The sequence below is a fragment of the Pseudomonas sp. MS646 genome, assembly GCF_036693845.1.
GTDB lineage: Bacteria > Pseudomonadota > Gammaproteobacteria > Pseudomonadales > Pseudomonadaceae > Aquipseudomonas > Aquipseudomonas chlororaphis_E.
Window position 1 is genome coordinate 1071211 of the sequence record NZ_CP144763.1, and the last position, 227634, is coordinate 1298844.

At 61.8% G+C, this 227634-nt stretch carries 208 protein-coding genes, 1 other RNA gene and 1 pseudogene (2 of these 210 cut by a window edge); 126 read left to right on the top strand and 84 right to left on the bottom strand.

The features are described from left to right. Nucleotides 1–997, top strand: partial view of a methyl-accepting chemotaxis protein gene (locus V3H56_RS04550; protein WP_042728240.1) — the 3' portion only. It extends 635 nt beyond the left edge of the window; only the last 997 of its 1632 coding nucleotides appear in the window; the start codon falls outside the window, past its left edge; it ends in the stop codon at nt 995–997. 351 nt (nt 998–1348) lie between these two features. Here V3H56_RS04550 and V3H56_RS04555 read toward each other — a convergent pair whose 3' ends face one another. Continuing rightward, entirely contained in the window at nt 1349–1615 is a 267-nt protein-coding gene (locus tag V3H56_RS04555) for a YebG family protein (protein ID WP_042728242.1), read from the bottom strand. 451 nt (nt 1616–2066) lie between these two features. Between V3H56_RS04555 and V3H56_RS04560 the strand changes: the two genes are divergently transcribed. After that, nucleotides 2067–2567, top strand: a complete 501-nt coding sequence (locus V3H56_RS04560; RefSeq protein WP_042728243.1) for a phosphate-starvation-inducible PsiE family protein — start codon at nt 2067–2069, stop codon at nt 2565–2567. On the opposite strand, the gene V3H56_RS04565 is transcribed toward V3H56_RS04560, so the two are convergent. Beyond that, nucleotides 2564–2881 carry a DUF3509 domain-containing protein gene (locus V3H56_RS04565; RefSeq protein ID WP_042728244.1) on the bottom strand — a complete coding sequence of 106 codons (318 nt, stop codon included), beginning with the start codon at nt 2879–2881 and terminating at the stop codon, nt 2564–2566. The two genes, V3H56_RS04560 and V3H56_RS04565, sit on opposite strands and share 4 nt — an antisense overlap. 495 nt (nt 2882–3376) lie before the next feature. On the opposite strand from V3H56_RS04565, the gene V3H56_RS04570 reads away from it, so the two are divergent. Next, nucleotides 3377–3787 carry an HPF/RaiA family ribosome-associated protein gene (locus V3H56_RS04570; protein ID WP_338474259.1) on the top strand — a complete coding sequence of 137 codons (411 nt, stop codon included), beginning with the start codon at nt 3377–3379 and terminating at the stop codon, nt 3785–3787. Nucleotides 3788–3864: 77 nt separating this feature from the next. Here the strand turns inward: V3H56_RS04570 and V3H56_RS04575 are convergent, their stop codons facing one another. Continuing rightward, on the bottom strand, nt 3865–4743 hold the full coding sequence (locus V3H56_RS04575; protein ID WP_338474260.1) for an AraC family transcriptional regulator: 879 nt from the start codon (nt 4741–4743) through the stop codon (nt 3865–3867). 139 nt (nt 4744–4882) lie between these two features. Between V3H56_RS04575 and V3H56_RS04580 the strand changes: the two genes are divergently transcribed. Beyond that, nucleotides 4883–5785, top strand: coding sequence for a DMT family transporter (locus V3H56_RS04580; RefSeq protein ID WP_338474261.1), 903 nt, complete (start codon nt 4883–4885; stop codon nt 5783–5785). Between the two features lie 88 nt (nt 5786–5873). On the opposite strand, the gene V3H56_RS04585 is transcribed toward V3H56_RS04580, so the two are convergent. The 5 genes from V3H56_RS04585 to norR form a co-directional block, all read right to left on the bottom strand. Then, nucleotides 5874–6845, bottom strand: a complete 972-nt coding sequence (locus tag V3H56_RS04585) for a D-glycerate dehydrogenase (protein ID WP_042728248.1) — start codon at nt 6843–6845, stop codon at nt 5874–5876. Nucleotides 6846–7040: 195 nt separating this feature from the next. Further along, entirely contained in the window at nt 7041–7790 is a 750-nt protein-coding gene (locus V3H56_RS04590) for a YkgJ family cysteine cluster protein (protein ID WP_042728249.1), read from the bottom strand. Between the two features lie 80 nt (nt 7791–7870). Further along, nucleotides 7871–8197, bottom strand: coding sequence for a hypothetical protein (locus V3H56_RS04595; protein WP_047738248.1), 327 nt, complete (start codon nt 8195–8197; stop codon nt 7871–7873). Nucleotides 8198–8302: 105 nt separating this feature from the next. Continuing rightward, the gene (locus V3H56_RS04600; protein WP_042728251.1) at nt 8303–9205 is read right to left on the bottom strand and encodes a chemotaxis protein; all 903 of its coding nucleotides are present in this window, start codon (nt 9203–9205) and stop codon (nt 8303–8305) included. Between the two features lie 147 nt (nt 9206–9352). After that, complete coding sequence (gene norR / locus V3H56_RS04605; protein WP_212803426.1) at nt 9353–10909, bottom strand: nitric oxide reductase transcriptional regulator NorR; 1557 nt, start codon at nt 10907–10909, stop codon at nt 9353–9355. 144 nt (nt 10910–11053) lie between these two features. Between norR and hmpA the strand changes: the two genes are divergently transcribed. From hmpA to V3H56_RS04650, 9 genes are all read left to right on the top strand, one after another. After that, complete coding sequence (hmpA, locus tag V3H56_RS04610) at nt 11054–12235, top strand: NO-inducible flavohemoprotein (RefSeq protein WP_047738245.1); 1182 nt, start codon at nt 11054–11056, stop codon at nt 12233–12235. A gap of 296 nt (nt 12236–12531) precedes the next feature. Continuing rightward, nucleotides 12532–13041: a disulfide bond formation protein B gene (locus V3H56_RS04615; protein ID WP_042728254.1), complete on the top strand. Its 510-nt coding sequence runs from the start codon at nt 12532–12534 to the stop codon at nt 13039–13041. Between the two features lie 777 nt (nt 13042–13818). Next, nucleotides 13819–14766, top strand: coding sequence for a ubiquinol oxidase subunit II (gene cyoA, locus V3H56_RS04620; RefSeq protein ID WP_042728255.1), 948 nt, complete (start codon nt 13819–13821; stop codon nt 14764–14766). Nucleotides 14767–14769: 3 nt separating this feature from the next. Further along, entirely contained in the window at nt 14770–16800 is a 2031-nt protein-coding gene (gene cyoB / locus V3H56_RS04625) for a cytochrome o ubiquinol oxidase subunit I (RefSeq protein WP_042728256.1), read from the top strand. A gap of 3 nt (nt 16801–16803) precedes the next feature. After that, a complete protein-coding gene (locus V3H56_RS04630; protein ID WP_042728257.1) occupies nt 16804–17430 on the top strand; it encodes a cytochrome o ubiquinol oxidase subunit III in 627 nt (208 codons plus the stop codon). Further along, nucleotides 17431–17766 (top strand): cytochrome o ubiquinol oxidase subunit IV, encoded by a 336-nt coding sequence (gene cyoD / locus V3H56_RS04635; protein ID WP_025211927.1) that lies wholly within the window; start codon nt 17431–17433, stop codon nt 17764–17766. A gap of 11 nt (nt 17767–17777) precedes the next feature. Continuing rightward, on the top strand, nt 17778–18665 hold the full coding sequence (gene cyoE / locus V3H56_RS04640) for a heme o synthase (protein WP_025211928.1): 888 nt from the start codon (nt 17778–17780) through the stop codon (nt 18663–18665). 138 nt (nt 18666–18803) lie between these two features. Then, nucleotides 18804–19148 (top strand): hypothetical protein, encoded by a 345-nt coding sequence (locus V3H56_RS04645; protein WP_042728258.1) that lies wholly within the window; start codon nt 18804–18806, stop codon nt 19146–19148. Further along, nucleotides 19145–19459 (top strand): helix-turn-helix domain-containing protein, encoded by a 315-nt coding sequence (locus V3H56_RS04650; protein WP_042728259.1) that lies wholly within the window; start codon nt 19145–19147, stop codon nt 19457–19459. Before V3H56_RS04645 ends, V3H56_RS04650 begins: the two co-directional genes overlap by 4 nt. 210 nt (nt 19460–19669) lie before the next feature. Here the strand turns inward: V3H56_RS04650 and V3H56_RS04655 are convergent, their stop codons facing one another. The 4 genes from V3H56_RS04655 to V3H56_RS04670 form a co-directional block, all read right to left on the bottom strand. Then, nucleotides 19670–20374 carry a hypothetical protein gene (locus V3H56_RS04655; RefSeq protein ID WP_042728260.1) on the bottom strand — a complete coding sequence of 235 codons (705 nt, stop codon included), beginning with the start codon at nt 20372–20374 and terminating at the stop codon, nt 19670–19672. Nucleotides 20375–20512: 138 nt separating this feature from the next. Continuing rightward, entirely contained in the window at nt 20513–21256 is a 744-nt protein-coding gene (locus V3H56_RS04660; protein WP_047738242.1) for a DUF72 domain-containing protein, read from the bottom strand. A gap of 66 nt (nt 21257–21322) precedes the next feature. Next, nucleotides 21323–22336 (bottom strand): sensor domain-containing diguanylate cyclase, encoded by a 1014-nt coding sequence (locus tag V3H56_RS04665; RefSeq protein ID WP_042728271.1) that lies wholly within the window; start codon nt 22334–22336, stop codon nt 21323–21325. A 114-nt stretch (nt 22337–22450) separates the two neighbouring features. After that, on the bottom strand, nt 22451–23368 hold the full coding sequence (locus V3H56_RS04670) for a LysR family transcriptional regulator (protein ID WP_042728262.1): 918 nt from the start codon (nt 23366–23368) through the stop codon (nt 22451–22453). 98 nt (nt 23369–23466) lie between these two features. Between V3H56_RS04670 and V3H56_RS04675 the strand changes: the two genes are divergently transcribed. Together V3H56_RS04675 and V3H56_RS04680 are read left to right on the top strand one after the other, a co-directional pair. Continuing rightward, complete coding sequence (locus V3H56_RS04675; RefSeq protein ID WP_042728263.1) at nt 23467–24642, top strand: aspartate aminotransferase family protein; 1176 nt, start codon at nt 23467–23469, stop codon at nt 24640–24642. A gap of 240 nt (nt 24643–24882) precedes the next feature. Beyond that, nucleotides 24883–25617 (top strand): OmpA family lipoprotein, encoded by a 735-nt coding sequence (locus V3H56_RS04680; protein ID WP_018604257.1) that lies wholly within the window; start codon nt 24883–24885, stop codon nt 25615–25617. A 228-nt stretch (nt 25618–25845) separates the two neighbouring features. Here V3H56_RS04680 and V3H56_RS04685 read toward each other — a convergent pair whose 3' ends face one another. Then, nucleotides 25846–26283 (bottom strand): DUF1043 family protein, encoded by a 438-nt coding sequence (locus V3H56_RS04685; protein WP_042728264.1) that lies wholly within the window; start codon nt 26281–26283, stop codon nt 25846–25848. A gap of 147 nt (nt 26284–26430) precedes the next feature. Here V3H56_RS04685 and V3H56_RS04690 point away from each other — a divergent pair, with 147 nt between their 5' ends. From V3H56_RS04690 to zapE, 3 genes are all read left to right on the top strand, one after another. Then, on the top strand, nt 26431–27060 hold the full coding sequence (locus tag V3H56_RS04690; RefSeq protein WP_042728265.1) for an alpha/beta fold hydrolase: 630 nt from the start codon (nt 26431–26433) through the stop codon (nt 27058–27060). 24 nt (nt 27061–27084) lie between these two features. Next, nucleotides 27085–28440 (top strand): tryptophan--tRNA ligase, encoded by a 1356-nt coding sequence (locus V3H56_RS04695; protein ID WP_042728266.1) that lies wholly within the window; start codon nt 27085–27087, stop codon nt 28438–28440. Between the two features lie 101 nt (nt 28441–28541). Further along, entirely contained in the window at nt 28542–29636 is a 1095-nt protein-coding gene (zapE, locus tag V3H56_RS04700; protein ID WP_042728267.1) for a cell division protein ZapE, read from the top strand. A gap of 190 nt (nt 29637–29826) precedes the next feature. Here the strand turns inward: zapE and V3H56_RS04705 are convergent, their stop codons facing one another. Beyond that, nucleotides 29827–30723 (bottom strand): GlxA family transcriptional regulator, encoded by an 897-nt coding sequence (locus tag V3H56_RS04705; RefSeq protein ID WP_172679749.1) that lies wholly within the window; start codon nt 30721–30723, stop codon nt 29827–29829. Nucleotides 30724–30967: 244 nt separating this feature from the next. Between V3H56_RS04705 and V3H56_RS04710 the strand changes: the two genes are divergently transcribed. Next, nucleotides 30968–32104, top strand: a complete 1137-nt coding sequence (locus V3H56_RS04710; RefSeq protein ID WP_042728269.1) for an acyl-CoA dehydrogenase family protein — start codon at nt 30968–30970, stop codon at nt 32102–32104. Between the two features lie 131 nt (nt 32105–32235). Here V3H56_RS04710 and V3H56_RS04715 read toward each other — a convergent pair whose 3' ends face one another. Further along, nucleotides 32236–33276: an NADP(H)-dependent aldo-keto reductase gene (locus V3H56_RS04715; RefSeq protein WP_047738232.1), complete on the bottom strand. Its 1041-nt coding sequence runs from the start codon at nt 33274–33276 to the stop codon at nt 32236–32238. A 245-nt stretch (nt 33277–33521) separates the two neighbouring features. Between V3H56_RS04715 and rplM the strand changes: the two genes are divergently transcribed. The 8 genes from rplM (at nt 33522) to V3H56_RS04755 (ending at nt 39432) form a co-directional block, all read left to right on the top strand. Further along, nucleotides 33522–33950 (top strand): 50S ribosomal protein L13, encoded by a 429-nt coding sequence (gene rplM / locus V3H56_RS04720; RefSeq protein WP_003205365.1) that lies wholly within the window; start codon nt 33522–33524, stop codon nt 33948–33950. Between the two features lie 14 nt (nt 33951–33964). Next, nucleotides 33965–34357: a 30S ribosomal protein S9 gene (gene rpsI / locus V3H56_RS04725; protein ID WP_003228056.1), complete on the top strand. Its 393-nt coding sequence runs from the start codon at nt 33965–33967 to the stop codon at nt 34355–34357. A gap of 256 nt (nt 34358–34613) precedes the next feature. Then, entirely contained in the window at nt 34614–35207 is a 594-nt protein-coding gene (petA, locus tag V3H56_RS04730; RefSeq protein WP_003205363.1) for a ubiquinol-cytochrome c reductase iron-sulfur subunit, read from the top strand. Beyond that, nucleotides 35207–36418, top strand: coding sequence for a cytochrome bc complex cytochrome b subunit (locus V3H56_RS04735; RefSeq protein ID WP_042732149.1), 1212 nt, complete (start codon nt 35207–35209; stop codon nt 36416–36418). Before petA ends, V3H56_RS04735 begins: the two co-directional genes overlap by 1 nt. After that, nucleotides 36418–37200 carry a cytochrome c1 gene (locus V3H56_RS04740; RefSeq protein WP_042732148.1) on the top strand — a complete coding sequence of 261 codons (783 nt, stop codon included), beginning with the start codon at nt 36418–36420 and terminating at the stop codon, nt 37198–37200. Before V3H56_RS04735 ends, V3H56_RS04740 begins: the two co-directional genes overlap by 1 nt. Nucleotides 37201–37358: 158 nt before the next feature. Then, nucleotides 37359–37976 carry a glutathione S-transferase N-terminal domain-containing protein gene (locus V3H56_RS04745; protein WP_042732147.1) on the top strand — a complete coding sequence of 206 codons (618 nt, stop codon included), beginning with the start codon at nt 37359–37361 and terminating at the stop codon, nt 37974–37976. A 16-nt stretch (nt 37977–37992) separates the two neighbouring features. Continuing rightward, entirely contained in the window at nt 37993–38403 is a 411-nt protein-coding gene (locus V3H56_RS04750) for a ClpXP protease specificity-enhancing factor (protein WP_042732146.1), read from the top strand. Between the two features lie 729 nt (nt 38404–39132). After that, nucleotides 39133–39432 (top strand): hypothetical protein, encoded by a 300-nt coding sequence (locus tag V3H56_RS04755; protein ID WP_080964410.1) that lies wholly within the window; start codon nt 39133–39135, stop codon nt 39430–39432. Between the two features lie 528 nt (nt 39433–39960). On the opposite strand, the gene V3H56_RS04760 is transcribed toward V3H56_RS04755, so the two are convergent. The 4 genes from V3H56_RS04760 to V3H56_RS04775 form a co-directional block, all read right to left on the bottom strand. Beyond that, complete coding sequence (locus V3H56_RS04760; RefSeq protein ID WP_042729546.1) at nt 39961–40539, bottom strand: BON domain-containing protein; 579 nt, start codon at nt 40537–40539, stop codon at nt 39961–39963. Continuing rightward, nucleotides 40536–41129 carry a phosphoheptose isomerase gene (locus tag V3H56_RS04765; protein WP_042729547.1) on the bottom strand — a complete coding sequence of 198 codons (594 nt, stop codon included), beginning with the start codon at nt 41127–41129 and terminating at the stop codon, nt 40536–40538. Before V3H56_RS04765 ends, V3H56_RS04760 begins: the two co-directional genes overlap by 4 nt. A gap of 113 nt (nt 41130–41242) precedes the next feature. Beyond that, entirely contained in the window at nt 41243–41605 is a 363-nt protein-coding gene (locus tag V3H56_RS04770) for a YraN family protein (RefSeq protein WP_338474262.1), read from the bottom strand. Continuing rightward, nucleotides 41605–43416 carry a penicillin-binding protein activator gene (locus tag V3H56_RS04775; RefSeq protein WP_338474263.1) on the bottom strand — a complete coding sequence of 604 codons (1812 nt, stop codon included), beginning with the start codon at nt 43414–43416 and terminating at the stop codon, nt 41605–41607. The genes V3H56_RS04770 and V3H56_RS04775 overlap by 1 nt, the downstream gene beginning before the upstream one ends. A gap of 208 nt (nt 43417–43624) precedes the next feature. Here V3H56_RS04775 and rsmI point away from each other — a divergent pair, with 208 nt between their 5' ends. The 18 genes from rsmI (at nt 43625) to lpxC (ending at nt 63104) form a co-directional block, all read left to right on the top strand. Then, entirely contained in the window at nt 43625–44530 is a 906-nt protein-coding gene (gene rsmI, locus V3H56_RS04780) for a 16S rRNA (cytidine(1402)-2'-O)-methyltransferase (RefSeq protein ID WP_042729550.1), read from the top strand. 74 nt (nt 44531–44604) lie between these two features. Continuing rightward, nucleotides 44605–44958, top strand: an RNA gene (gene rnpB / locus V3H56_RS04785) — RNase P RNA component class A. 308 nt (nt 44959–45266) lie between these two features. Next, nucleotides 45267–45722: a division/cell wall cluster transcriptional repressor MraZ gene (mraZ, locus tag V3H56_RS04790; protein ID WP_003205355.1), complete on the top strand. Its 456-nt coding sequence runs from the start codon at nt 45267–45269 to the stop codon at nt 45720–45722. Continuing rightward, nucleotides 45719–46666 (top strand): 16S rRNA (cytosine(1402)-N(4))-methyltransferase RsmH, encoded by a 948-nt coding sequence (gene rsmH / locus V3H56_RS04795; RefSeq protein ID WP_047738223.1) that lies wholly within the window; start codon nt 45719–45721, stop codon nt 46664–46666. Before mraZ ends, rsmH begins: the two co-directional genes overlap by 4 nt. Further along, the gene (gene ftsL, locus V3H56_RS04800) at nt 46663–46956 is read left to right on the top strand and encodes a cell division protein FtsL (protein WP_018930128.1); all 294 of its coding nucleotides are present in this window, start codon (nt 46663–46665) and stop codon (nt 46954–46956) included. The genes rsmH and ftsL overlap by 4 nt, the downstream gene beginning before the upstream one ends. Continuing rightward, entirely contained in the window at nt 46956–48695 is a 1740-nt protein-coding gene (locus V3H56_RS04805) for a penicillin-binding protein 2 (RefSeq protein ID WP_172679750.1), read from the top strand. Before ftsL ends, V3H56_RS04805 begins: the two co-directional genes overlap by 1 nt. Then, nucleotides 48695–50158 carry a UDP-N-acetylmuramoyl-L-alanyl-D-glutamate--2,6-diaminopimelate ligase gene (locus V3H56_RS04810; RefSeq protein WP_047738220.1) on the top strand — a complete coding sequence of 488 codons (1464 nt, stop codon included), beginning with the start codon at nt 48695–48697 and terminating at the stop codon, nt 50156–50158. Before V3H56_RS04805 ends, V3H56_RS04810 begins: the two co-directional genes overlap by 1 nt. Then, nucleotides 50151–51518 (top strand): UDP-N-acetylmuramoyl-tripeptide--D-alanyl-D-alanine ligase, encoded by a 1368-nt coding sequence (gene murF / locus V3H56_RS04815; RefSeq protein ID WP_042729554.1) that lies wholly within the window; start codon nt 50151–50153, stop codon nt 51516–51518. The genes V3H56_RS04810 and murF overlap by 8 nt, the downstream gene beginning before the upstream one ends. After that, a complete protein-coding gene (mraY, locus tag V3H56_RS04820) occupies nt 51518–52600 on the top strand; it encodes a phospho-N-acetylmuramoyl-pentapeptide-transferase (protein WP_042729555.1) in 1083 nt (360 codons plus the stop codon). Before murF ends, mraY begins: the two co-directional genes overlap by 1 nt. Nucleotides 52601–52605: 5 nt before the next feature. Beyond that, a complete protein-coding gene (murD, locus tag V3H56_RS04825) occupies nt 52606–53952 on the top strand; it encodes a UDP-N-acetylmuramoyl-L-alanine--D-glutamate ligase (protein WP_212803429.1) in 1347 nt (448 codons plus the stop codon). A 2-nt stretch (nt 53953–53954) separates the two neighbouring features. After that, nucleotides 53955–55166 carry a putative lipid II flippase FtsW gene (ftsW, locus tag V3H56_RS04830; protein ID WP_172679751.1) on the top strand — a complete coding sequence of 404 codons (1212 nt, stop codon included), beginning with the start codon at nt 53955–53957 and terminating at the stop codon, nt 55164–55166. Continuing rightward, nucleotides 55156–56226 (top strand): undecaprenyldiphospho-muramoylpentapeptide beta-N-acetylglucosaminyltransferase, encoded by a 1071-nt coding sequence (murG, locus tag V3H56_RS04835; RefSeq protein WP_042729558.1) that lies wholly within the window; start codon nt 55156–55158, stop codon nt 56224–56226. The genes ftsW and murG overlap by 11 nt, the downstream gene beginning before the upstream one ends. Then, nucleotides 56219–57679 (top strand): UDP-N-acetylmuramate--L-alanine ligase, encoded by a 1461-nt coding sequence (gene murC, locus V3H56_RS04840; RefSeq protein WP_042729559.1) that lies wholly within the window; start codon nt 56219–56221, stop codon nt 57677–57679. Before murG ends, murC begins: the two co-directional genes overlap by 8 nt. Then, a complete protein-coding gene (locus V3H56_RS04845) occupies nt 57676–58641 on the top strand; it encodes a D-alanine--D-alanine ligase (RefSeq protein WP_042729560.1) in 966 nt (321 codons plus the stop codon). Before murC ends, V3H56_RS04845 begins: the two co-directional genes overlap by 4 nt. Nucleotides 58642–58644: 3 nt before the next feature. Further along, nucleotides 58645–59511, top strand: coding sequence for a cell division protein FtsQ/DivIB (locus V3H56_RS04850; protein ID WP_042729561.1), 867 nt, complete (start codon nt 58645–58647; stop codon nt 59509–59511). A gap of 15 nt (nt 59512–59526) precedes the next feature. Continuing rightward, nucleotides 59527–60786, top strand: a complete 1260-nt coding sequence (gene ftsA / locus V3H56_RS04855; RefSeq protein ID WP_042729562.1) for a cell division protein FtsA — start codon at nt 59527–59529, stop codon at nt 60784–60786. A 100-nt stretch (nt 60787–60886) separates the two neighbouring features. After that, nucleotides 60887–62080, top strand: a complete 1194-nt coding sequence (gene ftsZ, locus V3H56_RS04860) for a cell division protein FtsZ (protein WP_042729563.1) — start codon at nt 60887–60889, stop codon at nt 62078–62080. Nucleotides 62081–62192: 112 nt separating this feature from the next. Continuing rightward, nucleotides 62193–63104 carry a UDP-3-O-acyl-N-acetylglucosamine deacetylase gene (gene lpxC / locus V3H56_RS04865; protein ID WP_338474264.1) on the top strand — a complete coding sequence of 304 codons (912 nt, stop codon included), beginning with the start codon at nt 62193–62195 and terminating at the stop codon, nt 63102–63104. Nucleotides 63105–64405: 1301 nt separating this feature from the next. On the opposite strand, the gene V3H56_RS04870 is transcribed toward lpxC, so the two are convergent. The 5 genes from V3H56_RS04870 to V3H56_RS04890 all read right to left on the bottom strand — a co-directional run bounded on the left by V3H56_RS04870 (nt 64406) and on the right by V3H56_RS04890 (nt 72429). After that, a complete protein-coding gene (locus tag V3H56_RS04870; RefSeq protein WP_338474265.1) occupies nt 64406–65902 on the bottom strand; it encodes a sensor domain-containing diguanylate cyclase in 1497 nt (498 codons plus the stop codon). 236 nt (nt 65903–66138) lie between these two features. Then, on the bottom strand, nt 66139–67518 hold the full coding sequence (locus V3H56_RS04875; RefSeq protein WP_123578191.1) for a heavy metal sensor histidine kinase: 1380 nt from the start codon (nt 67516–67518) through the stop codon (nt 66139–66141). After that, a complete protein-coding gene (locus tag V3H56_RS04880) occupies nt 67493–68167 on the bottom strand; it encodes a heavy metal response regulator transcription factor (RefSeq protein WP_047739496.1) in 675 nt (224 codons plus the stop codon). The genes V3H56_RS04875 and V3H56_RS04880 overlap by 26 nt, the downstream gene beginning before the upstream one ends. A gap of 9 nt (nt 68168–68176) precedes the next feature. After that, nucleotides 68177–71275 carry a multidrug efflux RND transporter permease subunit gene (locus V3H56_RS04885; RefSeq protein WP_338474266.1) on the bottom strand — a complete coding sequence of 1033 codons (3099 nt, stop codon included), beginning with the start codon at nt 71273–71275 and terminating at the stop codon, nt 68177–68179. After that, complete coding sequence (locus tag V3H56_RS04890; protein WP_338474267.1) at nt 71272–72429, bottom strand: efflux RND transporter periplasmic adaptor subunit; 1158 nt, start codon at nt 72427–72429, stop codon at nt 71272–71274. The genes V3H56_RS04885 and V3H56_RS04890 overlap by 4 nt, the downstream gene beginning before the upstream one ends. A 301-nt stretch (nt 72430–72730) precedes the next feature. Between V3H56_RS04890 and V3H56_RS04895 the strand changes: the two genes are divergently transcribed. Next, on the top strand, nt 72731–72973 hold the full coding sequence (locus tag V3H56_RS04895) for a hypothetical protein (protein WP_042731882.1): 243 nt from the start codon (nt 72731–72733) through the stop codon (nt 72971–72973). Nucleotides 72974–72999: 26 nt separating this feature from the next. On the opposite strand, the gene V3H56_RS04900 is transcribed toward V3H56_RS04895, so the two are convergent. Beyond that, the gene (locus tag V3H56_RS04900; RefSeq protein ID WP_042731881.1) at nt 73000–73968 is read right to left on the bottom strand and encodes a LysR family transcriptional regulator; all 969 of its coding nucleotides are present in this window, start codon (nt 73966–73968) and stop codon (nt 73000–73002) included. Between the two features lie 341 nt (nt 73969–74309). Between V3H56_RS04900 and V3H56_RS04905 the strand changes: the two genes are divergently transcribed. The 4 genes from V3H56_RS04905 (at nt 74310) to V3H56_RS04920 (ending at nt 79094) form a co-directional block, all read left to right on the top strand. Beyond that, on the top strand, nt 74310–75770 hold the full coding sequence (locus tag V3H56_RS04905; protein ID WP_338474268.1) for an efflux transporter outer membrane subunit: 1461 nt from the start codon (nt 74310–74312) through the stop codon (nt 75768–75770). A 67-nt stretch (nt 75771–75837) separates the two neighbouring features. Then, on the top strand, nt 75838–78030 hold the full coding sequence (locus V3H56_RS04910) for an FUSC family protein (protein ID WP_123578189.1): 2193 nt from the start codon (nt 75838–75840) through the stop codon (nt 78028–78030). Beyond that, nucleotides 78020–78220 (top strand): DUF1656 domain-containing protein, encoded by a 201-nt coding sequence (locus tag V3H56_RS04915; RefSeq protein ID WP_024617598.1) that lies wholly within the window; start codon nt 78020–78022, stop codon nt 78218–78220. The genes V3H56_RS04910 and V3H56_RS04915 overlap by 11 nt, the downstream gene beginning before the upstream one ends. Nucleotides 78221–78230: 10 nt before the next feature. After that, nucleotides 78231–79094: an HlyD family secretion protein gene (locus tag V3H56_RS04920; protein WP_042732899.1), complete on the top strand. Its 864-nt coding sequence runs from the start codon at nt 78231–78233 to the stop codon at nt 79092–79094. 656 nt (nt 79095–79750) lie between these two features. Here the strand turns inward: V3H56_RS04920 and V3H56_RS04925 are convergent. The 15 genes from V3H56_RS04925 to yaaA all read right to left on the bottom strand — a co-directional run bounded on the left by V3H56_RS04925 (nt 79751) and on the right by yaaA (nt 99452). Beyond that, entirely contained in the window at nt 79751–80575 is an 825-nt protein-coding gene (locus tag V3H56_RS04925; RefSeq protein ID WP_212803433.1) for an SDR family oxidoreductase, read from the bottom strand. A 36-nt stretch (nt 80576–80611) separates the two neighbouring features. After that, nucleotides 80612–81076 (bottom strand): hypothetical protein, encoded by a 465-nt coding sequence (locus tag V3H56_RS04930; protein WP_042729905.1) that lies wholly within the window; start codon nt 81074–81076, stop codon nt 80612–80614. 160 nt (nt 81077–81236) lie between these two features. After that, nucleotides 81237–82688 (bottom strand): mannose-1-phosphate guanylyltransferase/mannose-6-phosphate isomerase, encoded by a 1452-nt coding sequence (locus V3H56_RS04935; protein ID WP_042729904.1) that lies wholly within the window; start codon nt 82686–82688, stop codon nt 81237–81239. A gap of 215 nt (nt 82689–82903) precedes the next feature. Next, nucleotides 82904–83569 carry an alginate O-acetyltransferase AlgF gene (locus V3H56_RS04940; protein ID WP_042729903.1) on the bottom strand — a complete coding sequence of 222 codons (666 nt, stop codon included), beginning with the start codon at nt 83567–83569 and terminating at the stop codon, nt 82904–82906. Nucleotides 83570–83583: 14 nt separating this feature from the next. Continuing rightward, nucleotides 83584–84759, bottom strand: coding sequence for an alginate O-acetyltransferase (locus V3H56_RS04945; protein ID WP_042729902.1), 1176 nt, complete (start codon nt 84757–84759; stop codon nt 83584–83586). An 11-nt stretch (nt 84760–84770) separates the two neighbouring features. After that, on the bottom strand, nt 84771–86336 hold the full coding sequence (locus V3H56_RS04950) for an MBOAT family protein (protein WP_042729901.1): 1566 nt from the start codon (nt 86334–86336) through the stop codon (nt 84771–84773). A gap of 186 nt (nt 86337–86522) precedes the next feature. Further along, a complete protein-coding gene (locus V3H56_RS04955; RefSeq protein ID WP_338474269.1) occupies nt 86523–87659 on the bottom strand; it encodes a mannuronate-specific alginate lyase in 1137 nt (378 codons plus the stop codon). A gap of 11 nt (nt 87660–87670) precedes the next feature. Continuing rightward, on the bottom strand, nt 87671–89119 hold the full coding sequence (locus V3H56_RS04960; RefSeq protein WP_042729899.1) for an alginate O-acetyltransferase: 1449 nt from the start codon (nt 89117–89119) through the stop codon (nt 87671–87673). 11 nt (nt 89120–89130) lie between these two features. Then, nucleotides 89131–90720 carry a mannuronan 5-epimerase AlgG gene (algG, locus tag V3H56_RS04965; RefSeq protein ID WP_042729908.1) on the bottom strand — a complete coding sequence of 530 codons (1590 nt, stop codon included), beginning with the start codon at nt 90718–90720 and terminating at the stop codon, nt 89131–89133. 26 nt (nt 90721–90746) lie between these two features. Continuing rightward, the gene (locus V3H56_RS04970) at nt 90747–92231 is read right to left on the bottom strand and encodes an alginate export family protein (RefSeq protein WP_042729907.1); all 1485 of its coding nucleotides are present in this window, start codon (nt 92229–92231) and stop codon (nt 90747–90749) included. A gap of 5 nt (nt 92232–92236) precedes the next feature. Next, entirely contained in the window at nt 92237–93748 is a 1512-nt protein-coding gene (algK, locus tag V3H56_RS04975; protein ID WP_123578181.1) for an alginate biosynthesis TPR repeat lipoprotein AlgK, read from the bottom strand. Nucleotides 93749–93757: 9 nt separating this feature from the next. Next, nucleotides 93758–94927 carry an alginate biosynthesis protein Alg44 gene (locus V3H56_RS04980; RefSeq protein WP_042729897.1) on the bottom strand — a complete coding sequence of 390 codons (1170 nt, stop codon included), beginning with the start codon at nt 94925–94927 and terminating at the stop codon, nt 93758–93760. A gap of 35 nt (nt 94928–94962) precedes the next feature. Next, nucleotides 94963–96447 (bottom strand): mannuronan synthase, encoded by a 1485-nt coding sequence (gene alg8, locus V3H56_RS04985; RefSeq protein WP_185057635.1) that lies wholly within the window; start codon nt 96445–96447, stop codon nt 94963–94965. A gap of 97 nt (nt 96448–96544) precedes the next feature. Next, nucleotides 96545–97861, bottom strand: a complete 1317-nt coding sequence (locus V3H56_RS04990; RefSeq protein ID WP_042729895.1) for a nucleotide sugar dehydrogenase — start codon at nt 97859–97861, stop codon at nt 96545–96547. Nucleotides 97862–98672: 811 nt separating this feature from the next. Then, nucleotides 98673–99452: a peroxide stress protein YaaA gene (gene yaaA / locus V3H56_RS04995; protein WP_338474270.1), complete on the bottom strand. Its 780-nt coding sequence runs from the start codon at nt 99450–99452 to the stop codon at nt 98673–98675. Between the two features lie 311 nt (nt 99453–99763). Between yaaA and V3H56_RS05000 the strand changes: the two genes are divergently transcribed. The 5 genes from V3H56_RS05000 to moaE all read left to right on the top strand — a co-directional run bounded on the left by V3H56_RS05000 (nt 99764) and on the right by moaE (nt 104047). Further along, nucleotides 99764–100888 (top strand): polysaccharide deacetylase family protein, encoded by a 1125-nt coding sequence (locus V3H56_RS05000; RefSeq protein ID WP_042730166.1) that lies wholly within the window; start codon nt 99764–99766, stop codon nt 100886–100888. Between the two features lie 337 nt (nt 100889–101225). Further along, the gene (locus tag V3H56_RS05005) at nt 101226–102620 is read left to right on the top strand and encodes a PhoH family protein (protein ID WP_042730167.1); all 1395 of its coding nucleotides are present in this window, start codon (nt 101226–101228) and stop codon (nt 102618–102620) included. A gap of 258 nt (nt 102621–102878) precedes the next feature. Beyond that, nucleotides 102879–103352, top strand: coding sequence for a cyclic pyranopterin monophosphate synthase MoaC (moaC, locus tag V3H56_RS05010; RefSeq protein ID WP_042730168.1), 474 nt, complete (start codon nt 102879–102881; stop codon nt 103350–103352). Next, on the top strand, nt 103349–103591 hold the full coding sequence (gene moaD, locus V3H56_RS05015; protein ID WP_042730169.1) for a molybdopterin converting factor subunit 1: 243 nt from the start codon (nt 103349–103351) through the stop codon (nt 103589–103591). Before moaC ends, moaD begins: the two co-directional genes overlap by 4 nt. Nucleotides 103592–103594: 3 nt before the next feature. Further along, entirely contained in the window at nt 103595–104047 is a 453-nt protein-coding gene (gene moaE, locus V3H56_RS05020) for a molybdopterin synthase catalytic subunit MoaE (RefSeq protein WP_042730170.1), read from the top strand. Nucleotides 104048–104183: 136 nt separating this feature from the next. Here the strand turns inward: moaE and rhlB are convergent, their stop codons facing one another. Both rhlB and V3H56_RS05030 read right to left on the bottom strand, forming a co-directional pair. Further along, nucleotides 104184–105656, bottom strand: a complete 1473-nt coding sequence (gene rhlB, locus V3H56_RS05025; protein WP_338474271.1) for an ATP-dependent RNA helicase RhlB — start codon at nt 105654–105656, stop codon at nt 104184–104186. A gap of 98 nt (nt 105657–105754) precedes the next feature. Further along, nucleotides 105755–106411 (bottom strand): alpha/beta fold hydrolase, encoded by a 657-nt coding sequence (locus V3H56_RS05030; RefSeq protein WP_053149352.1) that lies wholly within the window; start codon nt 106409–106411, stop codon nt 105755–105757. Nucleotides 106412–106883: 472 nt separating this feature from the next. Here V3H56_RS05030 and V3H56_RS05035 point away from each other — a divergent pair, with 472 nt between their 5' ends. From V3H56_RS05035 to V3H56_RS05075, 9 genes and pseudogenes are all read left to right on the top strand, one after another. Next, complete coding sequence (locus tag V3H56_RS05035; protein WP_042730173.1) at nt 106884–107915, top strand: amino acid ABC transporter substrate-binding protein; 1032 nt, start codon at nt 106884–106886, stop codon at nt 107913–107915. Between the two features lie 65 nt (nt 107916–107980). Beyond that, nucleotides 107981–109162, top strand: coding sequence for an amino acid ABC transporter permease (locus tag V3H56_RS05040; RefSeq protein WP_042730174.1), 1182 nt, complete (start codon nt 107981–107983; stop codon nt 109160–109162). A gap of 10 nt (nt 109163–109172) precedes the next feature. Beyond that, nucleotides 109173–110270, top strand: a complete 1098-nt coding sequence (locus tag V3H56_RS05045) for an amino acid ABC transporter permease (RefSeq protein WP_042730175.1) — start codon at nt 109173–109175, stop codon at nt 110268–110270. Between the two features lie 10 nt (nt 110271–110280). Continuing rightward, entirely contained in the window at nt 110281–111045 is a 765-nt protein-coding gene (locus V3H56_RS05050; protein ID WP_042730176.1) for an amino acid ABC transporter ATP-binding protein, read from the top strand. A gap of 191 nt (nt 111046–111236) precedes the next feature. Beyond that, nucleotides 111237–111329 (top strand): annotated as a pseudogene (locus tag V3H56_RS05055) (GntR family transcriptional regulator); the annotation flags it as partial. Nucleotides 111330–111390: 61 nt separating this feature from the next. Further along, nucleotides 111391–112695, top strand: a complete 1305-nt coding sequence (locus V3H56_RS05060) for a CynX/NimT family MFS transporter (RefSeq protein WP_234407995.1) — start codon at nt 111391–111393, stop codon at nt 112693–112695. Nucleotides 112696–112782: 87 nt separating this feature from the next. After that, a complete protein-coding gene (locus V3H56_RS05065; protein ID WP_042730178.1) occupies nt 112783–113253 on the top strand; it encodes a nuclear transport factor 2 family protein in 471 nt (156 codons plus the stop codon). A 40-nt stretch (nt 113254–113293) separates the two neighbouring features. Then, nucleotides 113294–113626, top strand: a complete 333-nt coding sequence (locus V3H56_RS05070) for a GIY-YIG nuclease family protein (RefSeq protein WP_042730179.1) — start codon at nt 113294–113296, stop codon at nt 113624–113626. A gap of 57 nt (nt 113627–113683) precedes the next feature. Next, nucleotides 113684–114619 (top strand): glutathione S-transferase family protein, encoded by a 936-nt coding sequence (locus V3H56_RS05075; protein WP_042730180.1) that lies wholly within the window; start codon nt 113684–113686, stop codon nt 114617–114619. Between the two features lie 29 nt (nt 114620–114648). On the opposite strand, the gene V3H56_RS05080 is transcribed toward V3H56_RS05075, so the two are convergent. Continuing rightward, nucleotides 114649–114927 carry a hypothetical protein gene (locus tag V3H56_RS05080; RefSeq protein ID WP_047737121.1) on the bottom strand — a complete coding sequence of 93 codons (279 nt, stop codon included), beginning with the start codon at nt 114925–114927 and terminating at the stop codon, nt 114649–114651. A 175-nt stretch (nt 114928–115102) separates the two neighbouring features. Then, entirely contained in the window at nt 115103–116107 is a 1005-nt protein-coding gene (gene yejK / locus V3H56_RS05085) for a nucleoid-associated protein YejK (protein WP_042730182.1), read from the bottom strand. Between the two features lie 396 nt (nt 116108–116503). Here yejK and V3H56_RS05090 point away from each other — a divergent pair, with 396 nt between their 5' ends. Further along, nucleotides 116504–116785: an HU family DNA-binding protein gene (locus V3H56_RS05090; RefSeq protein WP_003178349.1), complete on the top strand. Its 282-nt coding sequence runs from the start codon at nt 116504–116506 to the stop codon at nt 116783–116785. Nucleotides 116786–116881: 96 nt separating this feature from the next. Here V3H56_RS05090 and rlmF read toward each other — a convergent pair whose 3' ends face one another. The 5 genes from rlmF to V3H56_RS05115 form a co-directional block, all read right to left on the bottom strand. Next, nucleotides 116882–117907: a 23S rRNA (adenine(1618)-N(6))-methyltransferase RlmF gene (gene rlmF / locus V3H56_RS05095; RefSeq protein ID WP_338474272.1), complete on the bottom strand. Its 1026-nt coding sequence runs from the start codon at nt 117905–117907 to the stop codon at nt 116882–116884. A gap of 255 nt (nt 117908–118162) precedes the next feature. Further along, nucleotides 118163–121015, bottom strand: coding sequence for a valine--tRNA ligase (locus V3H56_RS05100; RefSeq protein WP_042731873.1), 2853 nt, complete (start codon nt 121013–121015; stop codon nt 118163–118165). A 128-nt stretch (nt 121016–121143) separates the two neighbouring features. Continuing rightward, nucleotides 121144–121521, bottom strand: coding sequence for a hypothetical protein (locus V3H56_RS05105; RefSeq protein ID WP_042731874.1), 378 nt, complete (start codon nt 121519–121521; stop codon nt 121144–121146). 7 nt (nt 121522–121528) lie between these two features. Continuing rightward, the gene (locus V3H56_RS05110; RefSeq protein WP_042731875.1) at nt 121529–121957 is read right to left on the bottom strand and encodes a DNA polymerase III subunit chi; all 429 of its coding nucleotides are present in this window, start codon (nt 121955–121957) and stop codon (nt 121529–121531) included. A 60-nt stretch (nt 121958–122017) separates the two neighbouring features. Further along, nucleotides 122018–123508 (bottom strand): leucyl aminopeptidase, encoded by a 1491-nt coding sequence (locus V3H56_RS05115; protein ID WP_047737117.1) that lies wholly within the window; start codon nt 123506–123508, stop codon nt 122018–122020. 365 nt (nt 123509–123873) lie between these two features. Between V3H56_RS05115 and lptF the strand changes: the two genes are divergently transcribed. From lptF to pdxJ, 8 genes are all read left to right on the top strand, one after another. Then, nucleotides 123874–124995, top strand: a complete 1122-nt coding sequence (gene lptF, locus V3H56_RS05120; protein ID WP_042731877.1) for an LPS export ABC transporter permease LptF — start codon at nt 123874–123876, stop codon at nt 124993–124995. Beyond that, complete coding sequence (gene lptG / locus V3H56_RS05125; protein ID WP_042731878.1) at nt 124988–126049, top strand: LPS export ABC transporter permease LptG; 1062 nt, start codon at nt 124988–124990, stop codon at nt 126047–126049. The genes lptF and lptG overlap by 8 nt, the downstream gene beginning before the upstream one ends. A gap of 158 nt (nt 126050–126207) precedes the next feature. Beyond that, nucleotides 126208–128004 (top strand): translation elongation factor 4, encoded by a 1797-nt coding sequence (gene lepA / locus V3H56_RS05130; RefSeq protein WP_338474273.1) that lies wholly within the window; start codon nt 126208–126210, stop codon nt 128002–128004. Between the two features lie 9 nt (nt 128005–128013). After that, a complete protein-coding gene (gene lepB / locus V3H56_RS05135) occupies nt 128014–128868 on the top strand; it encodes a signal peptidase I (RefSeq protein ID WP_042732746.1) in 855 nt (284 codons plus the stop codon). A 184-nt stretch (nt 128869–129052) separates the two neighbouring features. After that, on the top strand, nt 129053–129742 hold the full coding sequence (gene rnc / locus V3H56_RS05140) for a ribonuclease III (protein WP_042732747.1): 690 nt from the start codon (nt 129053–129055) through the stop codon (nt 129740–129742). Continuing rightward, complete coding sequence (gene era, locus V3H56_RS05145) at nt 129735–130637, top strand: GTPase Era (RefSeq protein WP_047737114.1); 903 nt, start codon at nt 129735–129737, stop codon at nt 130635–130637. Before rnc ends, era begins: the two co-directional genes overlap by 8 nt. A 167-nt stretch (nt 130638–130804) precedes the next feature. Next, nucleotides 130805–131494 carry a DNA repair protein RecO gene (gene recO / locus V3H56_RS05150; RefSeq protein WP_047737112.1) on the top strand — a complete coding sequence of 230 codons (690 nt, stop codon included), beginning with the start codon at nt 130805–130807 and terminating at the stop codon, nt 131492–131494. Nucleotides 131495–131545: 51 nt separating this feature from the next. Next, entirely contained in the window at nt 131546–132289 is a 744-nt protein-coding gene (gene pdxJ, locus V3H56_RS05155; RefSeq protein WP_042731857.1) for a pyridoxine 5'-phosphate synthase, read from the top strand. A 217-nt stretch (nt 132290–132506) separates the two neighbouring features. Here pdxJ and mltF read toward each other — a convergent pair whose 3' ends face one another. After that, a complete protein-coding gene (mltF, locus tag V3H56_RS05160; protein ID WP_080922146.1) occupies nt 132507–133967 on the bottom strand; it encodes a membrane-bound lytic murein transglycosylase MltF in 1461 nt (486 codons plus the stop codon). Nucleotides 133968–134255: 288 nt separating this feature from the next. Here mltF and purL point away from each other — a divergent pair, with 288 nt between their 5' ends. The 5 genes from purL (at nt 134256) to V3H56_RS05185 (ending at nt 140673) form a co-directional block, all read left to right on the top strand. Next, entirely contained in the window at nt 134256–138152 is a 3897-nt protein-coding gene (gene purL, locus V3H56_RS05165; protein WP_047737109.1) for a phosphoribosylformylglycinamidine synthase, read from the top strand. A 4-nt stretch (nt 138153–138156) separates the two neighbouring features. Then, nucleotides 138157–138468, top strand: coding sequence for a YqfO family protein (locus V3H56_RS05170; RefSeq protein WP_123578175.1), 312 nt, complete (start codon nt 138157–138159; stop codon nt 138466–138468). A 533-nt stretch (nt 138469–139001) separates the two neighbouring features. Next, a complete protein-coding gene (locus V3H56_RS05175; RefSeq protein ID WP_123578174.1) occupies nt 139002–139640 on the top strand; it encodes a DUF6036 family nucleotidyltransferase in 639 nt (212 codons plus the stop codon). Further along, nucleotides 139624–140076 carry a hypothetical protein gene (locus tag V3H56_RS05180; protein ID WP_042730930.1) on the top strand — a complete coding sequence of 151 codons (453 nt, stop codon included), beginning with the start codon at nt 139624–139626 and terminating at the stop codon, nt 140074–140076. The genes V3H56_RS05175 and V3H56_RS05180 overlap by 17 nt, the downstream gene beginning before the upstream one ends. Before the next feature lie 240 nt (nt 140077–140316). Continuing rightward, nucleotides 140317–140673 (top strand): DUF6124 family protein, encoded by a 357-nt coding sequence (locus V3H56_RS05185; protein ID WP_052497387.1) that lies wholly within the window; start codon nt 140317–140319, stop codon nt 140671–140673. A gap of 131 nt (nt 140674–140804) precedes the next feature. Here the strand turns inward: V3H56_RS05185 and V3H56_RS05190 are convergent, their stop codons facing one another. The 3 genes from V3H56_RS05190 to V3H56_RS05200 form a co-directional block, all read right to left on the bottom strand. Continuing rightward, entirely contained in the window at nt 140805–141887 is a 1083-nt protein-coding gene (locus V3H56_RS05190; RefSeq protein ID WP_338474274.1) for a hypothetical protein, read from the bottom strand. Between the two features lie 514 nt (nt 141888–142401). Then, the gene (locus tag V3H56_RS05195) at nt 142402–142908 is read right to left on the bottom strand and encodes a L,D-transpeptidase family protein (RefSeq protein ID WP_042730932.1); all 507 of its coding nucleotides are present in this window, start codon (nt 142906–142908) and stop codon (nt 142402–142404) included. A 23-nt stretch (nt 142909–142931) separates the two neighbouring features. Then, on the bottom strand, nt 142932–143483 hold the full coding sequence (locus V3H56_RS05200) for an NUDIX hydrolase (RefSeq protein WP_042730933.1): 552 nt from the start codon (nt 143481–143483) through the stop codon (nt 142932–142934). Between the two features lie 146 nt (nt 143484–143629). Here V3H56_RS05200 and V3H56_RS05205 point away from each other — a divergent pair, with 146 nt between their 5' ends. From V3H56_RS05205 to V3H56_RS05215, 3 genes are read left to right on the top strand one after another with little or no spacing between them, the layout of a single operon-like run. After that, nucleotides 143630–144229: a CoA pyrophosphatase gene (locus V3H56_RS05205; protein WP_042730934.1), complete on the top strand. Its 600-nt coding sequence runs from the start codon at nt 143630–143632 to the stop codon at nt 144227–144229. Nucleotides 144230–144245: 16 nt separating this feature from the next. Further along, a complete protein-coding gene (locus V3H56_RS05210; protein ID WP_042730935.1) occupies nt 144246–144770 on the top strand; it encodes a gamma carbonic anhydrase family protein in 525 nt (174 codons plus the stop codon). Next, nucleotides 144767–144976 carry a DUF1289 domain-containing protein gene (locus tag V3H56_RS05215; RefSeq protein ID WP_042730936.1) on the top strand — a complete coding sequence of 70 codons (210 nt, stop codon included), beginning with the start codon at nt 144767–144769 and terminating at the stop codon, nt 144974–144976. The genes V3H56_RS05210 and V3H56_RS05215 overlap by 4 nt, the downstream gene beginning before the upstream one ends. Before the next feature lie 170 nt (nt 144977–145146). Here V3H56_RS05215 and V3H56_RS05220 read toward each other — a convergent pair whose 3' ends face one another. Continuing rightward, the gene (locus tag V3H56_RS05220; protein ID WP_338474275.1) at nt 145147–145791 is read right to left on the bottom strand and encodes a Pr6Pr family membrane protein; all 645 of its coding nucleotides are present in this window, start codon (nt 145789–145791) and stop codon (nt 145147–145149) included. A gap of 3 nt (nt 145792–145794) precedes the next feature. Next, the gene (locus V3H56_RS05225) at nt 145795–146025 is read right to left on the bottom strand and encodes a VF530 family protein (RefSeq protein WP_042730938.1); all 231 of its coding nucleotides are present in this window, start codon (nt 146023–146025) and stop codon (nt 145795–145797) included. A gap of 498 nt (nt 146026–146523) precedes the next feature. On the opposite strand from V3H56_RS05225, the gene V3H56_RS05230 reads away from it, so the two are divergent. Beyond that, on the top strand, nt 146524–148938 hold the full coding sequence (locus V3H56_RS05230) for a glucose/quinate/shikimate family membrane-bound PQQ-dependent dehydrogenase (RefSeq protein ID WP_042730939.1): 2415 nt from the start codon (nt 146524–146526) through the stop codon (nt 148936–148938). A gap of 274 nt (nt 148939–149212) precedes the next feature. Here V3H56_RS05230 and purT read toward each other — a convergent pair whose 3' ends face one another. From purT to V3H56_RS05250, 4 genes are all read right to left on the bottom strand, one after another. Then, a complete protein-coding gene (gene purT / locus V3H56_RS05235; RefSeq protein ID WP_042730940.1) occupies nt 149213–150394 on the bottom strand; it encodes a formate-dependent phosphoribosylglycinamide formyltransferase in 1182 nt (393 codons plus the stop codon). Nucleotides 150395–150495: 101 nt separating this feature from the next. Further along, the gene (locus tag V3H56_RS05240; RefSeq protein ID WP_042730941.1) at nt 150496–150963 is read right to left on the bottom strand and encodes a VUT family protein; all 468 of its coding nucleotides are present in this window, start codon (nt 150961–150963) and stop codon (nt 150496–150498) included. Nucleotides 150964–151209: 246 nt separating this feature from the next. After that, nucleotides 151210–151995 carry a siderophore-interacting protein gene (locus tag V3H56_RS05245; protein WP_338474276.1) on the bottom strand — a complete coding sequence of 262 codons (786 nt, stop codon included), beginning with the start codon at nt 151993–151995 and terminating at the stop codon, nt 151210–151212. Continuing rightward, nucleotides 151988–152569: a PadR family transcriptional regulator gene (locus V3H56_RS05250; protein WP_042731172.1), complete on the bottom strand. Its 582-nt coding sequence runs from the start codon at nt 152567–152569 to the stop codon at nt 151988–151990. Before V3H56_RS05250 ends, V3H56_RS05245 begins: the two co-directional genes overlap by 8 nt. A gap of 420 nt (nt 152570–152989) precedes the next feature. On the opposite strand from V3H56_RS05250, the gene V3H56_RS05255 reads away from it, so the two are divergent. The 8 genes from V3H56_RS05255 (at nt 152990) to V3H56_RS05290 (ending at nt 161414) form a co-directional block, all read left to right on the top strand. Further along, nucleotides 152990–153475 carry a CS1 type fimbrial major subunit gene (locus V3H56_RS05255; protein ID WP_042731173.1) on the top strand — a complete coding sequence of 162 codons (486 nt, stop codon included), beginning with the start codon at nt 152990–152992 and terminating at the stop codon, nt 153473–153475. Between the two features lie 121 nt (nt 153476–153596). Next, nucleotides 153597–156131, top strand: a complete 2535-nt coding sequence (locus V3H56_RS05260; protein WP_042731174.1) for a CS1-pili formation C-terminal domain-containing protein — start codon at nt 153597–153599, stop codon at nt 156129–156131. An 825-nt stretch (nt 156132–156956) separates the two neighbouring features. Further along, entirely contained in the window at nt 156957–157472 is a 516-nt protein-coding gene (locus V3H56_RS05265; RefSeq protein WP_234407994.1) for a hypothetical protein, read from the top strand. A 42-nt stretch (nt 157473–157514) separates the two neighbouring features. Further along, entirely contained in the window at nt 157515–158759 is a 1245-nt protein-coding gene (locus V3H56_RS05270) for a hypothetical protein (protein WP_042731176.1), read from the top strand. A gap of 58 nt (nt 158760–158817) precedes the next feature. Then, entirely contained in the window at nt 158818–159561 is a 744-nt protein-coding gene (locus tag V3H56_RS05275; RefSeq protein WP_042731180.1) for a pilus assembly protein, read from the top strand. An 87-nt stretch (nt 159562–159648) separates the two neighbouring features. Then, the gene (locus tag V3H56_RS05280) at nt 159649–160086 is read left to right on the top strand and encodes a CS1 type fimbrial major subunit (protein ID WP_237614172.1); all 438 of its coding nucleotides are present in this window, start codon (nt 159649–159651) and stop codon (nt 160084–160086) included. Between the two features lie 302 nt (nt 160087–160388). Further along, nucleotides 160389–160883, top strand: coding sequence for a CS1 type fimbrial major subunit (locus tag V3H56_RS05285; RefSeq protein WP_053149426.1), 495 nt, complete (start codon nt 160389–160391; stop codon nt 160881–160883). A 60-nt stretch (nt 160884–160943) separates the two neighbouring features. Next, the gene (locus V3H56_RS05290) at nt 160944–161414 is read left to right on the top strand and encodes a CS1 type fimbrial major subunit (RefSeq protein ID WP_234408010.1); all 471 of its coding nucleotides are present in this window, start codon (nt 160944–160946) and stop codon (nt 161412–161414) included. Between the two features lie 12 nt (nt 161415–161426). Here V3H56_RS05290 and V3H56_RS05295 read toward each other — a convergent pair whose 3' ends face one another. Continuing rightward, complete coding sequence (locus V3H56_RS05295; protein WP_047737080.1) at nt 161427–164534, bottom strand: transglycosylase domain-containing protein; 3108 nt, start codon at nt 164532–164534, stop codon at nt 161427–161429. A 361-nt stretch (nt 164535–164895) separates the two neighbouring features. On the opposite strand from V3H56_RS05295, the gene V3H56_RS05300 reads away from it, so the two are divergent. The 3 genes from V3H56_RS05300 (at nt 164896) to V3H56_RS05310 (ending at nt 168909) form a co-directional block, all read left to right on the top strand. Beyond that, complete coding sequence (locus V3H56_RS05300; protein ID WP_047737073.1) at nt 164896–165357, top strand: transposase; 462 nt, start codon at nt 164896–164898, stop codon at nt 165355–165357. 510 nt (nt 165358–165867) lie between these two features. Beyond that, a complete protein-coding gene (locus V3H56_RS05305) occupies nt 165868–167289 on the top strand; it encodes an amino acid permease (RefSeq protein WP_042732530.1) in 1422 nt (473 codons plus the stop codon). A gap of 114 nt (nt 167290–167403) precedes the next feature. Continuing rightward, nucleotides 167404–168909, top strand: coding sequence for a glucosyltransferase domain-containing protein (locus V3H56_RS05310; RefSeq protein ID WP_338474277.1), 1506 nt, complete (start codon nt 167404–167406; stop codon nt 168907–168909). 53 nt (nt 168910–168962) lie between these two features. On the opposite strand, the gene V3H56_RS05315 is transcribed toward V3H56_RS05310, so the two are convergent. The 6 genes from V3H56_RS05315 to V3H56_RS05340 form a co-directional block, all read right to left on the bottom strand. Beyond that, a complete protein-coding gene (locus V3H56_RS05315; RefSeq protein WP_042732532.1) occupies nt 168963–170582 on the bottom strand; it encodes an FMN-binding glutamate synthase family protein in 1620 nt (539 codons plus the stop codon). 258 nt (nt 170583–170840) lie between these two features. Beyond that, entirely contained in the window at nt 170841–172247 is a 1407-nt protein-coding gene (locus V3H56_RS05320) for an ATP-binding protein (protein ID WP_047737066.1), read from the bottom strand. After that, nucleotides 172244–174046, bottom strand: a complete 1803-nt coding sequence (locus tag V3H56_RS05325; protein WP_047737064.1) for a DAHL domain-containing protein — start codon at nt 174044–174046, stop codon at nt 172244–172246. The genes V3H56_RS05320 and V3H56_RS05325 overlap by 4 nt, the downstream gene beginning before the upstream one ends. Then, the gene (locus V3H56_RS05330) at nt 174043–175002 is read right to left on the bottom strand and encodes a cytochrome c peroxidase (RefSeq protein ID WP_338474278.1); all 960 of its coding nucleotides are present in this window, start codon (nt 175000–175002) and stop codon (nt 174043–174045) included. The genes V3H56_RS05325 and V3H56_RS05330 overlap by 4 nt, the downstream gene beginning before the upstream one ends. Before the next feature lie 41 nt (nt 175003–175043). Beyond that, the gene (locus V3H56_RS05335; protein ID WP_338474279.1) at nt 175044–176918 is read right to left on the bottom strand and encodes an EAL domain-containing protein; all 1875 of its coding nucleotides are present in this window, start codon (nt 176916–176918) and stop codon (nt 175044–175046) included. Continuing rightward, on the bottom strand, nt 176915–179206 hold the full coding sequence (locus tag V3H56_RS05340; protein WP_338474280.1) for an EAL domain-containing protein: 2292 nt from the start codon (nt 179204–179206) through the stop codon (nt 176915–176917). The genes V3H56_RS05335 and V3H56_RS05340 overlap by 4 nt, the downstream gene beginning before the upstream one ends. A 226-nt stretch (nt 179207–179432) precedes the next feature. On the opposite strand from V3H56_RS05340, the gene V3H56_RS05345 reads away from it, so the two are divergent. The 5 genes from V3H56_RS05345 to V3H56_RS05365 all read left to right on the top strand — a co-directional run bounded on the left by V3H56_RS05345 (nt 179433) and on the right by V3H56_RS05365 (nt 183695). After that, nucleotides 179433–180791, top strand: a complete 1359-nt coding sequence (locus tag V3H56_RS05345; protein ID WP_042731624.1) for an HD domain-containing phosphohydrolase — start codon at nt 179433–179435, stop codon at nt 180789–180791. A gap of 304 nt (nt 180792–181095) precedes the next feature. Continuing rightward, complete coding sequence (locus tag V3H56_RS05350) at nt 181096–182013, top strand: IS110 family transposase (protein WP_047737935.1); 918 nt, start codon at nt 181096–181098, stop codon at nt 182011–182013. Between the two features lie 115 nt (nt 182014–182128). After that, entirely contained in the window at nt 182129–182545 is a 417-nt protein-coding gene (locus V3H56_RS05355) for an NUDIX domain-containing protein (protein WP_338474281.1), read from the top strand. Between the two features lie 17 nt (nt 182546–182562). Then, nucleotides 182563–183201 carry a LysE family translocator gene (locus V3H56_RS05360; protein WP_042731626.1) on the top strand — a complete coding sequence of 213 codons (639 nt, stop codon included), beginning with the start codon at nt 182563–182565 and terminating at the stop codon, nt 183199–183201. Then, nucleotides 183198–183695, top strand: coding sequence for a GNAT family N-acetyltransferase (locus tag V3H56_RS05365; protein WP_042731627.1), 498 nt, complete (start codon nt 183198–183200; stop codon nt 183693–183695). The genes V3H56_RS05360 and V3H56_RS05365 overlap by 4 nt, the downstream gene beginning before the upstream one ends. A 209-nt stretch (nt 183696–183904) precedes the next feature. Here V3H56_RS05365 and metR read toward each other — a convergent pair whose 3' ends face one another. Further along, complete coding sequence (gene metR, locus V3H56_RS05370; RefSeq protein WP_042731628.1) at nt 183905–184822, bottom strand: transcriptional regulator MetR; 918 nt, start codon at nt 184820–184822, stop codon at nt 183905–183907. Between the two features lie 107 nt (nt 184823–184929). Here metR and metE point away from each other — a divergent pair, with 107 nt between their 5' ends. Together metE and V3H56_RS05380 are read left to right on the top strand one after the other, a co-directional pair. Continuing rightward, the gene (metE, locus tag V3H56_RS05375) at nt 184930–187239 is read left to right on the top strand and encodes a 5-methyltetrahydropteroyltriglutamate--homocysteine S-methyltransferase (protein ID WP_338474282.1); all 2310 of its coding nucleotides are present in this window, start codon (nt 184930–184932) and stop codon (nt 187237–187239) included. 277 nt (nt 187240–187516) lie between these two features. After that, complete coding sequence (locus tag V3H56_RS05380; RefSeq protein ID WP_047737052.1) at nt 187517–188536, top strand: alpha/beta hydrolase; 1020 nt, start codon at nt 187517–187519, stop codon at nt 188534–188536. Nucleotides 188537–188718: 182 nt separating this feature from the next. Here V3H56_RS05380 and V3H56_RS05385 read toward each other — a convergent pair whose 3' ends face one another. Continuing rightward, entirely contained in the window at nt 188719–189600 is an 882-nt protein-coding gene (locus tag V3H56_RS05385) for a LysR substrate-binding domain-containing protein (RefSeq protein WP_338474283.1), read from the bottom strand. 109 nt (nt 189601–189709) lie between these two features. Here V3H56_RS05385 and V3H56_RS05390 point away from each other — a divergent pair, with 109 nt between their 5' ends. After that, the gene (locus V3H56_RS05390) at nt 189710–191335 is read left to right on the top strand and encodes a 5-guanidino-2-oxopentanoate decarboxylase (RefSeq protein ID WP_338474771.1); all 1626 of its coding nucleotides are present in this window, start codon (nt 189710–189712) and stop codon (nt 191333–191335) included. Nucleotides 191336–191475: 140 nt separating this feature from the next. Here the strand turns inward: V3H56_RS05390 and V3H56_RS05395 are convergent, their stop codons facing one another. Then, complete coding sequence (locus V3H56_RS05395; protein ID WP_042732268.1) at nt 191476–192405, bottom strand: AraC family transcriptional regulator; 930 nt, start codon at nt 192403–192405, stop codon at nt 191476–191478. Between the two features lie 328 nt (nt 192406–192733). Between V3H56_RS05395 and V3H56_RS05400 the strand changes: the two genes are divergently transcribed. Together V3H56_RS05400 and V3H56_RS05405 are read left to right on the top strand one after the other, a co-directional pair. Further along, complete coding sequence (locus tag V3H56_RS05400) at nt 192734–193084, top strand: putative quinol monooxygenase (RefSeq protein WP_338474284.1); 351 nt, start codon at nt 192734–192736, stop codon at nt 193082–193084. 42 nt (nt 193085–193126) lie between these two features. Further along, the gene (locus V3H56_RS05405; protein ID WP_042732269.1) at nt 193127–193369 is read left to right on the top strand and encodes a hypothetical protein; all 243 of its coding nucleotides are present in this window, start codon (nt 193127–193129) and stop codon (nt 193367–193369) included. Between the two features lie 45 nt (nt 193370–193414). Here the strand turns inward: V3H56_RS05405 and V3H56_RS05410 are convergent, their stop codons facing one another. Both V3H56_RS05410 and V3H56_RS05415 read right to left on the bottom strand, forming a co-directional pair. Continuing rightward, on the bottom strand, nt 193415–194035 hold the full coding sequence (locus V3H56_RS05410) for a flavin reductase family protein (RefSeq protein WP_047737046.1): 621 nt from the start codon (nt 194033–194035) through the stop codon (nt 193415–193417). Between the two features lie 132 nt (nt 194036–194167). Further along, on the bottom strand, nt 194168–194485 hold the full coding sequence (locus V3H56_RS05415) for a hypothetical protein (protein WP_338474285.1): 318 nt from the start codon (nt 194483–194485) through the stop codon (nt 194168–194170). A gap of 342 nt (nt 194486–194827) precedes the next feature. On the opposite strand from V3H56_RS05415, the gene V3H56_RS05420 reads away from it, so the two are divergent. Beyond that, nucleotides 194828–195586 (top strand): hypothetical protein, encoded by a 759-nt coding sequence (locus V3H56_RS05420; protein ID WP_338474286.1) that lies wholly within the window; start codon nt 194828–194830, stop codon nt 195584–195586. Between the two features lie 121 nt (nt 195587–195707). On the opposite strand, the gene V3H56_RS05425 is transcribed toward V3H56_RS05420, so the two are convergent. Then, complete coding sequence (locus V3H56_RS05425; RefSeq protein WP_042729831.1) at nt 195708–197027, bottom strand: MFS transporter; 1320 nt, start codon at nt 197025–197027, stop codon at nt 195708–195710. A 290-nt stretch (nt 197028–197317) separates the two neighbouring features. Beyond that, nucleotides 197318–198214 (bottom strand): LysR substrate-binding domain-containing protein, encoded by an 897-nt coding sequence (locus V3H56_RS05430; RefSeq protein ID WP_042729832.1) that lies wholly within the window; start codon nt 198212–198214, stop codon nt 197318–197320. A 107-nt stretch (nt 198215–198321) separates the two neighbouring features. Here V3H56_RS05430 and V3H56_RS05435 point away from each other — a divergent pair, with 107 nt between their 5' ends. From V3H56_RS05435 to rpoS, 8 genes are all read left to right on the top strand, one after another. Further along, complete coding sequence (locus V3H56_RS05435; protein WP_047737042.1) at nt 198322–199434, top strand: S-(hydroxymethyl)glutathione dehydrogenase/class III alcohol dehydrogenase; 1113 nt, start codon at nt 198322–198324, stop codon at nt 199432–199434. A 93-nt stretch (nt 199435–199527) separates the two neighbouring features. After that, nucleotides 199528–200373, top strand: a complete 846-nt coding sequence (gene fghA, locus V3H56_RS05440) for an S-formylglutathione hydrolase (protein ID WP_338474287.1) — start codon at nt 199528–199530, stop codon at nt 200371–200373. A 43-nt stretch (nt 200374–200416) separates the two neighbouring features. After that, on the top strand, nt 200417–200890 hold the full coding sequence (gene ispF, locus V3H56_RS05445) for a 2-C-methyl-D-erythritol 2,4-cyclodiphosphate synthase (protein ID WP_042729835.1): 474 nt from the start codon (nt 200417–200419) through the stop codon (nt 200888–200890). Next, a complete protein-coding gene (gene truD / locus V3H56_RS05450; protein WP_338474288.1) occupies nt 200887–201945 on the top strand; it encodes a tRNA pseudouridine(13) synthase TruD in 1059 nt (352 codons plus the stop codon). Before ispF ends, truD begins: the two co-directional genes overlap by 4 nt. Further along, the gene (gene surE / locus V3H56_RS05455) at nt 201933–202682 is read left to right on the top strand and encodes a 5'/3'-nucleotidase SurE (protein WP_042729837.1); all 750 of its coding nucleotides are present in this window, start codon (nt 201933–201935) and stop codon (nt 202680–202682) included. Before truD ends, surE begins: the two co-directional genes overlap by 13 nt. 38 nt (nt 202683–202720) lie before the next feature. Next, a complete protein-coding gene (locus V3H56_RS05460; RefSeq protein ID WP_161796107.1) occupies nt 202721–203356 on the top strand; it encodes a protein-L-isoaspartate(D-aspartate) O-methyltransferase in 636 nt (211 codons plus the stop codon). Nucleotides 203357–203567: 211 nt separating this feature from the next. Next, nucleotides 203568–204413 carry a peptidoglycan DD-metalloendopeptidase family protein gene (locus tag V3H56_RS05465; protein ID WP_042729838.1) on the top strand — a complete coding sequence of 282 codons (846 nt, stop codon included), beginning with the start codon at nt 203568–203570 and terminating at the stop codon, nt 204411–204413. Nucleotides 204414–204519: 106 nt separating this feature from the next. Then, on the top strand, nt 204520–205527 hold the full coding sequence (gene rpoS / locus V3H56_RS05470; protein ID WP_003198289.1) for an RNA polymerase sigma factor RpoS: 1008 nt from the start codon (nt 204520–204522) through the stop codon (nt 205525–205527). 544 nt (nt 205528–206071) lie between these two features. On the opposite strand, the gene fdxA is transcribed toward rpoS, so the two are convergent. Further along, nucleotides 206072–206395 (bottom strand): ferredoxin FdxA, encoded by a 324-nt coding sequence (gene fdxA, locus V3H56_RS05475; RefSeq protein ID WP_042729839.1) that lies wholly within the window; start codon nt 206393–206395, stop codon nt 206072–206074. A 143-nt stretch (nt 206396–206538) separates the two neighbouring features. Next, on the bottom strand, nt 206539–209106 hold the full coding sequence (gene mutS, locus V3H56_RS05480) for a DNA mismatch repair protein MutS (protein WP_338474772.1): 2568 nt from the start codon (nt 209104–209106) through the stop codon (nt 206539–206541). A 225-nt stretch (nt 209107–209331) separates the two neighbouring features. Between mutS and V3H56_RS05485 the strand changes: the two genes are divergently transcribed. After that, nucleotides 209332–210555, top strand: a complete 1224-nt coding sequence (locus tag V3H56_RS05485; RefSeq protein WP_338474289.1) for a PIN-like domain-containing protein — start codon at nt 209332–209334, stop codon at nt 210553–210555. 16 nt (nt 210556–210571) lie between these two features. Here V3H56_RS05485 and V3H56_RS05490 read toward each other — a convergent pair whose 3' ends face one another. From V3H56_RS05490 to V3H56_RS05530, 9 genes are all read right to left on the bottom strand, one after another. Next, nucleotides 210572–211831, bottom strand: coding sequence for a site-specific integrase (locus tag V3H56_RS05490; protein WP_338474290.1), 1260 nt, complete (start codon nt 211829–211831; stop codon nt 210572–210574). Between the two features lie 160 nt (nt 211832–211991). After that, entirely contained in the window at nt 211992–212921 is a 930-nt protein-coding gene (locus V3H56_RS05495) for a hypothetical protein (RefSeq protein WP_338474291.1), read from the bottom strand. Beyond that, nucleotides 212918–213460 carry a phosphohydrolase gene (locus V3H56_RS05500; RefSeq protein ID WP_338474292.1) on the bottom strand — a complete coding sequence of 181 codons (543 nt, stop codon included), beginning with the start codon at nt 213458–213460 and terminating at the stop codon, nt 212918–212920. Before V3H56_RS05500 ends, V3H56_RS05495 begins: the two co-directional genes overlap by 4 nt. After that, nucleotides 213457–213678 (bottom strand): hypothetical protein, encoded by a 222-nt coding sequence (locus V3H56_RS05505; RefSeq protein WP_338474293.1) that lies wholly within the window; start codon nt 213676–213678, stop codon nt 213457–213459. The genes V3H56_RS05500 and V3H56_RS05505 overlap by 4 nt, the downstream gene beginning before the upstream one ends. After that, nucleotides 213675–214091, bottom strand: coding sequence for a hypothetical protein (locus tag V3H56_RS05510; protein WP_338474294.1), 417 nt, complete (start codon nt 214089–214091; stop codon nt 213675–213677). The genes V3H56_RS05505 and V3H56_RS05510 overlap by 4 nt, the downstream gene beginning before the upstream one ends. Before the next feature lie 49 nt (nt 214092–214140). Next, a complete protein-coding gene (locus tag V3H56_RS05515) occupies nt 214141–214464 on the bottom strand; it encodes a pyocin activator PrtN family protein (protein ID WP_310365498.1) in 324 nt (107 codons plus the stop codon). Between the two features lie 158 nt (nt 214465–214622). Then, nucleotides 214623–214907, bottom strand: coding sequence for a phage antirepressor KilAC domain-containing protein (locus V3H56_RS05520; protein WP_072348346.1), 285 nt, complete (start codon nt 214905–214907; stop codon nt 214623–214625). 10 nt (nt 214908–214917) lie between these two features. Continuing rightward, a complete protein-coding gene (locus tag V3H56_RS05525; protein WP_338474295.1) occupies nt 214918–215502 on the bottom strand; it encodes a hypothetical protein in 585 nt (194 codons plus the stop codon). Between the two features lie 249 nt (nt 215503–215751). Beyond that, nucleotides 215752–216462, bottom strand: coding sequence for a S24 family peptidase (locus V3H56_RS05530; RefSeq protein WP_338474296.1), 711 nt, complete (start codon nt 216460–216462; stop codon nt 215752–215754). A gap of 102 nt (nt 216463–216564) precedes the next feature. Between V3H56_RS05530 and V3H56_RS05535 the strand changes: the two genes are divergently transcribed. The 13 genes from V3H56_RS05535 to V3H56_RS05595 all read left to right on the top strand — a co-directional run. Then, a complete protein-coding gene (locus tag V3H56_RS05535) occupies nt 216565–216789 on the top strand; it encodes a helix-turn-helix transcriptional regulator (protein ID WP_135846614.1) in 225 nt (74 codons plus the stop codon). Nucleotides 216790–217117: 328 nt separating this feature from the next. Next, complete coding sequence (locus V3H56_RS05540) at nt 217118–217636, top strand: phage regulatory CII family protein (protein ID WP_338474297.1); 519 nt, start codon at nt 217118–217120, stop codon at nt 217634–217636. Further along, on the top strand, nt 217629–217856 hold the full coding sequence (locus V3H56_RS05545; protein WP_072394137.1) for a TraR/DksA family transcriptional regulator: 228 nt from the start codon (nt 217629–217631) through the stop codon (nt 217854–217856). Before V3H56_RS05540 ends, V3H56_RS05545 begins: the two co-directional genes overlap by 8 nt. Next, nucleotides 217846–220065: a VapE domain-containing protein gene (locus V3H56_RS05550; protein ID WP_338474298.1), complete on the top strand. Its 2220-nt coding sequence runs from the start codon at nt 217846–217848 to the stop codon at nt 220063–220065. Before V3H56_RS05545 ends, V3H56_RS05550 begins: the two co-directional genes overlap by 11 nt. Continuing rightward, a complete protein-coding gene (locus V3H56_RS05555; protein WP_338474299.1) occupies nt 220058–220417 on the top strand; it encodes a hypothetical protein in 360 nt (119 codons plus the stop codon). The genes V3H56_RS05550 and V3H56_RS05555 overlap by 8 nt, the downstream gene beginning before the upstream one ends. Nucleotides 220418–220929: 512 nt before the next feature. Then, nucleotides 220930–221265, top strand: a complete 336-nt coding sequence (locus tag V3H56_RS05560; protein ID WP_338474300.1) for a phage holin family protein — start codon at nt 220930–220932, stop codon at nt 221263–221265. 122 nt (nt 221266–221387) lie between these two features. Next, the gene (locus V3H56_RS05565) at nt 221388–221912 is read left to right on the top strand and encodes a terminase small subunit (protein WP_338474302.1); all 525 of its coding nucleotides are present in this window, start codon (nt 221388–221390) and stop codon (nt 221910–221912) included. Further along, nucleotides 221857–223845, top strand: coding sequence for a terminase gpA endonuclease subunit (locus tag V3H56_RS05570; RefSeq protein ID WP_338474304.1), 1989 nt, complete (start codon nt 221857–221859; stop codon nt 223843–223845). Before V3H56_RS05565 ends, V3H56_RS05570 begins: the two co-directional genes overlap by 56 nt. Nucleotides 223846–223856: 11 nt before the next feature. Continuing rightward, complete coding sequence (locus tag V3H56_RS05575) at nt 223857–224072, top strand: hypothetical protein (protein ID WP_072393786.1); 216 nt, start codon at nt 223857–223859, stop codon at nt 224070–224072. Between the two features lie 2 nt (nt 224073–224074). Further along, nucleotides 224075–225682, top strand: a complete 1608-nt coding sequence (locus V3H56_RS05580) for a phage portal protein (protein ID WP_338474306.1) — start codon at nt 224075–224077, stop codon at nt 225680–225682. A 2-nt stretch (nt 225683–225684) separates the two neighbouring features. Next, entirely contained in the window at nt 225685–226905 is a 1221-nt protein-coding gene (locus V3H56_RS05585; RefSeq protein WP_338474307.1) for a S49 family peptidase, read from the top strand. A 13-nt stretch (nt 226906–226918) separates the two neighbouring features. Beyond that, a complete protein-coding gene (locus tag V3H56_RS05590; protein ID WP_338474308.1) occupies nt 226919–227269 on the top strand; it encodes a head decoration protein in 351 nt (116 codons plus the stop codon). 12 nt (nt 227270–227281) lie between these two features. Then, nucleotides 227282–227634 carry the beginning of a major capsid protein gene (locus tag V3H56_RS05595; protein WP_338474309.1) on the top strand. 679 nt of this gene lie beyond the right edge of the window, so the window shows 353 of its 1032 coding nt (coding positions 1–353); it begins with the start codon at nt 227282–227284; its stop codon lies beyond the right edge, outside the window.

The window sequence follows — 227634 nt, forward strand, 5'->3', positions numbered from 1 at the left end:
TAGCATTTCCAGGCCTATTGCACAGGCGTTGGAATGTGCCAACGCCATTGCCCGAGGCGATCTGCGTGAACCCGCGCAGGACGCCAGTGGGAACGACGAAGCGGCGCTGTTGCTGCGGGCCGTTATGATCATGCGGAAAAACTTGAGCGATACCTTGATCGACGTTTATCAAGCGGCAGGCCAGCTTTCCAACGCGGCAGAAGAGTTAAGCGTCTTGGTCGGTAGCAGCAACAACGACCTCCAGGCGCAAAACAGCGAGCTGGAACAAGCCGCCACTGCAATTACTGAAATGAGTCAGGCCGTTGATGAAGTCGCGCACAATGCCATTAGTACTTCCGATGAGTCGCGCGCTTCCTTGCACTTGGCTCGCGATGGTCAACGGGAGCTTGATTCGACGCTCAACGCGATCGCGCGCTTGGACGGCAGCGTTAACGATGCCTCACAGCGTGCAGATATTTTGGCGTCCAATACCGTAGAGATCAGCAAGGTACTTGAAGTGATCCGATCGGTTGCCGAACAGACTAATTTGCTGGCGCTCAATGCGGCGATCGAGGCAGCGCGGGCGGGCGAGGCCGGTCGGGGATTTGCCGTGGTTGCCGATGAGGTTCGTTCCCTGGCGCACCGTACGAGCACTTCAACCATGGATATTGAACGTATGATCAGTCATATCCAAAACGGCACTCAGGAAACGGTAAGCGCCCTGAATGACAGCGCTGTACAGGCCGCACAGACTCGCGAACAAGCGGCTTCAGCGAACAAGGCGCTGCAAGGCATTACCACCACCGTCAGCAGCATCGATGAGCGTAATACCATGATCGCAACCGCTTGTGAGGAGCAGGCGCTGGTGGCCAAGGACGTGGACCGCAGCATCATTCGTATTCGTGATCTTTCAAATCTGTCGGCAGTGCGTTCCGATCAGACGATGGCCGCGAGTGAAGAGCTCGCGCACATTGCGACGAAGCTCAAGGAGCGGCTTGATGGCTTTAATTTTGGATAAGCACGTGAAAATGGACGTGAAGTCACTTGTTAAGAGTGTGCCTGGAGGCAGAGATGGATCCAGTCAATGAACTGTGCAACGACCTTATGGATCTGCTCGAAGAAATTGCCAGCAGTAGAAACAAGCTGGATGTCCAGGGACAAAAAATTTTGCTCGACGCCTTGAGAAGCCTTCTTCTCTCTACGGAACGTCTCAGTGAGCAAATGCGAACCTTGGTGAGTTTACAGGTTCGCTCAGGGCATCAGCGACCCAGGCTATACATTGTGGAGTAGCTGCGCGAGAGTCGCATCGCGCTCCTGCTCGCTTTTCGAGCAGGAGCACACAGGATGATCTGCCCTAGGCTGGCGGAACCTAGTCTTCAGAACCTGCTGGGGCAGAGAGTTCAGTCAGCGCCGTTGCATTATTTTTGAAGGCCGCTGCAAAGATAGCGCGATTTTTCGCCATGTAGATGCTTGCATCTTCGGCGTGCTTCTCTGAGAGACCGGGAACGTTCTTCATCAGCACGTCCGTGAGGAGCTCTGCCAGCTCAAGCATCTGGTCGTGTGCATCGGCGAGTTTTCGGTCCACGAAGGTAGTCTCCAAATCGCGCGTACTGCGGTAAAGGGTTTCAACAGCCATTTTTTGGCCTCGTCATAGTGTGCGGTGCGAATTGAGTGAACATGCGCTCAGCGCTGCATGCGGGTCAGTCAGTGATACAAAATTCATTCCCTGATCGTTCCTCAGGGCCAGCTGGGCGATGCTGGAGAAGAAGCCCAGGCACAGCCTTGCGAAAGTGTTGGCCAACCCGAGCCGCTTCTTCGGCCCATCTAGACGAATTGAAAAGTGCGACTACTGTATTTATGTACAGGTCGAAGAATAAGCGAATCCCTTCACTTTGGGTAGTGGCTTTTTAATGTAGACCGATTTCGGTGTTTGTCGTCCAAGGCCATCAAAGCTGATTTGCGCGTCAGACGTGCCGGGTGCCGGCTTATCGCCATCTCATCCCCAGCCGCTGGCCTTCTTTCTGCATGCAGAAACCGTCACATCCAACCCGCATCATCCGGTCGAGTCGACCTAAGGAACCTACATCGTGAAAATCAACTGGGCCGAGAACCTGCGCCAGAACGTGCACCAACTGGCCGAATCGTTGGGAAACCTGTTCGTCGAGACCTTCCATTACCTGGCGTTGTTCGCCATCGGTGCGGTGACCGCGTGGGCGGCGGTGATGGAGTTCCTGCAGATGATCGAGGCGGGGCACATCAAGATCGATGACATCCTGCTGTTGTTCATCTACCTGGAGTTGGGGGCGATGGTCGGGATTTATTTCAAGACCAACCACATGCCGGTGCGTTTCCTGATCTACGTGGCCATCACGGCGCTGACGCGCCTGCTGATCTCCAACGTGTCCCACCACAGCCCGCCGGACCTGGGCATCATCTACCTGTGCGGCGGCATCCTGCTGCTGGCGTTCGCGATCCTGGTGGTGCGCTACGCCTCGTCGCAGTTTCCTTCAGTGAAGATCGAAAACCCGCACCGCAAGGTGGGTGCAGGTTCCAGTGAGCATGCCGAGGTGGAAAAAGGCGAGATCTAGAGACCGGCCGCAGAGGATGTCGCGCCTTGCGCGTGCGGTGGGGGCAGCTTGATGTTGTCCCCGCCGGTCATGGCTTCAAGGATGGCCACGGCGCTGTGGCCCTGTTCGATGGCAATGCCGAACTGAATGCTCTGTACCAGGCGCCGCAGGCGTTCCGGGTCGTTGCGCTGCTGGGCGCTGATCATGCGCTTGGCGACGATCCGCCCGCTTTTGGACAGGGTCAGCATGATGCTGCCGTCCAGGCCCTGGATGCTCAGGTTGATTTGATAGTGCGGCGCAAAAGCGTCGGTAATGATCTGAAAAGGGTTGTCCATGATGCGTCACCGCCTGATTGAACGTGCAGTTGTTGACCGGCCTTGATCGGGATTAGTTCGCAACACCGGACCATCGGCCATTCCATGATCGTGTTCATCGGGTGTTTCCAGGGGCCGCACGGCTGACAACCCGAAAAGGGGCTCGACCGGTGGCGGCTCTCTCATGGGGTAGCAAGGGGCATGCCGGAAAAATCGTCGGACAATGTTCGCGGGGCATCGGGCTGCAATGGACGGAAATGAGGCGACAACGCTTGCCCGTTTCAGGGCGCCATGTGCGTCGACGGTGCAGCGAGGATGGTTTTCTGAAGGATGGCGTAGCGAGGAAACTCCCGACATTAACAGCGCTTTCGCCCGTTGTCCGGCTTTATTTGCAAATGGATATTTTTCTTTTTTCAGGGGTTGAATTGTTCCTCCGCCAGCCCGACTCTGTACTCAAGGGGCCGTTGCACCCACGTCGATGGCCCCCGGCGAGCTAGCTGAAATAAGGGATGAACTATGCAAATCCAAGTCAACAGCGATAACCATATTCAAAGCAGCATCCGACTGGAGGAGTGGGTACGTACTACCATCGAAAGCACGCTCGAACGTTATGAAGAAGATCTGACACGGGTTGAAGTTCATTTGCGGGACGAGAACGGCGACAAGCCGGGTCCCCATGACCTGCGTTGCCAGCTTGAGGCACGGCCAAAAGGCCATCAGCCGGTTTCCGTGACGCACAAGGCCGATTCGCTGGAGCTGGCGATCGAAGGCGCGGCGGCCAAGCTTGAGCATGCCCTGGAGCACCTGTTCGGCAAATTGCGCGGCAAGCGCGCAGCCAGTGCGGCGCCGAGCGAATCGGTCGCATTGGCCGATGCGCTGCTGGAAGAAGAATTCCTGGAGAACGAACGGGCTGCGCTTCACGGCTGATACCCGGTTCAATTCAAACCCATCGGAAACGGAAAAAAGGGCCTGCATTGCAGGCCCTTTTCATTTCAGCGTCACTATTACCTGGCCAGGAACGCCTGCCGATACTCTCCCGGCGTTGCGCCCAGCGCCTGGCGGAAACGGTTGGTGAAGTGGCTGGCGCTGGCAAATCCACAGGCCAATGCCACGTCGCCCAGCGGTTGCGAGGTACTGCGCAACAGCTGCCGTGCCCGTGCCAGGCGCCTTGCCAGCAGGTATTGGTGAGGGGGGAGCTCGAAGCTTTCGCGAAACATCCGCGCGAAGTGGTAGTGCGACAGTGCACACAGCGCCGCCAACTGACCGAGGCTAATGGCGTCGGCCAGGTGGCTGTCGATGTACTCCACCAGCAAGCGCCGCTGGTGCGCGGCCAGGCCACCCTTGAGACGCAGCCCCTGGCGCTGGCCGACCTGGCTGAGCAGCAGGTGGTCGAGCAGGTCGTGGGCCAGGCTGGAGGTCAACAGCCGTTCGCCGGGCTCGTCCCAGTTCAAGGCGATCAACTGGCGAAAACGCCTGGCCTGCTGCGGGTCGTCGAGAAATGTCGCCTCGTGCAGTTGCACCTGGCGGGGCTCGCGGTCCAGCAGCGTGACGCACCCGAGGGCGAATTGTTCCGGGCTGAAGTACAAGTGGGCAAGGCGAATATCGCCGTTGATGACCCAGGCCGACTCATGCCCGGCCGGCAGGATGCAGAGTTTATCGGGGCCGCCGGTGGTGGCAGGCCGCTCGCGGCGAAACGTGCCGGTGCCACCCGCGATGTAGCACGACAGCGTGTGGTGGGTCGGAGCCTCATAGTCCCGGGCGTCATGATGATTGCTCCACAGGGCGGCTGCCATGCCGTCGCCAAGCTCGGCACTGTGCTCCAGGCGAGCATTGGGCGAACTGGCGAGGGCTTGGAAAACTTGCAGGGTTTGCAGTGTGGGCATGATCGGTTCTCTCCAACGCCTTGCATCCTACTCTGTCGGCTGGCGCCTGCCAGCCTGGTCGCCGACAAAACCGCAAGTTTATGCAAGTGCCGGTTGGATGGCGTCGTGATACTGGAGGTCATTGCCAGGAGTTGTCGCCATGAACCTCTCGTTGTACCTGCTCACCGTGCTCATCTGGGGCACGACCTGGATCGCGCTGAAACTGCAACTGGGCGTCGTTGCTATCCCGGTGTCGATTGTCTACCGCTTCGGTCTCGCCGCGTTGATCCTGTTCGCGCTGCTGCTGCTCAGCCGGCGGCTGCAAGTGATGAACCGGCGCGGTCACCTGATTTGCGTGGCTCAGGGCCTGTGCCTGTTTTGCATCAACTTCATGTGCTTTCTCACCGCCAGCCAGTGGATCCCCAGTGGCTTGGTCGCCGTGGTGTTTTCCACCGCCACGCTCTGGAACGCCCTCAATGCCCGGGTGTTCTTCGGTCAGCGGATTGCCCGAAACGTGCTGTTGGGGGGCGCGCTAGGGTTGTCGGGGTTGGCGTTGCTGTTCTGGCCGGAGTTGGCCGGCCACCACGCCAGCCCGCAAACGCTGCTCGGGTTGGCATTGGCGCTGCTGGGCACCTTGTGTTTCTCGGCGGGCAACATGCTCTCGAGCCTGCAACAGAAGGCCGGTCTCAAGCCCTTGACCACCAACGCCTGGGGCATGGCCTATGGCGCGATGATGCTGGCGGCCTGGTGTGCCTTCAAGGGCATTGCCTTCGACATGGAGTGGAACTCGCGCTACATCGGTTCGCTGTTGTACCTGGTGATTCCGGGCTCGGTGATCGGCTTTACTGCCTACCTGACTTTGGTCGGACGCATGGGGCCGGAGCGGGCGGCGTATTGCACGGTGCTGTTCCCGGTGGTGGCGTTGAATGTCTCGGCAGTTGCCGAAGGCTACCAGTGGACGGCGCCGGCGTTGGTTGGGCTGGTATTGGTGATGCTGGGGAACGTGCTGGTGTTTCGCAAGCCTCGGCCAGTGGCGACGAATGTCGCCTTGGGCGCACGCTGACCTATAACGTCCAGAGATAAACCTGTGGCGAGGGAGCAAGCTCCCTCGCCACGGTTTGCGTCCCTTGGCCGCCGATCTGCCGGGTGGCTTATTTCCAGACTTGTGGGTTGACCAGGTTTTGCGGTCGCTCGCCCATCAAGGCACTGCGCAAGTTATCCACAGCCAGGTCGGCCATGGCGGCACGGGTCTCGAAGGTGGCCGAGCCGATGTGGGGCAGGGTGACGGCATTCTTCAACTGGAACAACGGCGATTCAGCCAGCGGTTCTTTTTCGTACACGTCCAGGCCGGCGCCGCGGATGCGGTTGCTCTGCAAGGCCTCGATCAGCGCCGGCTCATCCACCACGGGGCCGCGGGAAATGTTGACCAGGATGGCACTGGACTTCATCAGGCCCAGCTCGCGCTGCCCGATCAGGTGGCGGGTCTTCTCGCTCAATGGCACGACCAGGCACACGAAGTCCGCTTCGGCCAACAACTGATCCAGCTCGCGAAATTGTGCGCCCAACTGGCTTTCCAGCTCGGGCTTGCGGCTGTTGCCACTGTAGAGAATCGGCATGTTGAACCCGAACCGGCCACGGCGGGCGATGGCGGCGCCGATGTTGCCCATGCCGACGATGCCCAGGGTCTTGCCGTGCACGTCGGTGCCAAACAATTGTGGCCCCACCGTGGCTTGCCACTGCCCGGCCTTGGTCCAGGCATCCAGCTCCGCCACTCGGCGAGCGCTGCTCATCAGCAAGGCGAAGGCCAGGTCGGCGGTGCTTTCGGTGAGCACGTCGGGGGTGTTGGTCAGCAGGATCCCGCGCTCATTGAAGTAGGCCAGGTCGTAGTTGTCGAAGCCCACCGAGATGCTGGACACCACTTGCAGGTTCGCAGCGTTTTGCAGTTGCTCGCGTCCCAACTTGCGCCCGACCCCGATCAGGCCGTGGGCGTGGGGCAGGGCTTCGTTGAACTGGGCATTGATGTCGCCGTTCGACGGGTTGGGCACGATCACGTCGAAGTCCTGTTGCAGGCGCTCGACCACTTGGGGCGTGATACGGCTGAAGGCAAGTACGGTTTTTTTCATCGTGCGAGGCTCGTCTTGGAGGCAATACCAAGCACGCTAACATTCTCGGCGAGGGTTAGGCGAGAGGGGGCTTGATGGAGCGCCCATAAATTTCCCTTGTGGAAGCGGGCTTGCTCGCGAAGACGTCGGGTCAGCTTGCATCAATGCTCAATGCAAGCCCGCTCCCACAGGGGATGACGTTGCCGTCCCGCAGGTCTAGGCGGCCCGCAGCGAAATAAACGCATAATCCGAGGCCGCCTCGGTGACGACCCGCGCCCCACAGGCCATGACATCGCGGGCTACGTCATCCCCGGACAGATGGAACAGCCATTCACCGGTTGCCTGCTCCGTTGGCTGCAATTGCACCTGGTCGAGCACGCTGGCGAATGCGGCCATGTCTGGCAGGTACGCGGTGAAGCCGTCGCCTTTCAGCGCGGTGGTGCGAATACCCAGGGCGGCGCAGATGCGGTCCTTGGTCGTGATGTCTTCGCGATCGGCCTGGCGCGAGCGTTCGATCAGCGTGGCCAGTTCCTCATCGACCAACGTGCCGCCGACGATCAGTTGCGGACCGGTTTCCCAGGATTGTGGCGGGCAGTCCTTGGCCGCTGGATTGAGAGGGATGTGCGGGTTGATTTCCATCGGATAGATGCGGCACACCAAGGGGCGGCGTTCGTAAATGCCGCACCGATTGTCTGCGTCAAGATTGCGGCAGGGGCCGGCGTTGTAGGCGGCGAACGTGATCGCCACGCGGGCCTCGGCAGTGCCGCTGCGGACCACCGCCGAGCGCCGCTCGGCATGCTCGCGTTGCGTCGTTGGCAGGCCGAGCCCGTTGGACAGGAAGGCTTCCACCAGGACAATGACCTGGCCGCCGTCCTCGGCCCACATCCGAGCCTCCGAAAGGGTCAGGGGGACGTGGTGGTCGGAGCAGCATTTGCCGCACCCTACGCAGGAAAACCTTGTGCTCATTGAACGCCCGTTCGCAAATGGCTGGAAAGCGGCGACAGAAAAACGCCGTGATGCGCCGGGCGAAGCAAGTTATGCGCCACTCACCGATCGGCGGAGGCGGGGCGGATCGAGTCCCACTCGGTCACATGGGCGGTCTTGGTCTTCTTGCGGTAGAGGCACAACTCGGTACCGGTCGCCCCTTTCATGTGTTTCTGTGGGTACTGGCCTTGCAGCAACAGTGCGGTGTAGCCGACCCGATCGTCGAATTGCGCGGCGCTGCCCACCGGTTCGACGTTCTTCAGGCCACTGGCCTTGACGCAGCTGGCCAGCACGGCTTTATCGTAGGCAGCCCAGGCGTCCGGGCTGGAGGCATGGGCCTGGGCGGCCAGGGCGGTGAAACCAAGGAAAATCAATGTGCGGGTTTTCATCGAAGGGCCTCGTTCCGGGATGGCAGGGCACGAGTATGCCTGAGGTTGCCGGACGGCGATGGCCCCCGCGTTGGAACGCAGGCGCCACAGCCGGGCCGATAGGTTTCAGTGACCTTGTTCGGCCACGGCCTTGGCGGCGGTGATCAGGCACTTGGTCAGTTCCGGCGAGGAGAACTTGGTCAGCACGCCATTGGCGCCGGCCAGGCGGGCCTTTTCGGCGTTCATGGCGCTGTCCAGGGAGGTGTGCAGCAACACGTAGAGGTGGGCGAAGTCCGGTGTTTCGCGCAGGGTCCGGGTGAGGGCGTAGCCGTCCATCTCGGACATCTCGATGTCAGAGACGATCAGGTTGATCTGCCCTGCGGTGCCTTGCAGGTCCAACAGGCATTCGATGGCTTCCTTGGCGCTGCGGGCGGTGTGGCATTGCAGGCCCAGGTTGCGCAACGTGTGCACCGATTGTTGCAGCGCGACCTGGCTGTCATCGACCACCAGGATCCGGGCGTTGCCCAGCACCTCGGCGTCTTCCATGCTCAGCTCGGTGGGCGCGGTTTCGATTTGTGCCGGCGCGATGCCGTGGATGACCTTCTCGATATCCAGCACTTGCACCAGGGTGCCATCCACCGAGGTCACGCCGGTGATGAACGCCCGCACGCCGCCAGAACCGTAGGGCGGCGGTTTGATGTCAGTGGTCAGGCAGTGGACGATCTTGCTCACGGCCTGCACATGCAGGCCCTGCTTGGAACGGCTGACATCGGTGACGATCAGGCAGCCGCCGTCCGGATCTTCCAAGGGGCGCTCGCCGATGGCGCGGCTCAGGTCAATCACCGACAGCGAGGTCCCGCGCAGGGTGGCGATGCCTTTGACGTGCGGGTGCGACTCCGGCAGCTTGGTCAGCGGCGGGCAGGGAATGATTTCGCTGACCTTGAGCAGGTTGATCGCCATCAGCTTGCCGCTGCGCAAGGTAAACAGCAGAAGCGAAAGTGAATCTGCGCGGGCTTTGTTGGAAGACATAAAAACCTTCTGTGGAAAAAGGTGGGGCGAGCGTGAAGAACGCCAAAACAGCTTGTGATAACGGGTTATCGACCCGTTGGGGGCAGGCTTTAGGGGGAAACCTGTCGACAGCGGGATCGTCTTGAGCAGACGCCCTCGTCACAAAAACTATTTAAGCCCTAACCGCCGCGCCATCCGCCCCAGGTTCGCCCGGTCCAGGCCCAGCTCACGGGCGGCGCTGGCCCAATTGTGCTGGTGGCGTTCCAGGGCCGTGCCGATGAGGCTGCGTTGGAACTGATCGACGGCTTCGCGCAGATCCCCGGTGAACCCGGTCATGTTGGGCTGCGGATTGACGGCCGAGGGCGCGGCGTTATCCACAGCGACTTGCGGCAGGTCCAGGTCCTGGGCGCCGAGGCTGAGGATTTTCGGTCGCACCGGGCAACGGCCCAGGGCCTTCAGGGCGCTGCGGCCGATCAGGTGCTCCAGCTCGCGCACATTGCCCGGCCAGTCGTAGGCCAACAGAGCCGCCTGGGCATCGCTGCTCAGGCGCAAGCTGCCCAGGCCCATGCGCGAACGGTTCTGCTCCAGGAAGAAGCCGCTGAGCAACAGCACGTCCCGGCCGCGATCGCGAAGCGCCGGAACCTGCAGCGGATACACACTCAAGCGATGATAGAAGTCGGCCCGGTAACGGCCGTTGCGCACTTCTTCGGCGAGGTCGCGATTGGTGGCCGCGATCAGCCGTACATCGACCCGGTGCTCCTTGTCCGAGCCCAGCCGTTGCAACTGGCCGCTTTGCAGCACGCGCAACAGCTTGGCCTGGACGGTCAGCGACAGCTCGCCCACTTCGTCGAGGAACAACGTCCCGCCGTCGGCCAGTTCGAATTTGCCGCGCCGGTCACTGGTGGCGCCGGTGAAGGCCCCTCGTACATGGCCGAAGAGCTCGCTTTCCACCAGCGTGTCCGGCAGCGCGGCGCAGTTGAGGCTGATCAGCGGCTGTTCGGCGCGTTTCGAGGCGCCATGGATGGCCTGGGCCACCAGTTCCTTGCCGACCCCGGTTTCGCCTGTGATCAGCACGGTCAGGTCGCTGCCGCCCACCAGGTTGATTTCTTCCACCAGGCGCTTGTGGGCCTTGCTCTGGCCGACCATGTCGCGGTGCTGTTGGCCGCTGGCCTGGCGATAGACCTCGGCGCGACGGTGTTCGTCTTCGGCCTTCAAGGCCAGGCGCTCAATGCGTTCGGCAGCGCTGACCGTTGCGGCGGCGAGGCTGGCGAAGGCTTGCAGGGCACCGAGATCGATCGGTTCGAAGCGCCCCGGGTCCAGCGCGTCGAGGGTCAACAGGCCCCAGGGGCGCTCATCGACGAACAGCGGGCAGCCCATGCAGTCATGGACTTCAAGGTGTTCGTCCAGGCCTTCGACCAAGCCGTCGTAGGGGTCGGGCAGGGCGCTGTCGGCGGCGAAGCGGGTAGGCTCCGGGTTGGCCAGCAGGGCCTCGAAGCGCGGGTGTTCGCTCACCCGGAAGCGCCGACCCAGTGTGTCGGCGCTCAACCCATCCACCGCCAGGGGCACCAGGCAGTCTCCGTCAAGGCGCAACAAGGCGGCCGCATCGCAGGGCAACAACGCGCGCAAGGCGCCGAGCAGGCGGCGATAGCGTTCGCCTTCAGGCAATTCGCGAGACAGGTCGGCCACCAGCGGCAGCAGGGAGGTGAGTAGGGAGGTTGCGGTCATAATGACTCCATGTAGTCACAAGGACTATAAAGCGGTCTGTGTCTTTATGACTACTTTATTTATAACTAATTGATAAATAAGGATAAAAATATTGGCATGGAAACTGATAAGAGAGGGTATTCGTACACATCAGGAGTCACCTTAATGCTCAGTCAAGAACAACGCGCCATTATTCGTGCCACCGTTCCATTGCTGGAAAGCGGCGGCGAGGCACTGATCACCCATTTCTACCGCATGATGCTGTCCGAATACCCTCAGGTACGCCCGCTGTTCAACCAGGCGCACCAGGCCAGTGGCGATCAGCCCCGGGCATTGGCCAATGGCGTGTTGATGTATGCCCGCCACATCGACCAGCTCGACCAGTTGGGAGACCTGGTGGCGAAGATCGTCAACAAGCACGTCGCCTTGCAGATCCTGCCGGAGCATTATCCGATTGTCGGTTCCTGCCTGCTGCGGGCGATTGCCGAGGTGCTGGGCGAAGAGATCGCTACCCCCGAAGTGATTTCCGCATGGGCGGCGGCCTACAACCAATTGGCCGATATCCTGATCGGTGCCGAGTCTGGCCTGTATGAGCAGAAAGCCGCGGCGCCGGGTGGCTGGCGTGGCGAGCGGACGTTCGTGCTGACGGCCAAGGTGCAGGAGAGCTCGGAGATCACGTCGTTCTACTTCGAGCCAGCGGACAAGGGGCCGGTCCTGCTCGCCGAGCCCGGCCAGTACATCGGTATGAAGCTGATCCTGGACGGCGAGGAAGTGCGTCGCAACTATTCGCTGTCGGCCCTGGCGGACAACGGCCAATACCGGATCAGCGTCAAGCGCGAGCCAGGCGGGCGGGTGTCCAACCACCTGCATCATCATGTCCAGATCGGCGACAGCATCCAGCTGTTCCCGCCGTCCGGGGATTTCTACCTGACGGCCAGCGACAAGCCGCTGGTGCTGATCAGTGGCGGCGTTGGCATCACCCCGACCCTGGCGATGTTGCAAGCGGCCTTGCAAACCGAGCGCCCGGTGCATTTCATCCACTGCGCCCGCAACGGCCGGGCCCATGCGTTCCGTGACTGGATCGACGACCTGGCCAAACGGCACCCGCAACTCAAGCGTTTCTACTGCTACGACGAAGACGACGGCGTGAGCCCGCCGGCCGACAAGGTCGGGTTGTTGAGCGAGGCGCAACTGGCGCACTGGCTGCCGGAACAGCGTGACCTGGACGCTTACTTCCTCGGGCCGAAGGGCTTCATGGGCGCCGTCAAGCGCCACCTCAAGGCCCTGGGCGTGCCGGATGGGCAGAGCCGCTACGAATTCTTCGGGCCGGCGGCGGCGCTGGAGTAAACAGCCTGGCAGGCCCGCTCCCACAACGTTTTGGCGTGAACACAGCCCGTGAACACCCCGAAAAAACCAGTGGGAGCGAGCTTGCTCGCGAAGGGGCCAGCATGCCCAACCCCATTCCCAAAGCCTTTGCACCCACGCAAATTAATCCGCCCTTAACGCTTTTCCTGTCTATTGCCTGCAAAGTTGCCGGCGGCCGCTCGTTCACTGTCATGGTCAGCGTGTAGACTTCGGCCATCCGATGGCGCGCCGAGTGTTGCAAGGCCGCGCGTTGATCCATGTAGACAAAGGGAAACGCAATGAATGAGGAAATGACGCGGTTAGGTCGTGAGCGGCGCTATCTGGTGTTGCTGGGGCTGATCTGCCTGGCGTTGATCGGCGGCGCGCTGTACATGCAGGTGGCCCTCGGCGAGGCGCCGTGCCCGCTGTGCATCCTGCAGCGCTATGCGCTATTGCTGATCGCAATCTTCGCCTTTATTGGTGCGGCCATGCGCACCCGTCGCAGCGTGACGATTTTCGAGGGGCTGGTGGTGCTCAGTGCCCTGGCCGGCGCAGGGGTGGCGGGGCATCACGTGTACACCCAGTTCTTCCCGGCCGTCAGCTGCGGCGTTGATGTGTTGCAGCCGATTGTCGACGGCCTGCCACTGGCGAAGATCTTCCCGCTGGGGTTCCAGGTCGATGGCTTCTGCTCCACCCCCTACCCGCCGATCCTCGGCCTGTCCCTGGCGCAATGGGCCCTGGTGGCCTTCGTCCTGACGGTGGTGCTGGTGCCCTTGCTGGTGTCGCGCAACCGCAAGCAATTGCGCTGAATCCCCCTTGCTGAACGCCCCGGTTTCTCTCCAGCAGAGCCGGGGCGTTTTTCGTTTCAGCCTTGTGGCGGGTCGTCCTTGATCCGAGGCAAGAATGGCCTGCGACAATGTGCGACATGTTGTCACATATTTGGAGTCCTACCGCCTTTGCGGGGGTGAATAAACACCCACTCCTGTAACAAAAGTTCGGCGGATTTCGTAAAACCCTCTTCCCGGCCAGCAGGCATTTTTAACAGCGAAGCGACGGGCGGCCCAACCCCCGTAAAACAGGCGCTTTGCGCGAAAAAATCTTCACCGTGAATACGCCAGGCTGTCTAAATCGGGCGTAGTAGCCTTACCTTTTTTGGGGTTCTTGTTGAGAATCAATTTCGATAACATGCTGGCCTGTTGCAATTTCGGTGAAGGATTATTGCCGGATCGGAGAAAAATTATTTCGGGATGAAACATGGTCTACAGCGCCTCAGCTCACTACAATCGCCCGCACCGATTTTCCGACCCGGCTCAGGCTTTGAGCACGAGGGTGGTCGAAGGGCGCCAGCGCCCCATGCGACCCCAGGTGTCGGAGCCTCCAATACCCGCACCAAATGGAATTGGGCTTGAACTAGGCCTTTTGACCAACGAATAAGAACTCACTGCTGGCCCAGGATGTGTCGAACAGCGTCTGACGTTCGACGGGCAGCCCTTATTCAATCCAAGAAAAATGCCAACCCTTGGCAGGGTGAAGTGTTGGCGATCAAAACCCAACTGCATTGCGCAAGCTGCTTTAGAGGTCGTGAGATGAGTAAAAACAGGTACCCCCGATTACTAGGCTTGTTGCCGTTGCTCGGCACGTTGCTGCTGGGAGGCTGCAACATGACCTTGCTCGATCCCAAGGGCCAGGTCGGCCTGGATGAGCGCAACCTGATCATCACCGCCACGCTGCTGATGCTGCTGGTGGTCGTGCCGGTTATCGTCATGACCTTCCTGTTCGCCTGGAAATACCGCGCGTCCAACACCAAGGCCGTGTACACGCCGAAGTGGTCGCACTCGACCAAGATCGAAGTCGCGGTGTGGACGATTCCAGTCCTGATCATCATTGCCCTGGGTTATGTCACCTACAAGTCGACCCACGCCCTGGACCCTTACCGTCCGCTGGATTCGGACGTCAAGCCGGTCACCATCGAAGTCGTCTCGATGGACTGGAAGTGGCTGTTCATCTACCCGGAACAAGGCATCGCCACCGTCAACAAGATCGTGTTCCCGGCCCACACGCCGATCAACTTCAAGGTCACCTCCGACACCGTGATGAACTCGTTCTTCATCCCGGGCCTGGGCGGCCAGATCTACGCGATGGCGGGCATGCAGACCAAGCTGCACCTGATTGCCAACCAGAACGCTGAACTCGACGGTATCTCCGCCAACTACAGCGGTGCAGGTTTCACCGGCATGAAGTTCAAGGCAATCGCCACGACCCAGGAAGATTTCGACGCCTGGGTCAACGAAGTGAAAAAGGCACCTAAACAGCTTGAAAAAGCTGAATACGAAGCCCTTTCCAAGCCGAGCCAGAACAACCCAGTCGAACTCTACTCCTCGGTCACGCCGAACCTGTTCCAGACCATCATCGACAAGTATGAAGGGATGAACCCGGGCAAGCCGATGCACCACGAGAAGAAAGAGAAGGAAGTGGCTCACAACATGGAAGGGATGGACATGAGTTCGCATTCAGCTGCCGGGGCAGAGGAGTAAACGATGTTTGGTAAATTAAGTTGGGAAGCGATCCCGTTCCACGAGCCGATTGTCATGGTGACCCTCGCCATCATCGCGCTCGGTGGCCTGGCGCTGTTTGCGGGTATCACTTACTTCAAGAAGTGGACCTACCTGTGGACCGAGTGGCTGACCTCGGTCGACCACAAGAAAATCGGCGTGATGTACATCATCGTCGCCATGGTCATGCTGCTGCGTGGTTTTGCCGACGCCATCATGATGCGTACCCAGTTGGCCATGGCCACCGAGGGTTCGCCTGGCTACCTGCCGCCTGAACACTATGACCAGATCTTCACCGCCCACGGTGTGATCATGATCATCTTCATGGCGATGCCTTTCTTCACCGGCCTGATGAACCTTGCAGTGCCGCTGCAGATCGGCGCGCGTGACGTTGCCTTCCCGTTCCTGAACTCCCTGAGCTTCTGGCTGCTGGTTTCCGGCGTGGTGCTGATCAACCTGTCCCTGGGCGTTGGCGAATTCGCCAAGACCGGTTGGGTGGCCTATCCGCCGCTGTCGGGCTTGCAATACAGTCCGGGCGTGGGGATGGATTACTACATCTGGGCGCTACAGCTATCCGGGTTGGGTACGACGCTGACGGGGGTCAACTTCCTCGCCACCGTGCTGAAAATGCGTACCCCTGGCATGAAGTTGATGGACATGCCGATCTTCACCTGGACCTGCACCTGGGCCAACGTGCTGATCGTCGCTTCGTTCCCGATCCTGACCGCTACCCTGGCTCTGCTGACGCTTGACCGCTACATGGATTTCCACATTTTCACCAATGAACTGGGTGGGAATCCGATGATGTACGTGAACCTGTTCTGGGCCTGGGGTCACCCCGAGGTGTACATCCTGATCCTGCCGGCCTTCGGGATTTTCTCCGAAGTCATCTCGACGTTCTCCGGCAAGAAACTGTTCGGCCACCACTCGATGATCTACGCCAGCGGCGCGATCTCGGTGCTGGGCTTCATGGTCTGGCTGCACCACTTCTTCACCATGGGTTCGGGTGCGAGCGTCAACGCCTTCTTCGGCCTGGCGACGATGCTGATTTCGATCCCGACCGGGGTGAAGCTGTTCAACTGGCTGTTCACGATCTATCAGGGCCGTCTGCGCTTCACCAGCCACGTGATGTGGACCCTGGGCTTCATGGTGACCTTCGCCATTGGCGGCATGACCGGTGTATTGCTGGCCATCCCGGGTGCTGACTTCGTGCTGCACAACAGCTTGTTCGTGATCGCGCACTTCCACAACGTGATCATCGGCGGTGCGGTGTTCGGCTATATCGCCGGCTTCGCCTTCTACTTCCCGAAAGCGTTCGGCTTCAAGCTGCACGAAGGCTGGGGCAAGGCAGCGTTCTGGTTCTGGATCACCGGCTTCTTCGTCGCGTTCATGCCGCTCTATGTACTGGGCTTCATGGGCATGACCCGTCGCCTGAACACCACCACCAACCCTGAGTGGGTGCCGTACCTGTACGTCGCCATGTTCGGTGCGGTGATGATCGCTGTGGGTATCGCCTGCCAGCTGATCCAGCTGTATGTCAGCGTGCGCGACCGCAACAAGCCAGAGAACATGTGCGAACACGGCGACCCGTGGAATGCCCATACCCTGGAATGGTCGACCTCGTCGCCACCGCCGTTCTACAACTTCGCCGTGCTGCCAAAGGCAGACGTCATCGACCCGTTCACCGAAGCCAAGGAAAACGGTACCGCGTACCAGGTTCCGGCCAAGTACGAGCCGATCCACATGCCAAACAACACCGCCACCGGTGTGGTCATGGGCGGCCTGTTGACGGTGTTCGGTTTCGCGATGATCTGGCACATCTGGTGGCTGGCCATCGCAAGCCTGGTCGGCACCGTGGCGTATTTCGTGATTCATGCTGCCCGTGACGATCAGGGCTACATGGTGCCGGTGGATGTCATCGAGCGCACCGAAGCCGAGCAGCACAAACGTCTGGTCGCGGCCGGGAAGATCCCAGCCTCCGCCACCCGTGTTGAAACCTCGTTGGAACAGGCTTAAACCATGTCGAACTTAGTGACCAATGTTGGACACGCCCATGGTCATGACCATGGGCACGATGACCATCACCACGACTCGGGCGAGATGACCGTATTCGGTTTCTGGCTCTACCTGATGACCGACTGCATTCTGTTTGCGTCGATCTTCGCGGCGTACGCGGTGCTGGTAAACAACGTCGCCGGTGGCCCGTCGGGCCACGACATCTTCGAGCTGCCGTACGTACTGGGCGAAACCGCCTTGCTGCTGTTCAGCTCGATCACCTACGGCTTCGCCATGCTGGCGTTGTTCAAGGGCAAGAAGAACCAGGTCCTGGGCTGGCTGGCCATGACCTTCCTGTTCGGTGCCGGCTTCATCGGCATGGAGATCAACGAGTTCCACATGCTGATCTCCGAAGGCTACGGTCCGAACCGCAGCGGCTTCCTGTCGGGCTTCTTCACCCTGGTCGGCACCCACGGCCTGCACGTGACCAGCGGCCTGATCTGGATGGCGATCATGATGTACCAGGTCCAGAAAAACGGCCTGACCGCTACCAACAAGACGCGCCTGAGCTGCCTGAGCCTGTTCTGGCACTTCCTGGACGTGGTGTGGATCTGCGTATTCACCGTTGTTTATCTGATGGGGACCCTGTAAATGGCTAACGCACATTCCCACGATGGCCACGACGCCGGCCACGGCAGCGTCAAGTCCTACGCCATCGGTTTCATCCTGTCGGTGATCCTGACCGTCATTCCGTTCGGCCTGGTGATGTACCCGACGCTGCCCAAGAGCCTGACCCTGTGGATCATCCTGATCTTCGCCGTGGTCCAGGTACTGGTGCACCTGGTGTATTTCCTGCACCTGGACCGCTCCGCCGCCCAACGCAACAACGTGGTCGCGTTTGTCTTTGCCGCGATCGTGATTGTCCTGCTGGTCGGTCTGTCGTTGTGGATCATGTTCAGCATCCACACCAACATGATGGCGCACTGAGGAAAGTCCGGATGTCCTTAAAGCACTTTATCCAAATCACCAAGCCGGGGATCATTTTCGGTAACGTGCTTTCTGTGGCAGGCGGGTTTTTCCTGGCCTCGAAAGGGCATGTCGATCTGGCCATCTTCCTGGCGGCGATGATCGGCACTTCCTTGGTGGTCGCGTCGGGTTGCGTGTTCAACAACTGCATCGACCGCGACATCGACATCAAGATGGAGCGCACCAAGAACCGAGCCCTGGTCCAGGGCCTGATCCCGGTGCAACTGGCCCTGGCGTTCGCCACGGTGCTGGGCGTGGCCGGGGTGGCGCTGCTGTATCGGGTGGCCAACCCGTTGGCGGCGTTGTTCGCGGTGATCGGCTTTGTGATCTACGTCGGCCTCTATAGCCTGTACCTCAAGCGCAAGTCGGTCCACGGCACGCTGGTGGGCAGCCTGTCGGGGGCGATGCCGCCGGTGATCGGCTACGTCGCGGTGAGCAACAGCTTCGACATGGCCGCGCTGACGCTGCTGGTGATGTTCAGCCTGTGGCAGATGCCGCATTCCTATGCCATCGCGATCTTCCGCTTCAACGACTACCTGGCGGCTTCGATTCCGGTGTTGCCGGTCAAGCGCGGTATCCGGGTGGCCAAGAAGCACATCCTGCTCTATATCCTGGCCTTCCTCGTGGCGACCTTGATGCTGACCTTCAGCGGCTACGCCGGCATGAGCTACCTCGCCGTCGCCGCCGCCATGGGCATGTACTGGCTGTACATGGCCTGGACCGGCTACAAGGCCGTGGATGACACGGTCTGGGCACGCAAGCTGTTCGTGTTCTCGATCTTCACCATCACCGCCCTGAGCGTCATGATGTCCCTGGACTTCAAGGTGCCCAGTGAGCTGCTGCTGACGTACGCACCCTAAGCTTCAGACGCTGTACAAAAAGCCCCGCCTTCGAGAGAAGCGCGGGGTTTTTTGTGTAGACAGGCCTGGATTGACTGTCATTCGTCGCAATAGATTATGGCGTGTTGAACTGTGGGCAATTTGCTTATAGTTTCTGCCATGCATACCTTATTTTTTGAAACGACTGCGTTCACCGCCACGGTGGGACATTACCTGACTGACGATGAATATCGTTTGCTCCAGTCCTATCTGCTGCAGCACCCAACGGCCGGTGACGTCATGCCACGTACCGGCGGCTTTCGTAAGCTGCGCTGGTTCGATGAGCGTCGTGGCAAGGGGAAGCGAGGTGGTTTGCGAGTCATTTACTATTGGCTCATGAATGATCTTCAGTTCTGGATGTTCGCGATTTATGACAAGGACGAGTTGGAAAACCTGACCCGCGAGCAAGAGAAGTCGCTCAAGCGCGCCATTGAGGCTGAGTTGAAAGTGCGAGGTACCTTATGAAAAAACGTGATCTGTTTGCCGAGATGATGCAGGGCATCGAGGAAATGGCCGCTCACCGGGAGGGCAAGCTGACCCTTCGCCAGGTATCGATCGAAGATAAACCAGCGCCCGAGGTATCGGCCCAGGAAATTGTGGCGTTGCGTGACAAGCTCCACATGTCCCAAGCCGTTTTCGCCAAGAGCATCAGGACCAGTCCTGGCACGCTCAGGAACTGGGAGCAGGAAAAGTCCAGGCCCAATGCCCAGGCGGCTCTGTTGATCAGGTTGGTCGAGAAGTTTCCAGACATGGTCGAGCGACTCGCAGCTGTTTGAGGAACGCCTGCATCGCTGCCATGAAAAAGCCCCGCCTTCGAGAGAAGCGCGGGGCTTTTTTGCGACGGTGTCTGGGGCAGTGAACGCCGTTGAACCCTTGTGGGAGCGGGCTTGCTCGCGAATGCGGTGGCGCAGTTGACGGTGATGTTGGCTGACACGACGTCTTCGCGAGCAAGCCCGCTCCCACAAAAAATGGCTTCGGGTGACAGGTTATTGCTGGGCGATGCTGTAGCCGTCGAATGCCTTTTGCTGTTGCAGGGCGGTGACGATGCTTTTGCGGGTGACCGGTTGTTCGGTGCCGTCATTGTCCAGGAAGGTTTCGCTTTCCAACTCGGCGTCATCGCCTTCGCCGACAAAGTTGAAGCCCAGGAACTCGAAGGCTTCGCGGTCGACGTTCGGCTTGGAGCGCGGGGTGCGCAAGGGCAGGGTGACGCTGATGCCGTCCTTGCTGATGACAAAGACTTCGGCGTCCTTCTTGGCGCGCGAGGCCTTGCCTTTGCCGCCGCTCGGGTTGCTGATGGCCTGGTGGGTCTGGTTCAGGACCTTCAAGGCCAGGCCATAGACCAGTTCCTGAAACGCCGGGTCATCCTTGTAGCTCGACAGGATGCGGCTGATGGGGAAGCGGCTGCTCAAGTCTTCCAGTGCCGCGAAGTCGGCGGCTTCGGCGTCCTTGAGTTGCTTGAGCTGGCCCATCAGTTCGTAGGCCTTGTCATCGTCGAACGCATCGTGGGCCTGGCGGATGGCGGTGCGCAGTTCGCGGATCTGATCGCTTTCGCGGTTCGACTGGAAGGCATCCAGGACCATCTCGCTGATGCTCTTGGCCTGGGGCAGATGCTGTGAAAGATTGATGGAGTTTTCGTATTCCGCTTTGGACGAGAGGGTGACTACGGATTCAGCGGTGTTGGAATCGGACATTGAAATTTCACTACTTCTGTTAGCGGGATGAGGCGAGAAAGGCGTTGAGCTTTTTCCGGCCGACTAATCTATTGGACGCGGGCAACGTTGTCACGGTCGGACCGTTGGCCGGTGCGCATTTGTTGGCGGGCTCGGTGTTCAGTCGCGCAACAGCTTCATCAGCCGCAAGGCGTCGGCTGTCGCGGCGCCGCTGGCGGTGTTGTCGAAGATGCACCAGGTCGGCGTGTGCGGATCGGCCTTCAATTGTTCGGCCAGGTGCGCCAGCCAGGCGTCTTCGTAGGGCGAGTAGTAGATCCGTGGCGAACCGTGCAGGCGGTAGTAACGAATGCCCGGCCAGCCGGCGGGCTGGTCGCCGTCGGGCAAGGGCGATGGGTCGGCTGCGACACGGCCGATGCGCTCGGCCTGCAACAGCGCCATGGCCTGCGGCGCAAGCCAGCTCGGGTGTCGCGGCTCCAGCACGGTCGGGCCTTGGTATCGGTCACGCAGGGCCGTGAAGAACGCCCGGGCGACGGCGTCATCGAAAGCCAGCGATGGCGGCAATTGAACCAACAGGCACCCGAGTTTTTCGCCCAACTGCGAACACTGCCCCAGGAACTCGTCCACCCATCCTTCGCAATCGATCAGGCGCCGTTCATGGGTGATCTGCCTGGGTACCTTGACCGAGAACCGGAAACCGGGGGCAACGCTGTCAGCCCACTTGGCGTAGGTGGCGGGGCGATGCGCACGGTAGAACGAGCTGTTGATCTCGACGGCGCTGAATCGAGCACTGTAGCGCTGCAGATGAGTCCCTTCGACGGGAAACGCAGGCCACTGCTCCCGGGGCAGCGACCAGCCGGCGCAGCCCAGGTAAACGCGAGACGGTGAAGTGGATTGAGTCGGCAAGGTCGAAAACCGGGTGACAGGGGATTCCCTTGTGACCGTTTCACGAGCCTCGAAGCTGCATTCTTTTTACTCGCAGATCACGTTTTTGCCCGCCATCTTGGAGCGATACAGCGCCTGGTCCGCCCGGTCCAGCAGCGCCGCCTGCTGTTCATCGTCGAGGCGCTGCACCACGCCGAAGCTCATGGTGATCTGGAAGTCGCCCACCGGCAGCAGGTCGGACAGGCCACGGCGAATGGTTTCGGCCACCAGCCGGGCGTCAGCCAGGGTGGTGTTGGGCAAGATCAGAATGAATTCATCGCCGCCCCAGCGCGCCAGCAAGTCGCCGTCACGCTCGCTGCGCTGGACACTCTGCACCACTTGCACCAGGGCCGCGTCGCCGAACGCGTGGCCGTAGCGATCGTTGATGTCCTTGAAGTCATCGACATCCATGGCGATCAGGCACAACGGCTCGCGAAAGCGCTGGGCGCGCTCGCACGCCAGCGGCAGGGCCTGCTCCAGGCGATAGCGATTGGCAACCCGCGTCAACGCGTCGGTTTCGGCCAGCCTGCGGTTTTCATCGAGCTGGACCTGCAACTGCTGGTTGACCCGGGACAGCTCGCGGGTGCGTTCTTCGATGGCCGCTTCCAATGACGAATTGCGCCGCTCCAGTTGTTCGAACAGGCGCTTCTTGTCGTCGATGCTGCGGTGGGCGCCGAGCATGCGCGCCACCGTGCCGTCGGCGTTACGGGCAATGATGTAGCCGCGGTCTTCGATCCAGAGCCAGCCGCCGTCGCGCATGCGGCAGCGGTACTCGGCCTGGTAGCCGGTGGAGCGCTGCTCCAGGTAATCGTCGAACAACGCCATCACCCGCGGGTAGTCCTCGGGATGGATCACGTTTTCCCAGGTCAGCACGGTGTTGTTGAGGGAATGCGGCGGGTAACCCAGCATCGTGTACCAGCCGGGGTTGCGGTAGACGAAACCGGTATTGGCGTTCCAGTCCCAGATGCCGTCGCTGACCAGCTCCAGGATGGTGTGCAGCACGCCTTCGTCCAGGTCCGACAAGTCGAACCGCAACGCATCCATGTTCGAGGCATTTCCCATCATGCGTCCCTCAATCAACCTTGATATCAAAATGCTCGTTCGCGGTTGCAGAGTAGCCGATGGGGCGGTGCGCCACTAGCGCCGCAAGGCGTCCGGGCGAGCTCCGTCATGCGCTCATTCGGTCGCTGTTCGAGGTTTACCCCAACGCTGCAGGGCGAACTCGACAAAACTGCGCAGCTTCGGCAAACGGTAGCGATCCTGCGCGTACATCAGGCTCATGGGCCGATGGGGCAATTGGTAATCCTGCAGCAGCGCCACCAGATGTCCTTCCTTCAGGTCCTGGGCCACCAACGCGTCGGGCAGCATCACCACGCCCATGCCGGCCAGCGCGGCACGGTGCAGGCCGGAAGAGCTGTTGATCAGCATGGGGCCGTTCACCGGCACCTTGATTGCGCCCTCTGGCCCGTTGATCGGCCAGTGGTCCTGGGCGAAGCGCCACTCGTCTCCCGCCGAGTAGGCGAACGACAGGCAGTCATGCTGTTGCAGGTCGGCGGGTTGCCTTGGTGTGCCTCGTCGAGCCAGGTAAGCCTTGGATGCACAGACGGTGAGGGTGTAGTCCATCAACGGCCGGGCGATCATCTTCGGATCGGGATGACCCAGGCGGATGGCGACATCGAACCCGTGGTCGAGCAGGTCCAGGCGCTGGTTGGTCAGCACCACGTCGAGCTTGACCTGGGGAAAGCGCTGGTTGAAATCCGCCAGTGCCGGGGCCAGGCGTTCGGTGCCGAAGGTCAGCGGTGCGGTGATGCGCAGGGTGCCGGTGGGTTCGCCTTGCGTCTGTTCGGCCAGGCGTTCGGAGTCGGCCACCAGCCCCAGCACTTCCAGGCAGCGCTGATAGTAGGTCGAGCCGAATTCGGTCAGGCGCTGGCGTCGGGTCGTCCGGTTGATCAGGCGCACACCCAGGCGCTGTTCCAGCGCGCGAAGATGATTGCCCACCATGGTGGTGGACATTTCGCACGCCTGGGCCGCAGCGGTCAGGCTGCCGGTTTCCACCACTTTCACGTAGACGGTCATTGCCTGGAACAGGTCCATTATCAAGCTCGGCTTTTAAATGATTGAAGTAAAGCGGCGTTTATCCAGCAAGGGTGGCTAACCATACTGGAAAAAACCACCCGATGGAGCTTGATGTCATGACCGCAGCCTGCCTGATGTCCACTTACCAACCCCTGGCGCTGAGCTTCACTCGCGGCTTGGGCACGCGCCTGTGGGACCAGGACGGTCGCGAATACCTTGATGCGGTGGCGGGCGTGGCGGTGACCAACGTTGGTCATTCCCACCCCAGGTTGGTGGCGGCGATCAGTGAACAGGCCGGCCTGTTGCTGCACACGTCCAACCTGTACAGCATCGACTGGCAGCAACGCCTGGCGCACAAGCTCACCGAACTGTCCGGGCTTACGCGGGTGTTCTTCAACAATTCGGGGGCCGAGGCCAACGAGACCGCGCTGAAACTGGCGCGGCTCTATGGTTGGCACAGGGGCGTGGAGCAGCCGCTGGTGGTGGTCATGGACAACGCGTTCCACGGTCGTACCCTGGGCACGATGTCTGCCAGCGATGGCCCGTCGGTGCGCCTGGGTTTCAACCGCCTGCCGGGGGATTTCATCAAGGTGCCGTTTGGCGACCTCGCCGCGCTGGAGGACGTCCAGCGGGCTCATGCCGATCGCATCGTCGCGGTACTGGTCGAGCCGATCCAGGGCGAAAGCGGAGTGCAACTCGCGCCGCCCGGTTACCTCAAGGCCTTGCGTCAACTGTGCAGCCGCCGGGCCTGGCTGCTGATGCTCGACGAGATCCAGACGGGCATCGGTCGCACGGGCCAGTGGTTCGCGTTCCAGCACGAGGGCATCGTGCCGGACGTCATGACCCTCGCCAAGGGTCTGGGCAACGGTGTGCCCATCGGCGCATGCCTGGCCCGGGGCAAGGCCGCCGAGCTGTTCACGCCCGGCAGCCACGGCAGCACCTTTGGCGGTAACCCCTTGGCTTGTCGGGCCGGTTGCACGGTACTGGCGATTATCGAGGAGCAAGGGCTGGTGGATAACGCCCGGCGTCAGGGTGAGCAATTGCTCAGCCGGCTGCGGGCCGAGTTGGCGGACAACCCGAATGTGCTGGCGATCCGTGGCCAGGGCCTGATGATCGGCATCGAACTCAAGCAACCGGTGCGCGACCTGGCCCTGCGCGCGGCCCGGGATCACGGTCTGCTGATCAACGTCACCCGCGGCAAGATCATCCGCGTGCTGCCGCCACTGACCCTGGACGGGCGGGAAGTGGAGATGATCGTCAGGGGCGTGGCCCGCAGCCTCGTCGAGGGCTGAGCTCGCCAATAGACCAGGGGGGGGGCGCTGATCAGGGCCCCCACCCATCGGCTTTGCACATCGGGCCGCACGACGGCCATCGGCACCGGGTGACCAAGCCCTGAGCCGCGGCCCTTGCACAAGGCAGCGCAGCCAGGCGAAACGCAGCGGGACGGAATTTTTGCCGATTGGCGCGTTCAAACGCCAGCCAGAGTCGGTTGCCTACGCCCTGGCACTCCAGACTCAAACCAGGAGCATTCCATGTTCACCTCGCGTCGCTTGATCGTCGTCGCAACCGCTGTGGCCTTGTTGTCCGGTTGCGCATCGCCTAACCCTTATGACAACCAGGGCCAGGCCTCCACGGAATCTTCCGGCATGAGCAAGACCGCCAAGTACGGCGGCCTCGGCGCCCTGGCCGGGGCATTGGCCGGCGCGGCCATCGGCCACGATAACCGTGGCAAAGGCGCGTTGATCGGTGCTGCGGTGGTCGGGGCGTCCGCGGCTGGCTATGGCTACTACGCCGACCAGCAGGAAAAGAAACTACGCGCGAGCATGGCCAATACCGGCGTTGAAGTGCAGCGCCAGGGTGACCAGATCAAGTTGATCATGCCAGGCAACATCACCTTCGCCACCGACTCGGCGAACATCGCGTCCAGCTTCTACCAGCCGCTGAACAACCTGGCGAATTCCCTCAAGGAGTTCAACCAGAACCAGATCGAGATCGTCGGTTACACCGACAGCACCGGCAGTCGCCAGCACAACATGGACCTGTCCCAGCGTCGTGCACAAAGCGTGGCGACCTACCTGACGTCCCAGGGCGTGAGCGGCGCCAACCTGAGCGCCCGTGGCGCCGGCCCGGACAACCCCGTGGCCAGCAACGCCGACGTCAATGGTCGCGCCCAGAACCGCCGCGTCGAAGTCAACCTCAAGGCCATCCCCGGCCAGCAGTACCAGGCGCCACAGCAGCAGGGGCAGACTTACCAGCAGTACCCATAACGGCTGTGCGGTAAATGAAACGGGGGCCATGCAGACATGGCCCCCGTTTTTTGTGGCTGGCGCCACCCCCTGTGGGAGCGAGCTTGCTCGCGATAGCGGTCTGCCTGAACCGGTGATGTGGGATGTGCCGCCGTCATCGCGAGCAAGCTCGCTCCCACAGGAATTTTCTTGGGCTAAAAAAGCCCGCCCGATCAAGTGATCGGGCGGGCTTTTTATTGGCGGCAGGCGTTACTTCTTCAAGCCGTAATGCTCATCGAGCATGCCCGGCGAATTGGGGGCTTTGGGCGCGTAGTCCCGGGGCGGTTCCTGGACCTCTCTTGGCGGGGTCAGGCGTTCCCGTGGCGCCTGGCCTGCGTCGGCGTGCAGGGCCGCGAGCAAGCGTTGGCGAGTCTGTTCGTCCAGGGCCAGGCGGTTGGCGCCTTCGGACAGATGATCCTGTACGTCCTGGTAGCTCTGGGTGAGTTTTTTCACCAGCGAAGCGGTGCTGTTGAAGTGGGTGACCACTTCATTCTGATAACTGTCGAAACGTTCCTGAATGTCGTCCAGCTGACGTTGGGTGCTGTTGGGCACCGCGTTGGGCAGCAGTCGGGCAAGCAGGAATCCAATGGCGACACCCGCGACCAGGGCAAGAGTCGGCAACAACCAAACTAAGAGCGAGTGTTCCACGAGTCCTTCCTCTATAAACGGCTTTGCTTTACGTTAACGGCTCGGACCTGCGCTGTATACCGCGACGAACATCGCAATCATGCCAGGCACAGACTTTTAGCTAGACGAGTTGACCCTATTCGAGGTCACGGAGTTCTTTCCTTGCTTATGCGCGAAACCCCTGTATTCATCGACGGCCCGGTGGGCCAACTGGAAGCCCTGTACCTGGACAGCGAGACCCCGCGTGGCCTGGCGCTGATCTGTCACCCGAACCCGGTGCAGGGCGGGACCATGCTCAACAAAGTGGTTTCGACCCTGCAGCGCACTGCCCGGGATGCCGGCCTGGTGACTTTGCGTTTCAATTATCGTGGCGTCGGTGCCAGCGCTGGCAGCCATGACATGGGCACCGGTGAGGTGGACGACGCCCAGGCCGCGGCGGCGTGGCTGCGGGAAAAATACCCGCAACTGCCACTGACGCTCTTCGGTTTCTCGTTCGGCGGATTCGTGGCGGCCAGCCTTGGCGGGCGCCTGGAAGCCCTCGGGCAACCGCTCAAGCACTTGTTCATGGTGGCCCCGGCGGTGATGCGTTTGGACGCGCAATCGCCCTTGCCTGTGGGCGGCGAACTGACCGTGATCCAGCCGGAAACCGACGAAGTCGTCGACCCCCAACTCGTCTACGAATGGTCCGACGCGCTCCAACGCCCCCATGAGCTGCTGAAAGTGGCAGAATGCGGACACTTTTTTCATGGCAAGCTGACCGATCTCAAGGATCTGATCCTGCCGCGCCTCTCGAATTGACAGCAGTCTGACAAGCGATAACCCATGACGACTCGTACCCGTATCCTGACCGGCATCACCACCACCGGCACCCCGCACCTGGGCAACTACGCCGGCGCCATCCGTCCGGCGATCGTCGCCAGCCGCGACAGCAATGCCGACTCGTTCTACTTCCTGGCCGACTACCACGCCCTGATCAAGTGCGATGACCCGCTGCGCATCCAGCGCTCGCGCCTGGAAATCGCCGCGACCTGGCTGGCCGGTGGCCTGGATGTGGACCGCGTGACGTTCTATCGCCAGTCCGACATTCCCGAGATCCCCGAGCTGACCTGGCTGTTGACCTGCGTCGCCGCCAAGGGCCTGCTCAACCGTGCGCACGCCTACAAGGCCTCGGTGGACAAGAACGTCGAGACCGGCGAAGACCCGGATGCCGGCATCACCATGGGCCTGTACAGCTACCCGGTGTTGATGGCCGCCGACATCCTGATGTTCAACGCCCACAAGGTGCCGGTCGGTCGCGACCAGATCCAGCACGTGGAAATGGCCCGCGACATCGGCCAGCGCTTCAATCACCTGTTCGGCCAGGGCAAGGAGTTCTTCACCATGCCTGAGGCGCTGATCGAAGAAAGCGTCGCCACGCTGCCGGGGCTCGACGGGCGCAAGATGTCCAAGAGCTATGACAACACCATTCCGTTGTTCAGCAGCGCCAAGGACATGAAGGATGCGATCTCGCGGATCGTCACCGACTCCCGCGCACCGGGCGAAGCCAAGGACCCGGACAACGCGCACCTGTTCACCCTGTTCCAGGCCTTCGCCACGCCCGACCAGGCGGCTGGGTTCCGCAGTGAACTGCTGCAGGGCCTGGGTTGGGGCGAGGCGAAGAATCGCCTGTTCCAGTTGCTCGACAGCGAGCTGGGCGAGGCCCGCGAGCGTTATCACCAACTCATCGAGCGTCCGTCGGACCTCGAGGACATCCTGCAACTGGGCGCGAAGAAAGCCCGCGCCGTGGCGACGCCGTTCCTCAATGAGCTGCGTGAGGCCGTTGGCCTGCGTTCGTTCGTCAGCCAGGTCCAGGTGGCAGCCGGCACGAAGAAAAAGGCTGCCAAGGCGGCACGCTTCGTCAGTTTCCGCGAAGACGACGGCAGCTTCCGTTTCCGTCTGTTGGCGGCCGACGGTGAACAACTGTTGCTGTCCCGTCATTTTGCCGATGGCAAGGCGGCCGGCCAGGCCACCAAGCAGTTGCAGGCCGGCCAGCCGCTGGATGTGCGCAACACCGAGCTGGGCTTCAGTGTGTGGCTGGACGACGACTGTGTGGCGCACAGCCCGGAGTTTTCCGACAGCACCGCCCGGGATGCCGCCATCGATGCATTGCGCGTCGCCCTGACGCCCGCTCAAGACTGATCCAGCGGACCACCCGACCATCGGCCCGAATACGGGCCGATTGCCATTCCCTTGGGCCATCGCTACAGTGACGGCCCGTTTTTGTTGCCTTGCTAACGAATATGACGCCCCTAGAACGATACCAAGCTGATCTGAAACGCCCGGAGTTCTTCCACGACGCAGCCCAGGAAACGGCGGTGCGCCATTTGCAGCGCCTGTACGATGACCTGATCGCCGCGTCGAACAACAAGCCAGGCTTGTTGGGCAAACTGTTCGGCAAAAAAGACCAGGCACCGGTCAAGGGCCTGTATTTCTGGGGCGGCGTGGGCCGTGGCAAGACCTATCTGGTGGACACCTTCTTTGAAGCGCTGCCCTTCAAGGAAAAGACTCGCACGCACTTTCACCGTTTCATGAAGCGCGTGCACGAGGAAATGAAGACCCTGGGTGGCGAGAAGAACCCGCTGACCATCATCGCCAAGCGCTTTGCCCAGGAAACCCGGGTGATCTGCTTCGATGAGTTCTTCGTGTCCGACATCACCGACGCGATGATCCTCGGCACCCTGATGGAAGAGCTGTTCAAGAACGGCGTGACCCTGGTCGCCACCTCGAACATCGTCCCGGACGGCCTGTACAAGGACGGCCTGCAACGCGCACGCTTCCTGCCGGCCATTGCGCTGATCAAGGAACACACCGAGATCGTCAACGTCGACAGCGGCGTCGACTACCGCCTGCGTCACCTTGAGCAAGCCGAGCTGTTCCACTTCCCGCTGGATGCCGCCGCCGAAGAAAGCCTGCGCAAGAGCTTCCGCGCCCTGACGCCGGAATGCACCCAGGCCATCGAAAATGACGTGCTGATCATCGAGAACCGTGAGATTCGCGCCATCCGCACCTGCGACGACGTCGCCTGGTTCGACTTCCGCGAACTGTGCGACGGCCCGCGCAGCCAGAACGACTACATCGAACTGGGCAAGATCTTCCACGCCGTGCTGCTCAGTGGTGTTGAACAGATGAGCGTCACCACCGACGACATCGCCCGTCGCTTCATCAACATGGTCGACGAGTTCTACGACCGTAACGTGAAGCTGATCATCTCGGCGGAAGTCGAACTCAAGGACCTCTACACCGGCGGTCGCCTGACCTTCGAATTCCAGCGCACCCTCAGTCGCCTGCTGGAAATGCAATCCCACGAATTCCTGTCGCGGGCGCACAAGCCGTAGGGCGTTCGCCTAAAAAAGGGCCTGCGATTGCAGGCCTTTTTTGTGCGCGGGAGATTTAGCCGTTCACTGCATAACCCTGTGGGACCGAGCTTGCTCGCGATGGCGTCGTGTCAGTCAGTATCAGTGCTGCTGAACCGCCGCCTTCGCGAGCAAGCCCGCTCCCACAGTGGATCGTTGCCAAGCCTCCGGGCTACGCCGCTTGCTGGAACTGCTGCCGATACTGGTTCGGTGACAGGTCGGTGTGTTGACGGAACAGGCGGGCGAAAAAGCTCGCGTCGTCGTAGCCCACTTCGTAGCTGATGGTCTTGATGCTCTTGCGGCTGCCGGAGAGCAGGCCCTTGGCCGTTTCGATGCGCAGCCGTTGCAGGTAATGCAGTGGCTTGTCTCCGGTGGCGGTCTGGAAGCGGCGCATGAAGTTGCGGATGCTCATGCCATGCTCGCGGGCAACGTCCTCGAAGCGGAACTTGTCGGCGAAGTGTTCTTCGAGCCAGTGCTGGATCTGCAGGATGATCACGTCCTGGTGCAGCTTCTGCCCGCCGAAGCCGATCCGCCCGGGTGAGTAGCTGCGCTGCACTTCATACAGAATATCCCGCGCCACCGCCTGGGCCACGTTGGCGCCGCAGAAGCGTTCGATGAGATAGATGTACAGGTCGCACGCCGATGTCGTGCCGCCGGCGCAGAACAGGTTGTCGGCGTCGGTCAGGTGCTTGTCCTGGTTGAGGTGGACCTGGGGAAAACGCTCCTTGAACGCGTTGAAGAAGCGCCAGTAGGTGGTCGCCTCCTTGCCATCGAGCAGCCCGGCTTCGGCCAGCCAGAACACCCCGGTGGCTTCGCCGCAGAGCACCGCGCCGCGAGCGTGCTGCTCGCGCAGCCAGGGCAGGATCTGCGGATAGCGCTGGCACAGCGCCTGGAAGTCATCCCAGAACGCCGGAAGGATGATGACGTCAGTGTCTTCCAGGCCGCCGTCCACCGGCATGATCACGTCGCTGAAACTGTTGACCGGTTTGCCGTCCGGGCTGACCAGGCGGATTTCGAACGCCGGTGTCAGGCCCAGGCCCAGCTGTTTGCCGTAGCGCAGGCTGGCCAGGTAGAAGAAGTCCTTGGCTTGCATGAGGGTGAAGGCGAAGACCCGGTCGATGGCCAGGATACTGACGCGCCGCAAGGGCGTGGAGACGTGCATGGACATAATTCATCTTTATTTTTATAGGGGAAAGTGGTCACCAAACGGCTGGATCGTCTTATTTTTTGTCGGATGTGTCCAGTGTCCTGTCATTCTTCGCCGGCTTAGGCTCTGTTGGATAACCACGTCGAACAATAACGAAAGGTGCCCCATGATCCCGAGAACCCTGTTCAGCCCCGAGCACGAATTGTTTCGTGACAGCGTACGAACCTTCCTTGAAAAAGAAGCCGTGCCGTACCACAGCCAGTGGGAAAAGCAGGGGCATGTGGACCGCCAGCTCTGGAACAAGGCAGGGGAGGCGGGCATGCTGTGCTCCCACCTGCCCGAGGCATACGGCGGGCTTGAGGCCGATTTTCTCTACAGCACGGTGGTGATCGAGGAAATCGGCCGCCTGGGCCTGACCGGGATCGGCTTCTCATTGCACTCCGACATCGTCGCGCCCTACATCCTGCATTACGGCAGCGAAGCGCTGAAGCACAAGTACCTGCCGAAGCTGGTGTCTGGCGAGATGGTCACGGCCATTGCCATGACCGAGCCTGGCGCCGGCTCCGACCTGCAGGGCGTGAAGACCACCGCGGTGCTGGAGGGCGACGAATACGTCATCAACGGCTCCAAGACCTTCATCACCAATGGCTTCCTGGCGGACCTGGTGATTGTCGTCGCCAAGACCGATCCGAAGGCCGGTGCGAAGGGCACCAGCCTGTTCCTGGTGGAGGCGGGGACGCCGGGCTTCGAGAAGGGCAAGCGCCTGGAAAAAGTCGGCATGAAGGCCCAGGACACTTCGGAACTGTTCTTCCAGGATGTCCGCATCCCAAAGGAAAACCTGCTCGGGCAAGCCGGGATGGGTTTTGCCTACTTGATGCAGGAACTGCCCCGGGAGCGCCTGACCGTCGCCATCGGCGGCCTGGCCTCGGCCGAAGCGGCCCTGCAATGGACCCTTGACTACACCCGTGACCGCAAGGCGTTTGGCAAATCCATCGCGGACTTCCAGAACACCCGCTTCAAGTTGGCGGAAATGGCCACCGAGATTCAGATTGGCCGGGTCTTCGTCGATCGCTGCCTGGAGTTGCACCTGCAGGGCAAGCTCGATGTGCCGACGGCGGCGATGGCCAAGTACTGGGGCACTGACCTGCAATGCAAGGTGCTCGACGAATGCGTGCAGTTGCACGGCGGTTACGGCTTCATGTGGGAGTACCCGATTGCCCGGGCGTGGGCCGATGCGCGGGTGCAGCGGATCTATGCCGGGACGAACGAGATCATGAAGGAGATCATTGCGCGGTCGCTTTGATTTTCGGTGAGTTCGGGATCGCTTTCGCGAGCAAGCCCGCTCCCACAGGAGTCCTGCGTCGATCACGAAAGAGTGTTCAGACACAAAACCCTGTGGGAGCGGGCTTGCTCGCGAAGGCTTTTACCGGGTGATCAAGGCGCCGGGTTCGGATGATCCTTGTGGATCGCCTCGATCCCTGCCAGGACTTCCTTCGAGAGCTTCAGGTCGGCGCTGGCGATGTTGCTGTCCAGTTGTTCCAGCGTGGTGGCGCCAATGATGTTGCTGGTTACGAACGGCTGCTGGGTGACGAACGCCAGCGCCATCTGCGCCGGGTCCAGGCCGTGCTCCCGGGCCAGCGCCACATAACGGCTGCACGCCGCTTCCGATTGCGGGTTGAAGTAGCGCGTGAAGCGGCTGTACAAGCTCAGGCGGCCCTTGGCGGGTCGTGCGCCTCCTTCGTACTTGCCCGACAGGAAGCCGAACGCCAAGGGCGAGTAGGCCAGCAGCCCGCACTGTTCGCGGATGGCGATTTCCGCCAGGCCGACCTCGAAGCTGCGGTTGAGCAGGTTGTAGGGGTTCTGGATCGACACGGCGCGCGGCCAGCCCCGGGCTTCGGCCAGGGCGAGGAACTTCATCGTGCCCCAGGGCGTTTCGTTGGACAGGCCGATGTGGCGGATCTTGCCCGCGCGCACCTGTTCGTCCAGGGCTTCGAGGGTTTCCTCCAGCGGGGTGAAGTCCTCGTCGGCCTTGTGCTGGTAGCCCAGTTGGCCGAAGAAATTGGTGCTGCGTTCCGGCCAGTGCAGTTGGTAGAGGTCGATCCAGTCGGTTTGCAGGCGCTTGAGGCTGGCGTCCACGGCCTCGACGATGTGCCGGCGGTTATGCTTGAGCTGCTTGTCGCGGATGTAGTCGATGGTGTTGCCCGGGCCGGCGATCTTGCTCGCCAGGATCCAGTCGGCGCGGTCGCCGCGGCTCTTGAAATAATTGCCGATGTAGCGCTCGGTGGTGGCATAGGTCTCGGCCTTCGGCGGGACCGGGTACATCTCGGCGGTGTCCATGAAATTGATGCCGGCGCCCTTGGCGCGCTCGATCTGGGCGAAGGCCTCGGCCTCGCTGTTCTGCTCACCCCAGGTCATGGTGCCGAGGCACAGGGCGCTCACGTTCAGATCGGTACGGCCTAGCTGGCGATAGTCCATCGGGACCTCCTTGGGCAAAACAATCATAAAAGCAGGTTGAAAAAGTTTTCGCAATCTGCATAATTGCGCACCTCTTTCTGCAGTGGAAGTGATGCCCCGCCGCCGAAGAATCTTGCCGTTGAACGGACGCGCCGACCCGAGCCCCCGAAAGCGTCTGTATCCGGCTGCCTTTGACTTGTCAAAGTACGCACTATTCAGTAAGATCCGCCGTCTAATTTACAGGGCGGCCCCTGAGGCTATAAAGAATGAAAACTTTTACTGCTAAACCGGAAACAGTAAAGCGCGACTGGTTCGTCGTCGACGCTGCTGGTCAGACCCTGGGTCGTCTGGCCACCGAAATCGCGAGCCGTCTGCGTGGCAAGCACAAGCCTGAGTACACCCCTCACGTTGACACCGGCGACTACATCGTCGTGATCAACGCTGAGCAAGTACGTGTTACTGGCGCTAAAACCACTGACAAAATGTACTACTCCCACTCCGGTTTTCCTGGCGGCATCAAGTCGATCAACTTTGAAAAGCTGATCGCCAAGGCCCCTGAGCGCGTGATCGAGACCGCGGTTAAAGGCATGCTGCCTAAGAACCCGCTGGGTCGCGACATGTATCGTAAGCTGAAGGTTTATGCGGGCGCTGCTCACCCTCATACTGCTCAGCAGCCCCAAGAACTGAAGTTTTAACGGAATAGTTCATTATGTCGGCGACTCAAAATTACGGCACTGGCCGTCGCAAGACTGCAACCGCACGCGTTTTCCTGCGTCCGGGCACTGGTAATATCTCCATCAACAACCGCTCCCTGGATAATTTCTTCGGCCGCGAAACTGCCCGCATGGTAGTTCGTCAGCCGCTGGAACTGACCGAGACCGTCGAAAAATTCGACATCTACGTCACCGTTATCGGTGGTGGTGTAAGTGGCCAGGCTGGCGCAATCCGCCACGGCATCACTCGCGCCCTGATGGACTACGACGAAACCCTGCGTAGCGCCCTGCGCAAAGCCGGCTTCGTGACTCGCGATGCTCGTGAAGTTGAACGTAAGAAAGTCGGTCTGCGTAAAGCGCGTAAGCGTCCGCAGTACTCGAAGCGTTAATTTCGCTTCCGCTTTCAAAAGGCGCCCAGTTCCTCACGGAGCTGGGCGTTTTTTTATGCGTGAAAGAATTGCTCTGTGACAACTTGCCACATTCGTAGAACCCCTATACTACAAGGCTTAGCGGTTTGGCCGCTTGGTAATTACCTTGTCAGAATTGGGGCTTTTCATTACCATTCGGCAAAATTTTTATAAGTTCAGATTTTTACTTAGTAGACGCCTGATCTAACAGGCCACAAAGCTGATGGGAGAGGACTGAATGAGCAATGACGGCGTGAATGCAGGCCGGCGTCGCTTCCTGGTAGCAGCCACATCCGTGGTGGGTGCTGCAGGAGCGGTGGGGGCTGCGGTCCCGTTCGTGGGGTCATGGTTTCCCAGTGCCAAGGCGAAAGCTGCAGGTGCACCGGTGAAAGTGAATGTCAGCAAGATCGAGCCAGGCCAGCAGATGATTGCTGAGTGGCGCGGCCAGCCGGTGTTCATCGTCCGCCGTACAGAGGAAATCCTGGGGAATCTGAAAAAGATCGAGGGTCAGCTGTCCGACCCATCCTCCAAGAACTCGGTCCAACCGGAATACGTCAATCCTGAAACGCGTTCGATCAAGCCGGAAGTCCTGCTACTGATCGGGATCTGCACGCACCTGGGTTGCTCGCCAACGTTCCGTCCCGAAGTGGCCCCGGCCGACCTGGGCAAGGATTGGGTCGGTGGCTATTTCTGCCCTTGCCACGGCTCCCACTATGACCTGGCCGGTCGCGTCTACAAGTCGCAGCCTGCACCGTTGAACCTGCCAGTTCCCCCGCATTCCTATGAGACCGACGACATCATTGTCATCGGCGTCGATACGGAGAAAGCGTGATGAGCAAGCTAATGGATTGGGTTGATGCGCGCTTTCCCGCGACCAAGATGTGGGAAGACCATCTCAGCAAGTACTACGCTCCAAAAAACTTCAACTTCTTCTACTTCTTTGGCTCCCTGGCGCTGCTCGTTCTGGTCAACCAGATCGTCACCGGTGTCTGGCTGACCATGAGCTACACCCCGTCGGCGGAAGAAGCATTCGCTTCTGTCGAATACATCATGCGCGACGTCGAGTACGGTTCGATCCTGCGTCTGCTGCACTCCACCGGCGCCTCGGCGTTCTTCATCGTGGTCTATCTGCACATGTTCCGTGGCCTGCTCTACGGTTCGTACCAGAAACCGCGTGAGCTGGTGTGGGTCTTCGGCATGCTGATCTACCTGGCGCTGATGGCCGAGGCCTTCATGGGCTACCTGCTACCGTGGGGCCAGATGTCCTACTGGGGCGCCCAGGTGATCATCTCGCTGTTCGGTGCGATCCCGGTCATCGGCAACGACCTGACCCAGTGGATTCGTGGTGACTACCTGATCTCCGGCATTACCCTGAACCGCTTCTTCGCCCTGCACGTGGTCGCCCTGCCGATCGTGATCCTTGGCCTGGTGGTGCTGCACATCCTGGCGCTGCACGAAGTCGGCTCGAACAACCCGGACGGCGTGGACATCAAGAAACACAAGGACGAAAACGGCGTACCGCTGGACGGCATCGCCTTCCACCCGTACTACACCGTGAAGGACATCGTTGGTGTGGTGGTCTTCCTGTTCATCTTCTGCTCCATCGTGTTCTTCTTCCCGGAGATGGGTGGGTATTTCCTCGAGAAGCCGAACTTCGAACAGGCGAACGCCTTCAAGACCCCTGAGCACATTGCCCCGGTCTGGTACTTCACGCCGTTCTACGCGATCTTGCGGGCGATTCCGGACAAGCTGCTGGGTGTTATCGCCATGGGCGCGGCCATCGCCGTGCTGTTCGTCCTGCCGTGGCTGGACCGCAGTCCGGTCAAGTCGATGCGCTACAAAGGCTGGCTGAGCAAAATCTGGCTGGTGGTGTTCTGCATCTCGTTCGTGATCCTGGGTGTGCTGGGCGTACTGGCACCGACACCGGAACGTACGCTGCTTTCGCAGGTGTGCACCTTCCTGTACTTCGCCTACTTCATTCTGATGCCGTTCTATACCAGGCTCGAGAAGACCAAACCGGTTCCGGAAAGGGTGACTGGCTGATGAAAAAGCTATTTGCTGTACTGATTCTTGCTGCCATGCCTGTACTGTCCTTCGCGGCTGAACACGGTGGTCCTGAGCTGGAAAAAGTCGACATCGACGTTTCCGACAAAGCCGCCATGCAGGACGGCGCGCGTACGTTCGCCAACTACTGCATGGGCTGCCACAGCGCCAAGTTCCAACGTTACGAGCGTGTGGCCGATGACTTGGGCATTCCCCACGAAGTGATGCTGGAGAAGCTGGTGTTCACCGGTGCCAAGCTGGGCGATCACATGACCGTCGGCATGCAGCCTTCGGATGCCAAGACCTGGTTCGGCGCGGCGCCGCCCGACCTGACCCTGGTGGCGCGAGTGCGTGGCACCGACTGGCTCTACGGCTACCTGCGGTCGTTCTACGAAGATCCTGCGCGTCCATGGGGCGTGAACAACAAGGTCTTCCCGAACGTCGGCATGCCTAACGTCCTGGTCGGCCTGCAGGGTCGCCAAGTGGTAGGCTGCAAACAGGTGCAGATCGTCGAGAACGGCAAGAAGCAATTCGACCCGTTGACCGGCACCGCCTTGACTCACGAAGCCTGCGATCAGTTGACCATCGTGCCGAACAGCGGCACCTTGACCCCTGAGCAGTTCGACGAGAAGGTCAAGAACCTGGTGACCTTCCTGGCCTACTCGGCCAACCCGGTGAAGCTGGAGCATCAGCGCATCGGTACGTATGTATTGCTGTACCTGGCGTTCTTCTTCGTATTCGCTTACCTGCTCAAGCGTGAATACTGGAAAGACGTGCATTGATAAAGCTGTAAGCTGTAAGCCGTTGCTGTTAATCGTGCGCGCCCAAGGGCGTCTCTGAAAGTGTAACGAGCCTGGTCGGCCAGGCGTTACGGGAGGCGCCCTCTGGGCGCGCTCGTTTTTCCGTTTTTCGAAAATTTCTACAAGCGAGGAGGATCGCCATGGGCGTGACCAATCGGTTGGCCTGCTACTCCGACCCCGCCGACCACTATTCCCACCGGGTACGCATCGTACTGGCCGAGAAGGGTGTCAGCGCCGAGATCATCTACGTCGAAGCGGGCCGTCAGCCGCCAAAACTGATCGAGGTGAACCCTTACGGCAGCCTGCCTACGCTGGTCGATCGCGACCTGGCGTTGTGGGAGTCGACCGTGGTGATGGAATACCTGGATGAGCGTTATCCGCATCCGCCTTTGCTGCCGGTGTACCCTGTCGCGCGTGCCAACAGTCGTTTGCTGATGCATCGCATCCAGCGAGACTGGTGCGGGTTGGTGGACCAGATCCTGGACCCACGGACCAAGGAGCCTGCGCGGGTCGTGGCTCGTAAAGAGTTGCGTGAAAGCCTGACGGGCGTATCGCCGCTGTTCATCGACAAGCCGTTCTTTCTCAGTGAGGAACAAAGTCTGGTGGATTGCTGCCTATTACCCATACTCTGGCGATTGCCTGTCCTGGGTATCGAACTGCCGCGGCCTGCCAAGCCGCTGCTTGATTATATGGAGCGCCAATTCGCGCGTGAGGCTTTCCAGGCGAGTCTGTCTGGCGTCGAACGCGACATGCGCTAAGGCTTAAGGAGCCGCTATGAACTCCAGTCGACCTTATCTGGTCCGCGCGCTCTACGAGTGGATTGTGGACAATGACTGTACCCCGCACATGCTGGTCAACGCCGAGTATCCATCGGTGCAGGTGCCACAGGGGTTTGCCAATGACGGGCAGATTGTCCTGAACGTTTCGCCGGCTGCCGTGCGCCATCTGCACATGGACAACGACGCCGTGAGTTTCGAAGGGCGCTTTGGGGGCGTGCCGCACACGCTGTTCGTGCCTATCGCCGCGATCCTGGGGATTTATGCTCGGGAGAACGGCCAGGGCATGGTGTTCGAGCTCGAAACGCCGCTGGACGGCGAGGAGGCCTTCGAGGCCGACGAGGACTTGCCGCCGGATGATGAGCCGCCACGGCCTAGTGGGCGGCCTAGTCTTAAGGTGGTGAAGTAGCGGGGCGCCGGTTTTTGATTGGTTGGTGTGTAGATCCGTTTCTGCGGTAACGGCTGCTTAGGGTTCCGCCCTTACGGCGGGTCACTTTCGAAAAGCGCGAAAGTAACCAAAGCGCTCTTGCCCCACCACTGGGCACCTCGCCAAGGCTCGGTGTTCCCTCACTCCGGCATTGCTCCGTGGGCCCGCCGCGAAGGGTCATCCATGACCCAGCGCGGCTATCCCGGCATCCATGCCGGGATGCCCATTACGCAATGCCTGCGTTCGGCCCTTGTGGTTAATGGGGCGTCTAAGATCAAAAGCCAGAGCCAGAGCCAGAGCCAGAGCCAAAGCCAAAGCCAAAGCCAAAGCCAAAGCCAAAGCCAAAGCCAAAGCCAAAGCCAAAGCCAAAGCCAAAGCCAAAGCCAAGCCAAAGCCAAGCCAAAGCGAGGCGGCCTAACGGTCGGTCTGACTTTTCCGGCCGTAGCTGAATCCTGTGGGAGCGAGCTTGCTCGCGAAGACGGTCTGACAGCCACCAATCTCTCAGGGTGTATTTCCAGTAAATCGAATGCCGTGGTCGAACGCAGCCTAGGATTGCGACACCCACCCCCTGTGGCGAGGGAGCTTGCTCCCGCTGGGCGGCAAAGCCGTCCCAAAACCAAGGACGCCTTCTTTCAGGAAAACCACCTGAACCCGCCCCACGACGGCTACGCCGCCGAGCGGGAGCAAGCTCCCTCGCCACAGGGGAGGGCTGTGCCTTCCTCGCCGTCCGCAAAATCCAAAGCCAAGCAGCAAGACGAAACCACCCAACGCGTGCTTGATCACTACTTGCTGCCGAAGTTGGATAAGTCCCAAGACGAACCAAAACCGGGCCAGGTATTCACCGTCGTGAAAGGCCTCGATAACGAATGCTTGCTCGCCAATCTGAGCGAAACCCTGTCCTCGGCGGACGCCATGGCCAACGAACTCGCATTCGACCTGGAAGGCTCGCGGCATCATTTGGCGCTTGGTATTCAGCCTAGCCCTCTGTGGGAGCGAGCTTGCTCGCGATAGCGTCAGGTCAGCAGTATTGATGTTGGCTGACACACTGCAATCGCGAGCAAGCTCGCTCCCACAGTTGGATTGAGGTGCAGCCGGAAAGTCAGGTCAGCCATTAGGCCGCCTCGCTCCTGCTCTGGCTTTTGCTTTTGCTTTTGCTTTTGATCTTAGGCGCCCCATAAACACAAGGGCCGAACGCAGGCATTGCGCAGTGGGCATCCCGGCATGGATGCCGGGATAGCCGCGCTGGGTCATGGATGGCCCTTCGCGGCGGGCCCACGGAGCAATGCCGGAGTGAGGGAACACCGAGCCTAGGCGAGGTGCCCAGTGGTGGGGCAAAGCGCTTTTGGTTACTTTTGGCTGGCCGGCACTCCGGGCTCTTCCAAAAGTGACCCGCCGTAAGGGCGGAACCCCAAGCAGCCGTTACCGAAGAAACGGATATTCACACAAACCACTCCCTCAAAAAAAAACGGCGCCCCCCCATATAAAGAAGCACCGTTTTTCCAGTCAAACCAAGGGCAGCATCAAGAACCGCCACTCCCCTCAGTCAATATACTCAAACAACTTCACGATCTTCTGCACCCCAGACACCCCCTGCACCAGATTGGTCGCCTGGGCGGCCTCCTGCTTGGTCAGCAACCCCAGCAGATAAACGATGCCATTCTCAGTCACAACCTTGATCCGCGAGCCAGGAATGCTGGCGTCGGTGAGCATCTGGGTCTTGATCTTGGTGGTCAGCCAGGCATCGTTCTGGCGGGCCAGCAGCGAGGACGGTTGCAGGACCTGCAGTTCGTTGTGCACGGTCTTGACCCGCTGCACCGAGCTGGCGGCCTGTTCGGCCTTGGCCTTGAGGTCGGCGCGCGGGGTCTGGCCGGCCAGCAGCACAACGCCGTTGAAGCTGGTCACGACGATGTGCGAGTTGTTGTCCAGGTCCGGGTCGGCCTTGGCGATGTTCACGCCGGCCTTGGTTTCGATCAGCGAGTCGTCGATCTTGCTGCCGAAGGTACGGGTGCCGCGGTCGTCCTCGATCGGCTTCTCCCGGCTGGCATTAACCACCGAGGTGCAGCCGCTGATGCCGAGGCACAGGGTCAGGGCCAGAAGGCCCAGGCGATTAGGGGTCATTCTTCACTCCCGAATATTTGGCTGTCGATCAGGTCGCAGAGACAGTGGATCGCCAGCAGATGGACTTCCTGGATACGTGCGGTGACTTTGGCCGGTACGCGGATCTCGACATCTTCAGGCAGCAGCAGTGAAGCCATGCCGCCGCCGTCGCGACCAGTCAATGCTACGACAATCATTTCGCGATCATGTGCGGCCTGGATCGCTTGAATAATGTTGGCGGAGTTGCCGCTGGTGGAAATCGCCAGCAGCACATCGCCAGGTTGGCCCAGGGCGCGGATCTGTTTGGAGAAGACTTCGTTGTAGCTGTAGTCGTTGGCGATCGAGGTGATCGTCGAGCTGTCGGTCGTCAGCGCGATGGCTGGCAGGCTCGGCCGCTCGCGTTCGAAGCGGTTGAGCAGTTCGGACGAGAAGTGCTGGGCGTCGCCGGCCGAGCCGCCGTTGCCGCACGACAGCATCTTGCCCTCGTTGAGCAGGGCGTTGACCATCACCTGGCTGGCTTGCTCGATGTGTGGTGCAAGTACGTCCATCGCCTGTTGTTTGGTGTCGATACTGGCCTGAAAAAGCTGGCGAATTCGCGATTGCATGTCCATCTGTGTGACCTTAAGTAGCGCGGCTTATCGGCACAAGCATGTGCGGCCCGCAAAGCAAAGAGCAATAAGTTGAGTGAAGGTTTCCGGCTCGGCTGGTCATGGGCGTCGACCGTTCAACTGTCGAAAGCGTTCTGCAGCCAGTTCAGCTGATCGGCGTTGCTGTCGATGGCAACCACGTCGAAGCGGCAGGGTTGATCGGCCCAGCGAGATTCGCGTTGCAGGAAATACTGTGCAGCGAAGACCAGCTTCTGGCGCTTGCGCGCGTCGATGCTGTCGAGCGCGCCACCCCATTGGGTATTTTTTCTGTAGCGAACTTCAACGAATACTACTGTATCGCCGTCAAGCATGACCAGATCAAGCTCGCCGCGTTTGCACAACCAGTTCTGCGCGACCAGCCGCAGGCCCTGTTGCTGGAGATGCGCGAGGGCCTGGCCCTCGGCATCCCGTCCGCTTTGCTGGCGTGATCGGTCGGGCATCAGCGCTGGGTGTCCGGCAAGCGCTGTACCTGGCCGTTGACGAACTGGGCCCACGGCAACTGGCGTTGAATGCGTTGGGACGGGGACACGGCCAGGCTGCCCGACAGGCCTTCGATGCGGCTGTCCGGCAGTGCCTTGAGCTGGCCCAGGCGAGGTGCCAGGCGGTAGGCGTCCACACCCATCGCGTACAGGCGGCCCAGGCTGCCACCGGCCTGCGGCCACTGGGCGGTGACCTGCTTGCGCAGCGGATCGTTGGCGTCGAGCAACCATGGCGTCTCGCAGAAGCGAATGCCGTTCATGTCGTTGTACTGGTTCTGGTCGCCGCTGGCGCTGAACACCTGGGACGTCGCGTAGACCGGTACGTCACCGGCGTATTGGAAGTTCAGGGTCGGCTTGATCTGCTGGGCCTGCTGCGGCGTCGACGCCAGGAAGATGAACTCGATGTCCTGGCGGCGGGACGGCTGGGCGGCAACGTTGGTGCCCACGGTGTTCTGCAGGCTCTTGGCGCGACCTTCGCTCTGGCGCAGTTGGAACATGTCGGCGATCTGCTGGGCCAGTTGCACCGGTTGGTCAACGCGTTCAGTGGCGATGATGGTGCCGCCGTTGCCCTGCCAGTCCTGGCTGAAGGCTTTCAGGACGCGGTCGCCCCATTCACCCTTCGGCACCATGACAGCGGCGCGGTGCAGACCGTCGGCGCGAGCGCGACGGGCCACTTCGCGGGCTTCATCCTCAGGCGCCAGGCCGAACTGGAACAGTTGGGCGGGACCTTGCTCGCCTTCGCTGTAGTTCAGCGCCAGGGTAGTGATCGGCAATTGCGCGCGGGCGCTGATCTGCTTGACCAGGGGTTTCTCCAGCGGGCCGACCACCAATTGCACGCCGTCGGCCTGGGCCTTGCGGTAGAACTCGTCCATGGAGGTCAGGCTGGAGCTGTCATACAGCTGGATGGCCGGCGGGTTCTGCCCGGCTTGTTGGGCCTGATAATGGGCGGCCAGGAAACCCTCGCGCAGCGCCTTGGCGACCGAGGCCAGCGGGCCGTTCTGCGGCAGCAGCAGGGCGATCTTGCTCAGCGGCTGGCTCGCCAGCGCCTTGAGCTTGACCAGTGGCGTCGGCAGCTGAAGGGCGGCGGGGTGCTTTGGATTCTGTTCGCGCCAGTGATCGATGGCCGCCTGCTGCTGTTCCAGGGTGCCGGCAGTCTTCACCGCCTGGGCCAGGCTCAGCCAGCCACCCAGGTCATCGTTGGAGGCCGGTTGCAGTTGGTCGGTGGGCAGCGAGGCGATCAGCGACCAGATGGCTTCGTGGTTCTTTGCCGCCGCGTCGTTCTCCAGCAGGGGCGCGATGAAGATGCGTTCCTTGGCGGCGGCCAGAGTCTGGCCATCGGCCTCCAGGGCGCGGGCACGTACGGTGCCGGTGCGGACCTGTTGCTCCACCGGCATTTCGCTCAGGTGTTGCAGGCTAGGATGGCTCAGTGCCGTCAGGGCGGCCTTGGGCTGGTTGCGGGTCATCGCCAGTTCGGCCGACAGCGTGCTGGCGAAAATCTGCTGGCCGGGCTTGAGTTGTTCCATCGGTACTTGTTGCAGGATCTGCGCGGACTGGCCGGCATTGCCCTGGCGGTAGGCCAGGTCGGCGGCGCTCAGGCGCAGCAGCGCGGCTTTTTCCGGCGTTTTGCTTTGGGCGGCCTGTTCGAGCAACTGCTCGATACTGGCATCCGGGGTCCGTGGAAGTTCGCCAAGGCTGGAGGAGGGCGAGCTGGCGCAGGCCGCCAGGAGGGCAGCGAGGCAGAGGGCGGAGAACAGCCGCAGGCAAGCGATCATGTAAGTGTTCCTGATACGAGATCAAATTAGCGTCGAATTGTACCCAAGCACTGGCCGGGGCGCGATGTTAGTGGCGTGAATCGGTCAATTTAGGTATTTCAAAGAGTGCGGTGCAGCACAAAAGACAGGTATTGCCCTGTGGTGCGGGAACAAGCTCCCTCGCCACAACGCCTAATGTGAGCAACTGAGACGTCCTGCACACGCTACAATGGCGGCTTTTACCGATCATGAGGTGTGCGTTTTGACTGCTCCAGGTGCTTTGAATTCCGCTGCCGGCTCGCTTTATGTGGTGGCGACGCCCATCGGCAACCTGGACGATATCAGCGCCCGGGCGCTGAAAATCCTGCAGGACGTGGCCCTCATCGCCGCCGAAGACACGCGCCATTCCCAGCGCCTGCTGCAGCATTTCGGCATCTCCACGCCGTTGGCGGCCTGCCATGAGCACAACGAGCGAGACGAAGGCAGCCGTTTCATTACCCGGCTGTTGGCCGGTGACAACGTCGCGCTGATCTCCGACGCGGGCACACCGCTGATTTCCGACCCAGGCTATCACCTGGTGCGCCAGGCGCGCGCCGCCGGCATCAACGTGGTGCCGGTGCCGGGGGCGTGCGCCTTGATCGCGGCATTGTCGGCGGCGGGCCTGCCGTCGGATCGTTTCATCTTCGAAGGCTTTCTGCCGGCCAAGGCGGTGGGGCGTCGGGCGCGCCTGGAGGCTATAAAGGAAGAGCCGCGCACACTGATCTTCTATGAAGCGCCGCACCGCATCCTCGAATGCCTGCAGGACATGGAGCTGGTATTCGGTGCCGAGCGGCCGGCGTTGCTGGCCCGCGAATTGACCAAGACCTTCGAGACACTCAAAGGCTTACCCCTGGCGCAGTTGCGCGCCTTCGTCGAAAGCGACAGCAACCAGCAGCGCGGTGAGTGCGTCGTGCTGGTGGCGGGCTGGACGCCGCCGGACAGTGAAGATGCGGTCAGCAGCGAAGCGATGCGCATCCTCGACCTGCTGCTGGAGGAAATGCCGCTCAAGCGCGCCGCTGCCCTCGCGGCGCAGATTACCGGCGAGCGCAAGAACGTGTTGTACCAGGTCGCGCTGGATAAACAGAAGGGGCAATGAAACCGGGGCGCCGGGCTGGCCAAAGGCTTTTAGCGCTTGTTCTTCGGGCGCTCTACCGTTAACCTTCGCGGCGGAGAGTCGATCGGACAGTCGCTGCCCTCTATGAGAATTAGAGGGGGGAGGAAAGTCCGGGCTCCATAGGGCGAAGTGCCAGGTAATGCCTGGGAGGCGTGAGCCTACGGAAAGTGCCACAGAAAATAACCGCCTAAGCGTTTCGGCGCCGGTAAGGGTGAAAAGGTGCGGTAAGAGCGCACCGCACGGCTGGCAACAGTTCGTGGCTAGGTAAACCCCACTTGGAGCAAGACCAAATAGGGTCCCAAGGCGTGGCCCGCGCTGGGACCGGGTAGGTTGCTAAAGATGTCCAGTGATGGCCATCGTAGACGAATGACTGTTCAAGACAGAACCCGGCTTACAGATCGACTCTCCACCTTTTCCCTTCCTGCCTGAATCACTGGCAGACGCAATTCCTAAGACCAAAAAAATCTTACTCTTAATAAATCACTTTAACTTGTGCGCGCAGCTTCCTGTGCCTGCTCGGGTTGGGGTGAAAATTCCTACGTCAGATTCCCGTTAACCCTTCTGAAACGCTCCTAAATCTCCGATCTATAAGGCTTTTCCTGCAATCCGTGCCTTGACGGTGCGGTGGGCGCATTCCTATAGTGTGCGCAAGTGGCGGAAAGTGGCATGAAGTGGGTTTTTTTGAAGGTAAAACGCCAAAAAGTGGAGAAACGCTGACGTGTTTCGCGGAGCCAACGCTATCAGTCTCGATGCAAAAGGCCGTCTCGCCATGCCGAGTCGGTATCGTGACGAGCTCGTTTCGCGAAGTTCGGGACAATTAATCGTCACGATCGACGCCGTTGACCCATGTCTGTGCGTTTACCCTCTGGATGAGTGGGAAATCATCGAAACCAAACTGCGCGCACTGCCTTCGCTGCGTGAAGAAAACCGCCGGCTGCAGCGTTTGCTGATCGGTAATGCCGTCGATCTCGAGCTCGACGGCAGCGGTCGTTTCCTGGTTCCACCGCGTCTGCGCGAATACGCCAAGTTGGACAAGCGCGCGATGCTGGTCGGCCAGCTGAACAAGTTCCAACTATGGGACGAAGATGCCTGGAATGCGGTTTCTGCCGCTGACCTTGCTGCTATTCAACAACCGGGCGCCATGCCTGATGAACTGCGTGATTTGATCCTGTGACTACTGATAGCGGCTTTAACCACATCACCGTACTGCTTGACGAGGCCGTCGAGGCGCTCGCGGTACGTCCTGATGGCTGCTATCTGGACGGCACGTTCGGTCGCGGCGGGCACAGCCGGTTGATCCTCAGCCAGCTGGGGCCGGGTGGTCGCCTGCTGGGATTCGACAAAGATCCTCAAGCGATTGCCACCGGGCAAGCGCTGGCGGCCGAAGACGGCCGCTTTGTCGTTGTGCAGCGCAGCTTTGCCGAGCTGGGCGCGGAGGTCGCTGGGCGCGGCCTGGCCGGCAAGGTCAGTGGCGTGTTGCTCGACCTGGGCGTGTCTTCGCCGCAGTTGGACGACCCGGAGCGCGGTTTCAGTTTCCTCAACGACGGCCCGCTGGACATGCGCATGGACCCGTCCCGGGGCATCAGCGCCGCCGAATTCGTCAACACCGCCTCGGTAGAAGAAATCGCCCGCGTCTTCAAGGAATACGGTGAAGAGCGTTTCTCCGGGCGCATGGCTCGTGCCGTGGTCGAGCGCCGCGACATCAAGCCTTTCGAACGCACTGGCGATCTGGCCGAGGTGCTCAAGGTTGCCAACCCAGCCTGGGAGAAGGGCAAGAACCCGGCGACCCGGGCTTTCCAGGGTTTGCGCATTCACGTCAATAATGAACTGGGCGACCTCGAGGCCGGCCTCGAAGCGGCGCTCGACGCCCTGGAAGTCGGCGGCCGGCTGGTGGTGATCAGCTTCCACTCCCTGGAAGATCGCATCGTCAAGCTGTTCATGCGCAAGCTCACCAAGGGCGAGGCCGATAATCTGCCACGCAACCTGCCGGTGCGTTTCGAAGCCTTTGTGCCGAAAATCAAGATCCACGGCAAGGCGCAGTTCGCCTCCGAAGCCGAACTCAAGGCCAACCCGCGTGCCCGCAGTGCGGTCATGCGTGTCGCGGAGAAGTTGCGGTGAGCAAGCTCTTCGCCAAGCCCCTGCCAGGCGGCAGCTTTTTCATGCTGCTGCTGTTCATCGGCGTGCTCGTGTCGGCCATCGGCGTGTCCTATAGCGCGCACTGGAACCGGCAGTTGCTCAATACCCTCTACAACGAACTCAGCGTGCGCGACAAGGCGCAGGCCGAGTGGGGGCGATTGATCCTGGAGCAGAGCACCTGGACCGCCCATAGCCGCATCGAAGTACTGGCCACCGAACAACTGAAAATGCGCATTCCCGGCGCTGCCGAAGTGCAGATGGTGGCGCCATGATGAAGCTCGAAGGGGCATTGTTCCCGTGGCGGTTCCGCCTGGTCCTGGGGTTGCTCGGGATCATGGTGGCGGCGATTTCCTGGCGCATCATCGACCTGCAGGTCGTCGACCGTGACTTCCTCAAGGGGCAAGGCGACGCGCGCAGCGTGCGGCACATTCCGATCCCGGCCCACCGTGGCCTGATCACCGACCGCAATGGCGAGCCGTTGGCGGTGAGTACCCCTGTGACCACATTGTGGGCCAACGCCAAGGAAATGCAGTTGGCCAAGGAGAAGTGGCCAGCGCTGGCAGCCGCCCTCGGGCAGGACCCCAAGGCCCTGGCCGAACGTCTTGAAGCCCAGGCCAACAAAGAATTCATCTACCTGGTGCGCGGGCTGACGCCTGAGCAAGGCCAGAGTGTGCTCGACCTGAAAGTGCCGGGCGTCTATGGCATTGAAGAGTTCCGGCGGTTCTACCCGGCCGGTGAAGTCACGGCCCACATGGTCGGCTTTACCGACATCGATGACCGCGGCCGTGAAGGGGTCGAGCTGGCCTATGACGAATGGCTCGCTGGCGTCGCCGGCAAGCGCCAGGTCATCAAGGATCGGCGCGGCAGGCTGATCAAGGATGTCCAGGTCACCAAGAACGCCAAGGCCGGCAAGCCCTTGGCGTTGTCCATTGACCTGCGCCTGCAATACCTGGCCAACCGCGAACTGCGCAATGCCATCGTCGAGAACGGTGCCAAGGCCGGCAGCCTGGTGATCATGGACGTGAAGACCGGCGAGATCCTGGCCATGGTCAACCAGCCGACCTACAACCCGAACAACCGTCGCAACCTGCAGCCGGCGATGATGCGCAACCGCGCGATGATCGACGTATTCGAGCCGGGTTCGACCATGAAGGCCGTGTCGATGGCCGCCGCCCTGGAAACCGGTCGCTGGAAGCCGAGCGATACCGTCGAGGTGTACCCAGGCACTTTGCAGATCGGCAAATACACCATTCGTGACGTGTCCAAGACCGAAGGCCCGGTGCTCGACCTGACCGGCATCCTGATCAACTCCAGTAACGTGGGCATGAGCAAGATCGCCTTCGACATTGGCGGCGAGACCATCTACCGCCTGGCGCAGAAGATCGGCCTCGGCCAGGACACCGGCCTGGGCTTCCCGGGCGAACGGGTCGGCAACCTGCCCAACTACCGCGACTGGCGCAAGGCCGAGACGGCCACGCTGTCCTACGGCTACGGCGTTTCGGTGACGGCGATCCAGTTGGTCCACGCGTTTTCCGCGCTGGCGAACAACGGGCGCATCGCGCCGCTGACCCTGATCAAGACCGACAAGGCCCCGCAGACCACCCAGGTGATCCCGGAGAACGTCGCGAAGACCATGCAGGGCATGCTGCAACAGGTGATCGAGGCGCCCCGGGGCGTCTTCCGTGCCCAGGTGCCGGCGTACCATGTCGCCGGTAAGTCCGGTACGGCCCGCAAGACTTCCGTGGGCACCAAGGGCTATGCCGAGAACTCCTACCGTTCGTTGTTTGCCGGCTTCGGTCCGATGAGCGATCCGCGCTACGCCATCGTCGTGGTCATCGACGAACCGAGCAAGGCTGGTTACTTCGGTGGCCTGGTCTCGGCGCCGGTGTTCAGCAAAGTGATGTCCGGCACCCTGCGCCTGATGAACATCACCCCGGATAACCTGCCGCCGACGCAGCAAGCCAGTACCGCACCGGTCGTTCCCTTGAAAGCCGAAGGAGGGCGCGGCTGATGTCCCTGAGCCTGAACAAGATTTTTGCCCATGCCGGGCACGACCTGCTGATTCGCGAGCTGGCCCTGGACAGTCGTAATGTGCGTGCCGGCGATCTGTTCCTGGCGGTGCCGGGCGCCCGTTTCGATGGCCGTGCCCATATCGCCGACGCCCTCCAGCGTGGCGCGGCGGCCGTGGCCTATGAAGTGCAGGGCGCGACGGTGTTGCCGATCACCGACGTCCCGCTGATTCCGGTCAAGGGCCTGGCGGCCCAACTGTCGGACATCGCCGGGCGCTTCTATGGCGACCCGAGCCGCCACCTGAACCTGATTGGCGTGACCGGCACCAACGGCAAGACCAGCGTGACCCAGCTGGTGGCCCAGGCCCTGGACCTGCTCGGCCAGCACTGCGGCATTGTCGGAACCCTGGGCAGCGGGTTCCATGGCGCCTTGGCCAGCGGCCTGCACACCACGCCGAACCCGATCGCCGTGCAAGCGACCCTGGCCGACCTGAAGAAGGCCGGTGCCAAGGCCGTCGCTATGGAAGTGTCCTCCCATGGCCTGGACCAGGGGCGCGTGACCGCGCTGGCGTTCGACGTCGCCGTGCTGACTAACCTGTCCCGCGATCACCTGGACTACCACGGCACCATGCAGGCCTACGGCGAAGCCAAGGCCAAGCTGTTCGCCTGGAATGACCTGAAATGCCGGGTCATCAACATCGACGACGCGTTCGGCCGGCAACTGGCCGCCGACTCGCACGAGTCCCGGCTGATCACCTACAGCCTGGAAGACGCGGGTGCCTACCTCTATGTACGCCAGGCCCAGTTCGATGACGAGGGCGTGCGCGCCACGTTGGTCACGCCCCAGGGCGAACACCATTTGCGCAGCACCTTGCTCGGTCGCTTCAACCTGAGCAACGTACTGGCCGCCATCGGCGCCTTGCTGGGCCTGGACTACGCGCTGGACGAAATCCTCAAGGTCCTGCCCAAGCTCGAAGGCCCGGCCGGGCGCATGCAGCGCCTGGGTGGCGGCACGCAACCGCTGGTGGTGGTCGACTACGCCCATACGCCCGATGCGCTGGAAAAAGTTTTGATGGCCCTGCGGCCCCATGCCAAGGGCAAGTTGCTGTGCCTGTTCGGCTGCGGCGGCGATCGCGATCGCGGCAAGCGCCCGCTGATGGCCGAAGTGGTCGAGCGGCTGGCCGACGGCGTGCTGGTCACCGATGACAACCCACGGACCGAAAACCCGTTGCAGATTTTCGACGACATCCGTGCCGGATTCTCGGTGGCGGATAACGTCACCTTCGTGGCCGGTCGCGGCCAGGCCATCGCCCAGTTGATCGCCGGCGCTTCGGCGGACGACGTGATCGTGCTGGCCGGCAAGGGCCACGAGGACTACCAGGAAATCAACGGCGTGCGCCATGCCTTCTCCGACCTGGTGGAAGCGGATCACGCCCTGACCGCGTGGGAGGTGGCCCATGCTTAAGGCCCTGACGCTCAGCGAATTGACCAGCGCCCTGAATGCGCGCCTCATCGCCGCGGACGCCACCTTCAACGGCGTCAGCATCGACAGCCGGGCCATTGCGCCGGGCCAGTTGTTCGTCGCCCTGACCGGCCCGCGCTTCGACGGCCACGATTACCTGAACGACGTAGCGACCAAAGGTGCAGTCGCGGCGCTGGTCGAGCGCGAAGTGACCAACAGCGCGCTGCCACAGTTGCTGGTCGACGACACGCGCCAGGCCCTGGGCCAACTCGGTGCGCTGAATCGCGCGGCGTATGGCAACCCGGTCGCGGCCATCACCGGCTCCAGCGGCAAGACCACGGTCAAGGAAATGCTGGCCAGCATCCTGCGCACCCGTGGGCCGGTGCTGGCGACCCGGGGCAACCTGAACAACGACCTCGGCGTGCCACTGACCCTGCTGGAGCTGGCACCGGAGCACACGGCCGCGGTCATCGAGCTGGGCGCTTCGCGGCTCGGCGAAATCGCCTACACAGTGGGCCTGACCCAGCCGCACGTGGCGGTGCTGAACAATGCCGGGACCGCCCACGTCGGCGAGTTCGGCGGGCCGGACAAGATCGTCGAGGCCAAGGGTGAGATCATCGAAGGGCTGCAAGCCGATGGCATCGCCGTGCTGAACCTGGACGACAAGGCCTTCGAAATCTGGAAGACCCGGGCGGGCGAACGCAAGGTGCTGACCTTTGCCTTGAGTAACCTCGCCGCCAATTTCTACGCCAGCGACCTGGACCGTGACGCACGCGGTTGCCCGGCCTTCAACCTGCACAGCCCCGACGGGGCCGAGCGAGTGCAGTTGAACCTGCTCGGCACCCATAACATTGCCAACGCCCTGGCCGCAGCGGCGGCGGCCCATGCCCTGGGCGTGTCGCTGCCAGGCATCGTCGCCGGGCTGAACGCGGTGCAACCGGTCAAGGGCCGTTGCGTCGCGCAGTTGGCCAGCAACGGCATGCGGGTCATCGACGACACCTACAACGCCAACCCGACGTCCATGTGCGCGGCGGTGGATATCCTCGCCGGTTTTACCGGTCGCACCGTGCTGGTACTGGGAGATATCGGCGAGTTGGGCGATTGGGCCCAGCAGGGCCACCACGATGTGGGGGCCTATGCCCGCGGCAAGGTCGACGCGTTGTACGCCGTCGGCCCGATGATGGCCCACGCGGTCGCCGCCTTTGGCGAGAACGCCCGGCACTTCACCACCCAGGCCGAGCTGATCCAGGCGCTGGGCGCCGAGCAGGATCCGAACACCACCTTATTGATCAAGGGCTCGCGTAGCGCTGCGATGGAAAACATCGTCGCGGCGCTGTGCGGCACCCGTATGGAGAAACATTAATGCTGCTGCTGCTAGCGGAGTACCTGCAACAGTTCTACAAAGGCTTCGCGGTCTTCCAGTACCTGACCCTGCGCGGGATCCTGGGTGTGCTGACCGCGCTGTCGTTGTCGCTGTTCCTGGGCCCGTGGATGATCCGCACCTTGCAGAACCTGCAGATCGGCCAGTCGGTGCGTAACGACGGCCCGCAATCGCACCTGTCCAAATCCGGCACCCCGACCATGGGCGGCGCGCTGATCCTGTCGTCCATCGGCATCAGTACCCTGCTCTGGGCCGACCTAGCGAACCGCTATGTCTGGGTCGTGCTGCTGGTGACTCTGTTTTTCGGTGCCATCGGCTGGGTCGATGACTACCGCAAGGTCATCGAGAAGAACTCCCGTGGGCTGCCCAGTCGCTGGAAGTATTTCTGGCAATCGGTGTTTGGCCTCGGCGCGGCGATCTTCCTTTATATGACCGCCGCTTCGCCGGTGGAAACCACCCTGATCCTGCCGATGCTCAAGGACTACAGCATTCCACTGGGCGCCGGCTTCATCGTGCTGACCTACCTGGTCATCGTCGGTTCGAGCAACGCGGTCAACCTCACCGATGGCCTCGACGGCCTAGCGATCATGCCGACGGTGATGGTCGGCGGCGCGCTGGGGATCTTCTGCTATCTGTCGGGTAACGTGAAATTCGCCGAATACCTGTTGATCCCTTACGTACCGGGGGCGGGTGAGCTGATCGTGTTCTGCGGCGCACTGATCGGTGCCGGCCTGGGCTTCCTGTGGTTCAACACCTACCCGGCACAAGTCTTCATGGGCGACGTCGGCGCGCTGGCGCTGGGCGCGGCCCTGGGCACCATCGCCGTCATCGTCCGCCAGGAAATCGTCCTGTTCATCATGGGCGGCGTGTTCGTGATGGAAACCCTGTCAGTCGTCATTCAGGTTGCGTCGTTTAAATTGACCGGCCGCCGCGTATTCCGCATGGCGCCGATCCACCACCACTTTGAACTCAAGGGCTGGCCCGAGCCGCGCGTGATCGTCCGTTTCTGGATCATCACCGTGATTCTGGTGCTGATCGGCCTTGCCACCCTGAAACTGAGGTAGAACGCGTGTCCCTGATCGCTTCCGACCATTTCCGCATCGTTGTCGGCCTCGGCAAGAGCGGCATGTCCCTGGTTCGCTTCCTGGCGAACCGGGGCGTGTCGTTTGCCGTCGCCGACACGCGGGAAAATCCGCCTGAGCTGGCCACGCTGCGGCGTGACTATCCGCAGGTGGACGTGCGTTGTGGCGACCTGGACGTCGAGTTTCTGTGCCGCGCCGACGAGCTCTACGTGAGCCCCGGCCTGGCCCTGGCGACCCCGGCCCTGCAAGCGGCTGCGGCCCGTGGGGTGAAGCTGTCCGGCGACATCGAACTATTCGCGCGCAACGCCAAGGCGCCCATCATCGCCATCAGCGGTTCCAATGCGAAAAGCACCGTCACCACCCTGGTGGGCGAGATGGCGGCCGCGGCCGGCAAGCGGGTCGCCGTGGGCGGCAACCTCGGTACACCGGCGCTGGATCTGCTCAGTGACGACGTCGAGCTGTACGTGATGGAGCTGTCCAGCTTCCAGCTCGAAACCACCGACCACCTGGGCGCTGAAGTGGCCACCGTGCTGAACATCAGCGAAGACCACATGGACCGCTACAGCGGCCTGCCGGCTTACCACCTGGCCAAGCACCGGATCTTCCGCGGCGCCCGGCAGGTGGTGTTCAACCGCCAGGATGCCCTGACCCGTCCGCTGCTGGGCGAAGGCCTGCCGTGCTGGTCGTTCGGCCTGGGCGTGCCGGATTTCAAGGGTTTCGGGTTGCGGGAAGAGAACGGCGAGAAATACCTGGCCTTCGAATTCCAGAACCTGATGCCTATACGCGAACTGAAGATCCGTGGCGCCCACAACCAGGCCAACGCATTGGCCGCCCTGGCCCTCGGGTACGCCGTCGGCCTGCCGTTCGACGCCATGCTCTCGGCGCTGCGCACTTTCGCCGGCCTCGAGCACCGCTGCCAGTGGGTGCGCGACCTCGATGGCGTGGCCTGGTACAACGACTCCAAGGCCACCAACGTCGGCGCCGCCCTGGCGGCGATCGAAGGGCTGGGTGCGGACATCGAAGGCAAGCTCGTGCTGATCGCCGGTGGCGACGGCAAGGGTGCCGACTTCAAGGACCTGCGTGACCCGGTGGCGGCCAACTGCCGCGCCGTGGTGCTGATGGGCCGTGACCGCGAATTGATCGCCCAGGCGCTCGGCGACGCCGTGCCGCTGGTTCGCGTCGCCTCCCTCGACGAAGCGGTGCAGCAATGCCGCGCCCTGGCTCAACCCGGCGATGCCGTCCTGTTGTCGCCGGCCTGCGCCAGTTTCGACATGTTCAAGAATTACGAAGAACGCGGACAGCTGTTCGCCCGGGCCGCGGAGGACTTGGCATGAGCCTGATGAATGTCATCAAGCCATACCCGTCGCCGCTGATCACCGGGCGTGGCATCGACCTGGATTTCCCGATGCTCGCCGGTTGCCTGGCCCTGCTGGGCCTGGGCCTGGTGATGATCACCTCGGCGTCCTCGGAAGTGGCCGCGGTGCAATCGGGCAACACGCTCTATCACATGATCCGCCACCTGATTTACCTGGTGATCGGCCTCGGTGCCTGCGTGGTCACCATGATGGTGCCGATCGCCACGTGGCAGCGCCTGGGCTGGATGATGCTGCTCGGCGCCTTCGGCCTGTTGGTGATGGTGCTGGTGCCGGGCATCGGCCGTGAGGTCAACGGTTCGATGCGCTGGATCGGCTTCAGCTTCTTCAACGTACAGCCCTCGGAAATCGCCAAGGTCTTCGTGGTGATCTTCCTGGCCGGTTACCTGGTGCGGCGCCAGAAAGAAGTGCGCGAAAGCTGGATGGGTTTCTTCAAGCCGTTCATCGTGTTGTTGCCGATGGCTGGCCTGCTGCTGATGGAGCCGGACTTCGGCGCCACGGTGGTGATGATGGGCGCGGCCGCGGCGATGCTGTTCCTCGGTGGCGTCGGGCTGTTCCGCTTCATCCTGATGGTGGCGCTGGCGGTGGCGGCCGTGACCGTGCTGGTGCAGGCGCAGCCCTATCGGATGGCGCGACTGATTACCTTCACCGATCCGTGGGCCGACCAGTTCGGTTCCGGCTACCAGTTGACCCAGGCACTGATTGCCTTCGGGCGTGGCGAATGGCTGGGCGTGGGCCTGGGCAACAGCGTGCAGAAGCAGTTCTACCTGCCGGAAGCCCACACCGACTTCGTGTTCTCGGTGCTGGCCGAAGAGCTGGGTGTGGTGGGTTCGCTGTGCACCGTGGCGCTGTTCGTGTTCGTTTGCGTGCGCGGCATGTACATCGGCTTGTGGGCCGAGAAAGCCAAGCAGTTTTTTGCCGCCTACGTGGCGTATGGGCTGTCTTTCCTGTGGATCGGCCAGTTCCTGATCAACATCGGCGTGAACGTCGGCCTGCTGCCGACCAAGGGTCTGACGCTGCCGTTCCTCAGTTATGGCGGCAGCTCCCTGGTGATCTGCTGTGCCTGCCTCGGCTTGTTGCTGCGCATCGAATGGGAAAGTCGAACCCACCTGGGCAGCGAAGAGATGGAATTCCACGAGAGCGACTTCGCCGAGGAGCCGACTCATGGGCGCTAACGTGCTGATCATGGCCGGCGGAACCGGCGGGCATGTCTTCCCGGCGCTGGCCTGTGCCCGGGAGTTCCAAGCGCGCGGCTACACCGTGCACTGGCTGGGTACGCCGCGGGGTATCGAAAACGAGCTGGTGCCTGGCGCCGGCCTGGAGCTGCACCGGATCAACGCCAGCGGTCTGCGGGGCAAGGGCAAGCTGTCGCTGCTCAAGGCACCGCTGATGCTGCTCAAGTCGGTCTGGCAGGCGCGGGCGATCATCCGTCGGTTGCGGCCGGTCTGCGTGGTCGGGTTTGGCGGTTATGTGACCGGCCCGGGTGGCCTCGCGGCCAAACTGGCCGGCGTGCCGGTGATCGTTCACGAGCAGAACGCCGTGGCCGGTACCGCCAATCGGTTACTGGTGCCGTTGGCCGCCCGGGTCTGTGAAGCGTTTCCCGACACCTTTACCCTGTCGGGCAGCCGCCGCACCACCGGTAATCCGGTGCGTACCGAGCTGTTTCTCGATACACCGCGCCCAGCCCTGGCTGGACGCAAGGCGCGCTTGCTGGTCCTGGGCGGAAGCCTGGGGGCAGAGCCGTTGAACAAACTGCTGCCCGAAGCCCTCTCGCAGGTCGCCCCCGACCTGCGCCCGGAAGTGTTTCACCAGGCCGGCAAAAACCACGATGAAGTGACTGCCGAGCGCTATCGCGCCGCTGGCGTCGAGGCGCAGGTGCAGCCGTTCATCAAAGACATGGCCCAAGCCTATGGCTGGGCCGACCTGGTGATCTGCCGCGCAGGCGCGTTGACCATCAGCGAACTGGCTGCCGCCGGTCTGCCCTCGATGCTGGTGCCTTTGCCCCACGCCATCGACGACCACCAGACCCGCAATGCCGATTATTTGGCCCGTGAAGGCGCAGCCTTCCTGATGCCGCAAAGAACGACTGGCGCCGCGGATCTTGCCGCCCGCCTGACAGAGGTTTTGATGCAGCCGCAACGACTTGAAGACATGGCCCGCGCCGCGCGCCGCCTGGCCAAACCCGATGCTACGGCCCAAGTGGTCGACACCTGCCTGGAGGTGGCCCATGGTTGAGAATCGCAAAGCCATGCCGCAGCCGGAAATGCGCCGCATCCGCCGTATCCACTTCGTCGGTATCGGCGGCGTGGGCATGTGCGGAATTGCCGAGGTGTTGCTGAACCTGGGCTACCAGGTCTCGGGTTCCGACCTGAAGGCGTCCCCGGTCACCGAGCGCCTGGAAACCTTCGGCGCCCAGATTTTCATCGGCCACCGCGCCGAGAACGCCGCCAATGCCGACGTGCTGGTGGTGTCCAGCGCCGTGAACACGTCTAACCCGGAAGTCGCCACCGCCCTGGAACGACGCATCCCTGTGGTGCCGCGTGCCGAGATGCTGGCCGAGCTGATGCGCTACCGCCACGGCATCGCCGTCGCCGGGACCCACGGCAAGACCACCACCACCAGCCTGATCGCCTCGGTGTTCGCCGCCGGTGGCCTGGACCCGACCTTCGTGATCGGTGGTCGCCTCAATGCCGCGGGCACCAATGCCCAGCTGGGCACCAGCCGCTACCTGATCGCCGAAGCCGACGAAAGCGATGCCAGCTTCCTGCATCTGCAACCGCTGGTAGCCGTGGTCACCAACATCGACGCCGACCACATGGCGACCTACGACGGCGACTTCAACAAGTTGAAGAAAACCTTCGTCGAATTCCTGCACAACCTGCCGTTCTATGGGTTGGCGGTGGTGTGCCTGGACGATCCGGTGGTGCGCGAGATCCTGCCGTTGATCAAGCGTCCGACCGTCACCTACGGATTCAGCGAAGAAGCCGACGTACGTGCCATCAACGTGCGCCAGCAAGGCATGCAGACCTTCTTCACCGTGCTGCGCCCCGACCGTGAGCCGCTGGACGTGTCGGTGAACATGCCGGGCAACCACAACGTGCTCAACTCGCTGGCCACCATTTGCATTGCCACCGATGAAGGCGTCAGCGATGAAGCCATCGTCCAGGGCCTGTCCGGGTTCCAGGGCGTGGGCCGGCGCTTCCAGGTCTACGGCGAGCTGCCGGTGGACGGCGGCAACGTGATGCTGGTGGACGACTACGGCCATCACCCAACCGAAGTCGCGGCGGTGATCAAGGCCGTGCGCGGTGGTTGGCCGGAGCGGCGCCTGGTGATGGTCTATCAGCCGCACCGCTACAGCCGTACGCGGGACCTGTACGACGATTTCGTCCAGGTGCTGACCGACGCCAACGTGCTGCTGTTGATGGAAGTCTATCCGGCCGGCGAAGAGCCGATCCCCGGTGCCGACAGCCGCCAGCTGTGCCACAGCATCCGCCAGCGCGGCCAACTGGACCCGATCTACATCGAGCGTGGCGTGGACCTCGCGCCGCTGGTCAAGCCGCTGCTGCGTGCCGGCGACATCCTGCTGTGCCAGGGCGCCGGTGACATCGGCGGGCTGGCCCCGAAACTGTTGAAAAGTCCGTTATTCGCCGGTGCCATCGTGGCCTCCAGCGAGGGGAAACTGAAATGACTGCTGCCTACGCCAACCTGGTCTCGACCCTCGACCCGAAAGCCTTCGGCCGCGTTGCCGTGCTGTTCGGTGGCAAGAGCGCCGAGCGCGAGGTATCCCTCAAATCTGGCAACGCCGTGCTGCAAGCCCTGCAAAGCGGCGGTGTCGACGCGTTCGGCATCGACGTGGGCGATGACTTTCTGCAACGCCTGCTGAGCGAAAAGATCGACCGCGCGTTCATCATTCTCCACGGTCGCGGCGGTGAAGACGGCAGCATGCAAGGCCTGCTCGAGTGCCTGGGCATCCCCTACACCGGCAGCGGCATCCTGGCTTCGGCCCTGGCGATGGACAAACTGCGCACCAAGCAGGTCTGGCACAGCCTCGGCATTCCGACGCCACGTCACGCGGTGCTGGCGAGCGAGGCCGATTGTATTTCTGCGGCCACGGAACTGGGCTTCCCGCTGATCGTCAAACCGGCTCATGAAGGTTCAAGTATCGGCATGGCGAAAGTGAATTCGCTGCCTGAGTTGACCACGGCATGGAAAGACGCCAGCGCCTACGATTCGCAAGTGTTGGTCGAGCAGTGGATCGCCGGTCCCGAGTTCACCATCGCCACCCTGCGTGACCAGGTGTTGCCGCCGATTGCGCTGGGCACGCCGCACACGTTCTACGACTACGACGCCAAGTACGTCGCCAACGATACCCAGTACCGCATTCCCTGCGGACTGGACAGCGCCAAGGAAAAAGAACTGATGGACCTCACGGCCAAGGCCTGTGAGGCGCTGGGTATCGCCGGTTGGGGCCGGGCGGACGTGATGCAGGACGCCAATGGGCAATTCTGGTTCCTGGAAGTCAACACCGCCCCCGGCATGACCGATCACAGCCTGGTGCCGATGGCGGCGCGTGCCGCCGGCCTGGATTTCCAGCAACTGGTGCTGTCGATCCTGGCGGCCAGTGTCGGCCCGCAAGAGCCAAGAGGTTAAGCCATGCAAGGCGCATCGCTTCGTCATCAGCCATCCGCACCCGGTCGCAAACCGGTGCCGCGGGGTGCCAGCCGAATGGTGGCCAAGGAGCCGATGTCGGCGCGCTTGCCGAAAGCCAACTTTGGTTTTCTCAAGAGCCTGTTCTGGCCGGTACTGCTGGTGGCGTTGGGGTTCGGTACGTACGAAGGGGCCCAGCGGCTGCTGCCTTATGCCGACCGGCCGATCGCCCGGATCAACGTGCAGGGCGACCTGAGTTACATCAGCCAGCAGGCGGTGCAGCAGCGGATCGCGCCATTCGTGGCGTCGAGCTTCTTCACCATCGACCTGGCGGGCATGCGCACGGAACTGGAGCAGATGCCCTGGATCGCCCATGCCGAGGTCCGGCGCGTGTGGCCCGACCAGGTGTCGATCCGCCTGGAAGAGCAGCTTCCGGTGGCCCGTTGGGGCGACGAGTCGCTGTTGAACAACCAGGGCCAGGCGTTCACGCCTCGGGAACTGGCCAATTATGAACATTTGCCACAACTGTTCGGTCCACAGCGGGCCCAACAGCAAGTGATGCAGCAGTACCAGGTGTTGAGCCAGATGTTGCGGCCCTTGGGCTTCTCCATCGCGCGCCTGGAGTTGCGTGAGCGCGGCAGTTGGTTCCTGACCACTGGCGCGGGCAGCTCGGGGCCGGGCATCGAGCTGCTGCTCGGTCGCGGCAACCTGGTGGAAAAGATGCGCCGCTTCATTGCCATCTATGACAAGACGCTCAAAGAACAGATTACGAACATTGCGCGCATCGATCTGCGCTACGCCAACGGCCTGGCTGTTGGCTGGCGGGAACCTGTAGCGCCGACGACGGCCGAACCCGCCGTCGCGAAGAATTAAGAAGAGGCAGGACCCATGGCAAACGTGCAAAGCGGAAAAATGATCGTCGGTCTGGATATCGGCACTTCCAAGGTGGTAGCGCTGGTAGGCGAGGTCGCGGACGACGGCACGCTGGTCATCGTCGGGATCGGTACCCATCCGTCCCGTGGTTTGAAGAAAGGCGTGGTGGTGAACATCGAGTCCACCGTGCAATCGATCCAGCGCGCCATCGAAGAAGCGCAGCTGATGGCCGGTTGCCGGATCCACTCGGCGTTCGTCGGCGTGGCGGGCAATCACATCCGCAGCCTGAACTCCCACGGCATCGTCGCGATTCGTGATCGCGAAGTCAGCTCCGCGGACCTTGAGCGCGTGCTCGATGCGGCCCAGGCCGTGGCGATCCCGGCCGACCAGCGGGTGCTGCACACCCTGCCGCAGGACTACGTGATCGACAACCAGGAAGGCGTCCGCGAGCCCCTGGGCATGTCCGGCGTGCGCCTGGAAGCCAAGGTCCACGTGGTCACCTGCGCCGTGAACGCCGCGCAGAACATCGAGAAGTGCGTGCGCCGCTGCGGCCTGGAAATCGACGACATCATCCTCGAGCAACTGGCCTCGGCCTACTCGGTGCTGACCGACGACGAGAAAGAGCTGGGCGTGTGCCTGGTGGACATCGGCGGCGGCACTACCGACATCGCGATCTTCACCGAAGGCGCCATCCGCCACACCGCCGTGATCCCGATTGCCGGCGACCAGGTGACCAACGACATCGCCATGGCGTTGCGCACTCCGACCCAGTACGCCGAGGAAATCAAGATTCGCTACGCCTGTGCCCTGGCGAAACTGGCCGGCGCCGGTGAAACCATCAAGGTGCCAAGCGTCGGCGACCGTCCGCCGCGCGAGCTGTCCCGCCAGGCCCTGGCCGAAGTGGTCGAGCCGCGTTACGACGAACTGTTCACCCTGATCCAGGCCGAACTGCGTCGCAGCGGCTACGAGGACCTGATCCCGGCCGGCATCGTGCTGACCGGCGGCACCTCGAAGATGGAAGGCGCGGTCGAGCTGGCCGAGGAAATTTTCCACATGCCGGTGCGCCTGGGCGTGCCCCATGGCGTCAAGGGCCTGGATGACGTGGTGCGCAACCCGATCTATTCCACCGGCGTGGGTCTGTTGATGTACGGCCTGCAGAAGCAGTCCGACGGCATCTCGTTCTCCGGCATCGGCAGCCGCGACAGCTACAACAGCGAAGAGGCCAAGGCGCCGCTGCTGGAGCGGTTGCAGGCTTGGGTCAAAGGCAATTTCTGATACAGGTTTCAAGCTTCAGGCGACGAGTTTCAGGCTTGGCGCCGGAAGACGGCAGCAAACGCAGTAGGCGAAAAAACTAGAGAATGAAAGGAGAGGGAAAATGTTCGAACTCGTAGACAACATCCCCGCTAGCCCGGTTATCAAGGTAATCGGTGTCGGCGGTGGCGGCGGCAACGCTGTCAACCACATGGTCAAGAGCAACATCGAGGGCGTCGAGTTCATCTGCGCCAACACCGATGCTCAAGCGCTGAAAAACATCGGCGCGCGGACCATCCTGCAACTGGGTACCGGCGTGACCAAGGGCCTGGGTGCTGGCGCGAATCCCGAGGTTGGCCGTCAGGCTGCCCTGGAAGACCGCGAGCGCATCGCTGAAGTCCTGGCTGGCACCAATATGGTGTTCATCACCACGGGCATGGGCGGCGGTACCGGTACCGGTGCAGCGCCGATCATTGCCGAAGTGGCCAAGGAGATGGGTATCCTCACCGTTGCCGTGGTGACCCGTCCGTTCCCGTTCGAAGGCCGCAAGCGCATGCAGATCGCCGATGAAGGCATCCGCGCGCTGAGCGAAAGCGTCGACTCGTTGATCACCATCCCCAACGAGAAGCTGCTGACCATCCTGGGTAAGGACGCCAGCCTGCTGTCGGCTTTCGCCAAGGCCGATGACGTACTGGCCGGTGCCGTTCGCGGTATCTCCGACATCATCAAGCGTCCGGGCATGATCAACGTCGACTTCGCCGACGTGCGCACCGTGATGTCCGAAATGGGCATGGCGATGATGGGCACTGGCTGCGCCAGCGGTCCGAACCGTGCGCGCGAAGCGACCGAAGCGGCCATCCGCAACCCGTTGCTCGAAGACGTCAACCTGCAGGGCGCTCGCGGCATCCTGGTGAACATCACTGCAGGTCCCGACCTGTCCCTGGGCGAGTACTCCGACGTGGGTAGCATCATCGAAGCCTTCGCCTCCGACCACGCCATGGTCAAGGTCGGCACCGTGATCGACCCCGACATGCGCGACGAGCTGCACGTGACCGTGGTTGCCACCGGCCTGGGCGCGAAAATCGAGAAGCCGATGAAGGTGATCGACAACACCGTACAGACCGCCATGGCCTCCCAGCCACAGCAACAGGCCCCCGTTCGTCAGGAACAGCCTGCGGTGAACTACCGTGACCTGGACCGTCCGACCGTCATGCGCAACCAGGCCCAGGCCGGTGCTGCGACTGCCGCGAAGATGAATCCGCAAGACGATCTGGATTACCTGGACATCCCGGCATTCCTGCGTCGTCAGGCCGATTGATGAAATGTATCAGGGGGATACGGGTGATTGGTGTTCAGCAAAGGTCTGGTCTGCTATCATCGCCAGCCTTTGTTGATACCAGTTCGCAATTTGCGCTGAAGCGGCCCATGCCATGATTAAACAACGCACCCTGAAGAATATTATCCGTGCCACAGGTGTCGGTCTGCACTCGGGCGAGAAGGTCTACCTGACCCTCAAGCCCGCGCCTGTCGATACCGGCATCGTGTTTTGTCGTGCCGACCTCGACCCTGTGGTGCAGATTCCTGCTCGCGCGGAAAACGTTGGTGAAACCACCATGTCGACCACATTGGTCAACGGTGCCACCAAAGTGGATACGGTGGAGCATTTGCTCTCGGCCATGGCTGGCCTGGGCATCGATAACGCCTACGTCGAGCTCTCCGCGTCCGAAGTCCCGATCATGGATGGCAGTGCCGGACCCTTCGTATTCCTGATTCAATCGGCTGGCCTGGAAGAACAGGACGCGGCCAAGAAGTTCATCCGCATCCTGCGGGAAGTGACCGTGGAAGATGGCGACAAGCGCGCCACTTTCGTCCCTTTCGAAGGTTTCAAGGTGAGCTTCGAGATCGATTTCGATCACCCGGTTTTCCGGGACCGCACCCAGAGTGCAAGCGTGGACTTTTCCAGCACTTCGTTCGTAAAAGAAGTCAGCCGCGCCCGTACCTTTGGCTTCATGAGTGACATCGAGTACCTGCGCAAGCACAACCTCGCACTCGGCGGCAGCGTGGAAAACGCGATCGTGGTCGATTCCGATGGCGTGTTGAACGAAGACGGCCTTCGTTATGAAGACGAGTTCGTCAAACACAAGATCCTCGATGCAATCGGCGACCTCTACCTGCTGGGCAATAGCCTGATTGGTGAGTTCAAGGGCTTCAAGTCCGGCCACGCACTGAACAACCAGCTGCTGCGCAAGTTGATTGAGCAGAAAGATGCTTGGGAAGTCGTGACGTTCGAAGACGCCAGCACCGCACCAATCTCTTACATGCGCCCTGTCGCGGCCGTGTAAGCAAAAAACCTCTCTAGTTTTTAAAGGCTGCCTTAGGGTGGCCTTTTTTTATGCCGGTTGTTTATCAAGGGACCGTTTCGGATAAACCCCATCGCACAGAGGTTCAGTGTGAGCCACTTTCCGTGGCGAGGGAGCTTGCTCCCGCTGGGCTGCGAAGCGGCCCCCCCTGGAGCAGGCGCCTGGGTGTATCAGGCGCACCGCATTGATCTTTTTGGGCCTGCTGCGCAGTCCAACGGGGATAAATCCCCTCGCCACAGGGGGGCGGTGTGAGCTTGTTTTTGTGGCGAGGGAGCTTGCTCCCGCTGGGCTGCGAAGCGGCCCCCCTGGAACTGGCACCTGGGTGTATCAGGCTCACCGCATTGATCTTTTTGGGCCTGCTGCGCAGTCCAACGGGAGCAAGCTCCCTCGCCACGGTTGTGTGGTTGCCCATTATGCAAGTGAGGGACTGTGGCGAGCGCTTTTGTGGCGAGGGGATTTATCCCCGCTGGGCTGCGAAGCGGCCCCCCTGGAGCAGGCGCCCGGGTGCATCAGGCATATCGCATTGATCCTTTATGGGCCTGCTGCGCAGTCCAACGGGGATAAATCCCCTCGCCACAGAGGTTTGGTGTGAGCGGGTTTTCGTGGCGAGGGAGCTTGCTCCCGCTGGGCTGCGAAGCGGCCCCCCTGGAACTGGCACCTGGGTGTATCAGGCTCACCGCATTGATCTTTTTGGGCCTGATGCGCAGTCCAACGGGAGCAAGCTCCCTCGCCACGGTTGTGTGGTTGCCCATTATGCAAGTGAGGGACTGTGGCGAGCGCTTTTGTGGCGAGGGGATTTATCCCCGCTGGGCTGCGAAGCGGCCCCCCTGGAGCAGGCGCCCGGGTGCATCAGGCATATCGCATTGATCCTTTATGGGCCTGCTGCGCAGTCCAACGGGGATAAATCCCCTCGCCACAGAGGTTTGGTGTGAGCGGGTTTTCGTGGCGAGGGAGCTTGCTCCCGCTGGGCTGCGAAGCGGCCCCCCTGGAACTGGCACCTGGGTGTATCAGGCTCACCGCATTGATCTTTTTGGGCCTGATGCGCAGTCCAACGGGAGCAAGCTCCCTCGCCACGGTTGTGTGGTTGCCCATTATGCAAGTGAGGGACTGTGGCGAGCGCTTTTGTGGCGAGGGGATTTATCCCCGCTGGGCTGCGAAGCGGCCCCTGGAGCAGGCGCCTGGGTGTATCAGGTATATCGCATTGATCCTTTATGGGCCTGCTGCGCAGTCCAGCGGGAGCAAGCTCCCTGGCCACGCTTGTCCAGATGTAGAGAGGGCGGGGATTACATGGCGCACACGACGCGGTTGCGGCCGCTGGCCTTGGCTTGGTACAGCGCCTTGTCGGCGGCGACCAGGAGTTGTTCGAGGTCGCTGTACGGTCCTTTGGCCCAGGTGGCGATGCCGATGCTGACGGTCATCGGGGCTTCTCCCGGGACGGGAGGCGGCAGTTGTTCAACGGCCTGGCGGATATTCTGGGCCATGGTGAAGGCGCCGGCGGTGGTGGTTTCCGGAACCACCACCGCGAACTCTTCACCCCCATAGCGCGCGGCGAGGTCGGCGGGGCGACGGACGTGTTCGTCGATGAGCTGGGCGAGGCTTCGCAGGGCTTCGTCCCCGCCTTGGTGGCCGTGGCGATCGTTGTAGGCCTTGAAGTGGTCGGCATCGATCATCATGACCGACAGCGGTTGCCCCGAGCGCTGGGAACGCAGCCACTCCTGATGCAGTTTCACATCCAGGGTCCGGCGGTTGGCCAGGCCGGTCAGGGCGTCGATCGACGCCAGTTGTGCCAGGTTCCGCTCGGCCCGATGGCGGCGGCGCAATTCGCGACGTAGCAGCCAGGTGAGCCAGAGCAAGGCGATGCACAGCGCGCCGGTCGCGCCGCTGACCATCAACGCCGTGCGTTTCCACGAGGCGAACACTTCCTGGGACGACAACGCCACCACGACAATCAACGGCAGGTTGCCCACCTGGGAAAAGGTGTACAGGCGCGTGCTCTGGTCGACGCTGGACACGCTGGTAAAACTGCCATTGCCTTCCTTCAGGATGCGCACGAAGTTCGGTCGGTTGCTGAAGTCCTTGCCGATCAAGTCGTCGGCCAGGGGCGGCTCCTGTGCCAGCAGGATCCCGTCGCGGCTGATCAGGTTCACCGTGCCGCCGTGGCCAATGTTCAGGCTCTTGAACAACTGGCTGAAGTAGTTCAAGCGCATCCCGGCCTCGGCCACGCCCATGAACTCACCCTGTTCATCGTTCAATCGATAGCTGAAGCTGATGCGCCAGTCCTGGGCGACACTCCTGGAGCGAAACGGACGGCTGATCATCATGCCCAGGCTCGGGTCGTCGAGGTGCACGCGAAAATATTCCCGGTCGGCGTAATTGCCCTGGCGCGGGATGACCGACGCGGAGTCGGCGATCACGTCACCGCGCTTGTCGAGCAGCAGGATGTCGCCCTTGTAGGGCGCGGCGGTGGCGCGGTCGAACAGGGCCAGGTGACGAATCGCCGGCGACACCCCGTTGAGGTCACTGCGCTTGGCCGTGCTGATCAGGCCTTGCAGCGACAGGTCATAGAGCTCGACGTTGCGCAGCACGTCGGCGTCGATCAGTTGCACGATGTTGGTGGCCGCGCGGGTAGCGGCCAGTTGTGCGCTGGTATGTTCGCGAATCAGCAGGAACGTCACGATGCTCAGGATGGCCGTGACCACCAGCGAGCTGGCGAAAACGAGTGCCCGTTCCGAGCGTATCGAAAACAGGGTATTGCCGGGTGTCGCACTGCTCGTGCTCATGGTTACAGTGTCTGCATTGTCTGTGGCGGGGATCCATCCCAAAGGGCACACGGCTGGCAATGAGCTGCATGCTGGCCTTTTGCTGATTGTGCTTGGATCGGTGAAGGCGGGCAATCCATCTCTGCGCAATCGCCCGTTCGCCGATGTCGCAGGCCGTGATCGCCTGATTCTGATTCAATTGCCTTTCGCCCAGCATTCAATGGGCAAAAGGCCGTTGGGATGCGACGTGTGGAACGTCAGGCGGGCAAGCGGATCCCGAAGGTGTTGGCCCCCCGCTCGCTGTGCACGAACACGTCGCCGCCATGCATCAGGGCGATGGCCTTGACGATCGCCAGCCCCAATCCGTGGTTGGCGCCGCTGTTGCTGCGCGAGGCATCGACCCGGTAGAAGCGTTCGAACAGGCGCGGCAGGTGTTCACCGGCAATCGGCTCGCCGGGGTTGGTGACGGCCAGGGTGATCTGGTCGGCCTGGACCTCGATGCGCACGTCGATGACCTGTCCGGCAGCGGTGTGCTGCACGGCATTGCTCAGCAGGTTGATCAGCGCCCGGCGCAGGTGGGCGATCTCGATGTTGGCCTGGGCGTCGCCGCTGACCCGAACCTGGACCTGGGCGTCTTCCAGGATGAAGTCCAGGTAGTCGAGGGTGGTCGCCACTTCGCTGGCCAGGGAGGTGCTGGTCAGCTTGGTGGCCTTGCTGCCCTGGTCGGCGCTGGCGAGGAACAGCATGTCGTTGATGATCGAGCGCAGCCGTTCCAGCTCTTCGAGGTTTGACTGCAGTACTTCGAAGTAATGTTCGGCCGAGCGCCCGCGGGTCAACGCCACCTGGGTCTGGCCGATCAGGTTGGTCAGCGGGGAACGCAGTTCGTGGGCGACATCGGCGTTGAACGATTCGAGCCGCGAGTAGGCCAGTTCGACCCGGTCGAGGGTGGCGTTGAAGGAGCTGACGAACTGGCTCAGTTCCGGCGGCAATGGCGTCAGTTGCAAGCGCCCGGACAGCCGTGGCGGCGTCAGGCGCTGGGCTTCGTCGGATAACTTGATCAAGGGCTTGAGGCCGATCCGCGCCACCCAATACCCCAGCAGGGATGCCAGCAGCACGCCGACGATGGCCAGGCTCACCAGCGCCACCAGCAGACGGTGCTGGGTCTGGTAGAACGTCTCGGTGTCGATGCCGATCATGAAGCGCAACGGTGGGCGTTGGTCCTTGGCCGGGAACTGACTGACCAGCACTTTCATCGGATAGGGCCGGTGAGGCAGCTTCAAGTCGCGCTTGCCCAGCGGCCCCTCGGCGAAGGCGCGGATCTGCGCATCCGGGTTGCCGTACTCGAAGCGTGGGTCGCCGCTGACGATCCAGAAATGGATGCGTTTGTCTTCTTCGCCCAGCAACCGCAGCTTGTTATTGATCTTCACCCAGTGTTCGGGGGTGCCGTAGCGGCCCACCGTGGATTCGAGCACGCTGTAGCGCGCATCGAGTTCGGCTTCCGGCAACAGGCCCAGGCCCTTGGCAACCTGCTGGTACAGCGCACCGCCGATCAACAGGAACACCAACGCCGCCACCAGCGTGAACATTCCGCTCAGGCGCAGGGCGAGGCTGTTACTCACTGCGGCTCTCCAGCACATAGCCCATGCCGCGGATCGTGTGCAGCAGCTTCTGCTCGAACGGCCCGTCGAGCTTGGCCCGCAGGCGCTTGATCGCCACTTCGACCACGTTGGCGTCGCTGTCGAAATTGATGTCCCAGACCATTTCGGCAATGGCGGTTTTCGACAGGATCTCGCCCTGGCGACGGGCCAGGACGCTGAGCAGGGAAAACTCCTTGGCGGTCAGGTCCAGGCGTTGCCCGGCCCGTGTCGCCTTGCGGCTGATCAGGTCGATCCACAGGTCGGCGATGGTCACCTGCACCGGTTCGTGGCCACCGCTGCGGCGGGTCAGGGCTTGCAGGCGAGCCACCAGTTCGAGGAAGGAGAACGGTTTGCCCAGGTAGTCATCGGCGCCGTCGCGCAGCCCCTTGATGCGGTCCTCGACCCGTTCCCGGGCGGTCAGCATGATCACCGGGGTCTGCTTGCGGGCGCGCAAGGCCCGCAACACGCCGAAGCCGTCCAGGCCCGGCAGCATCACGTCGAGCACGATCACCGCGTAATCGGTTTCCAGGGCCAGGTGCAGGCCCTCTATGCCGTCCGGTGCGACGTCCACGGTATAGCCCTGTTCGCTCAAGCCGCGGTGCAGGTAGTCGGCGGTTTTTTCTTCGTCTTCGATGATCAGGACACGCATGGGCCGGCCTCAGTGTGTGGTCGCCAGGGCCGTCGGCGCTGGCTTGGGCCGATGGAACAGTCGCTCGAGCCACAAGTATATGACCGGCGTGGTGAACAGCGTCAGCGCCTGGCTCACCAGCAGGCCCCCCACCACGGCGATGCCCAATGGCTGGCGCAGTTCCGCGCCAGTGCCGTAGCCGAGCATCAGCGGCAGGGCGCCGAGCAGGGCGGCCAGGGTCGTCATCATGATCGGCCGGAAGCGGGTCACGCAGGCCTGGAAGATCGCTTCCTGAGGGGGCAGCCCGCCGTTGCGCTGGGCGTCGAGGGCGAAGTCGATCATCAGGATGCCGTTTTTCTTGACGATGCCGATCAGCAGGACCAGGCCGATCAGGGCCATGATCGAAAAGTCCTGGCCCAGCAGCCAGAGCATGATCAGCGCACCGAGGCCCGCCGAGGGCAGGGTGGAGATGATGGTCAACGGATGCACGAAGCTCTCGTAAAGCACGCCGAGGATGATGTACACCGCCACCAGCGCGGCGAGGATCAGCCACGGCTGGCTGGCCAGCGAGCTCTGGAACGCCTGGGCCGCGCCCTGGAAGTTGCCGGTGATGGCGGCCGGCATGCCGATCTCGTTCTTGGCCTGGTCGAGCATCCACACCGCATCCCCTAACGCCACGCCCGGTGCGAGGTTGAACGAAAGGTTGGCGGCCGGGAACATGCCGTCGTGGGCAATCGACAACGGGCCGCTGCTCGGTGCGTCGAAGCGGGCCAGGGCCGAGAGCGGCACCATCTCGCCGCTCAGGGGCGAGCGCAGGTAGAAGTACGCCAGGCTCTCGGCCTTGCCGCGTTGTGCGGTGTCGAGTTCCAGGATGACGTTGTACTGGTTGGTCTCGGTCTGGAACTCGTTGATCTGCCGCTGGCCGAAGGCGTCGTACAAGGCCTGGTCGACGTCGCTGGCGGTGAGGCCGAAGCGCGCGGCGGCACTGCGGTCGATGTTGATGTGGGTGATGCTGCCACCTGGTTGCAAGTCATTGGAGATGTCGCGGAACGCCGGGTTGCCACGCAATTTGTCGGTGAGCTTCTGGGTCCAGGCCGTGAGGCTCGGCCCGTCGTTGCTCTTGAGCACGTATTGATACTGGGCACGGCTGGGGCCGGAGCTTAAGTTGATGTCTTGCCCGGCTCGCAGGTACAGGACCACGCCGGGGATCTTCAGCAGCTTGGGGCGAATCCGGTCGATGAAGCCGCTGGCCGAGACATCCCGCTGGTCCCGAGGCTTGAGGGCGATCCAGAAGCGGCCGTTGGCGATGGTCTGGTTGTTGCCCGAAACGCCGACGGAGTGGGAAAAGGTTGCCACGGCCGGGTCGGCGGCGACGATGTCGGCCAGGGCCTTGTGCTTGGCGACCATGTCCGGGAACGACACGTCGGCGGCGGCCTCGCTGGTGCCCAGCACCAGGCCGGTGTCCTGGACCGGGAAGAAGCCCTTGGGAATGAACACGTAGCCGCCCACGGCCAGCGCCAGGGTCAGGCCGAACACGCCGATCATCAGCTTCTGGTAAGCCAGGGCCCGCCGCAATCCGCGTTCGTACCGGGCTAGCAGGCGTTCGCCGAAACCCGGCTTGCCGTGGGCATGATGCACCGGGGCGCGCATGAAAAGCGCGGCGAGGGTCGGCGCCAGGGTCAACGACACCACCACCGAGATCAGGATGGTGGAGGTGGCCGTCAGGGCAAATTCCTTGAACAGCCGCCCGACCACGCCGCCCATGAACAGCAGCGGGATGAACGCGGCGATCAGCGAGAAGCTGATGGACACCACCGTGAAGCCGATCTCGCCGGCGCCCTTGATCGCCGCCTCGCGCATGCCTTCGCCGGCCTCAAGATGACGGTGGATGTTCTCCACCACCACGATCGCATCGTCGACCACGAAACCCACCGAAATGACGATCGCCACCAGGGTCAGGTTGTTCAGGCTGAAGCCCATGATGTACATCAGGGCGAAACTGGCGGTCAGCGAAACCCCCAGCACCGCCGAGACAATCAGGGTTGCCGAGAGCTGGCGCAGGAACAGGGCCATGACCGCCACCACCAGCAACACGGTGATCAGCAGGGTGATTTCCACTTCATGCAGCGAGGCGCGGATGGTCTGGGTACGGTCGATCAGCACCTTGACCTGCATCGCGGCGGGCAACATGGCTTGCAGGGTCGGCAGGGCCGCCTGGATACGGTCGACGGTCTCGACGATGTTCGCCCCCGGCTGCCGGAAGATCACCAGGTTGAGCCCCGGTTCGTTGTCGGACCAGGCCTGGACGTAGGCGTTTTCCGAGCCGCTGATGACCTTGGCGACGTCCTTGAGGTGCACCGGTGCGCCATTTTTGTAGGACACGATCAGCTCACGGTATTCCTCGGGCTGGAACAGCTGGTCGTTGGTGGACAGGGTGGAAATGCTCGATTCACCGTACAGGGCGCCCTTGGCCAGGTTGAGGCTGGCCTGTTGCAGCGACAGGCGGATGTCGGCCAGGGTCAGACCGATGGCGGCGAGCCGGTCGGCCGAGGCCTGGACCCGGATCGCCGGGCGTTGCTGGCCGGTGATGTTGACTTGTCCTACGCCATCGATCTGGCTGATCTGACGGGCAAGAAGCGTTTCAACGTAGTCGCTCAGCTCGGTACCGGGCATCAGGGTGGAGCTGATGCTGAGGATCAGCACGGGGCTGTCGGCCGGGTTGACCTTGCGCCAGGTCGGCAGGTTCGGCATGTCGTTGGGCAGTTTGCCGGCGGCGGTGTTGATGGCCGCCTGCACTTCCTGGGCGGCGGTGTCGATGCTTTTGCCGAGGCTGAATTGCAGGATCAGGTTGGTCGAGCCCAAGGCGCTGCTGGAGGTCATCTGGGTGATGCCGGGGATGGCGCTGAATTGCACCTCCAGCGGTGTCGCCACCGACGACGCCATGGTTTCCGGGCTGGCGCCGGGTAGCTGGGCGTTGACCTGGATGGTCGGGAATTCGGCTTCCGGCAACGGCGCGACGGGCAAGCGGGGAAACGCGATCAGCCCCAGCAGGACCAGGGCGAACGTCAGCAGCACTGTGGCGATCGGGTGGTTGATGCACCACGTCGAAATCGAGCCGCGGCCCTTCATGGTTGCGGCTCCGCGGACTTGGCCAGGGCCGGTGGGTCACTGAGCACCTGGATGTGGCTGCCGGGCTTGAGCCGTGATTGGCCATCGCTGACCAGTTGGTCGCCGGGGCTCACGCCTTTGATGATGTTCAGGTCGCTGTCCTGATGGACCATCACCACCGGCACGCTCTCCACCGTATCGCCCTTGACCCGGTACACGAAGTGTTGCTCCAGCCCGCGCTGGACCACGGTCGGTGGCACCACCAGGGCGTCCTTGTCGACCGTGGTCTGGATCTTCAGGGTCACCAGTTGCCCCGGCCACAGCCGTTGCGCGGCGTTGCTGAACTCAGCCTTGGCCCGCAGCGTTCCAGTGTTGGCGTTGATCTGGTTGTCGATCAGGCTCAGTCGACCCTCGCCGAGCAGTTCCCCGGTCGTGGCATCGGCGCCGATGAACGCCTGGACCAGGGCCTGGTCGGGCGCGGCGATCAAGCGTTGCAGGGTGGGCAGCATTTGCTGGGGCAGGGAGAACTCCACCGCGATCGGGTCGATCTGTGTCACCGTGAACAGGCCTTCGGTGTCGCTGGTGCGCAGGAAGTTGCCTTCGTCGACGTTGCGGATGCCGACGCGCCCGGTCACCGGGGAACGGATCTGGGTGTAGGACAACTGCACCGTGGCCGCGTCGATGGCCGCCTGGTTGCCCTGGGCCGTGGCCTTGAGCTGATTGACCAAAGCCTGTTGCTGGTCGTAGGTCTGCTTCGACACGCCGTCGTCGACGCTCAGCAGCTTGTAGCGCTTGAGATTGACCTGGGCCACCGCCAGTTGGGCCTGGCTCTCGCCGAGCTGGGCCCTGGCCTGGTCGAGGCTGGCGCGGATCGAGCGGTCGTCGATGGTCGCCAGCAGGTCGCCTTTTTGCACCCGTTGCCCTTCCTTGACCAGCAGGCGGGTCAGGATGCCGTCGATCTGCGGACGAATAACCACGCTGTGCAGCGACAGCACCGTGCCGATGCCGCTGGCAAAGCGCGGCACATCCTTTTGCACCACGCTGACCACCCGCACCGGAATGGCGGCGGGCGCGGCAGGCTTGGCAGTGACGGGCTTCATGAGCAACCAGAAGGCCAGGGCCGCCAGGGCGACCAGGAACGCAACGAGCAGGACGGTTTTTTTCTGGATGTGCATGGATGCGAAGAGCCGGTTCAGGACGGTGGGATTTCTACCGCTCTTATATAGCGTTGCGAGGCGGTCAGGAAGGTGACGCCTAACTGACAGGCGCGTCAGTTTCGTCCCAAGGGGCTGTCGGACGAGTGGTGACGCTGATCGAATCTGCCCGATGCATTGCCGTGGCGGGCGGGTATACTGCGCGCTTTCGTGGCTCGCTCAACCGCCCCGACACGCACCTATTGTGGGGCTGCTGCGCAGCCCAGCGGGAGCAAGCTCCCTCGCCACGGATTGATGTCCCACCTCAAGTGAACACATTGACATGACTTCCCCGACACCGTCGCTCGCCGACGACCAGGCCGAGCGGCCTGACAGCGATGTTCCCAGCGCCGAGCGCGACAAGGCGGTGATCCCGGCCTTCAAGTTTCCGTTCAAGCCCGGCGAGTTGGCCGCGGCCAAAGGGGCCGCGCAACAGCCGTGGTACAAGAACGGCGCGAAGAACGGCCACACCAAGACCCCGGGCGCCGCGCCTCCCGGCACGCGTCGCTCGATGGGCAAGCGCTGAGCCGCCTCTGTTGAGCACGAGCGGTTTCAGTTCACCGCCCGTGCGCCCGCCAGGCTGCCACTCAATTCATAGGCCGTGAGCTCGGCCTGGTGCGCCGCCAGGATTTCCGGCAACGAGCCGCGCAGGTATTCGACCCAGGTCTTGATCTTCGCGTCCAGGTATTGGCGTGAAGGGTAGATGGCGTAGAGGTTCAGTTCCTGGGAGCGGTAGTTGGGCATGACCCGCACCAGCGTGCCGTTACGCAGGCCTTCGATGGCGGCGTACACCGGCAACACCCCGATCCCCATGCCGCTGATGATCGCGGTTTTCATCGCGTCGGCAGAATTCACCAGGAACGGTGAGCTGTTGATGGTGACCATTTCCTGGCCTTCCGGGCCGTCGAACACCCATTTTTCCAGCGGAATGACCGGGCTGACCAGCCTCAGGCAGGCGTGGTTGAGCAGGTCGCTGGGCTTTTGTGGGCAGCCGCTGGCCTTCACGTAGGCCGGGGACGCGCAGACGATGCTGTAGGTGATCCCCAGGCGCTGGGAGACAAAACCCGAATCCGGCAGCTCGCTGGCGAGCACGATGGACACGTCGTAGCCCTCGTCGAGGATGTCCGGCACCCGGTTGGCCAGGGTCAGGTCGAACGTGACGTCCGGATGGGTCTTGCGGTAGCGGGCAATGGCGTCGATCACGAAATGCTGGCCGATACCGGTCATGGTGTGGACCTTCAACTGCCCGGCGGGGCGCGCGTGGGCATCGCTGGCCTCGGCTTCGGCTTCTTCCACATACGCCAGGATCTGCTCGCAACGCAGCAAGTAGCGCTTACCCGCCTCGGTCAGGGCAATCCGTCGGGTGGTGCGGTTGAGCAAGCGGGTTTGCAGGTGGGCTTCGAGGTTGGAAACCGCGCGCGAAACGTTGGCCGTGGTGGTGTCCAGTTGCGCGGCGGCAGCGGTGAAACTGCCAGCTTCGGCAACACAGCTGAACGCGCGCATGTTTTGCAAGGTGTCCATGGAGGGCTCTCTTGGGAGGTAGCAAATTGTGACATGAAGTTACAGCGCTACGGGACCCCGACGATGGGATTATCGCGTTAACGGTAACAAAGATTCGCAGAAAGGTCGGCTTATCGCCGATGAGCCTCGTACCTAGAATTGCCTCCACTGTTGCAGCGCCTTACACCGAGGTCTTGAGCCCGGGCTTGCTGTGGGAGCGAGCTTGCTCGCGATAGCGGAGTGTCAGCTTGTAAAGAAGCTGACTGTGACGCCGTCATCGCGAGCAAGCTCGCTCCCACAGGTTTGGCGGTAACAGGCAACTACCTTCCTTCTGTCATGCCCATCTCAGGATATTTTCGCAAGTGCCGCGTTGCATCAGCAGAGAGCTGAAGACTCTCAGTGTTTGGGTTCTGGCGTTCACCATCAGCGGTTGCATCGGTACGGGAGGGATTGCGCCGCGGGGCGAGGCCATGCCGGCCGATCAACTGGCCACCGATGCCGCCATTCGCGAAGCCGCCCGCGATGCCCACTGGCCCGAACGCCAGTGGTGGCAGGCTTATGGCGATCGGCAGTTGGATCGCTGGATCGACCTGGCCCTGCAAGGCAACCCGAGCCTGGCGATGGCCGCGGCCCGGGTTCGACAGGCCAAGGCCATGGCCGGTGTGGTCGAGGCCGCCGAGTCGCTGCAGGTCAACGGCGAAGCGACCCTCAAGCGTCACAACTGGCCCACCGATCAGTTCTACGGCCCTGGCGAGCTGGCCAATACCACCACCTGGGACAACAATGCCGCCCTGGGCTTGAGCTATGCCCTGGACCTGTGGGGCCGGGAGCGCAACGCCAGCGAGCGGGCGGTGGACCTGGCCCACGCGAGCGTGGCCGAGGCGCGGCAGGCGCAACTGGAACTGCAGAACAACATCGTGCACGCCTACATCCAGTTGTCCCTGCACTACGCCCAGCGGGATATCGTCGTCGCGACGCTGCACCAACAGGAGCAGATTCTCGACTTGGCGCAAAAACGCCTGAAGGGCGGCATCGGCACCCATTTCGAGGTGAGCCAGGCTCAGGCGCCGTTGCCCGAGACTCACCGTCAACTCGACGCCATCGACGAAGCCATCGCCTTGAGTCGCAATCAATTGGCCGCGCTGGCGGGCAAGGGGCCGGGTGCGGGCGCGCAGTTGCAGCGTCCGACGCTGGCCCTTGGCGCGCCTTTGAAACTGCCCTCGGCCCTGCCCGCCGACCTACTCGGCCAGCGTCCGGATGTGGTGGCGGGGCGTTGGCAAGTGGCGGCCCAGGCCCGGGGCATCGACGTGGCCCACGCGGGGTTCTACCCCAATGTCGACCTGGTGGGCAGCCTGGGCTACATGGCCACCGGCGGTGGCATGCTGGAGTTTCTCACCGGCAAGAAGCTCACCTACAACGTCGGGCCGGCGATCTCGCTGCCGATTTTCGAGGGTGGGCGCCTGCGCGCGCAGTTGGGCGAGGCGGCCGCCGGCTATGACCTGGCCGTGGCGCATTACAACCAGACGCTGGTCGATGCGCTCAAGGGCATCTCCGACCAGCTGATCCGTCGCCAGTCCATGGACAAGCAACACGCCTTCGCCGCCGAGTCCGTGGCGGCCGCGCAACGCACCTACGACATCGCCCTGGTGGCGTTCCAGCGCGGGCTGACCGACTACCTCAACGTGCTCAACGCCCAGAGCCTGTTGTTCAAGCAGCAACAGGTGCAGCAACAGGTGGAGGCCGCGCGCCTGAGTGCCCACGCCGACCTGGTGACGGCGCTGGGCGGCGGGCTCGACGCCGGTAGTGATGTGCCCGCGAAATGAACTGGAACCGTACCGTGGCGAGGGCGCTTGCCACAGGGGCAGTGTTTTCCTTGGTTGAGTGCTGCCTATGACACCGCTATTTGCCTCCCTGCGCTGGCTCTACCGCCTCGAATGGCGCCGCGGCTTCTACGACTGGGCCCGCAGCGACGGGGTGACCTGGGTCTACATGTTCAAGGTCCTGCTGGCCGCCTTCCTCACGCTGTGGTTGGCGATGCGCCTGGAACTGCCACAGCCGCGCACGGCCATGATCACCGTGTTCATCGTCATGCAGCCGCAGAGTGGCCAGGTGTTCGCCAAGAGTTTCTACCGCTTTCTCGGCACCCTGGCCGGCTCGGCGGTGATGGTGGCGTTGATTGCCCTGTTCGCCCAGAACACCGAATTGTTTCTCGGCAGCCTGACGCTCTGGGTCGGTCTCTGCACGGCGGGCGCGGCGCGTTATCGCAACTTTCGTGCATACGGTTTCGTGTTGGCCGGCTACACCGCCGCGATGATCGGCCTGCCCGCCCTGGCGCACCCGGAAGGGGCGTTCATGGCGGCGGTGTGGCGGGTGCTGGAGATTTCCCTGGGCATTCTCTGCGCCACCCTGGTCAGCGCCGCGATCCTGCCGCAGACCGCCAGCGCCGCCATGCGCAATGCCTTGTACCAGCGCTTCGGCGTGTTTGCCCTGTTCGTCACCGATGGCTTGCGCGGACGCAGCCGGCGGGAGGCATTCGAAGCCGGCAATGTGCGCTTCATCGCCGAAGCTGTCGGCCTGGAAAGCCTGCGCAGTGTGACCGTGTTCGAAGACCCGCACATGCGCCGCCGCAATGGCCGGCTCAGTCGCCTGAACAGCGAATTCATGGGTATCACCACCCGCTTCAACGCCTTGCACCAGTTGCTCGAACGCCTGCGTGGCAGCGCCGCCGATCACGTGGTGAATGCCATCAAGCCGGGCTTGCAGACGCTGGCGGAACGGCTGGACGGTTTCAGTGGCCGGCCGCTGACCGACACCGATGCGGCGCGGCTGGCGGTGGCGCTGGCCGAGTACAAGGCCGACCTGCCGGCGCAGGTGCGGCGGCTGCGGGCGCTGTTCCAGGAAACGGCGCCGAGTGACGCCCAGCAGTTGGATTTCCATACGGCTTATGAACTGCTCTACCGCTTTGTCGATGACCTGCACGGTTATGCCCTGACCCACGCCTCCCTGGCCGACCACCGTCACGAACGTGAGCGCTGGGACGAGCCGTTCGTGCCCCAGACCAATGGCCTGGCGGCGGCCGCCTCGGGGTTTCGCGCCGCCTTCATCCTGTTGGTGCTGGGCAGCTATTGGGTGGCCACGGCCTGGCCGAGCGGCGCGACGATGACGATGATCGCCGCGGCTACCGTGGGTTTGTCGGCGGCGACGCCGAACCCCAAGCGCATGGCGTTCCAGATGGCTTGCGGCACTTTGCTTGGCGCGTTGATCGGCTTCGTCGAGATGTTCTTCGTGTTTCCTTTGATCGACGGTTTCCCGCTGCTCTGCGTGATGCTCGCGCCGGTCATCATGCTGGGGTCGTTTCTCAGTTCCCGACCGCAGTACGCCGGCGTCGGGCTGGGGTTGCTGATCTTCTTCTGCACCGGCTCGGTGCCGGACAACCTGACCGTCTACAACCCCTACGCGTTCATCAACGATTACCTGGCGATGATCCTCGGCATGCTGGTGTGTGCGGCCGCCGGCGCGATCATCCTGCCGCCCAACAGCCGTTGGCTGTGGCGTCGGCTCGAACAGGATTTGCGCGAGCAAGTGGTGTTCGCCATCAGCGGCAAGCTCAAGGGCCTGGCCTCGGGGTTCGAAAGCCGTAGTCGGGACCTGCTGCACCAAGCCTATGGCTTGGCGGCGGGCCAGCCTGGGGTGCAGCGTGATCTGCTGCGCTGGATGTTCGTGGTGCTGGAAGTCGGCCACGCGATCATCGAGTTGCGCAAGGAGCAGGCGATCCTGCCGGTGCACCCGGCGTATGCCGAAAGCCAGCCGTGGCGCCAGGCGATCCGCGGGATGGGCAGGGCGCTGGTGCGGCTGTTCCGCCAGCCGGGCCACAGCAACCTGGAGCGGGCCCTGGCGGCGGTCGATCACGCCATCGGGCGCGTGCAGGCCACTGACGAACCCTTCGCGCCGCACTTCGACACGTCCGCCCTGCGGCGGGTGAAAAGCTACCTGCATTTCATCCGCACCTCGCTGCTCGACCCGCAATCACCATTGGCGGCCTACGCACCGCCGCTGCGCCAGGAACCTGAACATGCCCCGTGAGATCGCCTTCCATGGCGTGTACATGCCGACCATGACCCTGATGTTTTTCATCGCCGCGGCCTTGGCCTGGGCCCTGGACCGTTTCCTGTCCGGGCTGGATCTGTACCGCTTCTTCTGGCACCCGGCGCTGCTGCGCCTGAGTCTGTTTACCTGTCTGTTCGGCGCGTTGGCGCTGACGGTCTACCGTTGAGATCGATGCGATGAAAAAGTTTTTCAGCCTGCTTGCGACGCTGCTGGTGCTGGCCCTGGCGCTGTGGATCGGCCGTGCGTTGTGGGAGCACTACATGAACACGCCCTGGACCCGAGATGGCCGAGTGCGGGCCGACATCATCAACGTGGCCGCCGATGTCAGTGGCGAAGTGGTCGAGGTGGCGGTGCGCGATAACCAGCGGGTGAGCAAGGGCGACCTGCTGATGCGCATCGACCCCGAGCACTATCGCATCGCGGTCAAGCAAGCCCGTTCTCTGGTGGCCTCACGCAAGGCCACTTGGGAAATGCGCAAGGTCAACGCCCATCGCCGTGCCGACCTCGACAGCCTGGTGATCTCCCGGGAAAACCGCGACGACGCGAGCAACATCGCCGACTCGGCCCTGGCCGATTACCAGCACGCCCAGGCGCAACTGGAGGCCGCCGAGTTGAACCTGACGCGCACCGAAGTTCGTGCGGCGGTGGACGGCTACGTGACCAACCTCAACGTCCACCGTGGCGACTATGCGCGCATCGGCGAAGCGAAAATGGCCGTGGTGGACATGAACTCGTTCTGGGTCTACGGCTTCTTCGAGGAGACCAAGCTGCCCAAGGTGCGGATCGGCGATCCGGCGCAGCTGCAACTGATGAGCGGTGAGGTGCTCAAGGGGCACGTGGAAAGCATCTCCCGCGGCATCTACGACCGCGACAACCCGCAAAGCCGCGAGCTGATCGCCGACGTCAACCCGACCTTCAACTGGGTGCGCCTGGCCCAGCGGGTGCCGGTGCGCATCCACCTCGATGAAGTGCCCGAGGGCGTGTTGCTGGCAGCGGGGATGACCTGCACCGTAGTGGTCGAAAACCAGGCCGAGCGGTGACTGTGGGAGCAGGGATTTTGTGGTGTATGTGGATTTGTGGCGTGCCACGAAATCTGTGGGAGCGAGCTTGCTCGCGAAAGCGGTGGTTCAGTGGGCATTGACGGTGGCTGTGCTGGCGCTTTCGCGGGCAAGCCCGCTCCCACAAGAGAGCCGGGGCTGAGGCCAAATCTGCGCCCAAACCACAATCCTCCTGTGGGAGCGAGCTTGCTCGCGAAGGCGGTGGTTCAGTGGGCATTGACGGTGGCTGTGCTGGCGCTTTCGCGGGCAAGCCCGCTCCCACAAGAGAGCCGGGGCTGAGGCCAAATCTGCGCCCAAACCACAATCCTCCTGTGGGAGCGAGCTTGCTCGCGAAGGCGGTGGTTCAGTTGGCATTGACGGTGGCTGTGCTGGCGCTTTCGCGGGCAAGCCCGCTCCCACAATAGAGCCGGGGCTGAGGCCAAATCTGCGCCCGAACCACAATCCTTCTGTGGGAGCGAGCTTGCTCGCGAAGGCGGTGGGTCAGTTGGCATTGATGGTGGCTGTGCAGGCGCTTTCGCGGGCAAGCCCGCTCCCACAGTTGTTCGTGAGTGGCCGGGAGGTTTGTGGCCGTCGCGGTCCCCGTGGCGAGGGAGCTTGCTCCCGCTGGGTGGCGCAGCCGCCCCAAAAAATGCCCGGCGTTAAAGCGAGCCCCCCAGGCCAAACCGCTTCCTCAAGCCCTTCTCCAGCAACCCCTTGGGCAGCAAGCCCACCATCAAGGGCAAGGCCCGGCTGCCGTTGCCCAGGCGCAGCAGGCGGGGTGGTTTGGGTTGTTGGGCGGCCTTGAGCAGTCCGGCGGCGAATTCGTCGGCTGGGGTCGGGTTGTCCTGGGAGGCCCTGGCCCTGGCGCGGATGCCGTCGCGCAGGGGCCACCAGGGTGATCGTTCGGTGAGCAGCTGTTCGGCTTCATGGCCGGCGTTCTTGGCGAAGCTGGAGGCGATGGCGCCGGGCTGGACCTCCATGACCCGGATGCCGAACGGCGCCAGCTCCATGCGCAAGGCATCGCTCAACGCATGCACGGCGGCCTTGGAGGCGCAGTAGGCGCCTGCGAACGGCGTGACCAGCACCCCGGAAACGCTGCCGATGTTCACCACCAACCCCCTGGCCCGACGCAGTACCGGAAACAGCGCGCGCGTCACGCCGACGATGGCGAACACATTGGTCTCGAACTGGCGCTGCATGGCCGGCACACCACCGTCGAGCAACGGGCCCATGGCGCCATAGCCGGCGTTGTTGATCAGCACATCGAGGCCGCCGTGCTGCTGGTTGATCCGCTCGCTCAACTGCTCCAGCGCCGCGCCATCATTCACGTCCAACTGAACAGCGGTAAACCCGGCGGCGCTCAGCGCCGCCACATCCTCAGCTTTACGTGCACTGGCCCAGACCTGATACCCGGCGGTCTTGAAGGCATCCGCCAGGGCGCGGCCGATGCCGCTGGAACATCCGGTGATCAACGCGACAGGCATGGCGCATTCCTTGTGCAAGAAAGTGGAGGCGTGGAATCAGTTGGAGAAACTACCGTGCAATCGCTCGGCGCGAAACTCCAGGCTCTGCGCACGATAGCCCGGACGCAGTGGCGGCAGCGGCAGGCAGTCCTGCCAGCTGGCGCCCGGTTGCAGTTCGCCGGGGCCACGATAGCGCGGTGCATCGTAGGGATTGTCGGCCAGGTTGAGGGTATCACCGGGGGCGTAGGCTGCGACCTGCCAGTACAGCTCGGTCAACGGCACGTCATTACCGTTGTTCAGGTTCAGCGACAGTGGACGGTCGGCGGGGCAGCGCTCGGGCGCATAGGTGATGCGCAGCTCCAGGCGATCGAGCTGGCGGTTCTCGCGGTTTTCCTGCCAGAGCACCCACGCCGCCACCAGGCCCAGCCCGACGAACGCGGCCAGGGACACCGGCAACGCCTTGGCCGGGTAGCGCAGCAACAGGATGAGCCAGGTGATGACCAGCAAGACGCCGATAAGCATGGTGGAAGCCTCCGATACCGTCGTCACATCCTACCGAACGCAACGGCGGTGGCGAAGCGCTGATGCGTGCCAGGACCGCAATGAAAAAAAAGCCCCCACCCAGGCCACTGCGGATAGGGGACGCAGTGGCCTGGATGGGGACTTTTTGTCTTGCCCGGTGTTATTGCGCGATGGTTTTCACCGACACGCCACGTTCGACGGGAGTGGAACGCCCGTAGATGTCCTCGAAGCGCTCGATGTCGTCTTCGCCCAGGTAGCTACCGGACTGCACTTCGATGATTTCCAGCGGGATCTTGCCCGGGTTGCGCAGGCGGTGGACCGACGCGATCGGGATGTAGGTCGACTGGTTCTCGCAGAGCAGGAACACGTTCTCGTCGCAGGTCACTTCGGCGGTGCCGCTGACCACGATCCAGTGTTCGGCACGGTGGTGGTGCATCTGCAGCGACAGGCACGCGCCCGGCTTGACCGAGATGTGCTTGACCTGGAAGCGACCACCCATGTCCACCGAGTCATACGAGCCCCACGGACGATACACTTCGCAGTGGTTCTGAGTTTCGGTACGACCCTGGGCGTTGAGGGTGTTGACCATCTTCTTGACGTCCTGGACCTTGTCCTTGTGGGCAATCATCATGGCGTCCTTGGTCTCGACCACCACGATGTTCTCCAGGCCGATCACCGACACCAGCTTGCCGTTGCCGTGGATCATGCAGTTGCGGCTGTCCTGGACCACCACGTCGCCCTTGGTGACGTTGCCGTCGGCATCCTTGGGATTGACTTCCCACAGCGACGCCCAGCAGCCGACATCGCTCCAGCCCGCCGACAGCGGCACCACGCAGGCACGCTGGGTTTTTTCCATTACCGCGTAGTCGATGGAATTGTCCGGGCAGCAGGCGAAGGTGGCTTCGTCGAAGGTGATGGTGTCCGCGGTCTGCTCGCTGCGCTCAAGGGTCAGCAGGCAGGTGTCGTAGATGTCCGGATCGTGCTTTTTCAGCTCTTCCAGGAAACGGCTGGCGCGGAACAGGAACATGCCGCTGTTCCAGAAGTAGCCGCCGGCCTCGACGAACTCGGTGGCGCGCTTGACGTCGGGTTTTTCGACGAAGTGCGACACGCGGCTCACGCCTTCAGGCAGCAGCGCGTCGTTGGTCGACTTGATGTAGCCATAACCGGTTTCCGGTTTGGTGGCGGGTACGCCGAACAGCACCATTTCGCCTCGCTCGGCGGCCACGGTGGCCAGGGCCAGGGCGCGTTGCAGGGCCTTCTGGTCATCGATCACGTGGTCGGCCGGCAGCACCAGCATCAGCTCGTCGCGGCCTTCGTTGACCAGCATCATCGCGGTCAGCGCCACGGCCGGGGCGGTGTTGCGCCCGAACGGCTCCATCAGGATGCGCTGGGCTTCCAGGTTGCGGCCTGCCAGCTGCTCGTTGACGATGAAACGGTGGTCTTTGTTGCAGACCACGATCGGCGTGTCCATCCCTTCGAACACCAGGCGCTCGAGGGTTTGCTGGAACAGGGTGTGTTCGCCGGTCAGGGCCAGGAACTGTTTAGGGAATTGCTTGCGCGAAAGCGGCCAAAGACGTGAGCCGCTACCACCTGACAAGATCACCGGAATCATGTGTGTTACTCCTTTGAAGCGTAATGGTTATAGAGCTACTGCGTTCTGTCGTTTCACTCTTGTTTTTATTCCGTGCCCGACTGACACCCCAATTCAGGGTGGGAGCGGGCTTGCTCGCGAAAGTGGTGTTTCAGCCAACATCAATGTTGAATGTGAGACCGTATTCGCGAGCAAGCCCGCTCCCACAGGGGCACAACGTCAATCAGGTGAATTCATCAGCGGGTCGACACTGGGCGTTTCACCCATACCGGCGACAGGCTGCTGCCGGAACCGGTGACGTAGAGCACGGCGGCTTCGCCACGCTCCAGGGCCACAGGCTTGAGGTCGCCGACTTTCTTGTCGCCTTCAAACAGCGCCAGGCTTACTTTCACCGGGTTGATTTCACGCTCGCCACGGCCTTTGGCCGCCACGTTCGGGACCACTTCGGTCTTGCCGTCGGCGGTCTTGAGGGTCAGAGCCTTGTCGCTGAGGTTCTGCACGCGCACCAGGGACTTCTGCTTGTTCTTGAACGGTGGTTCTTCGATCAGCTGAGGCTGGCCGCTGGCGTTGTTGACCAGGGTGTAATAGTGATCGGGAGCCAGTTTGACCGGGACGGTCTGGCTGCCGACCTTGGCGCTGTAGTCGCCGCCAGGCATGAAGCTGAAGTCGCTGCTGGCCAGTGGGGCCACGTCGTTGAGGTTGGTGCTGCCGACGGTGGCGCTGACTTCGGCGTTGCTGGCGTTGTAGATGCGCACGAAGCTCGAGCCTTTTGGCGCGACTGGGCCGTACAGGGCCGAGTCACCGGCAAAGGCGGAGAGCGAGAGGGCGCTCATGCTGGCGACGAGGGCGACAGCCTTGAAGGAGCGAGCGGCGAGACGGCGAGGAGTAGTGTTGAAAGTCATGGTGGACCTCTCTTTCAGTTTTGCGCCCGGTCGGGCGTCTCGGATGGGGTGTTGGCGGCTACGTTCTGTTGACGCGCGCCGGCTTGCTTGAGCTCTGCGACCCACTGCGGGTCGGCGTCGCCGATTTCGTTGTTCACAGGCAGGTAACGTTCAGGAAACTCCCAGATCAGCACCTGTGGCGGGCTGTTCTTGAAGGCGTCGCTCTTGAGGTAGCTGAGCATCGGCAGAATCGGGCCGTGGCCGTCTTCGGCGTAGTTCACGACGTCGCTGTGCAGGGCTTGCTTGAGGGCACCGACGAAGTTCCAGTTGGGGTTGGCGCTGTAGCTGGTGCCGATCAGGGCCACGGGCACCTGGGCATCGGCGAACAGCGCGTCGCCTTCGGCCGGCTGGTCGTCGGCTTCGCGGGTGTTGCGTTTGACCAGCGGCTCCTGGGCTGGCATCAGGTTCTCGAACAATGGATCGAGTGGCAGGAACTGGCGCAGGTCGCCCTTGTGGGTGATTTTCTCCGCGGGCTCGGTCACGAAACGCTGTGGCTGGCCTTCCAGCGGCGTGCGTTCGGCAATCGCCTTGGCGATGTGCTCGGCCGCGACCTGGGCACCTTCCGGAGTCCAGTGGGTGTCGGTGCGCAGGAACACTTGCTGGCCGCTTTGCTTGGCCTGTTGCAGGGGGCCAAGCAGGTCGGGGGCGAGGATCTTGTCAGCCGCCACGCGGCTGTGGAAATCCTGGTAGAGGTTGGCGTGAATGCTCGAAGGCTTCACTTCACCCAGGTGCTCGGGGTACAGCCGCGCCTTGGCCGGCACGATCGCCATGACCAGGGTCACGCCTTGTTCCTTGAGCTTCTGGCGCACGCCTTCGACCAGCGCGTAGTTGCCTTGCAGGTTCAGCTCTTCGTTGACGATCGGGTTGAACTCTTCGTCGCTGTACAGCCACTGGTCGCGGCCCAGGACCACGCCCTTGCGGCCTTCGTTGAACAGCTTGTAGTCCAGCGCGGCCCAGATGTTGGTGCCCAGGCGCTTGATCGGGAACTCGTCGTCGTAGTGCGTTTCCACGGCTTTGGCCCAGCGACCGTTGAGCACGGTCGCGTCCGGGTTGGTGTTGAAGCCGAAGAAGCTGCGCATCGACCAGAGACCCAGGGCCGTCAGGATCACCATGAACAGCGTGACATAGAAGATGCGTAATGAGCGGGTCATGTTCAGATCCCTCAGAACTGGAAGTAAAGGAACGGCGAGAAGCTTTGCGCCGAGAGTTTGAGAATCGAGGCAATGAACAGCAGCAGTACCAGGGCGCGCATCACGTAGCGCGACCAGTCCACGGTCCAGTAGGCCGGTTGCACCTGGGCTTCGACACCGACGGTGTAGCCGGGTTCGTGGATAGCCGACGGGTTGTCGCCTGGTACGGCCTTGATCAGGCCCGGTTGGGCTGTGGCCGGGCCGTTGGCCTCGGTGTTCACTTCAGGCTTGGCCTTGACCGGCGGACGGTTGGTGTAGAAGTCGCGCAGGCCGAAGAAGGCGAGGGTGACGTAGGCCACCACCAGCGTGGCGATCTGCAGGCCGGTGAGGTTGGCGCGGGTCAGTTCCGACAGCGACCAGTCGCCGAAGCTGAACATGGCGCCGTACATGCGACCGGCCACGTGCAGGTTCTCGGCACGGAAAATCACCCAGCCCATGACCACCAGCAGGAAGGTCAATGCCCAGCGGATCGGGTTGATGGTGCGTGGGGTGGTGTTGATGCCCACGGCCTTCTCGATGGCCAGCCAGATGCCGTGCCAGGCGCCCCAGATCACGTAGGTGATGTTCGCACCGTGCCACAGGCCACCGAGCAGCATGGTCAGGAACAGGTTGCGGTAGGTCATCAACGTGCCTTTGCGGTTACCGCCCAGGGTGATGTAGAGGTAGTCGCGCAGCCAGGTGGAGAGGCTGATGTGCCAGCGACGCCAGAACTCGGTGATCGATTGGCTGATGTAGGGCTGCTTGAAGTTTTCCATGAAGCGGAAACCCATCATCAGGCCCAGGCCGATGGCCATGTCGCTGTAGCCGGAGAAGTCGAAGTACAGCTGCGCGGTGTAGGCCAGCGCACCGAGCCAGGCGTCACCGGTGGTCGGGTTCTGCAGGGCGAAGCAATGGTCGGCCACCACCGCCAGGGTGTCGGCGATGAACACTTTCTTGATGAAGCCCTGCATGAAGCGCGTGCAGCCTTCGGAGAACTTGTCCAGGGTGTGGGTGCGGTTGTTGAACTGGTCGGCCAGGTCGCGAAAGCGCAACACGGGGCCGGCGATCAGGTGCGGGAAAATCGCCACGAACGCCGCGAAGTCGATCAGGTTGCGGGTGGCCGGGGTGTCACCGCGATAGACGTCGATGATGTAGCTGATGGACTCGAAGATGTAGAACGAGATCCCGATCGGCAACAGCACGTGGGTCAGGATGAACGGCTCCAGGCCGAAGCTGGTCATGATCGCATTGAGGCTGTCCACGCCGAAGTTGGCGTACTTGAAGTAGCCCAGGATGCACAAGTCCACTGCCACGCCGAGCAACAGCCAGCGCTGGGCCGGTTTGGTCCGCACGCCGGCGGCGCCGACCTTCAGGCCGATCCAGTAGTTCCACAGGGTGACGGCGGCGAACAAGGCCAGGAAGTCCACCCGCCACCAGGCATAGAACACATAGCTGGCAATCAGCAGCAGCAGGTTGCGATAGCGTTGCCCGCTCAAGTAATACAGGCCGAGAAAGATCGGCAAGAACAGGAACAGGAACACATTGGATGAAAATACCATCCCGATCTCTCCATGTTGAATCAACAGTCAAGGGCCAGAGCCCCCCCAAACCCCCCCATGAAAACCGGGGAGTGATGACCCTGTGGGAGCGGGCTTGCTCGCGAAGGCGGTGTGTCAGTCGACATCGATGCTGGATGTCAGAGCGCTTTCGCGAGCAAGCCCGCTCCCACAGGGATCCGTGTGTATCTAAGAACCTTTGCTGCCTTTTTCGTTGGCCGGGTCATACACCTTGGTCAAGTCCCCGCCGAGGCGGAAGGTCTTGAACGGTTGCATTTCATGCTTGCGTTCCAGCACATCCTCGGGGCAGCTGTAGAGGCTGCAGAACGGTTCGAGCCAGGCGAATTTCGAATCGACCCTCAAATCTTTCATGTCCTGCTCTTCGCCGTTCTTCTCTTCGAAGATCTCCGGGTCCTTCACCCCGGCCAGCACCCGGTCACCCAACCGCTTGAGGGCACCGTTGTTTTCCTGGCGCAGGTCGACACCGTTGACCTGGGCGAAACTGGCGATCATCGCCAGCGGCGGCAGGGCATAGTTGTGATACGACAAGGCCCGTTGCTTGCGCTTGAGTTCGTTGGGCAGGTAGCCGTCGGCGTCGACCTGGTTGACCCCGACCTTGTATTCCTTGACGGCCCAGTCGAACAGGTCGCGGCGGTTGGTTGCCACGGAGGTGGCCATCACCGACCAGGCGGCCCAGTACGAGTGGTTGTTGGTCTTGTCCAACGGCAGGTTGTCCCAGTCGCTGACCACCTGGTCGGCCATCTTGCTGAACCAGCTTTCGATCAGTTGCGCTTGTTCCTGATGGTTTTCCAGCGGCCGCGACTCGGAGAACTTCAAGCGCACATAGGCCGAGGCCATGCTGCCCAGGGCCCATTTGCGCATGGACTTGCCGGTGTGGTTGAAGTCCTTGGACATCAGCGCATCGGCCTTGGCCCAGGTGGTCAGCCAGTTCAGGGTGCATTCCAATTGTTCCGGGCGACCGTCACGCATGAATTGCATCACCTGCTTGCTGACGCCGCGCTCGATCTTGGTGATGTCGGCGGTGCTGTCGCGAAAGGCTTTTTCCGATTGCACGTTCAGGGTCGCGCGGGCCTTGTCGGAGCCCTCGTACTTGCTGCGAAATTGCAGGGAACCGGTGTAGGGCGTCGGGGTGGCATCGCAGCCTTGGGAGGCTTCGCCCACCTTGACCTTCTCGATCGGTGCGAAGTAGCCCTGTGGCGGGCGCAGCGGGGCCGCCGCCTGCGTGGCCCCGGCGAACATCGCCAGGGTCAGCAGGGACGGTGCCAGCAGTGTTTTCAACGTTCGGGTATGCGTGGTTCTGGTCATGAGACGAGACCTCATTGTCCGATCTGAGCCGTTTGTTCGGCTTGCACAGATGCGTTGCGTTTGCAGACTTTCGCTTCCACCTGCAGAGGGGCTGCACCGGCTTCAGGCCCCTGGACTTCCAGGGCCAGCAGGTTCTGGGAAGCCCAGTCTTCGTCGGTGCGCAGTTGGAAGGCGAAACGCCCGTCGGTTTCGGAGGTATCCGGTTTTTCGATCTTGATATCCTCGTGGCGCCCATTCATGTACCAGAGGGTGGCTTGCAAGGTTTTCACCGAGGTATCGGCGAAGCGGATGTCGATCTGGTGACTGCTGTTACGCAGGTCCATATTCTTGCTATTGACCATCAATTCGTTCTTGCCCGGCTTGAGGGCGGTCTTGCTGCTCATCAGCGCCGGCTTGCCTTCACAGCCGTTGTTGTCGAGCAACGCCATCATCTGGCGGTAGATGGTTTCCTGGTCCAGGCGATACAGCGGCGAGAACTCCCAGATGAGGATCTTCGGCGGGTTCTTCTGGAACTCTTCGCTGCCCAGGTACTGGATCATGGCGCCCTCGAAACCGCCGCCGGGGAAGGCCACGTTGAGGATGTCGGCGCCGATGGCTTCTTCCAGGAAACCGGCGAAGTTGTAGTTCTTGCCACTGTGGCTGGTGCCCACGAGGGTGATCTGCGGGTTGCCGGAATCGCCGAACAGGTCGCCGTCACCGGCCTCGCCCTTCGGCTCGGTGGTGAACTGGTCCATGTACTGGATGGCATAGCTGGTGCCGCACAGTTGGCCGGCCATGTTGTGCAGGGTGCCGGTCTTGCCCATGCGGCCGGACTTCTTGGTCTCGAATTCACGCTTGGGAATGTCGGCGAAGGCCGGGAGCTGCTTGACCTTCTCGGCAACGATCTTGGCCGTGCGTTGGGCACCGTAAGGCGTCCAGTGTTGGTCGCCACGGAAGTAGAAGTCGTGGGCCGGGAGGGTTTCAGGCAGGTTTTCGTTGGTCAGCGGCGACAGGTCCGGCACCACGTAACCCATCTGGGCGAAGCGGCCCAGCATGGTCTTGTAGTTGGTCAGGGCCTTGTCGAAATCGAAGCTGGCCTTCTCCTGGGGGTTGAGCTTGTTGCGGTTCACCAGGCCACGGGTCGGCTGGTAGACCAGCACCAGTTCGACACCCTTGGCCTTGAACGCGTCATGCAATTGTTGCAGGCGCTTGTAGCCGGCCGGGGTGGTGTTGAACTCGGTACGCAGGTCTTCCTGGGTCCGGAACAGCCAGTCACCCTGGGCCTGGACCAGCGTGGTGAAGTTCTGCTGGTAGCGCGTGGTGTAGTTCTTCGCATCGTGGGCCGCAGGGCACAGGTTGCAGCAAGGCTCGGCCGTGAAGGTCGGTGCCTGGATTTCATCGGCGCGCGCGCCCGAGGTGGCGGCGAGAATGCCGGCAGTCAGGGCGGACAGGCCCAGAAGCTTGATCATCTGTGGGTTCATAAAGGTCATCCTCAGTCCCGCAATTCGGTCTGGCTTTCGACAGGGTCGATCAGCACGGCTTTCTGCTGGCGCACCAGCAGGTCGAGAATTTCATCCTGGCGTTCACCCAGGATTCCCGTGAAGCTGATGCCGCTGGATTTGGTCGGCGCGAGCATGGACACGCGGTACAGCTCCACGCTCAAGGGCGAGTCGATGGACAGTGGGCCGCTGCCGTTGGCAGCCAGTTCACCACCCACCACGATCAGCGAGACCTCGGCGTCGAACGGGTCGAGCTTGATGTCGCGGTCGGTGTCGGACAGGTCCTTGATGTGGCCGTAGATCCCGGTCAGGCCGTTGGCCATGGATACGTTTTCGTAGAGGCGGATGTTCACGCTGTTACGAATCCGGATGCCGTGACGCTGGTTGCTGATCACCTTGTTGTCCCACAACAGGTTGTCGGCACTCTCGTAGAGGGTGATGCCGTCGGTGTGGTTCTTGTAGATCTCGTTGTAGGCAATGATGTTGTTGACGCTGTTACGGTCGATCACCAGGCCCGAGAGCTTGTTGTCGTAGCTGCGGTTGTTGAAGATGAAGCTGTCGTTGACCTCACGGGAAATGATGATCCCGTGCTTCTTCTTCGTCCCGTAGACCGTGTTGTCGGCGATGATCAGCCGATGGGAACGGTCGTGGGGGTCGATGCCGTAGACGATGTTGTCTTTGTAGGTGTTGCTCTTGACCACGAAGTCGCGGGTCTCGTAGCAGTAGAAGCCGTACCACATGTCCGAGAACTCGGAACCGATGATCCAGCCGGTCGGTTCCGGACGCTTGAGGACCTTGGCCATGTTCGGCGTGTACTGGGAAATACTCACCCCGTACGACTTACTGTTGGAGTAACCGAAGCTGGCCATCTTGGTGTTGACGATGTAGGTCTCGGTGCCGCCCCAGGACAGCAGGAACGGACGGAATTCCTTGGGCGAGCGGAACGTGGCGGGGCCGTTGTCCTTTTCACGCCAGCCGGTGACCTTGGTGTCGCGGATAAACATCTGGCCATCGTTGACCAGGAACGAGCCGCCCTCCTGGGACAGGCGCAGTTCCTGGGTCTGTTTGTCGATTTCCAGGATGCCTTTCTGGCCGACCACGATCGGGATCTTCGCCAGGTAGACACCGGGCGAGGTCTCGATGATGTACTTGGGCACCTTCTTGGCCACGTCCTTGAGATTCATGTAGCCGTCGTCGAGGAAGATGGCCTGGGGGATGCCGTGCTGGCGCACCACCCACTCGGCCATCTTGTTGTCGCCGCCGATGAAGTCCTTCAAGGCGTTTTCCTGCATCATCCGGCGCACGCTGACCTTGCCGGTCTTGGTCCGCACGATCTTGGCCGCGGCCGCTTCGGCGGTGAAGCCCTTGAGGTCGGGCAAGGTCGGCTTGGCCAGTTCCAGCGGCGCGGTCGGCGCGCTGTTGACGGTGTAGGTCTTGGCGCGTTGCAGTTCCTTGACCACGTTGCCTGGCTTGACCGCCGGTTCAACGTTGGCGAACGCCGGCGAGCCGGCCAGCAGCATCGCTGCGACCAACAGGCTGATCGAACCTTTCATCGCCTGGCTGTTCCTGAGGTAGCGGTTCATTTCGGGCACTCCCATGGCCATTTGCATCAGAAGCGCCAGATCACGTCGACAAAGGCGCGATGCATGTACGAATCGACCTCTTTGCCGTAGGCATCGCCTGGCTTGAACACACCGCCACGAAAGCGCACCAGCGCCGATGGCTCATCGATGGACTGGCTCAACGCGGCAGGCAGCAGACCTTGCTTGAAGTACTTGGTGACGACGAGGTCGACTTCCTGGCCCAGGTCCTTGTCGCCGTCACGCAGCGGCAGGGTCGAGGTGGACAGGATGGCGCCGGTGACGTCGTCGGTGTTGTTCTGCACGGCGTTGATGCCGTTGCTGCCCACCGGCTTGTTGCCGTCTACGCGCCAGAACTTGTGGTACACCAGGCTGGCGTCGTATTCGTCGCGCAACTGCCAGGAACCGAACAGGCTGGCGCTCTGGGTGTTGGCCATTTCGCCGCGGAAGGCTTCGCCGAAACGGTGGACCCGCGAGCGCGTGCCGGTGAAGTTCGAGCGGTTGCTCTGCAGGCCGTTTTGTTCGTAGTCCTCGCTGGCGCGGGCATAGGCCGCACCGACTTGCCATTGCGGGTCGAGGCGCAGGCGGATACCCAGGTCGGTGGCCCAGCCGTCGACGTCATCGCTGCGCTTGGCTTGCGCCGGGCGCGTGCCGTCGGCATTGAGCGCATTGACGGTGTCGCGGTCGCCGGTCATGCCGGTGATGCTGGCCCAGTAGTTGACGGTGTTGGTGTTGCGCCAGTTGTAGGCGTCGCTGTTGGCTTCCAGGCCCAGCCAGGTCAAGTCGCCGTTCTGGGTCTTGTCCAGGGTGTCGGTAGGCTCGCCCGGTGTCGGGTAGTCGAGGCTGCCGTTGTCATGGGTGTGGTGGGCACGGATTCCGGCCCACTGGCCTGGCATCCACTGGTAGCCGACGTCGCCATAGACGTGCAGGCGATCCTTGTCCTTGGGCGACAGTTCCTTGAGGTCGGTGCGGTACTCGCTGAAGCGTTCGGCAACGCCGAGGTTGGCCCGCAGCAACGTGGTGTCGAAGGTCCAGTTCAGGGCCTCGATATTGGTGTCGCGCCATTGGCCGTCGTCGTTGCGCAGGCGCTGGCGGCCGAACTTCAATTGCTCGCCCGGGTACGGGGTCAGGCCGCTGTAGCCAATCCAGAATTCACGCATTGCCAGGTAGCTTTTCTTGGCTTCGCGGTCGCCGCTGTCGGTCTGTTCGGTGGCGCCGTCGGATTGTTGCAGGGTGTCCGTCTCGATGATGTCGGTGGAGGTCACGGCCTGAGCCATGGCGTAGGCGCTCCAGTTACCGCTTTCACCGTAGACCCAAGGGCGCAGGTCCAGGCCGATACCGTTGACGTCGCCACCGCTCTGGGTGCCGAGGTCGCGGTCGTCTTCGGACTGGCCGGTGATCTTCACTTCCAGGCCGAAGTTCTTGGTTTCAGTCAGGGCGGCCAGCGTCGGGCAGGACCAGAGCAGGGCGCATGTCAGGCCAATACCGGCCTGCACAAAAGGATTGAGCTTCAAAGGCTTCATAGTTGTTCCTCGCCGTCATCTTCTTTTAGGGCTTGCAGTTCCAGCGTATCGGGGCTCATGGCGCCCCGAATGGCCTGCTCCTGTTTTAGCAGGCGCTGGGCTTGTGCAAGTTGCTGCGGCGGTAATTGGGCTTCGAGGGTCTGGGCAAGTTCGATGGCTTGCGGGGTGTTCTGTACCTTGGCCAACTGGCTGAATACATAGGCGTTGACCGGGTTGGGCTTGGTGCCCTTGCCCTGGGAGAACAACTGGGCAATGGCGAAGTCGGCGCTGTTCTGGCCGTTGCGGGCGGCCTTGAGCAGATGGTCCAGGGCTTTTTGCGAGTACACCTGGCCCAGGTAGCCACGGCGATAGATCTGGCCGAGGTAGTAATCGGCGGCCACTTCGCGGCCCACGGCTTTCTGGAAATGTGCCTCGGCGGCCTTGGCATCGGCCGGGACCCACTTGCCTTCGTAGTACAGCTTGCCCAGCAACAGCTCGGCACGCGGCTGGTCGGCGGCGCGGCCGTTTTCCAGGTACTGCATCATCTTGTCGACGTCGCCCAGTTCAGGGAAATCGTAGAGCAGCTGCGCCAGGCTGACCCAGGCAGCGGGGTAGCCGGGGGCGATGCCTTCGAGCAGCGACTGGGCGGTTTTTTCGTCGGTCTTACCCAGGCTGGCATCGGCCAGGACCCGGGCAACACTGTCCACGCGCTGGGCGGATACGACGCCGCGGGCGTGGCCGGCCTGCATCTGCTTGATCAACTCGGCCTGCTGTTCCGGCTGGCCGCGTTTCTGATAGACCGTGGCCAGTTCGACGTAGCAGATGTCGGTGGTGGCCAACGCGGCCTTGCAGACTTTCTCGACTTCGTCCAGGTGCTGGTCGTAGGTGCCCTGGGTGCGGTAGAGCAGGATCTGCGCCAGGCCCGCTTCCGGGTAGCCGGCGCTGCGCCATTGGCTGATCTGCTGCTGGGCGTTGACGTTCGGGAAACTGTGCGGGTATTGCAGGTACAGCATCGCCAGCGGGATCAGGGTGTTGCCTTCACCGTTGGCGAAGGCTTTTTTCAACAGGCCTTCGGCTTCGTGCTTTTCGGCTTCGGTGGAGCCGGGTTTGGCCACCAGCAGGCGACCCAGGCGCGCCTGGGCCCGTGGCGAGATGTCGGCGGCGGCGCGGTAGGTCGCCTCGGCTTTTCTCATCTGCTCCGGATCACGGCTGTCCACCTGAATATCGGCCAGGCCGACCTGGGCTTCGCTGTAGCCCAGGTCTGCCAACTGCTGGTAGTTCTGCTGCGCCAGCGCCGTGTCGCCGCGCTTGAGCGCTTCGTTGGCCAGGCGCTGGTCGGGCAGGCCGGCGCAGCCGGCCAGGCTGATTGCCAAGGCCAGTGCGCAGTACCCCGATCGAATGTGGGAGCGAGCTTGCTCGCGATGCAGGCCGCTCGATACATCAGACACACTGCGCTGATCCCATCGCGAGCAAGCTCGCTCCCACAGGGAATGCGGTGCGTTGTTGTTTTGTGGAGTGGTCACGGGCATATCCTCGACTTAGATACCGACAGCCATGGCTTTGTCGATCAGCCAGTTCAGGTTCGGGCCACGGTCGCTGTGGACTTCCACAGGACGGCCGGCCAGCGAGCTGTCCAGCGGCTCGTCAGGCTTGATCAGCACGCGGATGTCGGAGGAGAGGTCTTCACTTTTCAGGCTGGTGCTGCTGACGATCTTGCCGGTGCGGGTGGTGTCTTCGCCGGCCACCTGGAAGTTGACCGAGGTGCCTGGGCGCACGTCGCCGAATTGGCGATACGAGAAGCGTGCCTCGACGTTGGCTTCGGTGCCGCGTGGCACCAGTTGGAAGATCACGTCGCCCTTGCTGGCGTACTGACCGTTGGCGACCAGTTGCTGGGCCACGATGCAGTCGCATGGCGAGGTCAGGGTGCCGGTCATTTGCTTGCCGAACAGTTCCTCGACCTTGGCCGGTTGCAGCTGGTTGTCGTCTAGGTGGCCCTTGAGCACGTCGAGCATGCTGGTGCTGAAGGTCGCCAGCGGAGCGCCCTTGGCGGCCACGCCGTCAGCCTTGACCAGGCTCTGCACGGTGCCGTCGCGCGGCATGGTGATGGCCATGCCGGGTACGTTCACCAGGCCCGCCTGGGCGTGGCTGACGAAGTACATGCCGTACACCGACTTGAAGATGAAGCCGAACGCGGCCAGGCCGACGACGAAGATCCCGAGGCTGAAGGTCACTGCGCGCAGGCGACCGAAAGCGCTCATGCCGCCGCTTTCGTCTTTCTGCTTGCGTGCCTTGGTGAAGTTGTCGCGCTGCAAGGTCGCCAGCACGTCGCCGACACCGACGATGTCGCCGGCCAGGTGCGAGGTGATGATGTGACGCAGCGTGGCGATGTCCCGTGGCTCCAGGTTCTGGAACTGGCAACCGGTGCGGCCGGTCTGGCGGTCGAAGGAGCGGATCTGCAATTCCACGTCCATGGCCAGGCCAAGGTTGTCGATCACGAACTGCAGGCGGGCCTTGTAGGTTTCACCCACCTTGAGCGGCATCTGGCCGGCGTTGAAGCAAAGGCCGCCAGCGGACAGGTCCAGGACCTTGACTTCCATTGGCGTGCGGTCGGGGCCGAAGAAACGCAGCTTGGCCGGGATTTTCACTCGGGCGTGCTGGCGCTGGGCTTCGGATTCATGCACTACGTTGACGTTCACGGCGGTGTTCATAGGGGCGATTTCCTAGTTAATTCATTCAAGTCCGGTCAGACCATCGTCAGCAGCACAGCGACAAAAATGCTGCCGGCGGAGAAGGTCATGGTCCGAGACGACCAAGTGTTGAACCAACGTTGAAAGCTGGCGAGATCACGGGTCAGTGAGGTGGGCTGGCGGGTCCAGGACTGCTGGTCAAGGCGGAAGAACACATAGATCTTCACCAACGCGCCGACGATCTGGTTGTAATAGAGAATCGCCGGGTAGGCAGGGCCGATCCGGTGACCGGAGCACGACAACAGCAGCGTCAGGATCAGGCGGGTGATGCCGATCCACAGCAGGTACACCAGGATGAACGCGGTGCCGTACTTGAAGCTGGCGATCAGCGCCACGGTCAGGCCCAGCAGCGAGGTCCACATCGACACGCGCTGGTCGAACAGCACCACCGAGGTGAACATGCCCAGGCGGCGCATGCCCAAGCCCAGGGCCCGGGAGTTTTGCCGCAGGTTGTTGCCGTACCAGCGGAACATCAGCTTGCGACTGGCCTTGATGAAGCTTTTTTCCGGCGGGTGTTCAACGGTGTTGATCGCCGCATCAGGCACGTAGAAGGTGTCGTAGCCCAGGCGCATCAGGCTGAACCAGCTCGACTTGTCGTCGCCGGTCAGGAACTTGAAGCGGCCCAGGCGCCAGTGTTGTAGCGAGTCGCTCTCGACGTCGGCGATGAAGTCGGGGTTGGTCACTACCGTGGCGCGGAACACCGACATACGACCGGTCATGGTCAGCACGCGCTTGGACAGGGCCATGGAGCACATGTTGATGTGACGCTGGGCGAAACGCAGCTTGTGCCACTCGGCCATGATGTAGCCGCCGCGCACTTCGCAGAACTCGTTGGTGGTCAGGCCGCCGACGTTGCCGAACAGCTGGAACCAAGGGACGGTCTTGCGCACGACGCCTTCGGCGAGGACGGTGTCGCCATCGATCACGGCGACCACCGCGCGGTCGTCCGGCAGGTGGCGGGAGATGGCGCGGAAGCCGTAGGCCAGGCCGTCGCGCTTACCGGTGCCGGGGATGCGCACGAAGTCCAGCTTGACCCGCTCTGGCGGGTTCATGCGGGCCCAGAGGCTCTTGACCAGCAGCTCGTCGGACATTTCCACGATGGAGCAGACCACGGTGGTAGGCAGCCCACAGTCGATGGCTTCGCGAATCACCGAGCCATACACCTGGGCGGTGGTCAGCGCATCGATCCGGAAGCTGGTGACCATCAGGTACACGTGGGATGGATCGGCGGCCTTGCCCAGTTTGCGAACCTTGCGGCGCAGATGCGGGTAGACGATGTACAGGAAGATCATGCCGCGCACGAAATGCGTTGCGCCCATGGAGTAACGCCAGATGCCCACGGCGCCGATCAGGAAGATGAAGTCCTTGGATTCGGAGTCGAACGTGGACGTGGGCAACGCCAAGGCGATGCCCATCAATAAACTCAAGTAAAACAGCCAACCGGCGGCCTGAAGCAGGCCGTGCTTTAGCCTGTGCATAATCTGCATCCGTCTCTATCTCGGGCGGGCCTCGTGGGCGGCCCGATGGGTTAAGGCAGGCGAAAGGCCGGCCGGGATGTGCCCCGGCCGGCAAACAGACTTACCAGCAGATGCCTTCGGTCCGGCCACTCGGCGTGGTGGCCTTGGACATGAAGCCGACCAGGTCGATGACCTGCTTGCCTTCCGGTACGTTCTCGGTCAGCGCGCGGAACTTCTCGTCACGGTTGCCCAGGATGATGATGTCGGAGCTGTCGATGACCGAGTCGAAGTCGGAGTTGAGCAAGGACGAGACGTGAGGGATCTTCGACTCGATGTAGTCCTTGTTCGCGCCGTGGACGCGGGCGTATTCGACGTTGCTGTCGTAGATGCGCAGGTCGTAGCCCTTGCCGATCAGCATTTCCGCCAGCTCGACCAGCGGGCTTTCGCGCAGGTCGTCGGTGCCGGCCTTGAAGCTCAGGCCCAGCAGGGCGACTTTGCGTTTCTCGTGGCTGGAAACGATGTCGAAGGCGTTCTGCACCTGGGACTCGTTACTGCGCATCAGCGAGTTGAGCAATGGCGCTTCCACGTCCAGGGAGCTGGCGCGGTAGGTCAGGGCGCGAACGTCCTTGGGCAGGCAGGAGCCGCCGAAGGCGAAGCCTGGGCGCATGTAGTACTGGGACAGGTTCAGGGTCTTGTCCTGGCAGACCACATCCATCACTTCACGGCCATCGACGCCGACTGCCTTGGCGATGTTGCCGATCTCGTTGGCGAAGGTCACCTTGGTGGCGTGCCAGACGTTGCAGGTGTACTTGATCATCTCGGCGACGGCGATGTCCTTGCGGATGATCGGCGCATCGAGTTCTTCGTACAGCGATTGCAGGACGTCGCCAGAAGCTTTGTCGAACTCACCGATCACGGTCATCGGTGGCAGGTCGTAGTCCTTGATCGCGGTGCTTTCGCGCAGGAATTCAGGGTTGACCGCGACGCCGAAGTCGACGCCGGCTTTCTTGCCGGAGCAGTCTTCCAGGATCGGGATGACAACGTTTGCGACGGTGCCCGGCAATACGGTGCTGCGGACCACGACAGTGTGGCGGGTGGTCTTGTCACGCAGTACGAAACCGATCTCGCGGCACACGGCCTCAATGTAGTTCAGTTCCAGGTCGCCGTTCTTTTTGCTCGGAGTACCGACGCAAATCATCGACAGGTCAGTATCGCGAATCGCTTCGGCGAAGTTGGTAGTACCGCGCAGTCGACCTGTTTCAATACCTTGGGCCAACAGCTCGCCAAGACCAGGTTCAACAATCGGCGATTTGCCCGCGTTGATCATGTCGATCTTGTCTTTGGCGACATCTACGCCAACTACGTCATGGCCCCGTGCAGACAGGCAACCGGCACATACTGCACCGACGTAACCCAAACCAAATATGCTAATGCGCATCGCATTTACCTCTGTTTTTCACGCCAATAAATGGCCGGAGTTAATAGTGTTCAGCGGTCATCGTGCACTCGGAAGTGTGGAGTGCAGGCGCCACAATGCCGTTGTGCAGGCATACTAAGTTCCGAGTGTCTAAATAATTGCACTCAAGTTGTGCGCAAAGCGGCCTTGTTGTTATGACCTGCCCTGTTATGCAGCCAGTCCTCGTTGTCGGGAACACTCGTGCAAAGGTGTTTCACTTCTGATCTCTGGCGAAAAGCCCACAAAATCAAAAACTTCCGTGCTCGGGTGAGCACAATGTAGGGGCGCAGCCTTGGCCTTTTTGGGGATAGTAATGTTGCGTTATCTCCCATCCTTTAAGGGTGGATCCAATTAGGCGACCGTTTCGCTAAGTTGCCGTGACAACTTGGTTACTCCGTCCGACGTCGTCTGTAAGTTATCTCCTACACGTTCGGCGATAATCGTTACCGGTGGTATGAGCCGTGCGATTTCACATAGTTCCGATCCGCTCATCGCGATTTTCGAAATTTTTCGAAATATTATCCAAGATGGCACTGCTTTCATTTTGATATCACGCGCCGTTTCGCCCTTTATAAATGGGGAGTTAGCGGGGGTGGATAGTTTTGTGCCACTACGGTAGAAAAAAATGTGTGCCACTACGCAAAAAACTGACGAGTGTCGAGTGAAACAAAAGTTAGCCTGCGGGGTGGACGATTTGTTGGCGTCATGAAGCTGACGAAGTGGGAGGGGAAGCAAGATGACAAGTACGGGGTTGATCGAGGCCCCCGATCAGGGGGCCTTATAAAGTTATGCTTTATTCCGGAGCATGGTCGCGCAGGAAAACCAGTTTGTCCGGGCTCGATTGTTGGGCGTTGAAGCGATAGCCCTGTACATCGAATTGCTTGAGGGCGGCAGGGTCGTTGATGCGTTCCTGGATCACGAAGCGACTCATCAGGCCGCGGGCTTTCTTGGCGTAGAAACTGATGATCTTGTACTGGCCGTTCTTCAAATCCTTGAACTCGGTGTCGATGACGCGCGCTTTCAGGGCGTTGCGCTTGACCGCCGAGAAGTACTCGTTGGACGCCAGGTTCAACAGGACATCGTCACCTTGTTCGGCCAGGGCTTCGTTCAGCCACTCGCTGATACGCGTGCCCCAGAACGCATAAAGGTCCTTGCCCCGGGCGTTGGCCAGCTTCGTGCCCATCTCCAGCCGGTAGGGCTGCATCAGGTCCAGCGGGCGCAGCAGGCCATACAGGCCGGAGAGCATGCGCAGGTGCTGCTGGGCGTAGTCGAAGTCGGCCTCGCCGAAACTCTGGGCGTCGAGGCCGGTGTACACGTCGCCCTTGAAGGCCAGCAATGCCTGCTTGGCGTTGGCCGGGGTGAAGGCCGGCGTCCAGCTGCCGAACCGTGCGGCGTTGAGGCCACCGATCTTGTCGGAGACGTGCATCAGTTCGCTGATCTGTGCCGGCGAGAGCTCGCGCAGTTGCTCGATCAGTTCCTGGGAGTGGTCCAGGTACTGCGGCTGGGTAAAACGCTCGGTGGCCGGTGGCGTTTCATAGTCGAGGGTCTTGGCGGGGGAAATCACCATCAGCATCTAGTCGTCTCCTTCAAAGGTGCGGCGATTCTAGGGGGTTGTCCGGGTGGACTCCAGCTATAGGGGCAATAGGGGATGGGTGGTGTGAGGCGAGTTGTGGTCTGGAACCCGCATGTTCTTGTGGCGAGGGAGCTTGCTCGCGCTCGGGCGCGAAGCGGTTGCCGGCACTCCTGGGGCTGCTTCACAGCCCTGTGCGAGCAAGCTCCCTCGCCACAAAAGCGGGTATGTCCAGATAAGTGGTTGGAGCCGACAAGTCGTCGCTCCAGGATCAGCTATGATGCGGCGCGGGTTTCGTTATGGAGACATCCCTTTTGCGTATCGCCTTTGTGTTATCGGCCTGGCTGTTGAGTTGCAGCGTCATCGCCGCGCCCAACGACATTGCGACCCTCGACCGCAGCACCTGGCCGGAACAGCTCACCAGCCCGACCTTGTTCGACGTGGCCTCGCGGGCCGAGATCCTGATGTTCGCCCGGGTGTTGCTGGACGTCGACGCCATGGATGAAATCGCCCTCAAGCAATACCTGGGGCTGCGTACGGTCAACATGGCCGCGGTGGACGCGCTTCGTACCCGGTTGTGGCAGCGGCTGCTGGACAACTACAACTTTGCCCAACGCAGTTGCGACCAGGATGCCTCCTTCTGTTATCTGGTCGAGAACATGGCGACGCTGCGCGAAGAGGCGCGCAGGTTCCACCTCGATGAGAGTTCGTTCTATTACAAATGGGCCGGGCCGAGCCAGGTCTTCCACACCCAGTACCGCGACGAGCTGCTGCGAAAGGCCGCGCTTTTCCCGCAAACCAGCAGCGAAATTGCGCGGTTCGGTGATTACGAGCGCAACGGCGAAGCCATGCATGACCGGCTCTTCCTGCTGACCTTCGACAGCGGCGCCAACGTGACGCCGGACAATACCCCATGGGTGACGGATTACCTGCGCAAGTCGAACATGAACGGCACCTTCTTCGTGTTGGGCAAGGATATCGAGGCGCGGCTGGCGGAGCACGCCGTCAACGGCCTCCAGAGCTTGTATTCCGGGCAGTGCGTGGGGGTTCAGGGCTGGGAGTTCCGTTCCCATAGCTATTGGCAGGACTGGCAGGATTCGGTGCGGCGCAGCGTCGACCTGGTCAAGAGCAAGTTGCCGGAGAACTACGTGCCGCTGTTCCGTCCGCCCCAGGGCCAGCGCCGTGGCGACGCCGAAGGGTTCTTCCGGCAACAGGGCCTGCAAGTGGCGCTGTGGGACATCGATCCCCAGGACAGCACCTTGCGGCTCAAACCCGAGCAAAGCGCCCAGCGTGCGCTGACGCTGATGCTGTTATGGCGCCATGGGGTGATCAACTTCAATGCCAAGCAGGAGGGGGTGAAGACGGCGCTGCCGTGGCTGGTGACGCAGACGGCGCAAAGCGGGATCGGTTGGGAAGACTGTCAGGAAGCGTTTCGCTGAAACCTGGAAAAGGCCCGGAAACATTGGGCGGGGCGCAAATTGCGGCGGACATTCAGGGCAACCGGACTTCCGACTTTAACGGTGCCGGGGCGGTACGCCAAGGGTTATTCGTCACTCTGAAAAATAAACTTCAAAAAAGCGTCAAAGTGCTTTTTCCTGTCATGGTTTTTGGAGTATCAAGAAGTCAGACCGCCGAAACCTGCAACACAGGTGGCGTCTTCCAAGACCCAGATTGTGTGCAGTTCACCTGAACCCTCGCGGGTGAATTCGGTGGCTACCTCGAGGCGCAGCACTGTCACGGTATTGCGTCGAATGGCCCCCACAAAGGTGACCGAGTATGGATGACCACGGACGTAGCCCTTCCTCCAACCAGCCAATCCTGTATGTACTCGATACCAACGTATTGATTCACGATCCAAACGCGCTCCTGAACTTCGAAGAACACCACGTCGCCATCCCGATGACCGTGCTGGAGGAGCTGGACAAGCTCAAGAGCGGGCATCACAGCGTGGCCGCCGAATGCCGCCAGGCGATCCGCCTGATCGACAAGACCCTGGGCGATGCCTCCCCCGAGGACGTCGAGCTCGGCGTGCCGATCCAGCGTGGCAAGAGCGGTCCCAAGGGCCTGCTCTCGATCCTGATGAGCAAGCGCACCGAACCGAACCTGGTGCTGCCTGAACACCTGAACGACAACATCATCATCAACCAGTTGATCGACCTGCACGCGCGCAACAAGGACCAGGCCGTGGTGTTGGTCACCAAAGACATCAACATGCGCCTCAAGGCCCGCGCCTGCGGGATCGCGGCGGAGGACTACAGCACCGACCAACTGGTCGACGACGTCTCGTTGTTGCCCAATGGCTACCACACCATGACCGGCTCCTTCTGGGACCGGGTGAGCAAGGTCGAGACCCGCCAGGATCACGGTCGCACCTGGCACCAGGTGCAACTGATCGACAACCTGCCGGCGGTGCACATCAACGAATTCATCATCGACGAACAAGGATTTGTCGGCTGGATCAAGGAAATCCAGGACGACAAGCTGCTGATCCTCGACCTGCACCAGGAGCCCCTGTTGCACCAGGAGGCCTGGGGCCTCAAGCCTCGCGACATCTACCAGAGCCTGGCGCTGTTCGCCTTGCTCGACCCGGACATTCACCTGGTCAACCTGTCCGGCGCCGCCGGTTCGGGCAAGACCATCCTGGCCCTGGCCGCCGCCATCGAGCAGACCATGGTCAGCAAGCGTTACCGGCGCATCATCGCCACCCGCAGCGTGCAGGGCCTGGACCAGGAAATCGGCTTCTTGCCCGGCACCGAGGCGGAAAAAATGGAGCCTTGGCTGGGGGCCATCACCGACAACCTCGAAGCCTTGCACATGGATGATGAAAGCACCCATGGCAGCGTCGACTACATCCTCAGCAAAGTGCCGTTGCAGTTCAAATCCCTCAACTACATCCGGGGCCGCAGCTTCCAGCAAAGCCTGATCCTGATCGACGAATGCCAGAACCTCACCCCGCACCAGATGAAAACCATCATCACCCGTGCCGGTGCCGGTTCCAAAGTGGTGTGCCTGGGTAACCTGGCGCAGATCGACACCCCTTACCTGTCCGCCACCAGCTCGGGGCTGACGTACCTGACCGAACGCTTCAAGGACTTCCCCAACGGCGTCCACATCACCCTGCAAGGCGTACCGCGCTCGATCCTGGCCGAATACGCCGAATCCCACCTGTAACCCAACCAGACCGGACGGCCTCCAGGCCGCCCGGTTTTTTACGGCTGTACAAAAACCTGTGTGAGCGGGATTGCCCGCGAAAGCGCGGTGTCAGACGCCTATTGAGCAACTGACCCACAGCATTCGCGAGCAATCCCGCTCACAAAAAGGGGATGTGCGGTGTCTGGGGCATTACAGCGCACCCCAGGTGCGACAATCAGGCGTGCCTGAATCTGACCCACGGGTTTACAATCGACACTCCCGATCAGGAGTAACCCTGTGCTGACTCATCTCGATTCCCAAGGTCGCGCCAACATGGTCGACGTCACCGACAAAGCCGTGACGTTCCGTGAGGCCACCGCCGAAGCCTTTGTGCGCATGCTGCCCGAGACACTGCAGATGATCGTCAGTGGCGGTCATCCCAAGGGCGACGTGTTTGCCGTGGCGCGCATTGCCGGTATCCAGGCGGCGAAAAAGACCAGCGACCTGATCCCGCTCTGCCATCCCCTGATGCTGACCAGCGTCAAGGTCGAGCTCAGTGCCGAAGGGCACGAGCGGGTGCGCATCGTCGCCCGGTGCAAGTTGTCGGGCCAGACCGGGGTGGAGATGGAAGCCCTCACCGCCGCCAGCGTGGCGGCACTGACCATTTATGACATGTGTAAGGCCGTTGACCGCGGCATGACCATCGAAGGCGTGCGCGTGCTGGAGAAACTCGGCGGCAAGAGCGGTCATTTCCAGGCGGACGCCTCATGAAAATCAACGTGAAATTCTTTGCCCGTTATCGGGAAGCGCTGGGCGTGGAAGCGGTTACCGTCGACGGTGAGTTCGCCACGGTCGAGGATGTGCGCGCGTTGCTCGCCCGCCGTGACGGTGCCGACGTGCTGCGCGAACAGAACCTGATGTGCGCGCGCAACGAAGACCTGTGCCAGCTCGACGAACCCCTGGCGGACGGTGACGAAGTGGCCTTTTTCCCCACCGTGACCGGAGGCTGAACCATGGCGATTCGGGTACAGGCCGAGCCGTTCGACCCGGGGGCCGAGGTCAATGCGATGCACGCGGCCAACGTCGGCGTGGGCGCGGTGGTCAGTTTTGTCGGCTACGTGCGCGATTTCAACGACGGCCTCGATGTGTCCGGGATGTTCCTGGAGCACTACCCGGGCATGACCGAGAAGGCCCTGGGCAAGATCGCCACCGAGGCCGAGCAACGCTGGCCGCTGCTCAAGCTGGAGGTGCTGCACCGCATCGGCGCGCTGGAGCCGGGCGAACCGATCGTGTTCGTCGCGGCCGCCAGCGCCCATCGCCAGGCGGCGTTCGACGCCTGCGCCTTTGTCATGGACTACCTCAAGACCCGGGCGCCATTCTGGAAAAAGGAAAACACCGCCGACGGCCCGCGCTGGGTCGAGGGCCGGGACAGCGATCATGCGGCGGCGGATCGCTGGAAGTCGTGAGCAGGCCCGTTTCCTTGCAGTGACTTTCAAGCGCGTGGCGAGCAGGCGTCCTCAGCTTTGCCCCTGTCCAATTGCGAAGACCTGAAGCCAAAAAAAACGCAGCCTTGGTGGGCTGCGTTTTTTTGTTGCGGCAGGCTCAGGAGCGCTTGCGCTCGACCGGGCGCAGCAGATGCGTCGGTGGCATTTCGCAACTGATCTTGCGGCCCAGCAGCGCCTCGATGGACGGCAACTGGTAGGAGTCGTCTTCCCCGGCGAAGCTGATGGACACGCCTTCGGCGCCCGCGCGGCCGGTGCGGCCGATCCGGTGCACGTAGTCGTCCGGTACTTCCGGCAGGGTGAAGTTGATCACGTGGCTGATGCCGTCGATGTGGATGCCGCGACCTGCGACATCGGTGGCCACCAGGACGCGGATCTTGCCTTCGCGAAAGCCTTCCAGCGTCTTGATGCGCTTGTGTTGCGGCACGTCACCTGACAACTGCGCGGCGTTGACGCCATCGCGCACCAGGCGTTCCTCGATGCGGCGCACTTCGTCCTTGCGATTGGCGAAGACCATCACCCGTTCCCAGCCGTTGTCGTTGACCAGGTTGTAGAGCAGCTTGTACTTGTCGGCACCGGCCACCGCATAGATGTGTTGCTCGACGTTTTCGCTGGCCACGTTCTCGGCTTCGATCTCGACGATGGCCGGGTCGGTGGTCCACTGCTTGGCCAGGTTCATCACGTCATCGGTGAAGGTGGCGGAAAACAGCAGGGTCTGGCGCTCGCTTTTCGGCGGGGTCTGGCGAATGATCTGGCGGACCTGGGGGATGAAGCCCATGTCGAGCATGCGGTCGGCTTCGTCCAGGACCATCACTTCGACCATGTCCAGGTGCACGTCGCCGCGCTGGTTGAAGTCCAGCAGGCGGCCCGGGGTGGCCACCAGGATGTCGCAGTGGCGGGCTTCGAGGTGCTTGAGCTGCTTGTCGAAGTCCATGCCACCGACGAACGTCATGACGTTCAGGCCGGTGTACTTGGTCAGGTCGGCGGCGTCCTTGGCGATCTGTACCACCAGCTCGCGGGTCGGGGCGATGATCAGCGCCCGCGGTTCACCCATGTAGCGTTCCTTGGGCGGCGGGGTCTGGAGCAGTTGGGTGATGATCGAGATCAGGAACGCGGCGGTCTTGCCGGTGCCAGTCTGGGCGCGACCGATGGCGTCCTTGCCGGCGAGGGTGTAGCCCAGCACCTGCGCCTGGATGGGCGTGCAATACGGGAACCCCAGGTCCTGGATGGCATGCATCAGTTCAGGGGCCAGCTTGAAGTCATGGAAGCGGGTCTTGCCTTCCTGGGGGGCGACGACGAAATCTTCCAGCTTCCAGGCGACGACCGGCGGCTTTGGCGCCCGTTCACGGCGTGGCCGGGGGGATTCGTTGCGTGGTTTCTCCGGCGCCGGGGCGACGGGTTTGGCGGCGGATGGCGCCGCCGGCTGTTTTTTCTCCTGCGCCACAGGGGCGGTCCGGCGCGGCTGCTGCGCATCGGGACGGCTCGGGGCGGGGACAGGCGCGCTGGCGGCAGGCGCGAGCTGTTCGGCCTCGCTTTTACCGAACATCTTCTTGAGTGCTTTGAGCACGGTCATCTCATCGATTGGTTAAGGAATGTACGCCGGCCAGTGTAATGCAAGAAACGGGCGCGGCGTAGTGGGTTCGTCAACGGCCTGGCGTGACGATGTGCCTCTTAGCGCAAGCGCTCGGCCAGCCAATGGCCAATGTCACGAATCTCTTCGGGTAACACTTCGTGGCCCATTGGGTATTCCTGCCATGTCACGGTGACACCATGCTGCTTCAAATACTCCTTGGCGGTGCGCCCCATCGGGTTGAGCACCACTTCGTCGTACTGCCCGTGCAGCGCCAGCACGGGAATGCGTTGCTGGCTGGCCGACAATTGCAGTTCGTCGCCGAACGTCGGGGCATATGTGGAGAGGGCGATCACGCCGCCCAACGGGCCCTGCCATTTCACGAACGCCGTGTGGTAGACCACCGCGCCGCCCTGGGAGAACCCCGCCAGGAAAATCCGCGAGGCGTCTATTCCGCCGGCTCGCTGGGTTTCGACGAGGTCGATGACCCGTTGTGCCGAGACTTCCAGTTGCTGTTCGTCGATGGCCCGCGCCGGGCTCAGCGCGCGGATGTCGTACCAACTGGGCATCGCGTAGCCCCCGTTGATCGTTACTGGCTGGGTCGGCGCCTGGGGTAGAACGAAACGCGTGGTGAGCAGGCTTTGTTGCAGCATTTCGGCCACTGGCAGGAAATCAAAGCGATCGGCGCCCAGGCCGTGGAGCCAGATAACGCACGCGTCTGCGGTGCCGCTGGGCTCGAGAATCAAGGGGTCGGTCATGGCGGTGCTCCAAATCTGTGCGGGTGCGCCCTATCAGTGCATTGTTACGGTGCGCGTCCGGTGTCTCAGTTAATTAGATGTCGCAAACTTACAACTTTTTGTCTTGACGTGTTTTACAAGGACCAAGCGCAGCGGTCTGGTACGGGCTTTGCTATGAGGATGCCTGAGTGATGATTCTTACGCTGCGCGGTAACACTATCAGCTTGACGCGACGCATGGGATATCAGAAATCCGGTGATGGATGTTCGCCAATAGCCGCTACGGGCTTCGCGAACGTGAAGGGCTACAGCCCGTTCGGCCGATTGGTGAGAAGTGGCATGACCACTGCTGGTGGACGTTCTCATTAATAGACTCATAGCGAAGGTCCAGACGTCGGTTGACCCTAAAAAAAGCCAACAAGGGTCGGCAATGCCTCAAAAGGGTGCGACAGGACTCAAGCTCCGACACAACAAGAGCAAAACTGGAGGTTTGAATGAAGTTACTGAAATCCACCCTGGCTGTCGTGACTGCAGCAGCTGTGCTCGGTGTCAGCGGTTTCGCGCAGGCGGGTGCGACCCTGGACGCGGTACAGAAGAAGGGTTTCGTGCAATGCGGTGTGAGTGATGGCCTGCCGGGTTTCTCGGTGCCTGATTCGACCGGCAAGATCGTCGGTATCGACGCCGACTTCTGCCGTGCCGTGGCCGCTGCCGTATTCGGCGATGCAAGCAAGGTCAAGTTCAGCCAGTTGAACGCCAAGGAGCGCTTCACCGCGCTGCAATCGGGCGAAATCGACGTGCTCTCGCGCAACTCCACCATGACCAGCTCCCGTGACGCGGGCATGGGCCTGAAATTCTCAGGCTTCATCACCTACTACGATGGCATCGGCTTCCTGGCCAACAACAAGCTGGGTGTGAAGAGCGCCAAGGAACTGGACGGTGCAACCATCTGCATCCAGGCCGGTACCACCACCGAGCTGAACGTGTCCGACTACTTCCGCGCCAACGGCCTGAAGTACACCCCGATCACCTTCGACACCTCCGACGAAAGCGCCAAGTCGCTGGAATCCGGTCGTTGCGACGTGCTGACTTCCGACAAATCCCAGCTGTTCGCCCAGCGCAGCAAGCTGGCCTCGCCGAAGGACTACGTCGTTCTGCCGGAAACCATTTCCAAGGAACCCCTGGGCCCGGTCGTACGTAACGGCGACGACGAGTGGCTGGCCATCGTGCGTTGGACAGGCTATGCACTGCTCAACGCTGAAGAAGCCGGCGTGACCTCGAAGAACGTCGAGGCCGAAGCCAAGTCCACCAAGAACCCGGACGTCGCTCGTATGCTGGGCGCTGACGGTGAGTACGGTAAGGACCTGAAATTGCCGAAGGACTGGGTCGTCCAGATCGTCAAGCAAGTTGGCAACTACGGTGAAATGTTCGAGCGCAACCTGGGCAAGAGCACTCCGCTTGAAATCGACCGCGGCCTGAACGCGCTGTGGAACGCTGGCGGCATTCAATACGCACCACCAGTGCGCTGATGGTTCTATCACCCGGTGGGCCAACCACCGGGTGATGTTCTGTTCCATTCTTTGCGGGGCACTTCATGCAAAATTCAATCGGCGCACCAAAGCAGAGGCTCAGCCTCAGCGATCCAAAAGTGCGTGCGTGGGTATTTCAGATCGTCACGGTCGTGGCGGTCATCGCGCTGGGCTGGTACCTGTTCGATAACACGCAGACCAACTTGGCACACCGGGGCATCACCTCCGGTTTCGGCTTCCTGGAACGCAGTGCCGGCTTCGGCATTGCCCAACACCTGATCGACTACACCGAAGCGGACAGCTATGCCCGCGTCTTCGTGATCGGTTTGCTCAACACGCTGCTGGTGACCTTCATCGGCGTGATCCTGGCGACCATCCTCGGCTTCATCATCGGTGTCGCACGCTTGTCGCAGAACTGGATCATCTCCAAGCTGGCGACCGTCTACGTGGAGGTTTTCCGCAACATTCCGCCGCTGCTGCAAATCCTGTTCTGGTACTTCGCGGTATTCCTGAGCATGCCGGGGCCGCGGGCTGCCCATAACTTCGGCGACACTTTCTTTGTCAGCAGCCGGGGCTTGAACATGCCGGCCGCGTTGGTGGCGGACGGGTTCTGGCCGTTCGTGGTCAGCGTGGTGCTGGCGATCGTCGCTATCGTGCTGATGGCCCGCTGGGCCAACAAGCGTTTCGACGCGACCGGCGAGCCGTTCCACAAGTTCTGGGCCGGCCTGGCGCTGTTCCTGGTAATCCCGGCCTTGAGCGCGCTGCTGTTCGGTGCGCCGGTGCATTGGGAAATGCCGCAGCTCAAGGGCTTCAACTTCGTCGGCGGCTGGGTGCTGATCCCGGAACTGCTGGCCTTGACCCTGGCCTTGACGGTATACACCGCGGCGTTCATCGCCGAGATCGTGCGCTCGGGCATCAAGTCGGTCAGCCACGGACAGACCGAAGCGGCGCGCTCGCTGGGCCTGCGCAACGGTCCGACCCTGCGCAAGGTGATCATCCCGCAAGCCTTGCGCGTGATCATTCCGCCGTTGACCAGCCAATACCTGAACCTGGCGAAGAACTCCTCCCTGGCGGCCGGTATCGGTTACCCGGAAATGGTGTCGCTGTTCGCCGGCACGGTGTTGAACCAGACCGGCCAGGCCATCGAGGTGATTGCGATCACCATGAGTGTGTACCTGGCGATCAGTATCAGCATTTCCCTGCTGATGAACTGGTACAACAAGCGCATTGCGCTGATCGAGCGGTGAGGAAACGCGCATGACATCCCATACTTTCAAGCCTGACATGCCGCCACCGAGCAACAGCATCGGTGTGGTGGCATGGGTGCGCGCCAACATGTTCTCCAGCTGGATCAATACGCTGCTGACCCTGTTCGCGTTCTACCTGATCTACCTGATTATCCCACCGCTGCTGCACTGGGCCATCCTGGATGCGAACTGGGTGGGTACTACCCGCGCCGACTGCACCAAGGAAGGCGCCTGCTGGGTGTTCATCCAGCAGCGTTTCGGCCAGTTCATGTATGGCTATTACCCGACGGAACTGCGCTGGCGCGTAGACCTGACGGTGTGGCTGGCAGTGATCGGCGCGGCGCCGTTGTTCATCTCGCGCTTCCCGCGCAAGGCGATCTATGGCCTGAGCTTCCTGGTGGTGTACCCGATCGTTGCCTGGTGCCTGCTGCACGGTGGCGTGTTCGGCCTGGACGCGGTGGCGACCAGCCAATGGGGCGGCCTGATGCTGACCCTGGTGATCGCCACGGTCGGCATCGCCGGCGCACTGCCGCTGGGTATCGTCCTGGCCCTGGGCCGGCGTTCGAACATGCCGGCGATCCGCGTGGTCTGCGTCACCTTCATCGAGTTCTGGCGTGGTGTGCCGTTGATCACGGTGCTGTTCATGTCGTCGGTGATGCTGCCGCTGTTCCTGCCCGAGGGCATGAACTTCGACAAGCTGCTGCGGGCGCTCATCGGGGTGATCCTGTTCCAGTCGGCCTACGTGGCCGAAGTGGTGCGCGGCGGCCTGCAGGCCATTCCCAAGGGGCAGTACGAAGCGGCCGCGGCGATGGGCCTCGGTTACTGGCGCAGCATGGGCCTGGTGATCCTGCCGCAAGCCCTCAAGCTGGTGATCCCGGGCATCGTCAACACCTTCATCGCATTGTTCAAGGACACGAGCCTGGTGATCATCATCGGCCTGTTCGACCTGCTCAACAGTGTGAAACAAGCCGCCGCCGACCCGAAATGGCTGGGCATGGCCACTGAAGGCTACGTGTTCGCCGCCCTGGTGTTCTGGATTTTCTGTTTTGGTATGTCGCGCTATTCCATGCATCTGGAACGCAAGCTCGACACAGGCCACAAGCGTTAGGAGTTGACTCATGAGTGAAGCAATCAAAAAGCCTGTGAGCCCTGAAGGCATTATTCAGATGCAGGGCGTCAACAAGTGGTACGGCCAGTTCCACGTGTTGAAAGACATCAACCTGAACGTCAAGCAGGGCGAGCGTATCGTGCTGTGCGGCCCGTCGGGCTCCGGCAAGTCCACCACCATCCGCTGCCTCAACCGCCTGGAAGAGCACCAGCAGGGCCGCATCGTGGTCGATGGCGTGGAACTGACCAACGACCTCAAGCAGATCGAAGCGATCCGCCGTGAAGTCGGCATGGTGTTCCAGCACTTCAACCTGTTCCCGCACCTGACCATCCTGCAGAACTGCACCCTGGCGCCGATGTGGGTACGCAAGATGCCCAAGCGCAAGGCCGAGGAAATCGCCATGCATTACCTGGAGCGCGTACGCATTCCAGAGCAGGCGCACAAGTACCCGGGCCAGCTCTCCGGCGGCCAGCAACAGCGTGTGGCCATCGCCCGTGCCCTGTGCATGAAGCCCAAGATCATGCTGTTCGACGAGCCTACCTCGGCCCTCGACCCGGAAATGGTGAAGGAAGTACTCGACACCATGATCGGCCTGGCCGAAGACGGCATGACCATGTTGTGCGTGACCCACGAAATGGGCTTCGCCCGCACCGTGGCCAACCGCGTGATCTTCATGGACAAGGGTGAGATCGTCGAGCAGGCCGCGCCGAACGACTTCTTCGACAACCCGCAGAACGACCGCACCAAGCTGTTCCTGAGCCAGATCCTGCATTGATCGGTCCCAGGCGCTGAAATGAACCCGGACACTGCTCCGGGTTTGTTTTTTGTACCGCGTGCGGGTCGCGGTCGAGCAAGCGCATACTTAATTTCCCTCCCCCATCGCCATAGGCGGTTGCCGTACTACATAAAGCTGACTAACATGTCAGAAAATTCAGTTTGTGATTTCACCGCCGCCATACGGCGCCCAGCGGGTTGTACCGCTATTTTTGTAGCGTGATCGGTGCGCAATCGCGCCGGCGCCCCCACATCGTTCCTCGTCATCAATCTGTGTTCGACTTGATCCGCAATGGGCCAAGTCCCTGCCGGCAATTGATCCATGAACCCTGAAACCGAGCTTTCCATGTCCCGTCATCCGCTTGACCACCGCCCCTCGACGACGCCCCGGCACGCCGCTGAACTCGAAGAAATGCTGATCGACGCCGAAGCCGACGACGAGCAGACCCAACGGAGCCATCCGTTGGTGCGCCGCCCTTGGCTGTTGCTGCTCGGCCTGATCCTGGTGGCGCTGAACCTGCGTCCGGCGCTGTCGAGCATGGCGCCGCTGCTTAGCGAGGTGTCCGCAAGCCTTGGCCTGTCGGCGGCCCAGGCCGGTCTGCTGACGACGCTGCCGGTGTTGTGCCTGGGCCTGTTCGCGCCGCTGGCGCCGGTGCTGGCGCGACGGTTCGGGGCGGAGCGCGTGGTGTTGGGGATCCTGCTGACGCTGGCCGGGGGAATCGTCTTGCGCAGTTCGTTCGGTCAGGTCGGATTGTTCGTCGGCAGCCTCTTGGCGGGTGCCAGCATCGGTGTGATCGGCGTGCTGCTGCCGGGTATCGTCAAGCGTGACTTCGCCAGGCAGGCCGGCACCATGACCGGTGTCTACACCATGGCGCTGTGCCTGGGAGCGGCGATGGCCGCCGGGGCCACCGTGCCGTTGAGTGAACACCTGGACCACCGCTGGGCCCTGGGCCTTGGCTTCTGGGCAGTGCCAGCCCTGCTGGCCGCGGTCTTCTGGCTGCCGCAAGTGGGTCAGAAGCACGGCGCCCATCAGGTGGCGTATCGGGTCCGCGGTCTGTTGCGCGATCCGCTGGCCTGGCAAGTGACCTTGTACATGGGCCTGCAATCGTCCCTGGCCTACATCGTGTTCGGCTGGTTGCCGTCGATCCTCATCGGGCGCGGTCTGAGCCCGACCCAGGCCGGCCTGGTGCTGTCCGGCTCGGTCATCGTCCAGTTGGTCAGCTCCCTGGCCGCTCCGTGGCTGGCCACGCGCGGCCAGGACCAGCGGCTGGCCATCGTGATCGTCATGGCCATGACCCTCGGCGGGCTGTTCGGCTGCCTTTATGCGCCCATTGAAGGCTTGTGGGGCTGGGCTATCCTGCTGGGGCTGGGGCAGGGCGCGACGTTCAGCCTGGCACTGACGCTGATCGTCCTGCGTTCGCGGGACGCCCACGTGGCGGCGAACCTTTCCAGCATGGCCCAAGGCTTCGGTTACACGCTGGCATCGCTGGGGCCGTTCGCGGTGGGCGTGGTCCATGACCTGACCGGCGGCTGGAACGCCCTGGGCTGGATCTTCGGCCTGGTGGGCCTGGGCGCGATGATCGCCGGTATCGGCGCAGGCCGGGCGCGGTACGTCGGCGTCAGCAGCGAACGGGTCACCGGGCTTCGTTGATGTCATTTTCATGGCGAATGACGATAGTCTTCGTCGCCGAGGCAGATTATCGTGCACCTCTATTCAAACGAATGCCGGAGTCTGTCCATGAGTGATGCCCACAACGCCCTGATCACCCGTTTTTATCAGGCCTTCCAGCGACTGGACGCCGAAGCCATGAGCGCCTGCTACACCGACGACGTGGTGTTCAGTGACCCGGCGTTCGGTGAGCTGCGTGGTCGTGACGCGGGCGACATGTGGCGCATGCTCACCACGCGGGCCAAGGACTTTTCCCTGACCTTCGACAGCGTGCGCAGCGATGACCGCACCGGCGGCGCCCACTGGGTGGCCACCTACCTGTTCAGCCAGACCGGCAACATCGTGATCAACGACATCCAGGCGCGTTTCGTTTTCCGCGATGGCAAGATCTGCGAGCATCACGACAGTTTCGACCTGTGGCGTTGGTCCCGCCAGGCGCTGGGCGCCAAGGGCCTGTTGCTGGGCTGGACGCCACTGGTGCGCAATGCGGTCCGGGCCCAGGCCCTCAAAGGGTTGCGAGCCTTCCAGGCCAGTCGCTGATAAGATCGCGGTTTGTTTTTGCGCACCTGTTGAACATCCCTTGACGACCGCCAACGAACTTTCCGAGTTGCCTGCACAAGGCCCCACCGAACCGGGCAAGCCCTGGTTCGTCTACCTGGTGCGGGCGGCCAATGGTGCGTTGTACTGCGGCATCAGCGATGACCCGGTACGGCGTTTCGCCAAGCATCAAAGCGGTAAGGGCGCGCGCTTCTTCCTGTCCAGCCCGGCCGTGGCGCTGGTGTACACCGAAGCCTGCCGCGACAAGGGCGAGGCCCTGCGCCAGGAGCGGCTGATCAAGAAGCTCAGGAAAAGCGCCAAGGAATGCCTGGTCGCCAGCATCAACCGCGCTGATACACCTTCATCAGGCCAGTAGGCTGCTTCTGCGTGGCGCGCTAAGCTGCAAGCCCTCATTCCTGCAGTGGCCAATTCCATGTCAGAGCTGATCCTTCATCATTACCCGACGTCTCCTTTCGCGGAGAAAGCCCGGCTGTTGCTGGGGTTCAAGGGCTTGTCCTGGCGCTCGGTGCACATCCCGCCGATGATGCCCAAGCCTGACCTCACGGCATTGACAGGGGGCTACCGCAAGACGCCTGTGTTGCAGGTCGGCGCCGATGTCTATTGCGACACGTCCCTGATCGCTCGCCGGCTGGAGCAGGAAAAGGCTTCGCCGGCGTTGTTCCCCGAGGGCCGCGAAATGATCGCGGCATCTTTCGCCGCGTGGGCCGACTCGGTGGTGTTCCAGCATGCGGTGAGCCTGGTGTTCCAGCCCGAGTCGATTGCCATGCGCTTCGCCAAGTTGTCGCCCGAGGCGATCAAGGCGTTCATCGCCGATCGTGCCGGACTGTTCAGTGGCGGCAGTGCCACGCGTCTGGCGGCCGAGCAGGCCAAGCATCAGTGGCCAACGATCATGGCGCGCCTCGAGCAGCAGTTGCAGCGCGAGGAAGGCGACTTCCTGTTGGGGGAGCCCTCGATCGCCGACTTCGCCATGGCCCATCCGCTGTGGTTCCTCAAGGGCACCCCGGTGACCTCGCCGTTGGTGGACGCGTATCCGGCGGTGTCGGCGTGGCTGGCACGGGTGCTGGGCTTCGGCCATGGGGCAGCGAGCGAAATGAGTGCCGAACAGGCCCTCGACGTCGCCCGGAATGCAACGCCGGCAGCCTTGCCGGAGGAGTCGTTCGAGGAGCCGAACGGATTTGCCCTGGGGCAACGGGTGGCGATTGCCGCGACCGACTACGGTGTTGATCCGGTGGCGGGGGAGCTGGTGTTCGCCGGGCGGGAAACGCTGATCCTGCGTCGGGAGGACGAGCGCGCCGGGGTGGTGCATGTGCACTTTCCGCGGCTGGGGTTCAAGCTGTCAGCTCAGTAGCCCGGCGCCCCAGGCAGTTCAGCGCTGGATCATGGGCTGACAGGAATTTCGCACGTGATCCAGTTGTAGTCGGCATAGAAGCTTTCTTGTTTGAAGGTCGCCCTGGCCAGTGTCAGTGCGTCCTGGGTGCTGGATGCGCTCACGAAGAGGTTTTTTACGAAGACGAATCCCGGCATCGAATGGTACTTGCACAGATAGGACGCGGCTGAAGCGGAACCGGCATAGGTCCCGATGAGCAGGAACAACAGGCTCGGGCCGACGATTTGGATCAGCCGACGTTGAACAGGGCTGCGGCGTAGTGGGTTCATTTCCATAGGCTCCATCTGTTGAAGCAATCTGGCAGAGGACGGCCTCGGCGGTGTTTCTGCCGAGGCGCTGTCGTCTATGAAAATGGATTTGCCAGGGAGGGCGATACTGTAGACCTTGACAGTCCTGACCGGTGGTCAGGAGCGGGCTTGATGGGATATCAGGCCGCCCGACTCGTCAATTTCGCCGTTTCAGCTGGTCCGTCAGGGACGTTGGCAACCCTTTGATGATCAATGTGCCGGCTTCTTCGTCGTATTCGATCTTGGAGCCCAGCAAGTGCGCTTCGAAGCTGATGGACAGCCCTTCGGCGCGGCCGGTGAATCGGCGGAACTGGTTGAGGGTGCGCTTGTCCGCCGGGATCTCCGGTGACAGGCCGTAGTCCTTGTTGCGGATGTGATCGTAGAAGGCCTTGGGGCGTTCTTCGTCGATCAGCTCGGACAGTTCCTCCAGGCCCATCGGTTCGCCGAGCTTGGCCTGGCTGCTGGCGTAGTCCACCAGGGTCTTGGTCTTTTCCCGGGCATCGTCTTCGGGCAGGTCTTCGCTTTCGACGAAATCACTGAAGGCCTTGAGCAAGGTGCGGGTCTCGCCGGGGCCGTCGACGCCTTCCTGGCAGCCGATGAAGTCGCGGAAGTACTCCGAGACTTTCTTGCCGTTCTTGCCCTTGATGAAGGAAATGTACTGCTTGGACTGCTTGTTGTTCTGCCATTCCGACACGTTGATCCGCGCCGCCAGGTGCAGTTGGCCGAGGTCCAGGTGGCGGGAGGGCGTCACGTCCAGCTCCTCGGTCACGGCCACGCCTTCGCTGTGGTGCAGCAACGCGATCGCCAGGTAATCGGTCATGCCCTGCTGGTAATGGGCGAACAACACATGGCCGCCCACCGAGAGGTTGGATTCTTCCATCAGCTTTTGCAGGTGCTCCACCGCCACGCGACTGAAGGCGGTGAAATCCTTGCCGCCGTCCAGGTACTCCTTCAGCCAGCCGCTGAAGGGGTGCGCCCCGGACTCGGCGTGGAAAAAGCCCCAGGCCTTGCCTTGCTTGGCGTTGTAGCTCTCGTTGAGGTCGGCGAGCATGTTCTCGATGGCCGTGGACTCGTTCAGCTCGGAGTCGCGGGCATGGAGCACGGCAGGGGTGCCATCGGGTTTCTTGTCGATCAGGTGGACGATGCAGTGACGGATCGGCATGGATTTCTCGGCTGATGAAAGAGAGGAGGGCGCGCTCCCCGAAAAAGGGCTCAGTGTACCGCAATCACTGGTTTTGGAACCCGGCAAAGGCTCTTTCAGAGCCGTCCGACAGCCCATATGCATTTTTTTACCGTTTTAGCGCAAGAAAGCTGACCAAATGGGTAGCTAGAGGCGGATATTTCACAGGCGTTGTGCTAGTTTTGCCCGGTCTTACGCGAAGTCACTGCGTTAAGCGTGCATTCAGCATTTGTCAGGTCGAACCAAACCCGGTTTTTGGCATCTATTACCCCGATCCGTCGCGGTGATTGCCGAGGGTGCCTGATCAAGATGGATCGGGCTCGATGGCTGACACTGCACTCTGCAATCCATATGAATTTGATAGGGAAGGAACACTACATGGCTCTTACTAAAGACCAACTGATCGCTGATCTGGCTGAAGCCGTAGACGCGCCGAAAACCACCGTGCGTGCACTGCTGGACCAACTGGGCCAAATCGTTGCCGATCAGCTGGAAAACGGCGGCGAACTCACTCTGCCAGGCGTTGGCAAGCTGAAAGTCACCGAGCGTCCTGCCCGTACCGGCCGCAACCCTTCGACTGGCGCTGCCATCGAAATCGCTGCCAAGAAAGTGATCAAGCTGGTTGTGGCCAAAGGCCTGACCGACGCGGTCAACAAGTAAGACCGCTGCAAGTAGAACCGTGCCAAGGAGCGATCCGGGCACGGTTTTTTATTGCCTTGAAAAAGCCAATCAGCCTGGCATCGCGACCCTGATGTCTTATTGCTTGCGCAGCCAGCGCGCCTGGCGCCAGGCCTGTTGTTGCGCCTCGTCCTGAAACGTCCAGGCCACGAAGCGGCTCTGTTTCTGCCCTTGGGACATTTCCACCACCTGGCTGTGCCGCGCGCCGGCCTTTTTCAGCGCGGCCTGGATCGCCGGCAGGTTCGACGCCTTCGACACCAGGGTGCTGAACCACAGCACCTGCCTGGCCACCTGGGCGCTTTCGCTGATCAGTTGCGTGACGAAACGCGCTTCCCCACCTTCGCACCACAATTCGGCCGCCTGGCCGCCGAAGTTCAGCACCGGTAGCTTGCGCTTGGGATCCGCCTTGCCCAGTGCCCGCCACTTGCGTTGGCTGCCGCGGGTGGCTTCCTCCAGGGAGGCGTGGAAGGGCGGGTTGCACATCGTCAGGTCAAAGCGCTCGGCGTCGTCGAGCAGGCCGAGCAAAATCTGCTTGCGCTGGGTTTGCTGGCGCAGTTGGATGACTTTGTTCAACCCGTTGGCTTGCACGATGGCCTTGGCCGAGGCGATGGCCGTGGGGTCTATCTCCGAGCCGAGGAAATGCCAGCGGTAATCGCTGTAGCCGACCAGCGGGTAAATGCAGTTGGCACCGGTGCCGATGTCCAGCACCTTCACCGCCGCTCCACGGGGGATTTCACCGTCGTTATGGCTGGCCAGCAGGTCGGCCAGGAAATGCACATAGTCCGCCCGCCCGGGCACCGGCGGGCACAGGTAGTCGGCGGGGATATCCCAATGGGCGATGCCATAGAAGGACTTGAGCAGCGCCCGGTTGAACACCCGCACGGCTTCGGGGCTGGCGAAGTCGATGCTCTCTTTGCCGTAGGGGTTGAGGATCACGAACCTGGCCAACTCGGGCGTGGACTTGATCAGCGCCGCAAAGTCATAACGGCCCTGGTGGCGGTTGCGCGGGTGCAGGCTGGCCTTCTCCCGTGGCGCCACGGTCTTGGCCTCGGTGGCGGGCTTGGGCTTTTGGCGGGCAGGTTTGGGCGTGCGAGGGGCGGTCATGGGCGAGTCGATTCGGGGGTGGCTCAAAAAGTGGCGGGCATTGTCCCACATCCAGCCTGGTCTTGAGGCTTGCGCCGATTAAATGTGAGAGCGGGCTTGCTCGCGAAGGCGGTGTGTCAGTTAACCAATGGGCTGTCTGATCCGGCGCTTTCGCGGGCAAGCCCGCTCCCACAATGAATCTTCATCGTCTGATAGAAAGTGCCGGGCATAAAAAAAGAGGTCCGATAGGACCTCCCTTTTCATAGCGAACCGCCGTTACAGGCTGGCAATCCGCGCGTGCTGTTCGGCCAGCTTGCCCAAGGCCTGTTCGGCCTCGGCCAGTTTGGCCCGCTCCTTCTCGATGACGTCGGCCGGGGCCTTGTCGACGAAGCCGGCGTTGGACAGCTTGCCGCCGACGCGCTGCACTTCGCCCTTGAGACGGCCGATTTCCTTGTCCAGGCGCGCCAGTTCGGCAGCCTTGTCGATCAGGCCGGCCATTGGCACCAGCACTTCCATCTCGCCGACCAGGGCGGTGGCCGACAGGGGCGCTTCTTCGCCGGCGGCCAGAACGGTCACCGATTCGAGCTTCGCCAGTTTCTTGAGCAGCGCTTCGTTCTCATTGAGGCGGCGCAGGTCTTCGGCGTTGGCGTTGTTCAGGAACAGGGTCAGCGGCTTGCCCGGACCGATGTTCATTTCGGCGCGGATGTTGCGCAGGCCCAGCATGAAGGTCTTGAGCCACTCGATGTCATCTTCGGCCGCTGGATCGATGCGGGTTTCATTGGCCACCGGCCAAGGTTGCAGCATGATCGTCTTGCCTTCGGCGCCGGCCAGCGGTGCGACGCGCTGCCAGATTTCCTCGGTGATGAACGGCATGAACGGATGCGCCAGGCGCAACGCCACTTCCAGCACGCGCACCAGGGTGCGACGGGTGCCGCGCTGGCGCTCGATCGGGGCGTTCTCGTCCCACAGCACTGGCTTGGACAGTTCCAGGTACCAGTCGCAGTACTGGTTCCAGATGAACTCGTACAGGGCCTGCGCGGCCAGGTCGAAGCGGAACTGTTCCAACTGGCGGGTCACTTCGGCTTCGGTGCGTTGCAGCTGCGAAATGATCCAGCGATCGGCCAGGGTCAGCTCATAGGCTTCGCCGTTCTGGCCGCAGTCTTCGCCTTTGTCCAGCACGTAGCGCGCGGCGTTCCAGATCTTGTTGCAGAAGTTGCGATAGCCTTCGACGCGGCCCATGTCGAACTTGATGTCGCGACCGGTGGACGCCAGGGAGCAGAAGGTGAAGCGCATCGCGTCGGTGCCGAAGCTGGCGATGCCGTCCGGGAATTCTTCGCGGGTCTGCTTCTCGATTTTCTTCAGCAGTTTTGGAGTCGGCTGCATCAGGCCGGTGGTGCGTTTCTCCACCAGCGCTTCCAGGTCGATGCCGTCGATGATGTCCAATGGGTCCAGGACGTTGCCCTTGGACTTGGACATCTTCTGACCCTGGCCATCGCGCACCAGGCCGTGGACGTAGACCGTCTTGAACGGCACCTGCGGCGTGCCGTCCTCGTTCTTCACCAGGTGCATGGTCAGCATGATCATCCGGGCAACCCAGAAGAAAATGATGTCGAAGCCGGTGACCAGCACATCGGTGGAGTGGAATTTCTTCAGGAACTCGGTCTGCTGCGGCCAGCCCAGGGTCGAGAACGTCCACAGGCCCGAGCTGAACCAGGTGTCGAGGACGTCGTTGTCCTGTTGCAGGGCCACGTCCGGCCCGAGGTTGTGCTTGGCGCGCACCTCGGCTTCGTCGCGGCCGACATAGACCTTGCCCGACTCGTCATACCAGGCCGGAATACGGTGGCCCCACCACAGCTGGCGGCTGATGCACCAGTCCTGGATGTCACGCATCCACGAGAAGTACATGTTTTCGTATTGCTTGGGCACGAACTGGATACGACCGTCTTCGACCGCGGCAATCGCCGGCTCAGCCAAAGGCTTGGTGGACACGTACCACTGGTCGGTCAGCCACGGCTCGATGACGGTGCCGGAGCGGTCGCCTTTGGGCACCTTCAGGGCGTGATCGTCGACGCTGACCAGCAGGCCGGCGGCTTCGAAGGCCGCGACGATCTGCTTGCGCGCTTCGAAGCGGTCGAGGCCGGCGTATTCGGCCGGGATCTGGCCGTTGATGCTTTCGTTTAACGTGCCGTCGAGGTTGAACACCTGGGCAGCCGGCAGGACGTTGGCGTTCTTGTCGAAGATATTGAGCAGCGGCAGGTTGTGGCGCTTGCCGACTTCGTAGTCGTTGAAGTCGTGGGCCGGGGTGATCTTCACGCAGCCGGTGCCGAACTCGGGGTCGCAGTAATCGTCACCGATGATCGGGATGCGACGGCCGACCAGAGGCAGTTCCACGAACTGGCCGATCAGGGCCTTGTAGCGCTCGTCGTTCGGGTTCACCGCCACGGCCGAGTCGCCCAGCATGGTTTCCGGACGGGTGGTGGCGACGATCAGGTAATCCTTGCCTTCGGCGGTCTTCGCGCCGTCGGCCAATGGGTACTTCAGGTTCCACAGGAAACCTTTCTCGTCATGGTTCTCCACTTCGAGGTCGGAAATGGCGGTGTGCAGCTTGGTGTCCCAGTTGACCAGGCGCTTGCCGCGATAGATCAGCCCGTCCTCGTGCAAGCGCACGAAGGCTTCCTTCACCGCTTCCGAGAGGCCGTCGTCCATGGTGAAGCGCTCGCGGCTCCAGTCCACGGACGAGCCGAGGCGGCGGATCTGGCGGCTGATGTTGCCACCGGACTCATCCTTCCATTCCCAGACCTTCTCGAGGAATTTTTCGCGGCCCAGGTCATGGCGATTCTGGCCCTGGGCTTCGAGGCGGCGCTCCACCAGCATCTGCGTGGCGATACCGGCGTGGTCGGTGCCCGGCTGCCACAGGGTGTTGCGCCCCTGCATGCGACGGAAACGGATCAGGGCGTCCATGATCGCGTTGTTGAAACCGTGGCCCATGTGCAGGCTGCCGGTGACGTTCGGCGGCGGGATCATGATGGTGTAGGAATCGCCCGCGCCTTGCGGAGCGAAATAATTCTCGGACTCCCAGGTGTTGTACCAGGAAGTTTCAATGGCGTGCGGCTGGTAGGTCTTATCCATGCGCGGCGGGACCCTATTGGCATTTATTCAGGAAAAGCCGGCAAGTATAGCCCTGCGGGCAGAGGCAAGCTATAAGCTGCAAGCTGCAAGAGGAGAAGCTGGCTTTTGCTTTTGCTTTTACTTGCGGCTTAAAGCTTGGCGCTTGTAGCTGCGGCGAGCAGCCGCTCCATCCTGGCATCCAGGCGACGTTTGAGCTCGGTCTCGATGTGCGGGGCGAAGTCGTCGATGACGTCTTGCAGGATCAGTTGCGCGGCGGCGCGCAGTTCGCTGTCCAGGTGCAGCAAGGCATCAGGCCCCTTGGGCTCGGCCTTGGCAGCGGGCTGGGGTTCGGGTTGGCCGTTGATCGGGTCGAACAGCAGCGGGATCTGTTCTTCGTGCGCAGGCTCATGCACGACGGTGTCGGTCAACAGCGGCGGCTGCAGGTTGTCGTCGCCGAGCAACTGGCGGATCGACTCGAGGTCATCCAGCAGGTGCGCGGGCTTTTGCGGTGGTTTTGGAGTGTCCATCGTAGGCTCAGAGTCGCTGTAAACGGTGGTCTTGCAGAGGATAGCCCTGTTCGCGGTAGAAACGGAAACTCTCCCGCGCGGCTTGCCGGATGGCCGGGTCTTCCACCACCACTTCCGCCACCCGGGCGAAGCGCGAGGCGAAGGCCGGTACTTTCAGGTCGAGGTTGACCAGCAGGTCCTGATGCTGGCCGCAATCGGTCCCCAACCCCAGGACGATCAGCCCTTCGGGCTCGCTCTCGGCCGGGCCGTGGGGCACGAAACTTTCGCCCTTGAAGGCCCACAGGCGCGCATCGAGGTCGTCGCGCTGGGCGGCATCGCTGCAATGCAGGTAGATGCGGTGGCCCATGCGCCAGGCCTTTTCCGTGAGCTTGCAGGCAAAATCCAGCCGTGCCGATGGATCGGCACTGGGCAGGATATAGAAATCGACTTTGGTCATTGCGGTTCCTGAGCCGCTGCCGGCGTCACCCGTGGGCAACGCCGGCGACGGTCATTGGTGTCAGGCCTTGGCGCGGTCCAGCAGGTATTGGGTCAGCAGGGGCACTGGACGACCGGTGGCGCCCTTGTCCTTGCCGCCGCTGGTCCAGGCCGTGCCGGCGATGTCCAGGTGCGCCCAGTTCAGGTTCTTGGTGAAGCGCGACAGGAAGCACGCTGCGGTGATGGTCCCGGCTTTCGGGCCACCGATGTTGGCGATGTCGGCGAACGGGCTGTCCAGTTGTTCCTGGTACTCATCGAACAGCGGCAGTTGCCAGGCGCGGTCATCGGCCAGTTGGCCGGCGTTGAGCAGTTGGCCAATCAGCTCGTCGTTGTTGCCCAGAAGCCCGGAAGTATGGGCGCCGAGGGCGACGACGCAGGCGCCGGTCAGGGTCGCGATGTCGATCACCGCCTGCGGCTTGAAGCGCTCGGAGTAGGTGAGGGCGTCGCACAGCACCAGGCGGCCTTCGGCGTCGGTGTTGAGGATCTCGACGGTCTGGCCGCTCATCGTCGTGACGATGTCGCCTGGGCGCGAAGCGGTGCCGCTCGGCATGTTCTCGGCACAGGCCAGGATGCACACCAGGTTGATCGGCAGTTGCAGTTCGAGCACGGCGCGCAGGGTGCCGAACACACTGGCGGCGCCGCCCATGTCGTACTTCATCTCATCCATGCCGGCGCCCGGCTTGAGGCTGATGCCGCCGGTGTCGAAAGTGATGCCCTTGCCGACCAGCGCATACGGCTTCTCGGATTTCTTGCCGCCGTTGTATTGCATGACGATCAGGCGCGGCGGCTGGGCGCTGCCCTGGCCGACGGCGTAGAACGAACCCATGCCCAGGTCCTTGATCTTCTTCTCGTCGAAGACTTCGACCTTCAGGGCCTTGTATTCCTTGCCCAGGGCCTTGGCCTGTTCGCCGAGGAACGTCGGGTGGCAGATGTTCGGCGGCAGGTTGCCCAGATCGCGGGTGAAGGCCATGCCGTTGGCGATCGCGGTGGCGTGGGTCACGGCGCGCTGGACCTCGGCCTGGGCAGCCTTGATGGTCAGCAGGGTGATTTTCTTCAGGGCGCGCGGTTCGGCCTTCTGGCTCTTGAAACGCTCGAACTGATAGTCGCCGTCCACCAGGGTCTCGGCCAACAGGCGGTTCTTGCCGTAGCTGTCGCGGCCCTTGACCACCAGTTCGTCCAGCGCCAGGGTGGCTTCGCCGCCGCCCAGGCCCTTGAGAGTGCCCAGCGCTGCGGCGATGATCTTGCGGAAGGGACGGTCGCCCAGCTCGGTGTCCTTGCCCACGCCCACCAGCAGCACGCGCTCGGCCTTGAGGTTGGGCAGGCTGTGCAGCAACAGGCTCTGGCCGACCTTGCCGGCCAGGTCGCCGCGCTTGAGCACCGCCGAGATGGCGCCGCCACTCAGGGCGTCGAGCTGGATGGCGACGACGCCGAGCTTGCGGTTTTCGCCGACGGCAACCACCAGTGTGGCGGTTTTCAACGTTTCTGGGCTGACGCTTTTTACAACCAGTTCCATGTCCGGATCCCTGAGTGATTGGTCAAGATGCCAGGCGCTGACTGTGGCGAGGGAGCAAGCTCGCTCGCCACAGTCCTGAGTGAAGCAGTCACGGTCGCGCCGGCGACAAAGGCCGCAGTTTGAACCCCGGCGCCCGAGCCTGACAACCCTCGGCGACGCTAACTTCACGGCTTTAAGCAGCGGCTTAAAGCGTGCGAAGTGACAGGCGCCTCCAATCACAGGATAATGCGGCTCTTTTTTCGGCGGCGCGCTGTGGTGGGCCGGCTCGATCTGTTCGCTTGTTTGGCCACCTTAGGTTTTTGTCTGAAAAGTCGCGCAGGCACTTTTCGTGCAAACCCTAGCCTGACAATCCTGGAGTGTCTGGTGTGATCGTCTTTCGTTATCTATCCCGCGAAGTCCTGCTGACCCTGAGCGCGGTCAGCGCCGTGCTGCTGGTCATCATCATGAGCGGGCGCTTCATCAAATACCTTGCGCAGGCGGCTTCCGGTGCCCTGGACCCGGGCTCCCTGTTCCTGATCATGGGGTTCCGCCTGCCGGGCTTCCTGCAACTGATCCTGCCGCTGGGCTTGTTCCTCGGTATCCTGCTGGCCTACGGCCGCCTGTACCTGGACAGCGAGATGACCGTGCTCTCGGCCACCGGCATGAGCCAGCAACGCCTGTTTCGCATGACGCTTTTCCCGGCCACGGTGGTCGCGCTGTTGGTGGCGTGGCTGAGCCTGAGCCTGTCGCCCCAGGGCGCCAACCAGTTCCAGTTGCTGATCAACCAGCAGGACGCGATGACCGAATTCGACACCCTGGTGCCGGGGCGCTTCCAGGCGCTGCGCGACGGGACGCGGGTCACCTATACCGAACAGCTGTCGGACGACCGGATCAACCTGGCCGGCGTCTTCATCACGCAAAAGAACCTGTCTTCCGACGGTAGCAAGGACCGCGGCATTTCCGTGCTGGTGGCCGAGAAGGGCAAGCAGCAGATAAGCCCCGAGGGCAATCGCTACCTGATCCTGGAAAACGGCTACCGCTACGACGGCAAACCGGGGCAGGCCGACTACCGAGCCGTGAAGTACGACACCTATGGCGTGTTGCTGCCCAAGCCCGAAGTCAGCGAAGAAGTCACCGACCGCGACGCCATGCCCACCGCCAGCCTGCTGGGCAGCGATGACATTCGCGCCCGTACCGAGCTGCAATGGCGCCTGTCGCTGCCGCTGCTGGTGTTTATCGTGACCCTCATGGCGGTCCCGTTGGCGCGGGTCAACCCACGCCAGGGTCGTTTCCTCAAGTTGCTGCCGGCGATTCTCCTGTATATGGCTTACCTGACCATCCTGATTTCCGCCCGCAGTGCCCTGGAGAAAGGCAAGATCCCGCCCACGCTGGGTCTGTGGTGGGTGCATGGGATATTCCTGGCCATTGGCCTGGGGCTGCTCTATTGGGAGCCTTTGCGCCTGAAGCTGGCCAGTCGTCGCAGCGCGCTGGAGGTGGCCCGTGGTTAAACTCGACCGCTACATCGGCAGCAGCGTGTTCATGGCGATCCTCGCGGTACTGGGGATCATCCTTGGCCTGGCGACCCTGTTTGCGTTCATCGACGAGATGAGCGACGTCAGTGACACCTACACCCTGGTAGACGTGGCCAGCTACGTGCTGCTGACCGCGCCACGCCGGCTCTACGACATGCTGCCGATGGCCGCGCTGATCGGTTGCCTGATCGGCCTGGGCAGCCTGGCCAGCAACAGCGAACTGACCATCATGCGCGCCGCGGGCGTGTCCATCGGTCGGATCGTCTGGGCGGTGATGAAGCCGATGCTGGTGCTGATGCTGGTGGGGGTGCTGATCGGTGAGTACATCGCCCCGGCCACCGAGAACACGGCCCAGGCCAATCGCTCCCTGGCCCAGGGCGGCGGCGATGCGCAAAGCGCCAAGCATGGCCTGTGGCACCGCCAGGGTGACGAGTTCATCCATATCAACTCGGTGCAACCCAACGGCATCCTCTATGGCGTGACCCGCTACCGGTTCGACGACCAGCGGCACATGCTTTCGTCGAGCTTTGCCAAGAAGGCCAACTTTGCCGAGGACCACTGGCAACTGAGCGACGTCACCACCACCCTGTTCCACGACAAGCGCACCGAAGTGGTTGCCGCGGCGCAAGAGCGCTGGGACGTGTCCATCAGCCCGCAATTGCTCAGTACCGTGGTGATGGCGCCCGAATCCCTGTCGATCACCGGTTTGTGGGGCTATATCCACTACCTGGCCGACCAGGGCCTTAACAACGGCCGCTACTGGCTGGCTTTTTGGGTCAAGGTGTTGCAGCCGCTGGTGACCGCCGCGCTGGTGTTGATGGCGATTTCCTTCATCTTCGGCCCGTTGCGCTCGGTGACCCTTGGTCAGCGGGTGTTTACCGGTGTGCTGGTGGGCTTCACCTTCCGCATCGCCCAGGACCTGCTCGGCCCGTCGAGCCTGGTGTTCGGCTTCTCGCCGCTGTTCGCGGTGCTGGTACCGGCAGGCGTGTGCGCCCTGGCCGGGCTCTGGCTGCTGCGCCGGGCGGGTTGATTCAAACTCAAGGCGAGCGGGCTTCTGTGGCGAGGGAGCAAGCTCCCTCACAACAAACGCTCATCGACAGGCGAACGTGACGCTCGCGCGGTCTATCAGGTACAATCGCCGGCTATTTTTCGGCGGGCTATGCCTGCAGCCTTTTTGAGTGTTGACCCGTGAGTGATTTGAGTCATATCCGCAATTTCTCCATCATCGCCCACATTGACCATGGCAAGTCGACGCTGGCCGATCGCTTTATCCAGATCTGCGGCGGCCTGGCCGAGCGTGAAATGGAAGCCCAGGTGCTCGACTCCATGGACCTCGAGCGTGAGCGCGGGATCACCATCAAGGCCCACAGCGTTACCCTTTACTACAAGGCTCGCGACGGCATCACCTATCAGCTGAACTTCATCGATACCCCCGGCCACGTTGACTTCACCTATGAAGTCAGCCGGTCGCTGGCGGCCTGTGAAGGTGCGCTGCTGGTGGTCGATGCCGGCCAGGGCGTCGAGGCACAGTCGGTCGCCAACTGCTACACGGCCATCGAGCAGGGCCTGGAAGTCATGCCGGTGCTGAACAAGATCGACTTGCCCCAGGCCGATCCGGACCGTGTGAAGGAAGAAATCGAGAAAGTCATCGGCATCGATGCCACCGACGCCGTGACGTGCAGTGCCAAGACCGGCCTGGGCGTGGACGAAGTGCTCGAGCGCCTGGTAGCCACCATTCCCGCGCCGACCGGCAACATCGAAGATCCGCTGCAAGCGCTGATCATCGACTCCTGGTTCGACAACTACCTGGGCGTGGTCTCCCTGGTTCGCGTGCGCCAAGGCCGCGTGAAGAAGGGCTACAAGATCCTGGTCAAGTCCACCGGCAAGATCCACCTGGTGGACAGCGTCGGCGTATTCAACCCGAAACACACCGCTACCACCGACCTCAAGGCCGGTGAAGTGGGCTTCATCATCGCCGGCATCAAGGACATCCACGGGGCGCCGGTCGGCGATACCCTGACCTTGAGTTCCACCCCCGACGTCGATGTGCTGCCCGGCTTCAAGCGTATCCAGCCTCAGGTCTATGCCGGTCTGTTCCCGGTCAGCTCCGACGACTTCGAGGATTTCCGCGAAGCCCTGCAAAAGCTGACCCTGAACGACTCGTCCCTGCAATACACCCCGGAAAGCTCCGACGCCCTGGGCTTCGGCTTCCGTTGCGGGTTCCTGGGCATGCTGCACATGGAGATCATCCAGGAGCGCCTGGAGCGCGAATACGACCTGGACCTGATCACCACGGCCCCGACGGTGATTTTCGAGCTGTTGCTCAAGAACGGTGAAACCATCTACGTCGACAACCCGTCCAAGCTTCCGGACCTGTCGGCGATCGAGGACATGCGTGAGCCGATCGTGCGGGCCAACATCCTTGTGCCTCAGGAGCACCTGGGTAACGTCATTACCCTGTGCATTGAAAAGCGTGGCGTGCAGCACGACATGCTGTTCCTCGGTTCGCAGGTCCAGGTGACCTACGACCTGCCGATGAACGAAGTGGTGCTGGACTTCTTCGATCGCCTGAAATCCACCAGTCGCGGCTATGCTTCGCTGGACTATCATTTCGATCGTTACCAATCGGCTAATCTGGTGAAGCTGGATGTGCTGATCAACGGTGAGAAAGTCGATGCCCTGGCATTGATCGTGCACCGTGACAACGCGCACTACAAAGGTCGTGCATTGACCGAGAAGATGAAGGAACTGATTCCGCGGCAGATGTTCGACGTGGCAATCCAGGCCGCCATTGGCGGGCAGATTGTGGCGCGTACAACCGTCAAGGCGCTCAGAAAGAACGTATTGGCCAAGTGCTACGGTGGCGACGTCAGCCGTAAGCGCAAGCTGTTGGAAAAGCAAAAGGCCGGTAAAAAACGCATGAAGCAGGTCGGTAACGTGGAAATTCCACAGGAAGCCTTCCTTGCAGTGCTCAGGTTGGAATAGTTAGGTCCTATGTCGCTAAATTTCCCGCTGTTGCTGGTTATCGCCGTGTTTGTCTGCGGCTTGTTGGCGTTGCTTGATCTGTTGTTCCTGGCGCCCCGGCGCCGGGCGGCCATTGCCTCTTATCAGGGCAGCGTCAGCCAGCCTGACGGTGTGGTGGTCGAGAAACTCAACAAGGAACCGCTGCTGGTCGAATACGGCAAGTCGTTCTTCCCGGTGCTGTTCATTGTGCTGGTGCTGCGTTCGTTCCTGGTGGAACCGTTCCAGATCCCGTCTGGCTCGATGAAGCCGACCCTGGACGTGGGCGACTTCATCCTGGTGAACAAGTTTTCCTACGGGATCCGCCTGCCGGTGATCGACAAGAAGGTCATCGAGGTGGGTGACCCGCAACGCGGCGATGTGATGGTGTTCCGCTTCCCGAGCGACCCGAACGTCAACTACATCAAGCGGGTGGTAGGCCTGCCAGGCGACACGATCCGCTACACCGCCGACAAGCGCCTGTTCGTCAACGGCGAATCGGTGGCCGAACAGTTGCTCGGCTCCGAGCCGGGCACCTTGGGCAGCGCCGAGCTGTACAAGGAAAAACTCGGCGCGGTCGAGCACCTGATCCGCAAGGAGATGAGCCGCTATCGCGCGACGCCGGACCATTCGTGGACCGTGCCGGCGGGGCACTATTTCATGATGGGTGACAACCGCGACAACTCCAACGACAGCCGGTACTGGGATGATCCGAACATTCCCAAGGACCTGCTGGGCATGGTCCCCGACCGCAATATCGTCGGCAAGGCCTTTGCAGTCTGGATGAGCTGGCCGGAACCCAAACTCAGCCACCTGCCGAATTTCTCGCGGGTTGGCCTGATCAAGTAATCCCACACGGCGCTGTTGAACACAGCGCCGAATGCATTTCTGGAGCCTGCATAAGGCTGCCCGAAAGCTTGAAGCCAACGATAGTCAGGACGTTATTTTTGAACACAGCGTTAATTGTCCCAAGCCAACGGCGCGTTGCCGGCCTGGCAGTGGAATCCAGCCACGAACTCTACGTGGGTAAACCGTGAGCGTTTCTCTAAGCCGTCTCGAGCGCCAGCTCGGCTATACCTTCAAGGATCCGGAGTTGATGCTCCTGGCCCTCACTCACCGCAGTTTTGCCGGTCGCAACAATGAGCGCCTGGAATTCCTCGGTGATGCGATCCTCAATTTCGTCGCCGGCGAGGCGCTGTTCGAGCGCTTCCCGCTGGCCCGTGAAGGCCAGTTGTCGCGTTTGCGCGCGCGCCTGGTAAAAGGTGAGACCCTGGCCGTGCTGGCCCGTGGTTTCGACTTGGGTGACTACCTGCGCCTGGGTTCCGGTGAGTTGAAAAGTGGTGGTTTTCGCCGCGAGTCGATCCTCGCCGATGCCTTGGAGGCGTTGATCGGCGCGATCTACCTGGACGCCGGCATGGAAAAGGCTCGCGAGCGCGTGCTGGCCTGGCTGACCTCCGAGATCGACAGCCTGACGCTGGTGGACACCAACAAGGACCCGAAGACGCGCCTGCAGGAGTTTTTGCAGTCGCGCAGTTGCGAGCTGCCGCGCTACGAAGTCGTGGATATCCAGGGCGAGCCGCATTGCCGAACCTTCTTCGTCGAATGCGAAGTTGTCTTACTGAATGAAAAAAGCCGAGGCCAGGGTGTGAGTCGTCGTATTGCCGAACAGGTAGCGGCCGCCGCAGCACTGATTGCCCTGGGCGTGGAGAATGGCAATGACTGATACAACCCTGACCCGTTGCGGCTATGTCGCCATTGTTGGCCGGCCGAACGTGGGCAAGTCCACATTGCTGAACCACATCCTCGGGCAGAAGCTGGCGATCACCTCGCGCAAGCCCCAGACCACCCGCCACAACATGCTGGGCATCAAGACCGAAGGCGCCGTGCAGGCGATCTACGTCGACACCCCTGGCATGCACAAGGGCGGCGAGAAGGCGTTGAACCGCTACATGAACAAAACGGCGTCGGCGGCGTTGAAAGACGTCGACGTGGTGATCTTCGTGGTTGACCGCACCAAGTGGACCGAGGAAGACCAGATGGTCCTCGAACGCGTCCAGTACGTGACCGGTCCCTTGATCGTGGCGCTGAACAAGACCGATCGCATCGAGGACAAGGCCGAGCTGATGCCGCACCTGACCTGGTTGCAGGAACAACTGCCCAACGCCCAGATCATCCCGATCTCGGCCCAGCACGGCCATAACCTCGACGCGCTGGAGCGGGTGATCGCCGAACACCTGCCAGAAAACGATCACTTCTTCCCGGAAGACCAGATCACCGACCGCAGCAGCCGTTTCCTGGCCGCCGAGCTGGTGCGCGAGAAAATCATGCGCCAGATGGGCGCCGAGCTGCCGTACCAGATCACCGTCGAGATCGAAGAATTCAAGCAGCAAGGCAAGACCCTGCACATCCACGCCTTGATCCTCGTCGAACGTGACGGCCAGAAGAAAATCATCATTGGCGACAAGGGCGAGCGCATCAAGCGCATCGGCACCGAGGCGCGCAAGGACATGGAGCTGCTGTTCGACTCCAAGATCATGCTCAACCTGTGGGTCAAGGTGAAGGGTGGTTGGTCGGACGACGAGCGGGCGTTGCGCTCGCTGGGTTACGGCGACCTGTAATCCGTCCGGCCGTACGCCACGGACCTTGTGGGAGCGGGCTTGCTCGCGAATGCGTCCTGTCAGTCGACATCATTGTTAACTGATACACCGCCTTCGCGAGCAAGCCCGCTCCCACATTGGTTTGGGTTGTTATACAAACGTGCTCCGTCAGCGAGACTTCAACTTCCATGTCCTCCAGCCCACCCATCGCCCAATCCGCCTACGTCCTGCATTCGCGCGCCTACCGCGAAAGCAGCGCCCTGGTGGACTTCCTCACGCCGCAAGGGCGGCTGCGGGCGGTGTTGCGTGGGGCTCGGGGCAAGGCCGGGACCCTGGCGCGGCCGTTCGTGCCGCTGGAAGTCGAATTGCGCGGTCGGGGCGAGTTGAAGAATGTCGGGCGCATGGAAAGCCAGGGCGTTGCCGCCTGGCTCAATGGCGAGGCGTTGTTCAGCGGCCTGTACCTCAATGAATTGCTGATCCGCCTGCTGCCCGCCGAAGATCCCCATCCCGCGGTCTTCGACCACTACGCCGCGACCCTGCTGGCCCTCGCCGAAGGCCGCCCGCTGGAGCCGCTGTTGCGCTCGTTCGAATGGCGGCTGCTGGATGACCTTGGCTATGGTTTTGCCCTGGACACCGACCTGCATGGCGCGCCCATCGCGGCCGACGGCCTGTACCGCTTGCAAGTGGATGCCGGCCTCGAGCAGGTCTACCTGTTGCAACCGGGCTTGTTCAACGGCGCCGAACTGTTGGCCATGGCCGAAGCCGATTGGACCGCGCCAGGCGCCTTGTCGGCGGCCAAGCGTCTGATGCGCCAGGCCCTGGCGGTTCACCTGGGTGGCAAACCGCTGGTCAGTCGCGAGTTGTTTCGCAAGCCTTGATCAACCCGTATGCTGTGGGCCGTCCATTAGCCCATTCAGGAGCGCTTTTTCGTGAGCACCAGCCAACGCATTCTTCTCGGCGTGAACATCGACCATGTCGCCACCCTCCGCCAGGCCCGGGGTACGCGCTACCCGGATCCGGTCAAGGCCGCACTGGACGCCGAAGAGGCGGGCGCCGACGGCATCACCGTGCACCTGCGGGAGGATCGCCGGCATATCCAGGAGCGCGACGTACTGCTGCTCAAGGATGTGCTGCAAACCCGCATGAATTTCGAGATGGGCGTGACCGAGGAAATGATGGCGTTCGCCGAGCGCATCCGCCCGGCGCACATCTGCCTGGTGCCTGAGACGCGCCAGGAACTGACCACCGAAGGCGGCCTGGACGTGGCGGGGCAGGAAGCGCGGATCAAGGCGGCGGTGGAGCGGCTGGCGAAGACCGGTGCCGAGGTGTCGTTGTTTATCGACGCCGACGAGCGGCAGATCGAAGCCTCCCGACGTGTCGGCGCCCCGGCCATCGAACTGCACACTGGCCGCTATGCCGACGCCGAAACCCCGTCCGCCGTGGCCGATGAGCTGCGGCGGGTAGCCGATGGCGTCACCTTCGGCCTGGCCCAGGGCCTGATCGTCAACGCCGGCCACGGCCTGCACTACCACAACGTTGAGGCCGTGGCGGCCATCAAGGGCATCAACGAGCTGAACATCGGCCACGCGCTGGTGGCCCACGCGCTGTTCGTCGGGTTCAAGTCGGCGGTCTCGGAAATGAAAGCGCTGATCCTGGCGGCTGCTAAGGCCTGATGCCACCACATAACTCAATATGCCTGCTTATTTAAGGCCTGCTTGATTCATTGTGGCGAGGGGATTTATCCCCGTTGGGCTGCGAAGCAGCCCTAAAATCTGGCGCCTCGGTGTGTCAGGCAGATTGAGTTGACAGCTTTGGGGCTGCTTCGCAGCCCAACGGGGATAAATCCCCTCGCCACAGATTCATCACAGCATCAGGGATTGTGTGGGGCTTTCAGAGCGGCGGGGTTTCCTGGTTCGGCTTGCTCTTGTCGACGCCCGGTACGTGCAGGTTGCCCTCGGCCACCTGGTTGCCTTCGAGCTGCGGCTGCGTGACCCAGGTCAGGATGTCGTAGTAGCGCCGGATGTTCGCCACGAAATGCACGGGTTCGCCGCCTCGGGCGTAGCCGTAGCGGGTCTTGCTGTACCACTGCTTCTGCGACAGGCGCGGCAGGATTTTCTTCACGTCCAGCCACTTGTTCGGGTTCAGCCCTTCCTTGGCCGCCAGCTTGCGGGCGTCGTCCAGGTGACCGCTGCCGACGTTGTAGGCGGCGAGGGCGAACCAGGTGCGGTCCGGTTCTTCGATGCTCTCGTCCAGTTGGTCCTTCATGTAGGCCAGGTACTTGGCGCCCCCCATGATGCTTTGCTTGGGGTCCAGGCGGTTGGACACGCCCATGGCCTGGGCCGTGTTCTGGGTCAGCATCATCAGGCCGCGCACGCCGGTCTTGGACGTGACCGCCGGTTGCCACAGCGATTCCTGGTAGCCGATTGCCGCCAGCAGGCGCCAGTCGACCTTTTCCTGCTTGGCGTAGGTCTTGAAGTGTTGCTCGTACTTGGGCAGCCGCTGCTGCAGATGCTGGGCGAAAGTGGTGGCGCCCATGTAGCCGAGAACATCGACGTGCCCGTAGTAACGATCCTTGAGGCGCTGCAGGGTGCCGTTCTTCTGCACCTTGTCGAGGTAGCTGTTGATCTCGTTGAGCAGGCTGTTGTCTTCACCGGGGGCCACCGCCCAGCTCTGGCTGCGAGCGTCGCCCAGGTCGAAGGCCACGCGCACGTTGGGGAAGTACACCTGGTTCATCGCCACTTCGTTGGAGTCCACCAGGGTCAGGTCGATCTGGCCCTCGTCGACCATGCGCAGCAGGTCGACCACCTCAACGGCGTCGGACTCTTCGTATTCGATGCCGGGGTATTGCTGTTTCAATTGCGCCAGCTGCTCGGCGTGGGTGCTGCCCTTGAGCACCATGATCTTCTTGCCCGCCAGGGCCGCCGCGTCGGTGGGGCGCGACTGGCCGTTGCGGTAGATGACCTGGGGCGTGACCTCCAGGTAGGCGTGGGAAAACCGCACCTGCTTCTTGCGCGGCTCGCTGCTGACCAGGCCTGCGGCGGCCAGCACCGGGCCGTTGGGCTTGCCGATCTGGCTGAACAGGTCGTCGAGGTTGTCGGCGGTCTCGATCTTCAGCTCCACCCCCAAATCGTCGGCGAAGCGCTTCACCAGCTCGTATTCGAAGCCGGTTTCACCGTTGCGATCCTCAAAGTAGGTGGCGGGGCTGTTCCGGGTGATCACCCGCAGCACGCCATCCTCCTTTACGCGCTCCAGTGTGTTGGGTTTCTCAACACAACCACTGAGCACCAGGAAGAGTCCGGTTGCGATCAGCCACTTGGCATATCGCGGACGCAAAGCCGTTGGGGAAAACATCTGCGCAGTATACGCAAACGGCCCTTACCGCCATATCTCGACAGCAAATGGCCAGTCTGCTAGCGATTGCAAAACATGTCCGCAACTCAGGCCGGCCGGCGCGCGGCGGGTTTTATGGCACTGAAAAAAATCTCTGCGCGAACATTGGAACGTGCGTCCAATCCGGTTTTTCGGGCAAAGACCGACATTCGGGGCGCATCCGGGGTGCCGTTTCGGGTGCCGTTGCCGGCGGTTTAGGCTAGAATGCACGGCCTCAAAGCACACCCCCTTCCCGAGGCTGTCCCGAAGATGTTGATCCTGCGCGGCGCTCCTGCCCTTTCTGCCTTTCGCCACAGCAAACTTCTTGAGCAACTGGGCCGATGCGTCCCGGCTGTCAGCGGCTTGTATGCTGAATTCGCTCACTTCGCCGAAGTCACCGGCGCTTTGACCGGCGACGAACAGCAGGTGCTCGCGCGCCTTCTGAAGTACGGTCCCAGTGTTCCCGTCCAGGAGCCCACCGGCCGCCTGTTCCTGGTACTGCCACGGTTCGGCACCATTTCGCCGTGGTCGAGCAAGGCCAGTGACATCGCCCGCAACTGTGGCCTGGCGAAAGTCCAGCGCCTGGAGCGCGGCATTGCCTTCTATGTCACCGGTGAGTTCAGCGAGGCCGACGCCCGGCTGATCGCCGAGAACCTGCATGACCGCATGACCCAGATCGTACTGGGCAACCTGGAGGAGGCCGCCGGCCTGTTCAGCCACGCCGAGCCCAAGCCACTGACCGCCATCGACGTGCTGGGCGGCGGGCGCGCCGCGTTGGAAAAAGCCAACGCCGAACTGGGCCTGGCCCTGGCCGAAGACGAGATCGATTACCTGGTCAACGCCTTCCAGGGTTTGCAGCGCAACCCCCACGACATCGAACTGATGATGTTCGCCCAGGCCAACTCCGAGCACTGCCGCCACAAGATCTTCAACGCCAGTTGGGACATCGACGGCCAGAGCCAGGAAAAAAGCCTGTTCGGCATGATCAAGAACACCTACCAGATGCACAGCGAAGGCGTGCTGTCTGCTTATAAGGACAACGCCTCGGTCATCGTCGGCAGTGTGGCCGGCCGCTTCTTCCCGGACCCCGAGACTCGCCAGTACGGCGCGGTCCAGGAGCCGGTGCACATCCTGATGAAGGTCGAGACCCACAACCACCCGACCGCGATTGCCCCGTTCCCGGGCGCGTCCACCGGTTCCGGTGGCGAGATCCGCGACGAAGGCGCCACGGGTCGCGGTGCCAAGCCCAAGGCTGGCCTGACCGGTTTCACCGTGTCGAACCTGCAGATCCCGGGCTTCGAACAACCGTGGGAAAAGCCCTATGGCAAGCCTGAGCGCATCGTCAACGCCCTCGACATCATGATCGAAGGCCCCCTGGGGGGCGCTGCGTTCAACAACGAATTCGGCCGTCCGGCGCTCACCGGTTATTTCCGCACCTTCGAACAATCCATCGCCACCCCGCGCGGTGAAGAAGTGCGCGGCTACCACAAGCCGATCATGCTCGCCGGCGGCATGGGCAACATCCGCGCCGAACACGTGCAGAAAGGCGAGATCGTGGTCGGCTCCAAGCTGATCGTCCTCGGTGGCCCGGCCATGCTCATCGGCCTGGGCGGCGGCGCTGCGTCCTCGATGGCCACCGGCACCAGTTCGGCGGACCTGGACTTCGCCTCGGTCCAACGGGAAAACCCGGAAATGGAACGCCGTTGCCAGGAAGTCATCGACCGTTGCTGGCAGCTGGGCGACAAGAACCCCATCAGCTTCATCCACGACGTCGGCGCGGGCGGCCTGTCCAACGCCTTCCCGGAGCTGGTCAACGACGGCGGCCGTGGTGGCCGCTTCGAATTGCGCAACATTCCAAACGACGAGCCGGGCATGGCCCCGCACGAAATCTGGAGCAACGAATCCCAGGAGCGTTATGTCCTGGCGGTCGGCCCGGCCGACTTCGACCGCTTCAAGGCCATCTGCGAGCGCGAGCGCTGCCCGTTCGCCGTGGTCGGCGAAGCCACCGCCGAGCCGCAACTGACCGTGACCGACAGCCACTTCGGCAACAGCCCGGTGGACATGCCGCTGGAAGTGCTGTTGGGCAAGGCCCCGCGCATGCACCGTTCGGCCGTTCGCGAAACCGAGCTGGGCGATGACTTCGACCCGTCCACTCTCGACCTCGCCGACTCCATCGAGCGCGTCCTGCATCACCCGGCCGTGGCAAGCAAGAGCTTCCTGATCACCATCGGCGACCGCACCATCACCGGCCTCGTGGCCCGCGACCAGATGGTCGGCCCGTGGCAAGTACCGGTGGCCGACGTCGCCGTGACCGCCACCAGCTTCGACGTCTACACCGGTGAAGCCATGGCCATGGGCGAGCGCACGCCGCTGGCGCTGCTGGACGCCCCGGCGTCGGGCCGCATGGCCATCGGCGAGGCCCTGACCAACCTCGCGGCCTCGCGCATTGGCAAGATCTCCGACATCAAGCTGTCGGCCAACTGGATGTCCGCCGCCGGTCATCCGGGCGAAGACGCCCGCCTGTACGACACCGTCAAGGCCGTCGGCATGGAGCTGTGCCCTGAGTTGGGCATCACCATCCCGGTGGGCAAGGACTCCATGTCCATGGCCACGCGCTGGAAAGACGAAGGCGTGGACAAGAGCGTGACCTCGCCGCTGTCGCTGATCGTGACCGGTTTTGCCCCGGTGACCGATGTCCGCCAGACCCTGACCCCGCAACTGCGCATGGACAAGGGCACCACCGACCTGATCCTGATCGACCTGGGCCGTGGCCAGAACCGCATGGGCGCCTCGATCCTGGCCCAGGTGCATGGCAAGCTCGGCAAGCAGGCACCGGACGTTGACGATGCCGAAGACCTGAAGGCGTTCTTCGCCGTGATCCAGGGCCTCAACGCCGACGGTCATCTGCTGGCCTACCACGACCGTTCCGACGGCGGCTTGCTGACCACTGTGATGGAAATGGCCTTCGCCGGTCATTGCGGCCTGAACCTGACCCTCGACAGCGTGGCCGAGTCCGCCAGCGAAATCCCGGCCATCCTGTTCAACGAAGAGCTCGGTGCGGTGATCCAGGTGCGCCAGGACGCCACCCCGGACATCCTCGCCCAGTTCAGCGCCGCCGGCCTGGCCGAGTGCGTCTCGGTGATCGGCCAGCCGATCAACAACGCGCACATCGACATCACCTTCAACGGCGACACCGTCTTTGAAGGCCAGCGCCGCCTGTTGCAGCGCCAGTGGGCTGAAACCAGCTACCAGATCCAGCGCCTGCGGGACAACGCCGAGTGCGCCGAGCAGGAATTCGACGCGCTGCTGGAAGAAGACAACCCGGGGCTGAGCGCCAAGCTCAGCTACGACGTCAACCAGGACGTGGCCGCGCCCTACATCAAGAAAGGCATTCGCCCACAGGTGGCGGTACTGCGTGAGCAGGGCGTCAACGGCCAGGTGGAAATGGCGGCGGCGTTCGACCGTGCCGGTTTCAACGCGATCGACGTGCACATGAGCGACATCCTCGCCGGTCGTGTCGACCTGAACGACTTCAAGGGCCTGGTTGCCTGTGGCGGTTTCTCCTACGGTGACGTGCTGGGGGCCGGCGAAGGCTGGGCCAAGTCGGCGCTGTTCAACAGCCGCGCCCGTGACGCGTTCCAGGGCTTTTTCGAGCGCAACGACAGTTTCACCCTCGGTGTGTGCAACGGTTGCCAGATGATGTCCAACCTGCACGAGCTGATCCCCGGCAGCGAGTTCTGGCCGCACTTCGTGCGCAACCGTTCCGAGCAGTTCGAAGCCCGCGTGGCGATGGTCCAGGTGCAGGAGTCGAATTCGATCTTCCTGCAGGGCATGGCCGGCTCGCGCATGCCGATCGCCATCGCCCATGGCGAAGGCCATGCGGAATTCGAAAGCGAAGAGGCGTTGCTCGAAGCCGACTTGTCCGGTTGCGTGTCGCTGCGTTTTGTCGACAACCACGGCAAGGTCACCGAAACCTACCCGGCCAACCCGAACGGTTCGCCGCGCGGGATCACCGGCCTGACCAGCCGCGACGGCCGTGTGACCATCATGATGCCGCACCCTGAGCGTGTTTTCCGCGCGGTGCAGAACTCGTGGCGTTCGGACGACTGGAACGAAGACGCGCCATGGATGCGCATGTTCCGCAACGCCCGCGTCTGGGTGAACTAAAGGCGTGTACAAACTCTGCTTCTTCGTCCCGGCCAGCCATGTGGACGAGGTCAAAAACGCCGTATTCGCTGCCGGTGGCGGGCGAATCGGCGACTATGATCACTGCGCCTGGCAAGTGCTGGGCCTGGGCCAGTTTCGCCCGTTGGACGGCAGCCAGCCGTTCATTGGCGAAGCGGGGCAGGTTGAGCAGGTCGAGGAGTGGAAGGTGGAGCTGGTTGTCGCTGATGAGTTGATTCGTGGGGTAGTGGAGGCTTTGAAACAGAGCCATCCCTACGAGACGCCGGCGTATGAGGTGTGGCGGTTGGAGGATTTTTGATCTTCCTACGCTTGAATCGCTTAAATGAAAAACCCGCTGAGTAGATCGGCGGGTTTTTTATTGGGGGCGAGATTTGGGTGTATATCCGTTGCTGCGGTCATGGCTGCTTAGGGTTCCGCCCTTACGGCGGGTCACTTTTGGAAGAGCGCCAAAAGTAACCAAAAGCGCTTTGCCCCACCACTCGGCACCTCGCCCAGGCGAGGTGCCGAGTGGTGGGGCCAGCGTTCTTTGCTTACTTTCTTCTGGGCCGGCATTCCGGGGCGTTTGAAAGAAAGTAAGTCGCCGTAAGGGCGAAACCGCCAGCAGCCATTACCGCAGCAACGGATATGCCCCCGTATGAAACATCCGCAACCAGGCAATTGGTCTGTCAGACGCACCGAAGTTTCCGACAAGTTTTTAAGGTTGTCGCTCGGAAGCGAGGGCTCTAGCTTTCGGGGCCCGTCTCCAAGCGCATGGATCGCCTATTAGTCTTTGGCAAGGCTGAGTGGCAGATCCAGGTTTCAAGGAGCAACACCAGCCTCTGAGGTTCAAACATGGAAATGCCGGAAATGATCACTCCTCGCCTCAATACCCGCACCGCGCTGGGGCAGGCTTTGGTTTCAATGTTCAAATCCGTCGAAGCAGAGCTGACATCTGAGAGTGCAAAACCAGGGGCGGTTAAAGTCATGGTATTTGGTGGATGCGCAGTGCACCTCTATACAAATCATCGTGTTTCCACGGACGTTGACGCGGAAATCTATGAGGCCAGCCTTCCGGACGGTTTTGATCTTCGAATGCTGCTCGCGCAAGTGCCCGAGCAATTTCGCGACGAGAAATCCGGTCGATTGATGGAGCTAAACTACGACCTCCAATACAACACCAGCTTTGGTCCAATTCACGAGGACTACTGGGTTCGAAGCCTTACCCTTGAAGAGTTCCCTGTCGAGTCTCCTTTGCATGTTCACATTGCCGCTCCGATCGATATTGCGATTTCAAAGCTGGGTAGGGCAACGGATCAAGATATTGGCGACATCATGGCGCTTCTGAGGGCTGGCTTCATTTTATCTTCCGAGCTGCGTCGACTGGCGCTGCAGGCAATTGACGTATATGTTGGCAACAAAGAGCCTCCAACCTCTGTTCTTAACCACATTTTGCAAAATTATTTGGAGGATACAGATGACGAAGCCTTCTAACGGCCAAGTCCTCTCGGCCGCTCTGGACACATTGGTCAAGAACCCATTGGATCACGCAGACGATGCTGCGCTTGTGAGCATGGCCAAGGCTGTCTGGTATTCCAGCGCGGATTTAATAAGCGCAGCCCAAGCTTTCCTGAGCCAACACACTGATGAGGTCGAGCAGCGTCGAGCAGGATATTTGCTCGAACGACTCACCCGTTTTTCGTGTGTCACGGACAGTCGTGCGTTGGAAGTTTTCAATGCCCTAGAGCTGTTCTTGCGCTCGACACCCAAGCAAGCCATTACCTCACAGACTGCTGTTGCGCTTCGCAAGCGCCGTGATGAACTGGCTCTTTCTTGGGGGTTAAAGGAAGGTCTTGGTTTGAAGGTGCAAACCCTTTTGCCTTTTCAGACTCGGCATTATGAGGCTGAGCAGCGGGCAGCGTTTGTTTGAATCCAAATATCACCAATGAAAACCGGCCTAGGCCGGTTTTTTGTTGTGTGAATACTTGTCCATTGGTCTGTCAGGCGCACCGAAGTTTCCGACAGGTTTTTAAGGTTGCCCGTCGGAAGCGACGGCTCTAGCCTTTGGGTGTCGCTGCCAATTCAGCGACCGGGTTTGACCGTCCGAAAACACAAGGGGCAATAGGCCCGGACAATTTGTCCTGGGCTCCATTAATAAAAGGAGCTTCCATTGAAAAATAATTCTGACATTCCAAACCCGGCATCCACCTTCCCCTACGGCGACTACGCCCCCGAAAAACTGAAGGAAGCCGCCGACCGAGCGATGGACCATTACCTCAAGCCTGAAGACGGCGAGTCAGCCCCCCAACCCTCGACGCAGCTCTTCACCGTGACCGCCGGTGTCGACCCCGAAGTGATGCTGGCCAACCTCAGCGAAACCCTGGCCTCGGCCAACGCCATGCTCAGCGACCTGGCGTTCGACCTGGAAGGTTCACGACGCCATGTGGCACTGGGCGTGGCGCAGATGATCGAGCTGGGCACGTTGCTGGCGAACAAATGCCTGGACCGGGCAGAGCTCCGGGTTTGATGCCATAAGCACCGGCCCCGTTGTCGGACTGGCCCAGCGGTCGCAGACCCCCTCGCCACAGCAGGGCGAGGGGGCGTACAAGGCCTCAAGTGGACCAGCCACCCTGCATGGCGGCTGGTGTCGGCTTGAAGCTATTGGTGGACGTTCTCGAGTCGGCAAACTTCTTTTTCAATGCCGATGCACTCGACCGGTTGGCTCACGCCTTTCTCGAAACGGCGAGCGTTCATCAACAGCCCGCTTTTGATACCACCGATGAAGGCGAAGGCGCCTGGACGGTTGCCAGTGTACTTCCCTGACAGATCCACCGCCACGCTGTTGGGCCTGACCTCATAGACCCAGCCGCCGTTTTCTGCTTCCGTGACCGCCCAGATCTTGGCATCGCTATAGTCACGAAACGCCACCACGACCGATTGAATGCCCGGGGCCTCAGGGCTGCTCGCCCAACGCAAGACCGGCGCCTGCGAGCTCCTTGCCCGCAACCCACGTGCGAGTGCGTCCTCCCCCTGCACAGGGTTAATCCTCGACGAGCCCACCGCCCAGAGGGATTCCTTGTTTGTTATCCAAGGCAGGCCTTCTGATGGCGTGAGCTTGCTCCAATCGATGGGCGTCGCCGCGACTTCCTGCATCGTCTCGTGGCCGGAGGGTTCGCGGTAGTTCGGGTTGGCGACGCAGTCGGCCAGATCGGTTTTCTTGCAGGCCTGCTTGATAAAGATCCCCTTGACCCCGCCCGGGTAGCTGATCTCTTGCTCACCTACAATAGGCCCGCCCGATTGCTCCTGATCGATGCCATGGGGAGCCCTGAATTCGAACACCCATTCATTGGCGAAGCTCTGGGCGATACGTTGATTGCGGGTGGTGCTGCTATACACCGACCGTGGGGCGCCAGCACCATGGCTGAACCAGTCATACATCCATTCGTCTTCGGGAAACGCGACGGATTTGGGCAATAGCCCGTCTTGGAAAGCCTCCAACCCCTGATTGGTGGTGTCGCCCCGATAAAGCGTGTCCATGTCGGTCCGCCAGCGTAACGAGGGTGCGGTCTTGCGGATATCCACGCTCGAATCCGCCGTGACCTGAAGCCAGGCCTGGTACCAGGGCTCTTCTTTCTGCGCCGAGCCCTGGGTTGCCGCCCACGCATAAGAACCCGCTTGCCACGCGCTAGCCAACACCACAGCGACCGCCGCCGCCCGGATGAAACCGTTACTTCTACTCATGATTTGGACACCTCACCTGAAACGAGGATGCCAATCGAATCACATACTTCATTACGACCTATTCTTCGAATTGACAGTTTAAATACTGATTGCGCAGTGCGAAGACCCCGCTGGGGTGCGCCTCGGTTCACTGCGTGAGACTGAGAATAGATGAAGGATCATGGTTTGATGGTTTGATCTTGTAACAAGCTGATAGTCGAGGAATGGCAGGGACAGGGCGATGTGCGTCACTGGTCGGAAATATCCGTTACCTGTTATTTCTGACAGTAGATAAGCGTTGCGCGATGAATTTTAATCGAGGGTTTTTCAGGCGTGGTGGGGCACCGGATTGCATTGCGCCTGTGGAATTGAGAGATGGCAGGGGAGGGGGGCGGCTGGTAGGGCGCTTTCGCGGGCGAGCCCGCTCCCACAGGGGGAAATGCATTCTGGCATGCATCGGCATGGCCGGGGTCCTAGAGGCTGGGGTTCTCACCCCGCGTATGGTTGCGCCCACCGGCCCCTTCGCATCGCGGCGCTACGGCCGAATCTCGATCATGGTGCCGTCGGGCACCAGGTTCCAGACTTCGCGCATGTCGACGTTGCGCATGGCGATGCAGCCGTCGGTCCAGTCCAGGGTGTGGAACAGTTCTTCAGGGTTTTCCTCGGTGTCCGGCGTGCCGTGGATCATGATCATGCTCCCCGGTTCCACCCCTTCGCGCCGGGCGCGGGCGGCGTCGCTGATGTTGGGGTAGGAAATGTGCATCGACAGGTAGAAGCGATCGCTGGTCTTGCGCCAGTCGATCCAGTAGAAACCCTCGGGAGTGCGCTTGTCGCCCTCGATCAGCTTGGGGCCTTTCTTGGCGCCCTTGCCCAATGAAATGCGGTAGGTCTTGAGCGGTTTGCCGTCGTTGATCAATTGCAATTGATGGGCGGACTTGAGCACCAGCACTTTTTCGATGAGCTTGCCGTCGTAGGTTCCCAGCGCAGACGCCTGGGACAGGGCGGTGAACGACAAGCAGAACAGCACAAGCAACCAGCGCATTGACAGGGTATTCCTATGGGGTTTCAGGTATTGGCAGGTTGAGCCAGCGGCGGGATCGATTCGCTGCGCACCGGGTAGGCCTCGGCGCGACGGTCCGCGTAGAAATATTCCAGGGTGCGCCCCACGGTGCGAAACGCCAGTTCATCCCAGGGAATGTCGGCTTCTTCGAACAGTTGCACTTCCAGGCTCTCGGGACCGGCGGCGAAATCCTCGTCCACCAGTTCAGCGCGGAAGAATACATGCACCTGGCTGATATGCGGTACGTCTATCAGCGTATAGATGCTCAGGTTGCGCACCCGGGCGCAGGCTTCTTCGGCGGTTTCGCGCACGGCGGCCTGTTCGACGGTCTCGCCGTTTTCCATGAAACCCGCCGGCAGCGTCCAGTAGCCGCGCCGCGGCTCGATGGCGCGCCGGCACAGCAGGACTTTACTGCCCCAGGTCGGTACGCAACCGGCCACGATGTTGGGGTTCTGGTAATGGATGGTGTGGCAGGTGTCGCAGACAAACCGCAGGCGCGAGTCGCCTTCGGGTATGCGTTGGGTCACCGGGTTACCGCACTGGCTGCAGAATTTCATGCTGGGGTTCCTGAATGCTGCGCCTATCTTGGCGTGCGCGGGCGGGGTCGGCAAGTTGTCGTTTCGCGACACGACGCGGTGTCGGGGGTTGGGCGGCTTGAACGATTGGTGCATGATGCAAGGTAGCGAATAAATCGAGAAGTCTCATGCTGGACGAGCTACTGCATCGAGTAAGCAACCATACCCCGCGTGACCTGCAGGCCGACCGTCGCTTCCCTGAAGCCGCTGTGCTGGTGCCGATCACTCGCGGTGACGAGCCGGAGCTGGTATTGACCTTGCGCGCCAGCGGGCTCTCGACCCACGGCGGCGAAGTGGCGTTCCCTGGCGGACGCCGCGACCCGGAAGACCCGGACCTGATCTTCACCGCCCTGCGCGAAGCCGAGGAAGAAATCGGCCTGCCTCCCGGTCTGGTGGAGGTGATCGGCCCGCTCAGCCCGCTGATCTCGCTGCATGGGATCAAGGTCACGCCGTACGTCGGGGTGATTCCGGATTTTGTCGAGTACCGGGCCAACGATGCCGAGATCGCCGCGGTGTTCAGCGTGCCGCTGGAGTTTTTCCGCAAGGATCCCCGCGAACACACCCACCGTATCGACTACCAGGGCCGCAGTTGGTACACGCCCAGTTACCGTTTTGGCGAATACAAGATCTGGGGCCTGACCGCGATCATGATCGTCGAGCTGGTCAACCTGCTGTACGACGCGGGCATCGACCTGCATACGCCGCCCAAGAGCTTCATCAACACCTGACGCCCCAAGGATTGCCATGAAATACCGTTTGGGCGATGCCCGTGTCGAAACCCATCCCGACAGTTGGGTCGCACCCAACGCCACGCTGGTGGGCAAGGTCCGCCTCGAAGAGGGCGCCAACGTCTGGTTCAACGCCGTGCTGCGCGGCGATAACGAGCTGATTCTGATCGGCCGGAACAGCAACGTGCAGGACGGCACGGTGATGCACACCGACATGGGGTACCCGCTGACCATCGGCACCGGCGTGACCATCGGCCATAACGCCATGCTTCACGGTTGCACGGTGGGCGACTACAGCCTGATCGGCATCAATGCGGTGATCCTCAATGGCGCCAGGATTGGCCGCAATTGCATCATCGGCGCCAACTCGCTGATCGGCGAGGGCAAGGAGATCCCCGACGGTTCGCTGGTGATGGGCTCGCCCGGCAAGGTGGTGCGCGAGTTGACCGAGGCCCAGAAGAAAATGCTCGAGGCCAGCGCCGCCCACTATGTACACAACGCCCAGCGCTACGCTCGCGACCTGTCCGAGCAAGACCAATGAGCGCGTCCGAGCGCCCGGTTCCTTCGCCCTGCGTGAGCATCTGCGCACTGGACGATGACGACATCTGCACCGGCTGCCAGCGCAGCGTGGCGGAAATCACCCGCTGGAGCCGGATGGACAACGAGGAGCGGCGCAGCGTCCTGGCGTTGTGTCACGAGCGGGCGAAGGCCAGTGGGTTGGTGTGGATGTTGCCCGCGAAGTCCTGAGCGATGAAAGCTCCACTGTGGCGAGGGGATTTATCCCCGTTGGGCTGCGAAGCGGCCCTAGAACCAGACAACTCGGTGTGTCAGACAGATTTGAGTCCACAGCGATGGGGTTGCTTCGCAACCCAGCGGGGATAAATCCCCTCGCCACAAAAGCGATCGGCGATAAATCCCTAGCGCGCCCGCCACCGATCAACCCCCACCACCCCCAGCGCAATCACGACAAACCCCAACAAGATCCCCCCGGCATTGATGAACACCTGTGGATAACCCAGGTTGGCCACATCAATGAACGGGTAGGGGTAGGCCGCCAGCAGATTGCCCCGCAACAAAATGTAGGCGAAATACACCAGCGGGTAGAGGATCCACAGCCCGATATGGCCCAGGCGCAACGAGCCCTTGGGCACCCATTGCCACCAATAGATCAGGTAGAGCAGCGGCACTACGTCGTGCAGCAGTTCGTCGGCCACGAACTGCCAGCCTTCGGGTTGCCAGAGGTGCCGCAGCAGCAGGTTGTAGGCCAGGCTCACCAGGGCAATGCTGGCGGCGATGCCGCTGCGTACGGCGGGCCGCAGGAACCAGCGGCGCACAGCCGATGGCCGTGGGGTCTGTTCCCAGGTCAGCACCACCGCCACCAGGGTGTTGGTCAGCACGGTGAAGAAGCTGAAGCAATTGACCAGCCCACCCAGCAGGCTCGCGCCCAGTTCCCAGCGCCCCAGCAGGATCAGGTACAACTGGATGCTCAGCCCCACCCAGGCCAGCAGCGCCGTCACCGACACGAAGTGCTGCCGCAGCGCGATGCGCCCATCCGAGCCCATGGCTCAGACCGGCCGCTTGGTACGCATCAGCTTGATGTAGAGACGTTCGACTTTCTCCCGCGCCCAAGGGGTCTTGCGCAGGAAGGTCAGGCTCGACTTGATGCTCGGGTCGCTCTTGAAGCAGCGGATGTCGATGCGCTCGGCCAGCCCGGACCATTCGTAGTGCTGCACCAGGACGTTGAGGATCTGCTCCAGCGTCACGCCGTGCAGCGGGTTGTTGTTGGGTTCGGTCATGGGGAGGCCTTTACGCGAAAAGGGTGAAAGCCGCGCACCTTAGCCGAGGTGCCCGTGGGGTGGAAGCCTAGCGTGCGCCATCGGGCGTCCGCGCGGTAGCTGTCGAGGCACACTGTTACCGATTTCGCGATGATCCATGTCAACAAAAGCACTTTCTCTATCTGTAACAGAACATTATCCTTGCGCCGCTTGCTGAAACGCTTCTTTTGGCGCGCTAGAGCCTTTTCGCTGTTCTCGATGTTCTGCCTTCAATCTTAAAAGACAGCGCTATCTCTGCATCCGCGGCGACCTGCTTTTCTGTGGGAGCGGGCTTGCTCGCGAAAGCGATTTCATATTCAGCCTCATTAGTCGACTGATTCACCGCTTTCGCGAGCAAGCCAACTCCCACAGGGGGTTCGTAACATCCGGAAACTTTTAACTGAACCAAGCCCCCAAAGGATCGTCATCTACAGTGAGACTTTGCGCGGGACTCCTTAAAACCTCACGGAGAATCACACTATGAGCACTGAGGGTGCTTTGAGTCGAAGCCGTCTGCTACCGAGCCTGCTCGGCATTCTGCTTCTATTGATGGGCCTGGCCCTGCTGGCGGGTGGAGTCAAGCTGAGCACGCTTGGCGGCTCATGGTATTACCTGCTGGCGGGTATCGGCCTGGCGCTGACCGGCGTGCTGCTGATCATGGCCCGGCGCGCGGCCCTGGGCCTGTACGCGCTGGTGCTGTTTGCCAGCACCGTGTGGGCGCTGTGGGAAGTGGGCCTGGACTGGTGGCAACTGGTGCCGCGCCTGGCCCTGTTGTTTGCCCTGGGCATCGTCATGTTGCTGCCATGGGTGCGCCGTCCGTTATTGACCGCCGACGCATCGCCCATGGGCACCCGCGCATTGAGTGCGGCCGTGATCATCGCCGGTATCGCCGCGCTCGCCAGCCAGTTCACCAACCCGGGTGAAATCAAGGGCCAACTGGATCGCGACACCGTAGAAGGCATGACCAACACCGCCCCGGCGATGCCGGACGGCGACTGGAATTCCTACGGCCGCAGCGCCCATGGCGACCGTTACTCGCCACTGGCGCAGATCACCCCGCAGAACGTCAGTAAGCTGGTGCCGGCCTGGACCTATCGCACCGGCGACCTGCCAGGGCCGAACGACCCGGGCGAGACCACCGCTGAAAACACCCCGCTCAAGGCCAACGGCATGCTCTACGTGTGCACGCCCCACAGCCAGGTGATTGCCCTGGAGCCGGAAACCGGCAAGGAAATCTGGCGTTTCGATCCGAAGCTTTCCACGCAAAAGGCGGAGAACTTCAAGGGTTGGGCCCACATGACCTGCCGTGGCGTGAGCTATCACGATGACGCTGCGTACGCCTCTGCCGAACAGAGCCCCACCGGCGCTGCCAGCGCTGCGCCAGTCAGCACCGTGTGCCCGCGCCGGATCTTCCTGCCGACCGCCGACACCCGCCTGATCGCCCTCGATGCCGACACCGGCAAGATGTGCGAAGACTTCGGCGACAAGGGCCAGGTCGACCTGAGCGCCAACATCGGCGGCTTCACGGCTGGCGGTTACTATTCCACTTCGCCACCGGCGGTCACCCAGAACCTGGTAGTGATCGGCGGCCACGTTACCGACAACGTGTCCACCGACGAGCCGAGCGGCGTGATCCGTGCCTATGACGTGCACACCGGCAAGCTGGTGTGGAACTGGGACAGCGGCAACCCGGACGACACCACGCCGATTGCCGAAGGCCAGACCTATACCCGCAACTCGCCGAACATGTGGTCCATGTTCAGCGTCGATGAAAAACTCGGCATGCTGTACCTGCCGATGGGCAACCAGACCCCCGACCAGTTCGGTGGCATGCGCACCCCGGAATCGGAAAAATACGCCGCCGGCCTGACCGCCCTGGACATCGCCACCGGCAAGGTGCGCTGGTACTTCCAGTTCACTCACCACGACCTGTGGGACATGGACGTGGGCGGCCAGCCGACCCTGATGGACATGAAGACCGCCGAGGGCGTGAAGCCGGCCGTGCTGGCCTCGACCAAGCAGGGCAGCATCTACGTGCTGGACCGCAGCACCGGCCAGCCGATCATCCCGATCAAGGAGATCCCGGTGCCGCAAGGCGCGGTGGAAGGCGACCATACCTCGCCGACCCAGCCGATGTCCGACCTGAACTTCGTGCCGCCGGTCCTCAAGGAGCGCGACATGTGGGGCGTGACCCCGTTCGACCAGATGCTCTGCCGGATCGACTTCAAGTCGCTGCGCTATGACGGCATGTTCACCCCGCCGTCGCTGCAAGGCTCGATCGTCTACCCAGGCAACTTCGGGGTGTTTGACTGGGGCGGTATCTCGGTGGACCCGGTGCGTCAGATCGCCTTCGTCAACCCGAGCTACATGGCGTTCAAGTCGAAGCTGGTCCCGGCGGCGGAAGTGGCCGGCGGTCCGGGTCGCAAGAGCGAAACCGAAGGCGTGCAGCCGAACAAGGGCGCGCCGTATGGGGTGATCCTCGAAGCGCTGCTCTCGCCCATGGGCCTGCCTTGCCAGGCGCCGGCGTGGGGTTATGTGGCGGCGGTGGACCTGACCAACCACAAGACCTTGTGGAAGCACAAGAACGGCACCGTGCGTGACAGCTCGCCCGTGCCGATCCCGCTGAGCATGGGCGTACCGAGCCTGGGCGGCACCTTCACCACCGCCAGCGGCCTGGCGTTCCTGAGCGGCACCCTCGACCAGTACCTGCGTGCCTATGACGTGAAGAACGGCAAGCAACTGTGGGAAGGTCGCCTGCCAGCCGGCGCCCAGACCACGCCGATGACCTACACCGGCAAGGACGGCAAGCAATACGTGCTGGTCGTCGCGGGTGGCCACGGCTCCCTGGGCACCAAGCAGGGTGACTATGTGATTGCTTACAAACTGCCGGATTAAGCCCTACCGGCGGACATGAAAAAGGCGACACCTTTACGGGTGTCGCCTTTTTTTGCAGCATCGGTTTTTGGTGAGCGCAGGCCTTTGAGCGGTTGAGCTTTTGTGGCGAGGGAGCTTGCTCCCGCTGGGCTGCGCAGCAGCCCCAAAAAAGCAGCCACCTCAAACTACCTGATCCACCGAGTTGCTAGGTTTTAGGGCTGCTTCGCAGCCCAACGGGGATGAATCCCCTCGCCACAGATGAATCCCTTTACTACAGGGGATTAGTGTGCAGCTTTTACAACTCGATCTTCACCGCCTGCGAAGCCCGGGTCGCCTTGGCACGGGCCGCTTCGATGGATTCGTCGCGGGCCAGGGCCACGCCCAGGCGGCGCTGGCCGTTGACTTCCGGTTTGCCGAACAAACGCAGGGCGGTGTCCGGTTCGCTCAGGGCGGCGCCGAGGTTGGCGAACGCGGTCTGGGTCGACTGGCCTTCCACCAGGATCACCGCCGAGGCCGACGGGCCGAACTGGCGGATCAGCGGGATCGGCAGGCCGAGGATGGCGCGGGCATGCAGGGCGAACTGCGACAGGTCCTGGGAAATCAGCGTCACCAGGCCGGTGTCGTGTGGCCGTGGCGACACTTCGCTGAACCACACCTGGTCGCCCTTGATGAACAACTCGACACCAAACATCCCGCGCCCACCCAGGGCCTCGGTGACGGCCTGGGCGACGCGCTCGGATTCGGCCAGCGCCGCCGGGCTCATGGCCTGGGGCTGCCAGGATTCCTGATAGTCGCCTTTCTCCTGGCGGTGGCCGACCGGGGCACAGAAGGTGGTGCCGCCGGCATGACGGACGGTGAGCAGGGTGATTTCGTAGTCGAAGTCGATGAAGCCTTCGATGATCACCCGACCCTTGCCGGCCCGGCCGCCTTCCTGGGCGTAGTCCCAGGCTTTCTGCACGTCATCATCGCTGCGCAGCAGGCTCTGGCCCTTGCCCGACGAGCTCATCACCGGCTTGACCACGCAAGGGAACCCCAGGCTTTGCACGGCCTTGCGGTAGTCTTCGACGGTGTCGGCGAAGAAGTACGGCGAGGTCGGCAGGCCCAGTTCTTCGGCGGCCAGGCGGCGGATGCCTTCACGGTTCATGGTCAGTTGCGCGGCACGGGCGGTCGGGATCACCGTGAAGCCCTCGGCTTCCAGCTCCACCAGGGTGGCGGTGGCGATGGCTTCGATTTCCGGCACGATGTAGTGCGGCTTCTCGGCTTCGATCACTGCGCGCAGGGCAGCGCCGTCGAGCATGTTGATCACGTGGCTGCGATGGGCCACTTGCATGGCCGGCGCGTTGGCATAGCGGTCCACGGCAATTACTTCGACGCCCAGGCGCTGCAGTTCGATTACCACTTCCTTGCCCAGCTCACCGCTGCCACACAACAAAACGCGGGTCGCGGTCGGCGACAATGGAGTACCGATACGGGTCATCTGAAAGTCCTCAAGCAGGAGCGGATCGTCGAGGGTTGCGCGCCGGGCGAGCTTCCCGTGGGAGAAAGCGCGGCATTTTACATGAACCGCAGGTTTTGGCTTCAGCTGGCGACGGCCTGTTTGCGTAAACGCCAGGCCATGATCAGCCAGACCGCCGTGACCCCGGCGAACTTGGAGGCCAGGGCGGTCCCGACCACGCCCGGCGTCAGGGCATCGATCAGGCCGAAGAAGATGAAGGTGTCCAAGGGAATGCTCAAGGCCGAACTGATCCACAGCCGATCATGCAGCGGGCGCCGGGTGATGGTGAACACCAGCCAGTCGATGCACTCGGACACCGCGAAGGCCGTGGCGCTGGCCAGGGCGATGGTCGGGTCCGAGGTGACATAGGACAATACCAGCGCCGCCAGCATCGCGACGATGGCGCCATGACCGAAGCGGGTCTGCACCATGTCCCGCAGGATAAACACCAGCCCACCCCAGGCCGACCAGATGATGTCCAGGTGCGGCGCCGCGGAAAACGCGTAGTTGATCAGCACGACGCTGCTGATGTAGGCGAGCAGGAAAAGCATGGGGGGACCCGGTTCAGCCGATATTCGAAGGCGAATGATAAACCGGTGGCGAAGCGATTTATCGGTGGAGAGGGATTTATCTGTGGCGAGGGGATTTATCCCCGTTGGGCCGCGAAGCGGCCCCCATCAACTCGCCTCAATCGGCCTGATACTCCGGGTTGGCTGGTTTTAGGGCTGCTGCGCAGCCCAGCGGGGATAAATCCCCTCGCCACAGAGACCGGCTCTTGTCACGGGGCACAAGTGCATTCACTCCTCGTCGCTATCGTCCGCCTTCCAGTAGCCCACGGCCTTGACGTAATCCGGGTCCAGGCTTTTTTCCTCCAGCAACACTTTGCGAATGCGCCGCGACACTTTGCTTTCGGTGGCGACCCAGGCATACAGCTTGCCGGCGGGGACTTCCAGTTGCCTGACCGTGGTCACCAGATTGTCCTGGCGGCCTTCGCGCAGCACCCAGATCACATGGACCTGCGCCGGGCTTTGCAGCACTTGCTGCTCGGCGCCGTTTTCCACTTCCACCACCACCAGGGCCCGGCGGTTCGGCGCCAGGCCTTCGAGGCGGCGGGCGATGGCGGGCAGGGCGGTTTCATCGCCAACCAACAGGTAACTGTCGAACACGTCCGGCACGATCATCGAGCCCCGCGGCCCGCCGATGTCGAGGTATTGCCCCAGCTTGGCCTGGGCCGCCCAGGTGGCTGCCGGACCGTCGCCGTGCAGGACGAAGTCGAGGTCCAGCTCCAGGGTGTCCAGGTCGTAGCGGCGCGGGGTGTAGTCGCGCATGGGCGGCATTGCCGCCTGCCCTTTGTCGGCGCTGGGGTCGAAGTGCTCCAGGGCGGCGTGCTGCGCGGCGTCCTGCGGGAAAAACAATTTCACGTGATCGTCCGTGCCCAGGCTGACGAAGCCTGCCAGTTCCGGCCCGCCGACGGTGATGCGGCGCATGCGCGGGGTCAGCTCCACCACCCGCAGCACTTGCAGGCGACGACGCTTGATCTCGTGGTTGACGCGGTGAATGGTGGTTGGATCGACTTCAGTCATGGCTTGACTCCGAAACAGGTGGACGGTCGGGGCCGTCGATGATGGCTTTGGCAGTCTCGTTGAGCAGGTCGCGGATGCGCAGGATTTCTTCTGGATTCCAGCGCGCCTGGTGCATCTGCAGCGCGCGACGCAAGTTGACCACCGCTTCGTGGATTTCCGCCGGCCGCCCTTGCTCGCGCAGGACACGCTTGCTGGCCTCGATGCGTACCCGCACACCATCCAGCGCCTCGGCCTGGTCTCGAAGGAATAGACGTCCGGCGTCGGTGGCGCTGTAACATTTTTTTCCGCCCTCGGCGTCGCGCAGGACCATCTTACCCATTTCCAGCTGTGTCAGCGTCGGGTAGATCACGCCGGGGCTGGGGGTGTAGGCGCCGTCGAACATGGACTCGATCTGGCGAATCAACTCGTAGCCGTGGCAAGGCTTTTCGGCGATCAACGCCAGCAACAGCAATTTCAACTCGCCGGCCGCGAACACCCGGGGGCCGCGCCCGCTGCGTTCGCGACCGGGCGGGCGCCGTTCGAAGCCATCGTGATGACCCTGGTCGCGAGTGGAGGGGAAGTAAGGGGCTGTCATCTTTCTGCTCTCTGTTCGGCATCAATAGAACCGAGATATATCTTTGATTTCAGATATATCTTCGCCTATAGATATATCTTGTCTTGGAGATATATCTTAGTTGCGTCCTACACTAAGTGAAATAAGACCTTACCTGAATCCCCCATGGTTGCGGGATGAATCGAAAGTGTCTGCGAGCCTTTTCCCCTTTGGCTCCTGGGGATGTGGGAAGCCTCTTACATTAAAAGTTACGCTTTATCGAAAGTTGCGTATTTTTCGCTCTTTTGCGTGCGCGATTTACTACATGACTGTGCGAACTTTCCTGCTTATTTTTAATTAAAGAGCGACGATCATGCAGCGGCGTTGAGGGGGCATGACAAGGTGTATTTGGCCTGCCACTTCAACCCTTCTCTCTTTATTGCTATGAACAGGTGTTAACCCATGCTCATGAAAATCGTAACCGCCGCTTCCCTGACTGCTGCGGCCCTGAGTTCTTCGCTGGCTTTCGCTCTGGATGATGCACGTTCGGCCATCCACATCACCGCGAACATCCCGACCCAGCAGTTCCATGTACAACCGCGCGACGGGAACTGGGGTAAGGACGAAACCATGAACTACAACACGGTCAGCGGTACGCTGACGTCGCTGCGCCAGACCTATGACGTGAAGAACACCGAAGGTTCGGTCAATGCCTACATCGAAGGCGGCCCGGCTTCGCTGTACAACGGCAGCGATGCCATCGCCCTGACCACCACCTTCAATGGCATCACCCTGACCGCCCTGTCCCAGGAAGTGGTCGACGACGCCACCTCCACCCCGGGCACCCAGGCGGAGATGACCATCACCGCAGCCAAGCCGCTGGCGACCCAGAACGGCCTGTACACCGCCGACATGACCGTCATCTTCGACGCCGTGCCTCGCCCGTAAGGCCCCCGCTGCCCAGTGATCCCCACCTCATCCCAGGGCAGCAGCAGGTCGACCGGTTCTCCCCGACCGGTCGACCCACCCCGAAACGCCCAGAAAGCTCGCTGATTATGAGAGTCCGTTGATGTTTCCGATGACACCCATCGCGGGTGCGTTCGCGCTGCTGTTGTGCGCCAGCGCATTGGCCGCGCCGACTGCCCCCGGTACCACACCGACCAGCCTGCTGTCCCAGGCCAAGGGCCTTCCGGCGGAATTTGAAGCCCACTTCTTCGACGTGCCCCTGGCGGTTCGTATTGAGCTCAATCAGCAGTACCTCGGTGAAGCCATGGTGGTCTTGACGCGGGACGATCGCATTACCCTGCTGGAATTCACCGACACCCATGACAGCACGGTCAAGGCCGTGGAGCGGGACCAGTGGGAGCAGACGCTCAAGCAAGGCCAACGGCTGGGCGCCTGTGAAAAGAACTGCACCGCCGGGCTCCTGGCCGTGCACTACAGCCTTGAGAACTCGCTGGTGTCGATCCTCACGCGCGATGTCGAACGCGGTACCCACACCCAGCGCTATCACGACCAGCCCCAGGACGGCAGCCTCGGCCTGATCTTCAATAACCAACTCAATCTCAACGGTGGCCAGCAACAGGACACCGGCGGCCGCTATGGCCTCAACGCCAGTTCCAGCGTCGGCAACTGGAGCCAGTCCCTGGACCTCCAGCTCTCGCGCCTGGGCGGGCCGGACGACAAGCTCTACCACGCCGTCCATGAACTGTTCACCCAACGTGAACTGGAAGGGCATTTCTTTCGCCTGGGCTATTTCACCCCCAGCTCCGATGGCTTGAACCGGCAGATTCGTTCGTTCGGCGCCAACCCGGACACCGCCCTGGGCGTGATGTACGGCAGCTCCGACAGCCTGGTGATCGACAACCCCAAGCCCAGCGTCTACCCCATTTACGTCACCGCCAGCCGCCAGGCGTCGGTGGAGATCTATCGCAACGGCCTGCTGATCAACAGCCAGGCCGTCAGCGCCGGCTTGCAGAGCCTGGACACTCGCCCGTTGCCCGGCGGGATCTACGAAGTGGAAGTGCGGCTGATCGAGGACGGGCAAACCACCGCCACCAGCCAGGAACTGGTCTACAAGCCGAACAATTGGAACAGCACCGAGGAGCGCTGGCGCTACAACCTGTTCGCCGGCCGCGAGACCCGGCTCTGGAGCAACTGGGAGGACCAGCCCTCGGGGTTCACGACCGCGGGGGTTGGCGTCAACTACCTGCTGCACCCACGGGTGATCGTCGGGGGTTCCACGCGCCAGGTGCAGGACAAGCTGCAGGTCGGCACGTCGATAGATTGGACACTGGCCTCCCACACCAGTCTGTACGCCAACGTTTACCACACCGAGCAGTACGGCAACGGCATGGACGTGCAGGCCCTGTACAGCTATGGCTTGGGCAGCGTCGTCGCCAGCCACAACCGCAGTTGGCTGGACACCCGCAACACCTACGAAACCCTGCCGGACGGCACCCGCATTCGCCAGCGCAACGTGTACGTCGGCCAGACCAGCAATTCCTCGCTGTCGGTCAATCACCGCTTGAGCAGCAAGTCCTCGATCAACGGGCGGCTGGCCTACAGCGAAGGCAACGTCCAGGGCACGGGCCTGGACCTGGGTTGGACCCAGCGCGGCAAGCTGCGTGGCAGCGACGCCAACTGGCGGCTGTCGGTGTTCGACCGCCCTGGCACGTCGAGTACCAATGACCGGCGCAATCGCGGCGTGGACCTGAGCGTCAGCGTCGCCCTGGGCGGGCCGGGCGAATACTGGTCGGGCAGCATCGGCACTCGCACTTCCCGCGAAGGCGACCGGGACAACAATGCATCGCTGACCTATCGCCGGGACCTTGAGGATCATGTGCTGCAAAACGTCTCCGCCACGGCCCTGGCCGACACCTATGGCGTGGGCCTGTCCGGCATCGCCAGCTTCAGCACCGAATCGCTCTACGGCGACGGCTTCCTGCAGCGCTCTTCCTACAACGACAACCTCACCGGTGGCCTGAACCTGAGCAGCACGGTGGCCATCGGCGGCCAGAAAGCCGTCTTCACCGGCCTGCCCCAAGGCCGTGGCGCGGGGATGATCGTCGACGTGGAAACCGACCTGGACGACATCATCCTGCGCGCCGACGACCTGACCGGTGGCTCCACCACGTTGCACCCGGGCCGCAACTTCGTACCGATCACCGCCTACCGCAACAGCATGGTGACCTTCGACTTCGAGGGCGTGCACCCACCGGCGGCGAGCATCGAGCCGGCACGCACCCGCTATCACCTGAACAAGGGCGGCGTGGATTACCGCAAGGTCAGTGTGATGAAAACCGTGACCGTGCTCGGGCGCCTGCTGGACGAACAGGGCGAGCCGCTCAAGGGCCACCACGTGATCAACCACGCCAGCCGTGGCGTGAGCGAGGCGGACGGGTTCTTCTCCATGGAAATGAATGCCGCCTCGCCGACCCTGGAAGTGCGCTACGGCAATGAGCTGTTCTGCCGCTTCCGCCTCGACCCGGAAAACGCCAGCAACGAAGGCGATGTGCTGATGATCGGCGACCTGCGCTGCACGCCGGACAGTCTGGCCGATAGCTCGCTGGCCGCCGCCCACAACGACCGGCAGCGCTCCTGAATCCTCATGTGGCGCGGGAGAGCAGGGCGCTCCCCGCGCGAGGATTCTTCCCCCAACTTGCAGGGATTCGCTTTGATGGATGAGGTTGTATAGATGAAATGTTTACCGGTGGCTGTGAGCAGCATCGTCTCGATGTTGTTGCTTGCCTGCGTGCCTGCTGCCAATGCCGTAAGCCGGGATATCACTGCGATATTCAGGCCGGATGCTTCGAAGCCTCACGAGAATGTGTTCCTCAATACCACCCCTATTGGTGGTTACTGCCAGCATCAACCGACGGTATGCGAGGCCAAGAAACTATCCAGCATTTTGTTGCCCGTGACTTTCGATTCAACCGGACCCATCCAGGCAAATCACACCGACCCTCGCAAGGGCGCAATGTTGAGTGTTCCCACTCAATGGCGCGAGCTCCAGGTAATCCATTCGGAGACAGGAGAAACCGAGACCGTAGAGTTTCGCTGGGCTGGTATAGGAGCGACCTATCGACTCCCCGTGTCCGCACCCAGTCTGGTTGGTGGGGGGGTATCTAACTGGACAGCTCATGGCCGATTGTGGGGCGGGAAGACCTGGCAAAGCGCGCCTGCGCCCTGCCAAGAGGTTGGTTTTATAGGTTATAGCGATAAAGACTTTCCGTTTATCTGGTGGACGCCGACTGACGGCGTATGTGCCAAAAAGGCTAGTTATGCCGTTCCCAGCCTGAAATATCTCTCGGTGAATTTTGCCTACGAATTGCGTACACCCAACCCGTTGAAAATGTCGTCTGGTCGATACACAGGTTCACTGAATTACACCATCGGACCGGGACAAGATTTTGATGCAGGCGACGTCATGATCCCTACCGACTCGCTGCTGACGCTCAATTTCAAACTCGACGTCGAACACACCCTCAAGGTCGAAGTCCCTCCCGGCGGCAATCGCGTGGAACTGGTGCCCCAGGAAGGTTGGCAATCCTGGCTCAACAGCGGGCGCAAGCCTACGCGGCTGTTCCGTGACCAACGCTTCCATATTTCCGCCTCTTCGCGTTTCAAGATGGCAATCGAATGCCAGTACATCAGCGGCAACACCTGCGCGATGTCCGAAACCGACACCGGTCACGCCGTGCCGGTGGACGTCAGCGTGACCCTGCCCGATGGCTTGATGGACGGCGCCGGGCAACCGGTCAACCGCCGCCGGCTGTTGCGTGACGGCAGTGGCACGGAGTTGTTCGAGCCCAGCTTATACGTCGACCGCAGGCTCGGGATGCTGCATTTCGAAGTGGGCCGCAGCAGCGTCGAAGCGATGCTCGACACGGGCGCCACGCGCTACACCGGGGATGTCACGGTGATCTGGGATTCGGAAGTTTAAAGGGCACGGATTGGCCTGCCTGAGGCGAAAGGACGGTGATTGATGAAAGGTCTACCAGTAGCAGTGCGTAGCATGGTTTCGGTGATGGTGTTGGCCGGCGCATCGGCGGCCCATGGCGTGAGCAAGGAGATCACCGCCGTCTTCAGGCCCGATCCCTCGAAGCCCAACGAGAACACCTTTCGCAACACCACGCCGGTTTCCGGTTACTGCGCTTCTAACCCGGCGGATTGTGAAAGGGAGAACGTATCCAGCCTGCAGTGGAACATCAACTCGTATTCCAACGCGCCCATTCAGGCCAATCATGCGGACCTGCGGCAAGGGGCGACATTCCATGTGCCTGCCAATTGGCGTCTGGCGCAGGTCACCCATACCGGCACGGGCGAGACTGAGATCGTCCAGGTGCGCATCGCCGGCATCGGCTCGATGTACTTCCTGCCGGTCAGTGTGATCGATCTGGTCGGAGGCGGCGTGGACATGGGGACCGCCCATGCGATGTTGTGGGGTTCGACCTGGAAGTACGCCCCTGCACCTTGTCGATCCAGCAGTGAATCGGGTTTGAACGACCGCGCCTACTTTTTCTTCTGGAAAACCCCGGTCGAAGGCAACTGTGCCAAAAGAGCCCGTTACCTGATTCCGGGCATGGAATACACCTCCATGAACTTCGCCTACGAACTGCGCACCCCCAACCCGCTGAAGATGTCGTCTGGCCAATATACCGGCTCCTTGGTCTACAGCATCGGCCCGGGGCAGGACTTCGACTTCGGTGACCTGATGATCCCCAACGAATCGGTGATCACCCTCAATTTCAAGCTCGATGTCGAGCACACCCTCAAGGTGGAGGTGCCCCCGGGTGGCAACCGGGTGGAACTGGTGCCCCAGGAAGGCTGGCAAGCGTGGCTGAACAGCGGGAGCAAACCGACGCGGCTGTTTCGCGACCAGCGCTTCCATATCTCGGCTTCGTCACGTTTCAAGATGAGGCTCGAATGCCAGTACGTCAGCGGCAACACCTGCGCGATCTCGGAAACCGGCAGCGGCCATACCGTGCCGGTGGATGTGCGCGTGAGCCTGCCCGAAGGTCTGGCAGACGTTGGCGGCCAACCGGTCGACCGGCGTCCGTTGTTACGCGATGGCAGCGGGACCGAGCTGTTCCAGCCAAGTGTTTACGTTGATCGTCGGTCCGGAATGCTGCATTTCGAAGTGGCCCGGGGCAGCGTCGAAGAGATGCTGGACACCGGCGCCAAGGCTTACTCCGGCAGTGTCACGGTGATCTGGGATTCTGAAGTCTGAGTGGCCTGCCGGCCAAATTTTTTGTGAGTTGCGTTTAATGCATGAGGTCAAGCAAGTGATGAAACAACTATGGGCATGGGTGGGTATTTCTCTGTTTTGCGGCGTGGCCCAGGCCGGGCCGCAGATCGGTGTCGGAGTGGTCTACGACTACCTGGACGGCAACAAGACCACCTACATGAAGCGGGTGTTCAACGGCGGGACGTCGACAGCCTTCGTCAAGGTGAACATCCTGGAGATCATCTACAACGAGGACGGCACCTACAGCGAGGTGCCGCTGCAGAACCAGGCCAGTGCCCAGGCCAGGGATGGCCTGATGGCCAGCCCGGCGCGCCTGATCGTGCCGGCCAACGGTGTGCAGGGCACGCGGTTGTTGTTCATGGGCAACCGCGACAAGGAGCGTTACTTCCGCGTGCGTTTCGTGCCGGTGGTGCCGGAAGCGGAAGACGAATTCGCCGTCAGCGCCGAGGAACGCGAAGCCTATAAGAAAGAGCGCGTGGCCGCCGGGGTCAAGGTGTTGGCTGGGTACGGCACGGTGTTTTTCGTGCGGCCCAAGGACACCCGTTTCGACACCGTGATCGATCACAGCGCCACCCGCTACCAGTTGCGCAACAACGGCAACAGCGTGGTGGTGATCGACGAGTTCAAGGACTGCGAAGCGAAAAAAGAAAACGAATGCCGCCCGACCACCAAGCATCACGTCATGAAGGGCCGCACGTTCGCGTTCGACAAGGAGGCGGGACGTGAGTACCGCTTCACGCTGATCGAAGGCAGCAAGACCCAGAACGTCGAGATCAAGGGCTGACGGCTGTCGCCGAACCGTCGTTGACGCAAGAGGTAAATCAAAATGATCAAGACACGGCTACGCCCTCTCGCTTTGACCGCCCTGGTCATGCCCTGGTCTTTGGCCTGGGGGGCTGTCGAGCGGGAGACGTTCGAACTCTACGTGACCATCCCGACGGCCGACTTCTATGTGTTGCCACTCGACCCGCAGCTGGTCCAGCGAGAACAACGGCTGCCGTTCAGCACCATCACCTCGGACCTGAGCCCGTTGCGGGCCATTTATGAGGTGAAGAACAGCAACGGCTCCATTGGCGCGCGCCTCGGCGAGGAGGCCTACCTGTCCAATGGCCGCGACCGCATCGATTTGCGGGTGCGCTTCAACGGCGTCGAACTGACCCTGGATTCGACCCAGGTGGTCTCGGCCACCGAGGCCCGTCCGGGCCGCCAGGTTCCCCTGGAAATCGCCGCCATCAAGCCCGATGACGACTACAAGCCTGGCGACTACTACGGCACGGTGCACATGGTGTTCGACGCCACGGCGCCATAGCACTGGATAAAGATCATCGACACAACACCAAACCCTGTGATGCCGATCATTTGAAGCAGCACCGATCGCCTGTGGCGAGGGAGCTTGCTCCCGCTCGGCTGCGCAGCAGACGCAACGTATCCGAAGAACGCGGTGTTTCAGGAGAAGAGCGGGGGCGGCTGCGCCCCCCAGCGGGAGCAAGCTCCCTCGCCACGAATGCGAGGGCATCACGAAAAAGGGCACTCGACACCGCCCCGTTGCCACGGTTGGCAGTGATGGCATGGATGCTTCTTTAAAAACAACGATGAAAAAAGGTAGCAAGCATGTTGAAGAAATGTATATCCGTCATGGCCCTGGGCGCCGCGACCATGAGTCCGTCGCTGGCACTCGGGGCCGATGATGCGCGTTCAGCCATTCATATCAAGACGAACATTCCCACCCAGCAATTCCATGTCCAGCCACGGGACCCGGAGTTCGGCAAGCACGAGGTCATGCATTACAACCCCTTGAACGACGACCTGGGCATCTTGCGCCAGATCTTCGATGTGAAGAACACCGAGGGTTCGATCCACGCCTACATCGAGGGCGGCGCGGCGTTCCTGTCCAACGGCAATACCAGGATCCCGTTGAGGGTCCGGTTCAACGAAGTCCGTCTGGACGGCTTGCCGCGGGAAGTGGTGGACGATGCGTCCTCCACGCCCGGCACCCAGGTCGAGATGACCATCTCTGCCGATGCGATGCCGGTCCAGCGCCGGCCAGGTTTCTATACCGGCGACTTCACGGTGATCTACGACGCCGTGCCGCGGATCTCCGCTTGACCCACCCAGTTTCTCTACGGCTAAAAGGTATTTGCCATGTTCGATAAAAAGGTCTTTGCAATGGCTCTGGGCCTTGTTGCCTCGAGCGTTTCGCCGCTGCACGCGGCCGATGATGCCCGTTCGCCGATTCACATCACGGCAAACATTCCCACCCAGCAGTTCCATGTGCAGCCCCGGGATCCTGAGTTCGGCAAGGATGAGGTCATGCATTACGACCCGGTGACGAGTCAGTTCAGTACGATACGCCAGACCTTTGATGTGAAGAACACCGACGGGTCGGTGCATGCGTACCTGCCGGCTGGCCAGCCTGCGTTGACCAACGGCAGCAGCGATATTCCGCTGCTGGTGCGGTTCAACAACGTCACCCTGACCGCTTCGCCCCAGGAGGTGGTGGACGACCCCACGTCGACGCCAGGTACCCAGGCCGACATGGTCATCAGGGCTTCGGCCTTGCCTCTGCCCGGACAGACAGGTGTGTTCAATGCCGATTTCACGGTCATCTTCGACGCCGTGCCGCGGGTGAACCCGTAATCCGCGCGCCCGTCACTGGCGCGCCACCAACGGCTTGCACTGGGTATGACTGCCCGGCTGCAAGTAGGGCGAGAGGAATGGGGCCATGCCCTTGAGCACCTGTACCGGCAAGGCCGAGGTGAACCTGAAGTTCTGCGCCGACGCCCCCGGGACATAGGCGGTGAGGGTGCCGAAATGGCTGTCGCCGATGTAGAAGACGAAGGTGGCCGTGCGATTGATCGACTTGGAGCTGAGGATGCGCCCACCGGCGCCGATGGCTTCGATGCGGTTGTCGCCGGTGCCGGTCTTGCCGCCCATGGCCAGTGGCGTGCCGTCGTCCAGCTTGAAACTGCCGGCCACCCGTTTCGCGGTGCCGGCATCCACCACCTGGGACAATGCCCCGCGCAGGGCCCGGGCCACGTCCACTGGCATCACCCGCTTGCCGTTGTCTGGGTCGCTGACCAGCCGGGTTTCGTACGGCGTGCCCACCGCGAAATCCAGGCTGTCGACCCGCAGCGCCGGTTGGCGGATGCCGTCGTTGAGGATGGTGCCCACCAGTTCGGCCAAGGCCGCCGGGCGGTCGCCGGAGCTGCCGATGGCGGTCGCCAGTGACGGCACCAGGTGGTCGAACGGATAGCCGACTTTCTGCCAGCGCTGGTGGATATCCAGGAAGGCTTCGATCTCGAGCATGGTGCGAATGCGACTGTCGCGGGCGCTCTTGTGCCGGCTCTTGAACAACCAACTGTAGACCTCCTGGCGCTCGAATTCGCTGGCCTTGACGATCTGGCTGAACTTGGCGTCGGGGTTGTTCAACAGGTACCCCATCAACCACAAATCCAGAGGGTGGACCTTGGCGATGAAGCCCTGGTCCGGCAGGTCATAGGCGCCGGGGCCATAGCTCTGGTAGAGCCGCTCCAGGCGCTCGTCGGTGAGTTTCTCGCTGCTCTTGACCGACTTGAGGTGCGAGCGCACGAACAGGTTGAAACTCTCCTGGCTGTCACCGGGAAAGAAATAGCGGTGCACGGCGGCCAGGCGGATCGCCGTGGGGTGCATGCTGTCGAGGAAGGTTTCCAGGCGTTCACCGGTGTCTTTCTTCTGGTACTTCTTCCAGAACCTGAGCAGGAACGAGGTGCCTTCGCGATCGGCGAACTGGGCCAGGTATTCCTGACGGCGCGGGTCGCTGTCGTCCTTGAGCAACTCGGCGCTGTTGCTGGGGCCGGCGTAGGTGGCATAGCGCACCAGGTCGCGCATCAGGCGGATGAACGGCAGGTTGATCGATTCGCGCAGGGCGTCGCGCAGGGTGGGGTTGCGGCCGTTGTCCTCGTTGCGAAAGTTATGGAAGGTGTGCAGCCCGCCACCGGTGAAGAACGCCTCGCCGGGGCTGGCCGAATAGGTACGGTCCAGGGCCGCTTCGAGCATTTTCGGCAGGCTGCGGTCGCTGTTCTGGCTCAGGTAGTCGACGGCCCAGCGGGACAGGCGGTCCTGCTCGGCGATGTCGGTTTTTCTCAGCTCCGCCGGGGTCTTCTGGGCGTAGCGATCGTGCAGCTCGGCGATGATCTGCAGGTAGGTGGTGAGCACCCGCAATTTGGCGGTGGAACCCAGCTCCAGCTTGCTGCCTTCATTGATGTCGAAGGGCTGGTCGGTGCTATCGGTCTGCACCCGCACCCGCGAGCCGTCCGGGGTCAATTCCAGCAGGGTGAAGCTGTAGCGCACCTGGGTGGTGCTGGTGGGGGTCAGCAGGCGCTCGCCCATGAGGCCGATCTCGGCCGCGAACGCCGGGTCGGCCAGGCGCTTGAGGTACTGGGTGGCCTGGGCCTGCAAGTCGCTTTGCAAAGTGCTGGTGGCCGACAGGTCCAGGCGATCGAGGTCATAGAGCGGGCGGTCGAGCAGCGTGGCGAGGCGACTGCGGGCGGCGCTGATGCCTTTGTTGGTCTCGTTGGGCTGGATCGTCGGTTGTTGCACCCAGTCGCGGTAGCTGACCTTGCTCGCCAGGGCGGCAGCGGACAGGTCTGCGTCGATCACGCCGTTCTGGGCCAGCAGGCGGATGTGGCTGTCGGTCAGGCGCGCCAGTTCGTCGTGACCCTTGGTCAGGTAATGGGAAGGGCGGCGCTGGGCGATCATCAACGACAGCATTTCCCGCAGCGCCAGGCCTTTTTCGGCCAGGGTCTGTGGGTCGGTGGCGGTGCTGAACAGACGTTCGTTGGCCCGGTTGAAATCGGCGCCGTACCAGACCCGCAAACCTTCGGCCATGCCATGCACTTCACCGTGCCCCGGGACGGCCGAGAGCGGCACGCTGTTGAGGTAGTCACGGATCACCCGCTGCCGCGCCTCGAGGGTTTGCGGGCCGCCCTGGTAGGCGCGCACGCTGGCGGAGATCATCTGGCGGATCTTCTCCGCGCCCGACACGGTCAAGCCTTCAGGGGAGTGGCGGTATTTTTCCAACTGCGTCGCCAGCGTGCTGCCCCCGGCGGACTGCCCCGGCAAGCTCAGCAGCTTGGCCACCTGCGACCACGCCGCCATGGCGAAGCGCGGCCAGTCCACCGCCGGGTTCGCCAAGGGCTGCTGCGGGTCGAGCAGGAAGCGGTTTTCGATGAACAGCAGGCTTTGCACCACCACCGGCGGAATCGCGTCGAAACTGCCGTACAACTGCTGTGGGTACTTGAACTGGTACACCGGCGCGGCGCGGCAATCGGTGATGGTCAGCCCGGCCTGGATCTTCTCCGTATAGGGCACGAACAGGCCTTTTTCGACGTAGTCCATCAGGGCCGGTGAAAAGCGCGCCTGGGCCTGGATCACGTAGTCGCGCTTGAGCAACCGCGGCAGGAATTCGCCCAGCGAGCTGTAGCCCAGGCGCCGGTCGAACGGACCCGCGCCGGGGTAGACGATGGCATCGCTGGGGCCAGGTTGAACCGAATAGGAAAGGGAGTCGGCGTACTTGCTGATTTCCCGGGCCTGAAACCGCGAGGTGCGCATTTCCTTGGCCACCGCCAACCCGACCACCACCACGATGATCAGCAACAACAACCAGAACGCCCGCCAGCCATGCCGTACACGGGGCTTTTTTTGGGGTGAGGGCGCGTCTTCCATACGTTCAGTCGGGACCACAGGTTTGTTCGAATCGGTATGCCATAAAGCGCCCATAGTCGACTGATCCAATTAAGCAGATTGATCGGACTTGCTTGAAGCTTAGACGGTGGTTGGCGTGGGGGGAGGGGAAATTGCCGGGTATGCATCGCCAAAGGGCCAATCGTGTGTTTTGAGCGACGAGCTTTTGTGGCGAGGGAGCTTGCTCCCGCTGGGTGGCGAAGCCGCCCTCGCTTTGTTTGCCAGTTGGGGAATGTCCGGACCGACAAACGTTGCGTCTGCTGCGCAGCCGAGCGGGAGCAAGCTCCCTCGCCACAGGTACTACATTGTTTTCGGACATTTCGCTCAGTTATCAGCGCGCCGAATTGTCGTGGGTAAAGCTACCGTGATCAGTACCTAAATCACCGGAAGCGAAGGAATGCGTCCTCTACGTCCGAACTCTCATCGACTACGTCATGGCCGCTGCTCGGAGCGTGGACGCGGTTACCTCATCACGACGGTCGTTCACGAACGCGCGCCTGTTTTCCGAAACTGGGAACTGGGTCGCTTACTGGTTGCAGAAATGCGTCACGCTCATGAGCGAGGCCAGGTTACCTCGCTCGCCTGGGTCGTGATGCCTGATCATCTGCATTGGTTGGTGCAGTTGGAGGAAGTCCCGCTCGCTCAAGTGATGCAAGCGGTTAAATCCCGTAGCACCCTTGCCGTCAACCGAGCGATGAATAGAAGCGGTGCGTTCTGGCAAAGCGGCTTTCACGACCGGGCGCTCCGTGACAGCCAGGACCTGCTGCCGTTTGCTCGCTACATCATCGGCAATCCTCTTCGTGCCAGGTTGGTGGAGCGTATCGGCGATTACCCGCTGTGGGACGCGGCCTGGCTCTGATCAGTGCTGTTTCTGGGGACTGAAATGCTCTTGTGGCGAGGGAGCTTGCTCCCGCTGGGTGGCGAAGCCGCCCTCGCTTTGTTTGCCTGTTGGGGAATGTCCAGGCCGACCATCGTTGCGTCTGCTTCGCAGCCGAGCGGGAGCAAGCTCCCTCGCCACAGGGGGTGTGTTTGTAAGCCTTGTTTTAGAGCCATCGCCCTGTTGCTTAGGCATGACGCGGCACCATCACTGCGCGATACTCGCTGTCGCTGTGGTCATTTGCGGTAATCTCAGTCAATGCCTCTCCAAAAGAACCGATTTTGTTGAGGCTTTCCCCTGAATAACCCAGGTTTTACAGTGAAAATCTCTATCCCAGGCTTTTTATACTGCATGGCCCGCTGATCCTGAGGCTGTCGTTCCACAGGACGGCCTGTCCACAAGACAGGCCCGGTTTCGGCAAGGTGGCAGGCTTATCGGTCTGCGCCTTGGAGACTCGGTGGTTAATCCAATAACAAGACGAGGTTGTTCCCTATGCCAGTCGGCAATCATCTGCCCCATGGCGAGACCGCTCAGGGTGGTCCGCTCAAACGTGAGCTCGGCGAGCGGCATATCCGCCTGATGGCGCTTGGCGCATGCATCGGTGTCGGGTTGTTCCTCGGTTCGGCCAAGGCCATTGAAATGGCCGGCCCGGCGATCATGCTCTCCTATATCATCGGCGGCCTGGCGATCCTGGTGATCATGCGTGCCCTCGGCGAGATGGCCGTGCATAACCCGGTGGCCGGTTCGTTCAGCCGTTATGCCCAGGATTACCTCGGCCCTTTGGCAGGCTTTCTCACCGGCTGGAACTACTGGTTCCTGTGGCTGGTGACCTGCGTGGCGGAGATCACCGCCGTCGCGGTGTACATGGGCATCTGGTTCCCCGATGTGCCGCGCTGGATCTGGGCCCTGGCGGCACTGGTCAGCATGGGCTCGATCAACCTGATCGCGGTCAAGGCCTTCGGTGAGTTCGAATTCTGGTTCGCCCTGATCAAGATCGTGACCATCATCGCCATGGTCATCGGTGGCGTTGGCATCATCGCCTTCGGGTTCGGCAACGACGGCGTGGCGCTGGGTATTTCCAACCTCTGGGCCCACGGCGGCTTCATGCCCAACGGCGTGACGGGCGTGTTGATGTCCCTGCAGATGGTGATGTTCGCGTACCTGGGCGTGGAGATGATCGGCCTGACCGCCGGTGAGGCGAGGAACCCGCAGAAAACCATCCCCAACGCCATCGGCTCGGTGTTCTGGCGGATCCTGCTGTTTTACGTCGGCGCCTTGTTCGTGATCCTGTCGATCTACCCCTGGAACGAGATCGGCACCCAGGGTAGCCCATTCGTGATGACCTTCGAGCGCCTGGGCATCAAGACCGCCGCCGGGATCATCAACTTTGTGGTGATCACCGCGGCGCTGTCGTCCTGCAACGGCGGCATCTTCAGCACCGGGCGGATGCTCTACAGCCTGGCGCAGAATGGCCAGGCCCCGGCTGGCTTCGCCAAGACGTCCACCAACGGCGTGCCGCGCCGTGCATTGCTGCTGTCCATCGCCGCATTGCTGCTGGGTGTGCTGCTCAATTACCTGGTGCCGGAAAAAGTCTTCGTCTGGGTGACCTCCATCGCCACCTTCGGCGCGATCTGGACCTGGGTGATGATCCTGCTGGCCCAGCTCAAATTCCGCAAAAGCTTGAGTGCTTCCGAGCGTGCGGCCCTGAAGTACCGCATGTGGCTGTACCCGGTCAGCTCGTACCTGGCGCTGGCATTCCTGGTGCTGGTGGTGGGGCTGATGGCCTACTTCCCGGATACGCGAGTGGCGTTGTACGTGGGGCCGGCGTTTCTGGTGTTGCTGACGGTGTTGTTCTATACCTTCAAGTTGCAGCCGACCGGGCAAGCCCGGGGTTCGATGGATGCCGTTTCGTAAGTTGCCAACCATGCAGTAGAAATGCCCCGGTCGAATGATCGGGGCTTTTTGGGGGCCATGTCGATTACGTCTCTTTGAATGCTGTCCAAGGGGCAAGTCCCGAGGGCGTTGCATATGAATGTATCGCTGGTTTTCGATCGCGCGCTCGACCGTCGCCAAGTGGCGTGTTTTTTCCTCTTGGCGACCCTCCTGTATGCCTTGCCACTGATCCTCGCTGATTTTCGCTACATCGACGATAGTTGGCGAACGCTGGAGGCGGGCAACGCCTGGGCCGGCGAGGGGCGCTGGTTCACTGACCTGCTGTATCAGGTGCTGTCCTTTTCCGGCGCCGCGCCGGATATTTTTCCGCTGCCCCTGCTGCTTGCGATCTTGGCAGTGGCCCTGGCGCTGGCCCGGCTGACCTTCCATTATTTCCCTGAGCCGACACTCGCCTGTTGCCTGGTACCGTTGCCCCTCTGGTACAACCCTTTTCTGTTGCAGAACCTGTCGTATCAATACGACGGCCCGAGCATGGCCCTGAGCCTGGTCGCGGTTATCTACGCCGTCACCTGTCGGGGGACATCGCGCCTGCGACGACTGTGGGAGCCGGCGGCCTGGTTGGTGCTGGCGTTCGGGCTCTACCAGATCAGCCTCAACGTATTTCTGGGGTTGGTCTGCCTGGATCTGTGCCGAACAGTCTGCAACCGGTGGCCGTGGCGGCAGTGCTTGGACCTGCTGGGAGACAGGTTCGCCCAGCTTGGCCTGGCCCTCCTGGTGTACTTCGCCATGGCCTTCTGGCTGATGGGAACGGAGCGAACCGCGTTGCTGAACTGGAACGCTGATCCATTGATGCAGTTGGGCATCAATCTCGCCACGGTGCTACAGAAGGTTGCCCTGTTGTTCCACGGTGGCTACGCCTGGATATTGGCCGTGCTGGTGCTGATTGCGCTGATGGGGGCCATGGGGGTGGGCCGCCGGCTTGAGGGAGGTGAGGAGCCTGGTTGGAAAACATGGCTCCTGGGCCTGCTCTGGCTACTGACATCTTTGATACTGGCGCTGTTGGTACCCGGCATCACGCTGTTGTTTCGTGACTTCAATGAAGGGGCCCGCACACTGATGGGCTTCGGTGTGTGGTTGATGCTGCTGTTCTATCTGGCTTACCTCGCGCTGACGCCACTTCATCGTCGATTACCAGCGTTGCTGATTATTCCATTGCTGGCGACCCTGTCACTGTCCTTTGCCTATGGTCGGGTATTGACCCTGCAAAAGACCTTTTCCAGCGGCGCGCTTTATAGCTTGGCGCATGACATCACTTCCCGTCGCGAGCTGTATGAGGCTAAGCGCATCTATATGTCAGTGACTTATTCCGCCCATTGGCTGACAAGCGCCTGCGGCTCGTTCAACCAACTGCCGGTCCTGCATTACCTGCTCAATGTTGATTACTTGCTTCTTCCGGAAAGCCCGCCGTTCCTGGGTATCACTAACGTGGTGATCGAACGGGAGCGGCGCAATGCGACCCGAGTCGGTTATCGGGGCTATACGCCGCTCGTGGACAACCTGTACTACCGGATTTATCTGCTGGGCGACTATGGCTTCATTGTCATGAAGGAGCCGTCGCGGACCCGCGCGCCGCTGTGCTAGCCAGCGGCGCCCGCGGAAAACCGCAGTGTGGAAAATTTTCGCTGTGGGCGTGTTCAAGCCGCCACGGTTTCCATCGGCTCAAAACTGTCCGCCCGCGCCATCTGCCACATCCGCGAATAAAAGGCTCCATTGACCTCGCCCGTCAGCAGTTCCCCGGGCTTTAAGAACACATGCAACTGCGAGAACAGCTTCACCTCGGTGGCCGACATGCGCCGCACCAGGTGCTTGGGCTGCAATTGCGACGGGTGTTCCAGGCCGGCGGCGGCGAGCATTTCGGCCAGGGCCTTGAGGGTGTTGCGGTGGAAGTTGTAGACCCGCTGGGCCTTGTCCGGGACCACCAGGGCGCGTTGGCGCAGGGTGTCCTGGGTGGCGACGCCGGTGGGGCATTTGTTGGTGTGGCAGCTTTGCGACTGGATGCAGCCGATGGCGAACATGAAGCCGCGGGCGGCGTTGGCCCAGTCGGCACCGATGGCCAGGACGCTTGCGATGTCGAACGCGCTGACGATCTTGCCGCTGGCGCCGAGCTTTATCTTGTCCCGCAGGTTCAGGCCCACCAGCGTGTTGTGCACGAACAGCAGGCCTTCGCGCAACGGCACGCCGATGTGGTCGGTGAACTCCACCGGTGCCGCGCCCGTGCCGCCTTCCTTGCCGTCCACGACGATGAAGTCGGGCAGGATCCCGGTTTCCAGCATGGCCTTGGCAATGCCCATGAACTCCCATGGGTGGCCCAGGCAGAACTTGAAGCCCACCGGCTTGCCGCCGGACAGTTCGCGCAGTTGTTGGACGAATTGCATCAGTTCCAGCGGCGTGGAGAACGCGCTGTGGCGCGACGGTGAAATGCAATCCTCGCCCATGAGGATGCCGCGGGTCTCGGCGATTTCCCGGGTGACCTTGTGCTTGGGCAGGATCCCGCCATGGCCGGGCTTGGCGCCCTGGCTCATCTTGATTTCAATCATCCGCACTTGTGGGTCTTGTGCCTGGACGGCGAAGCGCTCCGGGTCGAAGTGCCCGTCGGCGGTGCGGCAGCCGAAATAGCCGCTGCCCAGTTCCCAGGTCAGGTCGCCACCGTGTTCGCGATGGTAGGGGCTGATGCTGCCTTCGCCGGTGTCGTGGGCGAAATTGCCCAGCTTGGCGCCCTGGTTCAGCGCACGGATGGCATTGGCGCTTAGCGAGCCGAAGCTCATGGCCGAGATGTTGAACACCGAGGCGGAATACGGTTGGGTGCACTGCGGGCCGCCGACCGTCACGCGAAAACCACTGGGGTCGCTCAACGGCGCCGGGCGCATGGAATGGCCGATGAACTCGAAGCCGGTCTGGTAGACGTCGATCAAGGTGCCGAACGGTTTGTCGGAGGTCTCGTTCTTGGCCCGGGAATACACCAGCGAGCGCTGGGCCCGGGAAAAGGGCAGGGCGTCGCTGTCGGATTCGAGCAGGTACTGACGGATCTCCGGGCGGATGCCTTCGACCAGGTAGCGGATGTTGCCCAGGATCGGGTAGTTGCGCCGTACCGCGTGACGGCTTTGCAGCAGGTCGAACAGCCCCAGCAGGCTCAACAGGCCTGTCACCAGCGCGAATGGCCAGAGCCAGTCGTGTTGCAGGAACGGCAGGCTGGCGAGGGTGAATATCACACAGCCGGCAAAGAAGGCGTAACGGCTCAGCAGAGACAGGCTCATACGGGTTCCTTGGGCAAGCATTGGGTAGGGCGCTGGGTATTCTGGACACCTATAAACCCGTGGCGAGGGAGCTTGCTCCCGCTCGGGCGCGCAGCGGCCGGTTTGAAGATTGCTTCGCAATCCAGCGGGAGCAAGCTCCCTCGCCACAATGATCAGGACTTCATGGCATCGGGGCATTCTGCGCTGGCAGTGAAACCCTGGGCAACCCTGCGGGCAGAAGCTTCATCCTGGCGCGCCTTGGCCCCACAGACAGCCCACTCACCCCGCCACCTTCATCTGCCGCACCGGCAACTCCACCCTGAAGGTCGTGCCGACTCCCACTTCGCTGCGCACCGTGATTTCGCCGTTGTGTTTTTTCACGATGCCGTAGGACAGCGACAGACCGAGCCCCGTGCCTTGGCCGATGGGCTTGGTGGTGAAGAACGGGTCGAAGATTTTTTGCAGGGTTTGCGGTGGGATCCCCGAGCCGTTGTCGGCGACTTCGATCCAGACGGTATCGCCGTCGACGCCGTTGCGCAGGGTGATGGTGCCGCGTTCGGGGCCGATGGCCTGGGCGGCGTTGACGATCAGGTTCATGATCACCTGGTTGATCTGCGACGGCAGGCATTCGACTTCTGGCAGCGGCGTGTATTGCTTGACCACGTCGGCCTTGTACTTGATTTCGTTGGCGACGATGTTCAGCGTCGAATCCATGCCCTGTTGCAAATTGGCCATCTGCCATTCCTGGTTGGAGTCGACGCGGGAGAAGTCCTTGAGGTCCTTGACGATCTGCCCGACCCGGCCGATGCCGTCCTTGGACTCCTTGATCAACAGCGGGATGTCCTCCACCAGGAAATCCAGCTCCACTTGCTCGCGCAGCGTCCTCAGGTGCACCAGTTGCTCCGGCGAGGCGATGGCTTGCTCGGCGCTGCCGTAGGCCGCGAGCATTTGCTGGAGCTTGCTGAAATAGCCGTCCAGGGCCCCCAGGTTGGACGAAATGAAGCCGATGGGGTTGTTGATTTCGTGGGCCACCCCGGCGGCCAGTTGGCCCAGGGAGGCGAGTTTTTCCGATTGAACCAGCTGGGTTTCGAGCATCTTGCGTTCGTCGATTTCCATCTGCAGCAGCTCGCTGGCCTGCTTGAACGCCTGGGTTCGTTGTTCCACCAGGTCTTCGAGCTTGCTCATTTTCAACTGGGCGCGGGCGGTCATGGCCCATTTGGTGGTCAGGGTGTTGGCCATCTGCTGGACTTCGATGTTGTCGAAGGGCTTCTTCAGGATCAGCAGGCGGTCGTGGCCATTGAGGCGTTCCAGCAGTTCGTCCCAGGAGTAATCCGAGTAGGCGGTGCAGACCACTACCTGCAGCAGCGGATCGCGCTTCCACAGTTCTTCGATGGTCTTGGCGCCGTCCCAGCCTTCGGGCATGCGCATGTCGACGAAGGCCAGGGCATAGGGGCGTTCCCTGGCCTGGGCGTCGAGCAGTTTGTTCAGGCCTTCCTGGCCGCCATAGGCCGAGTCGAGTTCGAACACAGTGGCGACCGGTTTCGGTGCCTCGCCGAACAGGGCGTTCTCCATGTCCTGCAGGTCGGCGTTGATCTCGTTCTCGGGGGTGAGGATCTTGCGAAAATCCTCATGGATGGCCGGTGTGTCGTCGATCAACAGGATGCGGCGGTTGCTCAGGGTGTTCATGGCTCACCCTCCGCGAGTTTCAGTGGCACCTGCAGCTGGAACGTGGCCCCTTTGCCGGGGCCTTCGCTGTGGGCGGTCAGGCGCCCGTTCATTTCGATGGCCGCCAGGGCGCAACTGTGCAGGCCAAACCCGTGGCCGTCCTTACGCGTGGTGAAGCCGTGGGCGAAGATGCGTGTCATGTTTTCCTCCGGGATGCCTTCGCCTTCATCCTTGACGCTGATCTGCAGGGTCTCGCCATCCACCACGGCCGCCTTCAACGTCATGTTCCGCGCATGATTGGACACCCCCGCCATGGCGTACTTGGCGTTGCTGATGAGGTTGATCAGGATCAGCAGCAGGCGGTGCTTGTCGCCCATGATTCGCGGGACGTCGCCATACTCCTTGATCACCGTGACATGGTGGCGGGTCAGGGCGCCGGAGTTCATGCGCAGGGCGTCTTCGAGCAGTTCGCTGACCACCAGGGGCTCCAGCAGGCTGTTGGCCCCGGCGTAGGATTGCTGGGTCGAAACGATGTCCTTGATGTGGTCCACGCTCTTGCTCAACTGCCCCAGCTCGTCGATCAGGCTATGCTGTTCCGCGGCGATGGCGTCCACCAGTTGGTTGAGGTAGCCGGGCAGCAGCTTGCCTTTTTCGTCTTCGGTGAGGAAATGCCCGAGGTCGTGGGGGTGTTCGTTGACCAGTTGCATGGCCTTGCCCAGCCCCAGCGCCTTGCTGCTGCGCAATTTGCGGCTGACCAGGTCGGCGGAAATGTTCACGCTGTTGAGAACGTTGCCGACGTTGTGCAGCACGTTGGTGGCGATTTCCGCCATGCCGGCCTGGCGGGCGGTGTCCATCAGCTCGCTCTGGGTGTCCTTGAGCTGGCGGGTGCGTTCTTCCACCCGTTGCTCCAGCTCGTCGTTGGCGGTTTTCAGGGCGCTGTTGACCCGCTTGATCTCGGCGAAGCTGCGTACCAGACGGATCGCCAGCCAGATCAGGATCAGCACCAGGAACATCGCGAACACCATCAGGTAGATGTGGTTGCGCTGGTGGAGGGCGGCAGCGGTTTCCTGATCCTTGTCGAGCAGGCTGGTGATGGTGTCCAGCCGGTCCGCCACCGGGACCGCCTCGATGCCCTCCAGCAACTCGTTGACCTGGGGTTGTTCGCGCAGGACCATCGCGATGTGTCGGCTCATGGTGGTCACCGCGTTCTGGAACCCTTCGGGCAGGCGCTCCTTGTTGACGTCCAGCCGGTTCAGCCCAAGCAGTACCTCGGCGGCCGTGTCCGGGGTGGTGAGTTGGGCGAACTCCATGCTGCTGAGCAACAGGTCGTAGGTGTCGATGGCGACGTTTTGCAGCTGCAAACGTTGCTCGTCGGTGAGCCGGGCGAACTGGCCCTGGATATCGTCTTCGGCCGTTGGCAGGAAGGCCAGGGAGTTGCGCAGTATCGCGTGGTGCGACTTGAATTTTTCCACCAGGCGGGTCTTTTCCTTGACCGCCTCCAGATACGCGTCGCGCTGGGTTTCCCAGAGCGTGGGCGCGTGGCGGCCCGAGGCCGATTCGATGGCGTCCAGGCGCTGCCAGAGCCGGGTGATTTCATGCAGCGGCGAGACCAGGGGGTCGTAGTTGTGGGTCAGGGCGATCCGGGTCTTGAGCACTTCGTTGTCCCAGATCGCGTCCTGTTGCTTCAACTGCCGGACCAGGTCCCGGGACTCGATGTACGAGGCGGCCTGTTGCGCACCCGACTGGATGTACATGAACAGCAACACCGAAACGAGCAACACGCCGATGAATGCCAGGCCAAGTCGACGGAGGGCCTTCATAAGGGTTTGCCCTCCCATTCGCCGGTCAGGGTCTTGAGGAACTCGACGATCAACTCGGTATCCTTGCCGGCCGGTTCACGGCCCAACTGGTACTTGAACATCACTTCCACCGCCTGCTCCAGCGTCGCCGCGGAGCCCTTGTGGAAATACGGTGCGGTGACGGCGACATTGCGCAGGCTGGGCACCTTGAACACCTGGCGATCACCTTCATCGCCGGTGACGTTGAAGCGCCCTTCATCGGCCCGGGTGAGGTTGCCCCGGTCCGCGATGTAGTCCCCCATGACACCGAACTTCTGGAACATGTTGCCGCCGATGTTCACGCCCTGGTGGCAGGCGATGCAGCCGTATTCCTTGAAACGCTCATAGCCGAATTTTTCCCGCGGCGTGAGGATGTCGGTGTTGCCCAGCAGGTATTGGTCGAAGCGTGAGTTGGGGGTCAGCAGGGTGCGTTCGAAATCGGCCAGGGCGCCCTGGATATTGGGCTTGGTCACGCCGTCGGGGTAGGTCGCGTTGAAGTCCCTGGTATAACCCGGGTCGTCGGCGATGCGCTTGACCACGGTGTCCCAGTTACTGCCCATTTCCGTGGGGCTGGTGACCACGATGTGCACCTGCTCTTCCAGGGTGTCGGCGCGGCCGTCCCAGAATTGATGGAAATTCAGGCTGGCGTTGAACACCGTGGGGGTGTTGACCTCCACCGGCTTGCCGTCGAAGCCCAGGGACAACGCCTTGTCGTCGGCACCGCCCTTGTCCAGGCGATGGCAACTGGCACAGGACAGGGTGTTGTTCACCGACAGCCGTGGGTCGTTGAACAGCCGCTGGCCCAGTTGGACGCGCTTGGGGTCCAGCGTGGGGACGGGAGGCAGCGGCTTGAGCGGTTCGTCCAGGGGCTCGGCGTGGGCGGCCACACTGAGTCCCATGAACAGGCCGAGAGCCAACAAGAGTCCTGGTGACGCCATCGCAGACTTCCTTGAACGTGGGTTGATGGAGCAGGCTGTTTTTAGGAAAACGGGTTCGGGCGCTGTTCCCATTCGGCCATCCATTGGGCGAAGGCGTGCGGTTCCACGGGCTTGCTGAAGTAATACCCCTGGGCCTCCTCGCACTGGTGGGCCCGGAGGAAGTCCAGTTGCGCCAGGGTCTCCACGCCTTCAGCAATGATGTGCAGGTTCAGGCCCTTGCCCAGGCTGATGATGGTGCTCACCAGCTTGGCGTCATTGCTGTCGATGCTCAGGTCGCCCACGAACGACTGGTCGATTTTCAGGACATCCACCGGGAATTTCTGCAGGTAGCTCAGGCTCGAGTACCCGGTGCCGAAATCGTCGATGGCCAGCCGCACGCCCAGTTGCTTGATGGCCTTGAGAATGGCGACGGTGGTGTCGATGTTCTGCATCAGCACGCTTTCGGTGATCTCCAGTTCCAACTGTGTCGGGTCCAGGCCGGTTTCCTTGAGGGTGCGGGCAATGCCTTCGACGAAGCCGCGCTGGCGAAAGTCGATGGCCGAGACGTTGACCGACAGGTACAGGGGTCGCATGCCCTGGTCTTGCCAGGTGCGGGCCTGCTGGCAGGCTTCCTGGAGCACCCATTGACTCAGCGGCACGATCAGCCCGCTGTCCTCGGCCACCGGGATGAAGTCCGACGGGTAGACCAGGCCGTGCTCCGGGCGATTCCAGCGCACCAGCGCCTCGACACCGACCACTTTGCCGCTCGTCAGGTCGAGCTTGGGCTGGTAGTGCAGCACGAATTCCTTGCGTTGCAGGGCCAGCCGCAGGCCAGACTCGATGGTCTGTTGTTGGCGGGCCCGGCGGTTCATGTCTTCGGTGAAGAAACGGTAGTCGTTGGGGCCGGCTTCCTTGACGTTGCGCATCGCCGTCTCGGCTTTCTTGATCAGCGCCACGGCGTCGAAACCGTCGGTGGGGTACACGCTCACCCCCAGGCTGGCGGTGACGGTCAAGTCATGGCCGTCGATCGGTTGGGGCGTGCTGACCGCTGCCAACAGTTTTTCCGCCACGCCCTTGGTCTGCTGCGGGTCGGCGATGTCCCCCAGCACCACCACGAATTCATCGGAGCCGTAGCGAAACACCGAGTCGGACTCGCGCACCACGGTGGCCAGCGCCCGGGCCACGCGCTTGAGCATCTCGTCGCCGACCGGGTGCCCCAGGGCGTTGTTGACCCGTTTGAAACGGTCCAGGCCGAGGAACATCACCGCCAGTTGCCGGTCATGTCGGCGGCACTGGGCCATGGCCTGGGTCAGGCGGTCGCCGAGCAACATGCTGTTGGGCAGTTCGGTGAGCACGTCGTATTGCAGCAGATGGGAGACCTTGAGCAGTTCCTGGACCCGCTCTTCAATCGTGCGCTCCAGGCTGCGCATCTTGCGCGCGGCATCCTGGGCCAGTTGCCATTTCCAGGTCATGGCGCTGGCCATCTGGCGGATTTCCAGGGTGTCGAAGGGTTTCTTGAGGATCAGCAACTGATCGTCGAACTCGATCCGTTCCGACATGGTTTCCCAGGTGTAGTCGGAGAACGCCGTGCACAGGGCAATTTGCAGCCGGGGGTCGGCTTCCCACAGTTTTTCGATGGTCTGCAGGCCGTCCCAGCCCGGCGGCATGCGCATGTCGGCGAACACCAGGGCGTAGGGCTGGCCTTCGGCCTGGGCGCGCTTGACCAGCTCCAGCGCTTCTTCGCCCTGGTACGCGGAGTCGATCTGGAACTGCGGCCGGTTGACCTGGGGCGTGCCGAACAACAGGCTCTCGGTATCGTCCAGCGACTCATCACCGCCGCCACCGGTGCTGAGGATCTTGCGAAAGTCCTGGTGGATGGCCGGGGTGTCATCCACCACCAGGATTCGCCTGTTCGCGGGTACGGACAAGGGGTTCATGGGGTGCTCTCCGATAGCTGGCTCGGGGGGCGCGTCCAGTGGTCGGCCGCCGGAACGATGCTGCCGGCCTTGAGCAGCTCGGCGGCCTGGTGGCTGTCCACGACCGTGCTGAAGTAGTGCCCCTGGGCTTGCATCGTCCCACCGCTGGACATCAGCGTGGTGCGTTGCTCCTGGGTCTCGACGCCTTCGGCGATGATCCCGATGCCCACGTCCCGGGCGAAGTTGAGGATGGCCCGCAGGGTCGTGGCGTTGCCGGGGTCGGCGTTGGCACTGTCGAGAAACCGTTGGGCGAGCTTGAGGTGGTTGACGCGGTAGGTCTTGAGGTAATCGAACGAGGAATATTCGGTGCCGAACTCATCGATTGCGATCTGCACGCCCAGTTCGCACAGGCGCGGCAGCACGTCGTTGTGGGTCCACTTGGTCTGGGCCAGGGTGGCTTCGGTGACGTCGAAGCGCAGGTCCCACGGGGCCAGTTCCCAGCGCGCGGTGGTGCGCAGCACGTCGTAGATCAGTTCCGGGCCGGTCTTGAGCTGGGTCAGGGACAGGTCGAGGGCGATCACCGGCGGTGCCATGTTCTGGTCGCGCCACTGGCGCATCTGCCGGCAGGCCTGGTCCAGCGCCCAGTGGCCCAGGCCGATGATGAGCCCGGTCTTCTCGGCGGCCGGCATGAACACCGCCGGCTCCAGCCAGCCGCGCTCGGGGTGGTTCCAGCGCACCTGCACGCCCATACCGAGGATTTTGCCGGTGCCCAGGTCGACTTCCGGCAGGTAATGCAAATGCAGCTCCTGGTTCTCGATGGCCCGGCGCAGATCGTTGGCCAGGGCGACCCGGTCGGTGACTTCCTGGTTGATCTCTTCGTTGTGGAAATGGTACTGGTTGCGGCCCTTTTCCTTGGAGCGGTACAGGGCCATGTCGGACTGCGCCATCAGGCTGTCGGCGCTCAGGCTCTGCGGCGTGTACAGGGCGATGCCGATGCTTACCGAGATCCGCACGTCGTTGCCGTCTAGGGCGTAGGGCGCCACCAGGGCGTCGCGGATCTTCGCCGCCAGCGCGGCGCAATGGGTGGCCTCGTGAACGTCCAGTTGCAGGATGGCGAACTCGTCGCCGCCCAGGCGCGCGACCACGTCGTTCTCCCGGGTGCAGGCCTTGATGCGTGCGGCGACTTCCTGCAAGAGCAGGTCGCCGATGGGGTGGCCCAGGGTGTCGTTGATCCGCTTGAAGTGGTCCAGGTCCAGGTAGAACATCGCGAACGCCGGCGCCCCCCGGCGCGCGGCGGCGAAGGCCTGGTGCAGTCGTTCGATCATGGTGGCGCGGTTGGCCAGCCCGGTCAGGCCGTCGGTGCGGGCCAGCAGGGCGATCTTCTCTTCGGCCAGCTTGCGTTCGGTGATGTCGAGGATGATGCCTTCGACCTCCAGCAACAGGCCTTGCTCGTTGCGCACCGGGATGTAACGGTTCTCCACCCAGCGGTAGGTGCCGTCGCCGGTGCGCAGGCGAAACTCGATGGAGGCGCCGGCATTGTCCCGGTCCAGGACGCGGACCATGGCGGCGTCGATCTTGGACTGGTCATCGGGGTGGATGAGCATCTGCGCCCAGTCCGGCGCGCCCACCAGATGCGCCGCGACATGGCCGAACTTGGTGATGTTGTGGGAGATGTACATCAACGGGAACGGCGGCTCGCCCCGCAGGCGATAGAGGATGGTCGGGCTGTTCTGCACGATGATGTTGGCGTCGGCCAGTTCTCGGGTGCGCGCTTCGACCGCCCGTTCGAGCATGTCCATCTTCAGCGCGGCGTCCTCGGTCATCTGCCATTTGACCGTCAGCGTGCTGGCCATCTGGCGGATCTCGATGGCGTCGAAGGGTTTCTTCAGAATGAGCAGACGGTCGCCCAGCTCCAGGCGGTCGGCGATGTCTTCCCAGGAATAGTCCGAATAGGCGGTGCACAACGCCACTTGCAACTTGGGGTCGGCGCGCCACAGCCGCTCGATGGTTTCCAGGCCGTCCCAGCCGGGCGGCATGCGCATGTCGATGAAGGCCATGGCGTAGGGCTGCCCTTGCTCCAGCGCCGCCTCGACCTTGTTCAGGGCTTCCATGCCCTGGAAGGCCGAGTCGAGGTTGAAACTCTGGGCGGCGACGGCCACCGGCGCACCGAACAGGGCTTCTTCGGCACTGCTCAGGTGGTCCTCGGACGGCGCGTGGGGGCTGAGGATCTTGCGAAAATCCTCATGGATCGTCGGCGTGTCGTCGACGATCAGGATCCGCCGGTTGGCTCTTTCCGATGGCAGGCTCATGGCCGTGCACCGTGGCGATGCTGACAATAGAACCCTGGGAACATCTGATATCCCTTTCGCTGGCATGAGAGTTCTGGCCCGTACATGGCCTTCCATGGGGTACAGCATAGTCGGCTCATCGGGATGCGCTCGGCCCGTGATGGCAAATCGTGCCTAAATGCCGGCAATCTACTAGCCTGTCTTCTGGGGGACGGTAAACGGTCGTCATCAATAGGAGGGGGTAGCAATGGAAGATCAATCGCCGGACGTTCCGGTCAAAAAACCGACGGTGCTGTTGGTCGATGACGAAGAGTCGATCCTCAACAGCCTGCGCCGGCTGCTGCGCAGCCAGCCCTACGAAATCCTGCTGGCCGACAGTGGCGCCAAGGCCCTGGAAATCCTCAAGGAGCGGCCGGTCGACCTGGTGATGACCGATGCGCGCATGCCCAACATGGACGGCGCCACGCTGTTGGCACAGATTCGCCAGTTGTACCCATCGACCTTGCGCATCCTGCTCACCGGCTATGCCGACGTCGACATGATGACCAAGGCCATCAACGAGGGCGGCTTGTACCGCTACCTCAGCAAACCGTGGAACGACGAGGAAGTGGTGCAGGCCCTGCGCCAGGCCCTGGCCCACCAGCATTCCGAAAGCGAACGCCAGCGCCTCGAAGCGCTGACCCGCGAGCAGAACCAGCAACTCAAGACGCTCAACGCCACCTTGGAAAAACGCGTGGCCTCGCGCACCTCCGAGTTGCAGCAGACCGCCGACATGCTCGACCTGGCCTACGATGAACTCAAGCGCAGCTATGTCACCAGCACGGAAGTGTTCTCGCTGATCGCCAACCTGCGCCTGCCCAAGGCCAAGCAGACCAACCGGCAGATCATCGAGTTGATCCGGGTCTACAGCCGCCTGCATTTCCTCGACGAGTCCACCGATCGCGACCTGACCATGGCGGCGGCGCTGTACAACATCGGCAAGCTGAGCTGGACCGACAACATGATGGTCACGCCGGCCGACCTGCTGCACCACACCGAGCTGGACCTGTACCGCGCCTATCCGAAGCAGAGCGAATCGCTGTTGATGACCCTGGACCCGATGAAGGACGCGGCCCGGATCATTCGCCATCACCAGGAACGCTGGGACGGCAGCGGCTTCCCCGAGCACCTCAAGGGCGAGGCGATCCCGTTCGGTTCGCGGCTGTTGAAGCTGGCGGTGGACTTCATCGAGTTGCAGCGCGGGTTGATCCTCGAACGGCAGATGAACAGCGACGAAGCCCTGGTCTACATCCGCAAATACGCTGGCAAGCTGTACGACCCGGACATGATCGAGGACTTCATCAAGGCCTGCGGCGAATACCTGGACGACGTGACCCTGTCGGACCCGACGGTGAAGGTCTTGAACACCCGGGAGCTGTCGGCCGGGATGGTCCTGGCGCGCAACCTCAATGCCGACAACGGCATGTTGCTGCTCAACGCCGGCAAGGTCCTGAGCGGTCCGCTGGTGGAAAAACTCATCGCCTTCGAAGCGATGGAGTGCGCCCGCTACAGCGTGTTCGTCAAGATTCCCGAAGACGCTTCGGCGCCCAGGCCGATCCTGGGGTGAACACAGCTCAACCTGTGGGAGCGGGCTTGCTCGCGAAGGCGGTGTGTCAGTTAAGGATGTATTCCCTGACACGCCGCCTTCGCGAGCAAGCCCGCTTGTGTCTGAGTAAGGGAATAAACTCTGGGGTGAGAGGGGTAGATGGCAAGCTGTGAGTCCGCGGTGCTTGAAGCACGAGTGGGAGCAAAGCTGCCATCTACCTTTCTACTCTGGCCCATAAGCCCGAACAGTTGGACGAGCGGCACTCGAATCACAAGCGTGGGCAAAGCCAGAGCACTCTCATTTCTGAGTGTAAGAGGGTTTTGCCATGATTTCCTGGGTCGGTATCGATATATCCAAATCAAATCTCGTCGTTTGGGTTCGACCACAGAACCAAGGCTACGAGGTCCCCAATACGCCTGAGGGTTTTGCACAACTGGTCGAACAGCTAAGCCCGTACACGATTGGCCGGGTGTTACTGGAAGCCACGGGCGGCTATGAACGAAAGGTTATGGCAGCACTGCAGGAGGCAGGTTTCAATGTGCTCAGGATCAACCCTCGTCGGGCTAGAGCCTTCGCCGTAGCAATGGGCAAGAATGCCAAGACCGACCCCATCGATGCGGCTGTTCTTGCCGATTTTGCCGAAGCTCTGCATGCGTCTCACGAAAAGCCCATTTCACCTGAGCGTGAAGCACTGCGGGAGCTGATTCAGCTGCGCGAACACTTCGTCCAGCAACGAGATGACAACAAGCGCCGGCTACAGCAGGCTCAGCTTCCGGCGGTTATCGAGGTGATCAAAGATCATATTCGCTACCTGCAAATCCAAATCAAGCAGTTTGGCAAAGCCATTAATCAAAGCATGCGTAAGCTGGATGCGGAGAAAGCCGACCGACTCACATCAGTTAAAGGGATCGGCACTGTGGCGACTGCTAGTTTGTTGGTTTACCTGCCTGAGCTCGGTGAGCTTGATCGCAGAGAGATCGCGTCCCTGGCGGGAATCGCCCCCTACAACGACGACAGTGGCAATCACAGCGGCAAACGTCAGATTTACGGAGGAAGAGCGCGGGTCAGACGTGCGCTTTATATGTCGTGCTGGGTTGTCATCCGCTATCACGCCGACTTCAAGGCCCGGTACGAAGCACTTCGAGGGCGAGGCAAGAGCGCGAAAGTCGCGCTCATCGCCTGCATGCGAATATTGCTAATCAGACTGAATGCCATGCTTCGAGACGGCACTGAATGGCGGTGACGGGTGGCAGAGGTAAGACAGTTGCTCCCACAAGAGACAGTGTTGATCTTGAGGCTTTGCTCCAACCGCTGCGATCTGTAATCTCCCGGGCATTTTTTGCCCGAGGCCAATTCCCATGACCGATTCGCTCATCCGCATCGCCGCCGCCCTGTTGATCGGGCCGGACGGTCGGACCCTGCTGGTGCGCAAGCGCGGCACCCTGGCCTTCATGCAGCCGGGGGGCAAGATCGAGCCCCATGAGCAACCGGTCGAGGCCCTGGCCCGGGAGCTGGAGGAAGAGCTGGGCCTGGTGATCGATCCTGCCCAGGCGCGCTACCTGGGCGCCTTCAGTGCGCCGGCCGCCAACGAGCCAGGCTTTACCGTCCAGGCGCAGGTGTTCCTGCTGGAAATCGACGCCGCTGTTTCACCGGCTGCCGAGATCGAGGAAGTGCGCTGGATCGAACCGGCCGGCGAGCACGACCTGCTGCTGGCGCCGTTGACAGGCGAGGTCATCCTGCCGTTTTATCGAGCGTCGCCTTCCGTGGCCTGCTGATTCCAGGAACAACGCCCATGATTGCACTGCCAGACCTGCTGATTTTCGCCGCCGCCGCGTTGCTGATGGTGCTCACGCCCGGTCCGAACATGATCTACCTGATTTCCCGTTCGATCTGCCAGGGCCGCAAGGCCGGCGTCACTTCCCTGCTGGGAGTGGTGGCGGGCTTTTTCGTGCACATGTTCGCGGCGGCAGCGGGGCTGACGGCGGTGTTCCTGGCGGTGCCTCTGGCCTATGAAATCCTGAAGTGGGCCGGTGCGCTGTATCTGCTGTGGCTGGCCTGGCAGGCCGTGAAGCCCGGTGCTCGCTCACCGTTCGAGGCGCAGCAGTTGCCGGCGGACTCTACGCGCAAGTTGATCACCATGGGCTTTCTCACCAGTGCCCTGAACCCCAAGATCGCGGTGTTCTACCTGTCGGTGTTCCCGCAGTTCATCAGCCCGGAGCACGGCTCGCTGTTCACCCAGAGCCTCATCCTCGGGCTGACCCAGATCAGCATCAGTTTCAGCGTCAACCTGCTGATCGCGCTGTTTGCCGCCGGGATTGCGTCCTGGTTCGCCCACAACCCGACCTGGCTGGCGGTGCAGCGTTATTTCATGGGCTTTGTGCTCGCTACGTTGGCGCTGCGCCTGATGCTTGAGCAACGGCGCGGGGCATGAACATCCGGCGGCTGCGGGCCGGCGATGCCAGCGCGTATCGCGAACTGATGCTCCAGGCCTACGCGCAGCATCCGCAGGCCTTCACTTCCAGCGTCAGTGAGCGGGCGGCGCTGCCGATCAATTGGTGGGAGTCGCGGCTGACCAGCCGGCTGGACGTGGTGCTGGGGGCGTTCGAGGCGGGGCAACTGGTGGGGATGGTCGGTCTGGCCCTGGAGCCTCGGGCCAAGGCCCGGCACAAGGCGACTCTGTTCGGCCTGTACGTCAGCGCCGCCCATGGCCGCCAGGGGCTGGGCCAGCAGTTGCTGCAAGCGGCCCTCGACGAAGCTCGCCGCCACCCTTTCCTGCGTCTGGTGCAGTTGACCGTCACCGCCGGCAACGACCCGGCGGTCAAGCTCTACCAGCGTTGCGGCTTTGTGCTGTATGGGCTGGAGCCGATGGCCATCCGGGTAGATGACGAATACTTCGACAAGATCCATATGTGGCTTGAACTGTAGGGCCCCTTCGCGGGCAAGCCCGCTCCCACAGGGATTGGTGGTGTCCACAGAGTTGGGCTTTGCAGCAGATCTTCCCACAGGGGTTGGTGGTGTCCACAGAGTTGGGCTTTGCAGCAGGTCCTCCCACAGGGGGTGGTGGTGTCCACAGAATTGGGCTTTGCTGCGGATCCTCTGTGGGAGCGGGCTTGCTCGCGAAGGGCTCGCCGCCATCAGCGCACCGCACTGACCCCATCGAGGGTGGAAAACGACGTGTCCTTCGCCGTCAGCAGGAAGTCGCGCATGTACGGTGCGTCGAGCATGTCGGTGCGGACCGCTGCGTACAGGGTGGCGAACAGGCCTTTTTCGCCCAGGCGCTTGGCCTTCACGTAGCCCCGTGAGCTGTATTCATGCAGCGCCCAGTGGGGCATGCCGCAGACGCCGCGGCCGCTGGCCACCAGTTGCATCATCATCACCGTCAGTTCGGACGTGCGCACCTGGGCCGGTTCGATGTCGGCCGGCTCCAGGAAGCGGGTGAAGATGTCCAGCCGATCCCGTTCCACCGGGTAGGTGATCAGGGTTTCGCTGACCAGGTCCTCCGGCACGATGAACGGTTTGCCCGCCAGACGGTGCTGGTTGGCCACGGCGAGCATCGCTTCGTAGGTGAACAGCGGCACGTAGGTGATGCCGGCCAGTTCCAGCGGGTCGGACGTGACCACCAGGTCCAGGTCGCCCCGGGCCAGGGCCGGCAACGGCGCGAAGGCGAAGCCCGAGGCCAGGTCCAGTTCGACTTCGGGCCAGGCGTCGCGGAACTGGTCGATAGTGGGCATCAGCCACTGGAAGCAGCTGTGGCACTCGATCGCCATGTGCAGGCGCCCGGCGGTGCCGCCCGCCAGGCGCGCGATGTCCCGTTCGGCGCCGCGCAGCAGGGGCAGGGTGGCATCGGCCAGTTGCAGCAGGCGCAGGCCGGCGCTGGTGAACCGTACCGGTTTGGTCTTGCGCACGAACAACTGCATGCCCAGGCGTTCCTCCAGTTCCTTGAACTGGTGGGACAGCGCGGACTGGGTCAGGTGCAGGCGTTCGGCGGCTTCCACCAGGCTATCGGCTTCGCGCAGGGCATGCAGGGTCTTGAGGTGACGGAGTTCAAGCACCGGAGGCTCCATGAGAAAAACTTGTGATCAACACGAAAAGGTTGAGTTTGTCTCATGAAGGGTCGGCTGTCGACAATAGCGCCATCTTTTACAGGAGGACGCACACCATGGCCCTGGCCCACACCCTCGGTTTTCCCCGCATCGGCGCCGACCGCGAACTGAAAAAAGCCCTCGAAGCCTACTGGAAGGGCGACCTGGCACCGGACGCGCTGCAAGCGGTGGGACGTGAGCTGCGGGCCCGGCACTGGCAATTGCAGAAAGACGCCGGCATCGACCTGCTGCCCGTCGGCGACTTCGCCTGGTACGACCAGGTGCTCAGCCACACCCTGGCTTTGGGCGTGGTTCCATCGCGTTTCCACGACACCCTCAATGGCCAGGGCCGGCCTACCCTCGACACCTTGTTCGCCATGGCCCGTGGCGCCACCGCCAGCTGTTGCGCCGGTCACGACCAGGCGCAACACGCCCAGGAGCTGACCAAGTGGTTCGACACCAACTATCACTACCTGGTCCCGGAGTTCTCCGCTGACCAAGCGTTCACCCTGAGCTGGGAACAGCTGTTCGACGAAGTGGACGAGGCCCACGCCCTGGGCCATCGGGTCAAGCCGGTGCTCATCGGCCCGCTGACCTACCTGTGGCTGGGCAAGGCCAAGGGCGAGGACTTCGACAAGCTGGACCTGCTGGAGCGGTTGCTGCCGGTCTACGGTGAAATCCTCAATCGTCTCCAGCGCCAGGGCGTGGAATGGGTGCAGATCGACGAGCCGATCCTGACCCTCGATTTGCCCCAGGCCTGGAAAAATGCCTTCGAGCGGGCCTACCACATCCTTCAGTATTCGCCGCTGAAAAAACTCGTGGCGACCTACTTCAGCGGCCTGGCCGACAACCTCGGCCTGGCGGTGAGCCTGCCGGTGGATGGCTTGCACATCGACGCGGTACGTGCGCCGGAGCAATTGGGCCAGGTGCTGGACCGGCTGCCGAGCTACAAGATCCTGTCGGTGGGCCTGGTCAATGGCCGCAACGTCTGGCGTTGTGAGCTGGAACAGGCACTGGCGCAGTTGCAACCGGCCCAGGAACGTTTTGGCGACAACCTCTGGGTCAGCACGTCCTGCTCGTTGCTGCACAGCCCGGTGGACCTGGAGCGTGAAGACAAGCTCGATCCCGAACTCAAGAGCTGGCTGGCCTTCGCCGTGCAGAAGTGTGGTGAAGTGGCGGTGCTGCGCGATGCGTTGAATGACCCTCACGCCCCCGGCGTCCACCAGGCCTTGGCCGACAGCCGTGAAGTGCAGGCCCATCGCGCCGCCTCGGCACGGATCCACAAGCCTGAGGTCCAGGCCCGACTCGACGCGATCAGTCCCCAGGACAGCCAGCGGCAATCGCCCTTCGCCCAGCGCATCGAACGGCAGCGTGCCAGGCTGAAGTTGCCGGCGTTTCCGACCACGTCCATCGGTTCTTTCCCACAGACGTCGGCGATTCGCCTGGCACGTCAGGCCTATAAACAGGGCAAGTTGTCGGCCAACGATTATCAGGACGCCATGCACACCGAGATCCGTCATGCCGTGAAGATCCAGGAGCGCCTGGGCCTGGATGTGCTGGTGCATGGCGAGGCCGAGCGCAACGACATGGTGGAGTATTTCGCCGAGCAACTGGACGGCTACGCCTTCACCCGTTTCGGCTGGGTGCAGAGCTATGGTTCGCGTTGCGTGAAGCCGGCGATCATCTACGGCGACATCAGCCGGCCCAAGCCCATGACCGTCGACTGGATCTGCTACGCCCAGCGCCTGACCGACAAGGTCATGAAGGGCATGCTCACCGGGCCCGTGACCATGTTGATGTGGTCGTTCCCCCGCGAAGACGTGTCGCGCCAGGTCCAGGCCCGCCAACTGGCCCTGGCCCTGCGGGACGAAGTGCTGGACCTGGAGAAAGCCGGCATCAGCATCGTGCAGATCGACGAGGCGGCGTTTCGCGAGGGCCTGCCGTTGCGCCGCGGCCAATGGCAGGAATACCTCGACTGGGCGGTGGAGGCCTTCCGCCTGTGCGCCTCGGGCGTGGGCGATGAAACCCAGATCCATACCCACATGTGCTACAGCGAGTTCAATGACGTGATCAAGGCCATCGCCGACATGGACGCCGACGTCATCACCATTGAAACCTCACGTTCGGACATGGAATTGCTGGAGGCTTTCGAAGCGTTCGATTACCCGAACGATATCGGCCCGGGCGTCTATGACATCCACTCGCCCCGGGTGCCGGACACGGCCGAGATGGTTTCGCTGATGAGCAAGGCGGTCAAGCGCATCGCTCCGGAGCGGTTGTGGGTCAACCCCGATTGCGGCTTGAAAACCCGGGCGTGGCCGGAGACGGAAGCGGCGTTGGTGAACATGGTGGCGGCGGCGCGGCAGTTGCGCAGTCAGTTGGCTTGACGCTGTAACGGATGAACGCAAGCGTCCCTGTGGCGAGGGAGCTTGCTCCCGCTGGAGTGCGAAGCACTCCCAAACATCTTTCGCCTGGAAGTAGGGTAAAGGCTCGAAGGTCTGGGGCGGCTGCGCCGCCCAGCGGGAGCAAGCTCCCTCGCCACGGTGTTCGGTTGCAACACCACTCGGCAATCTTCATCAAACTGTCACGCAACTGTGGCAGCGCGCTTGAACAAACTTCATCAGACTCGCGCTCTACTGGGGTTCTGCGTTTTGGTGTTTCTTCATGCGTGTATTCATTTTCCTGGCCGCCTTGTTGTGCGGCCTGCCGTCGATTGCGGCTTCTCGTTGTGATGTGAATGTGCCGACCCAACGGGTCGATCTGGATCAGGTCAGCGTGGCGTACCAGAGCGTGGGCCGCCCCTCCGATCCTGCGCTGTTGCTGGTGATGGGGCTGGGTGGGCAATTGATCCACTGGCCGGACGAAGTGGTGGTGGCACTGTGCGAACAGGGTTTCCGGGTGATTCGCTACGACAACCGGGACGTCGGCCTGTCCACCTGGCGCCAGGCGCCCGGCAGCGCCAACCTGGCCTTTGAAGCGCTGCGCTATAAACTCGGCTTGCCCGTGGCATCGCCCTATACCTTGACCGACATGGCCGAGGATGGCCTGGGCTTGATGGATGCCTTGCAGGTGCAGCGTTTTCATGTGTTGGGCGTGAGCATGGGCGGGATGATCGCCCAGCACATGGCTGCCATGGCTCCGCAGCGGGTCGAAAGCCTGACGCTGATCATGACCAGTTCCGGCGCCGAAGGCCTGCCGGCACCCAGCGCGGCATTGGTCCAGCTGTTGTCGCGGCGCAGCGCGCCGAATCGCGAAGTGGCGCTGGAGCAACAGGCCGACCTGCTGGCCGCCTTGGGCAGCCCCATGGTGGTCGACGATCGGCAGGCGCTGCTGCACCAGGCCGCGGTGGCTTATGACCGGGCCTTCAACCCCGAAGGCGTGCAGCGCCAGATCATGGCGATCCTGGCGGAGCCCAGCCGCGTGGCGTTGCTCAATCAACTGCGGGTGCCAACCCTGGTCGTCCACGGCACCGCCGACCCGTTGCTGCCGGTGATGCATGGCGTGCACCTGGCCGCACACATCCAGGGTAGCCAATTGAAGCTGATCCCAGGCCTGGCCCATCGTTTCCAGGAGGCGTTCAAGGCGCCATTGCTGGGCGCGGTGCTGCCTTACCTGCAACAGCATCGTGACGATACGTCGCACTGGGCGCAGATCGAACCGGTGCAGGCGCCGAATGTGCTTTGACAAGCATGCAGTTTTCTCAAGTTTCGTAGAACCTGTGGCGAGGGGATTTATCCCCGTTGGGCTGCGTAGCAGCCCCATCTTGCCGACTCAATTTACCTGACACGGCGAGCGGCACTCTTAGGGGCTGCTGCGCAGCCCAACGGGGATAAATCCCCTCGCCACAAAGGCCTACGGCTGTAGGCTCATCGCGCCTTGGCCTGCGCCACCAGCCATTCCATCAAGGCCTGCAACGGCGCCGGCACCTGGGGCTTGCGCGGGAACACCAGGTGATAACCCAACCCGGTTCCGACCTTCAGTTCGAACGGCATCACCAACCTTCCGGCGCTCAGGTCGTCGCCGATCAACGACCAGTCGCCAATCGCCACGCCGGTGCCTTGTGAGGCCATGGACATCGCCAGGTCGAGGGTTTCGAAGTGCTGGCCCTTGGCGGCGCTGCCCAGGTGCACCCCGGCGGCGTCCAGCCAGGTGGTCCAGTCGCGCCCGTCGGGGGTGGGGTGCAGCAACAGATGTTGTTGCAAGTCGTCGGGCGAGTGCAGCGGCACGGGGCCGTCGAGGAGCGGGCGCGAGCAGACCGGCGTCAGTTGTTCATCGAACAGGTGCAGGCTGGCCAGCGAGGCATCCGGTGGCGGGCCATAGACCACGGCGGCGTCGAAGGCCTCGCGCTGGAAATCCACGCCGTGCTTGACCGTGGTGGTCAGCTCCACCGGCACATCCGGCCGCGCCTTCTGCCATTGCAGCAGGCGCGGCAACAACCAGCGCAGCACGCACGTCGGGGCCTTGAGTTGCAGGGCCCGGTGCTTGTCACCGATCTGCTCCACCGCCTCGCCGATCAGGTTGAACACCTGCTGCACCCGCGGCAGCCACGCCGCGCCTTGCGTCGTCAGGCTCAAGCCCCGGGCCTGGCGCTGGAACAACGCATAGCCTAGATGAGCCTCCAGCCCGGCGATCTGCCGGCTCACCGCGCCCTGGGTGATGTGCAACTGTTCGGCGGCCCGGGTGAAGTTGCAGCACTGGGCGGTGACCAGGAAGGTGTGCAGGGCCGGAAGCGGCGGAAGGCGTTTCATCGGTGCGAGCCATGACGTGAGGACATGGCGAGTATGACTTTTTATCGATTGTTGCCGCCATGGCCTGACCGTTCAATGACGCCATTCCAAGAGAAAAAGGGCAGTGGCGATGGCAACGTGCGGCGAAGTGTTGGTCAAGTTACTCGAAGGCTATGGCGTGGAGCAGGTGTTCGGCATTCCTGGCGTACACACCGTCGAGTTGTATCGCGGGCTGGCCCGTTCAAGCATTCGCCATGTGACGCCGCGCCATGAACAGGGCGCAGGTTTCATGGCCGACGGTTATGCGCGGGTCAGCGGCCAGCCTGGCGTGTGTTTCATCATCACCGGCCCCGGCATGACCAACATCACCACCGCCATGGGCCAGGCCTACGCCGATTCGATCCCGATGCTGGTGATCTCCAGCGTGCAGTCGCGCAGCCAGTTGGGGGGCGGGCGGGGCAAGTTGCATGAGTTGCCGAACCAGGCGGCGCTGGTGAGTGGCGTCGCGGCGTTTTCCCACACGCTGCTGTCCGTCGCCGAGTTGCCCGGCGTGTTGGCGCGGGCGTTCGCGGTGTTCCAGGCCGGGCGCCCGCGGCCGGTGCACATCGAAATCCCGCTGGACGTGCTGGTCGAAAACGCCGACGCCTTGCTGGACAGTGTACCGGTGAACGTCAGCCGCGCCGGGGCCGCACCGGCTGCAGTGCAACAGATGGCGGCGATGCTGGCCACGGCCCGCCGGCCACTGATTCTGGCCGGTGGCGGCGCCATCGAGGCTGGCGCCGAAGTGACCGCGTTGGCCGAACGCCTGGGGGCGCCGGTGGCCTTGACCATCAACGCCAAGGGCTTGTTGCCGTCCCGTCACCCGTTGCTGATCGGCTCGACCCAGAGCCTGGTCGCCACCCGCGCGTTGGTCGCCGAGGCAGATGTGGTGTTGGCCATCGGCACCGAACTGGCCGAAACCGACTATGACGTCACCTTCGCCGGTGGTTTCGAGATCCCTGGCGCGCTGCTGCGGATCGACATCGACCCGGACCAGACCGTGCGTAATTATCCCCCTCGGCTGGCGCTGGTGGCCGATGCCCGCAGCGCCGCCGCAGCCTTGTGCGATGCCTTGGACCGGCCACCCGTGGCCGAGCGTTGCGAGGACTGGGGCGCGGCGCGGGTCACCCGGTTGCGGGCCGACCTTGCGAACCATTGGGACGCGGCGACCCGAGCCCAGACGGTTTTCCTCGACAGCGTCTTGCAGGCCCTGCCGGACGCGGTCTTCGTCGGCGATTCGACCCAACCGGTGTACACCGGCAACCTGACCTTCAACCCCGAACAGCCGCGCCGCTGGTTCAACTCGTCCACCGGCTACGGCACCCTGGGCTATGCGCTGCCGGCGGCCATCGGCGCCTGGCTCGGCGGCAAGGACCACGGCCGTCCGCCGGTGGTGTGCCTGATCGGCGACGGCGGGTTGCAGTTCACCCTGCCGGAATTGGCCAGCGCCGTGGAAGCGCGCGTGCCGGTGATCGTGCTGCTGTGGAATAACCAGGGTTACGAAGAGATCAAGAAGTACATGCTCAACCGCGCCATCGAGCCGGTGGGCGTGGACATTTACACCCCCGATTTCATTAGCGTGGCCAAGGCTCTGGGCTGCTTTGCCCAGGCTGTGGAGAATACGGCGTCACTGCGCGCGGCGCTGCTTACGGCTCGGGAGCGGCAGGGGCCGACGCTGATCGAGATTGACCAGGAGGTTTGGACATCGAAGTGCTGAGGTGTTTTTTACTGGCCCTTTCGCGAGCAAGCCCGCTCCCACATTGATCGCTGGTGAACAGACATTCTGGTTCACTGGCATTCCTTGTGGGAGCGAGCTTGCTCGCGATGGGACCGGCCCAGTCAACGCAACACCGCCGGTCAAACCGTCAACCGCAACCGCGCCAGATCCCGCAACGGCGGCGCGCCAAACAGTCGGCTGTACTCGCGGCTGAACTGCGAAGGGCTTTCATAGCCCACCCGATAGCCCGCGGCGGAGGCTTCCAAGCCTTCGGCCAGCATCAGCCGCCGGGCTTCTTGCAGGCGCAGTTGCTTCTGGTATTGCAGCGGGCTCATCGCCGTCATGGCCTTGAACCGGTGGTGCAGGGTCGAGACGCTGAGGTTCACTTCCCGGGCCAGTTCGTCGATGCGCAGCGGTTGTTCGAAGTGGCGGTTGAGCCATTTGATCGCCTGGCTGATGCGATGGCTCTGACTGTTGGCGATGGCGATTTCGTACAGGCGATACCCCTGTGGACTGCGCAGCAGGCGATACAGGATCTCCCGGCGCACCAATGGCGCGAGCATGGCGATGTCTTTCGGGCTGTCCAGCAATCGGGTCAGGCGCAAGACGGCATCCAGCATTGGCGTGTCCAGGCGCTCGACATACAGGCCGCGTCCGGCCGGGCGGGTCGGCACGCCCAAGGGGCCTGCGTCGGCGATCAGCGCGGTGATTTCCGCCGGGTCGATGTCCAGGCGCAGTGCCAGGATCGGGTGCTCGGGCGACACGTTGGCGATGCAACCGCTCAATGGCATCGACACCGACACCACCAGGTAATGCAGCGGGTCGTAGTTGAACTGTTCGTCTGCCAGGCGCACCTGTTTGCTGCCCTGGGCCATGATGCACAGCGCCGGTTGCGCCAGCACGGGGGCAAACTCGTTGGGTTGGCTATGGCGCGACAGGTTCAGCGAGGCGATCGCCGTCGCGTAGGTGCCGTCCTCGCAGGTATTGCGCTGGATGATCGACGCCAGTTCGGCGCGCTGTTGTTCCAGGTACGTGTCCAGCGGGACGTGGGCGTGATCGAGTGGCGTCATGCCGGAATCCTCGGGAAATAGAGAGCGGTGGGCAAAAGCTTATGTTTGTGCAAGCCGCAGCGGTAGCCACATCCTGTTGAAAGCTTGCCTGATCCTGCACGGCGTGACAGGGGGCGGCCGGGCCATGCTGGCGAAACTTGCTTGAAACCTTTTGTTTCAAGTTCTCCGGATTCAGTCGACGACTCGGCGAATTTTGTAACGCTCTGGCGCAGGATTGTGCAATGGGTCGGCAGGAATCGACTAACGAGGCTGGTGCCGTGGCGCTTAACCTTTGATCCTGTCGCAGCCTGTCACCGGCTGCACCACGGATGACCTGGGAGGGTTGAACATGACGACACAGATCCCCGTCAGTCACATGGTTTTCGTGCGGGCCCGCAGCGGTTGCTCCAAGCAACTGGGGGCACGCCTGAGCACACTGGTCGCGCCCTCGCGCCAGTCCCCTGGTTGCCTGCACTTTGCGTTGCAGCAATCGCAATGCGACGCCGACTTGTGGCTGGTGTCGGGGCTGTGGACCCATCAGCAGGTGATGGAGGCCTACTTCAATTCCCCGGCCATGGCGATTTTTTCCGCATTGGTACAGGACTTGGTGGTCAGCAGCCTGGATTTCCACACCTTTCGCGAAGTGTCCGCCGCCCAGGCGACTGAAGGCTGCCTGGCGGTACACAAACTGGCCGGTTGAAGGTTTAATGACGGTTATTTTTCATCGCCAGGAAGCTTGAGCATGGCACGTAAAGCCTTTGAAACCTTTGAAGCTGTTTCCGCCGTCATGCCCCGGGAAGGGGGCGGCTATTTCGCGGCCATCGCCACCAAAGCCCTCGGTGGCTCGGGGGCGCCGCGTTTCAACAAGGTGCTTGAAGAGCAATCCTTCGACACCGCCGCCAAGGCCGATGAAGCGGCCGCCGTGGAACTGACCCGCCTGCAGGATGTGGATGAAGAGGGTGGGCTGGTGTGGCGAGTTGACTGATCATCGACACAGAGCGCCCTCGCCAAGGGTCGAATCGCTATTGCCTTACGTCGGGCGATGCATCTTGAACAGCGCCTCGGGGCCCAGCTGGAAATAGTCTGCCGGGCCGCCGCCGCGCAAGATCGGCTCGGCGGCAGCAGTGTCGTAGATCCCGTCCTTCAACAGCCATTTGGCGATGTGCACGGCAACCACTTCACCCAGGATCAGCCAGCTCGGCACCAATGTCTGGTCCGCCCGTTGCAGTTGAATGATCTGGGTGACCTTGCATTCGAAGGACACCGGGCTTTCAGCCACCCGCGGCACCTGGATCACCCGTGAGGCCGCGGGGGTCAAGCCTGCCAGTTCGAACTCGTCGACCTCAGGCGCGACCATCGCGCAGCTCTGGTTCATCTGCTCAGCCAGCGGGCGCGTGGCCAGGTTCCAGGCGAACTCGCCGGTCTGTTCAATGTTGTTCAGGCTGTCTTTGCGACCGACGCTGGAAAAACCAATGATCGGTGGGATGTAGTTGAAGGCGTTGAAGAAACTGTAGGGCGCCAGATTCAGGCGGCCCTCGGCATCCTGCGAAGAAATCCAGCCGATGGGGCGTGGGCCGACGATGGCGTTGAACGGGTCGTGGGGCAGGCCGTGGCCGTGGGCAGGTTCGTAGAAGTGGATCTCATCGGGCATGACAGCGTGTTCCTGGAAGGCATGGGTCGGCGACTCATAGTGCAAGGCCCGGCCTTTTAATTCCAGATGGATGAACGCAGAAAAATCGCAGCCTCCGGCATTGCCGAAGGCTGCGATCCTGTTTCCCGACCCTCAACCGATGGCTTCGGCGGTGCCAGTCTTGTCAAAACCGTCGGCCGCGATGGCGTCGGCGGTGCCGGTCTTGTCGAAACCGTCAGCCGCGATGGCGTCGGCGGTGCCGGTCTTGTCGAAGCCGTCAGCGGCGATGGCGTTGGCAGTGCCGGTCTTGTCGAAACCGTCGGCGGCGTAGCTGCCCGAGTGGCTGCGTTCGATGGCGGCGCTGGCACCGGCGCCGAAGGCGGCCGATCCGGTCTTTTCATAGCCGTCCGCGGCGAAGGTGTTGGCGGCCAGTACGGACAGGGTCAGGGCGAGCATCAGTTTGGTTTTCATGTCGGTTACTCCAGAGTCGTTGGCGATGTGTCTTGCATGGGTTAAATGCTACGCCAAATAAGTTGATTGAAAAGTTCAAAATAATGCTAAAAAAGATCGATTAAGTAGATGTTAAGAGCGGCGCATTTCAATCGCTCTCGTCGTCGGAGCGAACGTCGCGCAGGTCATCGATCAAGTGAGGTCAGGGTGAAGGGCGGGCATTAACGTGCGATTAATCGCTGATTTCCCGTGAGTGACAGATTTTTCATACATTCCCAACCTGTTTTTCACCGCCACAACGCCAGTCTGCCGTACGGCCAGAAGTACAAGAGCCGGCCGCCACACACTGGAGCGTTCCCCGCGATGAATAAATTGCCCCAAATCACCCTGGCCTTCTGGGTCATGAAAATCTGCGCGACCACCCTGGGGGAAACCGCCGGGGACCTGCTGTCGATGACCCTTAACGTCGGTTACGCCATCAGCTCGCTGATCCTGATCAGCGTGTTCGTCCTGACACTGGTCACGCAGCTCATGGCCAAGACCTACAAGCCCTTGCTGTACTGGATTGTCATCTTGTCCACCAGCACCGCGGGCACCACCATGTCCGATTTCATGGACCGCACCCTCGAACTGGGCTACGCCACCGGGTCGCTGATCCTGATTGCGATTCTGCTGGCGATCTTCGCCGCCTGGCGCCTGAGCGGTGATTCGCTCAACGTCACCAAGGTGCAGACCTTCCGCGGCGAGATGTTCTATTGGATGGCGATTCTGTTTTCCAACACCTTGGGCACGGCGCTCGGCGATTACCTGGCGGACGATTCGGGCCTGGGCTTTGGCGGCGGTGCGTTGTTGATCGGCTCGGCCATCGCCGTGGTCGTACTGCTCAAGTACCTCACCCGGATTTCCACGGTGGTGTTGTTCTGGATCGCCTTCGTACTGACGCGCCCCCTGGGTGCGACGCTGGGCGACTTGATGACCAAGTCCCATGAAAAAGGTGGCCTGGATTTCGGCACCATCGGCTCGTCGGCGGTGCTGGCAGGCATCTTGGTGGTGATGATCGCCGGGGCGGCGTATGCGCAGAATCGCTATGGCAACCGGGAGCGTGCAGCGCAGGTGAGCTAAACCGAGTCGTTCCCTTCGCAAGCAAGCCCGCTCCCACAGGTTCGGCGTAAATCCTGTGGGAGCGGGCTTGCTCGCGAAAGGGCCCTTGCAATCACCAGAGCAGTGACTGCCAAAACACCTGTCAGTCAGTCACGATCCGCGAATGCTTGCGGGTGTCTTTCATGGTGATGTACACCAGCAGCGAGACTGCGATGCAGCCCGTCACGTACCAGTAGTAGCCGGTTTCCATGCCGATGCTCTTGAACCACAGTGCGATGTACTCGGCGGTGCCGCCGAAGATCGACACGGTCAGTGCGTAGGGCAGGCCGACACCCAGGGCGCGGATTTCGGTGGGGAACAGTTCGGCTTTCACCACGGCGTTGATGGAGGTGTAGCCGCTGACGATGATCAGCGCCGCCATGATCAGGAAGAACGCGCCCCACCAGGTCTGGATGGTGTGCAGGGTGGTGAGGATCGGCACGGTGCACAACGTGCCCAGGATACCGAAGGCGATCAGGATCGGCCGGCGTCCGACCTTGTCCGACAGGCCGCCGATCAGCGGTTGCAGGCACATGAACAGGAACAGAGTGGCGGCGGAAATGGTGGTGGAGTCGGAGATGCTCATGCCGACGGTGTTCACCAGGTATTTCTGCATGTAGGTGGTGTAGGTGTAGAACGCCAGCGTACCGCCCATGGTCAGGCCGACCACGGTCATCAGTTCCTTGGGGTGGCGCAGCAAGGTGCGCATGGCGCTTTCCTTGGACTTTTCCTTCTTGGTGAACGACTCGGTTTCTTCCATGCCGCGTCGCAGGTACAGCGCGACGATCGCACACAGGGCGCCGATGGCGAACGGAATGCGCCAGCCCCAAGCGTACAGCTGTTCGCTGGTGAGGAATTGTTGCAGCACGATCAGCACGCCCAGGGCGATGAGCTGGCCGGAGATCAGGGTCACGTACTGGAAGCTGGAGAAGAAGCCGCGACGTTCCTTGGTCGCCATCTCGCTCAGGTAGGTAGCCGAGGTGCCGTACTCGCCACCCACCGACAGGCCCTGGAGCAGACGGGCGAACACCAGGAGGATCGGGGCGCCGACGCCGATGGTTTCATAGCCGGGGCTCAGGGCGATGATCAGCGAGCCGAAGCACATCAGGTAGACCGAGGCCATCAGCGCCCGCTTGCGGCCGGCGCGGTCAGCGTAGAGGCCCATCAACCAGCCGCCGATCGGGCGCATCAGGAAGCCCACGGCGAAAATCGCAGCGGTGTTGAGCAACTGGGCGGTGGTGTCGCCCTTGGGGAAGAAGACTTTGGCGAAGTACAACGAGAACGCGGCGTAGACGTACCAGTCATACCACTCGACCATGTTGCCGACCGAGCCGCTGAAAATCGATTTGATCCGGCTGGCGGTGGTTCTTTCACGGGCGGGCGCAGCAGCCGACCCAAGGGGCAGGGCGTTGGAGTTATCCATTGAAGGATCCTTCATTTAATTGTTGTTGTGGAGCGCGTGTGAACGCAGCCTGCCAGGGCTATAGCAGGAGCTGTGCCACGTAGCTCAGGGCCGTTCTAGAGGGGGTTGCTGCGTTGGATGAGCGGAAATCCGCTTATTTGCGGTGGGCGGTGAGCGAAAATTCGCTCATTGGGGCTGTTCGCGAGCAAGCTCGCTCACACAGGGGGGAGTGGTGTGGGCGCTGGTTTTTCGGTTGGCCCGGATCAATGGGGGAGCGGGCTTGCTCGCGAAAGCGGCACCCCGATATCCAACTAACCCCGATACTCCGGCCGCTCGGCCAACCCTTCCTTAAGGAAATCCACCAGCTTGCGCACTTTCGGCGACAGGTGCCGCTGTTGCGGGTACAGCGCCCAGACGGCGGTGTTGGGCGGTTGATGGGCTTGCAGCAGCGAGATCAGCGCACCGCTGTGCAAGTGCTCCAGCACGTAATAGTCCGGCAGTTGGCACAAGCCCATGCCTTGCAAGGCTGCGTCCAGTACCGCTTGCCCACTGTTGCAGCGCCAGTTGCCCTGCACCCGCTGGGAAAATTCCCGCCCGTTCTGTTCCAGTTGCCAGATGTCGGAGCTGCCCACCAGGCAGTTGTGCCGGCTCAATTCCGACAGGCTATGGGGGCGGCCATAGCGTTCCACGTAGGACGGCGACGCGCACAAGTACATCCGGCGCGGTGCGAGACGAGTGGCCACCAGGCGAGAGTCCTGCAGGCGACCCAGGCGAATCGCCAGGTCCAGGCCCTCGTGAACCAGATCGAGGGGCCGGTTGCTCAACTCGATGTCCACCCGCAGTTGCGGGTAAAGGCTCATGAAACGGGTCACCAGCGGCACGATAAAGCGCTCGCCGTAGGCCACGGCGCAGGTCATGCGCAGCATGCCCTTGGGTTCGCTGGTGAGATCGCCCACCGCCCGAAGTGCTTCTTCACGCCCATCCTGAAGACGCTGGCAATGGTGCAGGAAGGTTTGTCCAGCCTCGGTGAGGGTGACCCGGCGGGTACTGCGGTAGAGCAGTCGCGTCTGAAGACGCTCTTCAAGCCGTACGATTTGCCTGCTGATGTGGGAGGACGACACCCCCAGGCGTTCGGCCGCCGCCGTGAACTGGCTGCACTCGGCCACGGCGACGAACTCGTCGATCCCTTCCCAGCGGTTCTCGGACATGAAGGATTATCCCTGTACGGCAATAATGTTTTGCTTTTGGCTGGATTATTCATCGTCCGGTGGCGGATTACACTCCCCGTCTTGTTTTTATTTGCTGGAGAACCCGAATGATCAAGTCACGCGCTGCCGTTGCCTTCGAGGCCAAGAAACCCCTGGAAATCGTTGAAGTCGACGTTGCCATGCCCAAGACGGGCGAAGTGCTGTTGCGCGTCGTGGCTTCCGGTGTCTGCCACACCGACGCCTACACCCTGTCGGGTGCCGACCCGGAAGGAATCTTCCCGGCGATCCTCGGCCACGAAGGCGGCGCCATCGTCGAAGCCGTTGGCGAGGGCGTGACCTCGGTGGCGGTGGGCGATCACGTGATCCCGCTGTACACGCCGGAATGCGGCCAGTGCAAATTCTGCAAGTCGGGCAAGACCAACCTCTGCCAGGCGATTCGCGCGACTCAGGGTAAAGGCCTGATGCCGGACGGCACTTCGCGTTTCTCCTACAAAGGCGAGACCATTTTCCACTACATGGGCACCTCGACGTTTTCCGAGTACACCGTGCTGCCGGAAATCTCCGTGGCCAAGATCGCCAAGGACGCCCCGCTGGAAAAAGTCTGCCTGCTGGGCTGCGGCGTGACCACCGGCATCGGCGCGGTACTCAACACCGCCAAGGTCAAACCGGGCGATACCGTGGCGATCTTCGGCCTGGGTGGCATCGGCCTGTCCGCGGTGATCGGTGCGGTGAAAGCCAAGGCGGCGCGGATCATCGCCATCGACATCAACCCGGCCAAGTTCGAGATCGCCAGGCAACTGGGCGCCACCGATTGCGTCAACCCGAAGGATTTCGACCGTCCGATCCAGGAAGTCATCGTCGACATGACCGACGGCGGCGTGGACTTTTCCTTCGAGTGCATCGGCAATGTCCAGTTGATGCGTGCCGCACTGGAATGCTGCCACAAGGGTTGGGGCGAGTCGGTGATCATCGGCGTGGCCGGGGCCGGGCAGGAAATCGCCACCCGTCCGTTCCAACTGGTGACGGGGCGCGTCTGGCGCGGTTCGGCCTTTGGCGGCGTGCGCGGTCGCAGCGAACTGCCAAGCTACGTGGAAATGGCCGAGAAGGGTGAAATCCCGCTGGATACCTTCATTACCCACACGATGGGCCTGGAAGATATCAACAAGGCGTTCGACCTGATGCATGAAGGCAAGAGCATCCGCACCGTCATTCATTTTTAAGAGCAGCGGCAAGCACCAAGCGGCAAGCTGCAAGTCAAGCGCGTGCGTTTTTCTTGCAGCTTGAAGCTTGCTGTTTGTAGCTGAGGTGAAGCTATGAACCTCGAAAATCTCTCCTGCCAGAAAAGCTTCGGCGGCTGGCACAAGCGTTACCGGCACCGATCCGACGTGCTCGGCTGTGACATGGTGTTTGCCGTGTACCTGCCACCCCAGGCCGAGCAAGGCGCGAAGCTGCCGGTGCTGTACTGGCTGTCCGGGCTGACCTGCACCGACGAGAACTTCATGCAAAAGGCCGGCGCCCAGCGCATGGCCGCCGAACTGGGGCTGATCATCGTGGCCCCGGACACCAGTCCCCGTGGCGCCGATGTGCCGGGTGACCCGGACGGCGCCTGGGATTTTGGCCTGGGCGCGGGGTTTTATCTGAATGCCACGCAGGATCCTTGGGCGCGGCACTATCGGATGCATGACTACGTGGTGCAGGAATTGCCGGCACTCATCGAGGCGCATTTCCCGGCGTCGGATCAACGTGGCATCAGCGGGCACTCCATGGGCGGTCATGGTGCGCTGGTCTGCGCGCTGCGCAACCCCGGGCGTTACCGTTCGGTGTCGGCCTTTTCCCCGATCAACAACCCGATGGATTGCCCCTGGGGTCAGAAGGCCTTCTCCCGTTACCTGGGGGAAGACCGCTCGAAATGGCGTGAATGGGACGCCTGCGCGTTGATCGCCGAGGCGGATGAGAAGCTGCCACTGCTGGTGGATCAGGGCGATCGCGATGATTTCCTCGCCAACCAGCTCAAGCCCGAAGCCCTGCAACAGGCTGCCAAGGCCGCCGCTCACCCGCTGACGCTGCGGCTGCAACCGGGCTACGACCACAGCTACTTTTTCATCGCCAGTTTCATTGACGACCACTTGCAGCATCATGCGCGCGCTCTGAACGCCTAATGCAGGTAGAATCACGCCCTGACAGAAATCAGGGCGTTTTTTTATGCGTATTGGCCACGGCTACGATGTTCACCGTTTCGCTGAAGGCGACTTCATTACCCTGGGCGGCGTGCGTATTGCGCACGGCTTCGGGCTGCTCGCGCATTCCGACGGTGATGTCCTGCTGCACGCCCTGAGCGATGCATTGCTCGGTGCGGCAGCCCTGGGTGACATCGGCAGGCATTTCCCCGACACCGATCCCCAGTTCAAGGGCGCCGACAGCCGCGTGCTGCTGCGTCACGTGGTCGCGCTGATCCACGCCAAGGGCTGGAAAGTCGGCAATGTCGATAACACCATCGTCGCCCAGGCGCCGAAAATGGCGCCGCATATCGAGTCGATGCGCCAGTTGATTGCCGAGGACCTCCAAGTTGAGCTGGACCAAGTGAACGTGAAAGCCACCACCACCGAAAAACTCGGTTTCGTCGGGCGCGAAGAAGGCATTGCGGTCCATAGCGTCGCCTTGTTGCTGCGCTCATGACCGAATTGGAACTGTTGGGGCCACGGGCCTATGGCGAGTCGCTGGGCAGTGCGGTGCTCAAGGCCACGGCGGAGGATTTCCAGGTTGATGAGGTGCTCGACATTCCGTTGACCGGCGACGGCGAGCACCTATGGATCTGGGTGGAAAAACGCGGCTTGAACACTGAAGAGGCCGCCCGGCGAATCGCCAAGGCTGCCGGCGTGCCGTTGCGCACCGTCAGCTACGCCGGGCTCAAGGACCGCCAGGCCCTGACCCGCCAGTGGTTCAGCGTGCAGTTGCCGGGCAAGGCCGATCCGGACCTGTCGGCGGCCGAGAACGACACGTTGAAAGTCCTCAAGACGGGACGCCACAAGCGCAAGCTGCAACGCGGCGCGCATTCGGCCAATGGCTTCACCCTGCGCCTGACCCAATTGCAGGGCGATCGGGCGGCCATCGATGCGCGCCTGCAACAGATTGCCCAGCAGGGTATCCCCAACTATTTTGGTGCCCAGCGGTTTGGCCATGACGGCGGCAATGTCGTCGATGCCCGAGCCTGGGCCGCGCGCAAGGCCTTGCCGGAGCAGCGCAATGTACGTTCGCGGCTGTTGTCCGCGGCGCGCAGTTACCTGTTCAACCAAGTGCTGGCAGCCCGGGTGGCCGACGGCACCTGGCAGCACGCTCAGGTCGGCGATTTGCTGGCGTTCACCGACAGTCGCAGCTTTTTCCCGGCCGGTGAGGCCGAGTGCAGCGACCCGCGCCTGGCCATCCTCGACCTGCACCCCACCGGCCCGCAGTGGGGCGAAGGCCCTTCGCCGGCCGCGGGGGCGACCCATGCGCTGGAACAGGCCGTTGCCGAGCGCGAGGCGGATCTGCGCGATTGGTTGATAAACGCACGAATGAGTCACGAACGTCGCATCCTGCGACTGCCCATTGGCGGGCTGTCGTGGCATTATCCCTCGCCTGACATTCTGCAACTGGAATTCGTCCTGCCGGCCGGATGCTTCGCCACTGTCTTGGTGCGCGAACTCGTCGATCTGGTGCCGGTAGGGCAGACGGACAGCCCATGCGTATTCTGATTTCTAACGACGACGGGGTGACAGCACCCGGTCTTGCCGCGCTTTATGCTGCGCTGGCGGATTTTGCCGAGTGCGTGGTGATCGCCCCGGACCAGGACAAAAGCGGCGCCAGCAGCTCGCTGACGCTCGACCGTCCGTTGCATCCCTGCTACCTGGATAACGGTTTCATCAGCCTCAACGGCACGCCGACCGATTGCGTGCACCTGGGCCTCAACGGCTTGCTGGAACGCGAGCCGGACATGGTAGTGTCGGGCATCAACCTGGGCGCCAACCTGGGGGATGACGTGCTGTATTCCGGCACGGTCGCCGCCGCCCTGGAAGGTCGTTTCCTGGGCAACACGTCGTTTGCCTTTTCGTTCGTTTCACGGCAAGTCGACAACCTGCCGACCGCCGCCTATTTCGCCCGCAAGCTGGTCGAGGCCCATGGCGCGCTGGACCTGCCGCCGCGCACGGTGCTGAACGTGAACATTCCGAACCTGCCGCTCGACCACATCCGTGGCATCCAGCTCACGCGCCTGGGCCATCGAGCCCGCGCCGCCAGCCCCATGCACGTGGTCGACCCGCGCGGCAAGGCCGGCTACTGGATCGCCGCCGCCGGTGACGCCGAGGATGGCGGGCCGGGCACTGACTTCCATGCAGTGATGCAAGGTTATGTCTCGATCACGCCGCTGCAGCTCGACCGGACCTTCAACGAGGCCTTTCGAAGCCTCGATGGCTGGCTGGAGGGGCTGCATTGATGCGTGAGCAAGACGATATGTTGCGTCGCGGCATCGGCATGACGTCCCAGCGCACCCGGGAGCGACTGATCCAGCGGCTGTACGAAGAAGGCTTGTCCAATGCCCAGGTGCTGGAGGTGATCCGGCGTACTCCACGGCATTTGTTCGTCGACGAGGCCCTGGCCCATCGCGCCTATGAAGACACGGCGTTGCCGATCGGCCATAACCAGACCATTTCCCAGCCTTATATGGTGGCCCGCATGAGCGAGTTGCTGCTGGAGGCCGGGCCGCTGGACAAGGTACTGGAGATCGGCACCGGTTCGGGTTACCAGACCGCGGTGTTGTCGCAGTTGGTGGAGCGGGTGTTCTCCGTCGAGCGGATCAAGGTGCTGCAAGACCGTGCCAAGGAACGCCTGGTCGAGCTGAATCTGCGCAACGTGGTGTTTCGTTGGGGCGATGGCTGGGAAGGCTGGCCGGCCCTGGCGCCGTACAACGGCATCATCGTGACCGCCGTGGCCACTGACGTTCCCCAGGCTTTGCTGGACCAACTCGCCCCTGGCGGGCGGCTGGTGATTCCAGTGGGAGCGGGGGAGGTCCAGCAACTGATGCTGATCGTGCGCGAAGAACATGGCTTCTCACGCCACGTGCTGGGCGCGGTGCGATTCGTGCCGTTACTCAACGGGCCATTGGCCTGAGCATTTATAAACAGACGCTGAATTCCTCGGCTGCGGTTGTGTCTTACAGCGGCAGCGATGGATTGAACGGCTTTCAACGGCGTCGAGCAAACGTGTGCGGAGACGCATCGCGCTTCATTAATAGAAGCGTGGTCGCGGCCAGCTATATTTGTATGACGTTTGCCTGGTCGGGCAGGCGTCGATTTTTCAGCCACCACAAAGGGAGCGGCGGGTGAGTCTCACAGTCATTGCGCAGCGTATGGGTATCACGAGCTTTCAGCGCCTGGTGACTGGCCTTGTCTTGAGTGTTTTGCTGGTCGGTTGTTCCAGTACGCCGTCAGGCAACGTGCGGGTGGTCGATCGCAACAATGCAACGCCCCAGCGTCCTACCGTCACCACCGGCCAGTATGTAGTCCGTCGCGGCGATACGCTGTTTTCCATCGCTTTTCGCTATGGCTGGGACTACAAGGCCCTCGCGGCACGCAACAACATTCCTGCGCCTTATACGATTCACCCCGGTCAGACGATTCGCTTCGATGGACGCAGCGGTTCAACGCCAACCGCCGTCGTGACACAGTCGGGATCGACGCCGTCGTCCTCGAGCAAAACCACGGTGATTCGCCGTCCGGCGGGCAACGAAACGGCCACGGTACCGTCCGTCGCGAGTAAACCTGCACCCGCGCCAATGCCTCCCGCAGGCCCCGCCCCGACAGGCTGGGGGTGGCCTTCTAATGGCGTTCTTATTGGAAAATTCTCTTCAAACGGTAGTTTGAATAAAGGAATTGATATCGCCGGGGATTTGGGACAGCCTGTTTTAGCTGCGTCTGATGGCACGGTTGTGTACGCCGGGAGTGGTTTGAGGGGCTACGGCGAACTCGTCATCATCAAGCACAGCGATACCTACGTCAGTGCCTACGGTCACAACCGCAGGCTGTTGGTTCGGGAGGGGCAGCAGGTCAAGGTCGGGCAGACAATTGCCGAGATGGGATCGACGGGAACAGACCGGGTGAAACTGCATTTTGAGATTCGCCGCCAAGGTAAGCCAGTCGATCCGCTGCAATTCCTGCCACGTCGTTGATGTGCTTGTCAGCCTGTTCCGTCACGTAGAGGGAACAGGCTCCAGCGTTGCCAAGGATAAAGGCGTCGCTTGAGCTTGAGGTCGAACTCACCAAAGGACTATAACAATGGCTCTCAGTAAAGAAGTGCCGGAGTTTGACATCGACGATGAGGTGCTCCTGATGGAGACCGGCATCGCTATGGATTCGATGTCGAATGATGAAGGGGCGACTCCACCTTCCGTTCGTGCCAAATCCAAACACTCCGCTTCGCTTAAACAACATAAGTACATTGATTACACCCGGGCGCTGGACGCCACTCAGCTGTACCTCAACGAAATCGGTTTCTCGCCACTGCTCTCCCCCGAGGAAGAAGTTCATTTTGCGCGTCTGTCGCAAAGTGGCGACCCGGCCGGTCGAAAACGCATGATTGAAAGCAACCTGCGCCTGGTGGTGAAGATCGCCCGACGCTATGTCAATCGTGGGCTTTCCCTGCTGGACCTGATCGAGGAGGGCAACCTGGGCCTGATTCGCGCTGTCGAGAAGTTCGACCCCGAGCGGGGCTTCCGGTTCTCGACCTACGCGACCTGGTGGATCCGCCAGACCATCGAACGGGCAATCATGAATCAGACCCGGACCATCCGGTTGCCGATTCATGTGGTCAAGGAGCTGAACGTCTACCTGCGGGCCGCCCGCGAGCTGACGCAAAAGCTCGACCATGAACCCTCACCCGAAGAAATCGCCAACCTGCTGGAAAAACCGGTGGGTGAGGTCAAGCGTATGCTGGGGCTCAACGAGCGGGTTTCCTCGGTGGACGTCTCGTTGGGGCCGGACTCGGATAAAACCCTGCTCGACACCCTCACCGATGATCGCCCCACCGACCCGTGCGAGCTGCTTCAGGACGACGACCTGTCGCAAAGCATCGACCAGTGGCTGTCCGAACTGACGGACAAGCAACGCGAAGTGGTGATTCGCCGCTTCGGCTTGCGTGGCCACGAAAGCAGCACCCTTGAAGATGTCGGCCTGGAGATTGGGTTGACCCGTGAACGGGTCAGGCAGATCCAGGTGGAGGGCCTCAAGCGCTTGCGGGAGATCCTGGAAAAGAACGGCCTGTCGAGCGAGTCGCTGTTCCAGTAGCACCTGCTCCACCCCGTGCATCGCAACGAATGAAAAAGGGCGCCAAACGGCGCCCTTTTTCAGTTTGTAGAGCCGAGATCTGTTCCCCTCTCAAGGCTGGCGAGTTATCCGTCGCGAGGGAGCTTGCCCCGTGCAGGTCCGTCCTTGCCCCATTTCCGGTTCAGTTTGTAAGCCTTTGCCTACTCTTGCGTAAGCGTTCGGTTCACCACCGTATCGACGCAAAACCATTTTTGTTGTTGGAATTTTTTATTCCATTGATTTAAATGGAATTTTTCATTTATGAACAGCCCGTGACAACCCTTTGGACCGGCATTGGGCGAATTGCACTTGTTCGGGAAAAAACTAATATCAGTCCTGTGTCGACGGACAGACACACCCGTCAAGGACGATGGGAATGGAAGGACATCGCAGGACGCGATTCATCAGGACGATGAAAAGGATTAAAGGGATTAGGGAAAAAATGTGGGCGGGTCAAACCGCCCCTTTTTTTTGCCTGGAGAAAAGCAAAAAGGCCCGCAAGGGCCTTTTCAATACAGCAGGGCGATCAGCGTTCGAGGTCGGCGATCTTGCCTGGCTTGCCATCCCACTCTTCAGCGTCTGGCAGTGCGTCTTTCTTCTCGGTGATGTTCGGCCAGATGTCCGCCAGCTCGGCGTTCAGCTCGATGAAGTTCTCCTGGCCAGCCGGCACTTCGTCTTCCGAGAAAATGGCGTTCGCCGGGCATTCCGGTTCACACAGGGCGCAGTCGATGCACTCGTCCGGGTGAATCACCAGGAAATTCGGGCCTTCGTAGAAGCAGTCCACCGGACAGACTTCTACGCAATCGGTGTATTTGCACTTGATGCAGTTGTCGGTGACGACGAAGGTCATTTCTAATTTTCTCCTCAGGCGCGGCGTGCTGCGCCCCTTCACGGTTAGGGGCGCCGGGTTCGGGAGCGATAGTCTGCGAACCAGGCTAATAGTTCGCAGCATCCCAAACCGCGCGAGATTCTAACAGCTTGAGCGCCCGTGCGTTAGATCCGTGTCTTCAATGTGTAGAGTAAATCCAGTGCCCGCCGTGGGGTCAGGTCGTCCAGGTCGAGTTTGGCCAGTTCGTCGAGGACCGGATGGGGCAGGCTGGCGAACAGGTCGCTTTGCTGTGGCGCGGCCGGTTTGCCCTTGGCAGGACGTGGCGCTTCGTGAGGCAGGCTGGTGGTTTCCAGGCGGCTCAGGTGCTCGCGGGCCCGGGTGATCACCTCGGTTGGCACTCCGGCCAGTTGCGCGACCGCCAGGCCATAGCTCTGGCTGGCCGGGCCGGGCAGCACGTGGTGCAGGAACACGATGCGCTCGTTGTGCTCGGTGGCGTTGAGGTGGACGTTGGCGACCAGCGGCTGGCTTTCTGGAAGCACGGTGAGTTCGAAGTAGTGGGTGGCGAACAGCGTGTAGGCTCGCAGGTGAGCCAGGCGCTCGGCTGCGGCCCAGGCCAGGGACAGGCCATCGAACGTACTGGTGCCGCGTCCGACTTCGTCCATCAGCACCAGGCTGCGCTCGGTGGCGTTGTGCAGGATGTTCGCGGTTTCGCTCATTTCCACCATGAAGGTCGAACGCCCGCCGGCCAAGTCGTCGCTGGAACCGATCCGGGTGAAGATCCGGTCCACCAGGGACAGCTCGCAGCTCGCCGCCGGGACGAAGCTGCCGATGTGAGCCAGCAACACGATCAACGCTGTTTGCCGCATGTAGGTGGACTTACCGCCCATGTTCGGCCCGGTAATCACCAGCATGCGGGTGTTGTCGTCCAGGCTAAGGTCGTTGGCCACGAACGGCGTCGTCAACACTTGCTCCACCACTGGGTGGCGACCCTGGCTGATACGCATGCACGGCTCGCTGACGAACCGTGGGCAGTTGAGGTCCAGGTTCAGCGCGCGCTCGGCCAGGTTGCTCAGCACGTCCAATTCCGCCAGCGCGGCGGCGGTGTCCTGCAGCGGCGGCAGTTGGCTGATCAAGTCTTCGAGCAGCGCGTCGTAGAGCATCTTTTCCCGGGCCAGGGCACGGCTCTTGGCCGACAGCGCCTTGTCTTCGAACGCCTTGAGTTCCGGGGTGATGAAGCGCTCGGCGCCCTTGAGCGTCTGGCGGCGGATGTAGTCGGCCGGGGCCTGCTCGGCCTGCTTGCTCGGCAACTCGATGAAGTAACCGTGGATGCGGTTGTAGCCCACCTTCAGGTTGGCCAGGCCGGTGCGGGCCTTTTCCCGGGCTTCGAGGTCGATCAGGAACTGACCCGCGTTCTCGCTCAATGACTGCAATTCGTCGAGTTCGGCGTCGTAGCCGGTTTTCAGCACGCCGCCGTCACGAATCACCGCCGGCGGGTTGTCGATAATGGCTTTTTCCAGCAGCGCGGCCAGTTCCGGGTACGTGCTGGTGGTGCGCGCCAGTTGTTGCAGGTGCGGCGCGTCGAGGTCGGTCATCGCCTGCTGGAGTTCGGGGAGCGCGCCGAGGGCATCCCGCAGGCGAGCCAGGTCCCGTGGCCGGGCGTTGCGCAGGCCGATCCGCGCGAGGATCCGCTCGATGTCACCGATTTCCTTGAGCTGCGGTTGCAGTTGCTCGAAGCGATAACGGTCCAGCAGGCAGGTAATGGACGATTGGCGCGCCAACAGGACAGTCAGGTCGCGCAGCGGACGGTTCAGCCAGCGGGTCAGCAACCGGCTGCCCATGGCGGTCTGGCAACGGTCGACCACCGATTGCAGGGTGTTGTCACGGCCGCCGGCCAGGTTGGTGTCCAGTTCCAGGTTGCGGCGGCTGGCGCCATCCAGCACCACCGTGTCATCCAGGCGCTCGTGACGCAGGCTGCGCAAATGGGGCAGGGCGGTGCGCTGGGTTTCCTTGGCGTAGGCCAGCAGGCAGCCGGCGGCGCCGATGGCCAGGGTCAGGTTCTCGCACCCGAAGCCCTTGAGGTCCTGGGTGGAAAACTGCTGGCAGAGGCTTTTCAACGCCGAGTCGCGCTCGAAATCCCACGGCGCCCGACGCCGCACGCCACGGCGTTTTTCCGCCGGCAGGTCCTTGGGCCAGTCATCCGGGATCAGCAACTCCACCGGGTTGACGCGCTCCAGCTCGGCCAGCAGGTTTTCCCAGCCCTTGATCTCCAGCACCGAGAAATTGCCGCTGGTGATGTCCAGCACCGCCAGGCCGAACAGGCGCTCGTCTCCCAGCACCGCCGCGATCAGGTTGTCGCGACGCTCATCCAGCAACGCCTCGTCGCTGACCGTCCCGGGCGTGATGATGCGCACCACCTGGCGCTCCACCGGCCCTTTGCTGGTGGCCGGGTCGCCGACCTGCTCGCAAATCACCACCGACTCGCCAAGCTTGACCAGCTTCGCCAAGTAGCCTTCCGCCGCGTGGTAAGGAATCCCACACATCGGAATCGCCATGCCCGCCGATTGCCCACGCGCCGTCAGGGTGATGTCCAACAGCTTGGCGGCCTTCTTCGCATCCTCGTAAAAGATCTCGTAGAAGTCGCCCATGCGGTAGAACATCAGCTGATCGGGGTGCTGATTCTTCAGGCGCCAGTATTGCTGCATCATTGGCGTGTGGGAGGATAAATCAGAAATTGCTTTGTTCATCAGTAGGTTAGGTACTGTCTGTAGTATGGCTGGGGCAAAAATGGGGCTTTTGCGGAGCGCTCAAGCTCCCGTCGATAGCTGAGCAAATTTATTGGGGGAGGGTAGCATGGCTGGCAGTTGGCTGTTTACCCCAGCCTTGGGGTACGATGGCTTTACTGATGGCATACTGCGATTATTGATTTTGTATTCCGAATGTTATTGATGGAGCGATACATGAAGAGTTTATTTTCTAGTCATTTTGCTAATGATCCCAATAGGCTGTCCAAGTTGTGGGTCGATTGTATATTTGTTTTTGATACGAATGTCTTGACTGGCTTGTATAAGTACTCCGATGAAACAAGAGATGCACTGTATAAAGTGATTGGTTCTTTAGGTGATCGTCTGTGGATTCCGTATCAAGTGATGTTCGAGTATCTAGATAATCGTGCGAAGATAGTTCATGATCAGTCTAAGTTGTATGAGTCGGCAATATTAAAGCTCGAAGAACTAAAGTCGGAGATAGAAATACCTCACCGGGCTCCATTCGTTTCGAAGGATATTTATGATGATTTTTGCCAGTCTGCGGAACGAGTTATTAATGATTTAAAACATAGGCGCGATCTAAACTCTTCGAGAATAACTGAGGATGAGGTTAAACTTCGACTTGCCGACTTGTTGGAAGGGAAAGTTGGCCCGGCCTATAGCTCTGAAGCCTTGAGTGCTTTGGTGGTCGAAGGTGAGCGAAGATATGCTCAACATATCCCGCCTGGATTTGAGGATCGAGATAAGCACAGGGGATCTCCGATAGTCAAAGAAATTAATAAGCGCTACGGTGATTTGATTTTCTGGAAGCAAATTTTAGATAAGGCAAAAGACTCGTCGTCCTCCGTTATTTTGGTCACGGGGGAAAGGAAGGAGGACTGGTGGTCAGTTTGTGGTGGTAAAACAATAGGGCCATTGCCAGAATTGATGGAGGAGTTTACTTCGGTAACTGGGAAGGAGTTTTATATTTACACAACTCATAATTTTTTGAATTTTGCTAATGATTACCTTCAGCAAGATACGCCTACTGCGGCCGTTGATGAGGTTCGCGATGCTTTCGTGAATGAAAAAGAAGTAAGTGGTCGAGAATTAGAGCAGGAAGAGTTACTGTTGGAGGGTGTGTCTGAGGTGGATGATGTTGGAAGCTCATCGCCTAATAAATTTGGTGTTGGCTACTATCAACGTATGGAAACTTCCATTAGCGAAACTCTAGAGCATCTTGAGGCAGTGATTTCGAACATGCGTGAAAAAGTGGCCGAGGCAGTGCGTGTGTCCTCTCCCTCAGTAGTGCAAATACAAAGAGATCATCTATCGAATTTGCTCACTCGCCGCAAGGCTTTGCGTATGAAACGGAGATACTGTTTAAGAAAAATTTCGCAAATTTTGGATAATGATCTTAACGACTATGCACTCTGAGAGCTTAAAAAAGCTCTCAGTCAATGGTTTCCTTGGATTGTTGTTTTTCTAAAGCTTTCCAGATGTTATTTAGCTCCGTTGGAGATTCGTCTTCCATCCATTTTGCATAGACTTCCACCAGCATTGTGAAGTCTTTGTGACCCATCTGCTTTGCGATGAATGCAAGGTTGCCACGAGCAGTCAGGCACCAGCAGGCGTACGTGTGGCGAGTCTGGTAAGGCCGACGTGGGCGAATGCCTGAGCGCTTCTGGATAGCCGCCCATTTAGTGTTCCAGGCTGTGGGAACATACCAGTAGTTAATGATTTTCTTGCGCGCTTGGGTAGTCGGGGAGAGTAGAGGGGTTACCTTATCCTTTCGGCTTTCGTGCCTATTGTGGAAAACCTCGACTGTTCGCTGGGGGTGGGCTGCAACCAGCGACATCAGGATCCGGCAAGCTTCTACTGCTGGCGGCATTAATAGTACCGTGCGAGGTTTCCCTGTTTTGGGAACCTTGAACGTGCCGTCGGCGGTAATAGCGCGGGTGATGTTGATTTGCCCTCCTCCCAAGTCAATGTCCTCGACGGCCAGGGCGCATAATTCACCTGGTCGAAGGCCCGTATACACCGCCAATGTAATAGCTGCTGAGTCCTGACGGTGGAGGCACCCTTTGGTGATCAGTAGTTGGAATTCATCACGGGTGAGCGGATCCGGCTCACGGCCTTGCATGGCAAAACGATTGCAGGCTTCTGACAATCCTTTGCGGCAATATCCGTTGTTTTCGCACCAGCTCAGGAACCCGGCGAACGTCGCAAGATAGTGGTTCGCGGTGGAGGGAGCCCGATCCGCGATCAGCAGTGTTCGCAGCAGCTGGATATCTTCGGGCAACAAAACGCCGGCGAGACGATCAATGCCGACCAAGGCGGTGCAGATGTCCAACGCGTAACCGTATTTCTCCTCGGTCATCGGCGTGATGTCGACGGCCTTAAGTGGCTTGTATCGTTCAAGCAGCGCGCCAAGCTTTTCGTCTTTGACGTTGCTGTAGTTTGTCGCATGCTTCGAGTTCGGGAAGTGCCGGCCATAATCAAAATGACCGGTTTTGATCTCATGGATAATCGCCGCTCTTAATAGGGCGGCATGTTTGATGTTGGCTTTGGTGAGAGGAAGGCCGAGGGATTCGCGGCAACGTATACGTCGCCACATAAACACGATGCGTATATTACCGCCGTGTATCTCAATTCCCTTATGCTTTGCCAGCTCGCTTTCTAGGCCGCTTGCTGAGGTGCGCTCTCGGCCCACTTGTCATACTCCGTTATGTTGATTGCAATGCGGCCGTCCGGTGTTTTACGCCACACACGGCCTTGAGCCCAGGTACCGTTCTTCACTTTATGGCGGATGGCGTCTTCGCTGTACCCTGTGAGTTCTGAGGCGCGACTGATCATTACCCAGCGTGGGAGGCTCATATTTGTCTCCCTTGATAACCGTTGTCGTGCAGCATTGATGGACGTGACGATTGCCAAGTCGTAGTTCGAGCTTGGTGTCGTTGAGTTGGAGCGAAATGCCCAAAGTGAGGGATGAGGGGGATGGTCTTGTGCATACGTTTCATGTGAGAAATATCAGCGACATGCTGGCGAAGCTGGACTGGGAGATCGACCAGCTGCAGCGCAGTCATATCTCTGAAGCGGTCGATAAACTCTCGACATCCAGCTACTTCGCAATCAATGGAGCCCTCACGGCGTTTCACATCTGCGAATGGGTTTGGCACGCTGGATCCATAGCCCAGCGTGAAATCTGGTGTGAGGGACAGAAAGGTGGCGAGCCAACTAAGACGAACTTTCAGTTGTTCCTGAGGCACGAGTGCCCGAGCCTCACCGTGTGCCGAGAAATTGCGAACTCTTTCAAGCACTATGCTGTTGAACGGCATAGCGAAGAAGCAGTTAAACCGGCTGCCACTTGGTTCACTACCTTTTCTGCAACCTGCGGGGTTATGCGAGCGGGGGATGCTTTGAGCGCCCCAGCGGCGGTGGTCATGATTTCCAATGGTGAGCAAACTTTTCCAGTTGCTCACGTACTTAGCAGGGCTTATGGGTTTCTTGAAGATTTTTGTGAGAAACACGGGCTCCTTGAATGTACAGATACTTGACTCTGAGACTTCGTTATCCCCTTCGGCAGGCTGCGCGAGCGGGCGGTCCAGAGCGATTAGCGTTGCTTCAGGATGTGCTGCCCCGCGCAGCATTTCGTGGGGTATAAGCGTCTCAGCGGTGCTGCTGGGAAGAGCAATAATGTCTGCTGCCGCGCAGCAGAGACTGTTTTTTACAGGCGCGTCGGCCCTGCTGACTTTGCGGAGCAAAGCGGCCTGGGATTGGATGTTGTTCGGTACATGCTTCATGCCGCTTTCCTCTGATGTTCGATAGCGAGTTGGTCCATCAGGCGCTGGTGGTAGGTGAGCCGGGCTTCGGTGGGTGACCACGGCCGGATGCGTTCGGGCGCGGGTTCGATGCCGTCAAGACAATCCCAGGTGGCCGGGTCAGGTGGCATCAGGTCGCGGCGTTCGGTAGCAAGGGCGATCAGGTCGGCTTGGGTGACGGATGCCGGCAGGTCTTGATCGATGCTGAAGCGGGTGCAAATGCGTTCCCAGATCCAAGTCTCGACGTCCTGGTAGGCGTGCATCCACTGTTTGAGCGGCCGCACCATGTCGCCGATGTAGGCCTCGGTGGCGTCATGGAGTAGGGCAGCGAGCTTATGCTCGGCCGGCACCAGATCCGCTACCAAGCAACTATGCTGGGCCACACTGTAGAACTCGCGGGTGTGGCCGTTGAAGCGGCACAAATGAGCGAGCGAGTGCGCAATGTCTCGTGGGTCGATCATGTCGACGTCCGGCTCGAACAGGTCAAGGCGTTTGCCGGTATGCGTGAGGATCCAGTTCATGCTGCCTCCTTGATCAGGTCGGCGAGCAGCAGGGCGTTCTGGGTGTCCTTGTGCAACTTGCGCAGGGCGTCGTAGCCGACCAGCAGCGAAAGTTGCCGGTCGAACTCTTTACGGAATTGAGTCACTTCGCGCAGTTCGGCGGTGGCTTTGGCGTGTTGCTGGTGCAGCACGCCGGCATCTTGAGGTGAGAGGCGTAGCATCGGGCTATGACGGCTCATGCTGCGTCCTCCACTTTGACCTGATCCAGCAGAGCGGCCATGACCAGTGCTTTCTCGCGCAGGTCGAGCGCCTGCAGTGCCTGTGCCTTCGAACTCATGGCGCGGAAGGTGTCAGAGGCTAGCCTCAGTTTTTCGGCGATCTGCATAAGTGTTTGGCGCTCTTGAGGGCCGAAGGCTTGGCTTTTTCTCAGCCGCTTCGCATGGGCTGCGAGGTGCTGGTGATCGGCGCGGATGAAGTGGATGGATGCCTCCAGTTCGCGGATGGTCTTGGCATTGCCTGCTCGTTCGTCGTTCGTGCCCTCTTCGATACCTTCGACGCGGCCGTCAATGAGCCCGCCTCGGTAGCCGGTCCAGTAGATGAGGGCCGCGCCAACTATCAGGCCGATCAATGCGCAGATTTGAATTGCAGTCATGTGGTGTGCTCCTGGTGGTGTGGGTGGCTGGTGGTGGCAGCCGTTACGGTTAGGCTTCTTCGGTGGCGTCGGCCTGGGCCTTCGCGTGGACTTCGTCGGCCTTGTAGGCCTGGATGTCGATCAGCGCCGCGACGTGGCGGATGTGCGCGTACTTCGGTGCCTTACGGCTGCTGTCCAGCGTGGTCACGGGCAGTTGAATGCGGCCGCTGGTGATTTCGGCTGCAAACGACTGCTCGTTGAGGTTGCGAAAGTACTGCACGCGCAGCTTTTCGAGGGGGATAAGCACGTCGCCGAAGGTGCGATACAGCAGCTCGACGGTGGCCGTCTCCGGTGCTGGCATCAGGCGCAGCGGGTTTTGAGGCTGGCTAGTCATGAGGCTTTGGGCTCTCCATGCGTTTGTTTCGGGCCGGGTGATTCCAGGCATTTAGGCAATGACGTTTGGTTAGCTCGCGCAGATGCTCCGGCACCTCAAGGAGCGCGGCGTTGCGCTCCTCTCGGGTGCGTAGGGCGATGATCTGGCGGGCGTATTCCCTAGGCCACGTCACGGTTGTCTGCCGGGATGGCAGGAAGGTCGAGGCCCAGTTGTTCTGCTAGCCAGGGGATGCCGGCCTGCCGGACGCGTGTCGATTGGCTGTACTGCATGCCCAGCGTGTCGTGGTACCAGTTGCTGTCCTTGACCCGAAGGTATTCACGGTCGCGGACGGGGAACGCCGGCAGGTTGCGGTCGGTGAGCAGACCCTTCTCACGCATGAGCTTGATCAGGGCGGGGCGGGTCAGGCCGAAGTGCTTGGCGGTCTTTTCGAGATTGCGCTCCATGTCGGCCCTCCTAAGCGGCGTGCGCGGCGGGTGTCGCCAGCGCTGCCAGGTGGCTGATGGATTCGCAAACCTGCTTGTACATCTCTGCGTCGGTGCCGTACACGGTGAAGCACTTGGTCCGCGGGCTTTTGACGCCGATGCTCATGACAACGGTGATGCCCGAGCGTGTACGTGTCCGGTGCACGGCGAGCCGGATCGGCAATTCAAAGCCCAGGTCCAGGTCGATAAACCCACCTGTGGAAACCAGTCTGTAAACCTGTTCCCGCTGCTGGCTACTAAAAGCGCCGTACTCGCGTTCAGCATGTCGTTTCATCTGGGGTTCGCCTTTCAGGTCAGAAGGGCCGTTGACGACCTCCTCAATGAAGTCGGCGAGCTTCAGGTGAGTCTTTTTGGTGTTGGGCACGGTCAGCGTGTGGCGCTCTGAGCCCAGCTCAACGGTGAAGGTGCTGTCGGTCTTGTTGCGTTCAACTTTCAGCCGAAACGCCAACACATCGCGTCGATACAGTCGCCGAAGGGAGTGATTGAAAGTTCCGCTCAGGTTCACCTGGGCGCTGAGCAATGTCAGTGTGCGATTGTCGATCAGGAATTTGCTCATGCCACCCGGCCTCCGTCGTTTGGATCGAAGGAAGTCGGTTCGGTACGGGCGCGTTGCTTAGGTTTTGAAGGGATGAAGGTGCAGCCGTAAATGCGGGCCAGGCGCCTTACTTCGAAGATGCGGGATAGGTCGGCAACGGCCGGATGGACGTGCAGGGATGCTGTGGTGTGCATGGTTTTGCCTCGCTCTGTGGTGGAAGAGTGAGGCAAATATCACGCGTTGTGTTGATTAAGTCAACACGAAGCGTGATTATTTTTGAGGCTCATGCGTGAACCGTGATGATTTAAGGATGCCGCCGACCAGATGGACCTTCATCACTTCGTGCTGGTCCAGGTGCAATGGACTATGGTCCTGATTGACGCTATCGAACCGATACACGCCTTCTCGTAGATAGATGAACTCCTTGATCATCGAGCGGCCGTCATAAGTCTGAACCATGACTTCATCACCGGTAACATAGGCCTTATTCGGTTCTATCAGGACGTATTCTCCGTTTTTGATTCGCGGATGCATGCTGTCGCCGATGACCCTCAAGCCATAAGCATTTGGGTCATCGCTGAAAATATGCAGGTAGCCATCACCGTGGCCTACCGGGAAGTCCAAGGCTTCAAAATAGCCGTCCATCCCTAGTTTCGCTGTGCCTACCACTGGCACCACTCCTGTCTTGGCGGGGCCTATCAGCCTTGCCGCCCCATCTGAAGAGTTCGATACCGCTATCGACGCATCTTCACGTCCTGCTACAGCCAACTGTGTTGAGTTCGTGCCGCTAATGAGTTCTGCCACCGTCACCCCCAATGCAGGGGCTAAAAGGGCAAGGTCCATCAGGTTTGGCTCCCTGAGATCGCTCTCATAGTTACCTATTCGAGATTGAGACGACCAGCCGCAGACCTCCGCTAAGGCCTTCTGGCTGATGCGTTTCTGTTTCCTAAGTCGCTTGATGCGTGAGCCTAAAGTATCCATGGGGATTTTTTATCACGTAATGAAATATATTTTTCTCACTTATCGTGTTGAATGGATCACGTAATGTGTTTATTCTCTGCGCTGACTAGAGGAGTCAATTCCATGAATAACATCGCTCGCCTCAGGAAAGAGGCACAAATAAAGCAAAGAGATCTGGGGCAGGTGCTGGGTTGGACGCAGGCTCGATTGAGTAACTACGAGTCAGGTAATCGGATGCCTGGGTTGAGTGATTGTCGCGCCATAACGGCTGCACTGAATCGACTCGGGGCTACCTGCACGCTCGATGATGTATTTCCTCCGGAGCCTGTCCTGGCTCGCGCAGCTTAGAAAAAAGGCGACCCAAAGGTCGCCCAGTTCCTCCCGGCACGCACCACCACAGCGCTGTCGGGTCGCGATAAAGATAGGCGGGCACACCACATGCAAACCACCTCTCTTTATCACGCTTTCCCAAGGCTCGGAAGCCTTGGTGTTGCTGCCTTTTCCACCACAGATTGGGCAGCTGTTGCGCCAGGGGTGAACAACGGATTGTTCGCCCCGGCACGGTGCCGGTATCGATCCCTAAGATCTAGCCGGCGTTTGGGCCCTTTCAAGCCACGCGGCAAATGTATCACCACTGCATGTCGCGCGGCACTGGCAACTTTTAAGGATTAATGCCATGAGCCGAATCGCTCTGAGTTGCGTTGAACGAGCACAGCGGGAAGTCCTGCCGCTCGATCTGGCGCTTTACCATGCCGCACGGGACTACCCAGGCGGCGCCGCTGCAATCGCCGCCACCACCGGCCGAAACCCCACCACGCTGCAGCACAAACTGTCCCCCACGCATCCCAGCCACTCGGTAAACATTCAAGAGTTTGGCGAGATCCTCGAGCTTACGAAGGACAGGCGCATTCTGGATGCGGTACATGCGTTGGTCGGCGATACGATCTGGCATGAGCTGTCTGAGGTCTACACCACTGACATGCCGGAAACCTTGACCATCGGCCTCGCCGAGTATTTCCGGCAGGTGGCCGATCTGGCCGATACCTGGGCCAAGAGCATTGGCGATGGAGTGGTCAGCGACCCCGAGCTGGCCGCGATCCGCCTGCAGGTGTTTCGAGGTATCCAGGGGCTGCTGGGATTGTTCAACCGCGCCACGTACGTCAACCACACAACGCGGGGTGACGGCCGTGGCTGACATTGCTGATTTCGCCAATGACTTGGTGCAGGAGCGCATCGATCAGGCGCTCGCTGCTCGCAGTGCATTCAAACCGGCGTTGCCTGGGCATTCGTTGTTGTTCTGTGAAAGCTGTGACGATCCGATCCCCGAGGCGCGGCGCTTGGCCCAGCAGGGCTGCACACAATGTGTGACCTGTCAGTCCATCGATGAGATGCGGGAGGCACGTCATGCTCGATGACGTGTTGAATCAATTTGCGGACTTTGGTCTGGAGCCCGCGCAGCCGCTGCTTTACGGCAAGCTGACTCGATGCAAGACCGCCCTGGATAAGGGCAAGGAGAAAAACGGCTGGTACGTTCTGCATGAACACCGCACCGAGAAAGGCGAAACCCTGATCTTCGGTGCGTTCGGTGATTGGCGTACAGGGGAAACGCAAAAGATCAAGGTAAAGCCCGGTCGGATGACTTCTGAAGAGCGTGAAGTCATGCGCGCTCGTCAGGAGGAAGCCAAGCGCAAGGCCGCCGAGAAGGCCGCCAACGCTGCCCGTCGAGCGGCTAACCGTGCTTCAGGCTTATTCAAGCAAATGCCCGAGAAAGGCCGTAGCGCCTATTTGGATCGAAAGCAGATCGTGGGCCTCGGCGTTCGTTATGCCCCGCGCTCCGGCGCGGTTTTGGTGCCCATGCAAAACGCTCGGGACCAGATCGTCGGGTTACAAGTGATATTCCCCGAGAAGCAAGAGGACACTGGCCGCGACAAGTCCTACTGGCCCTATGGGATGGCGAAGGAAGGAGCCTTCCACCTCATTGGTCCGCACCCTGAGCCGGGCGAGCCAGTGCTGGTGTGTGAGGGTTACGCCACCGGTGCAAGCCTGCACATGGCGACCTCGTTGACGGTCGCCATTGCCTTTGATGCGGGGAATTTGCTGGCTGTCGCCAAGATCATGCGTGAGCGTTTTCCTGGGCGTCCGATCATCATCTGTCGTGACGATGACTGGAAGACCAAGCGCCCGAATGGCGAGCCCTGGAACCCAGGTGAAGAGAAGGCTAACAACGCGGCTACGGTTGTGGGTGGTCAGGTAGTCGGCCCGATCTTTTCGGTTGAGCGAGAGGATAAGTGGACCGACTTCAACGACCTGCATTGTGCCGAAGGTTTGGAGGCGGTGCGTCGGCAGGTGCTGGCGGTGGTCAAGCCTCCTGCAGCGGGTGGCTGGAAAGACCGATTGGCCCGTACAGAAAACGGCATGTTGATTGCCCACATGCAAAACGTAGAGCTGATCCTGAGCAACGACGAACGCTGGGCCGGTGTGATCGGCTTCAGCGCTTTCAGCTCCAAGATCGTCAAGCTGCGTGCTGCCCCGTATGGCGGTGGTGTTGGTGATTGGGCTGACATCGATGACATGCTGGTGATGAAGTGGCTCGCCCAGCAGTACAACTTGCGGGTCAAGGCCAGCAGCGTGATCGAGGCGGTAAGTGTTGTTGCTCATGACAACTCGTTTCATCCAGTACGCAATTACCTCAATGGCCTGGAATGGGACCGAGTGCCACGGCTCGATACCTGGTTGACGGACATCATGGGTGTTGCCCCTTCGGACTACAGCTCGAAGGTCGGTAAGCGCTGGATGGTCTCTGCGGTCGGCCGGGTGATGCAACCGGGCTGCAAGGCTGACTCGGTGATGATCCTCGAAGGCGCGCAGGGCGCTGGTAAATCCACGGCCATGTCGGTGTTGGGTGGTGACTGGTTTATGGATACCCCCTTCGCCCTGGGCGACAAGGATGGGTTCCAGGCCATTCGCGGCAAGTGGATTGTTGAGTTGGGGGAACTGGACAGCTTCAACAAGGCCGAGTCCACCAAGGCAAAGCAGTTCTTCTCGGCCTCGACCGACACCTACCGCGAAAGCTATGGCCGCAGAACGATGGACGTGCCACGCCAGTGTGTTTTCGTGGGTACGACGAACCAGGACGAGTATCTGAAAGACGCTACTGGCAACCGGCGTTATTGGCCGGTCGCTTGTACCAAGGTCGATCTGGAGCAACTGCGCGAGATCCGCGACCAGCTGTGGGCCGAGGCGATGTTTTGCTATCAGTCTGGCGATATCTGGTGGGTCAACCGGGAGGAGGCGCCATTGTTCGCCGAAGCCCAGGAAGAGCGCTTTGTGGTGGATGAGTGGGAAGGGCCGATCCTGGCTTGGCTTGAAGAGTCTCAGATTGGCGAGACCGCGACTGGCACCGACATTCTGCTGGGAGCTTTGAAGCTGGACTTCGGTCACTGGGGCAAGCCGGAACAGATGCGGGTCGGAGCGATCATGCACCGGTTGGGTTGGCGTAAGGTCCGGCAACCAGCTCTGCGCAAAAGCGGCATCAGGCCTTGGGCCTACAAGAAGCCGGAGAATTGGGGCGGGGGATCGAACCTGGAACAGCAACCGGTCGAGGAGCCTTGTTTCGATGATTAAGGAGATCGATGCGCGGCTGCGCAAATGGGCAGAGGATCTGCATTGCGGCCTGAGTGCCGGCGGGCTCGCCGGTGGAAACATGGTCGCCATGATGATGGAGAGCAATGGGCAGTTGATTCGAGGCCGGCGTGCGTTCCGGGCACCCTTGGAGGGTTCGCTAGATATCGAGCTGATCGTGACCAAGCATCTCGACCCCCTGCATGTGCAAATCGTGCGAGAGCACTACTGCAACCAGGACTCGGACATGCGCTTGAAGTATGCCCACTGCGGCTGCGGGCGCGACACCTACTACCAGCGTCTGCATGACGCACACCTGTGCATCTATTGGCTGCTGATGGGGATCGCTGCTTGATCCTGCCTGCGTCCTTCGCTGTCCTACCGGCTCGCCTTGTCCCACTGTTGTTTGATGCAGTTGGACAAGCGCGGGCCGCGTTGTTGTTGAGCTGTCCTACTGTCCAACCTTCCCGCACGTCCCGCCCATGTGTGAGCGTAGCGGGAACGTATACGCGCCCTTGGCGCGCACGCGTGCTCTTAGCTTTTTCTCTTTACGTGAGAGAAGAGAACATTAAGTAGGACAGTGGGGCAGGCCCCGATTCTAGGAGCCTGTAGCTGTCCCACTTCGATCTAAGGTAGTGGGACAGGCAGGACAGCGCCGCAGGCGCTGGAAGCCGAAATAAAGATATTCGCCGACATTGCCTAGGCGTTCACCAGACATTCACCGGGTGGCATTAAAACAGGCTTGCTGCCACCGGAATCGACCTGTAAAAAGTACTCATCTTCGATAGGTGCGACCGCATAAAGCGGCCGACACCACACACCAAACCCGGCCCTTGCGCCGGGTTTTTGCGTTTAAGGGGCGGGGCAATGACGAACGAGCAGCAAGCACTGGCAGAGATGCCGATCTGGTTAGTGATTCTCCTGGCCTTGGTCGGTGGCGTATCGGGGGAGATGTGGCGGGCAGACAAGGACGGGGCGCGGGGTTGGGTGTTGTTGAGACGCCTGGCGCTGCGGTCCGGTGCCTGCGTTGTCTGCGGGGTGTCGGCAATGATGCTGATGATCGCCGCCGGCATGTCGCTCTGGACGGCAGGGAGCCTGGGCAGCATCACGGCGATGGCCGGTGCCGATGTAGCCATCGGCCTCTACGAACGCTGGCTGGCCAAGCGACTGGGTGTCACCGAAGCAACAAGCAATGGGGGGTAGGGGGAGGGTAGAGGATTTTTTGGGTCCTCCCCTTGGCCCGCCCCCTACACGGGTTACCGAACTCGCGGATTCCCTGCAGCTGAGTTTTTTGCAGGGATGTCCGTCTTTTCAAGGGGGTAGCGATGGGAAGGACAGTCAGCAAAGCCGAACTGGGTGAGATCGTCGGCCGCGATGAGCGCACGCTGACTCGATGGCAGAACGACGGCATGCCGGTAATTGAGTTCGGCATAGGCCGAGGCAACGAAAACCAGTACGACACCGAAGCGGTGATTCAGTGGTTGATGCATCAGGCTTCGCTCAACGGCAAAAAAGAAACCTCTCGTGACCGGCTCGACCGGGTCAGGGCCAATCGTGAAGAGCTGGCGCTGGCCAAGGATTTGGGCGAGGTCGTTATCGCGGCCGACCTGGTCGGACGCTTTGAGGCCATGATCACGGCAGCCAAAGTCGAGTTGCTCAATTCCTTTCCGGATGAGCTGGCCGAACAACTGTCGGCGCGCTACGGCGTTGAAGTTGACGAGCGCCTGATCGCTGATCCCATCGAAACCATCCTGAGGAGGCTGTCAGACTATGACAAGGATGATGCCCAGTCAGATGGAGATTCTGACGAACCGGACGATCCGGAGGGCTCTGAAGAAAACGGCGATTAACGCGCTGCGCGGCGCCTGCCGTAAGTGGGCCCCGCCGCCGCGCATGAGCATTATTGAGTGGGCGGAAAAATACCGCTGGCTGGCGCCAGAAGAGGCAGCCCGCCCCGGCAAATATCGCTTCAACGTCACACCTCACCTGACCTGGCCCGGCGGCCCTCTGGAGGCGCTGGACGATCCGGCGGTCACCGAGATCGTAGGCCGCAAGTCGGCGCAAGTTGCCTGGACATCAGGCGTTCTCGGTAACGCCCTGGGCAAGTGGATCGACATTGATCCGTCGCCCATCCTGGTGCTGTTTCCTAAGGCCGAAGCCGCTAAGCAATACGTGGGTGAGAAGCTCGAACCGATGATCGAGGCGACGCCAAGGCTTCGCAAGAAGGTCGATTTGCGCAGCCGCAAGTTGCAGCAGCGCCAGGACTTTAAGCGCTTCCCCGGCGGGTTCCTTAAAATGGTGGGCTCCAACAGCCCGGCCAGTGTGAAATCCACACCGGTGCCGCGTGTAGCCATTGAAGAGCCCGACGACTGCAACCTCAACCTGCGCGGGCAGGGCGATAGCATCAAGCTGGCCAAGGAGCGTCTGAAAACCTTTCGCCGTTCCAAGATCATCATCGGCGGTACGCCGACAATCAAAGGCTTGTCGGCCATTGATGCTGAGCTGGAGCTGTCGGACAAACGCATCGGTTTGGTGACGTGCCACGAATGCGGCCAGGAACATGCGCTGAGCTTCGACAACCTTCATTGCGATGAAGACCCTGAATATCACCACGAGGTCTACGGCAATAAACGGCCGGAGAAGGCGTTCTATTCTTGCCCACATTGCGGTGCGATTTGGGACGACAACCAGAAGAACGCCAACCTCAAACATGGGCGCTGGCAGGCCACGGCTGAGTTTCGCGGCATCGCCGGCTACATCCTCAATGAGCTGTACGCCACCTTTTGGGGCTCCCGCTTCCAAGCGTTGATGGAGAAAAAGCTCCAGGCTGAACACGCTGCGGCGCAAGGCAACATCGGTCCGATGATTGCCTTTGTGAACAGCTCGAAGGGCGAAAGCTACGAGTACCAGAGCGATGCGCCGAAGACTGATGAACTGGAGAAGCGTGCCGAGCCGTATGCCGAACTGACAGCGCCCAGGGGCGTGTTGTTGGTCACCGTGGGTGTGGACGTGCAAGGTGATCGGCTGGCACTGATCATCACTGGATGGGGACGCGGCGAGGAGTCCTGGCGGCTGTATTGGGGCGAGCTACACGGCAACCCAATCGACCCACACGATAGCGTATGGCAGGAGCTGGACCGGGTCATCGCTCAGCCAATCCCTACCGAGGGCGGCGCACATTTGGCGGTGTCGGCAGTCAGCATTGACAGCTCGGACGGTAACACCAGTGATGCCGTTTACAGTTATGTCCGTGATCGACAACGCTTCAACATCATGGCGATCAAAGGTGCGTCGATTGATAGCCGCGACAAGGAAATCTTCACCAAGCCTCCGCAGTCTGTGGACACCTCCCAGGACAACACCAAAGCGGCGAAATATGGTCTGCGGGTGCACATCGTTGGGACGCACAAGGCCAAGACGCTGATCGATGGCCGTCTGCGCTTGAAGGGGGGTGGACCGGGGCGCATGCACTGGTACAGCGAGATCCGTTCGGATTACTACGAACAGCTCACCAACGAAGTGCTGGCACCGCATGCGCGTAACCCCAGCAAGATGGTCTGGCAGAAAAAAGCAGGGCGCCGTAACGAAGCCCTGGACTGCGAGGTGTATGCCTTGCATGCCGCACGTAGTCTGAAAACGCATCTGCTACGTGACCACGAGTGGGACCAGTTGGAACAGCAACTGATGCAGCCAACGCTGTTCAACACCGAACAACCGGTCGCACCGGTACCGCGCCGAGTAGTCGCTCGTGGGCGGGGCACCCGCAGTCGAGCGGGCTATTAAGGAAATCAACCATGACTGACGCACAACTGCGCCTAGCTGAAGTTAGGGCGGCAATTTCTGACGTCCTGAAAAAAGGTCAGCGCCTGCGCCGGGCTGATCGCGAGGTCCAGCTGGCGGAGCTCAACAGCTTGCGCTTGCTGGAAAAACAATATGCCGAGCAAGTCGCCAACGAACAGGCGGCGCTGCGAGGTCGAGGCCGCAATCGTGTCTCGTACCTGGGGATTTGATCATGTGGCCATTCAGCAAGCGTCAAGGCCCCGCTGATATGCTGATGCGCGAGGCCATTAAGGTGGCCAGGGCTTCGGTGGACGGTCAGCAGATTGTGGCTCAAGGCGGTGGCGGCGGTGTCGAAACTCGCTGGCGAGGTGCTTCGCGCATGCTGCGCAGCATGGCCAGCTGGATTCCGGGCCTCGGTAGTCCTCGACGAGACTTCAATCAGAGCGAGCGACGAATGCTGGTGGCCCGGTCCAGGGACGCCATGCGTAACCACCTGATAGCCCGTGCTGCCATCACCCGGTTGCGCACCAATGTCGTGGGCACCGGACTGGTCTGCCGCGCCCAGGTTGATCATGAGGCCCTGGGCCTTACCGAAGCGCAGGCCGACCAACTGAATGGCCGTTTGGACCGGCTTTGGTCGTTGTATGCCGATGACCCAAGGGAGTGTGATGCCGAAGCGACCCTCAATCATTACCAGTTGCAAGCTTTGGTCTTGGTGTCATCGCTGGTGGCCGGTGATGTGTTGGTTGCCAGCCCGGACCAGGAACGCCCGGGCTGTGTCTTCAGCACGCGACTGCAGTTGATCGAGTCGGATCGGGTCAGCAATCCGAACGGCGGTATGGACCGTGTCAATCTGGTTGACGGCGTTGAGTTCGATTCGCTGGGCGCGCCTGTGGCCTACCACGTCTGTACCGGCTACCCCGGCGAGCATCTGCCAGGCAAGCCACTGAGCTGGGAGCGACTTACCGCGTTCGGTGAGGAGACCGGCCGACGGCGGGTGTTACACGTTCTGGCGGATAAGGAGCGTCCAGGTCAGAAGCGTGGAGCTCCGTACCTGGCCCCTGTGCTGGAGCCGTTGCAGAAGCTGGAGCGCTACAGCAGTGCTGAGCTGATGGCCGCTGTGATTTCTGCAATGTTCACGGTGTTCATCAAAAAGAGCTCTGATTTCCCAACCGGCAACCTGCCGATGACTGCGCTGGCGGACGAGCGCCCTGAAGGCGATGACACCACCGATGGCGAGCTGGCCCTAGGCGAGGGGGCTGTGATTGACCTAGGCGTCGGCGAAGAGCCTGTCGTGGCCAACCCTGGCCGACCTAACGCCCAGTTCGATCCCTTCTTCACCGCCGTGGTGAAAGAGATCGGCGCAGCCCTGGAGCTGCCACTTGAAGAGCTCTTGCTCCATTACAGCAGCAGCTACAGCGCTGCCCGCGCCGCCATGCTTCAGGCTTGGCGTTTCTACAGCCTGCGTCGTTGGTGGCTCGCCTGTGATTTCTGCCAGCCAAGCCGTGAGCTGATCATCGACGAAGCTGTGGCCAGGGGGCTGATCGACCTACCGGGCTACGGCGACCCAGCCAAGCGCAAGGCCTACTGTCAGGCCATTTGGATCGGTCCGGCCCGTGGGGCGATAGATGAGCTGAAGGAAGCCAACGCGGCCGGTAAGCGCATCGAAATCGGCGTGAGCAACGAGACCCTCGAAACAGCGGCCATGACCGGCGAGCCCTGGCAGCAGGTGTTCCGTCAGCGCGTACGGGAAGTGGAGCAACGCCGCGCCAAAAACCTGCAGGCCCTGCCCAAGGGCGGGCTGGAAAACCCGCCTGACCCCAAATCCGAAGAGGACTGAATATGCCTCGAGCACTTGAGCTGGCTGCGTCGCAGCCTTGGCTAATGCTGCCTGACGCCCTGGAAAACTTGCTGACCATCGCCGACCGCATGGGCGATCCAGTGGCCTTGGCGACCCGGCGCGGCGAGCGGCTGGAAGAGACCCGCACAGTCACTGTGCGAAACGGCGTGGCAGTGATCCCCGTAACAGGGCCGATCTTTCGTTACGCCAATATGTTCACTGAAATCAGCGGGGCTACCAGCACGCAGGTCCTGGGCACGGACATCCAGCGAGCGCTGGACGATCCCAAAGTCCGTTCGATTGTGCTCAACATCGACAGCCCTGGCGGTGTCGCCTCCGGAATCAATGAACTGGCCGAGATCATATTCGCTGGTCGAGAACGCAAGCGGATCGTGGCGTACATCGGCGGCATTGGGGCGAGCGCTGCGTACTGGATCGCCTCGGCAGCGCACGAGATCGTCATCGACGAAGCCAGTTTGGCCGGAAGCATCGGCGTTGTCGTTGAGGCCGTCGTTGAAAGTGGTGCCGCTAACGGTCGCAAACGCTATCAGATCGTCAGCAGCAACGCGCCGAACAAGCGGCCAGATCTCGCAACCGAGGAAGGGCGCGCCAAGATCGGCGAAACCGTAAATGCCCTCGGTGAAGTCTTCGTCGGCAAAGTGGCGCGAAACCTGGGCACCGAAGCCGCAAAGGTTCCTGCAATGGGTGACTTCGGCGGATTACGCGTTGGAGCCGCGGCTGTTGAATCAGGTCTGGCCCATCGGTTGGGCTCGCTTGAATCCCTCATCACTGAACTGGCCAAACCGGCCATCACTGTCCCTAGGAAAACCACCATGACCACCGTACACACCACGGCGGAGCTGCGTACTGCGCTCGCCGCCGGCATTGATCCAAACACCATTGAAATCGCTCAGGCACAACAGCCTGACCTCGGTGCCATTCGAGCCGAAGGCGCCACTGCCGAGCGAGAGCGCATCAAGGGCATTAACGCCCTGGCCAGCAAAGGTTTCGAGAAGGAAATCGAAGCGGCTATCGATGCTGGTACCACGGTCGAAGCCACCGCCTTGCAATTGTTCAAGGCCGCCCAGGATCGCGGGATCTCCCTGTCTGCGATCAAGAGTGATGCGCAGGGCGTGACGGCTACAACCCCAAGCGGTGACGGCAAGCAGGGCGAACGCCAAGCCGCCGTCAGTGCAATCGTTGCGGGCGCTTCGCGCCGCTGAACAGGAGACACTCATGAGCAACCCAGAGCGTAAAACCTACCGGCCAAGTCATCTGTCTGCCGGTGACTTTCCCATTGCAATGGACACCGGTGTGATCGCCGCAGGCCAGGCCCTGTTGCGGGGTTCTGTCTTGGGGCAAATCACCAGTTCAAAAGAGTTTGTGCTGTGCAAAGCGGCCGCTGAAGACGGTTCCCAGGCGCCTGCGGCCATCCTCGAAGAGGACGTGGATACCACGGACGGGGCCAAGAGCGCGCCCATTCGTTTGACAGGCCAAGTGCTAGGCACCCAGCTCCACCTCGGTGAAGGCCTGACCTTGGCAGCGGCCAAAGCCGCCCTTCGACCTCTCTGCATTTTCATCCGCTGACCGGAGCACCTGATGACCGACATTTTTGACACCCTTACCATGCTCGAAGCCGTCGAGCAGATGAACACTCCTCGTCGCTTCCTGATGAACACTTTCTTCAACGGCGGTAACCCCATTACTTTCGGGACCGAGGCGGTAACCATCGACATCATCAAGGGCCAGCGCAAGATGGCGCCTTTCGTCCACCCATCGCTGCCTGGCAGTGTTTCGCTGCGTAACGGCTTCAGTTCTGAAACCTACAAGCCACCCTATATCCAGCCCAAGCGCGAGACGCGAGCAGAACAAATCCTCAAGCGTGCTGCAGGCGATAATCCATTCTCCTCGCGGACTCCCCTGGAGCGAGCGGGCGAGCAGCTGGGGCGCGA

What these genes read in the sequence shown, in the direction of transcription:
- V3H56_RS04675 (WP_042728263.1), top strand. Translation starts at nt 23,467, where the DNA reads ATGACCGCAGCCTGCCTGATGTCCACTTACCAACCCCTGGCGCTGAGC.
- V3H56_RS04695 (WP_042728266.1), top strand. Translation starts at nt 27,085, where the DNA reads ATGACGACTCGTACCCGTATCCTGACCGGCATCACCACCACCGGCACC.
- rpsI (WP_003228056.1), top strand. Translation starts at nt 33,965, where the DNA reads ATGTCGGCGACTCAAAATTACGGCACTGGCCGTCGCAAGACTGCAACC.
- V3H56_RS04960 (WP_042729899.1), bottom strand. Translation starts at nt 89,119, where the DNA reads ATGAACCCACAGATGATCAAGCTTCTGGGCCTGTCCGCCCTGACTGCC.
- V3H56_RS05560 (WP_338474300.1), top strand. Translation starts at nt 220,930, where the DNA reads ATGACGAACGAGCAGCAAGCACTGGCAGAGATGCCGATCTGGTTAGTG.
- V3H56_RS05420 (WP_338474286.1), top strand. Translation starts at nt 194,828, where the DNA reads ATGAATAAATTGCCCCAAATCACCCTGGCCTTCTGGGTCATGAAAATC.
- algG (WP_042729908.1), bottom strand. Translation starts at nt 90,720, where the DNA reads ATGAACCGCTACCTCAGGAACAGCCAGGCGATGAAAGGTTCGATCAGC.
- V3H56_RS04910 (WP_123578189.1), top strand. Translation starts at nt 75,838, where the DNA reads ATGACACCGCTATTTGCCTCCCTGCGCTGGCTCTACCGCCTCGAATGG.
- V3H56_RS04680 (WP_018604257.1), top strand. Translation starts at nt 24,883, where the DNA reads ATGTTCACCTCGCGTCGCTTGATCGTCGTCGCAACCGCTGTGGCCTTG.
- V3H56_RS04810 (WP_047738220.1), top strand. Translation starts at nt 48,695, where the DNA reads ATGTCCCTGAGCCTGAACAAGATTTTTGCCCATGCCGGGCACGACCTG.
- V3H56_RS05300 (WP_047737073.1), top strand. Translation starts at nt 164,896, where the DNA reads ATGCGTCCTCTACGTCCGAACTCTCATCGACTACGTCATGGCCGCTGC.
- V3H56_RS05510 (WP_338474294.1), bottom strand. Translation starts at nt 214,091, where the DNA reads ATGACTGCAATTCAAATCTGCGCATTGATCGGCCTGATAGTTGGCGCG.
- cyoE (WP_025211928.1), top strand. Translation starts at nt 17,778, where the DNA reads ATGTCCTTAAAGCACTTTATCCAAATCACCAAGCCGGGGATCATTTTC.
- V3H56_RS04950 (WP_042729901.1), bottom strand. Translation starts at nt 86,336, where the DNA reads ATGGTATTTTCATCCAATGTGTTCCTGTTCCTGTTCTTGCCGATCTTT.
- V3H56_RS05230 (WP_042730939.1), top strand. Translation starts at nt 146,524, where the DNA reads ATGAGCACTGAGGGTGCTTTGAGTCGAAGCCGTCTGCTACCGAGCCTG.
- murF (WP_042729554.1), top strand. Translation starts at nt 50,151, where the DNA reads ATGCTTAAGGCCCTGACGCTCAGCGAATTGACCAGCGCCCTGAATGCG.
- V3H56_RS05425 (WP_042729831.1), bottom strand. Translation starts at nt 197,027, where the DNA reads ATGGATAACTCCAACGCCCTGCCCCTTGGGTCGGCTGCTGCGCCCGCC.
- V3H56_RS05080 (WP_047737121.1), bottom strand. Translation starts at nt 114,927, where the DNA reads ATGAACCCACTACGCCGCAGCCCTGTTCAACGTCGGCTGATCCAAATC.
- V3H56_RS05050 (WP_042730176.1), top strand. Translation starts at nt 110,281, where the DNA reads ATGAGTGAAGCAATCAAAAAGCCTGTGAGCCCTGAAGGCATTATTCAG.
- V3H56_RS04940 (WP_042729903.1), bottom strand. Translation starts at nt 83,569, where the DNA reads ATGACTTTCAACACTACTCCTCGCCGTCTCGCCGCTCGCTCCTTCAAG.
- purT (WP_042730940.1), bottom strand. Translation starts at nt 150,394, where the DNA reads ATGACCCGTATCGGTACTCCATTGTCGCCGACCGCGACCCGCGTTTTG.
- V3H56_RS05485 (WP_338474289.1), top strand. Translation starts at nt 209,332, where the DNA reads ATGAAGAGTTTATTTTCTAGTCATTTTGCTAATGATCCCAATAGGCTG.
- V3H56_RS05005 (WP_042730167.1), top strand. Translation starts at nt 101,226, where the DNA reads ATGGATGACCACGGACGTAGCCCTTCCTCCAACCAGCCAATCCTGTAT.
- V3H56_RS04895 (WP_042731882.1), top strand. Translation starts at nt 72,731, where the DNA reads ATGACTTCCCCGACACCGTCGCTCGCCGACGACCAGGCCGAGCGGCCT.
- V3H56_RS05415 (WP_338474285.1), bottom strand. Translation starts at nt 194,485, where the DNA reads ATGAAAACCAAACTGATGCTCGCCCTGACCCTGTCCGTACTGGCCGCC.
- V3H56_RS05330 (WP_338474278.1), bottom strand. Translation starts at nt 175,002, where the DNA reads ATGGCGTCACCAGGACTCTTGTTGGCTCTCGGCCTGTTCATGGGACTC.
- V3H56_RS05210 (WP_042730935.1), top strand. Translation starts at nt 144,246, where the DNA reads ATGAAATACCGTTTGGGCGATGCCCGTGTCGAAACCCATCCCGACAGT.
- algK (WP_123578181.1), bottom strand. Translation starts at nt 93,748, where the DNA reads ATGCCCGTGACCACTCCACAAAACAACAACGCACCGCATTCCCTGTGG.
- V3H56_RS04590 (WP_042728249.1), bottom strand. Translation starts at nt 7,790, where the DNA reads ATGAGCACAAGGTTTTCCTGCGTAGGGTGCGGCAAATGCTGCTCCGAC.
- V3H56_RS05570 (WP_338474304.1), top strand. Translation starts at nt 221,857, where the DNA reads ATGGAGATTCTGACGAACCGGACGATCCGGAGGGCTCTGAAGAAAACG.
- rlmF (WP_338474272.1), bottom strand. Translation starts at nt 117,907, where the DNA reads ATGACCGCCCCTCGCACGCCCAAACCTGCCCGCCAAAAGCCCAAGCCC.
- V3H56_RS05340 (WP_338474280.1), bottom strand. Translation starts at nt 179,206, where the DNA reads ATGAGCCTGCCATCGGAAAGAGCCAACCGGCGGATCCTGATCGTCGAC.
- V3H56_RS04765 (WP_042729547.1), bottom strand. Translation starts at nt 41,129, where the DNA reads ATGGACATGCAATCGCGAATTCGCCAGCTTTTTCAGGCCAGTATCGAC.
- V3H56_RS05400 (WP_338474284.1), top strand. Translation starts at nt 192,734, where the DNA reads ATGACGACACAGATCCCCGTCAGTCACATGGTTTTCGTGCGGGCCCGC.
- norR (WP_212803426.1), bottom strand. Translation starts at nt 10,909, where the DNA reads ATGACCGCAACCTCCCTACTCACCTCCCTGCTGCCGCTGGTGGCCGAC.
- V3H56_RS05405 (WP_042732269.1), top strand. Translation starts at nt 193,127, where the DNA reads ATGGCACGTAAAGCCTTTGAAACCTTTGAAGCTGTTTCCGCCGTCATG.
- V3H56_RS04690 (WP_042728265.1), top strand. Translation starts at nt 26,431, where the DNA reads ATGCGCGAAACCCCTGTATTCATCGACGGCCCGGTGGGCCAACTGGAA.
- V3H56_RS04870 (WP_338474265.1), bottom strand. Translation starts at nt 65,902, where the DNA reads ATGAGCACGAGCAGTGCGACACCCGGCAATACCCTGTTTTCGATACGC.
- V3H56_RS04920 (WP_042732899.1), top strand. Translation starts at nt 78,231, where the DNA reads ATGAAAAAGTTTTTCAGCCTGCTTGCGACGCTGCTGGTGCTGGCCCTG.
- V3H56_RS05275 (WP_042731180.1), top strand. Translation starts at nt 158,818, where the DNA reads ATGAAACAACTATGGGCATGGGTGGGTATTTCTCTGTTTTGCGGCGTG.
- V3H56_RS04630 (WP_042728257.1), top strand. Translation starts at nt 16,804, where the DNA reads ATGTCGAACTTAGTGACCAATGTTGGACACGCCCATGGTCATGACCAT.
- V3H56_RS04850 (WP_042729561.1), top strand. Translation starts at nt 58,645, where the DNA reads ATGCAAGGCGCATCGCTTCGTCATCAGCCATCCGCACCCGGTCGCAAA.
- V3H56_RS04930 (WP_042729905.1), bottom strand. Translation starts at nt 81,076, where the DNA reads ATGCTTATCGGCGTCTTGCTGGTCATCACCTGGCTCATCCTGTTGCTG.
- V3H56_RS05355 (WP_338474281.1), top strand. Translation starts at nt 182,129, where the DNA reads ATGACCGATTCGCTCATCCGCATCGCCGCCGCCCTGTTGATCGGGCCG.
- V3H56_RS05365 (WP_042731627.1), top strand. Translation starts at nt 183,198, where the DNA reads ATGAACATCCGGCGGCTGCGGGCCGGCGATGCCAGCGCGTATCGCGAA.
- V3H56_RS05060 (WP_234407995.1), top strand. Translation starts at nt 111,391, where the DNA reads ATGTCCCGTCATCCGCTTGACCACCGCCCCTCGACGACGCCCCGGCAC.
- V3H56_RS05280 (WP_237614172.1), top strand. Translation starts at nt 159,649, where the DNA reads ATGCCCTGGTCTTTGGCCTGGGGGGCTGTCGAGCGGGAGACGTTCGAA.
- V3H56_RS05295 (WP_047737080.1), bottom strand. Translation starts at nt 164,534, where the DNA reads ATGGGCGCTTTATGGCATACCGATTCGAACAAACCTGTGGTCCCGACT.
- V3H56_RS04925 (WP_212803433.1), bottom strand. Translation starts at nt 80,575, where the DNA reads ATGCCTGTCGCGTTGATCACCGGATGTTCCAGCGGCATCGGCCGCGCC.
- V3H56_RS05505 (WP_338474293.1), bottom strand. Translation starts at nt 213,678, where the DNA reads ATGAGCCGTCATAGCCCGATGCTACGCCTCTCACCTCAAGATGCCGGC.
- V3H56_RS04890 (WP_338474267.1), bottom strand. Translation starts at nt 72,429, where the DNA reads ATGCACATCCAGAAAAAAACCGTCCTGCTCGTTGCGTTCCTGGTCGCC.
- V3H56_RS05180 (WP_042730930.1), top strand. Translation starts at nt 139,624, where the DNA reads ATGACGAAGCCTTCTAACGGCCAAGTCCTCTCGGCCGCTCTGGACACA.
- cyoD (WP_025211927.1), top strand. Translation starts at nt 17,431, where the DNA reads ATGGCTAACGCACATTCCCACGATGGCCACGACGCCGGCCACGGCAGC.
- V3H56_RS05220 (WP_338474275.1), bottom strand. Translation starts at nt 145,791, where the DNA reads ATGGGCTCGGATGGGCGCATCGCGCTGCGGCAGCACTTCGTGTCGGTG.
- V3H56_RS05065 (WP_042730178.1), top strand. Translation starts at nt 112,783, where the DNA reads ATGAGTGATGCCCACAACGCCCTGATCACCCGTTTTTATCAGGCCTTC.
- V3H56_RS05190 (WP_338474274.1), bottom strand. Translation starts at nt 141,887, where the DNA reads ATGAGTAGAAGTAACGGTTTCATCCGGGCGGCGGCGGTCGCTGTGGTG.
- V3H56_RS04565 (WP_042728244.1), bottom strand. Translation starts at nt 2,881, where the DNA reads ATGGACAACCCTTTTCAGATCATTACCGACGCTTTTGCGCCGCACTAT.
- V3H56_RS05550 (WP_338474298.1), top strand. Translation starts at nt 217,846, where the DNA reads ATGCTCGATGACGTGTTGAATCAATTTGCGGACTTTGGTCTGGAGCCC.
- truD (WP_338474288.1), top strand. Translation starts at nt 200,887, where the DNA reads ATGACCGAATTGGAACTGTTGGGGCCACGGGCCTATGGCGAGTCGCTG.
- moaE (WP_042730170.1), top strand. Translation starts at nt 103,595, where the DNA reads ATGGCGATTCGGGTACAGGCCGAGCCGTTCGACCCGGGGGCCGAGGTC.
- V3H56_RS04740 (WP_042732148.1), top strand. Translation starts at nt 36,418, where the DNA reads ATGAAAAAGCTATTTGCTGTACTGATTCTTGCTGCCATGCCTGTACTG.
- V3H56_RS05535 (WP_135846614.1), top strand. Translation starts at nt 216,565, where the DNA reads ATGAATAACATCGCTCGCCTCAGGAAAGAGGCACAAATAAAGCAAAGA.
- V3H56_RS05350 (WP_047737935.1), top strand. Translation starts at nt 181,096, where the DNA reads ATGATTTCCTGGGTCGGTATCGATATATCCAAATCAAATCTCGTCGTT.
- V3H56_RS05360 (WP_042731626.1), top strand. Translation starts at nt 182,563, where the DNA reads ATGATTGCACTGCCAGACCTGCTGATTTTCGCCGCCGCCGCGTTGCTG.
- V3H56_RS05525 (WP_338474295.1), bottom strand. Translation starts at nt 215,502, where the DNA reads ATGAGCAAATTCCTGATCGACAATCGCACACTGACATTGCTCAGCGCC.
- V3H56_RS05585 (WP_338474307.1), top strand. Translation starts at nt 225,685, where the DNA reads ATGCCTCGAGCACTTGAGCTGGCTGCGTCGCAGCCTTGGCTAATGCTG.
- V3H56_RS05555 (WP_338474299.1), top strand. Translation starts at nt 220,058, where the DNA reads ATGATTAAGGAGATCGATGCGCGGCTGCGCAAATGGGCAGAGGATCTG.
- V3H56_RS04915 (WP_024617598.1), top strand. Translation starts at nt 78,020, where the DNA reads ATGCCCCGTGAGATCGCCTTCCATGGCGTGTACATGCCGACCATGACC.
- cyoB (WP_042728256.1), top strand. Translation starts at nt 14,770, where the DNA reads ATGTTTGGTAAATTAAGTTGGGAAGCGATCCCGTTCCACGAGCCGATT.
- V3H56_RS04745 (WP_042732147.1), top strand. Translation starts at nt 37,359, where the DNA reads ATGGGCGTGACCAATCGGTTGGCCTGCTACTCCGACCCCGCCGACCAC.
- V3H56_RS04955 (WP_338474269.1), bottom strand. Translation starts at nt 87,659, where the DNA reads ATGACCAGAACCACGCATACCCGAACGTTGAAAACACTGCTGGCACCG.
- V3H56_RS05335 (WP_338474279.1), bottom strand. Translation starts at nt 176,918, where the DNA reads ATGAACCCCTTGTCCGTACCCGCGAACAGGCGAATCCTGGTGGTGGAT.
- V3H56_RS05495 (WP_338474291.1), bottom strand. Translation starts at nt 212,921, where the DNA reads ATGAAGCATGTACCGAACAACATCCAATCCCAGGCCGCTTTGCTCCGC.
- V3H56_RS05520 (WP_072348346.1), bottom strand. Translation starts at nt 214,907, where the DNA reads ATGGAGCGCAATCTCGAAAAGACCGCCAAGCACTTCGGCCTGACCCGC.
- V3H56_RS04900 (WP_042731881.1), bottom strand. Translation starts at nt 73,968, where the DNA reads ATGGACACCTTGCAAAACATGCGCGCGTTCAGCTGTGTTGCCGAAGCT.
- V3H56_RS05045 (WP_042730175.1), top strand. Translation starts at nt 109,173, where the DNA reads ATGACATCCCATACTTTCAAGCCTGACATGCCGCCACCGAGCAACAGC.
- V3H56_RS05500 (WP_338474292.1), bottom strand. Translation starts at nt 213,460, where the DNA reads ATGAACTGGATCCTCACGCATACCGGCAAACGCCTTGACCTGTTCGAG.
- V3H56_RS05200 (WP_042730933.1), bottom strand. Translation starts at nt 143,483, where the DNA reads ATGAAATTCTGCAGCCAGTGCGGTAACCCGGTGACCCAACGCATACCC.
- V3H56_RS05215 (WP_042730936.1), top strand. Translation starts at nt 144,767, where the DNA reads ATGAGCGCGTCCGAGCGCCCGGTTCCTTCGCCCTGCGTGAGCATCTGC.
- V3H56_RS04735 (WP_042732149.1), top strand. Translation starts at nt 35,207, where the DNA reads ATGAGCAAGCTAATGGATTGGGTTGATGCGCGCTTTCCCGCGACCAAG.
- V3H56_RS05285 (WP_053149426.1), top strand. Translation starts at nt 160,389, where the DNA reads ATGTTGAAGAAATGTATATCCGTCATGGCCCTGGGCGCCGCGACCATG.
- murG (WP_042729558.1), top strand. Translation starts at nt 55,156, where the DNA reads ATGGGCGCTAACGTGCTGATCATGGCCGGCGGAACCGGCGGGCATGTC.
- V3H56_RS04760 (WP_042729546.1), bottom strand. Translation starts at nt 40,539, where the DNA reads ATGACCCCTAATCGCCTGGGCCTTCTGGCCCTGACCCTGTGCCTCGGC.
- V3H56_RS04595 (WP_047738248.1), bottom strand. Translation starts at nt 8,197, where the DNA reads ATGAAAACCCGCACATTGATTTTCCTTGGTTTCACCGCCCTGGCCGCC.
- V3H56_RS04750 (WP_042732146.1), top strand. Translation starts at nt 37,993, where the DNA reads ATGAACTCCAGTCGACCTTATCTGGTCCGCGCGCTCTACGAGTGGATT.
- V3H56_RS04670 (WP_042728262.1), bottom strand. Translation starts at nt 23,368, where the DNA reads ATGGACCTGTTCCAGGCAATGACCGTCTACGTGAAAGTGGTGGAAACC.
- V3H56_RS05315 (WP_042732532.1), bottom strand. Translation starts at nt 170,582, where the DNA reads ATGAGCCTGTCTCTGCTGAGCCGTTACGCCTTCTTTGCCGGCTGTGTG.
- V3H56_RS05205 (WP_042730934.1), top strand. Translation starts at nt 143,630, where the DNA reads ATGCTGGACGAGCTACTGCATCGAGTAAGCAACCATACCCCGCGTGAC.
- V3H56_RS05110 (WP_042731875.1), bottom strand. Translation starts at nt 121,957, where the DNA reads ATGACCAAAGTCGATTTCTATATCCTGCCCAGTGCCGATCCATCGGCA.
- murC (WP_042729559.1), top strand. Translation starts at nt 56,219, where the DNA reads ATGGTTGAGAATCGCAAAGCCATGCCGCAGCCGGAAATGCGCCGCATC.
- V3H56_RS04615 (WP_042728254.1), top strand. Translation starts at nt 12,532, where the DNA reads ATGAATGAGGAAATGACGCGGTTAGGTCGTGAGCGGCGCTATCTGGTG.
- V3H56_RS04770 (WP_338474262.1), bottom strand. Translation starts at nt 41,605, where the DNA reads ATGCCCGACCGATCACGCCAGCAAAGCGGACGGGATGCCGAGGGCCAG.
- rhlB (WP_338474271.1), bottom strand. Translation starts at nt 105,656, where the DNA reads ATGACCGTGCTCAAAGCACTCAAGAAGATGTTCGGTAAAAGCGAGGCC.
- V3H56_RS05410 (WP_047737046.1), bottom strand. Translation starts at nt 194,035, where the DNA reads ATGCCCGATGAGATCCACTTCTACGAACCTGCCCACGGCCACGGCCTG.
- V3H56_RS05270 (WP_042731176.1), top strand. Translation starts at nt 157,515, where the DNA reads ATGAAAGGTCTACCAGTAGCAGTGCGTAGCATGGTTTCGGTGATGGTG.
- V3H56_RS05040 (WP_042730174.1), top strand. Translation starts at nt 107,981, where the DNA reads ATGCAAAATTCAATCGGCGCACCAAAGCAGAGGCTCAGCCTCAGCGAT.
- V3H56_RS05035 (WP_042730173.1), top strand. Translation starts at nt 106,884, where the DNA reads ATGAAGTTACTGAAATCCACCCTGGCTGTCGTGACTGCAGCAGCTGTG.
- V3H56_RS05380 (WP_047737052.1), top strand. Translation starts at nt 187,517, where the DNA reads ATGCGTGTATTCATTTTCCTGGCCGCCTTGTTGTGCGGCCTGCCGTCG.
- hmpA (WP_047738245.1), top strand. Translation starts at nt 11,054, where the DNA reads ATGCTCAGTCAAGAACAACGCGCCATTATTCGTGCCACCGTTCCATTG.
- V3H56_RS05515 (WP_310365498.1), bottom strand. Translation starts at nt 214,464, where the DNA reads ATGACTAGCCAGCCTCAAAACCCGCTGCGCCTGATGCCAGCACCGGAG.
- V3H56_RS05305 (WP_042732530.1), top strand. Translation starts at nt 165,868, where the DNA reads ATGCCAGTCGGCAATCATCTGCCCCATGGCGAGACCGCTCAGGGTGGT.
- V3H56_RS04655 (WP_042728260.1), bottom strand. Translation starts at nt 20,374, where the DNA reads ATGTCCGATTCCAACACCGCTGAATCCGTAGTCACCCTCTCGTCCAAA.
- V3H56_RS04990 (WP_042729895.1), bottom strand. Translation starts at nt 97,861, where the DNA reads ATGCGCATTAGCATATTTGGTTTGGGTTACGTCGGTGCAGTATGTGCC.
- V3H56_RS04880 (WP_047739496.1), bottom strand. Translation starts at nt 68,167, where the DNA reads ATGCGTGTCCTGATCATCGAAGACGAAGAAAAAACCGCCGACTACCTG.
- lepB (WP_042732746.1), top strand. Translation starts at nt 128,014, where the DNA reads ATGTCGCTAAATTTCCCGCTGTTGCTGGTTATCGCCGTGTTTGTCTGC.
- V3H56_RS04945 (WP_042729902.1), bottom strand. Translation starts at nt 84,759, where the DNA reads ATGACCCGCTCATTACGCATCTTCTATGTCACGCTGTTCATGGTGATC.
- V3H56_RS05530 (WP_338474296.1), bottom strand. Translation starts at nt 216,462, where the DNA reads ATGGATACTTTAGGCTCACGCATCAAGCGACTTAGGAAACAGAAACGC.
- recO (WP_047737112.1), top strand. Translation starts at nt 130,805, where the DNA reads ATGTCCTCCAGCCCACCCATCGCCCAATCCGCCTACGTCCTGCATTCG.
- mraY (WP_042729555.1), top strand. Translation starts at nt 51,518, where the DNA reads ATGCTGCTGCTGCTAGCGGAGTACCTGCAACAGTTCTACAAAGGCTTC.
- V3H56_RS04665 (WP_042728271.1), bottom strand. Translation starts at nt 22,336, where the DNA reads ATGGGAAATGCCTCGAACATGGATGCGTTGCGGTTCGACTTGTCGGAC.
- surE (WP_042729837.1), top strand. Translation starts at nt 201,933, where the DNA reads ATGCGTATTCTGATTTCTAACGACGACGGGGTGACAGCACCCGGTCTT.
- V3H56_RS04570 (WP_338474259.1), top strand. Translation starts at nt 3,377, where the DNA reads ATGCAAATCCAAGTCAACAGCGATAACCATATTCAAAGCAGCATCCGA.
- V3H56_RS05540 (WP_338474297.1), top strand. Translation starts at nt 217,118, where the DNA reads ATGAGCCGAATCGCTCTGAGTTGCGTTGAACGAGCACAGCGGGAAGTC.
- V3H56_RS05075 (WP_042730180.1), top strand. Translation starts at nt 113,684, where the DNA reads ATGTCAGAGCTGATCCTTCATCATTACCCGACGTCTCCTTTCGCGGAG.
- V3H56_RS05325 (WP_047737064.1), bottom strand. Translation starts at nt 174,046, where the DNA reads ATGAAGGCCCTCCGTCGACTTGGCCTGGCATTCATCGGCGTGTTGCTC.
- V3H56_RS04555 (WP_042728242.1), bottom strand. Translation starts at nt 1,615, where the DNA reads ATGGCTGTTGAAACCCTTTACCGCAGTACGCGCGATTTGGAGACTACC.
- V3H56_RS04645 (WP_042728258.1), top strand. Translation starts at nt 18,804, where the DNA reads ATGCATACCTTATTTTTTGAAACGACTGCGTTCACCGCCACGGTGGGA.
- V3H56_RS05195 (WP_042730932.1), bottom strand. Translation starts at nt 142,908, where the DNA reads ATGCGCTGGTTGCTTGTGCTGTTCTGCTTGTCGTTCACCGCCCTGTCC.
- V3H56_RS05390 (WP_338474771.1), top strand. Translation starts at nt 189,710, where the DNA reads ATGGCAACGTGCGGCGAAGTGTTGGTCAAGTTACTCGAAGGCTATGGC.
- V3H56_RS05250 (WP_042731172.1), bottom strand. Translation starts at nt 152,569, where the DNA reads ATGACAGCCCCTTACTTCCCCTCCACTCGCGACCAGGGTCATCACGAT.
- V3H56_RS04600 (WP_042728251.1), bottom strand. Translation starts at nt 9,205, where the DNA reads ATGTCTTCCAACAAAGCCCGCGCAGATTCACTTTCGCTTCTGCTGTTT.
- era (WP_047737114.1), top strand. Translation starts at nt 129,735, where the DNA reads ATGACTGATACAACCCTGACCCGTTGCGGCTATGTCGCCATTGTTGGC.
- V3H56_RS05435 (WP_047737042.1), top strand. Translation starts at nt 198,322, where the DNA reads ATGATCAAGTCACGCGCTGCCGTTGCCTTCGAGGCCAAGAAACCCCTG.
- V3H56_RS05590 (WP_338474308.1), top strand. Translation starts at nt 226,919, where the DNA reads ATGAGCAACCCAGAGCGTAAAACCTACCGGCCAAGTCATCTGTCTGCC.
- cyoA (WP_042728255.1), top strand. Translation starts at nt 13,819, where the DNA reads ATGAGTAAAAACAGGTACCCCCGATTACTAGGCTTGTTGCCGTTGCTC.
- ftsA (WP_042729562.1), top strand. Translation starts at nt 59,527, where the DNA reads ATGGCAAACGTGCAAAGCGGAAAAATGATCGTCGGTCTGGATATCGGC.
- V3H56_RS05265 (WP_234407994.1), top strand. Translation starts at nt 156,957, where the DNA reads ATGATCCCTACCGACTCGCTGCTGACGCTCAATTTCAAACTCGACGTC.
- V3H56_RS04805 (WP_172679750.1), top strand. Translation starts at nt 46,956, where the DNA reads ATGAAGCTCGAAGGGGCATTGTTCCCGTGGCGGTTCCGCCTGGTCCTG.
- yejK (WP_042730182.1), bottom strand. Translation starts at nt 116,107, where the DNA reads ATGCCGATCCGTCACTGCATCGTCCACCTGATCGACAAGAAACCCGAT.
- rsmI (WP_042729550.1), top strand. Translation starts at nt 43,625, where the DNA reads ATGGCGGCTTTTACCGATCATGAGGTGTGCGTTTTGACTGCTCCAGGT.
- V3H56_RS05575 (WP_072393786.1), top strand. Translation starts at nt 223,857, where the DNA reads ATGACTGACGCACAACTGCGCCTAGCTGAAGTTAGGGCGGCAATTTCT.
- V3H56_RS05310 (WP_338474277.1), top strand. Translation starts at nt 167,404, where the DNA reads ATGAATGTATCGCTGGTTTTCGATCGCGCGCTCGACCGTCGCCAAGTG.
- mltF (WP_080922146.1), bottom strand. Translation starts at nt 133,967, where the DNA reads ATGTTTTCCCCAACGGCTTTGCGTCCGCGATATGCCAAGTGGCTGATC.
- V3H56_RS04585 (WP_042728248.1), bottom strand. Translation starts at nt 6,845, where the DNA reads ATGAAAAAAACCGTACTTGCCTTCAGCCGTATCACGCCCCAAGTGGTC.
- V3H56_RS04845 (WP_042729560.1), top strand. Translation starts at nt 57,676, where the DNA reads ATGACTGCTGCCTACGCCAACCTGGTCTCGACCCTCGACCCGAAAGCC.
- zapE (WP_042728267.1), top strand. Translation starts at nt 28,542, where the DNA reads ATGACGCCCCTAGAACGATACCAAGCTGATCTGAAACGCCCGGAGTTC.
- V3H56_RS04650 (WP_042728259.1), top strand. Translation starts at nt 19,145, where the DNA reads ATGAAAAAACGTGATCTGTTTGCCGAGATGATGCAGGGCATCGAGGAA.
- V3H56_RS05580 (WP_338474306.1), top strand. Translation starts at nt 224,075, where the DNA reads ATGTGGCCATTCAGCAAGCGTCAAGGCCCCGCTGATATGCTGATGCGC.
- V3H56_RS04710 (WP_042728269.1), top strand. Translation starts at nt 30,968, where the DNA reads ATGATCCCGAGAACCCTGTTCAGCCCCGAGCACGAATTGTTTCGTGAC.
- V3H56_RS04980 (WP_042729897.1), bottom strand. Translation starts at nt 94,927, where the DNA reads ATGAACACCGCCGTGAACGTCAACGTAGTGCATGAATCCGAAGCCCAG.
- V3H56_RS05115 (WP_047737117.1), bottom strand. Translation starts at nt 123,508, where the DNA reads ATGGAACTGGTTGTAAAAAGCGTCAGCCCAGAAACGTTGAAAACCGCC.
- V3H56_RS04575 (WP_338474260.1), bottom strand. Translation starts at nt 4,743, where the DNA reads ATGCCCACACTGCAAACCCTGCAAGTTTTCCAAGCCCTCGCCAGTTCG.
- V3H56_RS04875 (WP_123578191.1), bottom strand. Translation starts at nt 67,518, where the DNA reads ATGTGCTGGAGAGCCGCAGTGAGTAACAGCCTCGCCCTGCGCCTGAGC.
- V3H56_RS05290 (WP_234408010.1), top strand. Translation starts at nt 160,944, where the DNA reads ATGGCTCTGGGCCTTGTTGCCTCGAGCGTTTCGCCGCTGCACGCGGCC.
- V3H56_RS04935 (WP_042729904.1), bottom strand. Translation starts at nt 82,688, where the DNA reads ATGATTCCGGTGATCTTGTCAGGTGGTAGCGGCTCACGTCTTTGGCCG.
- V3H56_RS05225 (WP_042730938.1), bottom strand. Translation starts at nt 146,025, where the DNA reads ATGACCGAACCCAACAACAACCCGCTGCACGGCGTGACGCTGGAGCAG.
- ftsZ (WP_042729563.1), top strand. Translation starts at nt 60,887, where the DNA reads ATGTTCGAACTCGTAGACAACATCCCCGCTAGCCCGGTTATCAAGGTA.
- metE (WP_338474282.1), top strand. Translation starts at nt 184,930, where the DNA reads ATGGCCCTGGCCCACACCCTCGGTTTTCCCCGCATCGGCGCCGACCGC.
- moaD (WP_042730169.1), top strand. Translation starts at nt 103,349, where the DNA reads ATGAAAATCAACGTGAAATTCTTTGCCCGTTATCGGGAAGCGCTGGGC.
- rpoS (WP_003198289.1), top strand. Translation starts at nt 204,520, where the DNA reads ATGGCTCTCAGTAAAGAAGTGCCGGAGTTTGACATCGACGATGAGGTG.
- V3H56_RS04885 (WP_338474266.1), bottom strand. Translation starts at nt 71,275, where the DNA reads ATGAAGGGCCGCGGCTCGATTTCGACGTGGTGCATCAACCACCCGATC.
- V3H56_RS05240 (WP_042730941.1), bottom strand. Translation starts at nt 150,963, where the DNA reads ATGCTTTTCCTGCTCGCCTACATCAGCAGCGTCGTGCTGATCAACTAC.
- V3H56_RS05090 (WP_003178349.1), top strand. Translation starts at nt 116,504, where the DNA reads ATGGCTCTTACTAAAGACCAACTGATCGCTGATCTGGCTGAAGCCGTA.
- V3H56_RS05260 (WP_042731174.1), top strand. Translation starts at nt 153,597, where the DNA reads ATGTTTCCGATGACACCCATCGCGGGTGCGTTCGCGCTGCTGTTGTGC.
- purL (WP_047737109.1), top strand. Translation starts at nt 134,256, where the DNA reads ATGTTGATCCTGCGCGGCGCTCCTGCCCTTTCTGCCTTTCGCCACAGC.
- V3H56_RS05565 (WP_338474302.1), top strand. Translation starts at nt 221,388, where the DNA reads ATGGGAAGGACAGTCAGCAAAGCCGAACTGGGTGAGATCGTCGGCCGC.
- fdxA (WP_042729839.1), bottom strand. Translation starts at nt 206,395, where the DNA reads ATGACCTTCGTCGTCACCGACAACTGCATCAAGTGCAAATACACCGAT.
- V3H56_RS04775 (WP_338474263.1), bottom strand. Translation starts at nt 43,416, where the DNA reads ATGATCGCTTGCCTGCGGCTGTTCTCCGCCCTCTGCCTCGCTGCCCTC.
- V3H56_RS05175 (WP_123578174.1), top strand. Translation starts at nt 139,002, where the DNA reads ATGGAAATGCCGGAAATGATCACTCCTCGCCTCAATACCCGCACCGCG.
- V3H56_RS05100 (WP_042731873.1), bottom strand. Translation starts at nt 121,015, where the DNA reads ATGGATAAGACCTACCAGCCGCACGCCATTGAAACTTCCTGGTACAAC.
- V3H56_RS05320 (WP_047737066.1), bottom strand. Translation starts at nt 172,247, where the DNA reads ATGAACACCCTGAGCAACCGCCGCATCCTGTTGATCGACGACACACCG.
- V3H56_RS05460 (WP_161796107.1), top strand. Translation starts at nt 202,721, where the DNA reads ATGACGTCCCAGCGCACCCGGGAGCGACTGATCCAGCGGCTGTACGAA.
- V3H56_RS05030 (WP_053149352.1), bottom strand. Translation starts at nt 106,411, where the DNA reads ATGACCGACCCCTTGATTCTCGAGCCCAGCGGCACCGCAGACGCGTGC.
- fghA (WP_338474287.1), top strand. Translation starts at nt 199,528, where the DNA reads ATGAACCTCGAAAATCTCTCCTGCCAGAAAAGCTTCGGCGGCTGGCAC.
- V3H56_RS05255 (WP_042731173.1), top strand. Translation starts at nt 152,990, where the DNA reads ATGCTCATGAAAATCGTAACCGCCGCTTCCCTGACTGCTGCGGCCCTG.
- V3H56_RS04715 (WP_047738232.1), bottom strand. Translation starts at nt 33,276, where the DNA reads ATGGACTATCGCCAGCTAGGCCGTACCGATCTGAACGTGAGCGCCCTG.
- yaaA (WP_338474270.1), bottom strand. Translation starts at nt 99,452, where the DNA reads ATGCTGATGGTGATTTCCCCCGCCAAGACCCTCGACTATGAAACGCCA.
- V3H56_RS05430 (WP_042729832.1), bottom strand. Translation starts at nt 198,214, where the DNA reads ATGTCCGAGAACCGCTGGGAAGGGATCGACGAGTTCGTCGCCGTGGCC.
- V3H56_RS05245 (WP_338474276.1), bottom strand. Translation starts at nt 151,995, where the DNA reads ATGACTGAAGTCGATCCAACCACCATTCACCGCGTCAACCACGAGATC.
- petA (WP_003205363.1), top strand. Translation starts at nt 34,614, where the DNA reads ATGAGCAATGACGGCGTGAATGCAGGCCGGCGTCGCTTCCTGGTAGCA.
- V3H56_RS05395 (WP_042732268.1), bottom strand. Translation starts at nt 192,405, where the DNA reads ATGACGCCACTCGATCACGCCCACGTCCCGCTGGACACGTACCTGGAA.
- V3H56_RS04580 (WP_338474261.1), top strand. Translation starts at nt 4,883, where the DNA reads ATGAACCTCTCGTTGTACCTGCTCACCGTGCTCATCTGGGGCACGACC.
- rplM (WP_003205365.1), top strand. Translation starts at nt 33,522, where the DNA reads ATGAAAACTTTTACTGCTAAACCGGAAACAGTAAAGCGCGACTGGTTC.
- V3H56_RS05105 (WP_042731874.1), bottom strand. Translation starts at nt 121,521, where the DNA reads ATGGACACTCCAAAACCACCGCAAAAGCCCGCGCACCTGCTGGATGAC.
- lpxC (WP_338474264.1), top strand. Translation starts at nt 62,193, where the DNA reads ATGATTAAACAACGCACCCTGAAGAATATTATCCGTGCCACAGGTGTC.
- V3H56_RS05385 (WP_338474283.1), bottom strand. Translation starts at nt 189,600, where the DNA reads ATGAAACGCCTTCCGCCGCTTCCGGCCCTGCACACCTTCCTGGTCACC.
- ispF (WP_042729835.1), top strand. Translation starts at nt 200,417, where the DNA reads ATGCGTATTGGCCACGGCTACGATGTTCACCGTTTCGCTGAAGGCGAC.
- V3H56_RS05345 (WP_042731624.1), top strand. Translation starts at nt 179,433, where the DNA reads ATGGAAGATCAATCGCCGGACGTTCCGGTCAAAAAACCGACGGTGCTG.